The sequence below is a fragment of the Sphaerisporangium sp. B11E5 genome, from assembly GCF_039871875.1.
Classification (GTDB): Bacteria; Actinomycetota; Actinomycetes; order Streptosporangiales; family Streptosporangiaceae; genus Sphaerisporangium.
The window spans coordinates 115344-346029 of record NZ_JBDPMD010000002.1 but is presented as its reverse complement, the minus strand read 5'-3'; the positions used below and the strand labels follow the sequence as shown (position 1 = coordinate 346029).

At 69.8% G+C, this 230686-nt stretch carries 198 protein-coding genes, 3 tRNA genes and 5 pseudogenes (2 of these 206 only partly in view); 78 read left to right on the top strand and 128 right to left on the bottom strand.

Annotation, left to right across the window (positions count from 1 at the left end; all coding sequences use genetic code 11):
• From ABGB17_RS03630 to ABGB17_RS03615, 4 genes are all read right to left on the bottom strand, one after another.
• A protein-coding gene (locus ABGB17_RS03630; RefSeq protein WP_347626255.1) for a ThuA domain-containing protein crosses the window boundary here: on the bottom strand, nucleotides 1–3168 show its 5' portion. Its footprint begins 690 nt before the window's first position; the window shows 3168 of its 3858 coding nt (coding positions 1–3168); its start codon is at nucleotides 3166–3168; its stop codon lies beyond the left edge, outside the window.
• Nucleotides 3169–3377: 209 nt separating this feature from the next.
• Nucleotides 3378–4376, bottom strand: coding sequence for an ROK family protein (locus ABGB17_RS03625; RefSeq protein ID WP_347626254.1), 999 nt, complete (start codon nucleotides 4374–4376; stop codon nucleotides 3378–3380).
• A gap of 1451 nt (nucleotides 4377–5827) precedes the next feature.
• A complete protein-coding gene (locus tag ABGB17_RS03620; protein ID WP_347626253.1) occupies nucleotides 5828–6073 on the bottom strand; it encodes a cell division protein CrgA in 246 nt (81 codons plus the stop codon).
• Nucleotides 6074–6531: 458 nt separating this feature from the next.
• Complete coding sequence (locus tag ABGB17_RS03615; protein WP_347626252.1) at nucleotides 6532–6837, bottom strand: hypothetical protein; 306 nt, start codon at nucleotides 6835–6837, stop codon at nucleotides 6532–6534.
• Between the two features lie 139 nt (nucleotides 6838–6976).
• Between ABGB17_RS03615 and ABGB17_RS03610 the strand changes: the two are divergent.
• Nucleotides 6977–7798 (top strand): annotated as a pseudogene (locus tag ABGB17_RS03610) (transposase); the annotation flags it as partial.
• Nucleotides 7795–8268 carry a hypothetical protein gene (locus tag ABGB17_RS03605; RefSeq protein ID WP_347626251.1) on the top strand — a complete coding sequence of 158 codons (474 nt, stop codon included), beginning with the start codon at nucleotides 7795–7797 and terminating at the stop codon, nucleotides 8266–8268. The pseudogene ABGB17_RS03610 and the gene ABGB17_RS03605, both read left to right, overlap by 4 nt.
• 195 nt (nucleotides 8269–8463) lie before the next feature.
• Here ABGB17_RS03605 and ABGB17_RS03600 read toward each other — a convergent pair whose 3' ends face one another.
• The 3 genes from ABGB17_RS03600 to ABGB17_RS03590 form a co-directional block, all read right to left on the bottom strand.
• A complete protein-coding gene (locus ABGB17_RS03600; protein ID WP_347626250.1) occupies nucleotides 8464–8979 on the bottom strand; it encodes a hypothetical protein in 516 nt (171 codons plus the stop codon).
• 95 nt (nucleotides 8980–9074) lie between these two features.
• Nucleotides 9075–11255, bottom strand: a complete 2181-nt coding sequence (locus ABGB17_RS03595; protein ID WP_347626249.1) for a SpoIIE family protein phosphatase — start codon at nucleotides 11253–11255, stop codon at nucleotides 9075–9077.
• Nucleotides 11256–11385: 130 nt separating this feature from the next.
• A complete protein-coding gene (locus tag ABGB17_RS03590) occupies nucleotides 11386–11973 on the bottom strand; it encodes a helix-turn-helix domain-containing protein (protein ID WP_347626248.1) in 588 nt (195 codons plus the stop codon).
• An 87-nt stretch (nucleotides 11974–12060) separates the two neighbouring features.
• Here ABGB17_RS03590 and ABGB17_RS03585 point away from each other — a divergent pair, with 87 nt between their 5' ends.
• Complete coding sequence (locus tag ABGB17_RS03585) at nucleotides 12061–12537, top strand: nuclear transport factor 2 family protein (protein WP_347626247.1); 477 nt, start codon at nucleotides 12061–12063, stop codon at nucleotides 12535–12537.
• Entirely contained in the window at nucleotides 12534–12776 is a 243-nt protein-coding gene (locus tag ABGB17_RS03580; RefSeq protein ID WP_347626246.1) for a heavy-metal-associated domain-containing protein, read from the top strand. The genes ABGB17_RS03585 and ABGB17_RS03580 overlap by 4 nt, the downstream gene beginning before the upstream one ends.
• Before the next feature lie 191 nt (nucleotides 12777–12967).
• On the opposite strand, the gene ABGB17_RS03575 is transcribed toward ABGB17_RS03580, so the two are convergent.
• Nucleotides 12968–13498, bottom strand: a complete 531-nt coding sequence (locus ABGB17_RS03575) for an RICIN domain-containing protein (protein ID WP_347626245.1) — start codon at nucleotides 13496–13498, stop codon at nucleotides 12968–12970.
• Between the two features lie 179 nt (nucleotides 13499–13677).
• Nucleotides 13678–14268 (bottom strand): VanZ family protein, encoded by a 591-nt coding sequence (locus tag ABGB17_RS03570; RefSeq protein ID WP_347626327.1) that lies wholly within the window; start codon nucleotides 14266–14268, stop codon nucleotides 13678–13680.
• Between the two features lie 148 nt (nucleotides 14269–14416).
• Between ABGB17_RS03570 and ABGB17_RS03565 the strand changes: the two genes are divergently transcribed.
• Nucleotides 14417–15076, top strand: coding sequence for a hypothetical protein (locus ABGB17_RS03565; RefSeq protein ID WP_347626244.1), 660 nt, complete (start codon nucleotides 14417–14419; stop codon nucleotides 15074–15076).
• A gap of 56 nt (nucleotides 15077–15132) precedes the next feature.
• Here the strand turns inward: ABGB17_RS03565 and ABGB17_RS03560 are convergent, their stop codons facing one another.
• Nucleotides 15133–16071: a helix-turn-helix domain-containing protein gene (locus ABGB17_RS03560; RefSeq protein WP_347626243.1), complete on the bottom strand. Its 939-nt coding sequence runs from the start codon at nucleotides 16069–16071 to the stop codon at nucleotides 15133–15135.
• A 285-nt stretch (nucleotides 16072–16356) separates the two neighbouring features.
• Here ABGB17_RS03560 and ABGB17_RS03555 point away from each other — a divergent pair, with 285 nt between their 5' ends.
• On the top strand, nucleotides 16357–16782 hold the full coding sequence (locus ABGB17_RS03555) for a DUF6010 family protein (protein ID WP_347626242.1): 426 nt from the start codon (nucleotides 16357–16359) through the stop codon (nucleotides 16780–16782).
• A gap of 44 nt (nucleotides 16783–16826) precedes the next feature.
• On the opposite strand, the gene ABGB17_RS03550 is transcribed toward ABGB17_RS03555, so the two are convergent.
• From ABGB17_RS03550 to ABGB17_RS03530, 5 genes are read right to left on the bottom strand one after another with little or no spacing between them, the layout of a single operon-like run.
• The gene (locus tag ABGB17_RS03550; protein ID WP_347626241.1) at nucleotides 16827–17783 is read right to left on the bottom strand and encodes a PDR/VanB family oxidoreductase; all 957 of its coding nucleotides are present in this window, start codon (nucleotides 17781–17783) and stop codon (nucleotides 16827–16829) included.
• Between the two features lie 53 nt (nucleotides 17784–17836).
• On the bottom strand, nucleotides 17837–18052 hold the full coding sequence (locus ABGB17_RS03545) for a hypothetical protein (protein ID WP_347626240.1): 216 nt from the start codon (nucleotides 18050–18052) through the stop codon (nucleotides 17837–17839).
• The gene (locus ABGB17_RS03540) at nucleotides 18049–19116 is read right to left on the bottom strand and encodes an aromatic ring-hydroxylating dioxygenase subunit alpha (RefSeq protein WP_347626239.1); all 1068 of its coding nucleotides are present in this window, start codon (nucleotides 19114–19116) and stop codon (nucleotides 18049–18051) included. Before ABGB17_RS03540 ends, ABGB17_RS03545 begins: the two co-directional genes overlap by 4 nt.
• A complete protein-coding gene (locus tag ABGB17_RS03535; RefSeq protein WP_347626238.1) occupies nucleotides 19113–20672 on the bottom strand; it encodes a long-chain fatty acid--CoA ligase in 1560 nt (519 codons plus the stop codon). Before ABGB17_RS03535 ends, ABGB17_RS03540 begins: the two co-directional genes overlap by 4 nt.
• A 58-nt stretch (nucleotides 20673–20730) precedes the next feature.
• Nucleotides 20731–22023, bottom strand: coding sequence for an MFS transporter (locus tag ABGB17_RS03530; protein ID WP_347626237.1), 1293 nt, complete (start codon nucleotides 22021–22023; stop codon nucleotides 20731–20733).
• 303 nt (nucleotides 22024–22326) lie between these two features.
• On the opposite strand from ABGB17_RS03530, the gene ABGB17_RS03525 reads away from it, so the two are divergent.
• Nucleotides 22327–23166: a PaaX family transcriptional regulator C-terminal domain-containing protein gene (locus ABGB17_RS03525; protein WP_347626236.1), complete on the top strand. Its 840-nt coding sequence runs from the start codon at nucleotides 22327–22329 to the stop codon at nucleotides 23164–23166.
• A gap of 7 nt (nucleotides 23167–23173) precedes the next feature.
• Here ABGB17_RS03525 and ABGB17_RS03520 read toward each other — a convergent pair whose 3' ends face one another.
• Nucleotides 23174–23521: a hypothetical protein gene (locus ABGB17_RS03520; RefSeq protein ID WP_347626235.1), complete on the bottom strand. Its 348-nt coding sequence runs from the start codon at nucleotides 23519–23521 to the stop codon at nucleotides 23174–23176.
• Here ABGB17_RS03520 and ABGB17_RS03515 point away from each other — a divergent pair.
• Nucleotides 23504–24523, top strand: a complete 1020-nt coding sequence (locus ABGB17_RS03515; RefSeq protein WP_347626234.1) for a permease-like cell division protein FtsX — start codon at nucleotides 23504–23506, stop codon at nucleotides 24521–24523. The genes ABGB17_RS03520 and ABGB17_RS03515 overlap by 18 nt on opposite strands.
• 65 nt (nucleotides 24524–24588) lie before the next feature.
• Here the strand turns inward: ABGB17_RS03515 and ABGB17_RS03510 are convergent, their stop codons facing one another.
• From ABGB17_RS03510 to selA, 15 genes are all read right to left on the bottom strand, one after another.
• Nucleotides 24589–25128 (bottom strand): NUDIX hydrolase, encoded by a 540-nt coding sequence (locus ABGB17_RS03510; protein ID WP_347626233.1) that lies wholly within the window; start codon nucleotides 25126–25128, stop codon nucleotides 24589–24591.
• 113 nt (nucleotides 25129–25241) lie between these two features.
• Nucleotides 25242–26495, bottom strand: a complete 1254-nt coding sequence (locus ABGB17_RS03505) for a hypothetical protein (RefSeq protein WP_347626231.1) — start codon at nucleotides 26493–26495, stop codon at nucleotides 25242–25244.
• Between the two features lie 330 nt (nucleotides 26496–26825).
• Entirely contained in the window at nucleotides 26826–30299 is a 3474-nt protein-coding gene (locus ABGB17_RS03500; RefSeq protein WP_347626230.1) for an NB-ARC domain-containing protein, read from the bottom strand.
• Between the two features lie 153 nt (nucleotides 30300–30452).
• Nucleotides 30453–30821 (bottom strand): VOC family protein, encoded by a 369-nt coding sequence (locus tag ABGB17_RS03495; RefSeq protein ID WP_347626229.1) that lies wholly within the window; start codon nucleotides 30819–30821, stop codon nucleotides 30453–30455.
• Between the two features lie 31 nt (nucleotides 30822–30852).
• Entirely contained in the window at nucleotides 30853–31356 is a 504-nt protein-coding gene (locus ABGB17_RS03490) for a hypothetical protein (RefSeq protein ID WP_347626228.1), read from the bottom strand.
• 34 nt (nucleotides 31357–31390) lie between these two features.
• Nucleotides 31391–31891, bottom strand: a complete 501-nt coding sequence (locus ABGB17_RS03485; protein ID WP_347626226.1) for a MauE/DoxX family redox-associated membrane protein — start codon at nucleotides 31889–31891, stop codon at nucleotides 31391–31393.
• Entirely contained in the window at nucleotides 31888–32406 is a 519-nt protein-coding gene (locus ABGB17_RS03480; protein WP_347626225.1) for a hypothetical protein, read from the bottom strand. The genes ABGB17_RS03485 and ABGB17_RS03480 overlap by 4 nt, the downstream gene beginning before the upstream one ends.
• 48 nt (nucleotides 32407–32454) lie before the next feature.
• The gene (locus tag ABGB17_RS03475; protein WP_347626224.1) at nucleotides 32455–32616 is read right to left on the bottom strand and encodes a hypothetical protein; all 162 of its coding nucleotides are present in this window, start codon (nucleotides 32614–32616) and stop codon (nucleotides 32455–32457) included.
• A gap of 3 nt (nucleotides 32617–32619) precedes the next feature.
• Complete coding sequence (locus tag ABGB17_RS03470) at nucleotides 32620–33138, bottom strand: hypothetical protein (protein ID WP_347626223.1); 519 nt, start codon at nucleotides 33136–33138, stop codon at nucleotides 32620–32622.
• 5 nt (nucleotides 33139–33143) lie between these two features.
• Nucleotides 33144–33653, bottom strand: a complete 510-nt coding sequence (locus tag ABGB17_RS03465; protein WP_347626222.1) for a hypothetical protein — start codon at nucleotides 33651–33653, stop codon at nucleotides 33144–33146.
• Nucleotides 33654–33658: 5 nt separating this feature from the next.
• On the bottom strand, nucleotides 33659–34330 hold the full coding sequence (locus tag ABGB17_RS03460) for a hypothetical protein (RefSeq protein WP_347626221.1): 672 nt from the start codon (nucleotides 34328–34330) through the stop codon (nucleotides 33659–33661).
• Nucleotides 34331–34424: 94 nt separating this feature from the next.
• Nucleotides 34425–35174, bottom strand: coding sequence for a BTAD domain-containing putative transcriptional regulator (locus ABGB17_RS03455; RefSeq protein WP_347626220.1), 750 nt, complete (start codon nucleotides 35172–35174; stop codon nucleotides 34425–34427).
• Nucleotides 35175–35256: 82 nt separating this feature from the next.
• Nucleotides 35257–35350, bottom strand: a tRNA-Sec gene (locus ABGB17_RS03450).
• Nucleotides 35351–35439: 89 nt separating this feature from the next.
• Nucleotides 35440–37140, bottom strand: a complete 1701-nt coding sequence (locus ABGB17_RS03445) for a SelB C-terminal domain-containing protein (protein WP_347626219.1) — start codon at nucleotides 37138–37140, stop codon at nucleotides 35440–35442.
• Nucleotides 37131–38417 carry an L-seryl-tRNA(Sec) selenium transferase gene (gene selA / locus ABGB17_RS03440; RefSeq protein WP_347626218.1) on the bottom strand — a complete coding sequence of 429 codons (1287 nt, stop codon included), beginning with the start codon at nucleotides 38415–38417 and terminating at the stop codon, nucleotides 37131–37133. The genes ABGB17_RS03445 and selA overlap by 10 nt, the downstream gene beginning before the upstream one ends.
• A gap of 36 nt (nucleotides 38418–38453) precedes the next feature.
• On the opposite strand from selA, the gene selD reads away from it, so the two are divergent.
• Nucleotides 38454–39452: a selenide, water dikinase SelD gene (gene selD, locus ABGB17_RS03435; protein WP_347626217.1), complete on the top strand. Its 999-nt coding sequence runs from the start codon at nucleotides 38454–38456 to the stop codon at nucleotides 39450–39452.
• Between the two features lie 25 nt (nucleotides 39453–39477).
• Here selD and ABGB17_RS03430 read toward each other — a convergent pair whose 3' ends face one another.
• Nucleotides 39478–40236 (bottom strand): class I SAM-dependent methyltransferase, encoded by a 759-nt coding sequence (locus tag ABGB17_RS03430; RefSeq protein ID WP_347626216.1) that lies wholly within the window; start codon nucleotides 40234–40236, stop codon nucleotides 39478–39480.
• Nucleotides 40237–40665: 429 nt separating this feature from the next.
• Here ABGB17_RS03430 and ABGB17_RS03425 point away from each other — a divergent pair, with 429 nt between their 5' ends.
• From ABGB17_RS03425 to ABGB17_RS03415, 3 genes are all read left to right on the top strand, one after another.
• Complete coding sequence (locus tag ABGB17_RS03425) at nucleotides 40666–43236, top strand: family 43 glycosylhydrolase (protein ID WP_347626215.1); 2571 nt, start codon at nucleotides 40666–40668, stop codon at nucleotides 43234–43236.
• Nucleotides 43237–43312: 76 nt separating this feature from the next.
• A complete protein-coding gene (locus ABGB17_RS03420) occupies nucleotides 43313–45706 on the top strand; it encodes a family 43 glycosylhydrolase (RefSeq protein WP_347626214.1) in 2394 nt (797 codons plus the stop codon).
• A 60-nt stretch (nucleotides 45707–45766) separates the two neighbouring features.
• Entirely contained in the window at nucleotides 45767–46357 is a 591-nt protein-coding gene (locus ABGB17_RS03415; RefSeq protein ID WP_347626213.1) for an AAA family ATPase, read from the top strand.
• 16 nt (nucleotides 46358–46373) lie between these two features.
• Here ABGB17_RS03415 and ABGB17_RS03410 read toward each other — a convergent pair whose 3' ends face one another.
• Complete coding sequence (locus ABGB17_RS03410) at nucleotides 46374–47375, bottom strand: helix-turn-helix domain-containing protein (RefSeq protein WP_347626211.1); 1002 nt, start codon at nucleotides 47373–47375, stop codon at nucleotides 46374–46376.
• A gap of 120 nt (nucleotides 47376–47495) precedes the next feature.
• Here ABGB17_RS03410 and ABGB17_RS03405 point away from each other — a divergent pair, with 120 nt between their 5' ends.
• Nucleotides 47496–50756, top strand: coding sequence for a S8 family serine peptidase (locus ABGB17_RS03405; protein ID WP_347626210.1), 3261 nt, complete (start codon nucleotides 47496–47498; stop codon nucleotides 50754–50756).
• A 54-nt stretch (nucleotides 50757–50810) separates the two neighbouring features.
• Here ABGB17_RS03405 and ABGB17_RS03400 read toward each other — a convergent pair whose 3' ends face one another.
• From ABGB17_RS03400 to ABGB17_RS03375, 6 genes are all read right to left on the bottom strand, one after another.
• On the bottom strand, nucleotides 50811–51653 hold the full coding sequence (locus tag ABGB17_RS03400; protein WP_347626209.1) for an ABC transporter permease: 843 nt from the start codon (nucleotides 51651–51653) through the stop codon (nucleotides 50811–50813).
• Nucleotides 51650–52558 carry an ABC transporter ATP-binding protein gene (locus tag ABGB17_RS03395; protein WP_347626208.1) on the bottom strand — a complete coding sequence of 303 codons (909 nt, stop codon included), beginning with the start codon at nucleotides 52556–52558 and terminating at the stop codon, nucleotides 51650–51652. The genes ABGB17_RS03400 and ABGB17_RS03395 overlap by 4 nt, the downstream gene beginning before the upstream one ends.
• Before the next feature lie 59 nt (nucleotides 52559–52617).
• On the bottom strand, nucleotides 52618–53169 hold the full coding sequence (locus ABGB17_RS03390; RefSeq protein WP_347626207.1) for a hypothetical protein: 552 nt from the start codon (nucleotides 53167–53169) through the stop codon (nucleotides 52618–52620).
• A gap of 147 nt (nucleotides 53170–53316) precedes the next feature.
• Nucleotides 53317–53982, bottom strand: coding sequence for a TetR/AcrR family transcriptional regulator (locus ABGB17_RS03385; RefSeq protein ID WP_347626206.1), 666 nt, complete (start codon nucleotides 53980–53982; stop codon nucleotides 53317–53319).
• 84 nt (nucleotides 53983–54066) lie between these two features.
• The gene (locus ABGB17_RS03380) at nucleotides 54067–54897 is read right to left on the bottom strand and encodes an oxidoreductase (RefSeq protein WP_347626205.1); all 831 of its coding nucleotides are present in this window, start codon (nucleotides 54895–54897) and stop codon (nucleotides 54067–54069) included.
• Nucleotides 54898–55085: 188 nt separating this feature from the next.
• Nucleotides 55086–55685 carry a dihydrofolate reductase family protein gene (locus ABGB17_RS03375; RefSeq protein ID WP_347626204.1) on the bottom strand — a complete coding sequence of 200 codons (600 nt, stop codon included), beginning with the start codon at nucleotides 55683–55685 and terminating at the stop codon, nucleotides 55086–55088.
• 296 nt (nucleotides 55686–55981) lie between these two features.
• Between ABGB17_RS03375 and ABGB17_RS03370 the strand changes: the two genes are divergently transcribed.
• A complete protein-coding gene (locus tag ABGB17_RS03370) occupies nucleotides 55982–57205 on the top strand; it encodes a family 16 glycosylhydrolase (protein WP_347626203.1) in 1224 nt (407 codons plus the stop codon).
• Between the two features lie 96 nt (nucleotides 57206–57301).
• Here ABGB17_RS03370 and ABGB17_RS03365 read toward each other — a convergent pair whose 3' ends face one another.
• Nucleotides 57302–58063 (bottom strand): class I SAM-dependent methyltransferase, encoded by a 762-nt coding sequence (locus ABGB17_RS03365; protein WP_347626202.1) that lies wholly within the window; start codon nucleotides 58061–58063, stop codon nucleotides 57302–57304.
• Nucleotides 58064–58180: 117 nt separating this feature from the next.
• Here ABGB17_RS03365 and ABGB17_RS03360 point away from each other — a divergent pair, with 117 nt between their 5' ends.
• The 3 genes from ABGB17_RS03360 (at nucleotide 58181) to ABGB17_RS03350 (ending at nucleotide 61690) form a co-directional block, all read left to right on the top strand.
• Nucleotides 58181–58543, top strand: a complete 363-nt coding sequence (locus ABGB17_RS03360; RefSeq protein ID WP_347626201.1) for a YciI family protein — start codon at nucleotides 58181–58183, stop codon at nucleotides 58541–58543.
• Nucleotides 58544–58545: 2 nt separating this feature from the next.
• Nucleotides 58546–59817 carry a DUF6596 domain-containing protein gene (locus ABGB17_RS03355; protein WP_347626326.1) on the top strand — a complete coding sequence of 424 codons (1272 nt, stop codon included), beginning with the start codon at nucleotides 58546–58548 and terminating at the stop codon, nucleotides 59815–59817.
• 94 nt (nucleotides 59818–59911) lie between these two features.
• A complete protein-coding gene (locus ABGB17_RS03350; RefSeq protein ID WP_347626325.1) occupies nucleotides 59912–61690 on the top strand; it encodes a BTAD domain-containing putative transcriptional regulator in 1779 nt (592 codons plus the stop codon).
• Between the two features lie 6 nt (nucleotides 61691–61696).
• On the opposite strand, the gene ABGB17_RS03345 is transcribed toward ABGB17_RS03350, so the two are convergent.
• Nucleotides 61697–62629, bottom strand: a complete 933-nt coding sequence (locus ABGB17_RS03345) for an NmrA/HSCARG family protein (protein WP_347626200.1) — start codon at nucleotides 62627–62629, stop codon at nucleotides 61697–61699.
• A 215-nt stretch (nucleotides 62630–62844) separates the two neighbouring features.
• Here ABGB17_RS03345 and ABGB17_RS03340 point away from each other — a divergent pair, with 215 nt between their 5' ends.
• The 8 genes from ABGB17_RS03340 to mtnB all read left to right on the top strand — a co-directional run bounded on the left by ABGB17_RS03340 (nucleotide 62845) and on the right by mtnB (nucleotide 70640).
• Nucleotides 62845–63876: a BMP family ABC transporter substrate-binding protein gene (locus ABGB17_RS03340; RefSeq protein ID WP_347626199.1), complete on the top strand. Its 1032-nt coding sequence runs from the start codon at nucleotides 62845–62847 to the stop codon at nucleotides 63874–63876.
• Nucleotides 63877–63878: 2 nt separating this feature from the next.
• Nucleotides 63879–65384, top strand: a complete 1506-nt coding sequence (locus tag ABGB17_RS03335; RefSeq protein WP_347626198.1) for an ABC transporter ATP-binding protein — start codon at nucleotides 63879–63881, stop codon at nucleotides 65382–65384.
• Between the two features lie 116 nt (nucleotides 65385–65500).
• Nucleotides 65501–66502, top strand: coding sequence for a hypothetical protein (locus tag ABGB17_RS03330; protein ID WP_347626197.1), 1002 nt, complete (start codon nucleotides 65501–65503; stop codon nucleotides 66500–66502).
• Nucleotides 66499–67389 (top strand): ABC transporter permease, encoded by an 891-nt coding sequence (locus tag ABGB17_RS03325; protein WP_347626196.1) that lies wholly within the window; start codon nucleotides 66499–66501, stop codon nucleotides 67387–67389. Before ABGB17_RS03330 ends, ABGB17_RS03325 begins: the two co-directional genes overlap by 4 nt.
• On the top strand, nucleotides 67386–68399 hold the full coding sequence (locus ABGB17_RS03320; RefSeq protein WP_347626195.1) for a s-methyl-5-thioribose-1-phosphate isomerase: 1014 nt from the start codon (nucleotides 67386–67388) through the stop codon (nucleotides 68397–68399). The genes ABGB17_RS03325 and ABGB17_RS03320 overlap by 4 nt, the downstream gene beginning before the upstream one ends.
• Nucleotides 68396–69352, top strand: a complete 957-nt coding sequence (locus tag ABGB17_RS03315; RefSeq protein ID WP_347626194.1) for a nucleoside hydrolase — start codon at nucleotides 68396–68398, stop codon at nucleotides 69350–69352. Before ABGB17_RS03320 ends, ABGB17_RS03315 begins: the two co-directional genes overlap by 4 nt.
• On the top strand, nucleotides 69349–70023 hold the full coding sequence (mtnC, locus tag ABGB17_RS03310; RefSeq protein WP_347626193.1) for an acireductone synthase: 675 nt from the start codon (nucleotides 69349–69351) through the stop codon (nucleotides 70021–70023). The genes ABGB17_RS03315 and mtnC overlap by 4 nt, the downstream gene beginning before the upstream one ends.
• Entirely contained in the window at nucleotides 70020–70640 is a 621-nt protein-coding gene (gene mtnB / locus ABGB17_RS03305; protein ID WP_347626192.1) for a methylthioribulose 1-phosphate dehydratase, read from the top strand. The genes mtnC and mtnB overlap by 4 nt, the downstream gene beginning before the upstream one ends.
• A 42-nt stretch (nucleotides 70641–70682) precedes the next feature.
• On the opposite strand, the gene mtnK is transcribed toward mtnB, so the two are convergent.
• A complete protein-coding gene (mtnK, locus tag ABGB17_RS03300) occupies nucleotides 70683–71897 on the bottom strand; it encodes an S-methyl-5-thioribose kinase (RefSeq protein WP_347626191.1) in 1215 nt (404 codons plus the stop codon).
• 295 nt (nucleotides 71898–72192) lie between these two features.
• Here mtnK and ABGB17_RS03295 point away from each other — a divergent pair, with 295 nt between their 5' ends.
• Nucleotides 72193–72768 carry a cupin domain-containing protein gene (locus ABGB17_RS03295; protein WP_347626190.1) on the top strand — a complete coding sequence of 192 codons (576 nt, stop codon included), beginning with the start codon at nucleotides 72193–72195 and terminating at the stop codon, nucleotides 72766–72768.
• A gap of 63 nt (nucleotides 72769–72831) precedes the next feature.
• On the opposite strand, the gene ABGB17_RS03290 is transcribed toward ABGB17_RS03295, so the two are convergent.
• On the bottom strand, nucleotides 72832–73971 hold the full coding sequence (locus tag ABGB17_RS03290) for an LLM class flavin-dependent oxidoreductase (RefSeq protein WP_347626189.1): 1140 nt from the start codon (nucleotides 73969–73971) through the stop codon (nucleotides 72832–72834).
• On the bottom strand, nucleotides 73971–74774 hold the full coding sequence (locus ABGB17_RS03285) for an acyl-CoA dehydrogenase family protein (RefSeq protein ID WP_347626188.1): 804 nt from the start codon (nucleotides 74772–74774) through the stop codon (nucleotides 73971–73973). The genes ABGB17_RS03290 and ABGB17_RS03285 overlap by 1 nt, the downstream gene beginning before the upstream one ends.
• A gap of 163 nt (nucleotides 74775–74937) precedes the next feature.
• Here ABGB17_RS03285 and ABGB17_RS03280 point away from each other — a divergent pair, with 163 nt between their 5' ends.
• Nucleotides 74938–75876 carry a hypothetical protein gene (locus ABGB17_RS03280; RefSeq protein WP_347626187.1) on the top strand — a complete coding sequence of 313 codons (939 nt, stop codon included), beginning with the start codon at nucleotides 74938–74940 and terminating at the stop codon, nucleotides 75874–75876.
• A gap of 523 nt (nucleotides 75877–76399) precedes the next feature.
• Here ABGB17_RS03280 and ABGB17_RS03275 read toward each other — a convergent pair.
• From ABGB17_RS03275 to ABGB17_RS03215, 13 genes are all read right to left on the bottom strand, one after another.
• Nucleotides 76400–77368, bottom strand: a complete 969-nt coding sequence (locus tag ABGB17_RS03275) for a CU044_5270 family protein (protein WP_347626186.1) — start codon at nucleotides 77366–77368, stop codon at nucleotides 76400–76402.
• Entirely contained in the window at nucleotides 77365–77997 is a 633-nt protein-coding gene (locus tag ABGB17_RS03270) for an RNA polymerase sigma factor (protein ID WP_347626185.1), read from the bottom strand. The genes ABGB17_RS03275 and ABGB17_RS03270 overlap by 4 nt, the downstream gene beginning before the upstream one ends.
• Nucleotides 77998–78321: 324 nt before the next feature.
• A complete protein-coding gene (locus ABGB17_RS03265) occupies nucleotides 78322–79140 on the bottom strand; it encodes a MerR family transcriptional regulator (RefSeq protein WP_347626184.1) in 819 nt (272 codons plus the stop codon).
• A 69-nt stretch (nucleotides 79141–79209) separates the two neighbouring features.
• Complete coding sequence (locus tag ABGB17_RS03260; protein WP_347626183.1) at nucleotides 79210–80262, bottom strand: hypothetical protein; 1053 nt, start codon at nucleotides 80260–80262, stop codon at nucleotides 79210–79212.
• Nucleotides 80259–80528, bottom strand: a complete 270-nt coding sequence (locus tag ABGB17_RS03255) for an acyl carrier protein (RefSeq protein WP_347626182.1) — start codon at nucleotides 80526–80528, stop codon at nucleotides 80259–80261. The genes ABGB17_RS03260 and ABGB17_RS03255 overlap by 4 nt, the downstream gene beginning before the upstream one ends.
• A 2-nt stretch (nucleotides 80529–80530) precedes the next feature.
• Nucleotides 80531–81736, bottom strand: coding sequence for a radical SAM protein (locus ABGB17_RS03250; protein ID WP_347626181.1), 1206 nt, complete (start codon nucleotides 81734–81736; stop codon nucleotides 80531–80533).
• A gap of 35 nt (nucleotides 81737–81771) precedes the next feature.
• Nucleotides 81772–83532, bottom strand: a complete 1761-nt coding sequence (locus ABGB17_RS03245; protein WP_347626180.1) for an ATP-binding cassette domain-containing protein — start codon at nucleotides 83530–83532, stop codon at nucleotides 81772–81774.
• Nucleotides 83529–85514 (bottom strand): ATP-binding cassette domain-containing protein, encoded by a 1986-nt coding sequence (locus ABGB17_RS03240; RefSeq protein ID WP_347626179.1) that lies wholly within the window; start codon nucleotides 85512–85514, stop codon nucleotides 83529–83531. The genes ABGB17_RS03245 and ABGB17_RS03240 overlap by 4 nt, the downstream gene beginning before the upstream one ends.
• A gap of 27 nt (nucleotides 85515–85541) precedes the next feature.
• Nucleotides 85542–86528 carry a phosphotransferase gene (locus ABGB17_RS03235; RefSeq protein ID WP_347626178.1) on the bottom strand — a complete coding sequence of 329 codons (987 nt, stop codon included), beginning with the start codon at nucleotides 86526–86528 and terminating at the stop codon, nucleotides 85542–85544.
• Nucleotides 86528–87580: a Gfo/Idh/MocA family oxidoreductase gene (locus tag ABGB17_RS03230; protein ID WP_347626177.1), complete on the bottom strand. Its 1053-nt coding sequence runs from the start codon at nucleotides 87578–87580 to the stop codon at nucleotides 86528–86530. The genes ABGB17_RS03235 and ABGB17_RS03230 overlap by 1 nt, the downstream gene beginning before the upstream one ends.
• Nucleotides 87577–89121, bottom strand: coding sequence for an AMP-binding protein (locus ABGB17_RS03225; protein WP_347626175.1), 1545 nt, complete (start codon nucleotides 89119–89121; stop codon nucleotides 87577–87579). Before ABGB17_RS03225 ends, ABGB17_RS03230 begins: the two co-directional genes overlap by 4 nt.
• Nucleotides 89118–90854, bottom strand: a complete 1737-nt coding sequence (locus ABGB17_RS03220; protein ID WP_347626174.1) for a condensation domain-containing protein — start codon at nucleotides 90852–90854, stop codon at nucleotides 89118–89120. Before ABGB17_RS03220 ends, ABGB17_RS03225 begins: the two co-directional genes overlap by 4 nt.
• A 339-nt stretch (nucleotides 90855–91193) precedes the next feature.
• Nucleotides 91194–91916, bottom strand: a complete 723-nt coding sequence (locus tag ABGB17_RS03215; RefSeq protein WP_347626173.1) for a siderophore-interacting protein — start codon at nucleotides 91914–91916, stop codon at nucleotides 91194–91196.
• Nucleotides 91917–91981: 65 nt separating this feature from the next.
• Between ABGB17_RS03215 and ABGB17_RS03210 the strand changes: the two genes are divergently transcribed.
• Entirely contained in the window at nucleotides 91982–92386 is a 405-nt protein-coding gene (locus ABGB17_RS03210; protein ID WP_347626172.1) for a MerR family transcriptional regulator, read from the top strand.
• A gap of 8 nt (nucleotides 92387–92394) precedes the next feature.
• Here ABGB17_RS03210 and ABGB17_RS03205 read toward each other — a convergent pair whose 3' ends face one another.
• Nucleotides 92395–92970, bottom strand: coding sequence for a TetR/AcrR family transcriptional regulator (locus ABGB17_RS03205; protein ID WP_347626171.1), 576 nt, complete (start codon nucleotides 92968–92970; stop codon nucleotides 92395–92397).
• An 85-nt stretch (nucleotides 92971–93055) separates the two neighbouring features.
• On the opposite strand from ABGB17_RS03205, the gene ABGB17_RS03200 reads away from it, so the two are divergent.
• The gene (locus ABGB17_RS03200) at nucleotides 93056–94261 is read left to right on the top strand and encodes an FAD-dependent monooxygenase (protein ID WP_347626170.1); all 1206 of its coding nucleotides are present in this window, start codon (nucleotides 93056–93058) and stop codon (nucleotides 94259–94261) included.
• A gap of 21 nt (nucleotides 94262–94282) precedes the next feature.
• On the opposite strand, the gene ABGB17_RS03195 is transcribed toward ABGB17_RS03200, so the two are convergent.
• Both ABGB17_RS03195 and ABGB17_RS03190 read right to left on the bottom strand, forming a co-directional pair.
• Complete coding sequence (locus ABGB17_RS03195) at nucleotides 94283–94561, bottom strand: antibiotic biosynthesis monooxygenase family protein (RefSeq protein ID WP_347626169.1); 279 nt, start codon at nucleotides 94559–94561, stop codon at nucleotides 94283–94285.
• A 37-nt stretch (nucleotides 94562–94598) separates the two neighbouring features.
• Complete coding sequence (locus ABGB17_RS03190; RefSeq protein ID WP_347626168.1) at nucleotides 94599–94931, bottom strand: YnfA family protein; 333 nt, start codon at nucleotides 94929–94931, stop codon at nucleotides 94599–94601.
• A 53-nt stretch (nucleotides 94932–94984) separates the two neighbouring features.
• On the opposite strand from ABGB17_RS03190, the gene ABGB17_RS03185 reads away from it, so the two are divergent.
• Complete coding sequence (locus ABGB17_RS03185; protein WP_347626167.1) at nucleotides 94985–95344, top strand: hypothetical protein; 360 nt, start codon at nucleotides 94985–94987, stop codon at nucleotides 95342–95344.
• 127 nt (nucleotides 95345–95471) lie between these two features.
• Here ABGB17_RS03185 and ABGB17_RS03180 read toward each other — a convergent pair whose 3' ends face one another.
• From ABGB17_RS03180 to recQ, 8 genes are all read right to left on the bottom strand, one after another.
• Entirely contained in the window at nucleotides 95472–96962 is a 1491-nt protein-coding gene (locus ABGB17_RS03180) for a PQQ-dependent sugar dehydrogenase (protein WP_347626166.1), read from the bottom strand.
• Between the two features lie 314 nt (nucleotides 96963–97276).
• Complete coding sequence (locus tag ABGB17_RS03175) at nucleotides 97277–98917, bottom strand: FG-GAP-like repeat-containing protein (protein ID WP_347626165.1); 1641 nt, start codon at nucleotides 98915–98917, stop codon at nucleotides 97277–97279.
• Between the two features lie 230 nt (nucleotides 98918–99147).
• The gene (locus ABGB17_RS03170; protein WP_347626324.1) at nucleotides 99148–100770 is read right to left on the bottom strand and encodes a VCBS repeat-containing protein; all 1623 of its coding nucleotides are present in this window, start codon (nucleotides 100768–100770) and stop codon (nucleotides 99148–99150) included.
• A gap of 275 nt (nucleotides 100771–101045) precedes the next feature.
• On the bottom strand, nucleotides 101046–103814 hold the full coding sequence (locus ABGB17_RS03165; RefSeq protein ID WP_347626164.1) for an HEXXH motif-containing putative peptide modification protein: 2769 nt from the start codon (nucleotides 103812–103814) through the stop codon (nucleotides 101046–101048).
• Nucleotides 103811–105010 (bottom strand): FxsB family cyclophane-forming radical SAM/SPASM peptide maturase, encoded by a 1200-nt coding sequence (locus tag ABGB17_RS03160; protein ID WP_347626163.1) that lies wholly within the window; start codon nucleotides 105008–105010, stop codon nucleotides 103811–103813. Before ABGB17_RS03160 ends, ABGB17_RS03165 begins: the two co-directional genes overlap by 4 nt.
• A complete protein-coding gene (locus ABGB17_RS03155) occupies nucleotides 104998–105288 on the bottom strand; it encodes a hypothetical protein (RefSeq protein ID WP_347626162.1) in 291 nt (96 codons plus the stop codon). Before ABGB17_RS03155 ends, ABGB17_RS03160 begins: the two co-directional genes overlap by 13 nt.
• A 367-nt stretch (nucleotides 105289–105655) precedes the next feature.
• Complete coding sequence (locus ABGB17_RS03150; RefSeq protein WP_347626161.1) at nucleotides 105656–106333, bottom strand: endonuclease; 678 nt, start codon at nucleotides 106331–106333, stop codon at nucleotides 105656–105658.
• A 155-nt stretch (nucleotides 106334–106488) separates the two neighbouring features.
• Nucleotides 106489–108657 carry a DNA helicase RecQ gene (recQ, locus tag ABGB17_RS03145; RefSeq protein ID WP_347626160.1) on the bottom strand — a complete coding sequence of 723 codons (2169 nt, stop codon included), beginning with the start codon at nucleotides 108655–108657 and terminating at the stop codon, nucleotides 106489–106491.
• A gap of 151 nt (nucleotides 108658–108808) precedes the next feature.
• Here recQ and ABGB17_RS03140 point away from each other — a divergent pair, with 151 nt between their 5' ends.
• Nucleotides 108809–110782, top strand: a complete 1974-nt coding sequence (locus ABGB17_RS03140; protein WP_347626159.1) for a Xaa-Pro dipeptidyl-peptidase — start codon at nucleotides 108809–108811, stop codon at nucleotides 110780–110782.
• Between the two features lie 6 nt (nucleotides 110783–110788).
• On the opposite strand, the gene ABGB17_RS03135 is transcribed toward ABGB17_RS03140, so the two are convergent.
• Complete coding sequence (locus tag ABGB17_RS03135; protein WP_347626158.1) at nucleotides 110789–111085, bottom strand: hypothetical protein; 297 nt, start codon at nucleotides 111083–111085, stop codon at nucleotides 110789–110791.
• A gap of 194 nt (nucleotides 111086–111279) precedes the next feature.
• On the opposite strand from ABGB17_RS03135, the gene ABGB17_RS03130 reads away from it, so the two are divergent.
• Both ABGB17_RS03130 and ABGB17_RS03125 read left to right on the top strand, forming a co-directional pair.
• Complete coding sequence (locus ABGB17_RS03130) at nucleotides 111280–112188, top strand: aldose 1-epimerase family protein (RefSeq protein ID WP_347626157.1); 909 nt, start codon at nucleotides 111280–111282, stop codon at nucleotides 112186–112188.
• Nucleotides 112189–112210: 22 nt separating this feature from the next.
• Nucleotides 112211–113329, top strand: coding sequence for a zinc-dependent alcohol dehydrogenase family protein (locus ABGB17_RS03125; RefSeq protein WP_347626323.1), 1119 nt, complete (start codon nucleotides 112211–112213; stop codon nucleotides 113327–113329).
• Here ABGB17_RS03125 and ABGB17_RS03120 read toward each other — a convergent pair.
• The 9 genes and pseudogenes from ABGB17_RS03120 to ABGB17_RS03080 all read right to left on the bottom strand — a co-directional run bounded on the left by ABGB17_RS03120 (nucleotide 113326) and on the right by ABGB17_RS03080 (nucleotide 121543).
• On the bottom strand, nucleotides 113326–114183 hold the full coding sequence (locus ABGB17_RS03120; RefSeq protein ID WP_347626156.1) for an SAM-dependent methyltransferase: 858 nt from the start codon (nucleotides 114181–114183) through the stop codon (nucleotides 113326–113328). The two genes, ABGB17_RS03125 and ABGB17_RS03120, sit on opposite strands and share 4 nt — an antisense overlap.
• 206 nt (nucleotides 114184–114389) lie before the next feature.
• Nucleotides 114390–115247 (bottom strand): SAM-dependent methyltransferase, encoded by an 858-nt coding sequence (locus ABGB17_RS03115; RefSeq protein ID WP_347626155.1) that lies wholly within the window; start codon nucleotides 115245–115247, stop codon nucleotides 114390–114392.
• A gap of 155 nt (nucleotides 115248–115402) precedes the next feature.
• Nucleotides 115403–115858 (bottom strand): HIT family protein, encoded by a 456-nt coding sequence (locus ABGB17_RS03110; protein WP_347626154.1) that lies wholly within the window; start codon nucleotides 115856–115858, stop codon nucleotides 115403–115405.
• 46 nt (nucleotides 115859–115904) lie between these two features.
• On the bottom strand, nucleotides 115905–116801 hold the full coding sequence (locus ABGB17_RS03105; RefSeq protein ID WP_347626153.1) for a glycosyltransferase: 897 nt from the start codon (nucleotides 116799–116801) through the stop codon (nucleotides 115905–115907).
• Nucleotides 116798–117658, bottom strand: a complete 861-nt coding sequence (locus tag ABGB17_RS03100) for a glycosyltransferase (protein WP_347626152.1) — start codon at nucleotides 117656–117658, stop codon at nucleotides 116798–116800. Before ABGB17_RS03100 ends, ABGB17_RS03105 begins: the two co-directional genes overlap by 4 nt.
• Before the next feature lie 143 nt (nucleotides 117659–117801).
• Nucleotides 117802–119073 (bottom strand): glycoside hydrolase family 18 protein, encoded by a 1272-nt coding sequence (locus ABGB17_RS03095; protein ID WP_347626151.1) that lies wholly within the window; start codon nucleotides 119071–119073, stop codon nucleotides 117802–117804.
• A 705-nt stretch (nucleotides 119074–119778) separates the two neighbouring features.
• Nucleotides 119779–120240, bottom strand: a complete 462-nt coding sequence (locus ABGB17_RS03090; RefSeq protein ID WP_347626149.1) for a PPOX class F420-dependent oxidoreductase — start codon at nucleotides 120238–120240, stop codon at nucleotides 119779–119781.
• A gap of 133 nt (nucleotides 120241–120373) precedes the next feature.
• A pseudogene (locus tag ABGB17_RS03085) lies at nucleotides 120374–121024 on the bottom strand (transposase family protein).
• A gap of 66 nt (nucleotides 121025–121090) precedes the next feature.
• The gene (locus ABGB17_RS03080) at nucleotides 121091–121543 is read right to left on the bottom strand and encodes a very short patch repair endonuclease (RefSeq protein WP_347626148.1); all 453 of its coding nucleotides are present in this window, start codon (nucleotides 121541–121543) and stop codon (nucleotides 121091–121093) included.
• A gap of 120 nt (nucleotides 121544–121663) precedes the next feature.
• On the opposite strand from ABGB17_RS03080, the gene ABGB17_RS03075 reads away from it, so the two are divergent.
• Nucleotides 121664–123601 carry a DNA translocase FtsK gene (locus ABGB17_RS03075; RefSeq protein ID WP_347626147.1) on the top strand — a complete coding sequence of 646 codons (1938 nt, stop codon included), beginning with the start codon at nucleotides 121664–121666 and terminating at the stop codon, nucleotides 123599–123601.
• Here ABGB17_RS03075 and ABGB17_RS03070 read toward each other — a convergent pair.
• The 5 genes from ABGB17_RS03070 to ABGB17_RS03050 form a co-directional block, all read right to left on the bottom strand.
• Nucleotides 123582–125675 carry a UvrD-helicase domain-containing protein gene (locus tag ABGB17_RS03070; RefSeq protein WP_347626146.1) on the bottom strand — a complete coding sequence of 698 codons (2094 nt, stop codon included), beginning with the start codon at nucleotides 125673–125675 and terminating at the stop codon, nucleotides 123582–123584. The two genes, ABGB17_RS03075 and ABGB17_RS03070, sit on opposite strands and share 20 nt — an antisense overlap.
• A gap of 66 nt (nucleotides 125676–125741) precedes the next feature.
• On the bottom strand, nucleotides 125742–127622 hold the full coding sequence (locus tag ABGB17_RS03065; RefSeq protein WP_347626145.1) for a DUF1998 domain-containing protein: 1881 nt from the start codon (nucleotides 127620–127622) through the stop codon (nucleotides 125742–125744).
• 3 nt (nucleotides 127623–127625) lie between these two features.
• Nucleotides 127626–130826 (bottom strand): helicase-related protein, encoded by a 3201-nt coding sequence (locus ABGB17_RS03060; RefSeq protein WP_347626144.1) that lies wholly within the window; start codon nucleotides 130824–130826, stop codon nucleotides 127626–127628.
• The gene (locus tag ABGB17_RS03055) at nucleotides 130810–132717 is read right to left on the bottom strand and encodes an ATP-dependent helicase (RefSeq protein WP_347626143.1); all 1908 of its coding nucleotides are present in this window, start codon (nucleotides 132715–132717) and stop codon (nucleotides 130810–130812) included. Before ABGB17_RS03055 ends, ABGB17_RS03060 begins: the two co-directional genes overlap by 17 nt.
• Nucleotides 132714–137402, bottom strand: a complete 4689-nt coding sequence (locus tag ABGB17_RS03050; RefSeq protein WP_347626142.1) for a DEAD/DEAH box helicase — start codon at nucleotides 137400–137402, stop codon at nucleotides 132714–132716. Before ABGB17_RS03050 ends, ABGB17_RS03055 begins: the two co-directional genes overlap by 4 nt.
• A 424-nt stretch (nucleotides 137403–137826) precedes the next feature.
• Here ABGB17_RS03050 and ABGB17_RS03045 point away from each other — a divergent pair, with 424 nt between their 5' ends.
• From ABGB17_RS03045 to ABGB17_RS03010, 8 genes and pseudogenes are all read left to right on the top strand, one after another.
• Nucleotides 137827–139920 (top strand): helix-turn-helix transcriptional regulator, encoded by a 2094-nt coding sequence (locus tag ABGB17_RS03045; RefSeq protein WP_347626141.1) that lies wholly within the window; start codon nucleotides 137827–137829, stop codon nucleotides 139918–139920.
• Complete coding sequence (locus tag ABGB17_RS03040) at nucleotides 139917–140849, top strand: hypothetical protein (RefSeq protein ID WP_347626140.1); 933 nt, start codon at nucleotides 139917–139919, stop codon at nucleotides 140847–140849. Before ABGB17_RS03045 ends, ABGB17_RS03040 begins: the two co-directional genes overlap by 4 nt.
• Entirely contained in the window at nucleotides 140846–141673 is an 828-nt protein-coding gene (locus ABGB17_RS03035; RefSeq protein WP_347626139.1) for a DUF6339 family protein, read from the top strand. Before ABGB17_RS03040 ends, ABGB17_RS03035 begins: the two co-directional genes overlap by 4 nt.
• Nucleotides 141674–141738: 65 nt before the next feature.
• On the top strand, nucleotides 141739–142716 hold the full coding sequence (gene dcm, locus ABGB17_RS03030) for a DNA (cytosine-5-)-methyltransferase (RefSeq protein ID WP_347626138.1): 978 nt from the start codon (nucleotides 141739–141741) through the stop codon (nucleotides 142714–142716).
• A 10-nt stretch (nucleotides 142717–142726) separates the two neighbouring features.
• Nucleotides 142727–143899 carry a DNA cytosine methyltransferase gene (locus tag ABGB17_RS03025; protein ID WP_347626137.1) on the top strand — a complete coding sequence of 391 codons (1173 nt, stop codon included), beginning with the start codon at nucleotides 142727–142729 and terminating at the stop codon, nucleotides 143897–143899.
• Between the two features lie 535 nt (nucleotides 143900–144434).
• Nucleotides 144435–144938, top strand: coding sequence for a hypothetical protein (locus ABGB17_RS03020; protein ID WP_347626136.1), 504 nt, complete (start codon nucleotides 144435–144437; stop codon nucleotides 144936–144938).
• 181 nt (nucleotides 144939–145119) lie between these two features.
• Nucleotides 145120–145743, top strand: a pseudogene (locus tag ABGB17_RS03015) (transposase domain-containing protein); the annotation flags it as partial.
• 18 nt (nucleotides 145744–145761) lie between these two features.
• Nucleotides 145762–146291: pseudogene (locus tag ABGB17_RS03010) on the top strand (IS3 family transposase); the annotation flags it as partial.
• 64 nt (nucleotides 146292–146355) lie between these two features.
• On the opposite strand, the gene ABGB17_RS03005 reads toward ABGB17_RS03010, so the two are convergent.
• The gene (locus ABGB17_RS03005; RefSeq protein WP_347626135.1) at nucleotides 146356–146577 is read right to left on the bottom strand and encodes a DUF397 domain-containing protein; all 222 of its coding nucleotides are present in this window, start codon (nucleotides 146575–146577) and stop codon (nucleotides 146356–146358) included.
• Nucleotides 146574–147443, bottom strand: coding sequence for a helix-turn-helix transcriptional regulator (locus tag ABGB17_RS03000; protein ID WP_347626134.1), 870 nt, complete (start codon nucleotides 147441–147443; stop codon nucleotides 146574–146576). Before ABGB17_RS03000 ends, ABGB17_RS03005 begins: the two co-directional genes overlap by 4 nt.
• Before the next feature lie 207 nt (nucleotides 147444–147650).
• Here ABGB17_RS03000 and ABGB17_RS02995 point away from each other — a divergent pair, with 207 nt between their 5' ends.
• Complete coding sequence (locus ABGB17_RS02995; protein WP_347626321.1) at nucleotides 147651–148121, top strand: ATP-binding protein; 471 nt, start codon at nucleotides 147651–147653, stop codon at nucleotides 148119–148121.
• 1 nt (nucleotide 148122) lies between these two features.
• Here the strand turns inward: ABGB17_RS02995 and ABGB17_RS02990 are convergent, their stop codons facing one another.
• Together ABGB17_RS02990 and ABGB17_RS02985 are read right to left on the bottom strand one after the other, a co-directional pair.
• Complete coding sequence (locus ABGB17_RS02990) at nucleotides 148123–148551, bottom strand: VOC family protein (RefSeq protein ID WP_347626133.1); 429 nt, start codon at nucleotides 148549–148551, stop codon at nucleotides 148123–148125.
• Nucleotides 148551–149027 carry an AraC family transcriptional regulator gene (locus ABGB17_RS02985; protein ID WP_347626132.1) on the bottom strand — a complete coding sequence of 159 codons (477 nt, stop codon included), beginning with the start codon at nucleotides 149025–149027 and terminating at the stop codon, nucleotides 148551–148553. Before ABGB17_RS02985 ends, ABGB17_RS02990 begins: the two co-directional genes overlap by 1 nt.
• 470 nt (nucleotides 149028–149497) lie before the next feature.
• Here ABGB17_RS02985 and ABGB17_RS02980 point away from each other — a divergent pair, with 470 nt between their 5' ends.
• Nucleotides 149498–150466 (top strand): ATP-binding cassette domain-containing protein, encoded by a 969-nt coding sequence (locus tag ABGB17_RS02980; RefSeq protein WP_347626131.1) that lies wholly within the window; start codon nucleotides 149498–149500, stop codon nucleotides 150464–150466.
• A complete protein-coding gene (locus ABGB17_RS02975) occupies nucleotides 150463–151233 on the top strand; it encodes an ABC transporter permease (RefSeq protein ID WP_347626130.1) in 771 nt (256 codons plus the stop codon). The genes ABGB17_RS02980 and ABGB17_RS02975 overlap by 4 nt, the downstream gene beginning before the upstream one ends.
• Before the next feature lie 513 nt (nucleotides 151234–151746).
• Here the strand turns inward: ABGB17_RS02975 and ABGB17_RS02970 are convergent.
• Entirely contained in the window at nucleotides 151747–152415 is a 669-nt protein-coding gene (locus tag ABGB17_RS02970; RefSeq protein ID WP_347626129.1) for a hypothetical protein, read from the bottom strand.
• Between the two features lie 86 nt (nucleotides 152416–152501).
• A complete protein-coding gene (locus ABGB17_RS02965) occupies nucleotides 152502–153101 on the bottom strand; it encodes a TetR family transcriptional regulator (RefSeq protein ID WP_347626128.1) in 600 nt (199 codons plus the stop codon).
• A gap of 89 nt (nucleotides 153102–153190) precedes the next feature.
• On the opposite strand from ABGB17_RS02965, the gene ABGB17_RS02960 reads away from it, so the two are divergent.
• The 3 genes from ABGB17_RS02960 (at nucleotide 153191) to ABGB17_RS02950 (ending at nucleotide 157565) form a co-directional block, all read left to right on the top strand.
• Nucleotides 153191–154267 carry a BTAD domain-containing putative transcriptional regulator gene (locus ABGB17_RS02960; protein ID WP_347626127.1) on the top strand — a complete coding sequence of 359 codons (1077 nt, stop codon included), beginning with the start codon at nucleotides 153191–153193 and terminating at the stop codon, nucleotides 154265–154267.
• A gap of 272 nt (nucleotides 154268–154539) precedes the next feature.
• A complete protein-coding gene (locus tag ABGB17_RS02955; protein ID WP_347626126.1) occupies nucleotides 154540–156462 on the top strand; it encodes a hypothetical protein in 1923 nt (640 codons plus the stop codon).
• A gap of 191 nt (nucleotides 156463–156653) precedes the next feature.
• Nucleotides 156654–157565 (top strand): SDR family oxidoreductase, encoded by a 912-nt coding sequence (locus ABGB17_RS02950; RefSeq protein ID WP_347626125.1) that lies wholly within the window; start codon nucleotides 156654–156656, stop codon nucleotides 157563–157565.
• A gap of 10 nt (nucleotides 157566–157575) precedes the next feature.
• Here the strand turns inward: ABGB17_RS02950 and ABGB17_RS02945 are convergent, their stop codons facing one another.
• The gene (locus tag ABGB17_RS02945) at nucleotides 157576–158091 is read right to left on the bottom strand and encodes a PaaI family thioesterase (RefSeq protein ID WP_347626124.1); all 516 of its coding nucleotides are present in this window, start codon (nucleotides 158089–158091) and stop codon (nucleotides 157576–157578) included.
• Between the two features lie 513 nt (nucleotides 158092–158604).
• Here ABGB17_RS02945 and glnII point away from each other — a divergent pair.
• The gene (gene glnII / locus ABGB17_RS02940; protein WP_347626123.1) at nucleotides 158605–159618 is read left to right on the top strand and encodes a glutamine synthetase; all 1014 of its coding nucleotides are present in this window, start codon (nucleotides 158605–158607) and stop codon (nucleotides 159616–159618) included.
• A gap of 62 nt (nucleotides 159619–159680) precedes the next feature.
• Here glnII and ABGB17_RS02935 read toward each other — a convergent pair whose 3' ends face one another.
• The 6 genes from ABGB17_RS02935 to dnaK form a co-directional block, all read right to left on the bottom strand.
• Nucleotides 159681–160307, bottom strand: coding sequence for an ATP-dependent Clp protease proteolytic subunit (locus tag ABGB17_RS02935; RefSeq protein ID WP_347626122.1), 627 nt, complete (start codon nucleotides 160305–160307; stop codon nucleotides 159681–159683).
• Nucleotides 160304–160951, bottom strand: coding sequence for an ATP-dependent Clp protease proteolytic subunit (locus ABGB17_RS02930; protein WP_347626121.1), 648 nt, complete (start codon nucleotides 160949–160951; stop codon nucleotides 160304–160306). Before ABGB17_RS02930 ends, ABGB17_RS02935 begins: the two co-directional genes overlap by 4 nt.
• A 152-nt stretch (nucleotides 160952–161103) precedes the next feature.
• A complete protein-coding gene (locus ABGB17_RS02925; protein WP_347626120.1) occupies nucleotides 161104–161394 on the bottom strand; it encodes a chaperone modulator CbpM in 291 nt (96 codons plus the stop codon).
• On the bottom strand, nucleotides 161391–162362 hold the full coding sequence (locus tag ABGB17_RS02920; RefSeq protein WP_347626119.1) for a DnaJ C-terminal domain-containing protein: 972 nt from the start codon (nucleotides 162360–162362) through the stop codon (nucleotides 161391–161393). The genes ABGB17_RS02925 and ABGB17_RS02920 overlap by 4 nt, the downstream gene beginning before the upstream one ends.
• Before the next feature lie 6 nt (nucleotides 162363–162368).
• Nucleotides 162369–162902 carry a nucleotide exchange factor GrpE gene (locus ABGB17_RS02915; RefSeq protein ID WP_347626118.1) on the bottom strand — a complete coding sequence of 178 codons (534 nt, stop codon included), beginning with the start codon at nucleotides 162900–162902 and terminating at the stop codon, nucleotides 162369–162371.
• 2 nt (nucleotides 162903–162904) lie between these two features.
• Complete coding sequence (dnaK, locus tag ABGB17_RS02910; RefSeq protein WP_347626117.1) at nucleotides 162905–164794, bottom strand: molecular chaperone DnaK; 1890 nt, start codon at nucleotides 164792–164794, stop codon at nucleotides 162905–162907.
• Between the two features lie 177 nt (nucleotides 164795–164971).
• Between dnaK and ABGB17_RS02905 the strand changes: the two genes are divergently transcribed.
• Nucleotides 164972–167716 carry an AAA family ATPase gene (locus ABGB17_RS02905; protein ID WP_347626116.1) on the top strand — a complete coding sequence of 915 codons (2745 nt, stop codon included), beginning with the start codon at nucleotides 164972–164974 and terminating at the stop codon, nucleotides 167714–167716.
• Nucleotides 167717–167809: 93 nt separating this feature from the next.
• Here ABGB17_RS02905 and ABGB17_RS02900 read toward each other — a convergent pair whose 3' ends face one another.
• Complete coding sequence (locus ABGB17_RS02900) at nucleotides 167810–168304, bottom strand: ATP-binding protein (RefSeq protein WP_347626115.1); 495 nt, start codon at nucleotides 168302–168304, stop codon at nucleotides 167810–167812.
• A gap of 267 nt (nucleotides 168305–168571) precedes the next feature.
• Between ABGB17_RS02900 and ABGB17_RS02895 the strand changes: the two genes are divergently transcribed.
• From ABGB17_RS02895 to ABGB17_RS02885, 3 genes are all read left to right on the top strand, one after another.
• A complete protein-coding gene (locus ABGB17_RS02895) occupies nucleotides 168572–169471 on the top strand; it encodes a helix-turn-helix transcriptional regulator (protein ID WP_347626320.1) in 900 nt (299 codons plus the stop codon).
• Between the two features lie 129 nt (nucleotides 169472–169600).
• Entirely contained in the window at nucleotides 169601–170146 is a 546-nt protein-coding gene (locus ABGB17_RS02890; RefSeq protein ID WP_347626114.1) for a type 1 glutamine amidotransferase domain-containing protein, read from the top strand.
• Nucleotides 170147–170271: 125 nt separating this feature from the next.
• On the top strand, nucleotides 170272–171159 hold the full coding sequence (locus tag ABGB17_RS02885; protein ID WP_347626113.1) for a sugar kinase: 888 nt from the start codon (nucleotides 170272–170274) through the stop codon (nucleotides 171157–171159).
• Nucleotides 171160–171182: 23 nt separating this feature from the next.
• Here the strand turns inward: ABGB17_RS02885 and ABGB17_RS02880 are convergent, their stop codons facing one another.
• Nucleotides 171183–173609: an FAD-dependent oxidoreductase gene (locus ABGB17_RS02880; RefSeq protein WP_347626112.1), complete on the bottom strand. Its 2427-nt coding sequence runs from the start codon at nucleotides 173607–173609 to the stop codon at nucleotides 171183–171185.
• Nucleotides 173610–173681: 72 nt separating this feature from the next.
• Here ABGB17_RS02880 and ABGB17_RS02875 point away from each other — a divergent pair, with 72 nt between their 5' ends.
• Entirely contained in the window at nucleotides 173682–174599 is a 918-nt protein-coding gene (locus ABGB17_RS02875; RefSeq protein ID WP_347626111.1) for a phosphotransferase, read from the top strand.
• An 88-nt stretch (nucleotides 174600–174687) separates the two neighbouring features.
• Nucleotides 174688–176247 (top strand): amino acid permease, encoded by a 1560-nt coding sequence (locus ABGB17_RS02870; protein ID WP_347626110.1) that lies wholly within the window; start codon nucleotides 174688–174690, stop codon nucleotides 176245–176247.
• A gap of 58 nt (nucleotides 176248–176305) precedes the next feature.
• Here the strand turns inward: ABGB17_RS02870 and lipB are convergent, their stop codons facing one another.
• Nucleotides 176306–176962, bottom strand: a complete 657-nt coding sequence (gene lipB / locus ABGB17_RS02865; protein ID WP_347626109.1) for a lipoyl(octanoyl) transferase LipB — start codon at nucleotides 176960–176962, stop codon at nucleotides 176306–176308.
• Between the two features lie 45 nt (nucleotides 176963–177007).
• The gene (locus ABGB17_RS02860; RefSeq protein ID WP_347626108.1) at nucleotides 177008–177205 is read right to left on the bottom strand and encodes a PspC domain-containing protein; all 198 of its coding nucleotides are present in this window, start codon (nucleotides 177203–177205) and stop codon (nucleotides 177008–177010) included.
• Between the two features lie 150 nt (nucleotides 177206–177355).
• Here ABGB17_RS02860 and ABGB17_RS02855 point away from each other — a divergent pair, with 150 nt between their 5' ends.
• The gene (locus ABGB17_RS02855) at nucleotides 177356–177946 is read left to right on the top strand and encodes a hypothetical protein (protein ID WP_347626107.1); all 591 of its coding nucleotides are present in this window, start codon (nucleotides 177356–177358) and stop codon (nucleotides 177944–177946) included.
• Here ABGB17_RS02855 and ABGB17_RS02850 read toward each other — a convergent pair.
• Both ABGB17_RS02850 and ABGB17_RS02845 read right to left on the bottom strand, forming a co-directional pair.
• Complete coding sequence (locus ABGB17_RS02850) at nucleotides 177903–178928, bottom strand: YbhN family protein (protein ID WP_347626106.1); 1026 nt, start codon at nucleotides 178926–178928, stop codon at nucleotides 177903–177905. The genes ABGB17_RS02855 and ABGB17_RS02850 overlap by 44 nt on opposite strands.
• Before the next feature lie 263 nt (nucleotides 178929–179191).
• On the bottom strand, nucleotides 179192–180166 hold the full coding sequence (locus ABGB17_RS02845; protein WP_347626105.1) for a hypothetical protein: 975 nt from the start codon (nucleotides 180164–180166) through the stop codon (nucleotides 179192–179194).
• Nucleotides 180167–180252: 86 nt separating this feature from the next.
• Between ABGB17_RS02845 and ABGB17_RS02840 the strand changes: the two genes are divergently transcribed.
• Nucleotides 180253–180861: a TetR family transcriptional regulator gene (locus ABGB17_RS02840; protein WP_347626104.1), complete on the top strand. Its 609-nt coding sequence runs from the start codon at nucleotides 180253–180255 to the stop codon at nucleotides 180859–180861.
• 242 nt (nucleotides 180862–181103) lie between these two features.
• Here ABGB17_RS02840 and ABGB17_RS02835 read toward each other — a convergent pair whose 3' ends face one another.
• The 7 genes from ABGB17_RS02835 to deoC form a co-directional block, all read right to left on the bottom strand.
• A complete protein-coding gene (locus tag ABGB17_RS02835; protein ID WP_347626103.1) occupies nucleotides 181104–181598 on the bottom strand; it encodes a hypothetical protein in 495 nt (164 codons plus the stop codon).
• A gap of 157 nt (nucleotides 181599–181755) precedes the next feature.
• Nucleotides 181756–183390 carry a hypothetical protein gene (locus ABGB17_RS02830; RefSeq protein ID WP_347626102.1) on the bottom strand — a complete coding sequence of 545 codons (1635 nt, stop codon included), beginning with the start codon at nucleotides 183388–183390 and terminating at the stop codon, nucleotides 181756–181758.
• Between the two features lie 30 nt (nucleotides 183391–183420).
• Nucleotides 183421–184332, bottom strand: coding sequence for a TIR domain-containing protein (locus ABGB17_RS02825; RefSeq protein ID WP_347626101.1), 912 nt, complete (start codon nucleotides 184330–184332; stop codon nucleotides 183421–183423).
• Between the two features lie 211 nt (nucleotides 184333–184543).
• Complete coding sequence (locus ABGB17_RS02820) at nucleotides 184544–185269, bottom strand: hypothetical protein (RefSeq protein WP_347626100.1); 726 nt, start codon at nucleotides 185267–185269, stop codon at nucleotides 184544–184546.
• Nucleotides 185270–185428: 159 nt separating this feature from the next.
• Entirely contained in the window at nucleotides 185429–186298 is an 870-nt protein-coding gene (locus tag ABGB17_RS02815; protein ID WP_347626099.1) for an aldehyde dehydrogenase family protein, read from the bottom strand.
• A 203-nt stretch (nucleotides 186299–186501) separates the two neighbouring features.
• Nucleotides 186502–187941 (bottom strand): aldehyde dehydrogenase family protein, encoded by a 1440-nt coding sequence (locus ABGB17_RS02810; protein ID WP_347626098.1) that lies wholly within the window; start codon nucleotides 187939–187941, stop codon nucleotides 186502–186504.
• An 8-nt stretch (nucleotides 187942–187949) separates the two neighbouring features.
• Nucleotides 187950–188903 (bottom strand): deoxyribose-phosphate aldolase, encoded by a 954-nt coding sequence (deoC, locus tag ABGB17_RS02805; RefSeq protein ID WP_347626319.1) that lies wholly within the window; start codon nucleotides 188901–188903, stop codon nucleotides 187950–187952.
• Nucleotides 188904–189152: 249 nt separating this feature from the next.
• Between deoC and ABGB17_RS02800 the strand changes: the two genes are divergently transcribed.
• From ABGB17_RS02800 to ABGB17_RS02790, 3 genes are all read left to right on the top strand, one after another.
• On the top strand, nucleotides 189153–189329 hold the full coding sequence (locus tag ABGB17_RS02800) for a hypothetical protein (protein WP_347626097.1): 177 nt from the start codon (nucleotides 189153–189155) through the stop codon (nucleotides 189327–189329).
• A gap of 290 nt (nucleotides 189330–189619) precedes the next feature.
• Nucleotides 189620–192496: an AAA family ATPase gene (locus ABGB17_RS02795; RefSeq protein ID WP_347626096.1), complete on the top strand. Its 2877-nt coding sequence runs from the start codon at nucleotides 189620–189622 to the stop codon at nucleotides 192494–192496.
• Nucleotides 192497–192731: 235 nt separating this feature from the next.
• Nucleotides 192732–193298 (top strand): TMEM165/GDT1 family protein, encoded by a 567-nt coding sequence (locus ABGB17_RS02790; RefSeq protein WP_347626095.1) that lies wholly within the window; start codon nucleotides 192732–192734, stop codon nucleotides 193296–193298.
• Here the strand turns inward: ABGB17_RS02790 and ABGB17_RS02785 are convergent.
• From ABGB17_RS02785 to ABGB17_RS02750, 8 genes are all read right to left on the bottom strand, one after another.
• Nucleotides 193295–194419: a UDP-N-acetylmuramate dehydrogenase gene (locus ABGB17_RS02785; protein WP_347626094.1), complete on the bottom strand. Its 1125-nt coding sequence runs from the start codon at nucleotides 194417–194419 to the stop codon at nucleotides 193295–193297. The two genes, ABGB17_RS02790 and ABGB17_RS02785, sit on opposite strands and share 4 nt — an antisense overlap.
• Nucleotides 194420–194468: 49 nt before the next feature.
• A complete protein-coding gene (locus ABGB17_RS02780; protein WP_347626093.1) occupies nucleotides 194469–195578 on the bottom strand; it encodes a glycosyltransferase family A protein in 1110 nt (369 codons plus the stop codon).
• 39 nt (nucleotides 195579–195617) lie between these two features.
• Complete coding sequence (locus ABGB17_RS02775) at nucleotides 195618–196046, bottom strand: MaoC family dehydratase (protein WP_347626092.1); 429 nt, start codon at nucleotides 196044–196046, stop codon at nucleotides 195618–195620.
• 3 nt (nucleotides 196047–196049) lie between these two features.
• Nucleotides 196050–196499 carry a MaoC family dehydratase N-terminal domain-containing protein gene (locus ABGB17_RS02770; protein WP_347626091.1) on the bottom strand — a complete coding sequence of 150 codons (450 nt, stop codon included), beginning with the start codon at nucleotides 196497–196499 and terminating at the stop codon, nucleotides 196050–196052.
• A gap of 202 nt (nucleotides 196500–196701) precedes the next feature.
• Nucleotides 196702–196866 carry a 50S ribosomal protein L33 gene (rpmG, locus tag ABGB17_RS02765; RefSeq protein ID WP_114028158.1) on the bottom strand — a complete coding sequence of 55 codons (165 nt, stop codon included), beginning with the start codon at nucleotides 196864–196866 and terminating at the stop codon, nucleotides 196702–196704.
• 83 nt (nucleotides 196867–196949) lie between these two features.
• Nucleotides 196950–197023, bottom strand: a tRNA-Met gene (locus ABGB17_RS02760).
• Between the two features lie 78 nt (nucleotides 197024–197101).
• A tRNA-Thr gene (locus ABGB17_RS02755) sits at nucleotides 197102–197174 on the bottom strand.
• Between the two features lie 95 nt (nucleotides 197175–197269).
• Nucleotides 197270–197488, bottom strand: coding sequence for a transposase (locus ABGB17_RS02750; protein WP_347626090.1), 219 nt, complete (start codon nucleotides 197486–197488; stop codon nucleotides 197270–197272).
• Nucleotides 197489–197712: 224 nt separating this feature from the next.
• Between ABGB17_RS02750 and ABGB17_RS02745 the strand changes: the two genes are divergently transcribed.
• Nucleotides 197713–198681: an SPFH domain-containing protein gene (locus ABGB17_RS02745; RefSeq protein WP_347626089.1), complete on the top strand. Its 969-nt coding sequence runs from the start codon at nucleotides 197713–197715 to the stop codon at nucleotides 198679–198681.
• On the opposite strand, the gene ABGB17_RS02740 is transcribed toward ABGB17_RS02745, so the two are convergent.
• The 3 genes from ABGB17_RS02740 to ABGB17_RS02730 all read right to left on the bottom strand — a co-directional run bounded on the left by ABGB17_RS02740 (nucleotide 198636) and on the right by ABGB17_RS02730 (nucleotide 202487).
• The gene (locus ABGB17_RS02740) at nucleotides 198636–199157 is read right to left on the bottom strand and encodes a MarR family transcriptional regulator (RefSeq protein WP_347626088.1); all 522 of its coding nucleotides are present in this window, start codon (nucleotides 199155–199157) and stop codon (nucleotides 198636–198638) included. The two genes, ABGB17_RS02745 and ABGB17_RS02740, sit on opposite strands and share 46 nt — an antisense overlap.
• Nucleotides 199158–199209: 52 nt before the next feature.
• Nucleotides 199210–200871 (bottom strand): MDR family MFS transporter, encoded by a 1662-nt coding sequence (locus tag ABGB17_RS02735; protein WP_347626087.1) that lies wholly within the window; start codon nucleotides 200869–200871, stop codon nucleotides 199210–199212.
• A 200-nt stretch (nucleotides 200872–201071) separates the two neighbouring features.
• Nucleotides 201072–202487, bottom strand: a complete 1416-nt coding sequence (locus tag ABGB17_RS02730) for an alkaline phosphatase PhoX (RefSeq protein WP_347626086.1) — start codon at nucleotides 202485–202487, stop codon at nucleotides 201072–201074.
• 241 nt (nucleotides 202488–202728) lie between these two features.
• Here ABGB17_RS02730 and ABGB17_RS02725 point away from each other — a divergent pair, with 241 nt between their 5' ends.
• The 3 genes from ABGB17_RS02725 (at nucleotide 202729) to ABGB17_RS02715 (ending at nucleotide 206064) form a co-directional block, all read left to right on the top strand.
• The gene (locus ABGB17_RS02725; RefSeq protein ID WP_347626085.1) at nucleotides 202729–204261 is read left to right on the top strand and encodes an alpha/beta hydrolase; all 1533 of its coding nucleotides are present in this window, start codon (nucleotides 202729–202731) and stop codon (nucleotides 204259–204261) included.
• A 211-nt stretch (nucleotides 204262–204472) separates the two neighbouring features.
• Nucleotides 204473–205414: a histidine kinase gene (locus ABGB17_RS02720; RefSeq protein WP_347626084.1), complete on the top strand. Its 942-nt coding sequence runs from the start codon at nucleotides 204473–204475 to the stop codon at nucleotides 205412–205414.
• Nucleotides 205411–206064, top strand: a complete 654-nt coding sequence (locus tag ABGB17_RS02715; RefSeq protein WP_347626083.1) for a response regulator transcription factor — start codon at nucleotides 205411–205413, stop codon at nucleotides 206062–206064. The genes ABGB17_RS02720 and ABGB17_RS02715 overlap by 4 nt, the downstream gene beginning before the upstream one ends.
• A gap of 60 nt (nucleotides 206065–206124) precedes the next feature.
• On the opposite strand, the gene ABGB17_RS02710 is transcribed toward ABGB17_RS02715, so the two are convergent.
• From ABGB17_RS02710 to ABGB17_RS02700, 3 genes are all read right to left on the bottom strand, one after another.
• On the bottom strand, nucleotides 206125–206703 hold the full coding sequence (locus ABGB17_RS02710) for a GNAT family protein (protein WP_347626082.1): 579 nt from the start codon (nucleotides 206701–206703) through the stop codon (nucleotides 206125–206127).
• Nucleotides 206704–206835: 132 nt separating this feature from the next.
• Nucleotides 206836–211554, bottom strand: a complete 4719-nt coding sequence (locus ABGB17_RS02705; RefSeq protein ID WP_347626081.1) for a PQQ-binding-like beta-propeller repeat protein — start codon at nucleotides 211552–211554, stop codon at nucleotides 206836–206838.
• Between the two features lie 29 nt (nucleotides 211555–211583).
• Nucleotides 211584–212705, bottom strand: a complete 1122-nt coding sequence (locus tag ABGB17_RS02700; protein ID WP_347626080.1) for a HupE/UreJ family protein — start codon at nucleotides 212703–212705, stop codon at nucleotides 211584–211586.
• Nucleotides 212706–213083: 378 nt separating this feature from the next.
• On the opposite strand from ABGB17_RS02700, the gene ABGB17_RS02695 reads away from it, so the two are divergent.
• Nucleotides 213084–213389 (top strand): hypothetical protein, encoded by a 306-nt coding sequence (locus ABGB17_RS02695; RefSeq protein WP_347626079.1) that lies wholly within the window; start codon nucleotides 213084–213086, stop codon nucleotides 213387–213389.
• Nucleotides 213390–213625: 236 nt separating this feature from the next.
• Here the strand turns inward: ABGB17_RS02695 and ABGB17_RS02690 are convergent, their stop codons facing one another.
• Nucleotides 213626–214186, bottom strand: coding sequence for a GNAT family N-acetyltransferase (locus ABGB17_RS02690; RefSeq protein ID WP_347626318.1), 561 nt, complete (start codon nucleotides 214184–214186; stop codon nucleotides 213626–213628).
• A 238-nt stretch (nucleotides 214187–214424) separates the two neighbouring features.
• Here ABGB17_RS02690 and ABGB17_RS02685 point away from each other — a divergent pair, with 238 nt between their 5' ends.
• The gene (locus tag ABGB17_RS02685) at nucleotides 214425–215717 is read left to right on the top strand and encodes a hypothetical protein (RefSeq protein WP_347626078.1); all 1293 of its coding nucleotides are present in this window, start codon (nucleotides 214425–214427) and stop codon (nucleotides 215715–215717) included.
• A gap of 30 nt (nucleotides 215718–215747) precedes the next feature.
• Nucleotides 215748–216131: a hypothetical protein gene (locus ABGB17_RS02680; RefSeq protein ID WP_347626077.1), complete on the top strand. Its 384-nt coding sequence runs from the start codon at nucleotides 215748–215750 to the stop codon at nucleotides 216129–216131.
• Between the two features lie 1068 nt (nucleotides 216132–217199).
• Here the strand turns inward: ABGB17_RS02680 and ABGB17_RS02675 are convergent.
• On the bottom strand, nucleotides 217200–217649 hold the full coding sequence (locus tag ABGB17_RS02675) for a very short patch repair endonuclease (RefSeq protein WP_347626076.1): 450 nt from the start codon (nucleotides 217647–217649) through the stop codon (nucleotides 217200–217202).
• 275 nt (nucleotides 217650–217924) lie between these two features.
• On the opposite strand from ABGB17_RS02675, the gene ABGB17_RS02670 reads away from it, so the two are divergent.
• Nucleotides 217925–218797 (top strand): hypothetical protein, encoded by an 873-nt coding sequence (locus ABGB17_RS02670; RefSeq protein WP_347626075.1) that lies wholly within the window; start codon nucleotides 217925–217927, stop codon nucleotides 218795–218797.
• Between the two features lie 49 nt (nucleotides 218798–218846).
• Here ABGB17_RS02670 and ABGB17_RS02665 read toward each other — a convergent pair whose 3' ends face one another.
• The 3 genes from ABGB17_RS02665 to ABGB17_RS02655 all read right to left on the bottom strand — a co-directional run bounded on the left by ABGB17_RS02665 (nucleotide 218847) and on the right by ABGB17_RS02655 (nucleotide 222442).
• Nucleotides 218847–220247, bottom strand: a complete 1401-nt coding sequence (locus ABGB17_RS02665; protein WP_347626074.1) for a DNA cytosine methyltransferase — start codon at nucleotides 220245–220247, stop codon at nucleotides 218847–218849.
• Nucleotides 220248–220490: 243 nt separating this feature from the next.
• Nucleotides 220491–221582: an alanine racemase gene (locus ABGB17_RS02660; RefSeq protein ID WP_347626073.1), complete on the bottom strand. Its 1092-nt coding sequence runs from the start codon at nucleotides 221580–221582 to the stop codon at nucleotides 220491–220493.
• Nucleotides 221583–221617: 35 nt separating this feature from the next.
• Complete coding sequence (locus ABGB17_RS02655) at nucleotides 221618–222442, bottom strand: GntR family transcriptional regulator (RefSeq protein ID WP_347626072.1); 825 nt, start codon at nucleotides 222440–222442, stop codon at nucleotides 221618–221620.
• A 179-nt stretch (nucleotides 222443–222621) separates the two neighbouring features.
• Between ABGB17_RS02655 and ABGB17_RS02650 the strand changes: the two genes are divergently transcribed.
• From ABGB17_RS02650 to ABGB17_RS02605, 10 genes and pseudogenes are all read left to right on the top strand, one after another.
• Nucleotides 222622–222792, top strand: coding sequence for a hypothetical protein (locus ABGB17_RS02650; RefSeq protein ID WP_347626071.1), 171 nt, complete (start codon nucleotides 222622–222624; stop codon nucleotides 222790–222792).
• A gap of 97 nt (nucleotides 222793–222889) precedes the next feature.
• Nucleotides 222890–223426 (top strand): WhiB family transcriptional regulator, encoded by a 537-nt coding sequence (locus tag ABGB17_RS02645; protein WP_347626070.1) that lies wholly within the window; start codon nucleotides 222890–222892, stop codon nucleotides 223424–223426.
• Entirely contained in the window at nucleotides 223426–224325 is a 900-nt protein-coding gene (locus tag ABGB17_RS02640; protein WP_347626069.1) for a DUF4097 family beta strand repeat-containing protein, read from the top strand. The genes ABGB17_RS02645 and ABGB17_RS02640 overlap by 1 nt, the downstream gene beginning before the upstream one ends.
• Nucleotides 224326–224339: 14 nt before the next feature.
• A complete protein-coding gene (locus tag ABGB17_RS02635) occupies nucleotides 224340–225404 on the top strand; it encodes an RNase adapter RapZ (RefSeq protein WP_347626068.1) in 1065 nt (354 codons plus the stop codon).
• Nucleotides 225401–225781 carry an RRQRL motif-containing zinc-binding protein gene (locus tag ABGB17_RS02630; RefSeq protein WP_347626067.1) on the top strand — a complete coding sequence of 127 codons (381 nt, stop codon included), beginning with the start codon at nucleotides 225401–225403 and terminating at the stop codon, nucleotides 225779–225781. The genes ABGB17_RS02635 and ABGB17_RS02630 overlap by 4 nt, the downstream gene beginning before the upstream one ends.
• A complete protein-coding gene (locus ABGB17_RS02625) occupies nucleotides 225778–226866 on the top strand; it encodes a DUF2637 domain-containing protein (protein ID WP_347626066.1) in 1089 nt (362 codons plus the stop codon). Before ABGB17_RS02630 ends, ABGB17_RS02625 begins: the two co-directional genes overlap by 4 nt.
• Nucleotides 226867–227000: 134 nt before the next feature.
• Nucleotides 227001–229286, top strand: coding sequence for a cell division protein FtsK (locus tag ABGB17_RS02620; protein ID WP_347626065.1), 2286 nt, complete (start codon nucleotides 227001–227003; stop codon nucleotides 229284–229286).
• 139 nt (nucleotides 229287–229425) lie between these two features.
• On the top strand, nucleotides 229426–229650 hold the full coding sequence (locus ABGB17_RS02615) for a hypothetical protein (RefSeq protein WP_347626064.1): 225 nt from the start codon (nucleotides 229426–229428) through the stop codon (nucleotides 229648–229650).
• Nucleotides 229651–229676: 26 nt separating this feature from the next.
• Entirely contained in the window at nucleotides 229677–230177 is a 501-nt protein-coding gene (locus ABGB17_RS02610; RefSeq protein ID WP_347626063.1) for a hypothetical protein, read from the top strand.
• A gap of 118 nt (nucleotides 230178–230295) precedes the next feature.
• Nucleotides 230296–230686, top strand: a pseudogene (locus ABGB17_RS02605) (DNA cytosine methyltransferase); its annotated part runs 56 nt beyond the window's last position; the annotation flags it as partial.

Below are 230686 nucleotides of genomic sequence, written 5' to 3'. Positions count from 1 at the left end.
CGGGATGTCGTCGCCGAACGCGAACGTCCCGCCCTCCACCGGCGTATTGACGACCACCGTCGGGCTCGTGTTGCCCACGGTGATCACGGTGCTGGTCGAGGTTTGCTTGCCGGACGAGTCGAACACGGTCAGCACGGCCGTGTAGCGGCCGGACTGCGTGTAAGTGTGTGTCGGGTTCGGGTCTGTCGTGATCGCCGAGCCGTCGCCGAAGTTCCACTCGTAGCGGATCGAGTCGCCGGGATCCTCATCCAGCGAGCCGGCGCTGGAGAAGTTCACGGTCAGCGGCGTTGAGCCATCGGTGCGGTCCGTGGTGAGCACGGCCTTCGGCGCGCGCTTGCCCTTGACGTACTCCCACTTGTACATGCCCGCGTCGGGGCTGATGACGTTGAACCCGTTGCCGTAGGTCAGCAGGTAGAACGCGCCGTCAGAACCGAACTGCAAGTCCATCGGGTTGTCGCACTCGAACCGGAACCTGCCTGCCCCGGCGTTCGCACGGCTGCCGCAATCCAGGAAGTTGTTGATCTTCTGGACGTGGTTGTTCTGCTTGTCGAGCTTGACCTCGCGCAGCGTGTCCTGCGTCCACTCGCTGATGATCACCGAGTCGTCGTAGTACGGCGGGAACTTGTTGGGGTTCGGGTTCTCCGGGTCGTAGTGGTACTTCGTGACCCCGTGCGGACCGACGCCGCCGGTGTAGAGCTCGGGGAACAGCCGCGGGCATTCGGTCGTCGAGCCGGGCGCGATCGGGCCCGGGGTCGGCGCGTAGTAGGCCTCGCACGGGGTGCCGAGCGGCGCGTTCGTGGTGTTGTCGCGGTAGGAGTACCAGATGTCCGGGTCGGTGACCGGCGGGACGTCCCTCAGGCCCGGCTCGACCGTCGGACCGCCCTCAATGTTCCACAGCGAGTCGTTGCGCTGCGTCGGCCCGTCGCAGTCGAACTTCTGAGGCGGGTCGTTCAGCGGCGTGCCCGCGGTGGTGGTGCCGGGCGCGAACTCGTGGAAGTTCCACTCGTAGTGCGCGAGGTCGCGCTTGTAGCACGTCGGCCAGCCGTAGTTGGACGGCTCGCGCACAATCGCGTAGCGGCCGGTGCCCGACGGGCCGCGCGAGCGCCGCGGTGTCTGGGCATCGGGCGAGTAGTCGCCGATGTAGGCCACGTCGTTCTCGTCGACCTGGATCCGGAACGGGTTGCGGAGACCCATCGCGTAGACCTCCGGCCGCGTCTTGTCCTGCGGCGCACCCGCGACCAGCGGGAACAGGTTGCCCGACGGGATCGAGTAGGCGCCCGCGCCGGAGCCGAAGTCGACCTTGTTGGCGTCGGCGGCGGAGATGTCGCCGTCCTTGACCTTGATCCGCAGCACCTTGCCGCGCAGGTCGTTGGTGTTCAGCGCGCTGCGGCGCGCGTCACCGGTGAGCCGCTGATACCAGCCGCCCGCCTGCGCCGTGTTGGTGGCGATCGCCGGCGTGGCGGTGCCGGTCAGGCCGGCGCCGTCGGCGGTGATCTGCGGCTGATCGGACCGCTGCTTGCCGCGGCGGAAGAACACGTTGACGTTCGACGTGTTGACCGGGCCGCCGCTGGTCTGGATCTCATCCGCCTCGATGTTCGAGAGCGCCTCGAGCGCCGCGTCGATCGCATCGCGATCCGCGTTCCACGCGATCGGCTCCGTCGTCTGGCCCTCGAAGGTCAGCGTGAACGTGCCGCCCGTCGCGTTGGTGACGCGCACGGTCTGCTGCTCGTCGGTCTTCTGCGAGTTGTACGGCCCGTAGCCGCCGGCGTTGATGCCGCCCGCGGGCGTGTCATCGCCGGTGACCAGCCAGAGGTTGCCGTGCTTGTCGAAGTCGATGTCGCCCCCGACGTGGCAGCACTCCTGGCGGTTGACCGGCACGCGCATGATCTGCTGCTCGGAGCCCATGTCGAGGTGCGCCGGCGTGCTGTCGGTGGCGTCGACGAACTTGAAGCGGCTGAGCTGGAAATAGCCCACGTACGGATCCCACGCGGTCTTGGACGCCGCCACGTTCGGCGGATTGGTGTTCGGCGTGATCTGGGTGACGACCGATCCGTCGCTCAGCTTGACGTCGGTGACCTCCTTCCCCGAGTAGTAGAGGTAGACCCACTTGTTGGTCGCGAAGTCGGCGTCGACCGCCGGGCCATAGAGCCCGTCCTCGCCCGCCGAGTAGATCTGCTGCGTCATCGGCAGGCTCGGGTCGGCGAAGTTGGCGACGACCGTGGTGACGCCCGTGGTCGAGTCGTGCATGCGCAGCGAGCCGAGGCGGTCCGTCTGCAGAACGCGGCCGTCCGGCAGCTGGTCGAAGCCGATCGGCTCCTGCAGGTTCGGCGGCGAGCCGATCTTCGTCTGCTGGTAGTTGGCCAGCACGGTCGCGCCGCAATCGCTGTAGACCGGGTCGGCCTGGCCTGCTGCCCAGCCGATCGCGCCCTTGAGGTGCTTGGTGAGGTCGGCGTCGAAGCTCGCGGCCGTGTTGCCCAGGCCGGTGTAGAACGAGCGGCCGCCCTGGAAGTCCTTACACCACGAGACCGGGTGATCGGCGCCCATCGTGCCCCCGGCGATCCCGTCGAGGTCGGCGCCCTGCGGCTGCGGCCCGAACGGGTCCTCGACGACGGTGCTGAGGACGTGTGACACACCGCGAACGTTCTTCGTGAAGTTGTACCAGTTGTCGGTCCGCGACCAGAACTGCGGCAGATCCTTGCTCGCGTCGTGGACGCGGTCGGCGACCTTCACGTCACCCGATTGCACGTCGGTCCTGCCGGACGCACGCGTCCCCAGGACGTCAGTCAGGAACGACCAGGACTCGTCGGTCTCGACCGCTGAGCCGACGCCGACGAAGCCGCCGCCGTCGCGGAAGTAGCTCTCGAAGTTCGCGCGTTGCGCGTCCGTGAGCGGGCTCGCGAGACCCGTGTCCAAGAACACGACCGCGCGGTACTGCTCCAGCTTCTTCTCCGTGAAATGGTCGCCCACGTCAGCGGGCCCGGGCGCCACGACCGTGAAATCACCGGTTCTGGCCGCATCCCGGATCGCGGCCAGGCCGGCCGACGACACCGCGTCCTCGGTGCTGCGCACCACGAGCACCTTGAAAGCGGGCTCAGCCGCCGTGGCGGCCTCGACGCTCACCGGCGTCGCGAGGAGCGTGATGAAAGGGGCGATGAGGGCTAAGGCCATCGTGGTCGCAGTGCGACGTCTCGGGCGTCGTCCGTTTTCTGGCAGGGCTGCGTCGAGCAGCCTGGCCCACGTTCGATGACGTGGTGACATGGAAAGCCCTTCCTGACTGGGGGATGTCAGGCAAGGCGCGCGCCGCCGCGCTTATTGCCACTTGGTGGTAGCGGATATTGCGGTTGCTGGAGGATGCCGTCTCCAGGTCTGTGGGGCCGTCAGTAAGGTGACGGCCTGGGTAAATCCATGATCGTGGTCGGGTCGTCGATGATGTGGTTGATCACCATGCTCGCCGCGCCACGGGAGGCGGCGCCGAAGCCGAGCGTGGAGGCGACGAATCGGCACTGGGCGGCTGGAGCGGCTACCACGAGCCGTTGCAGCTGGTCTTGTGCGTGTGGCAGCAGCCACTGGGCCAGCGAGGCGAAATAGCCTCCGATGACGATCACTCGCGGGTTGAACAGGTTGGCCAGGATCGAGCCACCGAGCCCGAGCCACTCGCCGACCTGTGCCACCGCCATCGTCATGCGCCGGTCGCCAGAGGCCAGGCCGGGCGTTCCGGCGGCGACGCCAGAGGTGTATTCAGCCAGGGCGGCGAGATCTGCGTCGTTGTCCACCCGCACCGGCACGCTCAGCGGGCCGAGCAGGGAGCTCAGCAGCTCGGCCAGGGGCAGGTCGCGCCAGTAGAGGTTCGGCGCGAGTGTCACTACGCCACGTGTGACGTCCACGAGCCCGGGGACGGCCACCGCGATGCCAGCGGGGACCGCTCCGGCTCGCCGCATCGCCTCCGCGACCTCCTTGGCCACGAGCCCGACCCGGCGCACGGCCCTGTCCGGGCCACTGCCCATGGCGTCGTCAACCAACCGGCGCTCGACCAGGCCCCGGCCGCTGAGGTCGATGCCGTGGACCGCGATGTAGTCGACGTTGATCTCCATGCCCACGGCGCCGACCTGCGCGCCGTGCAGCGCCACCGCCCGTCCGGGCCGCCCGATCGCCCCGACGTGCTTGACACCGACCTCCCGCACCAGTCGCCGTTCCAGAAGCTCGGCCATGAGGTTGGAGACGGTGGCCCGATGCAGCCCGGTCGCCTGGGCGATGTCGGCACGGGACCGGGATGCGTGCTCGCGCAGCACCAGCGAGAGGTTCGCCCGACGCAGCGTGTCGGGACCCGCCGGCGGAGCGCCGCCCGGGGTACGGGTGGAGGGCGATTTGTACGCCACCCGCACCACCTGCTCTGTTTGTCTCCTATGTCAACTAATTAGGAGTTGTAACACGGCGATGCCGGACCGTGCACCCCCCAACTCCGTAACGAGTTGGCATCCTCACATCTATGCACTTCAGCCACCCCTCTCGCTCTGGTTACCGGAACGTTATGTATTAACACTTGCGCAATCCGGGGAAGTCGTGCATCTACGATGAACTTCACCCGCCGACCAGGGACGCGCCGCCGTCCAGATGCAGCACGACGATCGCCATGCTGTGGCTGGCCACTGCCCGAGGTCGGGGCGATCGAAGGTCCGGGACCTCGTACCTCAGCCCCGGCCCACCGGAGACCATGGTCAATGACCGGCGCAATGTGAACCGCGCCGGGTTTCGTGGAGACTCTGATGTGGCCCATGAGCGACCTCGTCTAGTACGAGAGGGGCACAACGAAGTCCGCAATGGCGGCACACGGTGTGCTGACAGATCAGTGCGGTGGCAGCGCGGGCCGCCCATCGACTGCCGGCCTCGCCCTGCCAAGAGAAGTCATCCCACCGGGGGGCCGCCGCAGGATGCAGCTGAGCCGCCTGCTGCATTCCGACCTCGAAGGAAACCTCGATCTTTCCCGTGTCCGGGAGGATGAATCCGTCATCCGGGGAACGAGGGATCACATGGACGTGGAGATGAGAAAGCGTCTGGCCTGGGATGTTGTGGTTCCGCAGAACCATGCTCCCCGGCGCTCCAAACGCCTCCCGAACGGCGGCGGTCACTTGGCCGACCCCATCGAACAGCTCAGCCATAAGATTGCCAGGGGCAGTGTGAAGACTCGTCCCATTTGCAGTCGGAAGCACGAGACAGTGACCAAAATTCTTTGCTCGCTGCCAAGGGACGAGCAGAACGAAGACGTTGGTGGTGCGGCAGGCGACGAGCTCCCGTCTACGTCACCGGCACCGACGAGACAAAAGGGGCATGGGGTCATCTGCTGAATTCTCGGCCACCTCGGGATCCAAATATCTGGCGGTTCGGCTGTACGGTCCAGCCGCGATCGGAAGGTCCGAGCGTGCCTGCTGCGTGCCCGTTCGGTTGGAGATCAGCGGGAAGCAACGGGACTCACAGTGACTCCATCCGCATACGCCCAGATCAGCGTTTTCCCAGCTTTAGACAGCTTGATCCTGGAAGGCTTCCCAGGCTGACAGCGCGGGTTCGATTCCCGTCACCCGCTCCACTGAGCAAAGGCCCAGGCAGAGATCATGATCCCCACCCGGGCCTATGTCGTCTCAGCCGGAGCTGCGCGCACTGCTCCCCAACCCCCCGTCCGTGCGGCGCGGGCGCCGGTCCCGAACGGCGGGAACACGGGCCGCCCGCCGCACCAAGCCGCACGCGCCGACCAGGGGCGCGCCGCCGCCTTGGGTGGTGAAGGCAGGTTGGCTGTGTATCGTCTGGTGGAATTTATGACCGTGTATGACCGGCTTCAGGGTTGGCGACGTGCCGATACGATCGCAGCCACCGCCAGGATCAGCGCGAACACCATGCTGCCCAGAACCACGATCGCGAATCCGATCAGCAGGTTCCAATTCCCTAGCTCGACAACGATCGGCAGGGTGGGATCCACGTACCACACGATGATCCACAGAATGCCGATGATCCAGGAGGCGGCCATCGCCACAGCAGGCCATCGCGGGGTGCGCGTGCCTTCATGAGGGTAAGAGGCAGACACTCGTTTCACTCCTGCCAGAAGCCGGAATTGCGTGCCGCTCAGGCGCGATCACCTGTAGGGCGATACGGCGAGACTATCCAGATGATATTCCTCTTCATATCCCGCCGGCCGCCTCCTCCTGTCCTCAGAGACCGGGTATCGATCCTCGCAGGGGCGAACGTGTAAGGCAAGCAAGCGACCGGTGATACTCTTGCAATCCGGCCCCTCCTCCTCGCTGGTCGAGTGTCCCGGTTGAGGCCACCGAGTCAAGGGCGCCTACGGCGTCAGCGTGCCAGAACGGATGGGGAACAGCGGGCATTCACGGGGACTCACGGATGCGCAGCCCACTCTCACCTGTATTGCAGTTCTCGCAGGTCAGGCCGCCAAGATCAGTAACCGATTCCCAAGCTGACAGCGCGGGTTCGGTTCCGTCACCTGCTCCACACCATGCAGGCAGATCGGCTATAGGGCGCAAATCTTCATGCAGAAGGTGCTCCGTTCGCTATCTGCGAGGCCCACGAGCGCAACGCGTCAATAGTCCGGCGCAGGCGAGTATCGTCAGCCAACCCTGATGGCGCCCACGGCTGTGTCTCCAGATCACACTCGGCGTCGAGATCCGACCACAGATCTTCGAACACATCCCGGATAGCCCACTCCCGAGGGTCGGCGACCTCGAACAACCCCCGGAGATCATCCACCAACCTGGGCAACGCCACCTCACCCGCCGCGTAAGCATCGAGACGCTCGACCATCCGTCCGATGAACGCCTGTTGGTAGTCCTCCATAGGGTCCCATCTTGATCGTCGTGCAATCAGCGTTCAATTGGACAGGGTGAAGAGAGGTCAATCACGGTCACTCAGGAGCGGCGGGCAATGCTTGAGACCTGTGGATCGGCCGGGAGGAGGTGTACCTTCCCGGTGATCGTTCCACCAGGCTCGGGAGGTGCTCACGGCGGCCGGCGCGATCGAGGTCAAGGCGCCATGGGTCAACGACAAGCGCACCGATACGGTCACCGGCGAGGGCAAACGTTTCTCCTCGGCCATCTTGCCGCCGTGGACGCCCCGGGACCTGTCGGAGGTGGACTACGTCTACCTGTGGGCCGACGGCGTGCACGTTAACGTTCGCTTGGAGGAGCACCGGCTGTGCCTGCTGGTCAGGATCGGAGTCCACGCCGACGGCCGCAAGGAGCTGATCGCGTTATCCGACGGCTACCGGGAGTCGACCGAGTCGTGGGCGGACCTGCTGCGTGATTGCGCTGGGCGGGTGATGCGCGCTCCGGTGCTGGCGGTCGGTGACGGTGCGCTGGGTTTCTGGGCGAGGTCTGCCCAGGGCGGGGCGAAGAGGGCCTTGGCTGAGATCTGGAACGCCGAGGACAAAGACCGTGCTTTGGCGGCGGTGAAAGCCTTCCAGGCCGCTTACGGCGCCACGTTTCCCAAGGCAGTCGCGAAGATCATCGGCGACGTCGAGGAACTGCCGGTCCTCGACGACTACCCGGCCGAACACTGGGTCCATCTGCGCACGACCAACTCCATCGAGTCGACCTTCGCCACGGTCCGGCACCGCACCAAGGTCACCAAAGGTCCCGGATCACGGGTCGCGGGGCTGGCTGTGGCATTCAAGCTGATCGAGTCCGCCCAGTCCAGCCGGCCCGCGGTCAACGCTCCGCGTCTCGTCGCGTTGGTCCGCGCCGGTGCAACCTTCATCGACGGCAAGCTCGTCGAACGCCCCGAAGTAGTCGCAGCGTGAGCGGCTGGAGCGACACCGGCGGGCAGCCGGAAGACGAGCATCAGCGCTTCGACCGCTACCTACAGCAGCTGGAGGACGTCCGCCGAGAAGACGAAGCCGAGCTGGCGCGGATGATCCTGCGCGATCCCGATGAGGTGATGGCGCAATCGGCGGTGGCCCGGCATCTGGACCGACGGGCACACCGGTTGCTCACCGACTCGGGATTCGACGACTGGTTCCACAGCATGGCAACCGAGGTGAGAGAGCACGAGTTCCTCGTTCGCCGCCTGCACGAATGGATGTTGCTCAAGTCGATCGCCGTCAACGCCCCCTGGAGATCGGAGGATGTTCTTGCCGCCTCCGACTGGTTCCAGCGCACAGCTGCGCAGATCCTTACGTCACCGGCTGCTCTACGGCTGCTCGCCGGCGATGGAAGGACACGACGTGTTCGCACCGCCGCCAGCCGCCGGCTCGCCGACCAACGCCGGTAGCCACTCGCTTTAGTCCACAGGTCCCAGGTAAGCAAGATCTCCCCGCTTACCGGATCAAGCGGCGGCGCTCCGCGCCGCCGACGCGGCCCCGTGCTCGGCCGCACGCTGCGTGTGCTGCCTGAGGGCCCTTCTCGCGCGCGGCCGTGCTCGGGCTGCGCGACCGATCGGATTGCTTGCGCCGATCCAGCGATGCGATCATGAGCCGCTGATATGGCGCGTGTACTGGTGATCAGGAAGCCCGAACTGTATGCCGTTCTCGTCGAGGGCGTTGTAGATAGCCACCCGGCCGTTCAGGAAAACGAAGCCGAGGGCCACCGTCCCCTGCGCCATGTCCTCGCCCGTCCATTCGAAAAGCTCTACACCGCGCAGCCGCTGCCCCCTCAACGCAGCCAGTTCGCCTGGCACGTCCTCTCGCCACGCCAACCGGAATCCTTGCCCGGCCCAATCCAAGGGCTGAGCCGGGTCAACGGTGTTCCGGGTGATCGAAATCTCATCGAGCTTATGATGAACGATCTCGACCTGTTCGCCCTCGAAATCCAGCAGGATCAGGCCGTCGGAGAACCACTCATCCTCATCGAGATCCCACATCAGCAGGGCACGGGTCAGCCTCCGCCCCTCCAGCATGGCCAGTCTCTGACCATGAGCGGCAGTGACAGCCACACGGCCATCAAGCCACACCGGTCTGTAGCCAGAGATCCCGAAGTCGAACACCTGGCGATGATGTCAGGCACCGGAAGGTCACGCCCGCACGAGCCTCTTGCTTGGCTTCGTTCGGCCTCGGTCCCCAGCCGTCGAGAGAGTCCATCTCACCCGAGGGCCCGTTTCGCGTTGTCGTCAGCAGGGAGGGATTGCTCGGTCCAGAGGCACTTGCCGTCGTGGAGGTAGCGGGCGCCCCAGCGGCGGGAGAGGGCGGCGACCAGTTGCAGGCCTCGGCCGCCTTCGTCGGTGTAGGAGGTGTGGCGGATGCGGGGGGTGCTGAGGCTGCCGTCGTAGACCTCGCAGATCAGGAAGCGGCTGCGTAGCAGGCGTAGGCGCATGGGGCCCTTGGCGTGGCGGATCACGTTGCCGACGAGTTCGCTGACCAGGAGTTCGGTGGTGACGGTCAGGTCGTCCAGGCCCCAGATGGCCAATTGTTTGCGGACGTATTTGCGGGCCTGTCCGGCTGCTCTGGGATCGTCGGGGAGGTCGCAGGTGGCGACGTCGTCGGCGGCGATGCCACGGGTGTGGGCGATGAACAAGGCGGCGTCGTCGTCGGTCTGTTCACGGGCGGGCAGCAGGGCCGAGACGACCGTGTCGCAGAGATCCTCCAGGCGCTCGACGTCGTCGCCCTGGCATCCCGACCAGAGGTGGGGGATGCGGGGGACGGCCTGGGCCAGGATCCGGCGGAGCTGGGCCAGGCCGTGGTCGACGTCGCGGGTGGCGGATTCGACCAGGCCGTCGGTGCAGAGCACCAGCAGGCTCTCCTCGGGCAGGTGCAGTTCGTGGATCTCGAAGGGCGGTTCCGCGGCGCCGAGCGGCGGGTCGGCGGTCAGGTGGGGGCACAGCACGGTGCCGTCGGGGTGGACGATGACCGGTGGGGGGTGGCCGGCCAGGCAGAGCGTGCAGGTCCGGGTGGTGGGATCGAAGACGGCGTACAGGCAGGTGGCGTAGAAGTCGTCACCGAGGTCGCTGACCAGGTCGTTGAGGTGGCCGATCAGTTCGTCGGGCGGCAGGTCGAGGTCGGCGAGGGTGCGTACGGCGGTGCGCAGCCTACCCATGGTGGCCGCTTCGGTGATGCCGTGTCCCATGACGTCGCCGATCACCATGGCGACCCGGCCGCCGGACAGCGGGATCAGGTCGTACCAGTCGCCGCCCACCTCCTCGCCCCGGCCAGCGGGCAGGTAGCGCGCGGCGGCGCAGGCGACGGGCAGACGGGGAAGCTCCCGGGGGAGCAGGCCGCGCTGCAGTTCCTGTGCGCGGGCATGTTCCACGTCGTACAACCGGGCCCGTTCCAGCGCCTGGCCGACCAGACCGCTCAACGCCGTCAGCAGGGTGCGCTCCTCGTCGCTGAAGACGCGCTCCAGGGTGAACGACACCACACACGAGCCGATGGACCGCCCGGAGGCGATCATGGGCAGGAACGCCCAGGCGTTCCTCGGTGACGCCTCCGCCACGCTCTTCATCGTCGGATAGCGCCGGCCGTACTCCGCGAGCGATCCGATGAACCTGGGGGTGCCGGTCCCCAGCACATCGGTGACTGGGGTGGTTCGGGTGAGCGGGAGCCGGTCGACAAGATTGAGGAATTCCTGTGGGTACCCGGCGGCGCCGACCACATCGAGTCGGCCGCATTCGATCAGCCAGACCACGAGCCCGTCGGCACGGAACGGAGGCAGGACGTGCTCCGCGACGGCCTGCACGACGTCCCGGGTGGTGACGGCCTCGGCGAGCGCCGCGGTCAGCTCGCCCATCCGGACCGTCCGCTCGGACCCGGCCGCCGAAGTGAGGCCCGGCGCCATGCCCGGCAAGCCTTCCAGGCGCGCAGCGGCCCATGCCGCTATCGCACCGAGAAAGGACTGCTGCTCGTCGTCCGGCTCGGCGGACCCTGCCGTGAGCACGGACAACACCCCGACCGGCCCATCGGCACCAGGGAGGGGAAGTGCCGCCGTGCCGCCCGCCCCGATCCCCAAGCTGTCCCCGCCCACCCAGACGTAGCCACCACACCGCATGGCGCGTGTGGGCGCCACGTCCTGCACGGTGGGAAGAACCGCCCATGTCTCGGCGGTCTCGTGGAGAAGCCCGCTGGCCGCCGCCAGGCGCAGGCAACCGGTGGCGGAATCGCGCCTGTGCACGAGGGCGCCCAGGCCGCCCAGGCCCGTGGTCGCCTGCTGGAGGGCCAGCGTCAGTGTCTGCGCGCTCCACTGCCTTTCGTCCAGGGTCCCCACAACGCCGAGCTGCTCCGCCTGCGGCTGCTCGGCGTGCCTCTCGGTCCTGACGTTCCGGGCCGCCACCTCACCTCCCGGCATAAGCGCGACAATGGGGCAAGTCACCACTTATGTGCATCCACACTAGCTTTCACGGCCATACGCGGCACTTCCGGGGTCTGTCACACTCCGCCGCTTCGTTCTTCCAGTCCTGCCGTCAAGCTGGGGGCGCGAGCACCCGGAGCATGACGGTGCGCAGCGCGTCGGCCGCCTCGGCGGGCGACATCCGACCGGCGTCGGCCACTTCGCCCGCGGCGTGGCCGATCTTGACGATGACCGCGGCGAGCCAGTCGGACGGGAGCCGGTTGTCGAACTCTCCGTTCTCCTGACCGCGCCGGATCACCCGGTTGATCCGGTCGGCGACGGGGGCGTGGCGTTCCTGGTCGGCCTGCGGGGTCACGGGGAGGGAACCGATTCGCCGGGTAAGGGCGGGATACCGCTCTGCGGTGCGGGAGCCGGCCTGAAGGACGCGCATCAACGCGTCCGCGGCGGGTCCGACGTCCGGCTCGGCGGCGTCCATCGCCGCGACGGCTTCCTCGGTGATCCGGTCGACGACAGCCGCCATCAGGTGCTCCCGTGATGGGAAATGGGCGTAGATGGTCTGTCGGGTCATCCCGGCGGCGAGGGCGATGGCGTCAAGGCTGGCATCCGGCTGCGCGTCGAGTAGCCGGACCGCCGCGTCGAGGATGGCGATCCTGTTGCGGCGGGCATCGGCACGGCGGTTGTGCGTCGGCGGCAGACTCATCTCTTACACCTTGCCAAAGTTCTTGGGGGACTCATATATTACAGCTCGTAAAGTTTCGCGCAGAAACGGCAGCCAGGCGGGGGTAACATGCACGCACTCGATGGCACCGACCCAAAGCAGTTCATCCTCGACTTCTTCACTTCCTTCATGAACGACCTGGTGCGCAGTAGCGAGGACGTGGCGCTCATCGTCGACCGCTACCACACACCAGACATCGTCCAGATCGCCGACGGCACCCGGATGGACCGGACCAAGCTCATCGCGCACGCCCGGCCGGCACACAAGCATCAGCCCAGTGCCCGCTGGGAGGTACACGAGGCGATAGCCGACGGGGACCGGATCGCGGCCCGCTACACCCTGCACTTTCAGACCAAGAAGCGGGAAGGCCGCACGGAGGTGCACTTCTTCGGGCAGTTCGCCGACGACGGGCGGATGCGCCGGGCGCACATGCTCACCCGGCTCGTTCCGGTCAAGGCCGCGGACGCTGCCGAGCTCGGGGCGGGCACCCAGGTCGGCTCGGGACAGCAGGTGGAGTCGTCCGACCGTGGGCAGATGACGTCATGATCGTCAGTACCCACATCGTGGCCGGGATGGCCTGCGGACACTGCGCGGACTTCGTCACCGAGGAGCTCGAACGCATCTCAGGCGTCACCGCCGTGGCGGTGGATGTCGAACGCGACTGTGTCACGGTGACCAGCGACCGGAGTCTCGACATCGCCGAAGTACGCGCCGCGGTCGAGGAGGCTGGCTACGAACTGGTCGAGGGGGCGGAGGGATCCGGCCGGCCGGTCACGGCCTCGTGATCGACACGATAGGCGAAACATGCTCACTCACACGAAGGCCCAGGTCAGGGCGGACATCCCAACCCGGGCCTTGATTGTCTCTCCGGCCGTTCCGATCTTCCCGGGCCGGCCACGGGCCCCTGGCTCGCGGTGAGCTCTCAAGACAGGACCGGGGCCTGTGGGGGCGAGGGTCACGGACGGCCGAGCGGAGATCAGGAGAGGGTGTCCTTGATCGCGAGCTGGCCGTTGTCGATCACGAACTTCTGGTTGGTGTTGTTGCCGCCGCACTGCCACAGGTACACCTGGATGCCGTTGCCGCGGTTGTTGGTGGCGTCCAGGCACAGGCGGTTGCCGGAGTTGAGGGTCGACTTGAGGATGATCGCGCCTCTCCGGACGACCCAGAGCTGGTTGGCGTTACCCAGGCACTGCCACTGGTAGACCCGGGTACCGTTGGTGCGGCCGTTGGAGGAGTCCAGACACATCACCTGGCTCTTGCCGATGGTGTCTTCCACCTTGATGAGGCCGTCCTCGATGACGAACTTCTGGTTGGTGTTGTTGCTGTCGCACTGCCATTGGTACATCAGGGTGCCGTTGCCACGGTTGTTGCTGACGTCGACGCACATCGGGGGCCAGGCCTGGGCGGTGCGATCGGCGGGCTGGTGAGCGGCGGCGGCGGGCAGGGTGGTCACCGCACCCACCGCGGTGAAGATGACGGCGACGGCAAGCAGACGGCGAGCAAGCATGATTGGCTCCCAGGAGAGTTGATCAGGACTCACGCACCATGCCATGACCCACAGTCCTTGATCAATTACTCTGCGTGCACACTCCGTCGTGTCGGCATGTGATGCCGGCCAGTGGGAGGAACTGTGACGGCTCGTCCGGCTCCGCCACGATCGCGAAGACGCGCGGGCCGGCGGGCGGCTCAGCGTCCCGGTACCGGGGCCGATCGGGGCCGGTCCGACGACGCCGCGTCCGTGGCGTGCCACCAGCGGCGCGACGCCAGCGCGGCCAGACCGGCGCCGGCGGCGTTGAGCAGTACGTCGTCCACAGAGGACACCCGGTCCAACCGCAGCACGTACTGCGCGGCTTCGACCAGGACCGAGCAGCACGCCGCGAGCGCCAGGATCCGCGGTACCGACGCCAGCGCCGCGAACCGCAGCGGGGCGAGGAACCCCAGCGCCGCGAACACCAGCAGGTTGCCGACGACCTGGACTGTCGCCGTCACCGGCTGGCCTCCGAGGATCGTGAACAGGTCCCGCAGCGGTACCAGGCTCACCCGGGCGGGGACGGCGTCAGCCCGGCCGCCCGGCAACAGGATCATCCATACCCACGGCACCGTCCCGTAGACGATGCCGACCTCGGCCAGAGAGGTGCGCCACGCCCACGCCGGCGTGGTGCCGGCGGCGCTCCGACGGCGTGCCAGAGCCCACACGGCCAGCGCGGCCGGCGGCAGTGCGGCCACCGTGATGAGTGCCACGCCAGTGAACGTACCGACCCAGCCGTGCCACCCCATGATGATCACGCTACCTCCTTCCGTCCGACCGCGAAGTCCAGGGGGTCCGGGCCGGGGCCGCGTCGAGCGCTGGGACGGAGCCCGGCATGAACGATCTGGTGCCTCGTTCCCCGCCGTCCACACCGGGCCGGCGGCCTAGGATCGATCCATGAAGGCGCGGGATGCCGACCAGCCTGATCCAGGGCCCGAGAACCCTGAGGTGACGCGCGCGTCAGTTCAGTTCGGGCAGGGAAACACGGAGGTCATCGCGTCGGGGCCTGATGGGCCACCACGTCCGCCGCACACGATCACGGTCGGTCTCGCTCTGGTCCTCGTCGTCGTGGCCGCCATCGCGGGCTACCTGGTCGGCAGCCGGCACCGCGCCACCACCGCGGCGCCGGGCACGTCGTCATCGCCGACCACCCCGGCCGTAGCCGAGCCGATCGGCTGGACAAGCAAACGGTGCTCGGTCCAGCTGAAGGATCGATTGCAACTCGGCATAGAGATCATCAACCAGTCGGCGACCGAGATGACCCTGCGCCAGGTACAAGCGGTCCTCCCTCTCCGCGGGCTCAGCGCGGCGGTCGCGACGTGGGGCGGTTGCGGTCAACTGTCACCCGCGGTCACCGGCGACGACTATCCCCTGCCCGCGGGCGCCACGACCTGGTTGACGATCACCTTCGATGTCCTCGTCCCCTGCCCGAAGCCGATTCCGGTCTTTTTCACCGTCAACTACACACAGGGCGGCCGCTCCGGCATCGTTGACCTGCCGGGCTTCGTCGATCTCGGCGACGTTCCCTACACCAAGTGCCCTGCTGATTCCTCGTAACACTGCGCGGGGCGGTTTCGCGGTGGGTGCGCCGTGGCCCTGCCGGCGGCTCCGCGCTAACGGAAACTGCTTCGGTAGGTGTGGGGGCTGACGCCGACGACCCGTTTGAATCGGTCGCGGAAGGTGGTGGGCGAGCCGAAGCCCGCCTGGGCCGCGATGCGGCCCATCGAATGGTCGGTGGTCTCCAGCAGGTGCTGGGCCTGGCGGACACGGGCTCGGTGGAGCCACTGCAATGGTGTGGTGCCGGTCTGTTCGCGGAAGCGGCGGATCAGGGTGCGGGTACTCGTGCCGGCTTGGCCGGCGATGTCCGCGAGGGTGAGGTCTCGGGCGAGGTTGTCCTCGATCCAGCGCAGGAGGGGTTCGACGGCCGAGCCGCGGGGGGTGGGCGGGTACTGCTGCACGATGAACTGGGCCTGGCCGCCCTCGCGTTCCAGCGGCATGACGGACAGCCGGGCGGCGTCGGCGGCGACGGCGGAGCCGTAGTCCCGGCGGATCATGTGCAGGCACAGGTCCAGTCCCGCCGCGGCGCCGGCCGAGGTGAGGATCTGCCCGTTGTCGACGTAGAGCACGTCCGGGTCGACGTCGATGTCCGGGTAGGCGGTGGCGAGCTCGGCGGCGGCCAGCCAGTGGGTGGTGGCGCGCAGCCCGCCGAGCAGTCCGGCGGCGGCGAGGACGAAGGTGCCGGTGCAGATGGAGGCGATCCGGGTGCCGTCGGCGGCGGCCCTGGAGAGCGCGTCACGGACGGCGGGCGGCAGAGGCTTGGCGGGGTCGGCGGTGCCGGGGACGATGACCGTGTCCGCGTCCGCGAGTGCGTCCAGGCCCCACGGGGCGCACAGGGTGAAGAGGCCGGCGTCCACGCGGGGTCGCTCGGCGCAGACCCGGACGCGGTAACCGGGACGGCCGTCGGGCAGCCGGGTGCGGGTGAACACTTCGATGGGAGTGGACAGGTCGAAGGGGATCACCTGATCCAGCACGAGGACGACGACGGTGTGCATGGCGACAACCTATGCCTGCACCGGATTCTCGCCAACGGATCCTTACTGCCCTTCTATGGTTCGCTGAGCGCGAACAGCCGTTGGCGATATCCCGTTGGAGACTGTCATTCCTGCCACTAGGAGCCCAGGGACGCCGCTGGTTAGCCTCGACCACGTCCCGACACTTCTCAACGAAACGGACGCCTAGGTGATCGCCCGACTCGCGGCCTTCGAGCTCCTCCACGCGGACGGCACCGCGGGTACCTCCGCCGCGCCGCGCGGCCGCCGGCAGGAGGGACCCCGACGATGAGCGTCGTCGTACCGATCATGATCGGCCTCGGGTACGTGGCCCTGATGTCCCTGATCCGCGAACCGCACCGGCGCAGGTTCAACGCGATCATGGTGGCCGGAGCCGGGGCCGCCTACCTCAGTGGCGGCGGTCTCGGCCCGTGGGAATTCGCCTTCACGGCCGTCATGACCTACTGCGCCTACCGCGGCCTGGAGTCGTGGACATTCATCGGCATCGGTTGGCTGCTGCACACCGGCTGGGATCTGCTGCACCACCTGCACGGCAACCCGATCATCCCGTTCGCGGAACACTCCTCCCTGGGATGCGCGATCTGCGACCCCGTGATCGCCGCGTGGTGCTTCTCGGGCGGCCTCTCGGTCACCGGCCTGCTCCGCGCGCGTCTCGTCCGGTCCCGCGCCGAACGGCCCACGACGCAGCCGTGATCGCACTGGGCCGCTCCGGAACGGTCGCCCAGGCGAGAGCCGGGTCAGAGATCGAGGACGAGGCGCGGGGAGACGGCGCGGGACACGCAGATGAACATGACGTCGCCGGCGGCTCGTTCCTCCTCGGTGAGCAGGGAGTCGCGGTGGTCGGGGACGCCGTGCAGTACCGCCGTCTCGCAGGTGCCGCAGGTGCCCTCGCGGCAGGAGGACAGGACTGCGACGCCTGCGTCCTCGACCACCTCCAGGATCGAGCGGTCGGGTGGCACGGTCAGCGTCGTGCCGGTCTGGGCCAGTTCCACCTCGAACGCGGCCTGCGGCGCGTCGCCCGTGTCGGGTTTGGGCACGAAGCGCTCGACCCGCAGCGCACCTTCCGGCCAGGAGGCGCACCGCTTCTCCACAGCCACCAGCAGCGGCTCGGGGCCGCAGCAGTAGACGACCGTGTCGGGACGGGGGGTGCCGAGCAGGGAGTCCAGGTCGAGCAGACCGGTCTCGTCCTCGGGGCACAGCTCGACCCGGCCGGGGTGCTCGCCGGCGAGCCGGCCGGCGAAGGCCATGGAGGCGCGGGTGCGGCCGCCGTACACCAGTCGCCAGTCCGCGCCGCGAGCGGCCGCTTCCGCGACCATCGGGAGGATCGGGGTGACGCCGATGCCGCCGGCGACGAACAGGTAGCGGGCCGAGTCGACGAGGGCGAAGTGGTTGCGGGGGCCGCGGACCCTGATCGTGTCGCCCTCGGTGAGCCGGTCGTGCACGTGCGCGGAGCCGCCGCGCCCGGACTCCTCCCGCAGCACCGCCACCCGGAAGACGGACGGGTCGCGCGGATCGCCGCACAGGGAGTACTGCCTGACCAGGCCGGGGGCGAGCAGCAGGTCGACGTGCGCTCCGGGCGTCCACGCGGGCAGCGGGCCACCGCCGGGACGTACGAGACTCAGGAGCACGACGCCCTCGGCGATCAGCGTCCTTTCCGCCACCTCCAGGTCGAACTCCGGTTCTTCCACGGGCATCGGCGGCTGGTCCTTTCCTGGACGAGGGCCGGCTGGGTGCGAGCCGGCATGTGTCAGACGAGCACGGCGGCGGGGGCCGGGGAGTCGGGTGCCGGGCGGGGCCGGTGCCCCTCGGGGTGGCCGAGCAGCCAGTCCCACAGGATCACCGGGTCCTCGAACTCCCTCTCCGCCCCGCAGAAGCAGACGGCGTGCAGCCGGTCGGTCCCCGGCACCCAGTGGACGCTGTGGACCGTGCGACCGGCCGGCGCGCCGGAGTCGCCCGTGTTCATCGGACGGCGGCCTCGGACCGCGCGGAGCCGGCCTCGGCCATCCGGGCGAGCAGGCGCCGGGCGGCCAGGCCGCCGGTGTCGATGTTCACCGACAGCTCCTGGTAGCGGTCCGGCTCCCGGGCGAGGACCTGTTCCAGCGTGTTGAGGGCGGTGACGTCCTGCAGCACCACGGTCCGGTTGCTCTCCCGGAGGAAGTCGGACACCTTCTGGTCGTCGAGCGCGAAGTCGCGCGCCACGGCCCAGAAGTCGTAGGTGGTGTTCTCGGTCGACGGCGTGATCGCGTAGACCACCTCGACGTGGAAGGCGTGCGGGTCGGTGCCGTCGGCCGCGGGCAGGGGCGACCCGACGGGGGCGACCCGGCTGTGCAGCAGGTACAGGCACGGCGGGTGGTACTCGATGTCCTGCCAGCGGGTGATCCGGCCCTTGATGCCGGTGGACTCGGCGTAGAACGGGGGGCAGGCCGCGTCGTCCATGTGCCTGCTGACGTAGACGACGCCCGCCTCCTCGTCGACCTCGGTGGTGATCGGGGTCTCGGCCACCTCCGGGGTGCCGATGTATCCGCCGTGCAGGTAGGTCTCGTGGGACAGGTCCAGGAGGTTGTCCACGAGCAGGCCGTACCGCGCGTTGAGCGGTTCCATGCCGGACACCGTGGTGTAGCCGGGCAGGTCCAGCCACGGGGCCCGCGGGGGCAGTGTGTCCCCCGGGTCCCGGTCGCCGATCCACACCCAGACGAACGAGTCCTGCTCCACGACGGGGTAGGTGCGCAGGCGGGCGGTGCGCGGGACACGCTGCTGCGCGGGCACGGCGACGCACACCCCGTCGGGGCCGTAGGTGAAGCCGTGGTAGCCGCAGACCACCCTGTCGCCGACGAGGTGGCTGGGTGACTCCGACAGCGGGAACCGGCGGTGGACGCAGCGGTCCGCCATCGCCACGGCCCGCCCGTCCTCGGTGCGGTAGAGCAGTACGGGCTCGTTGAGGATGGTGCGGCCCAGTTGCCGCCTGCCCACCTCGTGGCCGTACGCGGCGACGTACCACTGGTCGCGTGCGAATTCGGTGACGATCACGGTCGCTCCTCGTGGTCGGGAGCCGGGACGGATCCCCCGGCCGGCAGGGGGATGCCGCGCAGCTCGGGTTTGCGGATCTTGCCTGAGCCCGTCTTCGGCAGGGCGTCGACGATGTCGAGATGGCGGGGGATCTTGTACCCGGCGAGACGGGGACGGAGAAACTCCCGCAGGTCGGCATAGGTGACGGAGGCGCCGGGACGGGGGACGACGAACGCCCTGCCGACCTCGCCCCACTTCTCGTCGGGGACGCCGACCACGGCGACCTCGGCGACGGCCGGATGCTCGAAGAGCACGCTCTCGACCTCGGCGGGGTAGACGTTCTCCCCGCCGGAGATGTACATGTCCTTGACCCGGTCGACGATGTAGAGGTGCCCCTCGTCGTCGATGGTGCCGACGTCGCCGGATCTCAACCAGTCCCCGTCGGCGAACGCCGCGGCGGTCGCCTCAGGGGCGCGCCAGTAGCCGGGGGTCACGTTGGGCCCCTGGATGAGCACCTCGCCCGGCTCGCCGACCGCCGGGGTGAGGTCGGGCCGGACCACGCGCACGTTGGCGAAGAACACCGGCACCCCCGCCGACCCCACCTTGCGGACGCTCTCGCCCGCCTCCAGGAAGGTCGCGCCGGGGGCGGTCTCCGTCAGCCCGTAGCCCTGGCAGAAGACCAGGCCCCGCTCCTGGTAGGCACGGATCAGCGCGACCGGGACGGCCGCTCCCCCGGACATGAGGGTGCGCAGCGAGGACAGGTCGGCGCCGGCCCACCGCGGTGACCGCGCGAACGCCGCGAACATCGTGGTCACCCCGAACATCCAGGTGACGCGGTGCTTCTCGATGAGGTCGTAGCAGGCGTCCACGTCCCAGGAGGGCATGATCACCGAGCGGCCGCCCTTGAGGAAGGTCGGCAGCAGCGTCTGGTTGAGGGCCGCGACGTGGAAGAGCGGCGCGCTGATCAGCGTCACCTCGCTGCTGGCCACGTCCACGCCGATCATGATGTGGAAGCAGTTCCACACCAGGTTGGCGTGGGTGAGCATCGCTCCCTTGGGATGCCCGGTGGTGCCTGACGTGTAGAGGATGAGCGCGACGTCGTCGAGCGCCACCGGGGTGTCGATCGGCGTGGGGTCGCCCTCCGCCAGCCACGTGTCGAACTCCGGCTCCCCGGCGGCGGGCGACGCCAGCGCCACGACCGTACCGAGGGCCGGCATGGCCGGGAGCGCGCGCACGACCGCCGCGCACTCGGGCGCGTAGACGAGGACGGAGGCGCCCGAGTGTTCCAGCATGTAGGCGACCTCGGGCGCCGCCAGCCGGAAGTTCAGCGGGACGAAGATCCCGCCGAGCACGTGGGTGGCGAACATGGTCTCGGCGAAGGCGACGTGGTTGGGGCCGAGGTAGGCGACCCGGTCCCCGGCGCGCACCCCCGCGTCGCGCAGCCGCGACGCGAGTCTCGTCGTCCGCTCGTGCACCTCGGCGTAGCTGACCTGCCGGTCCGCGAAGACGAACGCGGTGCGGTCCGGGCTCATCTGGGCACGGCGGGCGGGCCAGCCTCCCACTCCAGCGTTCCGCATCCGTGGTAACCCCTGCCGGTCGGAGATGGGAATGAAGGGCTGCCCCGCCGCACCGGTGTCACACCGCGGATGTCGGCGCGGGCGTGGCGGCTGAGGACAGGTCGCTGCGGCTGGTCTCCCGCAGCGCGAGGACGCAGCCCACGGTCAGCAGGCAGAAGGCGGCGATGACCACCGAGATCGTCGTCGTCTGCCCGCCGCCGGTCGACTGGTCGATCCTGGCGAAGATCAGCGGGGCCAGGCCGGCGCCGAGACCGGCGATCTGGTAGCCGAGCGAGGCGCCGGTGTAGCGGCTCCGGGTGGCGAACAGTTCGGAGTACAGGGCGCCGAGCGGGCCGTACATCAACGGGTGGAGGACCGACTGGCCCAGCACGAGGGCGAGGGTGAGCACGGCGACGTTGCCGCTGTCGACCATCGGGAAGAGGACGAACGCGAACACCGCCATGAGCAGCGCGCCGGTCAGCACGACGGGCCGTCGTCCGACCCGGTCCGACAGCGCCGACCAGGCGATGATGCCCACGACGGCGAGGGCGGACGAGAGGGTGAGAGCGTTCAGCACCGCCTGGCGGGGGAAGCCGCCTCGCACCCCGTAGGCGATCAGGTAGGTGGTGAGCGTCCCCTGGGCCACGAAGGAGGACAGCCCCACACCCACGCCGAGCAGCAGCGTCTTCGGGTGGTTGCGCAGCACGTCGAGCAGCGGCGTCCTCTGGCGGGTCGGGTCGTCCGCCGCGGCCTTCCTGGCGGCCTCGAACAGAGGGCTCTCCTCGACCTTGAGCCGGACGAACAGGCCGATGCCCAGCAGGACGACGCTCAGGAGGAACGGCACCCGCCAGCCCCAGCTCAGGAACGCCTGCTCGCCGACCAGGGCGGCGGTGCCGGTGAGCGCCCCGGTGGACAGCACCATGCCGAAGGGGGCCCCGGCGTTGGTGAAGCTCGCCCAAAGGCCCCGGCGGCTGGTCGCGTGCTCGGTGGACATGAGCACGGCGGCGCCCCACTCGCCGCCGACCGCGACGCCCTGGAGAACGCGGAGCGCGACCAGCGCGACAGGGGCGAGGACGCCGATCTGCGCGTACGTCGGCAGCACGCCGATGAGGAAACTGGCGACGCCCATCAGGGTCATCGTCACCACGAGCATCCGCTTGCGCCCGAGGCGGTCGCCGTAGTGGCCGAAGACGACACCGCCGAGGGGCCTGGCGAGGTAGCCCGTGGCGAAGGTGCCGAAGCTGGCCGCCGTCGCCGCGAGCGGGTCCAAGGAGGAGAAGAAGATCTTGTTGAAGACCACCGCGGAGGCGGTGGCGTACAGCAGGAAGTCGTAGTACTCGATGACACTGCCCAGGAAGCTGGACGCCACCACGCGCCGGAGCCTACGCGGGTCAGGGGGTGCGCTTGACGGGTTCGGCATCACCGAGCTCCTCGTTCGGGGAGCGAGTGTGCACCGCTCCGTTGTGGGCGAGGTTAGGCAGATTTGATGCGGCGGTCAATAGAATGCACGACGTCTGAATCACCAACCGATGATCATGGGAAACGGCCAGGAGCACGGCGCGCGTCAAGGCCCGTGCCGTCGATCACGGCACCGGCCGGACTCCCGCACCTGGGGCACATATCTGACGACGGTCAGATAGTTGCATAACGTGGCTGACGGTCTACCCTTTCTGCTGTGAACTTCGGGGACGGGGACGACCATCGGCTGCCGCCGGCGCGCCCGCAGTCCCTCATGTTCAGCTTCCTCGGTGTCTACGTGCTGGACCGCGGCACCGCCGTCTACTCGGGGAGCGTCATCGACGTGTTCGCCCGCCTCGGCGTCTCCGAGGAAGCCGTGCGATCGACGCTCGCCCGCATGGTGCAGCGGAACATGCTGGTCCGGCACCGGCGAGGACGGAAGGTGTACTTCGGCCTCACCCCGCACGCGGTGCACGTGCTCGAGGACGGGCGCCGGCGGGTGTGGGAGACCGGCGCGGTGAACCGCGACTGGGACGGCACCTGGACGCTCGTCGGATTCTCACTGCCCGACAGCAAACGCCGCGCGCGGCACGACCTGCGCTCCCGACTCATCTGGGCGGGCTTCGGCCTGCTGCAGAGCGGCCTGTGGATCGCGCCGGGCGCGATGGACGTGGCCGACGTCCTCGACTCTCTGGATCTCGGCGACCACGTGACCGTGCTGACCGCCAAGGCGTTCAAGCCGAGCGAGACGGCCGACCTCGTCCGCAAGGCCTTCGACATCGAGCAGATCGCACGGCGCTACCAGGCGTTCCTCGCCCAGTGGGACACCCCCCGGCCTGTCCCCTCCGCCCCCGACGACCTCGCGCGCCAGTTGCTGGTGCACACCGACTGGCTGCAACTCGTCCGCCAGGACCCCCACCTGCCCGCCGAGCACCTGCCGCGGGACTGGCCGGCGATCCGCGCCGAACAGGTCTTCCGCTCACTCGCCGAGGAGTACGAGCCACGGGCCGCCGAACTGGCCGGCCGCGTGCTGGACACCCTGCCGCCGCGGCCGTGACGGGGCTTCACACCGGCCGGCCGCCGGGCGCGTCAACGACGAGATCCTCGGGCCGTGGGAGCGGGGCGGGCTCATCCTCGACGGAGTAAATCTCAAGACACGAGAGATGACCGTCCTGGACGAACAGCAGGACGCCGTCGTTGCGCCCCTGGACAGTGCCGGAGATCAGAATGCCGTCCTGCACCGGTGAGGCGAACGCACGAGGTCCTTTCCCCGCGCGAAGGTCCACGGTCGCGCATCCGCATGAGCATCGGCCGCTGACGACTGCCGAAGAAACCTGAGCCCGAAGTTCGTCCACACCGGGAAAATCTCGCGCGAGAAGTGCGAGGACGACGGCTTGCTCCTCGACCGACATATGGTGCTCGTCACTCGGCACGCCTCCATGTTGACCGGCGGCAAGAAAGATCGGAAGAGTGGGCGCATGAATGCGCCGACCGAATCGTCAGACGCCGAGGAGCTGTCGTTCGGGGGCGAGCCTGATCGAGTCTCGTGGTTACGCTCGTGGGCCTTCGCCCATCGCAGGTCGCTGCTCGCCGGTGCGGCGGTTCTCGTGCTGTCAGGCCTGTTCGTGGCCGGTGGCTGGCATCTTCGCGATCTGTCACGCAGGCCGCTCCCGCCCCCTGATGGCCCGTGGCCGCAGCAGAACGGTTTCACCGTGGGGCTCTGCGGACAACCGGCAGCCGCTTGTACACCAGCGGAGAACGAGGCCGCGGAGAACCCGTCCGGAGTGCTGGCGGCGCTACAGGCCATAAGCGGGGTCGCGAACGCCCGTCTGGCGTGCGCGCCCTCCTGCCTGCAGAAGACCAGAAATGTATGGAGGTCGCGAGTTCTCCAGGGGACCATTTATGACAGCGACTATCCCGGCACCTCCTTCATGCCCGCCTATTTCGACATGACCTTAGATCGATGGGACGACCGCGCGCGAATCGCCGAGCAGGCGATGTCCATTCCAGGAGTCTGGTACGTCTTCCCCAAGGCTCCCGACTTCTGGGAAGGCAAGGCGGATGTGGCCATCGACCTCTGCTCACACCCTGCCGGACTCCTGTGCACCGGCGTACATGACCGGTCCGTCACGGAGACACAGAAACAGGCCATCGTCGACCGGCTCTGGAACATCGACGGCGTGGAGAAGATCTACTACGAGAACCATGCTCATCGAACGAAAATCCAGGAGCACTACGAGATTCCGGACCTACCTGGCCATAAGGGTATCGGCACCGTTCGCCTCGTCTCCCTGGAAGAGATGACCGAGTCGTTCTACGTCAAGCTGACGGACCGCCGGGCCATAGAGGTCATCGGTGAGTCGATCAAGGACATGCCAGGTGTTCACTATGTGCGGAGGATCGGCCCGGCATAGTCGCCGGCCCGCGCACTCCGCAGCGATCCGGGATCACCGGGCACCTGCCCGCTGCGACGGCGCGGTTACCTGTGCCGGAGCAGCCAGAGTGTGTAGGCGGCGATGGAGCACGAGTCGCTGATCGAGCCGTTGAGAATCATCTGCTCCAGTTCCGTGCGGTGTACCCAGCGCTGGCGCATGTCCTGCTCGCTGGGTTCGCGATCGGCCTGGCCTCTGGTGAGCCCGGTCGCCAGGTACACGTGGAACCCCTGGTCGGTCAGTCCGTGGGAATTGTCCATCCGCCCCAGGAAGTCCAGTCGCGCGGCGCGAAGCCCGGTCTCCTCCGCCAGCTCACGTCGAGCCTCGTCCTGACGGGTGTCCGCCTCCGCCGTACCCTGCGGGAAACTCCACGAGCGGCGCCCGATCGGATACCGGTACTCCTCCACGATGTGAAAGCCGTCGTCCTCTTCGGGCACGACCACGACGAAGTCGGGCTTGACCACATACCCGTAGACGCCGGGCGAGCCGTCAGGGTGTTCGGTCGCGTCCTCCCGGACCGTCATCCATGCGTTGCCGTAGACGACACGGGAGGAGACCTGCCGGATCACGGGCTGTACTTCAGTCATAGGGCCGCATGCTACTCACGTTGTCCCGCGTGTCCCGAGCGACGGCGGGACGATCGAACGGAGCGCACCTGTGTCCGTCGCGACCTGTGTGTCGCTCACGGGCGACGGGGCGGTCAGGAGATGGTGAGGGTGCCGTCCGGGTTGCGGGCGCAGGTGATGGTTGTGCGGGGGGCGGCGGTCAGGGCGCTCGTCAGGCATTGGCCGAGGATGGTGTGGCCGGCGACGTTGGGGTGCCAGGACTCCTGGCAGGTCTGGAAGTAGGTGACGCAGGTGTTCGCCAGGCGTTGGATGCCGATCTTGTCCCAGCCGGACAGGCTGGTGATGTGAGTGCCGGAGGGGCCGTCCATCACCCGGACCGGGGTGGCGAGGGTGCCTGACGGGCTGCCGGGGTTCTCGCAGAGGCGGGCGCCGTCGAAGGCCTTCTGGACGTCCAGTACGCGCAGGTCGGCCGCCGGGCGTTCGGCCGCCAGGGTGGTGTAGGCGTTCTTGACCAAGGAGCCGAGGTTCTGGGAGAACACGTGGCCGGGGGCGAGGCTGGCGCGGTGGATCGGGCAGCCGGCGGCGTACCGCTCGGCGCCCAGGGCGCGGAACTTGTCGCGGGTGTCGGTGCGGTCGTCCTCGTCGCGGTACTGCGTGGCGACGTCCAGCGGCAGCGGGTTGGTGTAGGTCTGCAGGACCACACGGTGGACGCCGTCGGCGTCGACCTGGGCGAGGGTGTCGAGGATCTGGCGCAGGGCCGCGGTGGTCTCGGTGGTGGCGGCGGCGACCTCGGCGTCGGTGGCCAGGTCAGAGACGGTGCAGGGCTCCTGCGGTACCTCGCCGTTCAGGTAGGCCCAGAACTCCCACCAGCCTGTCCAGGCGTCGGCGATGAAGCGGTTGGCGCACAGACTGGCCACGTCACCGAAGGTGAAGTGGGTGTTGTTGGAGCCGAGGCCGACGAGGACGACGTCGATGTCGTGGGTCTGGGCGACGGCACGTAACTGGTCGAGTTGCGAGGCGACGGTGCGGCCGCTGGGGCGGGCGCTTGAGGGGCTGGCGATGTCGGCGGGCTGACCGCCGGAGCACGCGAGGTTGAAGCGGGCCTGGACACCGGGAAGCGACGCCTTGAACAACGAGGCGTTCGCGGACCGGTGGCAGAAGTAGGCGTTGCTGTTGGGCGCCGACCACCCGGGGAAGCCCTGTGCCGTTCCGGAGGCGTCGACCACGGGCTGGTAGTCCCCCGCGCCCTCTCCACTGACGAAGCTGTCGCCGAGCGCCACGGCGGCGGTGGGCAGGACCGCCTGCGCCGCTCCTCCGTGGACGATCTGGATACCGACCGCGCCCATCAGGAGCGCGGCCATCGCGGCCGCACGCCGGAGAACCCTCACGCTTACCTCATTTCCTACTTAACCAGCATGAAATAACGGTTATGTGGATATCAACATGCCGCGCCTAGGGCGTCAAGATCTCGAAATGGCTGGGCCGCTTCATCTAAAAAATCGCGTATCACGGTGATCGTCAAGCATGCAGTTGCTTGTTCCTTCTGACCAGGCGTGTTGCTGTTACGCCCGGACCGTCCGCTTCGTCGAGGCGGGTGGCGCCGGGTGCGGAGCTTGAGCGACCTACGGGGGGAGCGTCGTTCACGGTGGCGATTCGGATCACGATCGTCAGTCCCGTGTGGGGGGCGCGGGTATCGCCGCGGGACAGACGGTACAGCGTCATTCGCGCAGTTCCAGCAGGTACGGGGGTCCGTTTCGCCGGCCCACGCCGATCCTCAGAGGCTGCCCAGGCACGACATTGCAGTGCACGATCGGGTCCTCGCCGGCCCATGACGCGACGACACGGACCTGTGCCGTGTCCAGTGCCCACACCCGGACATGACCGCCGGCGTCGCCGCTCACGACGGTGGCGCCGTCGGCGGCGATCGCCAGCGCGTTCACGCGGCCGGTGTGGCCGGACAGGGTACGGGGTGCCGCGCCGCCGGCCAGGTCCCAGACCCGCACCAGGCCGTCGCCACCTGCGGCGACCGTGGTGCCGTCCGCGCTGATCGCCACCGAACGCACCAGGCCCACACGCCGGGAGAGCACGCGAGGACCGTCACCGGCGGCCAGATCCCACACCCGCACCACCCCGTCGTCGCCGCCGCTGACGACCGTGGCGCCGTCCGCGCTGATCGCCACCGCCCGCACCATGCCGGCACGCCGGGAAAGGACGCGAGGACCGTCACCGGCGGCCAGGTCCCACACCCGCATCACCCGGCCACCACCGGTGACAGCGGTGCCGCCGTCCGCGCTGACGGCCACCGCCCGCACCGGACCGGCACGCCCGGGCAGGACACGAGGCCGGCTGCCACCCGCCAGATCCCACACCCGCACCGCCCCGTCGTCGCCGCCGCCGACGACCGTGGCGCCGTCCGCACTGACCGCCACCGAAAGCACCAGACCGACATGCAGGGCCAGAACACGGGATGCGGCGCCGCCGATCGGATCCCATACCCGCACGACGTCGTGACCACCGCTGACGGCGGTGCCGCCGTCAGCGCTGATCGCCACCGAGGTCGTCACGCCGGTACGCGCGGACAGGGCACCGGGGCGGATCCCGCCGGTCACATCCCATACCCGCACCGCGTCGTCACCGCCACCGCTGACGACGGTGCGGCCGTCCGCGGTGACAGCCACGGCATGCACCGCGCCGGTGTGGCCGGAAAGGACGCGGGGGCTGGCGCCGCCGGGCAGATCCCACACCACCACCGAATCACCGTCGTGGCTGACGACGGTGCCACCGTCCGCACTGACCGCCACCGAATGCACGAAACGGGCACTCGTGGACAACACTCGAGGACCGGCGTCACCGGCCAGATCCCACACCTGTATCAGGCCATAGCAACCACCGGTGACGACGGTGGCGCCGTCCGCGGTCATGGCCATCGAGACCACCATGCCGGTACGGCCGGGCAGCACACGATGACCGGTGCCGCGGGCCAGGTCCCACACCCGCACGACGCCGTCGTCGCCACCACCGCCGCTGACGATGGTGGTGCCGTCCGCGGTGACCGCCACCGCCCCCACCGGGCCCGTCTGCGCGGGCAGGGTACGGGGACCGGCGTCGCCGTGCAGGTCCCACACCCTGACCACACCGTCGTCGCCGCCACCGACCACGGTGCCGCCGTCCGCGCTGATCGCCACCGAACACACCCCGCCGGCGCGCCGGGAGAGCACACGGGGCGAGCCGCCGCCGCCGAGGTCCCAGACCCGCACCACACCGTCGTCGCCGCGGGCGACCACGGTGCCGCCGTCGGCACTGATCGCCACTTCCCGCTGGATGCCGGTGCCCTCGAGCAGGATACGGGGCGCGGACCGGCCTGCCAGGTCCCAGACCCGCACCGCACCGTAGTCGGCGCCGGCCATGGTGGCGCCGTCCGGAGTGATCGCCAGCGCCTCCACGTAGCCGGTGTGCCCGGTCAAGGTCTGAAGAAGCGGTTCCGTGGTCGGGGTCAACGCCGCGGCCGCCCCGACCGGCCACAGCCCCCGGCCTGAACGATCGAGCGCGCGGGCCCACGCGGCGACCTGCTCGTCGGGATGCCCGCGCAGGCGACCGGCCATCTGACCGGGGAGGAGCGACGGATCGGCGGCGACCACGTCGACCGACAACCGCAGGGCCCGGGCGATCTGCCGGCTCAGCACGTCGTCCACGTGCCCGTAGTCCGCCAGCAGGCCCGCCGGTCCCCCGTGCGCGAGCCGTGCCTGCATCCACCTCACGTCCGCCAGCACCCCCCGCACCTCGTCCCCGCGCCCGGCCTCGCGCAGATGACCCACCAGGCGGGGCCCCAGGAACGGATCGGTGGCCGACCGCACCCAGCCGCCGGGGTACTCCTGCCGGTACCGCTCCACCAGGTGCTGGTGCGCCGCGGTGAGCGCGTCGCCGCCCAGCCGGGAGACCATCACCTCGTACTGCAGGTCGTGCGCCACGTACCAGCCCGGCCCTGCTTCGGTCAGCAGTGAGCGGCCGACCAGTTCGGCCAGCAGATCTCCTGCCTCCGCCGGGGACGTCCGCGGCCCCCACAACTTTTCGGCCGCCGTGCGGGAGAACGGCCCCCGCCCGGCGAACACCGCCAATTGCTCATAGCGATCCGAGTCCGCTGCCAGACCCGACAAGCTCGCTTCGATCGCCGCCGGCAGCGTCCCGTACTGGTACCGCGGATCCAGATCGGCGCCCACCCGGTCCAGGCCCTGCTCGATCAACGCCAGCACGTCGTCGAACGACCGGCCCTTGGCGACCATCGCGCCCGCCATGGCCACGCCGAGCGCAAGATTCCCCACCCGCGCGCACACTCGGCGCGCCGCCGACGGCAGTTCCGGCGCCCGCCGCCCGGTCCATCGCCCGAGCAGTTCCAGCGCCTGCTCGCCGGTCAGCGCGTCCACAGCCACAGGGATCGCGTGCACCGTGGTGGCCACGTCCTTGTCGCGGGTGGTGAACAGGAGCCCGCACCGCGGCCCGAGCTCCAGCAACGCCTGTACGGGTGCCGGCTCCCACACGTTGTCCACCACGATCAGCATCCGGCGCCGCCGCAGCGCCGCCGCAAGCACGTCACGCCCCGTGCGCACGGTGGTGAAGCTCGCCGCCTCCCCCACCCCGAGCCGCCGCCCGACCTGGGCCAGCAACTCCACCGGGTCCTGACCGGGGGTGGCGTCCAGCCACGTCATGCCATGACGGAACCGCCGCCGGAGCCGCCACACCCGCCACGCCTCCCCCAGCGCGTGCCGCCACACCCTCCGCGCCTCGCCGGGCGTACGCCACCGCATCCGCCAGATGCCCGCCGCCAAGGTGGATTTGCCCACCCCGCCCATGCCCGCGAGCGCCACCGGCCGTCCACCGGGACGCACCGCGCGGACGATCCGCTCCGCCAGATCCGGGCGCGCGACCAGCCGCGACGGCACCCGGGGGGCCGCACCCCACACCCCGTGGTCGCCGCGCAGGTCCGCCGTGGGCCCCCGTGCCGACCACACCGCCCAGCCGGTGAGGACGGCCCCCACGGCGATCACCGGCCCACGCACCCACCATGACAGCGACTCGATTCGCGTGTCCGCGATCGTCACCTCAGGCCCGAGCACGCCCGCCAGCACCAAGCCCACGCCGATGACCAGCAGCGCCGCGTCTATCGCCGACCGCCCGCCGTCCTGCTGCCGTCCCACCCCGTCACCTCCGGCCAGAGAGGGCACATCTCGGACTCGCAACATCCAATCGTCATCGATCTGTCAGGCCGTCGGGACCCTACGTGACAGCATCGCAACCCTCTGGACGTGAGCCGTGGCCTGGGCGGGCCGTCACCAAACGCGGATCGGGGCCTACGCTTCGGCCCAGACGCCGAGCTCGTTGCCGCTCGGGTCGGTGAAGTGGAAGCGGCGGCCGCCGGGGAAGGCGTAGGGGCCGTTCACTACCTGGCCTCCCGCGTTCTTGACGGCTTCTACGGTGGCGTCGAGGTCGGTTGAGTAGAGGAGGACCAGGGGGCCGCCGGTGGGGGCCGGCTCTTCGGATTTGCGGAGGCCGCCTGCTTCGGGGGATTCGGGGTCGGGGCTTCGGATGCCGGCGTAGTCGGGGCCGTAGTCGGTGAACTGCCAGCCGAAGGCTTCGGTGTAGAAGTGTTTGGCCTGGTCGAGGTCGGTGACGGTGAGTTCTGTGTAGTCGATGGTGTGGTGTCGATGCATGGGGGTCATTCTGCACGGGGGGTGTGACAGAAAACGGGGGTCAGGAGGCTTGGGTCCTGGCGGTGGCGGCGATCTTGTTGAGGGTTTCGGCCGGGGCGGTGCCGCTGATGACGATCAGGTGGGTGTCCGTGAAGGTGGCGATCTCGGTCTTGCCGTCATGGGTGGCCACGTGGTGGGGGCCGGGTTCGCTGTCCACGTCGCCTACCGCGCCGCATTCGGCGTAGAAGCGTTTGAAGGCTTGGGTCGGGTCCAGGCCGGAGACGGCCAGTTCGACGACCTTGGTGTCGTCGGAGCGGAAGACGCGGTAGTGGACCTCGGCGTCGGCTGGGGCGATGACGCGCCGGCCGCAGGGGACGAGGTGCTGTTCCAGGTCGGGCCAGCGGGCGGTGCCGGTGCTTGCGGTCTCCCACGGGCCTCCCGGTAGCTGCGACGGGTTCAGCAGGACCTGGGGAGGGGAGGGGGTGGGGTTCGCGGCGGTGGCGCCGCCGCAGGCGGACAAGCCGATCAGGGTGGCCGCCAGGGGGATCAGCGTCCAGCGCGTCATCTGGGTGCCTCCTCGGAGGGGATCGACACTCTGACTACGGCCCTCGGTCGCCTGAGGTTCCCGCGAGGTCGGCCGTGTCCGCCGCGACGACCGCCAGGAGGGCCGCGAAGGCGGCGGGCAGGACGTGGAGAAGGCGGGTGAGGGCTTCGGGGGGAGGCGGGACGGCGCACGCCGCGGCGCTCGCGGCCGACAGCAGTACCGCGATGGCGATCTTCAGGGGGGACGCGGGGGTCACGGCGTCCAGGCAGCCGCAGGGGACCCGGCCTCGGGCGCGCAGCAGGACGGTGAGGTAGCCGGCGAGGGCGGCGTGCCACGCCGCGGCGGCCGGCCAGGCGTAGCGGGTGCCGTCACCGGCCACCCACGTGGCGATCGCCGCGAGGCCGATCAGCGGTTCGGCGAGGACGGCGCAGCGGATCAGCCATGGTGGCAGCAGGCCGTGCCCGCGAAGGGTCCCGTCCCCGCGGGTCAGGTGCCGCACGCCCGCCACCACCAGGAGAACGGCGCCGGCCAGGGCCACGTCGGCGATCAGGATCACGGCAGGCCGCCGAGGAGGACGACCAGGAGCGAGAGCAGGAAGCCGGCGGCGCAGAGGCGGCCCACCCAGGCGAGCCAGCGGAGGAGGTCGCGGTCCCACCGTGCGGGGTCGCCGCTCGACGACCGGGTGAGGGGCATCAGGACGCGGCCGAGGCCGAAGCCGAGGCCCGCCAGCACTCCGGGGAGGATGCCGCCGATGAGGACGACCGCGAGCACCAGGGCGTGCGGCAGCGCGGTGGGGGTGAAGGTGCGTACCCCGGTGCCCATCTCGAAGCCGAACTGGAACGGGCCGTCGAAGCGGTTACGCGGGATGATCTCCTGGGGGACGAGCCTGCGGTTCTGGACGAGCTGCAGCGGCCGTCCCGCGAACTCGAACACCATGATCACCGCGACCAGCGGCACGAGGAGCCAGAACCGTCCGGTCACCGGCACCACGGAAACGAGGCCTCCGAGGGCCCCGACGACCGTCCCCGAGACCAGCCCGCCCACGACGAGACCGGTCGAGAACGCCGTCACCTGTCCCCGCCAGACCGACGAGGTGAGCAGATCCGCCGAGTTGAGGCTTCAAACGGATCCCGACAGGGAGAACCCGGCGGTGATGCCCATCAGCGTCCAGGCGAGCAGGTCGAAACGCCCCGTCCAGACCTGGTTCGTCGCGGCCAGTGCCAGCGCGGCGAGGAACAGGCCCACCGCCACCCGGGGGGCGGTGAGTGCGCGTGCGTCCATGGCTCAGGGGTTCGCTCGGGAGCAGATGTAGAACGTGGTGCCCGACCCGTAGACCGTGAAGGTGCCGTCGGCGCAGCGGTACGGTGTCCCGCTGTACGTCCAGCGCCAGGCGTTCCTCTTGGTGACGCCGCCCTCGCCGCAGGCCCTGACCGGGGTGTAGTACGAGTAGGAGTTGCCGTCGGTGCGGAACCAGCCGTCGCTGCCGCAGTAGCCGCTGGAGTACGGCGCGCCCACGCACACGACCTGGGTGGTGCCGTCGCGGTAGCCGGCCCAGCCGTTGTACCCGGGGTCGCCGCAGTTGCCCCACTCCGTCCCGACGGTCGCCGAGGCACCCTTGATGCGCGCGGGCGGCAGGGCGCCCACCACGTTCAGGGCGAGCGCGCCGCCGAGCACGCCGACCGACTTGAACATCGTCCGCCGGGACACCTTCGGCCATGCCGCACGGCGCGGCCGGGGGGCCGGGTCGGGTTCCTCGTCCGCCGACGGGACGCTGGACCAGTAGTCGCTCGCGTTGACGGTCATGCTGTTCACCTCACGTTCGAGACGTTCGAAGATTCGGACATGTCCAGGAGCCGCTCCAGGTCCCCGTCGGACCCCACGACGCGGCGCCACTCCTCGGTTCCGTCGGGGGCGTACCTGACGAGCGACGGGGTCGCGCCGACCGCCACCGAGCCCAGCAGGTCCGCGTCGGTGACGGCACGGATGTGGTCCGCGCCCTCGGCCCACCGCGCGCACGCCGCGCTCGCGCTCAGCAGCGTCAGGTGTCCCCGGATCAGACCGGGCGGGATCGCGGCCAGACGGGCGGCGCGCTCGCGGCAGCTCAGGCACTGCTCGGAGACCACGAGGACGAAGGTGGGCAGGCCGTCGGGGGACGCGAACCGGGCGACCCGGCGGACGGTGGCGGTGGCGGGGACGGGCGTGGCGAGCACCGCCCGTCGCAGCTCGCGCACCATCTTGAGCAGGGCGGAGACGGCGAACAGCGAGATGACCATGCCGAGGAAGGCGAACACGGCCAGGGAGTTGACGACGTTCTGCATGGCCGTCAGTTCAGCTTGAACTTGATGGAGTCGGCGACGGCCGCGAAGCGCGGGTCGTCGGCCTGCCGCGCGATGAGGGTCGCGGTCGTCGTCTCGTTGGCCAGGACGGCCGAGCGCAGCACCCGCCCGTCCGCGCGCCGCTCGTCGAGCTTCCACAGCGCGCCGCCCCGGACCCGTTTGCCGGGACCCCCCGGCGCGGGCAGTTCCGCCGCCGGGTTCACCTGCACCGAGCACACCCCTTCCAGGGTGTTGAAGGCGAGCAGGTTGGCGAGCCGTGTACTGGACCCGGCCCGCGGGGCGAGGACGACCCCGTCGGGGGCGTCCCGCACGTCGAAGGGGGCCAACTGGGCCATGAACGCCTCGAACGGCACGTTCAGCCCAGGGACGTAGGTGTAGACCTCGTGGTGCGGCCCGATCCACAACATCGTCGTGCCGCCGTTCGCCGGGTCCTCGTGGGAGACCAGCCGGGCTCCGTTCCAGGAGACCTCGCGGACGGTGAGCCGGTCGTACTCGCCGAGGTGGCGCGCGATCAGTTCACGTGCCCCGGCGGCCGCGGTGTGGAAGCGGAGGGCACCGTCCTCGCCGTAAGCCCACACCATGTAGCTCCAGCCCATGGTGAACGGTTGGGGGCTGCCGTCGACGGCCAGGGTCCGGCCGTCGGGGGTACGTGCTGGCATGGCACCACTCCTAATGATCCGGGTTCCCTGTCAGGGTCATCGATCGTTCACCACGATCGCCACACAGCCGCCACACGCCCGCCACACGGCGGGATCACAGGCTTCGGTCCTCCATCAGGATCCGGTCGTGCAGGATCGTCAGCGTCTGGGACGGCCCGACGCCGATCCGCTCCACCAGGGCGGCCCTGCATTCGTGGTACGCGAGCAACGCGTCCGCCCGCCGCCCGCTCTTGTGCAGGGCCAGCATGAGCTGGGCCCGCAGGTCCTCCCGCAGCGGGGCCCAGGTGACGGCGACGCGCAACTGGTCGATGGCCTCCTCGTACGCCCCGAGCCGGATGCACCCGCCCGCGAAGTCGCTCACCGCGGCCATGCGGCGTTCGTTGAGCTGGGTCGCGGCGTTCCTGAGCGCGTCGGAGCTGTCCGCGAGGTCCTGCAGCGCCGATCCGCGCCACAGGTCGAGCGCGTCCCTGAGCATCTGCACGACCGCCGTGTCGTCCCGCGCGCTCAGGGCCTTCGCCGCCCCGGACCGCATCGCCTCGAAGGCCGACAGGTCGAGGCGGTCGGCGACGTCCGTCACCCGGTATCCGCCTGGCACGGTCTCGATGGACACGCCGGAGCAGACGAGGCCTTTGCGGAGTTCCGCGACGTACGTCTGCAGGTTGCGCCGCGCGGACGGCGGGGCGTCCTCACCCCAGAGCGCGGCGATGCAGCGGTCGGTCGAGACCGCGTGCGGCGAGTCGAGCAGCAGAAGCGCGAGCAACTGGCGATGCTTGATCCGGGTCACGGCGAGGAGCCTGCCGTCCGGTTGATGGATCTCGAAGTGCCCGAGCAGGAGAAATCTCATGGAAACTCCAGCCGACCCGATAGTTGGTTGCCCCACCAAACAAGAAATCCCACATCAGAGACGATCGGCGCTCACGACGGCAGCGGAGACGGACGGGAATCGAACCCGCCGCGCCGAGATCCTCGGCGCCACCGGTTTTGAAGACCAGGAGGGCCACCAGGCACCTGGACGTCTCCATCGGGAACCGTACCAAGCCCTCGATCTTCTTTCACCTGCCAATTACTAGGCATATCGCGAGATATGCCTGTATCGACACGCTTAAGGTCTATGGCGGAATCTCACGCAGCAACTTGTCCTTCCGTTGGGTCAGCCCCCTCCGGTCGAGGTGTTCGAGAAGCGGAATGACCACCCGGCGGGACGTGCCAAGCGCGACCCGCGCGTCCGCCGCCGTGAACGGCTGAGGCAACCGGGCGAGCACGCCGGCCGCCGCCTCCACGGCTCCGGGCGGCAGGACGACGCCAGGTGCCAGGCGCAGGAGTTCCCCGGCCGCCTCCGCCGCCGCCAGGGAACGCGCGTCCAGGCCGAGCTCCGCGAGCCGCTCGGCGTCCGGGGCCGCGAACGGGTCGGCGGCCCAACCGCGCCGCAGCTCCCCGATGCCGGGGGCGAGCGCGGGCGCCGCCGCCGTCAGCCGCCCGCGTACCTGCCGCAACGCGGTGCCCGCCGCCAGGGCGTCCACGAGCGCACGGTCCGGCAGGCCGAGCGCCTGCCGTGCCGTCTCCGCGGCCATCCCCGGATCGGCCGGGTTCCGTACGGCGTGCGCGGTCACGAGCTCCACCAGCCGCGCCCGCAGCGCCGCCCAGTGCGCGGGGTCGGCCACCCACTCCCCCGCGACCGGGGCGGCCGTCGCCGGGGCCCCCATGGCGGCCAGCTCGTCGCGTCTCGCGAGGCCGCGCCGCCGCAGCTCGGCCGCGCCGTCGGGCGACCCGCTCATGTCCCTGAGCTCGGCCGCCCGCGCCTTCGCCGCTCCCCTGCGGCGCAGCTCCGGCGGGCGTACGTCGAGCACCACGGCCCGCCGGACGCGGCGGCTGCCCGGATCGCGGAGCAATGCCCGGTCGCCGATGCGCAGCGGAAGTCCCCTGGCCAGGGTCACCCGTGCGGTGTCGTCGCCGAGGGGCCGTACCCGGGCGGGTTCCGCCGCGGTCCCGATGTGCCAGATCACGTGCTCAGGGGGGTGGCCCTCGCCGGAGAACCGGACGTCGGCCGCCGGCACGCCGAGCCATCTGCCGGGCGTCACCAGCGCGTCACCGCGCCGCGGACGGCCGCCGCCACGGAGGTTCACCGCGACCCTGGCCGGGCCGCCGACCTCGGCCCTGGCCTGCTTGAGGCTGTGCAGGCCCCGGACGCGCACGTCGTGCCCACCCGCCAGGAGCCGGTCCCCGACGCGGATCGTGCCCGCGCCGAGCGTCCCGGTGACGACGGTCCCCCGCCCCTCGACGGTGAAGACCCGGTCGATCCAGAGGCGTACGTCGGCGTCCGGCGCGGGCTCGGGCGGGGGGAGCGACGCCAGCAGCCCGCGCAGCTCGGGCAGCCCGTGCCCGGTGACCGCGCTGACCGCCACCATCGGGACGTCCGCCAGGCTGGTGCCGGCGAGCCGTTCCCGGCAGTCCGCCATGGCCGGCGCGGGGTCCGCGAGGTCGGCGCGGGTGACCGCGAGCACGCCGCACGAGATGCCGAGCGCGTCGATGATCTCCAGGTGTTCCTGGGACTGGACGGCCCATCCCGCGTCGGCGGCCACCACGAACAGCACCGCCGGGGCGGGGCCCACCCCGGCCAGCATGTTGGCGATGAACCGCTCGTGGCCGGGCACGTCGACGAAGGCGAGCGCGCCGGTCCACACGAACCCGAGGTCGATGGTCAGCCCGCGCCGCCGCTCCTCCTCCCAGCGGTCGGGCTCCATGCCGGTCAGCGCGCGCAGCAGGGCCGACTTGCCGTGGTCGACGTGCCCCGCGGTCGCGATCACGAGCACGCGGCCACCACCGCGCCGAGCAGGTCCGCGTCCTGTTCGGGCGGGACGGCCCGCAGGTCGAGCAGGCACCGCCCGCCCTCCACCCGGCCGGCCACCGCCGGGGTCCCGAGGCGCAGAGGAGCGGCCAGCGCGGCGTCCACGGCGACCGCCGCGCTCGGCAGCTCGACGCCGGGCGCGCCCCCGCCGCCGACCGCGGCCCCGGTGTCCACGGCCTCGGCCTTCACCCCGGCCGCGGCCAGCCGTCCGGCCAGCGTGGCGGCCCGGCGGCGCAGGTCCGCCGGGTCCGCGCGCAGGGCGTCGCGGGTGGGGTTGGCGGCGTGCACGAGGGTGGCTTCCAGGGCGGCCAGGGTCAGCTTGTCCACGCGCAGCGCGCGGGCCAGGGGATGCCTGCGCACGCGCTCCACCAGCTCGGCGCGTCCGAGCAGCAGACCGCTTTGGGGGCCGCCGAGCAGTTTGTCCCCGCTGGCGGTGACCAGGTCGGCGCCGGCGCGCAGCCACGTCGCCGCGTCGGGTTCGTCCGGCAGGAGCGGTTCCGGCGCCAGCAGCCCGGAGCCGATGTCGGCGACCAGGGGGACACCGAGGCCGGTCAGGTCGCCGGCGGACGGGGTGGCGGCGAATCCCTCGATCCGGTAGTTCGAGGGGTGGACCTTCAGCACGAAACCGGTCCGCGGGCCGACGGCGGTGGCGTAGTCGGCCACGGACGTCCGGTTGGTGGTGCCCACCTCGCGCAGCCGGGCGCCGGTGGACTCCAGCAGCTCGGGCAGGCGGAACCCGTCGCCGATCTCGACGAGTTCACCCCGGCTGATGATGATCTCCCGGTCCCGCGCCAGAGCGGTCGCGACCAGCACCAGCGCCGCGGCGTTGTTGTTGACCACGTGCACCGCCTCCGCGGCCGGCACGGCGTGCGCGAGCGCGGCCAGGGCGGCCCTGCCACGCCGTCCCCTGCGGCCGGTGGTGAGATCGAACTCGACGTCGGTGGTGCCGCCCGCGACCCGGACGGCGTCGAGGGCGGCCGTGGACAGCGGCGCCCGGCCCAGGTTGGTGTGCAGGAGCACACCGGTGGCGTTGATCACCTGGCGCGGGCCGTCGACCGGCAGGGTCCGCAGCGCCTCGTCGCGGACGTCCGAGGGGCTGATCTCGCCGCTTCTCGCCCGTCGTTGCGCGGCGTGGACGGCCGCCTTCACCCGTTCCCTGCCCATCCGCGCGACGATCGGCGCGACGCGGGGATCGTCCAGGACGGCATCGGTCCGGGGGATCTGACGACGCGGATCAGTCATGACTTATCGGGATATCGCAATACCGCTACGCGCGCAATGATTCTGATCATGCTGAGGCTGACCCAATACGCCCGAGGCGGCGGCTGCGCGTGCAAGATTCCCCCCGGTGAATTGGAGGACGTGCTGGCGGGCATGGGTGCCACCGCCCCGGAGGACCCGCTCGGCGAGCTGGTGGTCGGGCTCGAGACGGGGGACGACGCCGCCGTCGTGAGGATCGAGGGCGGCACGGCGGTGGTGAGCACCGCCGACTTCTTCACCCCCGTGGTGGACGACCCCTTCGACTGGGGCCGCATCGCCGCCGCCAACGCGCTCTCCGACGTGTACGCCATGGGCGGCCGCCCCCTGATGGCGCTCAACCTGCTGTGCTGGCCCCGCGACACCCTGCCCTACGACCTCGCCCGCGAGGTCCTGCGCGGCGGCGCCGACGTCGCCGCCCTGGCGGGCTGCCACGTCGCGGGCGGCCACAGCGTCGTCGACGCCGAACCCAAGTACGGCATGGCGGTCACCGGCCTGGCCGACCCCGGCCGCCTGATGCGCAACGACGGCGGACGCCCCGGCCTGCCGCTGTCCCTGACGAAGCCACTCGGCCTCGGCGTGCTCAACAACCGGCACAAGGCGACCGGTGAGGTCTTCCCCCAGGCGGTCGCCACCATGACCCGGCTCAACGCGGACGCGAGCGAGGCGGCCGTACGGGCCGGCGTACGCTGCGCGACCGACGTGACGGGCTTCGGCCTGCTCGGCCACCTGTTCAAGCTGGCCAGGGCCTCGAACGTGACCGCCGTGCTCGACCGGACCGCGGTCCCGCTCCTGGAGGGCGCCCGCGAGGCCGTACGGGACGGTTTCGTCCCCGGCGGGTCACGCCGCAACCTCGGCTGGGTGGCCGGTCACCTCACGAGCGAGGCCGACGAGGAGACCATGCTCCTGCTGGCCGACGCCCAGACCTCCGGAGGGCTGCTGATCGCCGGAGAGCTGCCGGGAGTCCCGGTGATCGGCGAGCTGGTGCCCCGGGGAGAGCACACGGTCGTCGTCAGATAGACGGCGACCGTGTGCTCAAGCCGGCCTACGGCCGTCGCGCCACCAGGAGCAGCCGGGGGCTGCCGAACCGGAACGGCGTGCCGTCGGTGCCGCCGTACAGCTCGACCCCGGTGAACCCGGCCTCGGTGACCAGGCGGCCGACCTCCGCCGCGGTGTAGACGTGCTGCACCGAGGTCCCGCGGTGCTCCTGTGTGCCCCGGCGGAAGGTGAACGAGGTGAGCCAGCGGCTGTTCACCACGTCGTACTCGTTGACCGAGACGGCCTCGACACCGCCGATCGTCATCGGCGGCTCCTCCAGGGTCAGGTTCGGCAGCAGCGACTCGGCCACGAACGCGTAGTCCAGGACGAGCGTGCCTCCGGGGACGACGAGCCCGGCTAGGCCCGCGAGGAACTCCCGCGTAGCGGCATGCTCCAGGTAGCCGAAGACGTTGCCCATGCACATCGCCACGCCGGGCCGGACGTCGCCGGGAAGCGTCCGCATGTCCCCTTGGCGCAGGTCGATGTCGAGCCCTTCGCCCGCGGCGACGGCACGGGCGTACCCGATGGCCTCGGCCGAGACGTCCAGGCCCGTGACCCGGTAACCGCGCCGGGCCAGTTCGAGTGCGTGCCGGCCGCTGCCGCACGCCACGTCGAGCACCTGGTGACCGGGACGGACCCCGGCCAGGCGGATGACGAAGCCGACCTCGGCATCGGTCGTGCTCGCGGGTACCGCGGCCCGCCAGAAGGCGTTGGGCAGTTCGGTGAAGAAGTCCGCGTACCACGCGGACAGGGAGTCGTGCGACATTCCATGTGCTCCGGATCAGGTGCGCGGCGACCGGCGCCGCGCGGACGAGAAGATCTCCGCGAGACCGGGGCACGACGAACAGGCGCGTGCGTACGCGCACATCGGCCGCCGCGACGGCCGTCGCCTCAACCGCCCCGGAGTGACCGGGCGGTGACCATGGCATCGCCTTCTCGTGATCGGCCGGGCCTGACCCGGCGGGAGCAATCACGGCCAGCGTACGGCCCGCGTCGCGGCGTCTCAACGGGATTACGCGGGGGTTGACGGATGATCGTTGAGTCTTGACAGGGCATGTTAGCGATCACAGTATTAACACGCACGTCACATTCGCGTCTGGAGTTCGCAATGTCGATGCCCGTCAGGGAGCGGTCCCAGCAACGTCGATTCTTGTTAGCGCTAACACACAGAAGGTCCAGATGGGGGATCTCGGTGGTGACGGCCGGCGTGATGCTCTGCGCCGGGCTTGTGTCCATGGGTAGCCCGGCGCAGGCCGCCGGCTGGTCGCCCGCATCGTCGTACACGTCGACCGACAAGGGCGACGGCACGTATTCCGTGCCCCTTCTCCGGTCCGACGTGCCGGACATCAGCGTGGAGCGGGTGCCGGCCGCGGAGAACGGCGAGGGCCGCGACGTCTACTACATGATCAGTACGACGATGCACCTCAGCCCGGGTGCTCCCATCATGAAGTCATACGACCTCGTGAACTGGGAGATCGTCAACTACGTCTTCGACCGGGCGAGCATCGGCGACTCCTTCTCGCTGCGCAACGGGCAGAACTCCTACGGGCAGGGGCAGTGGGCGTCGTCGCTGCGCTACCACGACGGCATGTTCTACGTCGCCTTCAACACCAACAACCTCGGGGGCGCGTACCTCTACCGCACCGACGACATCGAGAACGGCAGGTGGGAGCGCACGGCACTCGGGCGCGGCCTGCACGACCCTTCGCTGTTCTTCGACGTGGACGGCACGCCGTACATCTTCTACGGGTCCGGCGGGACGAGCGCCGTACGTCTCAGCTCCGACCTGACGGCCATCGTGCAGGACTACCCGAACATCTTCACGGCGGCGAACTACGCCGGGCAGCCGTTCATCGGCGGCCTGTTCGAAGGTGCGCAGTTCTACCACATCGACGGCTACTACTACGCGGTCATCATCACCTGGCCGTCGGGGCAGGGGCGCCAGGTCGTCATGTTCCGTTCGAAGGAGCTGCTCGGGCGCTACACCTCGGCGGGTGGCGTGAACACCTACGAGGCGCGGGGGGTGCTCAACTCGAACGGCTTCGCGCAGGGCAGTCTCGTGCCCATCGCACGTGAGGGCGGCGCGACCGACTGGTACGGCATGTTCTTCCGCGACACGTTCCCGATCGGCCGCATCCCGGCGCTCATCCCCGCCACGTGGCAGGACGGGTGGCCGACGTTCGGGAACAACGGGGTCGTGCCGGTGGACGGCGTGTTCGCCAAGCCGATCAAGCTCAGCCCGGAGCAGGAGGCGGTGGAGCGCCAGAAGAGCGTCGTCGCCTCGGACGACTTCGACAACGACGCGCCGCACAAGGCGTACATGGACGAGCAGTGGACGATCCCGGAGCCGCCGGACATCGACGAGTCGCTCATCGGCGTCGAGCTGCTGCAGAACCCCGGGTTCGAGTCCGAGGCGGTCTCACCGTGGGCCGCGCAGTTCGGCGCCACGCTCAGCCGGGACACGGCGGACCCGGCCTCGGGGTCGGCGGCGCTGAAGGTGAGCGGCCGCACGCTCAACGGTTCCGGCCCGAACCAGTTCCTGAACGGCACGATGCAGCACGGCGTGACCTACACCGTGTCGGCGAAGATCAAGTACACGTCGGGCCCGGGCAGCGTGCGGTTCAACCTCGCCGCCGACTGGGGTTCCGGCGTCCAGGTGATGGCGTCGGGCAACGTGCCCGCCGGGCAGTGGACGACGGTGTCGGGCCAGTTCACGGTCCCGGCGACGGCCGACCTCGGCAACTTCAAGTTCGCGGTGGAGACGCCGTGGGCCAACCCGCAACCGCCGTCCTCCAGCGTGGAATACCTGATCGACGACGTCTCCGTCGTGGGGCAACCGGTGACCGCCGAGTACCCCGCCGAGAAGGAGATCGCCCCCAACGGGTCGCGGCTGGACATGGCGTGGGAGTGGAACCACGCCCCCGACAACCGGTACTGGTCGCTCACCGACCGCAAGGGGTGGCTGCGGCTGACGACCGGCAAGGTGGTCACCGGCCAGTACGTCTACACCAAGCTCTCCAACCGCGCCGAGCTCGCGTGGTTCGAGGAGGCACGGAACACGCTCTCGCAGCGCACGTTCGGCCCACGGCAGTCGGCCGAGACCAAGATGGACATCTCCCGCATGAAGGACGGCGACGTCGCCGGCCTGGCCGCCTACAACCGCGGGTTCTCGTACGTGGCGGTCAAGCGCGAAGGCGGCCGGAACACGCTGGGCGTCGTCAACCGGGTGCAGCCGTTCGCGGTGAACCTCGACCAGGCGACGCTGGAGAACTTCGTGCCGGGCACGACGGTGCCGCTGGGTGACGCGACCAAGGTGTACGTGAAGGCGGACCTCGACTTCGCGTCACCGGCCGGGCAGTTGTGGACGACGTTCTCCTACAGCCTGGACGGGCGGAAGTGGACCCCGCTCGGCGGCCGCGTCGGCCCGCAGACGCTGGACGGCAGCCTCGCGCACTTCATGGGGCACCGGGTCGGCCTGTTCAACTACGCGACACGGCAGACGGGCGGGCACGTCGACTTCGACTACTACCTGCTCAGCGACACGCTCACCGCGCAGGGCCTGCCGCTCGACACGAGCCGCCTCGACGCGGCCATCGCCTACGCCAGGACCCTCCGCAAGCACGACTACCCGAAGGACGACTGGAAGACGATGCAGGCCGCGCTCCGCGACGCGAAGGCGGCGCGGGCCGGCAAGCCCGGCACCCAGAACCAGATCGACGCGCCGGAGCGGGCACTCAGCTACCAACTGGCCCGGCTCCGCGCCTGATCCCCGGCACAGCGCCTCTCCCCCCGGGGCGCCCAGGAGCCCCGGGGCGCACGTCAGAGATCAAGGAGTATGTCTCGTGCAGCAGCGTTTACGCAGGGCCATCCGACGACGGGTCGCCGCGGTCGCGGCGGCCGGCGCCCTGCTGGCCACGGGGGCCGCCGTCACGGCGGCGCCCGCGCGGGCCGCAGGGCCGAATCTCGTCGTGAACGGCGGGTTCGAGGACGGCCTCGCCGGCTGGTTCCCGAACAACGGGAACGCCGGCGACGGCGCCGTACTGTCGCCGACCACGGACGCCTACACCGGTTCGGGCGCCGTCCTCGTCACCGGCCGGACGACGACCGGCTCAGGCCCGATGCAGGACCTCTCCGGCAAGGTGCAGGCCGGCAAGACCTACTCGGTCACCGCGCGGGTGAAGTACGAGAACGCCGGCGGCCCGGCGACCAAGCAGTTCTTCGTCACCATGCACTACGGCGGCTCGACCTACACCAACCTCGGCACGGTGACGGCGCCGCGCGGGCAGTGGGGACTCATCCAGGGCACGTTCACGATTCCCGCGGGGCAGAGCGTCACGACCGCGAGGATCTTCGTCGAGACGCCGTGGACGTCGTCGCCGGGGACCGCCCCCGACACCCACCTCATGGACTTCAAGGTCGACGACGTGACGCTCGCGGAGTTCGTGCCGTCGAGGACCATCGAGGTGCTCGGCAAGAATCCCGGCGAGGGCAACCCGCTCATCTCCCACAAGTTCGGCGCGGACGGCAACGCCTTCGTCCACGACGGCCGCGTGTACCTGTACATGACGAACGACACGCAGGTGTACAACCCCGGCCCCAACGGGATCTCGCCGACCAACACCTACGGCGGCATCAACACGATCACGGTCATCTCGTCGGACGACCTCGTGAACTGGGTCGACCACGGCGAGATCCCCGTCGCGGGCCCGAACGGTGTCGCGCCCTACGCCACCCAGTCGTGGGCTCCCGCGATGGAGAGCAAGGTCGTCGACGGCAAGGAGAAGTTCTTCCTGTACTTCGCCAACAACGGCGCCGCCACTGGCGTCATCGTCGGCGACTCCCCGCTCGGCCCGTGGCGCGACGAACGCGGCAGCCTGCTCGTCACCGGCGCCACGCCCGGCGCGTCGAACGGCCGCAACTGGCTCTTCGACCCCGGGGTGTTCATCGACGACGACGGCCAGGGCTACCTCTACTTCGGTGGCGGCGGCGACGACGGGTCGGGCAGCTACGAGAACACCAACCACCCGAAGTCCACCCGCGTGATCAAGCTCGGCGCCGACATGACCAGCACGTCCGGCTCGGCGGAGGTCATCGACGCGCCGCTGGTGTTCGAGGCGGGCCACGTGTTCAAGCGCGACGGCAAGTATTACTACTCCTACTCGTCGAACTTCGGGTTCTCCGGCGGCCCCGTGGACCCGAACGGCCCGCCGACCGGCGCGATCGCGTACCTCATGGCCGACAGTCCGATGGGCCCCTGGACGCCCGAGACGTACAAGGGTGTCATCTTCCGCAACCCCGGCACCTACTTCGGGGCCGGCGGCAACAACCACCAGTCGGTGTTCGAGCTCGGCGGCGAGTACTACTTCACCTACCACGCCCAGACGCTCAACCGCCGCATCACCGGCGGCGCCACGCAGGGCTTCCGCAGCCCGCACATCGCCAAGCTCGCGTTCGACGAGGACGGCACGATCAAGGAGGTGATCGGCACCTTCGACGGGGTCGGCCAGATCCGGAACGCCGATCCGTACCGGGTGACCGAGGCCGAGAAGATCGCCTGGCAGCAGGGCATCGCGACGAAGAAGATCGACGGCACCTCGGAGGAGTTCGGCACCAAGGCACCGAACCTCGTGCTGCACGACATCGACAACGGTGACTGGACGTCGCTCGCGTCGGTGGACTTCGGCGAGAAGGGCGCCGCGAGCGTCACCGCCAAGGTGCTCCCGCTCGCGGAAGGCGGGCAGATCCAGGTCCGCCTCGACGACCGCACCGGCCCCGTGGCCGCGACGATCCCCGTCACCGCCGCGACCGGCCAGTGGGCGAGCCTGACCGCTCCGCTCGACGGCGTCACCGGCGTGCACGACGTGTACTTCACCTACACCGGCCCCGACGGCGCGGACCTCTTCGAGCTCGACTCCTGGTCCTTCGAGGCCAAGCCCGCGCTGGACGTGTCCGTGGCGGCGTCCACCAGGTGCGCCGGCCCCAAGGCCGACAGGGCCGAGGTGACGGTGCGGGCGACCAACAACGAGCAGGTCCACGTCAAGGCGTCGGTGACGTCCCCGTACGGAACCCACCCGTTCGGCTCCCTGCGCCCCGGCAAGCAGAAGTCCCACACCTTCACGACCCACGCCGCGACCGTGCCGGCCGGCGAGGTCACGGTGACGGCCACCGCGACCGTCGACGGCCACCCGGTGTCGGCGTCGCTGACCGCGCCGTACGACGCCCGCTCCTGCACGTGACCACCGGGGCGGCCCGGCACCCACCGGGCCGCCCCCTTCAGGTCGCGGTAGCGTCGCATGATGAACGCAGGACACGGGCGGGGACCGAATTCGCGGCGGCCCAGGCGATATGTCCTCACCGGTGCTCCGGGGGCCGGCAAGACCGCGATCGCGGCCGAGCTGCGCGGGCGTGGGTACACGGTGATCGACGAAGCGGCCACCGACGTCATCGCCTGGCGGCAGGAACAAGGTGATCACGAGCCGTGGAACGCCCCCGGGTTCACGGACATGATCGTTGACATGCAGCGGCGGCGGCAGGAGGCGGCGGACGCCGCCGGACCGGCGATCCAGATCTACGACCGCTCACCGATCTGCACCCTGGCACTGGCCCGGTTCCTGCGGCGCCCGGCGTCCCCGGCCCTCGCCGCGGAGGTGGGGCGCGTCGTGAGCGAGCACGTCTACGACCGGCGGGTGTTCCTCGTCCACCCGATCGGCTTCGTGGTGCCGACCGCGGCGCGCCGGATCTCCTTCGAGGACTCGCTGGCCTTCGGCCGCGTGCACGAGGAGGTCTACCGGGCGCACGGCTACGAGCTGATCAACGTCCCGCCCGGTGAGGTCGCGCACCGCGCGGCGACGATCGAGAACCATATCCGGTCCTGGTCCGCCGGCTGAGCTTCTCCGGGCGAGGTCAAAGGAGGCCGCGGCGGGCGGCCTGGGCGCCGGCCTGGAAGCGGGTCTCGGCGTCGAGGTCGTCCAGGAGGTCGCGCAGGCGGCGGCGGAGGCTGCGGGGGCTCATGCCCAGCTGGCGGGCGATGGCGTCGTCCTTGAGGCCGGCGGACAGGAGCGCGAGGAGGCGGCGGTCGGGGGTGAGGCGGTCCTCGGGGCCGGCGGGGGTGTTCTCGTGGATCTCGGGGAACATCGGGACGGCCTCGGCCCACAGGCGGTCGAAGAGCTCGGCGAGGGCCACGACCACGGTGGAACCTCTGATCAGCACGCTGCGGGTCAGGGGGGCGTCCTGGTGCAGGGGCATGATGGCCAGGCGGCGGTCCACGACCACCATCTTGAACGGCAGGCCGGGCAGCACGCGTGCCTCTTCGCCCGCCTTGAGCTGGTTCTCCAGCTCCTCCAGGGCTCCGGCGTGCTGGAACGCCTCAGGGGCGTAGACGGCGCGGTAGCGCACGCCGTCGCGGAGGCGGCCGCCTTCCAGGGGGTTGCGGTAGTCCAGCACGTAGGGCGGGCGGTCGAAGGTCAGCACCTCCTCCTTGGCCTCCTGCTGCAACCGGACGTACCACCGGGCGATCTCCTCGGGGCCGGCCAGGATCTCGAACCGGCCGCCCTCCTCGGGGTCCTCGCCGGCGGTGCGGAAGGCGGTCTCCAGCGCGTCGGCGGTGTCGGTGACGCGGTCCAGTTCGCTCTGCACGCCGCGCACCAGCGAGCGGATCGCGGTGCCGGGGTTGGTCGCCGTCCAGCGGGGCGAGCGTCCCCACAGGCGGCTGACCATGCCCTTGGCGCGGAGCCTGGACAGGGAGGACTGGACACGGCCGGGGCTCTCACCGGTCCGCAGCACGAGCTCCTGAACCGTGATGCCGGGGCTGGCCAGTACGCCGCGGTAGATCCGCTCGTCGTAGGCGCTGATCCCCACTATCTCCAGCGCCGGGCCGTCATCGAGCACGTCTCCGATCTTGGCCACTTCCGGCAAGCGCCGCAATAGGCCAGCCGATCACCTTGTCACCAAAATTCGCAAACAGTTAGAAATCGGGTCGTGCTTCATAGAACCGCCCTTGTCGGCGTTGTGATAGTGGCCCAGGTCGTGGCCGCGACGCCGGCCCAGGCGACCCCCACTCCCTCCCCTGCCCCGTCCACCACTGCCGCGAAGGCGGGACCGCCGAAGAAGATCACCCTGATCACCGGCGACACGGTCACCCTCCGCCCGCTCCCGAACAAGCAGACCCAGCTCGACGTCAAGCCGGGCCCCGGCCGCGAGAAGATCAACTTCATCCACCGCCGCTCCGAGGACGGGCTCAGCGTCGTCCCCGTGGACGCGATGCCGCTCCTGGCCGCCGACAAGCTGGACCCCCGCCTGTTCAACGTCACCAAGCTCGCCGAGCTCGGTTACGACGACGCCGCCAGCCCGGCGCTCCCCCTGATCGTCACCTACCCCGCCGGGACGGCCACGCTGCGCGTCGCGGGCGGGCGTGCGCTGCCCGCGATCAACGGCGTCGCGCGCAGCGAGCCGCGCGACGGCGCCCTGTGGAAGTCCCTCACCGCGGCGGCCAGGTCGGCGTCCGCACCCGAGAAGATCTGGCTGGACGGCAAGGCAAAGCTGTCCCTCGACGTCAGCGTCCCCCACATCGGCGCACCCGAGGCGTGGAAGGCCGGCTACAGCGGCCAGGACGTCACCGTCGCGGTGCTCGACAGCGGCTACGACCCCGGCCACCCCGACCTCAAGGGCCTGGTCGCCAAGGCCGAGAACTTCACCTCCGAGCCCGACGTCCGCGACCTCAACGGCCACGGCACCCACGTCGCCGCCACGATCGCCGGTTCGGGCGACGCGTCGGGCGGCCGGTACAAGGGCGTCGCCCCCGGCGCGAAGCTGCTGATCGGCAAGGTCTGCGAGCAGAGCGGCAACTGCCCGGACTCGGCCGTCATCGAGGCCATGACGTGGGCGGCGGAGAACGGCGCCCGCGTCGCGAACCTCAGCCTCGGCGGCCCCGACACGCCCGGTGACGACCCGATGGAGCAGGCCGTCAACACGCTGTCGGAGAAGTACGGCACGTTGTTCGTCATCGCGTCGGGCAACGAGGGCACCGACACCCTCAGCTCGCCGAGCAGCGCGGACCACGCGCTGTCGGTCGGCGCCTCCTTCCGCGACGCCGACACCGTCGTCCAGTTCAGCAGCACCGGCCCGCGCGTCGGGGACGCCGCGGTCAAGCCCGACCTGGTCGCGCCGGGCGTGGGCATCGTCGCCGCCAGGGCCGCCGACACCTTCGCCGGCATCCCCGTGGACGACTCCTACACCGAGATGAGCGGCACCTCCATGGCCACGCCGCACGTGACGGGAGCCGCGGCGATCGTCGCGGGCCGGCACCCGGACTGGAAGGCCGGCCAGATCAAGGCCGCGCTGATGGCCTCCACGGCCCCCGGCGACGAGCTCGGCGCCTACGTGCAGGGCTCCGGCCGTGTGGACGTCGCCCGTGCCGTCAACCAGCAGGTCACGGCCGAGCCCGCCGCGGTGGGCTTCGGCGAGATCGAGGCGCCCCACACCTCCCCCGTCGAGCGCACGCTCACCTACCGCAACGACGGCGACGCCGCCGTACGGCTGGACCTGAGCGTGACGGCCAAGGACGGCCACGGCGCCGTGGTGACCCCGTTCACGCTCGGCGCCACCGCGGTCGAGGTGCCCGCGCACGGCACCGCGCAGGTCAAGGTCACGGCCGCGCCGTCCGCCAACGGCGTGTTCAGCGGCACCGTCATCGCCACCGGCGGCGGCGTCTCGGTGCGCACCGGCGTCGGCATGCGCGTCGAACCGGAGAAGCGCGCGGTCAAGCTGACCTTCACCGGCACGGACGGCGCGCCCGCGCGGGCCGCGTTCGCCGGGGTCATCGACCTCGACGCCAAGGTGCAGCGCAACTACGACATCGCCACCGGCTCGCTGGACCTGCGGCTGCCGCGAGGCCACCGCTACACGGTCGTCGCCCTCATGGCCGACCATGACGGCACCCTGGTGATGGCCGCCGACCCGGAGTTCACGCTCGACGCCGACCACGTCTTCTCCGCCGACGCCCGTAAGGCCCGGCCGGCGGACGTGCGCACGGACGAGCCGACGGCGCGGCTGGCGATCGGCATGTTCGGTATGCTCCAGATCGTCCCGGGCGTGCAGACGCTCGGCGTGGACGTCGAGCTGTTCGACCAGTGGGGCGCCGACCGCGTCAGCGGCGTCAAGGCGATCCCGACGACCCGCACGGCGAGCAAGAAGTTCGGCTTCTACCAGTGGACGCAGTGGGCCAAGCCGAAGGGCGACGGCACCTACGACGAGAGCCCGTACTTCTACCACCTGATGAGGGCCCAGCCGCGCGTCCCCGCCGACCCCTCCTACCGGCCGCGCCGCCGCGACCTCGCCGAGGTGACCTCGACGTACGGCGCGCAGCAGGACGGCAAGACCGGCGAGCACTACGCCCTGCCCGTGATGTACGGGACGGAGATGGCGTGGATGCCGTACAACGGGGTGTCCCGGTTCCCGCTGCCCTTCCACAGGACCGAGTACTACTCCCCCGGCGACACCGCGTGGTACCCGTCGTTCGCCCAGTTGAAGCCGCCGGAGGGCTGGGACGACCTCGACCAGTTCTTCTTCGGCCGGACCACGTCGTACCGCGCCGGCAAGAAGACCTCCGACCGCTGGAACACCGGCGTCTTCGGCGCCTCGCTGTTCCCGGACGGCGATCTCTCCTGGCGCGAGGGCGACACGATGCAGTTCGTCACCCCGCTGTTCGAGGACGGCGTGCCGGAACGTTACTCCTACGGCACGTACACCGACGCGCAGGCAGCGCTCTACCGCGACGGCAAGCAGGTCTACACCGCCGACTACCTGACCGGCACCGCCGACGTGCCCGCGGACGACAAGGAGAGTGAGTACCGCCTCACCATGACCGCCGACCGCCCCGCGGCCATGACCAGGGTGTCCACCCGGGTCACCGCCGAGTGGCGCTTCCGGTCGAAGACCCCCGAGCCGGGCAGGCGTCAGGTGCTGCCGCTGCTGGCCGTCAAGATCAACCCCGACCTGGACGACCACAACCGCGCCACGGGCGACCACCTGCGCCTCCCGCTCCAGGTCCAGCGCCAGCACGCCTCCCCCGACCTGAAGGTCACCACCATGACCGTGGACGTCTCCTTCGACGACGGCCGCACCTGGCGGTCCGTGAAGGTCAACTCGTCGGGCAAGGACACCTGGTCCGCCGACATCCGCCATCCGTCCGCCGCCCACGGCCGGTTCGCCTCGTTGCGCGTCAAGGCCGCCGACGCGGGCGGCAACACCTTCACCGAGACCGTCATCAGGGCGTACGAGATCAAGTGACCCCCGCAGGGAACCCCGCCGCCTGGACGCGGCGGGGTTCCCCTTTGTGCGCGCTCACCCCAGGCGCTGCAGGGCCTTCTCGCGGCGTTCGGCGATGCGGGAGCCGGACTCGCGGCGGGCCATGCGACGCAGGACCACAGGGGCCAGCAGGAGGCCGAGTACGGCCCAGGCGCCGAGGACGGCGACGGTCTCCAGGTGGCGCCAGGACTCGCCGATCTCGACGGCGACCGCGCTCTCGGGGAGCAGGGCGGAGCGCATGCCGAGGCCGAGCCAGTAGATCGGGAAGGTCTGGGCGAGCCACTGCAGCCATTCCGGCAGCGCCGTGACGGGGTAGAAGATCCCGGAGATCGCGATCATGCCCAGTATCGGCAGGGTCAGCAGTCCCTGGCTGCGGACGCTGACGAACACCGAGCCGAGGATCGCGCCGAGGGGCAGCGTGGCGACCAGGCCGAGGGCCAGCACCCAGATCAGCGTCACCCAGGAGCCCAGGTCGCCGGTCACGAGGCCCGAGACGAGGAAGAGGCCGGGGACGAGGAGGATCGCGAGGTCGGCGACCAGGCCGCCGGCGACGTAGACGGTCTTGCCGACCAGGTAGCCGACCATTCCGTTCGGTGTCGACTTGGCGCGGAGCAGCGTGCCGTCCTCGCGGTCGGCGGTGAGGTGCTGGCTCATGCTCGCCATGGCCATGGCGGCGTTCATGCCGAGGATGCTCGGCAGCGCCAGGGTGGCGAGCGCGAACGGCCCGAAGGACGCGTTGCGCATGAAGAACAGGGTGATCAGCATCACCACGGGCCAGAAGAAGTGGTTGAACAGGTCGGCGCCGTTGGTGAACGACTGACGCAGCTCGATCAGGCCGCGGGACCAGCCGGCCCGCCAGGCCGTCGCGGTGGGGTTCATCGGGCCTCGCTTTCCGTGTCGCCGCCGGTCTCGGCCTGGCGCACCAGCGTGAGGTAGGTGTCCTCCAGCGTGGCCCGGCGGACCTCCAGGTTCTCGATGGCCTCGCCGTACTGCTTGAACAGGTCGAAGACGAACCGGGTCGGGTCCTTCGCCGACTGCCGGAAGCTCTGGCCGTCGCGTTCCCAGCGCACCTCGTCCTCCCCGGCGATCTGCCGGGCCAGCTCCGCCGCCGTACCGTCGGCGATGATCCGCCCCCGGTCGAGGATCATGATGCGGTCGGCGAGCTTCTCCGCCTCGGCGAGGTCATGGGTGGTGAGCAGCACCGTGGTCTCCCCCGCGTCGGCGAGACCCGCGATGAGCTCGTGGAAGCCGCGCCTGGCGATCGGATCCAGCCCGGCGGTGGGCTCGTCGAGGAACACCAGCTCCGGGCGTCCCACCAGCCCGATCGCCACGTCCAGCCGGCGTCTCTGCCCACCCGACAACGTCTTGATCTTGTGGCCCGCCTGCGGCGTCAGCCCGACCGCCGCGATGAGGTGATCCGCGTCCCACGGCCGTTCGACGGTCTCGGTGGAGTAGGCCGAGTAGTACCGGCCGAGATGCTCAAGCAGCTCACGCACCCGCCATTTCCCGTGGTCCCGCCACGACTGCAGGACGATTCCCACCCGCGCACGCCACCGCTCGTCCGCACCCGCCGGGTCGGTCCCGAGCACCTCGACCCGCCCCGCCGACCGCATGCGGAACCCCTCCAGGATCTCGACCGTGGTGGTCTTCCCCGCACCGTTCGGCCCGAGCAGGCATAACACCTCCCCCTGACGTGCCTGGAAGTTCACGTCGTGCAGGACGTTCACCGGGCCGTAGCGCATGCGCAGCCCTTCGACGTCGAGCACCACTTCACCTGTGGACATCTCTCGCCTTCCCCTCACGACATCGGCATGCGGAGCAACCGTAGTTGACTAATTTGAGTCTAGTCAACCTGGGTTGCTCCGATGCGTGTGCCGCGCCGCGGGTTGCGGTCCACGACCGCGGGGGTCGAGGCGGCGCGGGCGGCGGCGCCGAGCGGCACTTTGGTGGTCGGCATGCAGACCGCCGTCGGGCGGGGGCTGCACCAGGAGGCGCTGCGGGTGTTCCGGGCGGCCATGCCGGGGTGGGAGGTGTCGTTGCGGCTGGTGAACTGGGCCGACCCGAGCGGCGGGCTCGCGGACGGCGGGACGGACGTGGCGTTCGTGTGGCTGCCCGCGGCGCCGGGTCTCGAGACACGGGTGTTGTCGGTCGAGCGCCGGTTCGCCGCGCTTCCGGAGGGCCACGTGCTGGCGGGGAAGGACGAGGTGCCGTTCGACGACCTCGCGGGTGAGCCGTTCGTCGCGCTGCCCGCCGAGGCGGGGCCGCTGCGGGACTTCTGGCTGGGGCGGGACGCCGGGGAGGGCGAGCCGGTGGTCGCCGCGACGGCGGGGACGGCGGACGAGACGATGGAGGCGGTCGCCGGCGGGCTCGGCGTCGCACTCGTCGCGGAGGGCAACGCGTCGTTGTACAGCAGGCCGGGAGTCGTGTGCCGGCCGGTGCCGGGGCTGGCGCCGGCAGAGCTCGCCGTCGCCTGGCGGCGGGGTTACCGGCGTCCGCAGGTACGCGCCCCTCGACGCGCTCCCGGAACGGACGGCCGCGCCACTCAGGCCGGGGGGTGCAACAGTCCCGTCACCGTCACGAGGAGAGCCCGGCTGAGCCACTGCGCGAAGTCGACGCGGGAGTGGGACAGCCGGGGGTCACTGACGGCTTCCGCGACGGACGGGGACGGGTTGGCGAACGGCCAGAGCCCGGCGATCAGGACGACCGACAGGGAGACGAGCTCTCGCGACGCGGCGGGGGTCAGCGCGGGGAGGCGTTCCCGCACCAGGTCCGCGAGCCGCCGCTGCAGGTCCGCGTGGGCGATCTTGAAGTCACGGACGGTCTCGGTGGAGATGTTGCGTTCGAGCTCGGTGCCGAGGGAACTCCACAGTTCGCAGATCACCGGGCGGGCCGCCACCGAGCGGGCCCACGCGTCCATCACGGACGCGGGGGACGCCGGGGCCGGTGGCAGCTCGGCGGGCAGCTCGGCCAGCCATTCGCCGAGTGACCGGTTGAGCAGCGCGAAGAAGACCGCTTCCCGCGTCTCGAAGTAGCGGACGACGTTCGTCTTCGACAACCCGACCCTGCGGCTGAGCTCCCGCAGGCTGATGTCGCTCACGGGCATCTCACGCAGCAGGCCCGCGGCCACGCCGAGGATGGCGTGCCTGCGGGCCTCGCGCTGCTCGGCGTTCCGCGCACGCCGGAAATCGATCTGCGGGCCGCTGGTCATGGCTGTTACCTCTGGGAACTCCCGCGGCGCGCGCCCTGGCGCCGCTGTCCCGGCAACCCTACGCCCGCCCCGCGGCGCCGGCCGTCAGGCGGTGTAGGCGATCGACTCGCTCACCGCGCGCCATCGGGCGTCCGATGCGGCGAGGTTCTCCGCGGCGGCCCTGGCCACGGCCACCGCGTCACCGCCCAGCAGGAGACGCAGCGGCGGGTCCTCGGTCCCCGCGATGCCGAGGATGACCTGCGCGACTCGCACCGGGTCGCCCGGCTGGTTCCCGTTCGCCTGGCGCAGCCGCGTCACCGCGGGCTCGATGACCGGCTTGTAGGGGTCGCTGATGGGAGGCGTGCTCATCGAGGATCCGGCCCAGTCCGTCCGCAGGGCGCCGGGCTCGGCCACGGTGACCTTGATCCCGAAGGGGGCCACCTCCTTGGCCAGCACCTCGGAGAACCCGCCCACCGCCCACTTGGCCGCCTGGTAGGCGCCGAGCCCCGGGCCGGCCACCCGTCCGCCGACGGAGGAGATCTGGATGATGTGCCCGGCACCCTGTTCACGCATGACCGGCAGAGCGGCCCGGGTGACGTTGACCACCCCGTAGAAGTTCGCGTCGATCTGCGAACGCAGGTCCTCCTCGGTCATGTCCTCGATGGAGGCGACGTCCGCGTACCCGGCGTTGTTGACCAGGACGTCCAGGCTCCCGAACGTCTCGACCGCCTCCCGGACGGCGCGGCGCGCGGCGGCGGGGTCGGTCACGTCAAGGGCGACGGCCCGCACCTGATCCCCGTGCCCGACGGCGAGATCGCTCAGCCGGTCGGTGTTCCTGGCGGTCGCCACCAGCCGGTCCCCCGCCGCCACCACGGCCTCCGCCAGCCGGCGTCCCAGCCCACGCGAACTTCCGGTGATCAACCAGGTCTTGCTCATCGTGCACCACTTCACTTCTCGACCTGAGGGACCCGCGCACGGCGGCCGGGTCTCCTCCCTGCTCCATCCCCCGGCCTTAAAAGGCCACTGGAACCTTACGAGCAGGGACAGTATCAGCCCACTGGCCTCTTATCAAAGGAAGCCCAGGCCGGGGACCGTCCCCGGCCTGGGCCTCGATCCCGTGGGGGTCACCCCTGGGTGCCGGCCACCCGGCGGTACACGCAGGCGTTCACCCCTTTCTCGCTGGTCTTCACCTCGGCCAGCTCGAACGTGCGCAACCCGCCGTCCTCGGGGAAGATGCTCTTCCCGCCGCCGAGCAGCACCGGCTCGATCGCCAGACGGAGCTCGTCCACCAGGTCCGCCTCCATGAGCGCGCGGGCCAGCGTGGGGCTCCCCATGATCAGCAGATCGCCGCCCTCGCGCTCACGCAACTCCCGGATGCGCTCCACGGCCTCGCTCCCCGGGATGCGGGTGGTGTTCCACGTCAGCTTGTCGTCGCCCAGCGTGTCGCTCACGACGTACTTGGGAATGGCGTTCATCCGGTCCGCGAACGGGTCACCGGCCCGCTCCGGCCACGCCGCCGACATCCCCTGCCACGTCCGCCGCCCGTAGAGCAGAGCCTCCGCGTTCGCCAGCGCGGCGTCGAAGACCCCGCCCACCACCTCGGGGTCGAAGAACGGGATCGACCAGCCGCCGTTGGCGAACCCGCCGTCGGTGTCCTCACCGGCCGCACCCGGGGCCTGCACGACACCGTCGAGGCTCATGAACTCAACGACCACAACCCGCATCTCACTCACTCCTTTGTGGATGTCTCCCTTGCCGATGCCCCAAAGGTAGCAACCGACAAATAAAGTTGTCAAGAACAGATTTGTTGTCGGTGTGGGAGGCGGCGGCCCGGGTCGCTCGTCCGCCGCAATAATTAAGAAAGCTTCCTATTGACAAGGAATATGACCCCGGTGTTACATCCTCTTAATTCAAGCAATGAAGGAACTTCCGGCAGCACAGGCCAGATCGGCGCCCGCGTCCGAGCGGTGTGATGCCGTGGGTCGGAAGGTCGCGAGGAAATCACCGACCGGAGGTCTTCATGCGCAAACCCCGGCTCCTTCTCACAGCGATGGCGCTGACCGTCGCGCTGTCCGGCGGGCTGATCGCCGGCACCAGTGACGCGCCGGCGCAGGCCGCCATCGGGCCCGTCGTGTGGGCGGACGAGTTCAACGCCGCCGCGGGGACGTCCGTCGACGGCTCGAAGTGGAAGTTCGACATCGGCGGCGGCGGTTGGGGCAACAACGAGCTGCAGTACTACACGAACTCCACACGGAACGTCTACCACGACGGCCAGGGGCACCTCGCCATCACAGCGCGGCAGGAGAACCCGTCCAACCTGCAGTGCCACTACGGGACGTGCCAGTACACCTCGGGGCGCATCCTCACGGCGGACCGGTTCACCCAGACGTACGGGCGGTTCGAGGCCGGCATCAAGCTCCCGCGCGGGCAGGGCATCTGGCCGGCGTTCTGGATGCTGGGCGGCAACAACTGGCCGAACACCGGCGAGATCGACATCATGGAGAACATCGGCAGCAACCCCAACACCGTGTACGGCACCGTGCACGGACCGGGGTACTCCGGCGGCAGCGGCGTCGGCGGGAGCCGCACCATCGGGGCGCCGCTCGGGGACGCGTTCCACAACTACCGCGTCGACTGGTCGCCCAACCTGATCGTCTGGTACCTGGACGGGTCGGAGTTCTTCCGCGTGACCCCGGCGAACATCCGCGGCAACCAGTGGGTCTACGACCACCCGTTCTTCATGATCCTCAACGTGGCGGTGGGCGGCAACTGGCCGGGCCCGCCGAACTCCAGCACCACGTTCCCGCAGACCATGCTGATCGACTACGTGCGCGTCTCGTCGTGGACCCCCGACGGCGGCACCGGCAACGTGCTGCGGTCCAGCCTCAGCAACCGCTGCATCGACATCCCTGGCGCCAACCCCGCCGACGGCGCGCGGCTGCAGATGTACGACTGCAACGGCACCGCCGCGCAGCAGTGGTCGGTCAACAGCGACGGCACGGTGCGCGCGATGGGCAAGTGCATGGACGCCGCGGCGGCCGGCACCGCCAACGGCACGGCCATCCAGCTCTACACCTGCAACGGCACCTCCGCGCAACGCTTCACGTACACCGCGGCCGGTGACCTCGTCAACGTCGCCGCCAACCGGTGTGTGGACATCGTGAACCGCAACACCGCCAACGGCGCGCTGCTCCAGCTCTGGGACTGCACCGGCGGGTCCAACCAGAAGTGGACCCGCACCTGATCCCCGGCGCGTGAGAAGGGCCGGCTGCTCGGGCCGGCGCGGGACCCGGCGCGGATCCGCGGGCCGGCGCGGACGCGGGCCCTCTCGCGCCGGGGCTCACCCGGGAAGACGCAGGACGGCGAGGTACTCGTGGTGGTCGCGCAGCAGCTCACCGGCCGCCGGGTGGGAGGCCGGCGGATGGGTGCGGTCGCCGATGGTGAGGGCCGTCATCGTCAGCCCGGTGCCGGTGAGCAGCAGGGACAGGTCGGCGGGGGTGTAGCAGCGCAGGTGCTGGGTGACCTTCCGATCGGGGGCGGAGGCGTCCCACCAGGTGTCGTGGGCGGTGCAGGTGACGGGGTCGAAGCGCGTGGACTCGCGTACCTCGTGGTCGTACCCGGCGGCGGGGTCCGGGGTGAGGTGCTCCTCGTCGCCGTCCCATCGGGCCCACACGAACGGGTTGGCGACGTCGATCAGGGCGACGCCGCCGGGTGCCAGCCACTCCCCCGCGATCCGTGCCAGCAGCCGGCGCTGGTCGGCGTCCGAGCCGACGCCGAAGCCGTTCCAGTAGCAGACGGCGTCGAACCGGCCGGGCAGGTCCACCTCGGAGAAGTCCGCCTTGAGAAACGTGGCCTCCCCGGCGAAACGGGCGGCGAACCCGATGCGGTCGCTGATCTCCACGGCGGTGACCGAGTGGCCCGCGCGTGCCACGGCGGCGGCCGTGGTGCCGTAGCCGCAGCCGAGTTCCAGCACGCGCCACCGCCCCGGGCCGGCGTGCTCGCGCAGGAGGCGCACCCGGCGGTGGTCCCGCTCGGTGACCTTCGTCTCGGCCTTGCCCCACCAGGCGCCGGTGGTGGAGTAGAAGTCCCGCACCCAGTCCATGAACCCAAGCTAAGACACGGAGAATCTCTCTGATGGGATGTCGAGGACGGGACGTCCGCTCCGACTGGGGGGTGACGGCGCGCCACCGGGGCGCACGGGCCGGAAGGGATGGCTGAGATGAAGTACCTGCTGCTGATCTACGGCAACCAGGAGAAGTGGGGCGCGATCCCCGCGGACAAGTGGCCGGAGGAGATCGCCAAGCAGGACGCCTGGAACCGGAAGTACCAGGAGACCGGTGAGCTGATCGGCGCCTACGGGCTGGCGGACGCGGTGAACGCGCGGCTGGTGCGGCGCGAGGAGGGGGCGCCCGCGGTCACCGACGGGCCGTACCTGGAGACCAAGGAGTACATCGGCAGCCTCTACCTGCTCGACTGCGAGAGCGAGGAGCGTGCGCTGGAGATCGCGGCGGACATGCCGTGGGCCCACATCGATCCGGTGGAGTTCTGGCCGATCCTGCACGAGGCCCCGGCGCTGTCGTGAGCGTGGACCGGGGCGTCGAGGACCTGCTGCGTGAGCTGGCGCCGCAGGTCCTCGGCGCGCTGGTCCGCCGGTACGGGCAGTTCGACGCGTGCGAGGACGCCACGCAGGAGGCCCTGCTTGCGGCGGCGACGCGGTGGCCCGCCGGCGGGCTGCCGGACAACCCGCGGGGGTGGCTGGTGACGGTCGCCACGCACCGGCTGCTCGACGAGTTCCGCAGCGACTCCGCGCGGCGGCGCAGGGAGACGGCCCTGCTGGCGGCGACCCCGCAGTCGGCGCTGCTGGAGGCACCCGTGGAGGCGGGGCCGGACGTCGGCGGGGACGAGACGCTGACCCTGCTGTTCCTGTGCTGCCACCCGGCGTTGTCCTCGCCGAGCAGGATCGCGCTGACGTTGCGCGCCGTCGGCGGCCTCACCACCGCGCAGATCGCGGCGGCCTTCATGGTGCCGGAGGCCACGATGGCGCAGCGGATCAGCCGGGCCAAACAGAGCATCAGGACGAGCGGCGCGACGTTCACCATGCCGGACGAGGCCGACCGGGGAGAGCGGGTGCGCGCCGTGCTGCACGTGCTGTACCTGGTCTTCAACGAGGGTTACACCGCCAGCACCGGGACGGACCTCACCGCGCCGCGGCTGTCGGACGAGGCGATCCGGCTCACCCGCCTGCTGCGGCGCCTGCTGCCGGACGACGCTGAGGTGGCCGGCCTGCTCGCCCTGATGCTGCTCACCGACGCCCGCCGCCCCGCCCGCACCGGCCCTGACGGCGGCCTGGTGCCCCTGGAGGACCAGGACCGCGGCCTCTGGGACCAGCACCTCATCGCCGAAGGCGTCTCCCTCGTCACCGAGGCCCTCCCCCGCGGGCCGGTGGGCCCGTACCAGCTCCAGGCGGCCATCGCGGCGATCCACGACGAGGCCAAGGACGTGGACACCACCGACTGGCCGCAGATCCTCGCCCTGTACGACCTGCTGGAACACGCGGCCCCGAACCCGATGGTCACGCTGAACCGCGCCGTCGCCGTCGCCAAGGCACAGGGCCCGGCGGCCGGCCTGGCGCTGCTCGCCACCCTGGAGTCCGACGCACGGATGTCCCGCCACCACCGCCTGCTCGCCACCCGCGCCCACCTGCTGGAACTCTCCGGCGACCCCACCGCCGCCGAGGCCGCCTACCGCGAGGCCGCCCGCCGGGCCACCACCCTGCCCGAACAACGCCACCTCCTCGGCCGCGCCACCCGCCTCGCCGCGGAAGCTCCACAGCGCCACCGGCGAGACGGCGATTGAGCACCCCGGCTGTCCGCATTCCCCGGATCGGATGAATTTGGCATGTCGCCTGGGTTGAGTACGACGTGGGCATGAGGAGAGCTAAGTGAGCGGAATGCTGCGGTTCGAGGTGCTCGGGCCGGTGCGCGCGTGGCGGGACGACGTCGAGCTCGATCTCGGGGCGCCGCAGCGGAGGGCGCTGCTGGCCGCTCTGTTGCTGCACGACGGGCGGCCCGTGCCGGGGGACGAGCTGGTGGACGCGATCTGGGGCGAGGAACCGCCGCGGGCGGCCGCCCAGGTGATCCGGTCGCAGATCTCGCGGCTGCGGCACGTGCTCGACCCCGGCGGCGGGCGGGCGTCGGCGGTGATCGAGCCGGCCGGCGGGGGGTACGCGCTGCGGACGGGCGGCGCGGAGGTGGACCGGGCGGTGTTCGAGGAGCGGCTGGCCGCGGCCAGGGCCGCCCGGCGGGCCGGGGACGTGGCCACGGAGGCCGCCGCGTTGCGGGCGGTGCTGGCGTTGTGGCGCGGCACGCCGATGGCCGAGGTGCGGGGGGACCACGCGGAGGCGGAGCGGACGCGGCTGGCGGAGCTGCGGCTGTCGGCCGCCGAGGACCTGTTCGCGGCCGACATCGCGCTCGGACGGCACGTGGAGGCGGCGGCGGGCCTGGCCGCGATGGCCGCCGAGCAGCCGTACCGGGAGCGGGTCCGGGAGTTGCTGATGCTCGCCCTCTCCCGGTCGGGCAGGCAGGCGGACGCGCTCGGGGTGTTCGACGAGACGCGGCGGTTGTTGTCGGAGGAGCTCGGCCTGGACCCGGGGCCGGGGCTGCGGGAGATGCAGCGGCGGATCCTGGCCGGGGACACGGGCGACGCCGGGCCGCCGCCAGGCACCGTCCACGGATGCCGGCCCGCGCAGTTGCCGCCGGATCTCACGGATTTCGTGGGCCGGGAGGACCTGCTGAGCGGGGTCGTCACGTCGCTGGCCGGCCCCGGGGTCCCCGTGGTGGGCCTGGTGGGGCTGGCCGGCGTCGGCAAGACGGCCGCGGCCGTGCGGGCCGGGCACACGGTGGCGGACCGGTTCCCCGACGGGCAGTTCTTCGTGGAGCTCGGGGACGGGCCCGAGCCGTCCGAGGTGCTCGGCGAGCTGCTGGCGTCGTTCGGGGTCACCGGCGTCCCGGCGTCGGCACGGGAGCGGGTGTCCCTGTGGCGCAGCATGACGGCCGGACGGCGGGTGCTCGTGGTCCTGGACGACGTGCGGTCGGCCGAGCAGGTCAGGACGCTGCTGCCGGGGGCGGGGGCCGTGGTGCTCACCGCCCGGCGGCGGCTCTACGAAGTGGCCGGGGTGGAGTGGCACACCGTGGAGGGCCTGCCCGACGGGGACGCGTTCGCGTTGCTGGAGCGGATCGCCGGCGCCGAGCGCGTGCGGGGCGAACCCGAGGTGATGCGCCGGCTGATACGCAAATCGTCCGGGCAGCCGTTGCCGATCCGGGTGTTCGGCGCCCGGCTGCTGGCCCGGCCGCAGTGGACGCTCGCCGTGGCCGAGCAGCGCATCGGGTTCCCCGAGCTGAGGATGCCCGAGTGCACGGCGATCGAGCAGCCGTACGAGTCGGTGTACGGCATGCTCACCGCCGCGCAGGCGCGGGCGCTGCGCCTGGTTGCCCTCGCCGGGGAGCCGTCCGTGCCCCTGGAGGCGGCCGCCGCCCTGCTGGACCTGCCGCAGGCCACGGCCGAGGACCTGCTGGAGGACCTGGCCGACCTGCACCTGGTCGAGGTGGTCCGCCCGGGGACGTACCGCCTCCCCATCCCGGTGCGGAACTTCGGCATGCGGCGGGCCCTGGTGGAGGACGCCCCGCAGGACCGCGACGCGGCCCTGGCCCGGCTCGCCGCGACCGCCTGACCGCCGTCAGGAGCCAAGGAGGTGCTTGTGGCGGGCCAGCCAGGTGGGGAAGTCCTCCAGGGCCGGGTTGAGCGCGCGGATCGCGGTGAGGTCCCGCGCGGCGAGGAAGGGCTCCTCGGCGAGCTGGTAGTACCCGAAGGTGTTGGCGAACTCGTCACCCGCGGCCGCCCGGAAGTCCTCCAGGGACTGGGGACGGTAGGCCACCGGCTCGCCGAGAGCCGCGGTGAGGTGAGCGGCGATCTCGTCGCCGGTGAGGTGGTCGCCGGAGATGTGGAGGGACCGGCCGATCAGCTCGGGACGTTTGAACACGCCGAAGGCGACGCGGCCGATGTCCTCGACGGCGATGCCCGCGATCCGGTAGCCGGCCATGGGCAGGGTGACGGCGAGGGTGCCGTCCTCCTGGCGGGCGGGAGCGAAGGGGCCGAGGAAGTTCTCGAAGTAGAACGTCGTGTTGAGGAACGTGGTGGGCACCCCGGCCTCGGTGAAGAAGCGGTTCGCCTCGGCCTTGCCGTCGAAGTGCGGGGTGGTGTACCGGCCCTCCAGGATGGGCAGGCGGTCGTCGTCCAGGGGCACGTCCTGGCGGGTGTCGGGCAGGGTGGACCAGACGGCGTGCCGCACGCCGGCGGCGGCCGCGGCCTCGGCCAGCGCGCGGGCCTGGGCCTGCTCGCGCTCCACCGACAGGTGCGCCCAGAAGTCGGTGACGAAGAACGCGCCGTAGGCGCCGTCCAGGGCCTTCACCAGGCTGGACGGGTCGTCCAGGTCGGCGGCCACGACCTCGGCGCCGAGGGCGGCGAGCTCCTTGGCGGCCGGGGAGCCGGGGTTGCGCGTGAGGGCCCGCGCGGCGAACGCGGCGGAGGGGTCGCCGAGGATGGCGCGGACCAGGCCGCCACCCTGGGCTCCGGTGGCGCCCACCACAGCGATGATCTTCTTGTCGGACACGGATGTCTCCTTGTTCTCGGTGCTCCCCGGGGCGGGGAGTCACAGGAGACAGGCAAGCACCGCGATGTTGTCAGGCCGCTGTCATGATGTTGCGCTCCTTGCGGGATGTATTTACGGTTTGTCTGGTCGGAAAAGCGGGATATAGTCCCCTATGTCCGGGTGGCCATCCTCGCTGGTGGCGCCCCACCGCCACGGATCACGAAAAGCAAGGAACCATGCGTATCACCCCAGCTCTCGCCGTGGCCGCGGCGCTCCTTTCGCTGACCGCGTGCGGCGGCGGGGGAACCACCGGATCGGGCGCCACCACCGGCACCTCCGGGAAGTCGATCATCCTGATCACGCCCAACCCCGTGGGCACCAACAGCTTCCTGCAGCTCAGCGTCAAGGGCGCCGAGGCGGCGGCCAAGGAGATCGGCGCCTCGTTCAAGCTGTACGAGAGCAAGGACCCGACGAGCATCGCGCAGAACGTGGACGCCGCCGTGCGGGCCAAGCCGACCGTCGTCGTGGGCGTCAGCTTCTCGTTCGACGACGTGTTCACCACCGTGCCGAAGCAGCACCCGCGACAGCAGTTCCTCCAGGTCGACTCCTGTGCCAAGGACCAGGCACCCAACCTGGCCTGCGTGTCGTTCAAGGAGCACGAGGCGGCGTACCTCGCGGGCGTCGAGGCCGGCCTGCTCACCAAGAGCGGCAAGATCGGCGTGGTGGCGGCGCTCGACACGCCGTTCATCCACCGCTGGATCGAGCCGTTCTTCGCGGGGGCCGCGTCGGTCAAGCAGGACGTCACCGGCACCCCGCTGTACGTCGGCGGCAACAACCCGTTCAGCGACCCGGCGCGGGCCAAGTCCCAGGCGCAGACGCTCACCGACCGCGGCGCGGACATCGCGCTGGCGGCGGCCTCGGCGGGCAACCAGGGCGTGTTCGAGGCGGCCGCGGCCACCGGGGCCAAGGCGTTCGGGGTGGACGTCAACCAGTGCGGGCAGAGCGCGGGCAACGTCATCGACAACGTGCTCAAGCACGTGGACGTGGCCGAGAGCGCCGCGATCAAGGAGATCGTGTCGGGCAGGACCGGCGGCGTGAAGGTGTACGGCCTCGCCGAGGGCGGCGTGGGCGTCAACGCGCTCGAGCCGGACGTCGCGTCGTCCGGCTGCACCGTGGCGGGCAGCCCGGACGTGATCGCGAAGGTCAAGCAGGTGCGCGACGACATCGTGGCCGGCAAGGTCACCGTCGCCGACCCGCTGCAGGGCTGACCGTGGCGGTACCCGCCGTCGAGCTCGTGGGCGTCACCAAACGGTTCGGCCCGGTGCTCGCCAACGACGCCGTCGATCTCGCGGTCGCCAAGGGTGAGGTACACGCGATCGTCGGGGAGAACGGGGCCGGCAAGTCCACCCTGATGTCGGTGTTGTACGGGCTGCACCGGCCGGACGCCGGGCACGTGCTGCGCGAGGGGCGGCGCGTCCGGCTGCGCTCCCCCGCCGACGCGATCGCGCACGGGCTCGGCATGGTGCACCAGCGGTTCCGGCTGTTCCCCGAGCTGACCGTGGCGGAGAACATCGTGATCGGCGCCGAGCCGGTGCGGCGCGGCACGGTGGACCGGGCGGCGGCGCGGCGCGCCGTCGAGGAGCTCGGCGAACGGTACGGCCTGCGCGCCGACCCGCGGGCCCTGGTCGGGGACCTGCCGGTGGGGGTGCGCCAGCGGGTGGAGATCCTGCGGGCCCTGTACCGGGGGGCCGAGGTGCTGATCCTGGACGAGCCGACGGCGGTGCTGACCCCGGGTGAGGCGTCCCGGCTGTTCGAGGTGCTGCGCACGATCACCGCGTCCGGCGCGTCGGTGCTGCTGGTCACGCACAAGCTGGGCGAGGTGCTGGCCGCAGGTGACCGGGTGACCGTGCTGCGCCAGGGCCGGGTGACCGGGCGGTTCCGCGCGGCGGAGACGAACGCGGAGGAACTGGTCCAGGCGATGATCGGCCGTTCGCTGGCCGGTCTGGAGCACCGGCGCCAGGCGCGTCCCGCTCCCGCGGACACGTTCGCCCTGGAGGTGCGCGACCTGGACGTCCGGGACCGGGACGGCGTGGCGCGCCTCACCGGCGTGTCGTTCGGCGTGCGCCCCGGCGAGATCGTGGGCGTCGCCGGAGTGGCCGGCAGCGGCCAGCGGGAGCTCATCGACACCGTGACCGGCCTGCGCGCCCCAGGCCCCCGCGACTCCGGCGAGGTGCTGCTCGACGGCGCCCCCGCACGGCACGGCCGCCGGCCCGGTGTCGCCTACGTCCCCGAGGACCGCCACGGCCGCGCCACCGCACCCGCCATGTCCCTGGCCGACAACCTGCTGATGGGCGACCAGCGCCACGCGGCCCGCCACACTTTGGCGAGGTCCACCGTCCGTGCCCGCGCCCGCGACCTGGTGACCCGCTTCTCCATCACCGCCCCCTCCGTGGACGCCCCCATCTCTGCCCTCTCCGGCGGCAACGCCCAGAAGGCCGTCCTGGCCCGCGAGCTGTCCCGCCGCACCTCCGTGATCGTCGTCGAGGAACCCACCCAAGGCGTCGACGTCGGCGCCCAGGAACGCATCCACGCCCTCCTCGCCGAGGCCCGGGACCGCGGCCAGGCGATCCTCCTCCAGTCCAGCGAACTGTCCGAGCTGCTGCTGCTGTCCGACCGCATCCTCGTCATGTACGAGGGCCGCGTCGTCGCCGAGTTCGACGGCTCCCGCTGCACCGAGCCGGAACTGGGCCGCGCCATGACCGGAGCCACCTCATGACCGCCCCACCGCCCGCCTCACAAGGCTCGGGCACGCCCGAGATATCGGATAGGACCTCCCCTTCCCCCTCTCCCACTTCACCGCCCTGGGCGGCTTTGCTGCGGATTGTCTTGTCGGTGCCGGTACTGGCGGTGGCTGGGGCGTTGGTGCTGACCACGCTCGTGATGCTGGTGGTCGGGGTGGATCCGGGGCTGGCGTATCCGGCGCTGGTGCGGGGGGCCGTGGCGGACGGGAATCTCGAGTACACGGTCGCGGCGTTCGTGCCGACGCTCGGGATGGCGCTGGCGTTCGCGTTGCCGCTGCGGGCCGGGGAGTTCAACCTCGGCGGGGACGGGCAGATGGCGGCCGGCGGGGTGGCCGCGGCGGCGGTGGCGCTCGTGGTGCCTCTGCCGGGCGGGGTGGCGGTGGTGGCGGCGCTGCTCGCGGCCGTGCTGGCGGGTGGGGTGGTGGCGGGGGTTTCCGCGCCGCTCCGTACGCGGCTCGGCCTGCCCGCCATCGTGACCACACTGCTGATCAGTGTGCCGATGGTGTCGCTCGCGTCGTATCTGGTGCGGTTCCCGCTGGCCGAGCCCGACACGGGGATCGCGCAGACGCCCATCCTGCCGGACGCGGCGCATCTGCCCGCGTTGACCGAGGGCGGGTACGTCACGCTCGGGCTGCCGCTCGTCGTGCTGCTCACCATCGCCTGGTTGTACGCCGACGGGCGCACCGTGCTCGGGTACGAGATCCGTGCGACCGGGCACAACCGGGAGTTCGCCCGGTACGGCGGTGTGCCGGTGGACCGGCTCGCGGCGCTCACGCTGGCCGCGGGCGGCGCGTTCGCCGGGCTGGTGGGCGGGCTGATCGTGCTCGGGCCGCCGTACCGGTTCGTGGACGGCGCCCTCACCGCACCGGGCTACACCTTCACCGCCGTGGCGGCCGTGCTGCTCGCCACCGCGCGGCCCGTCGCGGTGCCGTTCACCGTGGCGCTGCTCACGGTCCTGCAGGTCGGGGGCCAAGGCATGGAACGTGAGGCCGGGGTGCCGAGCCAGCTCACCCAGATCGTGCAGGGACTCATCATCGTGATCGTCGCGGTGGCCGCCGCCGTGCGGCACCTGCGGGCGCGGAGGGCCGGATGAACATCCTGGAGTTCTCCTTCCTGTCCGCGGTGCTCACCGCGACGACGCCGGTCGTGCTGGCCGCGCTCGGCGGGCTGATCTGCCAGGTGGCGGGCGTGTTCAACATCGCGCTCGAGGGCCAGCTCCTGTGGGGCGCCTTCACCGCCGTGGTGTTCAGCCACTGGACGGGCAGCGCCTGGGCGGGCGTCGCCGGCGCGGTGCTCGCCACCGTGCTGTACTCGGCGCTGCTGTCGGTGTCGTCGGTGACGTTCCGCGCCGACCCCATCGTGGTGGCGGTGGGCACCAACCTGCTGGCCCTCGGCCTGACCGCGTTCCTGATGCGGCAGATCTTCGGCGCCGGCGGCACCTACAGCTCCCCCGACCTCGCGGGGCTGCCGACGCTCGCCGAGCTTGGCCTGGACGTGCCCGTGCTCGGCCCGCAGTCCCCAGTGGTGCCGCTGGCGCTGGTGCTGGTGGCCGCCGCCGCGTGGTGGCTGTCCCGCACCCGCTCGGGCCTGCGGCTGCGCGGCGCCGGTCAGCACCTCGACGCCGCGGCGGCCCTCGGCCTGCCCGTCACCGCCTACCGCCACGGGGTCGTGCTGGCCGCGGGCGCCCTGTGCGGCCTCGCCGGGGCACAGCTCGCGCTCGGCAACGTGACGTTGTTCAGCGAGGGCATGAGCGCGGGCCGGGGCTGGGTCGCCGTGGTCGCGGTCATGCTCGGCGGCGTGCGGCCGTACCGGGTGCTGCTCGCCTGCCTGCTGTTCGGCGCGGCCGAGGCGGTGGGCTTCCGGCTCCAGGGCGCGGGCCTGCCGCAGCAGGCGGCCGACGCCGCGCCGTACGTGATCACGTTGCTCGCGCTGGTCCTGGCCGGTGTCGCGGCCCGGCGGCGTACGAGAGAGGCACCATGAGCACACCCCTGCTCGACGACTCGGTCCGCTTCGCGGGGGACGTGGTGGAGATACTCGACCGCCGGGTCTACCCCTTCGAGATCCGCTGGGTCCGCTGCGCCACCAGCGAGGACGTCGCGGTGGCCATCGAGACCATGGTCACCCAGAGCTCCGGCCCGCTGTTCGCCACCACCGCCGGCATGGTGCTGGCCGCCCGGGAGGCCCGGCACGAGCCGCCCGGCGCCGCCGCCGCGCGCCTGCGGGCGGCCGGTGAGCGGCTCGTCGCGACCCGGCCGACCAACAACCACATCCGCGACGCCGTGCGCGCCGTGCTGGACGCGACCGCCGACGGGCCGCTCGCGCGGGCGTCCGGCGCCGACCTGGTCCCGGCGGTGGAGGCCGCGGCGGCGGACCACGACGCGGCGTACCGTGCGCACAGCGCGGCCCTCGGCGCCCACGCGGCGGCCCTGCTGCCGGACGGCGCCCGGGTGCTCACCCACTGCTGGGCCGACGCGTACCTGATCGGCACGGTGCGGGCGGCGCAGCAGGCGGGCAAGCGGCTGGAGTTCGTCTGCACCGAGACCCGGCCGTACCTGCAGGGCGCCCGGCTGACCGCCGCGACGCTGGTCGAGATGGGGTACCGGCCCACCCTGATCACCGACGGCATGGTGGCCGCCGCTCTCGTCGACGGGCTCGCCGACGTGGCGCTCGTCGCCGCCGACCGGGTGACGCTCGACGGGCACGTGGTCAACAAGGTCGGCACGCTCGGCGTCGCCCTCGCCGCCCGCCACGCCGGTGTGCCGTTCTACGCGATGGTGTCGGCGCCCGACCCGCTCGCGCCGACCGCCGCCGACGTGGTGATCGAGCACCGCGACGGCGACGAGGTGCTGCACGTGCTCGGCGCACGCAGCGCCGCCGAGGGCGTCACCGGCTACTACCCGGCTTTCGACACCACCCCGCCGCACCTGGTCACCCGCATCGTGACCGCGCGCGGCGTGTTCCACCCAGAAGATGTGAAAGAGGCGGTATGACCGAGCTCCGGCGCGTCGTCGTCGACACCGACACCGGGATCGACGACGCGCACACCCTGCTCTACCTGGCCGGGCGGCCGGACGCCGAGATCGTCGCCGTCACGTCGGTGTACGGCAACTGCGTCGAGGACGACGCGGTGCGCAACATCGGGTACGTGAACGCCCTGCTCGGCCTGGACGTGCCGGTGGCGCGCGGCGCCGCGGCCCCGCTGGCCGGGCCGCCGCGCATCGCGAGCGCCGTGCACGGCAAGGACGGCCTCGGCGACGTCGGCTACCACCGCCCGCTGCCCGCCGTCACCGAGGAGAGCGCCGCCGAGCTGCTGGTGCGCCTCGGCCGCGAGCAGCCGGGCCGGCTCGACCTGCTGGCCCTCGGGCCGCTGACCAACCTGGCCGAGGCGTTGCGCCTGGATCCCGGGCTGTTCACCCGCTACCGTTCCGTGGTGCTGATGGGCGGGTCAGGGCCGTACGCGCCGCCCGGCACGCTGCTCATGGTGGACGCCAACATCAACAACGACCCGGCGGCCGCCGCCGCGGTGTTCGCGGCGCCGCGCAACGAGGTGGTGATGGTGGGGGTGAACGTCACCGCCTCGACGATCCTGGACGAGCGGGCCATCGGGGCGCTGCGGGCCGCGGGCACGCCGGTCAGCACGTTCGCCACCGAGATCCTCGAAGCGTACCTGGACTTCTACCAGAACGAGTGGGGCCGCAGGATCATCCCGCTGCACGACCCGCTCGCCGCAGGGGTGCTGCTCGACCCGTCGTTCGCCACCGCCTGGGTGGACGGGCCGGTGAACGTGCTGAGCGACGGCTTCATGAGCCGCGCCCGGCTGATGCGCACCCACGACGGGCTGCCCCCCGCGTTCCGGTACGCGTCCGCGCCACCCACCCGTGTCGTCACCGCGGTCGACGCGCCGCGTTTCGTCGCCGACTTCGTGGAGGTACTGAGCCGATGAGCGAACCCGCCTGGATCGTGCTGGACATCGAGGGCACGACCAGTTCCACCGAGTCCGTGCACGTGGGCCTGTACTCCTACGCGCGACCCCGCCTCGGGCCGTACATCGACGCGCACCGCGACGACCCCGAGGTGGCCGTCGCGGTGAAGGAGACCGGCGGGCAGACCACCGAGGAGACGGTGGCGGTCCTGCACGGCTGGATGGACGGCGACGTCAAGGCCACGCCGCTCAAGACGCTCCAGGGGCGCGTCTGGGCGGAGGGGTTCGCGGCCGGGGAGCTGACGGCGCACTTCTTCGGCGACGTGCCGCCGGCGCTGCGGGCCTGGCACGCGGCGGGGCGGCACCTCGCGGTGTTCTCGTCGGGGTCGGTGGCCAGCCAGCGGCCGTGGTTCAGGCACACCGGGTACGGCGACCTGTCGGCGCTGGTCGAGCGGCACTTCGACACGGTGAACGCCGGGCCGAAGCGGGAGGCGGCCTCCTACACCCGCATCGCCGAGGCCCTCGGGGCACCCGCGGACACGCTGCTGTTCCTGTCCGACGTGCCGGCCGAGCTGGACGCCGCGGCGGCGGCCGGGTGGCGCACCATCGGGGTGCGGCGGCCCGGGGAGCCGAACGGCGAGGCGGATTTCGGCGGCCACACGGTGGTCGCGTCCTTCGAGGAGGTCGAGTGAGCCCGCCCACCGCCGAGGGGGTGTTCGGCGCGGGCGCCCGGCTCGCCGCCGAGGCCGCCAGGTTCACCTCGTTCGGGTGGATGCGCGGCACGTCGGGGAACCTGTCCGAGGTCGTCTCACGGGACCCGCTGCGGCTCGCCGTCACCGCGAGCGGGCTGGACAAGGGGGAACTGAGCGCGTCCGACGTGGCCGTGGTGGGGCCGGACGGCGCCTCCGTCGCGGTCGAGGGCGTCGCCCCGCTGGCGCCGTCCGCCGAGGCCGGGCTGCACGCCAGGGTCGCGGCGGTGACCGGCATGGACGCCATCGTGCACGTCCACGCGCTGAACGCGGTCATCGCGGGGCACCACTGGCCGGCGGGGGTGCGCCTGCGTGACGTGGAGACCCTCAAGGGCATCGGGCGGCTCGCGCACGACGACGAGGTGGTCATCCCGGTGATCGCCAACAGCCAGGACATGGACGAACTGGGCGACCGGTTCGAGGCGGCGTACGACCCGGGCACCCCGGCGGTGATCGTCGCGTCGCACGGGCTCTACACGTGGGGGCCGTCGCTGCACCGGGCGCGGCACATCACCGAGTGCGTGGAGTGGCTGCTGGCGTACGCCATCGCCGTCCGCTGAGGGCCTCGCGGGGGCGGGCCCGCCGGCCCGCCCCCTGGTGTCTCAGGCCACCGCGTCCGCCAGCAGCCCGCCCACGGTGGTGAACGACGGGGCGGGGGCGGTGAGCAGGTGGCGGGCGGCGCGCAGGACGCCGCGGACGGCCCTGACGCGCAGGTCCTCCGGGAGGGTCTGGATGTCGGAGACGCCGGAGAAGCCGATGACGCGCCGGGCCGCCTTGGCGGCGGCGAAGCGAGCGGCGTCGGCGCGCACCTTGGCCAGGTAGCCCTCCAGCACGCCGTCACCGAACACGCGGAGGTCGGCGCGGCCCGGCCACAGGGCGGTGAACTCGGTGGCGAACGCGTCCCAGGTCTGCGCGGCGAGGCCCAGCACCCACGTGGCGTGGTGCTCGTCCTTCAGGGCGAGAGCGCGGGCGGCGGCGAGCGCGTAGTTGCCCCACAGGGCGCCGATGTCGAAGCCGGCGGGGCCGTAGAAGGCGAACTCGACGTCGAAGGCGCGGGTCGAGCGGGGCACGCCGTCCGACGCGGGGCGCACCAGGACCGAGCCGGTGTGCAGGTCGCCGTGGATCAGGGCCTCGGCGTGCGTCATGAAGGACAGCTTGGCGAGGCCGATGCCGGTGCGCACGGCCGGGTCGCCCGCGTAGGCGGCCACGTCGGCGGCGTTGGCGGGCAGGACGCGGTTGTGCTCGTGCTCGATGTACGGCTCGGTGAAGACGAGGTCCTCGGTGATCTCGCACAGCTCGGGGTTCACCGACGCGGCGACGCCCGCCTTGTGGGCGTAGGGGCCGAGGCCGAACACCGACGTGCCGAACGCGACGCGGGCCACGTAGCGGCCGAGGTCCTCCGCGACGCCCTCGTCCTGGACGGCGTCGTTGAGCCTGCCGCGCCAGACCTGGTGGTCGGAGAGGTCCTCCAGGGCGACCACGTGCCGGTCCTCGTCCTCGTCGTACAGGGCCGGCACGAGGCCCTCGGCGACGTCACCGTGAGCGGCGAGCACGCGGGCCTCGATGCGGTTGCGGTCCGGGGTGACGGGCCAGTCGGGGGCCACCCGGACGTACGGCATCGCCTGCTTGAGCACCACGCCGGGGCGACCGGCGACCTGGACGGCGAACACGATGTTCATGTTGCCGTCGCCGACCTCGCGCACCTCGGTGATCGCCGCCGGGTCCACCCGGCGCGCCAGGGCGGGCCGGCTCGCGATGTAGGCCGGGACGTTCTCGACGGTGAGCTTCTCGTACTGCTGCCCGGTGACGGTGGTCACGAACGGTCCTTTCCCGACGGCCCGGCGTGAGGGTGGAGCTGACGACGAGCGCGCCGGCCAGCAGGGCGCCCTGGACGAAGGTCTGCGCGTGGTAGGGGGCGTTGAGCATCGTCCGAGGCGGGCCGAGAGCATGGTGCCGGCGACGGCGGCGCAGAGGCCCGAGACACCACCACCGGCACGAGGGTCCCGAGGAGTCTTGCGCGGATCACATGCGGATGTTAGGTGCAGCTCACCCGTATTGTCTACTTTGCATGTAGGGTTTAGCCAGTTGTCCGAATGGGAGCACAATCGAACCATGACGTACTTGAACGTGTACACCGACAGCGACAGCCCCGAGACCCTGCGTTCCACCGAGGACCCCGCCGAGATCGCCGCCGCCCTCAAGGAGATCGGCGTCGTCCTGCGGCACTGGGACGTCCACGACGTCCCCGCGGGCGCGGGCCAGGACGAGATCCTGGAGGCCTACCGCGACGAGGTGGCCCGCGTCGTCGCCGAGGAGGGCTACACCTTCGTGGACGTCGCGCAGCTCCACCCCGACGACTCCGCCGACTGGGCCGAGCGCGCCGCCGCCGCCCGCCAGAAGTTCCTCAACGAGCACACCCACGACGACGACGAGGTGCGCTTCTTCGTCAGCGGCTCCGGCATCTTCTACCTGCACGTCGACGGCAAGGTGCACGCCGTGCTGTGCGAGCCGGGCGACCTGCTCAGCGTCCCGGCGAACACCACGCACTGGTTCGACATGGGCACCAACCCGGACTTCACCGCCATCCGCTTCTTCCACGACGACGACGGCTGGGTCGGCGCCTTCACCGGGAACCCCGTCTCCTCGCGCATCCCGGACTTCGACACCATCGTCGCCGGCCGCCGCTGAGCGGCGCCGGACCTCGGGCCACGGGCCGGTGCCGATCAGGGGCGGCGCCGGCCCGTGCGGGTCTCAGGACGCGGCGAACGGCACCGGCGCCGGCCGCACCACGGCGGGCCGGGCGGGGTGGCGCCACAGCCCCCGCTGCTCCAGCAGCGGCAGCACGCCCTCGCCGAACCAGTACGCCTCCTCCAGGTGCGGGTAGCCCGACAGGACGAACTCGGAGATGCCGAGCTCGTGGTACTCGGCGATCCGGTCGGCGACCTCCTCGTGGCTGCCGACCAGCGCCGTCCCCGCCCCGCCGCGCACCAGGCCGACGCCGGCCCACAAATTGGGCGCGACCTCCAGACCGTCCCGTGAGCCGCCGTGCAGCTCCAGCATGCGCCGCTGCCCCACGGACTCGCTGCGCCGCAGCCCCGCCTGCACCTCCCGGACGGTGGCCGGGTCGATGCCGTCCAGCAGCTTCCCGGCCTGCGCCCACGCCTCCCGCGAGGTGTCGCGGGTGATGACGTGCAGCCGGATGCCGAACCGCAGGGCGCGGCCCTCGTCGGCGGCCAGCCCCATGATCCACCTGATCTTCCCGGCCACCGCCGCCGGGGGCTCGCCCCAGGTCAGGTACACGTCGGTGTGCCGCGCCGCCACCGGTCCGGCCGCGGCCGAGGACCCGCCGAAGTACAGCGGCGGCACGGGGTCGGGCAGCCGGGCCAGTCTCGCCTCCTCCACGCGCAGGTGCCGGCCCTCGTAGGAGACGGTCTCGCCGCGCCACAGCTCCCGCACGACGTGCAGGAACTCGGCGGTGCGCTCGTAGCGGGCGTCCTTGTCCAGGAAATCGCCGTAAGCGCGCTGCTCGTGGGCCTCGCCGCCGGTGACGACGTTCAGCAGGAGCCTGCCCTCCGACTGCCACTGGTAGGTGGCCGCCATCTGCGCGGCCAGCGTCGGGCTGACGAACCCCGGCCGGAACGCCACGAGGAACTTCAGCCGCTCGGTGGCCCCCACCAGGAACGCCGTGGTCAGCCACGCGTCCTCGCACCAGGAGCCGGTGGGGGTCAGCGCGCCCTCGAAGCCGAGGTCCTCGGCGGCGCGGGCGATCTGGCCGAGGTAGCCGCGCGTCGGCGGCCGGTCCCGTCCCGCGGTCCCGGCGGCTGTCCCGTGGCCGCCGCCGACGATGGAGCGGCTGTCGCCGTTGGTGGGCAGGAACCAGTGGAACTTCATCAGATGACTCCGTGTCTCGGCGGGCGGGTGCCGTTGAGCGTGTACCTGCCGACGTGCTGGATCTTCCAGCGCACCGGGTCGTGCCGGGTGTGCGTCCTGGTGTCGCAGGTTGAGACGGCCCAGGCGGGAGCGAGTGCCGGAGACCTCGAACACGGCCTCCGCGAGCTCGATCGCGGTGTGCGCTTCGGCCACGGCCACCGCGCGGCTACCGGAGACCTCGAACATGGCGTTCCCGAGCTCGATCGCGGTGCCGTCGAAGTGCGCCTTCGCCATGGCCACCGCGATGGACGCCTCCGCCGCGCTGTCGTCGGTGAGCCCGGGGCTCCTCGGCGGCGGTCCCGGCGCCGCTCTCGGACCACGACCGGGACTTGGTGCGGACGTGCTCCACCGCGTCGCAGGCAGGTGCGGGAGGCCCGCACGTGGCGGGTGTCCGCCTCGGACCGGGCATTGCCGGATCTGCGGCCCGCCGGCACCTCGGCGTGGAAGAAGCGGCGCTGCTCGAGGGTGGCGTTCCCGCGCAGCATGTCGACGTGGACGATGTGGCTGAGCGGGATCCGCGCGATGTCGGGGTCGCCGAGTCCGAGCGGTCTGAACACCCCGGCGAGCGTCGCCGCGGTCGCGCCGGCGCCGCCGTGCTCGCGCGGCACGCTGACGCCGAACGGGCCGCTGTCCGGCAGCAGGTCCAGCTCGGCTCGGGGGAGTCTGCGGATGGCGTCCCGTTCCGCGGAGTCCTTGGCGAAGTGGCCGGACAACTCGATGGCCACTTCGATGGCTTCGGCCTCGGAGCCGATCACGAGTGTCATCCGACTACCCAGCCCTCTGCACGCAGGCGTTCAACCCATATATACGGTAGGAAAACTCGGCTTTCTCTGTCAATCTGCAGACAGGGCAGACTGTGCGGCGTTGACAGCCATACTTACTTTTCCTACTGTTTATGTAGGTAATTCGGGCGCGGGGAAGGCGGCCATGGGGAAGCTACTCGACCGTCCGGCACCGGATCTCACTCCGGACCGGGTGCCGGCCGGGCAACCCGTGATCGTCCGCGGCATGGGCGCCGGCCTCCCCACGCTGCTCACCGCGCTCACCGAAGGGCGCGGTGGCACGTTCACCCGCGACGGGCACGGCCGGGTGGCGTACCTGCCCGGCGGCGCCGAGCCGGTCATCCACCTCGGCTCCGGCCGCGGCGTGCCGTACCGCGCCGCGATCCGGTACCCGCTGGTGGCCGCGCCCGTGCCGGCGCCGCGGTTCGCCACTCCCGGGAAGCTGCCCCGGCGGACGTACCGGTGGCGGCGCGAGGTGTGGCCGCTGGTCGCCAAGGACCTGGCGTACGCCTACTACCACGAGTTGCTCAACGGCCACCCCGGGCGCGTACGCATGACGTGGGCGGAGTTCGCCACGGCGTACGCCGCCGAGGAATGGGACAGCAAGGCGATGCGCGCCCTGATCCGGCGCGCCGTCCCCCACTTCGCCGACCGCCTCAACCTGTCCCGCGTGGACCGGCCGCTCGACGGCATCAAGTTCGGCGACGCGGCCGGCCTGCGCCGCTGGATGCACGGCTACCTCGACGCCGACCTCACCCGCCGAACCGACCGCACCCACAGCCCCGACCTGGCCCTCGCCGTAGCCGCCCGCACCCTTCGCGACCACCTCGGCGAGCCCCACGGCGACCCCTGGCTCGACGGCTTCACCCGCTTCGTCGGCGACGGCCCCCCACCCACCTGGCTACCCGAACTCCAGGCCCTCGCGACAGCCGGCGTCGTCCTCTTCCTCGGCGCCAACCTCCAGGTCCGCCCAGACGAACACGGCACCTGGCGCGCCGCCGGCACCACCCTCCCCGGCGGCATCCAGACCCACATCGCACTGGACATCCGAGGCATCACAGAAAAACAGGAAGAGTACCGCTGACCCAGCCCTCCCACGCCCCCCCAAAAAACACGACCCACCCGACTCCACCCCACCGTGCCCGCCCCACCCCGCGCCACCTCCAAGAGTCGACCCCCCTCCTCTGAACTCTTCCGGACCGGACGCGGTACCGACCGGACGCGGTACCGACCGGACGCGGTACCGACCGGACGCCGTACCGACCGGACGCCGTACCGACCGGACGCCGTACCGACCGGACGCCGTACCGACCGGACGCCCATTGTGCTCGGCGGGCTGAGGCCCGCCAAGAGTCCAGGGGCGGGCGGCCCGCCTTCCGGCGGCGTGGTTTTGGGGTCTGGCCGGGTGGGGGGATGTTCAGGTTAGCGGTGTTGGTCGTGGAGGTTCGGCGGCCCGTTCGTGCTCGGCGGGCTGGGGCCCGCCACCGCGACCGACCGGCACCGCGACCGACCGGCACCGCGACCGACCGGCACCTCGATCAGCCGACAGCCCGACCAACCGACAGCCCGACCAGCCGGCACCCCGGCTGGCCTGTGTCGTGTACTACCTAGGGGACGTCGCCCGCGTGGGTGACGACGCCTCGGGTGAGTTCTGTCCATGCGGCGATGGTTTCGCCGTTTGGGCTTAGTGAGCGGCCGCCGAGGTAGGTGTAGCCGGATGGGTCCACGATGATCTCGTGGCGGGTGCCGTCCTGGCGGTCCAGGTAGACGCCTACGCCTTCGCGGCCGGTCAGGTCGCGTACCCGGTCCTCCAGGGCGATGCCGGGGAGGCGGGACAACACGGTGTAGAGGGCGGCGCGTAGGCGGGGGGGTGGGGAGGCTTCCTGGAGGAGGAGTTGGATTTGCATGAACGCCGTGACCGCTTCCGGGACGCCTGGGGGGGAAGGCTCGCGGTCGGCGCGTAGGCGGGCGGCCAGGTTTCCGGGGGACAGGGGGAGGGTGCGCAGGTAGGCCGGGTCCCAGCGGGGGTGCCCTGGGGCGGTGGGGGAGGTGACGAGCCCGCCGCTGCCGATGGGGCGCGGGGCGCCTGGGTGATCGGCTCCGGTGGAGCGGCGGGCCGTCTGGGTGCCGTCTCCTTTCGTCCAGCGTTCGTGGGTCTGTGTCGAGCCCGGCCCCCGCTCGGGCTGGTACGTCAGGCCCTTGATGTAGAGCCACTGGCCGGGCCCTGGATACATGTCTGTCCCTTCGGCCGCCGCAGTGGCCCGCGCCGCGAGCGACTCCACACCGGCCGCGGGGGTCCATTCCGTGGTGACGGCGCCCGGCCCGGCCGGGGCGGGGACGCCGGCGTTCCACGCCACCACGACGCCCGTGACGACCGCGGCGGCGACCGCGACGAGGGGCAGCGGCCGGCGGCGCGGCGCGGCCGGGGCTACCCGCAGGGGTGTGCCGCGCGGTGGCCGGCGGCGGCCCGGCGGGGTCGTCATCGCGGCGAGCAGGCGTTCCCGGGCCGAGGCCAGGGCCGCCGGGTCGTCCGGCACCTCCGAGCGCAGGTCACGGATGAGGTCGAGGTCGTTCATGAGGTCTCCCCGGGTACGTCGGTCGTGTTCCCGTCACCGAGTGCCCGGGTGAGCTTGCCGCGGGCGCGGGACAGGCGGGAGCGGACGGTGCCGACCGGCACGGACAGGGCGCGGGCCGTCTCCTCGTAGGTGAGGTCCCCCCACGCGATGAGCAGCAGGACGTCCCGCTCCCCCTGAGTGAGCCGCGCCAGGGCGGCGGCGAGCCGTCCCCGGGTGGCGCCGGCGGCGACACGAGCCACCACCTGCTCGTCGAACCCCGGCGCCGCCGGGTCCACCCCGGTGCGGGCGAGGGCCCGGTAGGCCCGTACCTCCGCCCGCCGATGGCTCCCGATGACGTTGGTGGTGATGCCGTACAACCAGGGCAACGCCTCGGTGCGCCCGAAGTCGTACCCCTGCCGCCGCTCGAAGGCCCTGGTGAACGTCTCCGCCACCACGTCCTCGGCGTGCTGGGCCCCGAGCCGCCGCGCGGCGTACCGGTACAACGCCCCCGCATGCCGATCGAACAACTCGGCGAACCGCTCAGGCACCCGCAACGACGCCTCGATGACCGCGGAGTCGGGAACCCCGCCCTCACCGCCCGCCACCGAGGGATCCGCGCCGGCGGCCTCCCGCTCCGAAGTGGTATTCACACCGGTCCTTTAGCCGCAGCCCTCCGTGAGGTTCCCACGGAAGGCTGCGGCACCGAGAGACACGCCGGGCCGGCCGCACGGCTGTGCACACTCGAAGCGGCCGTCGCGATCGGCGAACCCGCCGGGTGGCGGTCGACGACCACCGCGGCGGTCAGCGGGATGCCGAGCGCGGTGAGTCGTTCGAGCAAAGGTGAATCACTCCATGCTTCGCCCGGCCCACGGTTGCACCACACCCGAAGGGTGTCCGGGAGGCCGTCGGGGAAGGTTGGTGCTCACCGCGGCGGTGCGTGCATGAGGTGGGGTGGGCCGGCGCGGTGTGGGGGGTCATGCGGGGCCGGTGACGGGTTCCTGGAGTTCGGTGACCCAGTCGGATGGGTTGCCGTGGCCGTACTGGATGTAGACCTCGCGGGCGAAGCCGGTGCTCTGGTAGCCGTTTTCCTCCACCCACTTGGCCAGGTGTTGCATGGTGGAGCCCACCTCGTCCATGGGGCCGTGGTGGATGGCGGTGGCGGCTTGTTCGATGGGGGGGAGGTCCACCACGTCGAAGTCGTAGGTCTTGCCGGGGTCCAGGGTGACCTGGAAGCCGGCGTGGACGCGGACGCCGTCGGGGACCGGCTCGTAGTAGGCGATGGCGGGGCCGGTCATGGCGACGCCGGCGGCCTCGATCATCTGCATCAGCTCGGGGTACAGGGGCTGGATCACCGGGCCGATGTGCTCGGTCGCGTAGCTCTCCGCCACGGCGCTCAGCTCGGCCAGGCGCACCGAGGGGATGCTCTTGATGACGACGTCCGTGGACATGATGCCCTCCGTCTCGATCAGCCGGAGCCTCGCCTCGACGCGGGACAGCCGCCGGTTGTCCGCCTCCACCTGGGCCGCCAGCTCGGCGCGCCGCAGGCGCAGCATGCCGTGCAGTTCGTCCGTGCCGACCTTGTCCGCGAGGATCAGGCCCACCTGCTGGAGGGTCAGGCCCAGGTCCTTCAGCGCGATCAGGCGGTTGAGCCGGGACAACTGGCCGGCCTCGTAGTAGCGGTACCCGGTGGCGGCGTCCACCTTGGCGGGGTGGAGCAGGCCGAGGGTGTCGTAGTGCCGCAGCATGCGGACCGACACCCGCCCGATGCGGGCGAAATCTCCGATGTTGTACATGACGCCTTCTGGTGTACGGCCTCACACAGTGTCAGGGTCAACGATGCCAGGGCGGTACGACAGAATCCGTCACTCCCCGGACGCCAGCGCGGCCGGGTAGTCGCGTGGCTCGCCGCGCCGCCGCAGGAGGGCGTGGTGCATCTCGGCGAGGGGCTCCGGCGCGAAGCCGGTGTCCCGCCACGCCTCGTACGTCATGCCGAACCCGAGGCCGGTCCACAACTTCGCGTTGTGCTCCTCGTGCTCGCCGAAGCCTTCGAGGAAGACGACGGGGGTGGCCGAGTGGAAGGCGTCCAGCAGGGTGCCCCCGCCGGGTTTGGAGATGACGGCCCGCGCTTCCCGCACCAGCGTGAGCGAACCATGGTGCCGGTCGTGCCGGGTGTACGCGGGGGGCCGCCCGCCGACGACCTCGCCGAACGGCGGGAAGCCGGCGTCGCGCCACGGGCTCCACCGAGGGTCCATCATGAAGAACCGGGTGCCGGGCCCAGCCCCGGCGGCGTCCTCCAGGGCGGGCACCACGATGTCCAGGCACGCGCCCGAGGCGGCCAGCTCCCCGGCGTGCTGGCGGTAGGTCCCCATGCACCACCCGCCGCCGTGCGCGACGTACCGGTCCCCGCGGGCGGGCCACGGCACGGGCGGGCTCGTGGACGGCGGGATCGTCCACGGGATGTCCACGCCGGCGGCGTCGAACAACCACACGTCACGGAACGCGGGCGGCTCCTGCTGGCGGGCGAACGACGGCGAGCGCACCGAGTCCACGTGGCACACGTCCACCCGGCCGCCCTCCTGCGCCGCGTACCGGGCGGCGACGGGGAGCCAGAACCCGCCGAACACCACCAGCCGGTCCACCCCGTCGTCCCGCCACGCGCGCAGCAGTCCGTCCACCGCCGCGGGGTCGGCCTCCTCCGACAGGTCGCGGAACAGCCGCTGCCCGAGCCGGGCGTACCGGAAGTCCCGCTGGTACGCCTGCTTGCTCGCCGCGATCCGCTCCCTGCGCTCCGGCGGCCAGGAGGCCTCGAAGACGTCCACCCGGCTGCGCACCCCCCGCTCGGCCAGCCGCCGGTTCAGCAGCAGCCCGGGGACGTGCACGCCGAGCCCCGGCCCGGAGGTGAGGATCGCGATCACGTGTGCACAGGGCCGTGCGACACCACGAAATCGCAGAAGGCCCGCACCGAGTACAGCCCGTCGATCTCCAGGCGGTCGAAGTCCAGCTCCAGGTCGAACTCGTCCTCGATGGTGAGCAGGAACCCGATGAGCTGCACCGAGTCGAGCCCGAGCCCCTGGATGACGTCGTCGTCGTCGCGGATGTGCTCGGCCCTCGTCTCGTCGCCGAGGGCCCGGGCGAGAAGCTGTTTCACCCGCACGAGCACCGCGCCCGTCGTCTCGTCCATGGTCACACTCCGTTCTCGTAGAGCAGGAAACACTTCGAGCAGACCGGCATGAGCCCGGTGGAGCGCAGCGTGGCGCGCACCCGCCGGAACGTCTCGCCGTGCCAGACGTCGGTGACCGATCCGTCGCCCATCTCGCCGACGACGAACTCGGGGAAGAACTTGCAGGAGCTCACCTTGCCGTCCGCGTGCACCTCCAGCCGGTTGGACACCGCGAGGCACTTGGAGCGCCGCGCGACCGGGCCGGTTTCGCCGAGCACGAAGCCGGTGACGTCGCCGAGGGTGACCTCGGGCTGGTAGCGGATCCAGACCCGCCAGACCCGCTCCGACAGCCTGCGCATGGACTCGTGCAGCACCGGCACGTTCTCGGGGGTGATGTGGTAGGTGTACGAGTGCCAGGTGGCGGTGCCGGGGGCGGGCGGCGGGTTCAGCCAGGCGAAGTCCCGGGCGTACACCTCGTCCATCCGGGTGGCGACCTCGGGGCTGATGTACCAGGGGAGCTGGAAGTACACCGAGTGCACCCCGAGGTCCTCGGCCCACTCCATGAACTCGTACAGCCGGCCCACGGTCTCGTTGCTGACCATGCAGTTGACGGTGATCTCGCCCTGGTACTCGCCGCTGCGGCGCAGGTCGAGCACGGCCTTGATGTTGTCGACGGTGCGGGTGAACGACCGGGGCCCGCGCAGCGCCTCGTGGTCGGCGCCGAGGCCGTCCAGGCTGACGGTGAGGTTGAGGTTGTCGCCGAGCTTCAGCAGGTGGGGCAGGTTGCGCTTGACGAGCAGGCCGTTGGTGCAGATGTTGACCTTGCGGGGGTACCGGACCAGTAGGTCGGCCAGCTCGCCGAAGCCGCGGTACATCAGCGGCTCGCCGCCCCAGAGGAACGTCTTCGGCCTGAGCTCGGCGGTCTCGCGCAGCAGCCGTTCCAGGATCGCGATGTCCAGCTCGCTGCGCACCTTCTCGATGCCGAACTCGCGGAAGAAGCCCTGCTCGTTCCACTGGTAGCAGTGGATGCAGCGCAGGTTGCACGCGTAGGTCAACTGGAGGCTGAGCTCCTGCGGCAGGTCGGTGGCGTAGCCGGCGTCCTCGCCGATCCGGCGCCGGGTCTTGGACCGCAGCGCGGCCTTGCGCTTGACGTCGGCGAACTCCACCGGGGTCAGCGTCCTGCTGGATCGGTTCTCGGTGAAGACTCGATCGCTGTGGTGGGGGGTCACGTGCGTCTCCCGGGTGCTTGGAAGGGGAAGGGCCGCTACCCGGCCGCGTACGCGGTGGCCTGCACGCCGTACAGCGTGGCGTAGCCGCCGCCCGCGGCCAGGAGCTCCTCGTGTGTGCCGATCTCGGCGAGCCGGCCGTGCGCCATGACCAGGATCAGATCGGCCTCGGCGACGGTGGAGAACCGGTGCGACACGATGACGGTGATCGCCCCGGTGGCCGCCGCGATGGCGCGGGACCGCCGGATGTAACCGGTGAACACGGCGTGCTCGCTCGGGGCGTCCAGCGAGGCCGTGGGTTCGTCCAGGACGAACAGCAGCGGCGCGGGGCGGGCGCAGGCGCGGGCGAGGGCGACCTTCTGCCACTGGCCCTCCGACAGCTCGACGCCGCCGAACCGGGCGCCGAGGAGGGTGCCGGTGCCCTGCGGCAGGCGGTCCACCAGGGTGTCCGCGCCCGCGGCGGCGATCGCGGCGGCCAGGTCGCCGTGATCGGCGCCCATGGTGACGGCGTCGGCGAAGGTCGCCTGGTACCTGCCGAAGTCCTGGAAGGCGGCGCTCGACGCGGCCCGCCAGCCGGCGGTGTCCAGGCGTTCCAGGTCGGCGCCATCGACGGTGATCCTTCCTGAGCCGGGCCGGTAGAGCTTGGCGAGCAGCTTCACCAGCGTGGTCTTGCCCGAGCCGTACTCGCCGACCAGGGCGACCACCGCGCCGGCGGGGAGCGTCGCCGACACGTCGCGGACGGCGGGGGCCGCCGCGCCGGGGTAGGTGAACGTGACCCCGGCCAGCTCGATGCCGTCGCGCAGCCGATCGGGGGGCGCCTCGCCGCCGCCGTCCCGGTGCGTGGCGGCGTAGTCGCGCAGCCACAGGTACGGGGCGATCACGCGGCGGTGGCCGCCCGCCTGGGCCGAGCGGCGCAGCACCGCCTCCACGACGCCACGCAGTTGCGCGCCGACCGTCGCGGCCAGCACGATCTGGCCGGGAGAGCCGGTGGACGCGACCAGGGCGATGGCGCCGGCGAAACCCGCCGCGAACAGCACCCACCCGGCGGACGACCACGCGGCGGCGGTCAGCGCGGCGCGGAAGCGCACGGCGGCGGCCCGGTGCCAGGCCCGTTCCTGCAGGGCCAGCAGGTCGCCCGCCGCGCCGCCGGTCCGCACCTCGGCGAACGCGGCGGGCTCGGTGCAGACCTCGTGGTACAGATGGCGGTGCAGCCGCAGGTCGGGGGCGGCGGCGAGGTCGGCGGCGGCGACGCCGCGTTTGCCCTGGCGTTCCAGCCAGAGCTGGCCGGCGGCGCAGGCCAGCAGGAGCAGCAGCCAGGGGTTGACGCTGCCGAGCACGGCCAGCGTGACGGCGAGGCCGAGCGCGGAGGCGGCGGCCTGGAGCACGGCCCACACCGAGTCGACGAGCGCGCCGCTCTTCCCGCGCAGGGTGGTGACGCGGTCGAGGAACTCCGGCCGTTCCAGGTGCTCGATGCCCGGGAGGCCGGCGCAGATCGTCATGATCTCCGGCTCCACGCGGGACAGGCTGACCCGTTCCACCAGCTTGACCGTCATGAGGTGGACCAGCAGGCCGAGGCCCCAGTGGGCGCCGAAGGCGAGGGCCGCGCCGGTCGCGGCGAGCACGATGGTCGTGCGGTCGCCCGCCTGGGTGGCGTCCACGAGCAGCTTCAGGGTGAGGCCGAGCGCGGCGACGCCGCCGGTGGAGACGAGAGTTGCGGCGAGCAGGGCGGCGGTGGCGCGGGGGCGTTCACGCAGGCAGAGGGCCAGCATCGTGCGCCACACGCGCAGGTAGCCGGTCATCGCACACCTCCCGCTTCCAGCCGGTCGTCGTAGCCTTGGGCGAAGCGCCGGGCCTGGAGCCGCCACATCCCGGCGTACCGCCCCCCTTGCGCCATCAGCTCCTCGTGGGTGCCGCACTCGGCGATGCGGCCGCCGTCCAGCAGGGCGATGCGGTCGGCCTGCCTGACCGTCGCCAGCCGGTGCGAGATCAGCACGACGCTGCGGCCCCGGACGATGCCGGACAGGCGCTGGAACAGCTCGTGCTCGGTGCGCACGTCGAGGTGGGCGGTGGGTTCGTCCAGCACCAGCACGCTCGCCCTGGTGCGGACGGCGTACAGCGCCCGGGCCAGGGCGACGAGCTGCCACTGCCCGCCGGACAGGTCCACCCCGCCCGGCTGCGCCGTCGACAGCGGCGCGTCCCCCAGCCGCTCGGCGAGCCCGCTCAGCCCCGCGTCCCTGACGGCCCCCTCGTACGCGTCCCTGTCCGGCTCCCCCAGCACGACGTTGCGCTCCAGGGACAGGTGGTACCGCACGAAGTCCTGATGCACCACGGCCAGCCTGTACGCCCACCCCGGCACGTCCGCGACGTCGGTACCGTCCGCGGTGACCCGCCCCGCGTCCGGCCGGTACATCCCCGCGAGCAAGGCCGTCACCGTGGACTTCCCCGCCCCGTTGAGCCCCACCAGCGCCAGCAGCTCCCCCGGCCTGATCTCCAGCTCCAGCCCGTCCACCACGTCCCGCGCCGCCCCGGGATAGCCGAACCGCACCCCTTCGAACCGGATGTGCGGCGGCCGCTTCCCTGTGTCCTGCGCCGCTGACGCGTCACGGACCCATGGGGAGGGGGTGGGCCGGGGCGCCCGGGCGAGCGGGCCGGCACCCTCCTGAACCCCTCGCGTGACCGGCCCGCCCTCGGCGGCCGGGATGGCACCGGCCGCGCGGGGCGCCCGGGCGGGCGGGCCGGGCTTGCCCCCTCGCGTGACCGGCCCAGCCTCAGGGGCCGGACCGGCACCGGCCGATGATGAAGTCGCGGTGCCCCGGATCTCCCCGGTCAGGAGGTGGTCCAGTTCCCGGGCGGCGCGGACGACAGGGAGGGCGCCTCGCAGGGCGATGATGTCGCCGGTGCTCGCGATGACGACGTAGGTGGACCAGGCGGCGGTGAGGACGGCGGCTTCCAGGGCCAGGGAGCCTTGCGTGGCGGCGGTGGTCAGGGCCACCCAGGTGAAGACGGCGGTCAGGGGGACGACGGCGAGGACGACGCGGAGCCAGTGGTCGCGCATGACGCGGCGGTCGTCGCTCCACAGGGGGGTCAGGTGGGAGTGGACGTGGTGGTGGTAGTGGGTGAGGGCCCAGTTCTGGGCGGAGAAGATCCTCAGTTCCTTGGCTTCGGCGGGGGCGGTGGCCACCTCGGTCCAGTACAGGAAACGGCGACGGTGGGGGACGCCGGCCGCCCAGACGCGGAAGTGGCGGATCCAGCCCCGGCCGATCAGGGTGCGGACGGCCAGAGCCGGCACCGCCACGGCCGGGACGAGCCACCAGGACCAGGCGGCAAGGACGGCGGCGCACAGGGCCAGGCCGATGCAGCGGGCCGCCATGCTGAGCTGGGCGAGGGCGCCGTCGGCGGGGGTCTTGGTGGCCCAGTCGTCCGGTTCGGCGGTCGCCATCGCCATCAGGGTCCTGACCTTCTGGCGTTCCACCAGGTCAAGGGTGGGGGCGGCCATGGCGAGTGCGGCGATGCCGGTGCGGAACCTGCTGTCGATGCGGGCGGAGGCCAGTTGGGTCACCGGCTGCTGGAACGCCAGGGCGAGCTGCGACGCGAGGACCACGCCGCCCATCGCGAGGGCGGCGGTCAGCACGTCCGTGCGGCCCGAGCGCACGACGTAGGCCATGGTGACCGCGGTCACGGGGGGCGCCGCGGCGCTCACCAGGAGGATCACGCTCAGGGCGGCGAGGGGCGCGGGGCCCGCGGCGCGCAGGAACGCCAGCAGCGCGATCCGTTCCCGCATCTTCCGCCTTTCCCGAGAACCCGTGGGCTACCGCGCCGGCAGCGCCTCGAACTGCTTGAGCAACATGCGGCCGGTGAACGCGTGCTGCTCACGGACCGCCTCACCTTCGAAACCGCGCGGGCCCACCTCGATCAGCATGATCAGGTAGAGGTACACCCGGTACAGGGCGATCCGGGCACGGGCGCCGGCGGTGAAGACCACCGGGCCGCCGGCCTCCTGGTACCCGGCCACCAGGTCCTCGTCGGTCTCGCTGGTGCCGAACACGTCCAGGGAGACGAAGTCGGCCAGCGGGTCACCCCAGAAGGCGCGCTCGTGGTCGACCAAGCCGGCGATGCGCGGACGGTCGCCGTCCAGGTCGAGCAGGATGTTGCCGTGCCACAGGTCGAAGTGCACGAGGACCGGGACGGTGACCTCGTCGAGCACACCGGCGTTGGCCCGCACGACGGCCGCGATCTCCTCCACGGGCATCGGCAGGCCGGCGTGGTGGCGGACGCCGTCGGCCAGCAGGGCGTCCACCATGGCGAGGAACGCCTCACGCCAGGTGGGGGCGCACAACGCGGGGGACTGCGGGTAGCCGTACGTGGTGCCGGTGAGGCCGTGCAGGGCGGCGACGTGCCGGCCGAGGGCGGCGCGCAGCTCCCGGCGGTCGGCGTCCTTCAGGGAGTCGCGGACGTGGTACCAGGGGACGCCGTCCAGCGCGGTCATGACCAGGTGCGGCACCGGGCCGTCCAGGTCGGCGTGCAGCAACGTGGGCATGGGGACGCCGGTCGGGGCCGCGAGCTCGTAGAACATCGCCTCGGTGCGCATGATGTCCCGCTCGTACGTGAGCAGCTCCACCTCCTCGGGAGGCGCGAGCTTGAGCACCACGTCGCCGCCGCCGTCGAGCGTGGCCCGCCACAACGCGGCGTACGAGCCGCCCTTCAGCTTCCGCTGGGACCTCACCGGCCGGCCGGTCGCGGCCTCGACGAGCGCGGCCACCTGCTCGGGGGGCAACCGTCGTTTGGTGTGGACCATCACCGGCCTCCGTCGCCGTGCGCACGCAGCGCGCTCAGCCGCACCCGCTCGATGAGGGCGGTCCGCCGCACCGCGCCGTCCAGCTCGCCGGCGCCCCGGCCGGGGTCGGCGGTCATGCCGAGGAACGCCGCGAGCTGCCGTTCGTAGTAGGCGGCGGGGGCGTACCCCACCGTCCTCCTCGGGCCGCCGTCGGGGGTGACGTGCACGTTGAGCTGGAACGGCCCCCGCGCGGGCCGCAGGAAGTCCCGGACCCGCAGGGTGCCGCGCTCGAAGGTGACGGTGTGGTCGGCGCGGTAACGGCCGTGCAGGCCGCAGGTCAGCGTGGCGACGACCCCGTCGGGATAGGCGAGCTCGGCCTCGAACGCGGCGTCGGTGCCGTTCGGGCCGTCGAACGCGGACCGGCCCTCGGCGCGCGTGACGTCCAGGCCCCGCCACGCCTGGAGGGTGCGCAGCCAGTACGGCGCGGTGTCCAGGAAGGCGCCGCCGCCGAGCTCGGGGAACGCGCGGTAGCCGGGGTCGTCGCGGCGGTCGAAGACCAGCTCGGTGCGCGCCTCACGGGGGGTGCCGAGGTCGTGGGCCGCGGCGAGGGCGTCCACGTCGCCCGCCCACGGGTGGTGCGCGGACATCACGGCCTCGGCCAGGCAGACCCCGGCGTCCCGCCGCGCCAGGCGCAGCGTCTCGGCCTCGCAGGCGCCGAGGCAGAGCGGCTTCTCGACCAGGGCGTGCTTGCCGGCGCGCAGCGCGGCGAGGGCGAGGGGGAAGTGGCCGGCCGGGTGGGTGGAGACGTAGACGGCGTCCACCTCGGGGTCGGCCAGCAGGTCCGCGTACGTGCGGTGCACCCGCCCGATGCCGTGCTCGGCGCCCAACTTCAGCGCCCGGTCGTGGTCCCCTGCCGCCACCGCCGTCACGGTCACCCCCGGGAGCGCGGCGGCGGGGGCGAGGACGGCGCGGGCCGCGATCGCGGTGGCACCGAGCAGGCCGACGCGGGTCACGGCGGGAGCGGCGGCAGGGGGCACGGCGGGGAGCCCGCCGGGGAGCACGGGGCGGGTCACGGGGCGGCCGCCGCGTGGTGGGGCAGGCCGCCGCGGTCGACCTTGCCGTTCAGCGTTCTCGGCAGGGCGGTCATGCGGACGAAGCGGGCGGGGACCATGCCGGACGGCAGGTGTTCGCGGGCGTGGCGCAGCAGGTCCCGCTCGTCCCAGGCGCCGGACCACACCACGTAGGCGCGCAGCGTGGCCTCCGAGTCCTCGCCCTCCACGGTGACGTGCACGTCGTGCACGGCGGGGTGGCGCAGCAGCACCCCGGCCACGTCGTCCGGCTCCACGCGCACGCCGCGCAGCTTGACCTGCCGGTCGCGGCGGCCGAGCAGCTCAAGCGCGCCGTCCGGGCGGAACCTGCCGAGATCGCCGGTGCGGTACACGTGCGGGTCCCCCGGGTCGAACCCGCCCGGCTCGCCGCCGAGGTAGCCGGGCAGCGGGAACGGCACGCGCAGCTCCACCTCCCCCACGTCCTCCCCGCCGAGCAGCCGGACGCCGACACCCGGCATGGGCACGCCGACCGGCACCCGTCCGGCGTCCGCGTCGGCCGCGGTGAGGCGGTGGAAGAGCTTGGTCATGGTGGTCTCCGACGGCCCGTAGAGGTTCACGAGGTCCTTGCCGTCGCCGAACAGCCCGCGCCACCAGCGCACGTCGGCGGCCCGCACCGGCTCCCCCGCCATGAGCACGGTCCGCAGGTCCGGCAGGGAGGCCGGGGTCAGGGCGAGGGAGTGCAGGGTGCGGAACACGGTCGGCACGCAGTGCAGGACGTTCACCTTGGTGGCGGCCAGCCAGCGGGCCAGCCCCTCCCCGGCCAGGGCGCTGCGCGGGGCGGCGCACATGGTGCCCCCGGCGCACAGCGGCACGAAGGCGTCGCGCAGGAACGCGTCGAAGCCGGGCGAGGTGAGCGAGGAGACCCGGGTGCCCGGGGTGACGCCGAACTCGGCGATCTCCCAGGTGACGAAGTGCGCCACGGCCCGCAGGGTGGCGGCGAAGCCCTTGGGCCGGCCGGTGGTGCCCGAGGTGAAGTAGATGTACCCGCGGTCCCGGGTGGCCGTCCAGCGCGCCGGGTCGGTGTCCCCTTCCGGCAGTTCCCCCGCGGTCACGACGCGGCGGCTCGTCCCGGTGCGCCCCATGGCCACCGTGCCGGGGCCGTCCGCGACGACGAGCCGTGGCCGCGTGCCCTCCAGCACCGCGCCCAGCCGCGAGGCCGGCGTCCGCACGTCCACCGGCGCGAACGGCCGCTGCGCGGCCATGGCGCCGAGGATCGCGGCCACGGTCTCCACCGGGTCCGCGCACGCGATGACGACAGGCCCGGCGGCCACGGCCGCGATACCGTCCCGGTAGCGGGCGGCCTGCCGTTCGAGCTCGCGGTACGAGACCGTACGCCGCCGCGTACGGATCGCGGCCCGCTCCGGACAGGCGCGCACGTTCGCCAGCCAGAGCCCGAGCACCGTCTCCTCGTCACCCGGATCCGCCGCCCGGCCGCGCACCTCCCCGGCCCGGCCGCCCACCCGCGCGTGCGGCGTCCGGTGCCCTTCTGTCGCGCGGTCCGTCATGCGCGTCCCGATCCCTCCGCCACCACCGGACGTCGCCACCAGCCGCAGGGGTCGGTGGGGTCACGCGGGGGGCGGTCGCAGAGCACGTAGTGGGCCGGGGCCATGGCGGTCGGGCGGCCGGGGAGGGCGGCCATGCAGCGGGCGTGGGCCTGCGCGGGGGTGCCGATCCCGGGGGTGACGGCCAGGTACGCGACCAGGCGGCCGGTGTCGCAGGACAGCAGGAAGGGGGCGGGCGCCAGGACGTCCGCGAGCAGCCGCCGCACTTCGGCGGGCTCGACCCAGCAGGAGCCGGCCCGGAGCCAGCCGGAGCCGGCGGGGACGGGCTCGACGGCGAGGGCCTCGGTGACGCGGCCGGGCGGCAGGTCGCCGGCGGCGGCCTCCACCAGCAGACGTTCGACGGCCAGCAGCATGTCCTCCAGCGCGCCGGGCGGCAGGCGGTCGAGGTGGCCGGTGTGCAGGCGCAGGCGTACCGTGTCATCGGCCTGGAGCAGGTTGAAGGCCACCGTCACCTCCGTGGCGGCCCGGGACCCCCGGGTGACGCTCGTGCGGGACCGTGCGGCGCGCACCTCATCCAGAGGAGGCGGCGGCCCGGGGGGCGGGCCGGCGACCCGGCTGTGGAACACCGGGTCGAGGCTGAGCCGCACGCCGCGTTCCCACTGCACGCGCTCGGCGAGCCGGGTGCGTTCCGCCGCGTCGTACAGGCCGTGCCGGGCGGCGCGGAGCACGGCGAGGCGTGCGCGGCGGGCCAGTTCGTCGAAGCCCGGGGCGTCCGCGTCCACCCGTAGCGGCACGCCCTGCACCAGCGTGCCCACGTAGCCGACCGCCTCGGGGGCGAACCGGTTGCTCGTCAGCGTGACCAGTGTGCACTCCGGGTGCCCGGTGCGCCGGTACAGCAGCGCGCACACCGCGGCGAGCACGACGGCCGTACGGCTGAGCCCGGTGCGCGCCGCCACGTGCGCCAGCGCCCCGGCCGCCGCCTCCGACCGCATCTCGGCGTACCCCGCGCCACCCGGCCCGCCGGTCCGCGCGGCCGGGTAGGCGCACTGCGGGGCGGCGCGCAGCACGTCCTCCCAGTGTTCGAGCGCACCGGCGATCCGCCGCGCCGTACGCGGTTCCCGTTCCGCGTGTGCCTGGTCGAGGGGCTGGTGCCGCACCGGACCGGCCTCGCGCAGCGCGGGGTCGCGCAGCATCTCGGCGATCTCCCGGTCCAGGACGGCCACCGCCTGGAGGTCCGCGGCGAGGTGCGAGTACTCCACCACACCCGCCCGCACGGCGTCCCCCTCGGTCACCAGGGCCACCCGCAGCGCGGCCTCACGCGGGTCGAGCGGCGGACGGGCGTCCAGCACCGCGCCGAGTGCGCCGGTCAGCACGTCCCCGCCCCGCGTCGCCTCGCCGGGCCCCGGGCTCTCGGAGTACCGCTCGACCGGGAACTCCCCCGAGGCGGCGACCCGCTGCACCGGCCCTTCGCCGTACGTGGTGCGCAGCCCCTCGTACCGGGCGAGCAGCACCGCGAGGGTCGCCGTGACGTCCGCGACCGTGCAGCCGGGCGGCGGGCCGAGCGGGCGGCGCATCCACGCGTGGTGCACCGGCTGGCCGTCGAGCCAGCACAGGATGTTGGTCTGGCCGAGCGTCACCGGGCCCTCGCCGCCGCGTGCCCCCGCGAAGGGGACGGCCAGCGGCTCCTGCTCGATCAGCACCGGCGCGGGCGCCGCCCAGCGGACCGGCGCGCTCACCGCCCTGATCCTTCGAGGACGACGGGAAACCACGCCACGGAAAAGCACATCGATCGACCGGCCCGTACTGAAATGAATTCCGGGCACAAGAATCGAGCTGGCATGGTCGCCTTTGTGAATGGAAGCCCTTTACCAAGGTCTCCCGGCCGGCATTCCGCTTTTATCCCGCCTCCACCGGCCTCTGAAAGTTTCAGAGATCGGCCGAAAGTTGTTTGCTAGGAGGTTAGGTACTGTCCTGGGAGCAGTCAAGGGCCGGTATCACCATTCGGATCATCCCGGTAAGGCGGCGGAATACGCGAGCCGGAACGGATCCGGCGGGGCGTGACCCGCCATAAACGGCTAATCCATTCCTCGCTTTCCGGGTGCCCAGAACGCTTTCACCCGTACCGACGCCCGCGGCCACCCCCGCTCCCGCACCAGGTGCCGCACCACCGACTGGCACGCCCGCGCCTCCCCCGCGACATAGGCCGTGCCGGGCTCCGAAGGCAGGGACATCCCGCGGACCGCCCGCACCAGCGCGTCCGGGTCCGCCACGCCGTCCCCGTGCACCCAGGTCAGCTCGCCCGAGCGCGGCAACGGCAGCCGGTCGCCCGCGGCGGGGACGGTGAGGGCCCCGCACACCCGTTCCTCCTCCGGCAGGACGCGCAGCATGGCGCCGAACGCCACCGCCGCCGTCTCGTCCCCCGCGAACAGGTGGTACGGCGCCCCGGGCCGCGGCACCAGCCGCCCCTCCGGCCTGGTCAGCAGCACCCGCTGCCCCGCGACGGCCCGCCGCGCCCAAAGCGCGCCCGGCCCGGCCCCGGCGTGGTCGAGCACGCACACCTCCAGTGCGCCGCCGGTGTCGTAGTGCCAGACCGAGTAGCTGCGCAGCACGTCGCGGAACCCGCTCAGCACCGCGCGGGGCGTCAGCAGGTCGCCCACCTTGAGGCGGACGTGCTGCCCGGGCACCCAGCCGAGCCCGCGCAGGGCCGGGCCGGCGATCCGGACGCGGCGCACGCGCGAGGTGAGGGGCTCGCACTCCTCGACCGTGCCCGACAGCAGCACGCGATCCAGGAGGTTCATGACGCGGCCACCGGGGCCGGGCGATCGACGTTGCTCATGCGGCCACGATGGAGGTTAATGTGCACATGAAGTCAAGCCTGACCATCGGCGAGCTGGCCGCCCGGTTCGGGCTCCCTGCTCACGTGCTGCGCCACTGGGAGAACGCCGGCCTGCTCGCGCCCGCCCGGCACGAGAGCGGGCACCGCCGCTACGGCGACGCCGACCTGCGCCGGGTCGCGATGATCCTCATGGGCAAGGAGGCCGGCCTCAGCCTGCGCACGCTCGCCGAGCTGCTGTCCACCGGCGACCCGATGGACCACGCCGATCTGCTGAAGGAGCACCTCGCCGTGCTCGACCGCCGCATCGCGGAGGCCCAGGCCGCCAAGAGCCTCATCGAGCACGCCCTGAGCTGCCCGCACGACTTCGGCGACTGCCCGCACGCCCGGGAACGCATCGAGTCCCGCATCCCCGGCGGCCTCACCGGGAGCTGAGCCGGGCGTCATTCGGGCCCGAGGCTCTCCGCGACGGCGCGCAGCGCGCCGGCGAGGTCGGACGGCGTGAGCGTCCGGCCGGGGTCGACCAGCCACTGGGAGGCCATGCCGGCGAGGAGCGCCTGGTGGAAGGCGCCCACGGCCATGGCCTTCTTCTCGTCGGCGGCCGGGTCGAGGCCGAACAGCTCGGCGAGGCCGAGGCGGCCCTGACGGTTGGCCGCGGCGAAGGCCTCGCGCACCTCGGGCCTGCGTTCCATCTGGGCGAGGAGCTCGAACTGCACGGCCCACAGCGGGCGCGTCCGGTCGTAGGACTCGATGATGCGCGACCAGATCGCCTCGAACCGCGCCGCGGGGGTCGCGCCGGGCGGGGCGGAGGCGAGGGCCTGCTCGATCTCATGGCCCCACTCCGCCATGGCCTCCACGAGGGCCGCGTCGAGCAGGGCCTTCGTGGAGCGGAAGTGGTAGCCGATGGAGGCGAGGCTCGTGCCCGCGGCCGCCGCGATGTCGCGGGCGGTGGTGGCGGCGTAGCCCTTCTCCATCAGGCAGCGCTTGGCCCCGGCGAGCAGGTCTTCCCGGTTTCCCATGGCCCGAAGCTTAGTACATGTCTCAGACGGATGTCTTGGACATTTGTACTAGACATCCGTATGAGACGTTTGTACAGTCAGGGGCATGACGAACATCCTGATCTCCGGCGCGAGCGTCGCCGGCCCCGCCCTCGCCTTCTGGCTGCGCCGCCACGGCTTCCGCCCGACCGTCGTGGAGCGCGCCCCCGGGCCCAGGGACGGCGGCTACAAGATCGACATCCGGGGCGCGGCCCTGGAGGTCGTCGCCCGCATGGGCCTGCTGGACGAGGTGCGCCGCCACGCCACCGGCATGCGCGTCGCCCGGTTCGTGGACGCGGCCGGCCGCGAGGTGGCGAGCATGGACGCCGACCTGTTCGGCGGCCGGGAGGGCGACGACGCCGAGATCATGCGAGGGGACCTGGCGCGCGTCCTGCGTGAGGCCACCGAAGGCGTGGAGTACATCTACGGCGACTCCGTGGCGAGCATGCGTGAGACGCCCGAGGGCGTGGAGGTCACCTTCGAGAACGGCCCGCCCCGCACGTTCGACCTGGTGGTGGGGGCCGACGGGCTGCACTCCACCGTGCGCGACCTGGCCTTCGGCGAGGAGTCGCGGTACGTGCGCGACCTCGGGCACCACATCTCGATCTTCACGGTGCCCAACCACCTCGGGCTGGACCGCACCGAGATGATGCACCCGGTGCCCGGCAGGAGCATGGGCATGTACGCCACCCGGCGGGACGCCGGCGCCAAGGCGATCTTCCTGTTCACCTCGCCGTCGCAGGAGTACGACCGGCGGGACGTCGCCGCGCAGAAGAAGCTCATGGCCGAGCTGTTCGCCGGTCAGGGCTGGGAGGTCCCGCGCCTGCTCGCCGCCATGGCGGACGCGCCGGACTTCTACCTGGACTCGATCAGCCAGGTGCGCATGGACCGCTGGTCGTCGGGCCGGGTGGTCCTCGTCGGCGACGCCGCGTACGGCCCCTCACCGGCGTCCGGCCAGGGCACCAGCCTGGCCCTCGTCGGCGCGTACGTGCTGGCGGGCTGCCTCGCCGAGGCGGGCGGCGACCACGCGGCCGCGTTCGCCGCCTATGAGCGGGAGATGCGGCACTACGTGACCGAGAACCAGAAACTCGCCGAGAGCAACCTCAAGGGCATGGTGCTGCGGTCGCGTACGGCGATCCGCTTCCAGATGCTGATGCTGCGGCTCATGCCCCGCCTGCCCGGCAGGGAACGCGTGATCCGCCGCGTCACCGAGCCCATCCGCGCGGCGGCCACCGCCGTCACGATCAGGGACTACCGCCGCGCCGGCGCGTGACCCGGCGCCCCGCACGCACCTCTACGGCGCTTCGACGCCGCAGACGCGGTACCGCGCCACCTCCGCGTCCAGGATCTGCGCCGCCTGTCCCTCCTCCGTGCCGGCGCCTCGGAACGTCTCCAGCGCCGCGTCCGACTCCCAGCGCTCGTACACGTTGATCCGCGCCGGGTCGAGCAGGTCCGCCGACAACGCGAAGTCCAGGCACCCCGGGGCGCTCCTGGCCTGTTCGACGACCTTCCTGCAGCCCTCCAGGTAGGAGTCCCTGTCCACCACGTGCAGCTTCCCGGAAATAATGATCATGTCAGGCACGACGTCCGGGGGCGGCGGGGAGTTCCGGTCAGCCGCGCGGGGCGTACATGATGACCAGCACGCCGACGACGCAGACGGCCGCGCCGACGACGTCCCAGCGGTCCGGCCGGAAGCCGTCCACCACCACGCCCCACACGAGGGACCCGGCGACGAACACGCCGCCGTACGCGGCGAGCACCCGGCCGAACGCGGCGTCCGGCTGGAAGGTGGCGACCAGGCCGTACAGGCCGAGGGCGACGAAGCCCGCGCCGATCCACAGCAGGCCGCGCTGCTCCCTCACCCCCTGCCAGACCAGCCAGGCGCCGCCGATCTCGGCGAGCGCGGCGAGCACGAACAGCAGCAGGGAACGCACGATCGTCACGGTGGTGACTGTAAGGGCTGGCCGCGGCGGGGTTCCCGCGAGACGCTGGGGAGATGCGTGAAGCGTTCGCCCACGAGGCCGTGGCCGTCCTGTCCCCCGGCGGGGACGAGCGGGCCCTCGGCGCGGCCGTCACCGTGGCGCTGTGCGGCCACTGGGAGCACCCGCCTCCCTGCCCGCTGGCCCCCCACCACTGCCACACCGACCGCGACGCCGACGAGGTGCGCCTGCGCGTCCTGTTCGCCGCCGAGCCCCGCGACGAGCCGGAGGTGCGGCGCCGCATCGACAATGCCCTGGCCTCCGGTGCCCAGACGGGCCCGGACGGCGCCGTCACCCGCTGGCGCCTGCGCGGGAGCGGCCCCGCCGCCATCACGCCGGGCGAGACCGAGCACGCCGGGCGGCTGATCGCCACCTAGAACCACCTGGAACCGGAAGGACCCCGGCACGGGTGCGTGCCGGGGTCCTCGTGAGGGAAGTGGGCCGCGGGTGCGGGCCAGGTCAGGGGCTCGCCGCACCCGCGGCCTCGGGGGTGTCCCGCGCTGCCTACGTGGCGCTGCAGCTCACGGGGGCGGGTACACCGTTGGTTCCGGACCAGGACCCGTTGAAGCCGACCGTGGTGGCGGAGTTCGGGGCGAGGTTGGCGTTCCAGTTGGCGGGCCGTACCGTCACGTTGCTCCCGGACTGGGTGTAGGAACCGCTCCAGAGCTGAGTGATCGTCTGGCCGTTCGGGAAGGCGAAGGTGACGGTCCACGAGGTGATGCCGACCGTGCCGTTGTTGCGGACGTTCAGCTCGCCCTGGAAGCCGTTGTTCCACTGGTTGACGACCCGGTAGGTCGCGGTGCAGCTACGGCCGGTCGTCGGGGTCACCGTCGGGGTCACCGTGGGCGTGACGGTCGGGGTCACCGTGGGGGTCACGGTCGGGGTCACCGTGGGGGTGACCGTCGGGGTGGCCGTGGGCGTGACACCGGTCGGCGGGATGCGCATGACGCGGTCGTCGGCGGCGGACGGCGACCCGCGGCCGTCACGGTTGCTGGTGGTGAACCACAACCACCCGTCCGGGCCGAGCATGACCGTGCGCAGACGGCCGTACTGGCCCTGCAGCTCGGCGACCGGGGTGCCCGCGCCGCCGGAGCCGTTCAGCGGGACCGTCCACAGGCGGGTACCGCGCAGCGCGGCGGCGAACAGCGTGTTGTTCGCGTACGCCAGGCCGCTCGGCGACGCCTCGGCGGTGGTCCAGGTCACGATGGGGTCGCGGAACTGGGAGTTGTTGCAGCGGCCCTCACAGGTGGGCCAGCCGTAGTTCCCGCCGGCGACGATCTGGTTGATCTCGTCCCAGGTGTTCTGGCCGAACTCGGCGGCGTACAGACGGCCCTGCGCGTCCCAGGCCAGGCCCTGCGGGTTGCGGTGGCCGTAGCTGTACACCAGCGAGTTGCCGAACGGGTTGCCGGACGCCGGCACACCGCCCGTGGGCGTCATGCGAAGGATCTTGCCGGCCAGGGAGCTGGTGTTCTGCGCGTTGGCGGTGGTCCCGGCGTCACCGGTGCTGAGGTAGAGCATGCCGTCCGGGCCGAACGCGATACGGCCGCCGTCGTGGAACGAGGCGCGCGGCACACCGGACAACAGCACCTGCGGCGACCCCGGAGCGCTCAGCCGGAACCGGATCAGGCGGTTGTCCGTCGAGGTGGTGTAGTAGGCGTACACCCACTGGTCGCTGGCGTAGGTCGGCGACACCGCGAGGCCCATCAGCCCGCTCTCGCCCTGCGCCGACACACCCGAGATGGTGGCCACCTGCGTCGCCGCGGACCCCACCCGCACCTGCATGATGCGCCCGCTGTTGCGCTCGGCGACCAGCGCGCTGCCGTCGGGCAGGAACGCCATGCCCCAGGGCACGGTGAGCCCCGAGGCCACCTGCTGCGCCCGGCCGTAGTCGAAACCGCCGATCAGCGCCCCCGCGGACGGTGGGTTCACCAGCACCACCACCGCGGTCACGACCGACGCCCAGAATGCAAGGATAAGAGCCAAGCGTTTGCGCATCACGAACTCCCCGGCCGATACGGTGGTGGCCGCCCAGTTTGCTGCCCGGATTCACGCACGGTATAGATCCGATGTTCCGCCCGGCAATGACCGCCGATCCTCACTGATGAGGCATTCGTCACCTGACCTGCGATGTCAGGATTGCCAGGATGGTCCGGGATCATGCGGAACGCGAAACTTTCAGTAGTCGCCCGAAACTGTCAGCACCTTGCCGGACGGCGGTCGCCTTCGAGCAAGCGAAGATCCCGTCTGCTGGCGAAATCAGACGGGATCTTCGCTTGCTTCAGGACCTCAACGACAGGGCGCTGCGCTGGTCAGAGGAGTTTGGTACGCGTGGCATCCCAGGTACCCGACTGCCAGACCCGCACCGGGGCCTGCAGGGTGCCGGTCGAAGTCGCGCTCCAGGACCACAACGCACTGGAGGCGTTGCCATAGTCGTACAGCGCGCCGACATCGTCACGGCCGTCGCCGTTGAAGTCACCACCGACCAACTTGGTACGCGCGGCATCCCAAGTACCCGACTGCCAGACCCGCACCGGGGCCTGCAGGGTGCCGGTCGAAGTCGCGCTCCAGGACCACAACGCGCTGGAGGCGTTGCCGTAGTCATACAGCGCGCCGACATCATCACGACCATCGCCGTTGAAGTCACCACCGACCAACTTGGTACGCGTGGCATCCCAGGTACCCGACTCCCAGGCCCGCACGGGCGCCTGCAGACTGCCGTCCTGACCGGCCGTCCACACCCACAGCGCGGCGCTGGCGTCACCATAGTCATACAGCGCGCCGACATCGCCACGACCGTCGCCGTTGAAGTCACCACCGACCAACTTGGTACGCGTGGCATCCCAGGTACCCGACTCCCAGGCCCGCACGGGCGCCTGCAGGCTGCCGTCCTGACCGGCCGTCCACACCCACAGCGCGGCGCTGGCGTCACCGTAATCGTAGAAACCGGCCACGTCGTCACGGCCGTCGCCGTTGAAGTCCCCACCGACCAGCTTGGTACGGGTGGCATCCCAGGTACCCGACTGCCAGACCCGCACCGGGGCTTGGAAGGCACCACCCTGACCGGCCGTCCACACCCACAGCGCGGCGCTGGCGTCACCATAGTCATACAGCGCGCCGACATCGCCACGACCATCGCCGTTGAAGTCACCACCGACCAGCTTGGTACGCGTGGCATCCCAGGTACCCGACTCCCAGGCCCGCACGGGCGCCTGCAGGCTGCCGTCCTGACCGGCCGTCCACACCCACAGCGCGGCGCTGGCGTCACCGTAGTCGTAGAAACCGGCCACGTCGTCACGGCCGTCACCATTGAAATCCGCCCGCACCCCGGAGTCGCCGGCAGGGGGGACAGAGGGGGGCGGCAGGTCCGGGGTGATCCCGAGCGGGGCGCTGTAGCCCACGATGTCGACGTTGCCGCGGGAGTAGCTGTTCGCCTTGATCCGATCGCTGCTGTTGCCTTCGATCGTGGTGATCGTGCTGGAGTTGGCCGACGTCACGATGCCGACGTGGTCGATGTCGCCGCTCTGGTCCCAGTCGAAGACCACGGCATCACCGGGCAGCGGGGTGTAACCGCTTGCCCTGGTATGCCAGGTGCCATATTTGGTGCCGTAGTCCTTGAACGACGCGGCCCAGCCCGTCAGGACTCCTCCGTTGAGTTCGGCGATGTCCGCGTGGGTGACTCCCGCCGCCCTCCATACGTACTTGGAAAAGTCGGCGCACCAGTCGCTGTCCCGGAATTGAACACCGTCCGCGGAACCGCATCCGCTCGACGGCTTCCACTCCCGGAAGACACCGGTGTAGTAGTTGCAATTACTGCCGGCGGGTCGCTCGATATTGCGCTGAGCGTCGGCCATCTCTCTTTCCGCGATGTCGACGATGCTGCTTCGCGTCGCCGCGGCGGCGGGCGTGGCGGTCATCGCCAGCGCGGTGGCCGCCGATACGGCCAGGGCCACAGCAGTTGCGACCAAACGGCCAAAGGACTGTCTCAAGGGGCTCCCCTTCCACTCGTACGTTCATGGGGAAGCATGGTTGTGATGTCTGCAAAGACCATCCAAAAGCGGTGTAACGCCGCTGAACGAGCGATATACGTGAACCGCGCCGGGTTCGCCGGGGCGTGGGATGCCCCGATGTGCGAACCACGGCGCGGTTCAGAGCCGGTAACTCGGCCTTGTCAGTCCGTCAGTCAGAGGAGTTTGGTGCGGGTGGCGTCCCAGGTGGCGGACTGCCAGGCCCGCACCGGGGCCTGCAGGGTGCCGGTAGAGGTCGCGGTCCACGTCCACAACGCGCTGGAAGCGTTGCCGTAGTCGTACAGCGCGCCGACGTCGTCACGGCCGTCGCCGTTGAAGTCACCACCGACCAGCTTGGTACGCGTGGCATCCCAGGTACCCGACTGCCAGACCCGCACCGGGGCCTGCAAGATGCCGGTCGAAGTCGCGGTCCAAGACCACAACGCGCTGGAGGCGTTGCCGTAGTCGTACAGCGCGCCGACATCGTCACGGCCGTCGCCGTTGAAGTCACCACCGACCAGCTTGGTACGCGTGGCATCCCAGGTACCCGACTGCCAGACCCGCACCGGGGCCTGCAAGATGCCGGTCGAAGTCGCGCTCCAGGACCACAACGCGCTGGAGGCGTTGCCGTAGTCATACAGCGCGCCGACATCATCACGACCATCGCCGTTGAAATCACCACCGACCACCTTGGTACGCGCGGCATCCCAAGTACCGGACTGCCAGACCCGCACCGGGGCCTGCAAGATGCCGGTCGAAGTCGCGCTCCAGGACCACAACGCACTGGAGGCGTTGCCGTAGTCATACAGCGCGCCGACATCATCACGACCATCGCCGTTGAAGTCCCCACCGACCAACTTGGTACGCGCGGCATCCCAGGTACCCGACTGCCAGACCCGCACCGGGGCTTGGAAGGCACCCCCCTGACCGGCCGTCCACACCCACAGCGCGGCGCTGGCGTCACCATAGTCATACAGCGCACCGACATCGCCACGACCATCGCCGTTGAAGTCACCACCGACCACCTTGGTACGCGCGGCATCCCAGGTACCCGACTGCCAGACCCGCACCGGGGCCTGCAAGCTACCGTCCTGACCGGCCGTCCACACCCACAGCGCGGCGCTGGCGTCACCGTAATCGTAGAGACCGGCCACGTCGTCACGGCCGTCACCATTGAAATCCGCCCGCACCCCGGCATCGCCGGCAGGAGGTGCGGGCGCTTCCGCAGACGCGATTATGGCGTCCACGATGATCTGGGCGTCACCGGCCTCAGGCTGGTATCGCTCGGGAAACGCCGAGACCTGGACGCTCTGGCACACCTCACCGATGGGTGCGTTCAGCCAGGTGTTGTTCGGGTATTCCGACAGCATCTTGTTGAGGAACGCATTGGTGGCCCAGATGGGGTCGAGACGCTGATCCCTGGTGCCCCACGTGGCCCGCTGCTGGAACAATCCGAGGCTGTCGTGGTCGAGTTCCACGTCGATGTTCTCGATACTGCTTTCCACGATCGTGGTGGTGATGGCGATCACAGCCGCCCTGAGATGCAACCCTCGGTCCTTGACCGCTTTGACGACCATGCGTGCGCACGAAACCCGGTACGCCGACATGTAACCCTGCAACTTGGCCGTGAGCTTGCCATTCAGCTCCGCGGCCAAGCGAGAATCGGTGGAGTTGGGGCCCGCCGGGTCGCACGGCGCGACCGTTCGCGCGGCGTCGACCTCAGCCGGTGCCGGCCGAGGAACGGGATCGGCCGCCGCGGCGGGGGAAAACGCAAGCGCCGCCCCAGCCGCCAGTGCCATCACCAGTCCGACGCGCCACCTCGCGTGTGTCCCCGACCCTCGGGCCACCGCTGCGGAAAAAGCACGCATTTGAAGTCCCTTCTTGGCTTTGTGGTTACCTCCAAGAGACTCCGGCAATGTCCTCCAAATCCGCTCCAAAGGCGCTGCAGCAGCTACAGCCTTGTTTCCGGAGAAGGTGTGCCAGGAATGGCTTGTCAACGGCAAGCCGAGGCGGGTCGCCTCAAATCTGTTGATTGACGATTTTCACCCGTGCCGCATGATCGAGCGAGGCCTGATCAGGGCCCGAAGGTGAGCACGAACGGGCACTCGGGGCCGTGGCGGTCGCCGCGGGTGCGGTGGGTGCCTGCCAGGGTGTCGCCCTCGTGGACGTACAGGATGTCGCCGTCGAGAGTGCAGCGGTCGCCGCGGGACAGGAGGGCGTGCACGGGGTCGGTGGACTCTATGGGGTAGAGGGACTCGACGCCGGTGTAGCGGATGTGGGTCGCGGTGCCGTCCCTGTGGACGGACTCGCCGGTGAACCAGTACATCTTCAGCTCCGACACGCACAGGAGCGGCTTGCTCAGGGCCCGTTCGATGGCGGTCCAGTAGCCGGGGAGTTCGGCGGCGATGACGTCGCGCAGGCGTCCGGCGAACTTCATCGTCTCCGGGCAGGAGTACGAGCACGGCATGTACGGGACGAGTCCGAAGATGGTGTGCCGGGGGAACGGGTTGCACAGGATGGACGGTTCGCCTTCGGTGGCGAGCAGGGCGGCGTAGTAGGTGTTGTCGTCGTTCCAGTTGTTGCGGTGGCGGAAGAACTCCTGGCAACACTCCGGGTAGCCCAGGGCGTCCCCGAAGGTGTCATGGTCGGCCCGGTGCTTGTTGACGACCTTCCCGTCCACGATCAGCGGGTACCAGCCGGAGCCCACCACCCGGTCCAGGGCCTCCTGGTCCCTGGCCAGGAACACGTGCGCCTCGGTGCCGGGGGTCAGCGACCGGCTGAACGCGGCCCGCGTGGTCGTCAACTGGTCGGCCGGGACCCGGCCCACCTGCTCGGAATGGCGGTCGAAACAGGCGTCCACGTGGTGCCGCAGCCCAAGTGCCCGCACCGTCCGCTGGAAGGCCTGCCAGCCCTCCAGCGGGATCCAGGCGTCCATCGCGGGTTTGAGGCCGTGCGCCACCGCGATCAACGTGGGAAGTTGCGCGCCTCCGAGCGTCGCCTCCACGAACCCGCCGTACCGGCTGTGCCGCACCGCCTCGGCCGCCGGGGCATCGAACGGCAGCGCCACCGCGGCCCGCACCGTGTCCCGCGCCGGCGGCAGGTCCAGGCCCCACGCCACCGCTTCCGGCGTCTCCCGCACGTCTCCCCCGGGCCGCGGCGCGCTCCCCAGGGCCATCAGCTCACCGGTGTGCGTGAGGATGTACAACGCCTCCCCGTGCCTGCCGAGATGCCGCAGCGCGAAGGCGTAACACTGCCAGAAGTACGGGCTGCGCGGCTCGTGGCGCACACACGCCGCGTACCGTTCGGCCGCGGTCTCGTACTGCCCCCGCACGTACGCCAGATGGCCCGCCGCGAGGTCGGCGACCAGCGACTCCCCCACCGCCGTGTGCGGCAACACGACGTCGCCGGCCACCTCGCGCACCCTCTCCAGCAGCGAGTCCCCCGGGTACCACCGCCGCACGATCGAGCCGGCCGACCAGCCGGCGGGCAACCCCAGCGCCCGCAGCGTCTCCGCGTCCCGCTCGCCCCGGACGTACGGCACCTCCACGGGGGCGGACGCGCGGGGCCTGCCGTGGCGTTCGGTCCAGCGGCCGCGGTGGGCGGCGCGGCGGGTGTCGATCCGGGTGCGGTCCGCCGGGGGCGGGACGGGGAGGTGGGCGGTGTGGTCGGCCAGACGGGTGGTCATCTCCTCCATGAGGGCGGTTCCGAGGGGGGTGAAGGCGGCGTGGCCCCGGAGCGTCGCGAGGCCGTCGGTCACCTGGCCGGACAGGTGGTAGGCGCGGGCGATCACGGGGCCGGGGTCCAGGCCCGCGGTGCCGGGGGATTCGAGGACGGTGCGGTAGAAGTGGAGGACCGCCACGAAGGTGAACGTCGCCTGCAGGAGCCCGCTCAGGGGGCGGGGGTCGTCGCGCCACGGGGAGTAGTGGACGGCCTCGCCGGGGTCGGCCACGACGAGCGGGTCCAGGGCCAGGACCGCGTACAGCTTCTGGTGGCCGTACTCGTGGACCAGGGCCTCCATCGTCGCCAGGGGCGTGCCCAGGGAGAGGGCGACCAGGCCGGGGGCCTCGCGGAAGCTGCCGCTCACGTGGACCGACGGGTCGTGGGAGCGGATGGGGACCAGGGCGCGCAGGCCGCCGGCCAGCTCGGCGGCGAGGGGCGGGCAGACCTCGGCGACGGTGGCGAAGTGGCCGTCCAGGGTGCGGGCCCAGTGGCGGGCCTCGCCGGGCGGGAGGTCCGCGAACAGGTACGGGGTGCGGCCGCCGAGGCGGAGGTCGGCGTCCAGCCAGTTGAGTTCGGGGCCGGCGTCCAGGGACGGGACCAGGTCGCGCTCGCCCGCCACCTCGCCGTCCTCGACGGTGACCCTGACCCGGGTGTACGGGCCGGTGCCGGGGCGCAGGCAGACGCCGGTGCCGGGGAGGGCCACCCGGCCGCCCTCGTCGGTGCGGACCACGGCCGACATCCGTCCCTGGCCGGACAGGTACCTGGCTGCCAGGGCGAAGCGGGTGAACTCCTGCAGGTGGGGCACCACGTGCATGCGCGGGAAACGCTCGTGCGCCCGCCGCCGTACCAGGTTCCACGCCACGTCCACCCAGAAACCCCCGCTGGGGTGGCCGAGCACCTTGTGCTGCGCCGGCGCGGGCGCCGAGGACAACGCCGCGAACGCGTCCTCGAAGCCGGACTCCGCCAGGGACTCCGGGCAGCACTCCGCCAGGAGGTCGCGCAGCCGCCGCACCCCGAGCAGCGTGTTGTAGTACCGCGCCGCGAAGATCGCCCGGTTCTCCTCGGTCCAGCCGCGTGGCGTCACCAGGGACGCGATCGTCGAGGTGTCGAGTCGTGCGGTCACCGCGTTCGCCTTTCGGTCTGCCGGGGCAGGGCCGCGAGGTCCCGCCGTACGGTGCCGGTGACCACCCGGATCAGCTTCATCAGATCCGCGCAGTACACCGAGACGTTCTGGAACCCGTCCTCACGTGAGTAGCGCTGCGGGAAGTACCCGCCGCCGCAGATGCGCACGACGTCGCACCGGCGGCAGGTCTCGCCGAGCGTGCGCCAGTTCTGCTGCCGGGCCCGCACCATCGGCGAGGTGAGGGCGTCGTCGAAGCTGTGCCGGAAGACGTCCATGCCGAGCCGGCACGCGCCCGGGTACGTCACCTTGAGCGTGTCCACCGCCTGGATCTCGCCGTTGCTCTCCACGACGATGAAGTCGACCGGCTGGAGGCCCCACTCCTCGGAGCTGCGGGTCGCGCCGAGGTAGAGCCCGATGACGTCGCGGAACCGGCGGATCCTGATCGGCTGCGGACGCTCGTGGTACCACACGTCGAAGATCGCGAGCAGCCAGTCCGCGTACGGCGTGCCGGACAGGCTCGTCTCCTTGCCCGGGGGCCGCATGTCGTGGTGCCCGAGCGGCAGCAGGAAGTCGATGGACGGCGGCTCGAACGCCCGCAGGTACGCGTACGTCTCGACCGGGTCGGACTCCAGGTCGATCACCGCGAGCACCCCGCCCCAGTGCCGCCGCCCACGCCCGCTCAGCAACCTAAGCGCCCGCTCGGCCTGGTCGAACGTCGACCGTCCCGCGTGGTCCACCCGGTGCCGGTCGTTGGCCGCCCGGGGCCCGTCGATGCTGAGCCCGAAGCAGACGTCCCACTCCTCGCAGAACTTCAGCACCTCGTCGGTGAACTCGGTCCCGTTGGTCTGCCCGTTCCACCGGATACGCACGTCAGGCGCGTGGGCCGTCACGGTCTCACACAGTGCGCGCAGGTAGTCCACCCCGAGCAGCAGCGGCTCCCCGCCGTGCAGGATGAAGTCGACCCGCCCGAGGCCGTGCGCCACCGCGTGCTCGTTGATCCGCCGCCCGAGCTGCGCCGCCGTGGCCAGTGACATGCGCTGCGGCTGGTCCCGCCACGACTGGTCGGCGTGGTGGTAGACGTAGCAGTAGTCGCAGTCCAGGTTGCACCGCGACGCGACCTTGCAGATGAACGATTTGAACGGCTCCGCGGCCGTGTCCTCCGCGTTTCCCCCGAACGCGGCGGCTACCTCGCCCACGAGGTCGAGCTGTGCGAACTGAACGAGCTGAAGGAGCTGAATGAACTGAAGGAGCTGAATGAACTGAACGAGCTGAACCGGCTGTGCGAACTGTGCGAACTGAAGATCTGGCCGAGCGGCGACCCGTCGACGGTGATGTCCCGCTCCGCCCGATAGAGATCACCCAGAATGGTGCCGAGCGCCGTCCCCTCCAGAGAATCGATGGTGCTCAGGTCCAGCTCGGATATTTCCAGCTCAATACCGTCAAGACCATCCTCGGGGTTGGGCACCTCGTCCATTTCGACCGCCCTCGCGCCAGTTGTCCGACCGTGCATATCCGAAAAATCAAGATGGGTAATCAATGCTCGGTGGTCGCCTACGAGTTGTCAATGCGAACGCAGAGTAACCACGCCCCCTCCACAGCAGTGCCACCATCCGAAACCGGCCCACCAGCACCACGAGCTCATCCGACCGGCTCTACCCTCCCGGCACACCCAAGCCAGCTCCAGTGATTCACCGACCCGCCCTTCGCACCCCGGCACGTCCAAGCCGGGCTCCGGTGATTCACCGACCCGCCCTTCGCACCCCGGCACGCCCAAGCCGGGCTCCGGTGATTCACCGACCCGCCCTTCGCACCCCGGCACGCCCAAGCCGGGCTCCGGTGATTCACCGGGTGGCCTGCGCGGCGGCCTCCTCCCGCACCCGCTCCGCCGCCTTCTTGTCCAGCGCGACCCGCACCAGGGCGGCGGCGAACCTGGCCAGGCACTTGTCGGAGCACGCAAGGGCCGCCAGCGCCTCCGGCCGGTGCGGCAACCCGACCTTGCGGGCGCCGTCCAGCACCTTCCTGTCCAGGTAGGGCGCCACCTGTGGCCAGACCCCCTGCACCTCACGCAGGAAGATGTCCGCGCCCACCTGCCCGATCCCCGGGAAAGTGGTCAGCAGCCCGCGGATCGCGTCCGCGTCCCCGCCTCCCTCGTCCCGCAGCTCGCGCAGATCACCGTGCCACCGCTCGTCGAGCAGCACGGCCCCGTCCCCCAGCATGGTCGCGGTCCGCTCGTCATACCGCCGGTAGTGCCCCCGCCCCAGCGCGTCCACCCGCTCCTGCCACCCGGCCCCCGCCATGCCCTCGGGAGTCCCGAACCCCGCCTCGAACAACTCCCGCGCCGCCGCCACCGCGATGTCAGCCGATATACGCGCACTCAGCAGCGTCGCCAGCACCAGCAGCCGATACAACGCCCCGGGCCGGTCCGCCAGCCCAACTCCTGCCTCCTCCGCATAAGTCCGCCCATACCGATCAAGCAAAACCTTGACCACGGCCTCATGCTGCCCCGATTTGTCGGCCATGCCGTGTAGCTACCCCCACCAACCCCCACCACGCCTCCCCACAACCACACCGAGCCCCCCCACGGCAACCGCACCGACACCCCACCTGCAGCCCTCACGGCAACCGCACGGGGCCCCACGTCCAGCCCGCACGGCAGCCACACCGGGACACCGCCTCAGGCGGGCGACTCCTCCGGGCTCCCAGGGCTCTCCAAGCTCTCCTGACTCCCCGGGCTCCCCGGGCTCCCCGGGCTCTCGGACGCCTCCTTCCCCGCGAGCAGGTCGAGAATCTGCTCGCCGTACTTGGCGAGCTTGGCCTCGCCGACCCCGTTGACCTCGCTCAGGGCGGCGAGGGACGTCGGGGCGACGGCGGCGATCTCGCGGAGCGTGGCGTCGTGGAAGATGACGTACGCGGGCACCCCCTGCTCGCGGGCGCTCGCCGCGCGCCAGGCGCGGAGGCGTTCGAAGACGGGCACGGCGTGCTCGGGCAGCTCGGCCACGGCCCGCCGGGGCTTGCCGCCCGGCGCGGCGGGGCGGTCCGCACGGCCGCCGGTCAGGGTGGGCTGGGTGCCGGAGCGGGCCCGGCCGGGCTCCCCGTCGGCCTTGGCGGGCCGCAGCGGGTTGAGGGCGACGCGCTCGGGATCCTGGCGGAGCATGACCTGACGGCGGCGGGCGAGCACCTCGCCGGTGGTGTCGGTCATCACCAGCGTGCCGTAGTCGCCTTCCACGCCCAGCAGCCCCTGGGCGAGGAGCTGGCGCACCACCGCCCGCCACTGGGCTTCGGTGAGGTCGGTGCCCACCCCGAACACGGTCAGCTTGTCGTGGCCGAACTGAGCGATCTTGGGCGTACGCCTGCCCAGCAGGATGTCGATCACCTGACCGGCGCCGAACTTCTGGCGCCTCTCATGGTGCAGCCGCCACACCGTCGACAGGAGCTTCTGCGCGGCGATCGTGCCGTCCCAGGCCTTGGGCGGGGACAGGCAGGTGTCGCAGTTGCCGCAGGACCCCTCCGCCTTCTGGCCGAAGTACGCCAGCAACCCGGCCCGGCGGCACTCCACCGTCTCGCACAGCGCCAGCATCGCGTCCAGGTGGACGGCCAGGCGCCGCCGGTGGGCGGCGTCGCCCTCGGAGGTGTCGATCAGGCGCCGCTGCTGCACGACGTCCTGCAGCCCGTACGCCAGCCACGCGGTGGACGGCAGGCCGTCGCGCCCGGCGCGGCCGGTCTCCTGGTAGTAGCCCTCGACGGAACGCGGCAGGTCCAGGTGGGCGACGAACCTGACGTCAGGCTTGTCGACGCCCATGCCGAACGCGATCGTGGCCACCATGACCACGCCGTCCTCCCGCAGGAACCGCGACTGGTTGGCGGCGCGGGTGGCCGCGTCCAGGCCGGCGTGGTACGGCAGGGCCCGCACGCCGTTCTCCACGAGGAACTGGGCGGTCTTCTCGACCGAGGTGCGCGACAGGCAGTAGACGATGCCCGCGTCGCCGTCGTGCTCGGTGCGCAGCAGCTTGAGCAACTGCCGCTTCGGCTCGTTCTTGGGCACGATGCGGTACTGGATGTTGGGCCGGTCGAAGTCGGCGACGAAGTGGCGCGCGTCCTCGAGCTTCAGCCGGGTCGCGATCTCGGCCCGCGTCGCATCGGTCGCGGTGGCCGTCAAGGCGACCCGCGGCACGTCAGGCCAGCGCTCGTGCAGGGCGGACAGCGCGAGGTAGTCGGGCCGGAAGTCGTGGCCCCACTGCGCCACGCAGTGCGCCTCGTCGATCGCGAACAACGACACCGTGCCCCGGTCGAGCAGCCGCATCGTCGCCTCGGTGCGCAGCCGCTCCGGCGCGAGGTACAGCAGGTCCAGCTCCCCCGCGACGAACGCCGCCTCCACCACCCGCCGCGTCTCGGGGTCCTGCGTCGAGTTGAGGAACCCGGCCCGCACCCCCACGGCGTTCAGCGCGTCCACCTGGTCCTGCATCAGCGCGATCAGCGGCGACACCACCACCCCGACCCCGGGCCGCACCAGCGCGGGGATCTGGTAGCACAGCGACTTGCCGCCCCCGGTCGGCATGAGCACCAGCGCGTCCCCGCCGTCGACGAGGTGGTCGATGATCTCCTTCTGGCTCCCCCGGAACTCGCTGTACCCGAAGATGCGCCGCAACGCCCCGATCGCGTCCCGCGGCGCCTCACCCCGCCCGCCGAACAGCTCCTCGTACACCCCCGCCCCGGACGGCTTCTCCCCGGCGGTCACCGGCGCGTCGTGCCAGGAGTCGTCGTCCGCCGGCCATGGGGCGTCAGGGAGCGGGGCGTCGTCCCATTCGGGGACCGGGCGTCCGTGGTCGTCCTCGGGGGTGGTCACCGGCCGATTCTATGAGGGCCCGGCGGGTTACGCCCGGGCTCCGTGTGACCTGTGGATAACGTGATGCCGTCGATTTGTGCCCTATTTACACAGCTTGTCCACTGGGATAACTGTGTCGTGTACATGATCGGCACACCCCCCGGAGGTCCCCTTGCGGCGATCCATCCGATCGCTCTGCGCCGTCGGCGTCACCCTCGCGCTGACGGCCGTCCCGAGCGGCATCGCCACCGCCCAAGCCGCCGACCCGGCCGTACAGATCACCGGCGGGCGCACGCAGCCCGTCTTCTCCTACTCCGACGCCATCCGCGAGCACATCCTGGTCGAGACCCCCGTCGACAGCGACGGGGACGGCGCGAAGGACCGTGCCGCGGTGGACATCATCAGGCCCCGCGAGACCGAGCAGGGCCTCAAGGTCCCGGTGATCATCGACGACAGCCCCTACTACGACAACGCCGGACGCGGCAACGAGTCCGAGCGCAAGCGCTACGACGCCACCGGCGCCCCGGTGAAGTTCCCGCTGTTCTACGACAACTACTTCGTGCCGCGCGGCTACGCGGTGCTGCTGGTCGACATGGTCGGCACCACCAAGTCCGACGGCTGCCCGGACGTCGGCGCCGCGGCCGACATCGCGGCGGGCAAGGCCGTCATCGACTGGCTGAACGGCCGCGCCCCCGGGTTCCGCCAGGACGGCACGCCGGTGGCCGCGAGCTGGCACAACGGCCGCGCCGGCATGATCGGCAAGTCCTACGACGGCACGCTCGCCAACGCCGTCGCCGCCACCGGCGTGCGGGGCCTGGAGACGATCGTCCCCATCTCGGCGATCAGTAGCTGGTACCGCTACACCCGCATGAACGGCGTGCTGTACACCGACGGCTACATGCAGTTCCTCGCCGACTACGTGGACACCGACCCCGCCGCCAAGTGCGCCGCCGTCCGTCAGCGCCTCGGCGTGGAGCAGGACGACGCCACCGGCAACTACAACGCGTTCTGGGACGAGCGCAACTACGTCTCCGGCAGCCTCGCCGACGTGAGCAACGTGCGGGCCAGTGTGTTCGCCGTGCACGGCCTCGGCGAGCTGAACGTCAAGGCCGACCACTTCACCACCTGGTGGGAGGCCCTCGGCAAGCGCGGCGTGCCCCGCAAGCTGTGGTTGTCGCAGTACGGCCACGTGGACGCGTTCGACTACCGCCGCGAGGAGTGGATCGACACCCTCCACGCGTGGTTCGACCACTGGCTGTACCGCGTCGACAACGGCGTCACCAGCGAACCCCGCGTGGACCTGCAGGTGGCCCCCGACCGGTGGGTGAAGCAGCGGGACTGGCCGTCCCGCACCCTGCAGATCCCCCTGTGGCTGCGCTCGGGCGAGGACGGGCAGGGCGCCCTCAGCCTGCTGCCGTCCCTCAGGCGCACCGAGATGAGCTTCACCGACGACCCCACCCAGACCGAGAGCCGCATGGTCTCCGACCCGGCCACCGCCTCACCGAACCGCCTCGCGTTCCTCACCCCGCCGCTGCGCCGCGCCGTGCGGTTCTCCGGCACCCCGAAGGTGGACATCCAGGTCAAGCTCGACCAGCCGGACGTCAACCTCACCGCCCTGCTCGTCGACTACGGCGAGGACGACCGGGTGGACCACTACGCGCCCGCCGGCGGCATCCGCACCCTCGCCGAGGAGACCTGCCACGGCGAGGCCACGGCCGACGACGACGGCTGCTACCGCCGCACCGAGACGGTGACCGCCCGCCGCCCGCTGGAGATCGTGGCGCGCGGCTGGCTCGACGCCGCCAACCGCCGTTCCCTCACCACCTCCGAGCCTCTCACCCCGGGCCGCACCTACCGCCTCACCTGGGACACCCTGCCTGCCGACTACGTCGTCAAGCCGGGCCACCGGCTGGCGCTGATCCTCGCGGGCAGCGACGCGACCGAGACCGTCCCCGACCAGCCCGCGGCCGCCAAGGTGACCGTCGAGCTGACCGGGAGCCGGATCTGGCTGCCGATCGCCGCCCTCACCGGCCCGTCGGACGCCGACGCGCCCGCGACCCTGGACTTCGCCCCGTCGCCCGAGCGTGGCGAGTGGCGCGGACCGACGGACGTGGTGCTGCCGACGCCGTCCCGCGACCTGTACTGACGCCGGCTAGAACACTCTGCCGGTGACGTATTCGGCGAGAGCCACGGCGGCACCCGGGACGTCCCCCACCGGGTGCCGCTTCTCGGCCGACTGCCAGGAGAAGTAACCGCCGCCGTACCCGACGAACACCCACACCGGTGGCCCGGCGTCCGGGCAGCGCACCGTCAGCGCGGGCATCTCTTCATGTAGCTCCGCCCGCATGCCGAGACGCTCCAGGGAGTCACGCAACCTCGACAGCTCGGCCCGCTCGCCGGGCACCCGCGGATCCCCGCCCTCGTCGTCGTCCCGCGCTCGCGTCGTCATCGCGTCCACGTCGCCTCCAGCCGTGCTCCTTCCAGGTGAACATCCCGCCCGGCGGGATGGTGACCCCAGCACCGCCCCAAATGTGATCGCGTAGGTCCCCCTAGGTCCGGCATCGTCCCCAGATAGTGATCTATCCGTTCTCGCGACGGGTAACCTGGAACGTTCGTCGGGAAGATGTGGTGTTGAATTGGCTGGTGACGACCATCGCGCCCACCGGGACACAGCACCCCATCACCGCCGCCGGCTTCCGGGCCGTGGTCACCGAGGTCGGGGCGGGCCTGCGCGAACTCACCCATGAGGGACGGCCGCTCGTCCTGGGGTACCCCGAGAGCGAGACGCCGTTCGGCTCCTCTGGCCTGCCGCTGCTGCCGTGGCCGAACCGGGTCGAGGACGGCAAGTACGACTTCGACGGCCAGGCGCGGCAGCTCGCCATCACCGAGCCGAAGTTCGGCAACGCCGCGCACGGCCTGACCCGCACCCTGCCGTGGCGGGTGGAGGCGAACGACGAGGCGTCGGTGCGGCTCGGCCTGCGGCTGTTCCCGCAGCCCGGGTACCCGCACATCATGGACTTCACGGTGTCCTACACGCTGGACCCGTCCGGGCTGACCGTCGAGATCGCCGCGCACAACGCCGGCGGCTCCGACGCCCCGTACGGCTTCGGCGCCCATCCCTACCTCACGCTCGGCGGCCCGGTGGACGACGCGGTGCTCGAGCTGCCCGCGTCCCGGTGGCTCTCGGTGGACGAACGCAAGATCCCCGTCGCCGGGCACGACGTCGAGGGCACCCCGTACGACTTCCGCACGCCGCGTGCCATCGGCGGCACGGCCCTGGACACGGCGTTCACCGGCCTCGCCCGCGACGCCGACGGCCTCGTGCGGGTCCGCCTCACCGGCGCCTCCCACGGCGTGGAGTTGTGGGCGGGTGAGGGCGTCGGCTGGCTCCAGCTCTTCACCGGCGACTCCCTGACGGGGCCCAACCGCCGTGCCGGGCTGGCGGTGGAGCCGATGAGCTGCCCCCCGAACGCCTTCCGCACCGGCGAGGACGTCATCCGCCTCGCCCCCGGGGAGCGGGTCAGCCACCGGTGGGGCATCCGGCCCGTGTGACCATGGAGGCATGGCGGACACGATGACCGCGTGGGTCGTGGCCGAGCCCGGCCCCATGACCACCGGGCCTCTGCGGCGGGTACGGCTGCCCGTCCCCACGCCGGGGCCCGGCGAGGTGCTGATCGAGGTCGAGGTGTGCGCGGTCTGCCGCACCGACCTGCACCTGGCCGAGGGCGACCTCACCCCACGCCACCCGGACACGGCCCCCGGCCACGAAGTGGTGGGCCGGGTCGTCGCCCACGGCCCCGCCCTACCGCCAGCCGACGCCCCCGCGGACCCGCCTTCCGCCAGCCCTGTCGGCGACGCCTCCGCGGACCCGCCTTCCGCCAGCCCCGCGAATCCGCCCGCCGGAGCCGGCTCCGAGCCCTCCGAGCCCCTTCCCCTCGGGGCCCGCGTGGGCGTGCCGTGGCTCCACTCCACCTGCGGCCGGTGCCGCTACTGCCGCCGCGGCACCGAGAACCTGTGCCCGTACTCCCGCTACACCGGCTGGGACGTGCACGGCGGGTACGCCGAGTTCGTCACCGCGCGCGAGGACTACGTCTACCCGCTGCCCGAAGGCCCCGCCGACCCCCTCGCCCCGCTGCTGTGCGCGGGCATCATCGGCTACCGCGCGCTGGTGCGGGCCGAGCTCCCGCCCGGCGGCCGGCTCGGCGTGTACGGCTTCGGCGCCTCCGCGCACCTCACCGCGCAGGTCGCCATCGCGCAGGGTGCCACGGTGCACGTGCTCACCCGTTCGGCCAAGGCGCGTGAGCTGGCCCTGGAGCTCGGCGCCGCCTCCGTGGGCGACTCCTACGACGCGCCGCCCGAGCCGCTGGACGCCGCCATCCTGTTCGCCCCCGTGGGAGATCTCGTGCCGGTGGCGCTGCGGGCGCTTGACCTCGGCGGCACGCTGGCGGTCGCGGGCATCCACCTCAGCGACATCCCCGCGCTGACCTACCAGGACCACCTGTTCTACGAGCGCACCCTGCGCAGCGTCACCGCCAACACCCGCGCGGACGGCCGTGCCTTCCTCGGCCTGGCCGCCCGCCACCCGCTCAGCGTGACCACGACCCCGTACCCGTTCGACCAGGCGGACCAGGCCCTGGCGGACCTGGCGGCGGACCGGGTGAACGGCGCGGCCGTGCTGCGGATCGGCTCCTAGGCCTTGCGGGCCAGGCCGCCGTAGTAGGTGTGGTACAGAAGGCTGTTCCTGACGGCGAGACCCGGCTCGGCGCGCCACTCGGGGAGCGGGACGAGCCCCGGTTCGACCAGCTCGAAGTCGCCGAAGTACACCATGATCTCGTCCAGGGTGCGCCAGCGGCCGGTGCCGAGGTTCTCGTTGAAGACCTTCTCGACCGTCGTGGCCTGCTGGGACGCCGCCGGGTCCACCTCACCGGGGTTGCAGAAGTGCGAGACCGCCACGAAGCTGCCGGACACCAGAGGGGCACGCAGCGTGGCGGCCACCCCGGCGGGGTCCTCCGCGTCGTTCAGGTGGTGGAGGATGCTCAGCATCAGCAACCCCACCGGCTCGCTGAAGTCGATGAACTCCTTGACCTGGTCGCTCTCCAGGATCGCCCGCGGGTCACGCGCGTCCGCCTGGATGACCGTCGTGCTGCCGTTGGTGGCGAGCAGGGCCCGTCCGTGGACCAGCACCATGGGGTCGTTGTCCACGTAGACCACCCGGGCCGACGGGTCGATCTCCTGGGCCACCTGGTGCACGTTGCCCTGCGTGGGCAGGCCCGACCCGATGTCGATGAACTGCCGGATGCCCGCCTCGGCGGCCATGTGATGCACGACCCGCTGCAGGAACTCCCGGTTCTGCTGGCCGGCCTCCTTGGCACCTGGGGCGATCTTCAGGGCCGCTTCGGCGACCTGCCGGTCGACGGCGAAGTTGTCCTTCCCCCCCAGGAACCAGTCGTAGACCCTCGCGATACTCGGCTTTGTCGTGTCGATCTCCGCAGGAAGTTTGCCTGCGTCCGGCATCGCCCAGTCCCACTCGCCGCCGCGCTCGGACACCTCGCCCACCCTCGTTCCGATCGGGCCCCGCTTGATCACGGGGACCTGGGCCAGATGATAACCCGAAGCTCCCCCAAAGCAGGGAGGACTTCCACAACTGGCCATCAACCTCATGTACTACGACTGAAGCCCGATAGCCACCGAGAACTCAGAAACCCCCCATAGATGCATTTAAGCCCTCAAAACATATCCCGGACCGCACCAACTCAGGGTTTACGGCCCACCCCGGCGACGCAGGTCCGGTACAGAGGGCTCCGGCTGACGTCCGGATCCGGCTCGGCGCGCCAGCCGGCGAGCGGCGCGAGGCCGGGCTCGACCAGCTCGAAGTCCCCGAAGTACGCCGTGATCTCCTCAGGGGTACGCCAGCGGCCGGTGCCGAGGTTCTCGTTGAAGACCGCCTCGGCCTCCTCGGCCACCTTGGCGCTCTCCGGGTACGCCTCCCCGGGGTTGCAGAAGTGGGAGATCGCCACGAAGCTGCCCGACACCAGCGGGGCACGCAACGCGGTGGCCAGGCCGCCGGGGTCCTCCTCGTCGGCGAGGTGGTGCAGGATGGCCAGCATCAGCAGCCCCACCGGCTCGCTGAAGTCGACGAACTGCTGGACCTGCTCGTTCTCCAGGATGGACCGCGGCTCTCTGATGTCGGCCTGGATCACCGTGGTGCTGCTGTTGGTGGCGAGCAGCGCCCGCCCATGAGCCAGCACCATGGGGTCGTTGTCCACGTAGACCACCCGCGCCGCCGGATCGACCTCCTGGGCCACCTGGTGCACGTTGCCCTGCGTGGGCAGGCCCGACCCGATGTCCAGGAACTGCCTGATGCCCGCCTCCGCGGCCATGTAGCGCACCGCCCGCTGCAGGAACAGCCGGTTCTGCCGCGGCACCAGCGGGGCGTCCGGGGCGAGCTTCACCGTCGCTTCACCGACGTGCCGGTCGACGGCGAAGTTGTCCTTCCCGCCGAGGAACCAATCGTAGACCCTCGCGATACTGGGTTTCGTCGTGTCGATCTCAGGAGGAAGCGGGCCTCCGTTCGGCGCCGCCCACTCCCTTTCCTCGCCGCGCTCGGACATCCGGCTCATCCTCGCTGTCGGTCCGCTTGATCACGGGAACTGCGCCGATGCTATCCCCGGATTCCTCCGAAAGCAGGCGTTGACCGTAACAACTGTCGCCCTACATTTCGCTCCGTAATCTCTTAACCCTTAATGGCCCTACCAAAATGCGCATTTCACTCGGTTCCTCTTGCCCGCACCACCGGCCTCGGGGACAACGAGGCCATGGCGTCGCGCAACAACCACGCCTCCCGGTTCAGCAGCCGCCGGTCCCGGGGCTCACAGTCCGCGTCGATGACGAAATCGTCGTCCGCGAACCTCGGGAACACATGCATGTGCACGTGCGTCGTGGCGACGTCCTCCAGCAGGAGGTTGACGGCCTCACAGCGCAGGCCGCAGCACCGCAGCCCCCGCGCGACCCGCCGCGCCGTACACCACAGATGCGTGCCGACACTGTCGTCCAGGTCCTCCAGGGTGGACCCGTGGCGCCGCACCACCACCAGCGTGTGGCCGGGGTTCACCGGGTGGGAATCCATGATCACCATGAGGCGGTCGTCCTGATACACCAGGCTGACCTCCGTCATCCCGGAAGCCACCTCGCAGAAGACGCATCCCTCCCCCGAATGCTCCATGTCCCCATAATCCACCTCCCCTGCGACCGCCCCACGCCGCCCCCGGTCAGTCCACGTACCGCCGCGCGACCGACGTCCGCTGCGGCTCCTCCAGCAGCCGCAGCCCGTCCTCCACCGCCGTCGGCACCACCCGCCGCTCCCGCAACACCCACGGCAGGCCGGCCACCGCGGCCGCCACCGCGGCGGCGCTGGCCCGATCTTTGGGCACCGCCCGCAGCACGGCCGCCGTACGGCGCAGCGCACCCCCCGGCGGGCGGCGCAACCATGCCGTCCACAGGGTGTTGCGTATCCCCACCATGCGACGCCCCCGCCGGTCCCGCACCCGCGACGCCGCATGGTGCACGATCACATCCTCCGCCCAGCCGAGCCACCAGCCGCGGCTCACCAGGTCCAGGCTGAGCAGCTCCTCCTCGCCGCCGAGCCAGAGACGCGGCGAGAACCCGCCCACCTCGCGGAACGCCCGCACCCGCACCATGGAGGCGCCCGCGAGGATGCTCAGCAGCGCCGGCACCGGCATCCAGTACGGCCGCGGGATCGGCGAGTCCCGCAGCTCGGGCGTGATCGGATCTTCCCGCAGATCCGGCTCGACGAGGATGCGGCCGGTCACCGAGGCCAGCTTCGGGTACGTCCGCAGCAGGCCGGCCGCCAAGGTCAGCGCCCCCGCCTCCCACCAGGTGTCGTCGTCGCAGAAAGCCACATACGGCGTCTCCACCTGCTCCACCGCGACGTTGCGCCCCACCGCGCCGAGGTTCTCGTCACTGCGGATCATCCGCACCTCGGGGAACGCCTCCGCGACCGCGTCGGCGGTGCCGTCCCCGGACCCGTTGTCCACCACGATCACCCGCGGGCGTTCCGGCAGCGCCGTCATGAACCCCAGGGTGCGCAGCAGTTCCGGCCGCCGATCGTGGGTGATCACCGCCACCGTGACCGGCGGCCCGCTCATCTCCTGTCCCGCCCCGCGGTCTCCACCCGCCGGGCGTCCGCCTCGATCGACGTGGGCAGGCGCCGCCGCCCCCCTATCGCGTCGGGCAGCCGCCGCAACGCGCCCAGCATCGCCCACCGCGCGTCCGGGTCGGCCCACATACGCCCCGCGGCCCGCACGGTGTCACGCAGCACGACCCGCCGGGGGCGCCGCAACCACGTGGTCAGCAACGCGTTCCGCAGCTCCAGGCGCCGCCTGCCGGACGCCGCGGACCGCAGCGACGAGGGCTCGTGCACCGCCACCACCTCCGGAACGTACCTGCGCTCCCACCCGAGGGACGCGAGATCGTACGCCATGAGCTGTTCCTCACCGGGGAAGACCAGCACGTCACTGAACCCGCCCGCCTCCAGGAACGCCTGGCGCCGCACCACCGCCCCGCAGGCCATGAAGCCCAGCACCGGCGCACCCGCCGCCAGTTGCGCGTTGATCGGGTCAGGCGTGCGCTCCGGCCCCACCAGCACTCTGGCGGCGACCAACCCCAGCCGCGGCTCGGCGGCGAACAACTCGGCCGCCCTGCGCAACGCCCCCGGCTCCCACCACGAGTCGTCATCGCAGAAGGCCACATACGGGGTGGACGCCGCCTCGACGCCCACGTTCCTCGCGACCGCCCCGTGGTTGCGTCCCAGCCGGATCAGCTCCACCTGGGGGAACCGCTCCGTCACCGCGTCCGGCCCACCGTCCGACGAGCCGTTGTCCACCACGATCACGTGCGGCCGTTCCGGCAGTTCCGCCAGCCGCTCCAACGTCCTCAGCAGCTCCGCGCGCCGATCCCTGGTGGCGATGACCACGCTGACTGCTTCACCCCACGGCGTGCCCACCGATCTTTCCCCCTCGCCTTACTCCCTACCCATAGCCCGCACTGCCCCTGACAAACCCACTCATTCCACGAAACGCCCCTGGAAAATCGCGAAAAATGCCGCGCCGCCCGCCGGAGGGTCCCGGCGGGCGGCGCCAAGATCTGTCAACGCAGGACGCTGTAGAGCGCCGACGTGAGCGACGCCTTGCCGTCGTCCCCGTCGATCGACCACATCATCGACCCGCCGAGCCCCTTCAGCCGGATGTACCCGGCCTTGACCAGCAGCGTCGCCGGGTCGTCGTACGACCAGAACTCGTTCCCGTCGTACAGCCACTGCGCCCCCGTGAGCAGGTCGTAGTACCGCTTCCCCGGCTTGGCGGCGAGCACCTTGTAGTCCTCGTTCCCGGCGGCCCAGGTACCCGGCGCGGGCCCAGCGGCCGGCTGCCACAGCCCACGGTCGGCGGCCCCCACCCCCATCCACCCCTGCCCGTAAGCCGGAACCCCCACGACGATCTTCTTCGCCGGCGCCCCCCTGGTGAGGTAGGCCTTGACGGTAGCGTCCACGCTGTACTTCACCGGATTCGGATCCTTCCGATCCGTGAACAGGTTCCCGTTGTGCCCCGTCCGGCTCTCCCAGGTGCCGTGCAGGTCATACCCCTGAACCGTCGCGAAGTCCAGCAAGCCGAACACCTGCCGCACCTCGAACCCCGCGTCGATCTTCGCCTCCGCAGCCGGAAGGAACGCCGTGAGCTGCGACTTGCTGTCAAACTCCCGCATCTGCCGCCGCAACTCCGCCACGAACAGCGTGAAGTTCCGCTTGTCCTCCGGCCGGATGACGTTCCCGGCGTTCCCCTCCGACCCCGGCCACTCCCAGTCCAGGTCGATCCCGTCGAACACCCCCGCTCCCGCCCCCGCCGGCAGACCCGGCAGGTTCCCCTTCAGCCAGAGATCCACACAGGACGAGGCGAGCTTCGCCCGCGCCTCCGCCGTGAGCACCGCGTCCGAGAAGTACTTCGACCCCGTCCATCCCCCGAGCGAGATCAGCACCTTGAGCTTGGGATACTTACCCTTGAGCTTCTTGAGCTGATTGAGGTTCCCGTTCAGCGCCTGCCCCGCCGCGTCCGCGACCCCATCCACACTCTGCTCGGCAGGCACCGGCCGCTGCCAGTCGGCCCAGGCGTCGAACGAAGAACACGTCCCGTCCTCCCCCACGTTCCCGAACGCGTAGTTGACGTGCGTGAGCTTCTTGGCCGCCCCACTGACGTCCATGTCCCGTACGTGATAGTTCCGCCCGTAGATCCCCCACTGAATGAAGTAGGCGACCCTCTTGAACCGATCTTCAGGCTGCGTGACGGAAGCCTGAGCCGGAACGGCCACCGCGGCAAGCCCGGCGGCCAGCACCGCCGACGCGAAAAGGTGCAGTAAAGGTCGTCGCACGGCCATCTCCACTGTGAGGGGGGCTGCATTTCATAGGAAAGTTTCCTATTAGTTTCACGGATCGTAGATCCCCAGCCGCACCCCGTCAATACGCTCACCGAAGCACCGAACCGCGGCGCCGACACCCGGAAGCCCTCAGGGCCTGTCTCGAAGTCTGGTGTGTGACCGTATTGAACCTGGTAAGCAGCGAGGTCTCCGGTAGAGGGTTCATCGACCAAGAAGAACCAGATAATCGGAGACCTCTTGGCCGCCTTATCGGTGACGAGGTGGTTTGACCTCACCGATGAGCAGTAGGCGCGCCTGGAGTCTTCGCTGCCGGGGCCGACGAGCCGGCCGATCATGCGCTGGGGGTTCACGTGGTGGGCTGACGACCAAGGTGCATCTGGCGTGCGAGCAGGGGTGCAAGGTCTTGTCGTTGATCCTCACGCCGGTCAGCGGGGGGATGCGCCGCAGTTCCAGCCGGTCCTGGAGAAGATCGGTGTGCCCACGCTCGGTGCGGGCTGTCCGCGCAAGCGGCCGGACAGGGTCAGGGCCGACAAGGCGTACGGTTCACGTGCTAACCGCGCTAACCTGCACATACGCGGCATCGCGTGCACGATCCCCCAGAAAGCCGATCAGGTCCGTCACCGTCTGGCCAAGGCCAGCCGCAGCGGACGGCGGTCAACGTGATCTAGGCCCTCCCCCCAGAGCCGCCCCTTCCACGGCTTACCCCAACCGAGCCGGAAACCCTCCAGTAGCCACCGGCCCCCACCGAGTCGGCGTAACCCGAATCAACGACTTCCCCTGCCGTACCATGGCAGACCGATACTCCTCCCAATCCGGATGCTCCCCCGAGATCACCCGAAAGTACTCCACCAACGGCTCAAGAGCCTCCGGCATGTCCAACACCTCAGCCGTCCCATCCACCTGCACCCAAGCCTCCCCAAAGTCATCCGACAACACGACCACACTCACCCGAGCATCCCGCCGAGCGTTGGCGACCTTGGCCCGCTCCGGGTATGACGACACCACGATCCGTCCCTCCTCATCCACCCCACAGGTGACAGGGGACGCCTGCGGCATCCCATTCCGCCGCAAGGTCAACAACACCGCCTGATGCCGCACCCGAACGAAGTCGAGCAGCTCTTCACGGGTGACGGTCTGGTTGGTCGCAATCTTTGGGCTCATGCCTCTCACAGTACGACGGGTCTCGGCATGAGTGTTCAGCGGCCCGCCTGTCAGTTCTAGGTGACTAGATGCGAGGCATCCCAAGGTTTTTCAGAAACGTTTTTGGACATCCTGAGGGGACAATCAGCCTTTTTCATCCTGCTATGCGGGCTTGAAGCACGAAGATTGCTTTGACGAGTTGTCCGGAGCGTAGAGGGCAGCAGCGGAGTTTCCGCAGGATGCGCCAGGTCTTCAGGATGGCATTGGCACGTTCTCCCGGGCCGCGGAGCTTGGCGTGAGCGGAGTTGGCCGAATTCCAGGAGGCCGGTTTGTTCTTGCCCCTGTACGGCACCAGTACCTGCTGACCTGCGCCGACGTAGCCATTGTCAGCCAGGGCGATCAACCCGGCGACCTCCGGCCGCCACCCGGTCGATCGGGATGAGGGTGGTGCCGTCCAGCACCACGAAAGCGTATACGGCGCGCTTGGCCGCACGTAGCGCCGGTCCAGGCCGGGTGAGCGGCCTGCGAGCAGGGCGAGGGCTTCACGGACATAGCGCCAGGCGGTGGCGACCCCGATGCCGAACCCGGTGGCGACCTCGGCGAACGTCTCTCCCTTGCGCAGGTGGACCAGCACCAGGAGCGCCTGCCGGCCGGGGTTGAGCCAGCGCCACAGCGACCGGATCAATGCACGATGGCGGCGGATGACCCCGGCCACGAAGTTCAGCGTCGAGCGCGACAACGGCAGCGCGGCACGGTAGAAAGCATCGAAGCTCCTGGGATGTGCATGATCTCGGCAGACCTGCACTTACCAGGAGCTTCATCCATGTGTGATCACGACAGCCGACCTGCAACCAGTCCGTGACCTCCACGCTCAGGTTGGAATAGCCTCATTGGTTATGGACGTTCGGCCATGTACTTCTGCCGCAATTACGTTGGCGGATGCCTCAGGATTTTCGTGCTCCCATATACGAATCACCGTCCAGCCTGCTTCGGTTAGAAGTCGATCCGTTTCAGCATCGCGCTCTCTGTTTCTTCGGACCTTCTCGGCCCAGTAGTCAGCGTTGGTAGCAGACTTGGTGTGATGCTGGGGGCAGCCGTGCCAGAAGCAGCCGTCCATGAAGACCGCCACCTTGGACCGCGTGAAGACGAGGTCGGCGGTTCGACGGATGTTGGGCAGCGGGCGGATGGAGACGCGGTACCTGAGGCCCAGCGCGTGGACGGCTCGGCGGAGGGCGAGTTCGGGCTTGGTGTCCCGCCCGCGGTTGGCTTGCATGCTCTTGCGTGCGCCCTCACTCGATGCGCGAGTCGGCCTCTGGACTGCCATGCGACCTACGGTATCGAGATTCGGTCGTGCTAATTGACGGCTCGGCTCGCCCCGATCGGTGAGTCGTGATAGAGCATCGCCATAGCTGTGTGATCGGGACAAGTAAGGGCGGAGTGACGGATGCGAGAGGGGGAGACGCTGGCCGGTCGGTATCGCCTGGTGGAGAAGCTGGGTGCCGGCGGGATGGGCGTCGTGTGGAAGGCCGTCGACTTGCGCCTTGTTCGCGAAGTCGCCGTCAAGATCTTTCCCAATGACGGGGATCCGGATCCGCGGCGCGTCGAGCGATTCCGCGCCGAGCCCGTCCTGTGCGGCCGACTACAGCACGCCGGCATCGTCGTCGTCCATGATGCCGACGAGGACAAGGGGCGGCTGTTCTTCGTGATGGAACTCCTCGATGGCCAGGACCTGATGAAGGTCTTTTCCAGGCATCTGAACGGCCTTCCGACCAAGCGGGTCGTGACCATCGGTGCCCGGCTGGCAGAGGCGCTGGGCGTCGCGCACGCGAACAGGGTCATCCACCGCGACATCAAGCCGGCGAATATCATGCTCTTGTCCGGCGACCGACCGAAGATCTGTGATTTCGGCATCGCGAGAGCCGTCGATTCAGGAAAGGCCACCCTACAGGTGGGCACCCCGGCCTATATGGCACCGGAACAGAGCGGAGGCGAGCCGGACGAACGCAGTGACCTGTACTCCTTGGGCTGCCTGCTCTACGAGATGGCCACCGGTGAAACGCCGTTCGACGGGAGCGTGTGGCAGCTGATGCACCGGCACGCCACGGAGGAGCCCACTCCTCCCAGTGCCATCCGCGGCGATGTCCCGTCACTCCTGGAGGAGCTCATTCTCCAGCTTCTCGCCAAGAAGCCAGAGGACCGCCCCCAGTCAGCGGAGGAGGTCGCCGAGCGGTTGCGCGCTATGCGTCCGGAGGGCCGGAAGTCCGGAAAAGAGATCGAGCGACTTCCTCCCGATCGGCTGCTGAGATCCAGCGCCCCCAAGCGCAAGCACACCGACGCCGATGACGCAATGGCCAAGAAGATAGATCAGATTCTGAAGAAGGCGCGAGTCGATGCCAAGGTCGCCGGATACACCCGTACGCCGGTGCTGACTAGGTTCGAGGTCAGACTCGGCCCCACGACTCAGGTGACTACGGTTCTCGAGTTGGCACGGGAAATCGTCCAGGCCGCGAAGTGCGAGGGGGTTCGCCTCGTTCCCATGGAACGATCGACATCTCCGTTGCCAGGCTCTATGGCGATCGGTGTGGAGGTGCCGCACAGGGTGCCCGACCTCCTCAGCTTGGGCGACATTCTTCGGCAGACTCCGGACGGCTCCTTACTCGCCGGCCTCGGGCGGGCACATGATGAAGCGTCCGTTTACCTCGACCTCAATAAGGCGAGGCATGTGCTGATCGGAGGGAATGGCGGACGGTTCGACCCGATCAGGAGCATCGTCGCCTCACTCGCGGTGAAGCACAAGCCGAAGCGTTGTCGATTGATCATGGTCGGCCGATGGAATCAGTACTTCGATCTTCCCCATGTCGTCCAAGAGGCTATGGGGAATCCGCTCACGTGGGCGATTGCCGAGCTCGGCTGTCGCTATGGGGACCTGGAGCGGTTTGGGTGCCGTGACGTCGAGCGGTTCAACCGTGAGGTGCGCGAAGAGAGGGCCCCCATGCCGATCGCCGCACTAGGTGACATCGAGCATGCGCACCCAGACGTGGTGGTGGTTATCGACGAACTGGCGGACATCGACGATCAGGACGCTGTTGTCGAGTTGGCCCGGGAAGGACGCGCGGCGGGGTTTCATGTAGTCGCGCGTACGAGCCGACCATCCGAGATCGTGTTGAGCAGCCGCGTCAAGGGATACTTCCCGGCAAGACTGGCCCTTTCCATGGCCACGGCCGATGAGAGCATCCGGGTCATCAACAGGCCTGGAGCCGAGGGTCTTGCGCCAGGCAGCGGTCTGTTCCTGCTCACTACGAGTAGTGAGCCGCAGGAGATCCGGCTCGCCGCGATCTCCGACGAGGAGATCGCGGGGATCGTCAATTACTGGCGAGGTTGAGAAAGGGGCTTGGTGCCCCATGCCAGGAGATGTAAAGGCATTCTCTGGCACGCGTGCTGGCGACAAAGAGCAGACAGCGCTCTCGCTGGAGGTCGTTCGCATGAGTGGTCGCGTCGTCTTCCAGCGGTGTGACCGCGTTCGCATAGGGCAGCTGATTGGCGCCAACACCGATCACGGCGACACAACGGAACTCTAGGCCCTTCATGCGGTGCATGGTCGTGGCACGGACATGTCCCTCCGCTCCATCCTTGTCGCGAGAGAGATAACCGGCATCGACGCCGGCACGGGTGAGGGCTACCGCCGCCGATTGGGCCAGCATTTCGGAGCGGGCCGCGATGCCGATCTCTTCTGGTTGTACTCCGGCGTGGAGCCAGCTTTGCACGATCTCGACGAGGTGTGTGAGTTCGGCGCTCTTCGTGGATGCACTATAGAGTTCGGGCTCAGCTCCGTGGACTTCCGAGCGACAGCCCGTCAGGCTCGTGTGCTGTCCGGTGAGGTCCACGATCTTCTCACCTGCAAGCATGGCGCAGCTCCAGTTGAGGATCTCTTCGGTGGTTCGGTAATTGATCTTCAACTTAGTGGACCGTCCGGCCAGTTGAATGCCGACCGAGCTCAGGGAGACGCGGTTGTCGTAGATCCGCTGGTGGGTGTCGTTCGCGATGAACAGGTCGTCCGGCCGCTCGGCGACCAGGGCCCGGAGAACACGCCAGCGTACAGGATGAAGATCTTGCGCTTCATCCACGATCACGTGGTCATACGGTCGCGTGTCCAGCTCACCCAGCACCCGTGTGGCTTCGACGCAAATCGTCTCGAAGGTGCGGTGGTTGTTGTCCGCCAGTTCTTGTTCGAACTCGGCGATCGCCCGCCAGACCTTGGCGCGCTGCAGGGGGCCAAGTCGCCGCCCACGCCCAGTCCGGCGAGCATTCAGGTAGGCGTCGGAGGACGTGATCTCCTGTGCGAGGATGATCTGTCGCCATTCTTCCTGAAGAAACTTCTCGGTGAAGTCCAGGCTTCGGCGCCGGATGATCCGTCGCCAGATTTCTTCCTCCTCGTCTCCGCGGAGTAGAGCGAACTTTCCCCCATGCCTGTCGACCAGCCGCCGAGCCACCTGATCGACGGTGAGCACGTCGATACGGGATAGGACCTCGTCGTCGGTTTCCAGTAGCCTCAGCGATTCGGCCAGCGACCGTGCCAGCGTCGCGGTGAACGTGGTCAGCAGCACTCGACCACCCTGCCGAGCGAGGTATCGAGTGCGGTGGAGGGCGACGACCGTCTTGCCCGTGCCAGGTCCGCCGGTCACCTGAGCAGGACCTGAATATGACCGAAAGGCGGCCTCTTGTTGCAGCGGATGCAGGTAGACCCGCCATCTGGCGAAAGGCTTGGCGAACAGCTCCATGAGCTCTTCAGGCCCTTCGACCAGTGCTACCTTGTGGGGCATACGCTGAGTGGCGGCCACAAGGTCGTCCGGATCGATCGCTTCGGGCGCGATGCCGCCGACGACGTCGTTCCAAACCTCTTCGGGGGACATGCCCGCGGCCAGACCGAAGAGCACGTCGTATTGGGTCTGGGGGAGCTTACCGTCCAACGCCTCGAGCATGGCCACGTCGATGAGCATCCGGGCGAACTTGAGCATCTGGTCATCGATGCCCAGGCGGGCCATGTCGGCGTCCGAGACGTGGTCGAACAGCGGTCGTGCGGTCTGGCCCTGGGTGTGCTTCAACCCTTCGATTGTGTCAGTGATGATCGCGTCGTCACGAATCTCCATGTAACCGGTGACCATGTTCACTGAGACGCGGCGGTGCTTGACCCACTCATAGGCCTTGTCATGAGAATCCACCCGAAGCAGCATGAACTCGTCTCCGGACTCCGGAGCGAGGACGATGCCGCGATATTTGAGGTCAATCCGGATGCTCTTGAACCGCTCGTCACGGATGTTGCTCAGCTTCTCCAAATGCGCACCGGCGTGCGAGCTTTTCTCGAACTTGGAGATCGTCTCGACGACTTTCTGCTGAATGGGACGCTCCAGCCGGATGAGGTCCTGCAGGAAGTCCTGGTGGATTCCCAAGCGTGGCACCCGCGCCTCCTCATGGTCCGGCTCTCAGCCTAGATCGTTCTTGATCGGGCCGGGAGATCACGCTACTCACTCGCCCTTGTAGAAGAAACCGGTCGATGGGTCATCCGGTGTACCGATCAACATGGCGCGATCCAGGAAGACGTTATTGGTCTCGCAGCTCGTCTCCGCAAGGAGTACGCAGGCATAGCAGGCAGCCAGGTTGAGGCTGTTGATCCCGCTGGCCTCGGACTCAATGCATGGTGGGTCCTGCGAACACCACTCGGCGCGGGACAGCGCCGATTCCAGGGTCTCGTATAGCTTGCGGTGCTCTCCCTGGGCGACAACGCCGCCGAGAGAACCGGCGGAGTCGCTGGTCGCGGTGTAGATGAGAACCCCGGCCATGTCCTTGTCGACATAGAGCCGCTCGCGGAGCGCGGCTGAAGGATAACCGCAGTCCAGACTCCATTCATTGATGAGCACATGTGCGAGGGTGTGCAGCAGGATGTAGCGCGCCGTCACAGGCGACTTGATGTCATCAGTTCGCACTGTGCTACCGGTCCGTTCTGCGCGCTCGCGCAGGAGCATCGTATGGTTGTGCCAGATCTGTCGGGAGCGGGTCACGGGACCGGGCCGCTGCTCCCAGGCCTGCAACAGATCCTCATCGATGGCGAGGAAAACGCCTTCGCCGCTCACTTCGATCGCGGGAAGCCAGTCCACGGTGCCGTTCGCCAAGGCGGCACGACGCGTGTCGCCGCTGGCCGGATCGGGCATGGTGACCCGCGTGAAGGATTCAAGTGCTCGCACTTCGCGCAAGCGCTTCACCAACATGGAGCGCTTGATGCCATAGGGCAGTGCGCTTCCATCGCCTGCCGCCATCACACATTCGAAGTTCTCGTCGCGGGAGACGATCCTGGTGCCGTCGTAAAGCTGGTTGTACTCCTCGCGCCGCAACTCGTTGGCCGATTCGAGCATCGGCGCAGCTTCATCAGAGTCCGGCAGAGCACTAGCCTCAAGCTGGCGCCTACGGTGAATCGCAGCGAGGACCTGGTCCGCCGTGAACCGATCGTCATCCATGATGTCGGTCCTCTTGATGGCGTTCAGGAGCACCGAGTCGGACACACCATCGTCCAACAGGCCACTGAACATGTCGTAGTGCTGATTGAGCCGCTGCTGGAGGGACTCCGACCAGGGCGGAATCGAAAGAGCCGACCGAGTGATGGAGAACCAGGCGGCTGACGCGCCTCGCTGCAACGTGCGCGGGGTCGCGGTGCACGCCGGTTCGTTGGCATCGCGGCCAAGCCACGGCCGGCGTCCCTTGCACTTGATCCCCAGTGCGAACATCGCGCCGCCGCCGAAGACGCCCTCTAAGGACGCCGGGCGGACGCCGCACGAACACTTGATCACGACCGATCGAAGTGACGCCGTCTGACCGCTGCTCTCCAATGTGAGTTCGTGTTTGACCTTATCGTTGGGGTCACGGCCGGGCTCACTTTTCTTGTGGACCCATTCGAAGTAGGGGAAATCGTCCAGGTGCCCGTTATCGCAGGCGATCACAAATCGTGACGGTGTCAGCGGCTTGTCGCAGGCGCCGCAGAGGCTCTTGCCTGCCGGAGAACCGAATCGCTTGAATTCCTGAAGCTTTCTACATGCGCCGCAGGAGTACATCTCAGGGAAAAGACGGACTCTGATCCCATCCCCGGAGGACGGCTCGTCCGCCGGCGGGAGCTGGAAGCGTGCAACCCGGAGCCAATGCTGGAGCCTCGGCTCGAAGATCACATCCGACTTCCAAACGTTGCGCCAACTGTCCAGTCCGCACACGATGTAGGACTGGTCCTCGACGGCGATCATCGCGCCTACGCCGTACGTGGTGATGGTCTGCGCCCGTCGTACCGCTCCTAACGGTGTACGCGTGATTACGGTGTCCTCGCTGCGGCCCGTCCGACGAGTCCGCCCATTACGAAGTGCCATTCTTCATCGCTCCAGGTATAGGTCGGACTCAGCGTCGACGTCGCGGAGGCTCCACAGCGTGGGGAACGCATCGTCGAGATCTGTGTCGGCGTGGGAACGGAGGAGGGCCTCATTAGGGTGGCGCCTCTCGCTCCGCTTGAACCGCGGCTTGGCTTCGTAGACCAGAGCCGGATTGTCGTCGGCCAACTCACGCCAGCGACCGATGATGTCGTTGAGCTCCTTCTCGGTGCCGGCCGCTTCCTCCTCGTCGATCGCCTTCGCTCTCGCCACGATAAGGTCCTTTAGTTCCTCGATCCGGCTCTCGTGGGTATACACGGCCGCCGCTGCGCCGTTGAGGCGGAGCACCGGGTAGAGGAGTCGGGCCATCCCGATCAGGACGGCGTGGAGGGCCCGGTCCCGGGCACGTGGCGAGAAGGGTGTCACACTGGTCGATTCGACCTGCCGGTAGAGCGCCGAGTGGTACGGTATGAAGCTTTCGTAGTGCGACCGGTCCCGGGACCGGTTGGCGTTGTAGAGGGTGACGACCAGGCCGGGGTGCTGACGGCCGATGCGGCTGCTGGACTGGATGTACTCCGCTGTGGTCTGCGGCTGACCCATGATCGCCATGAGGCCGAGTCGATCCACGTCCACGCCCACCGAGATCATATTCGTTGCGAGGACCGTATCGAAAGTGTTCTCGTCAGGGAACATTCGCTCGAGATCCTTGAGCCGCTTGGGAATGTCGCTGGATTTCACGCGACTCGTCAGCTCTGTGAGTTGATCGGCACGACGCAACTTAGCGCCGTTTCGCTCTGCTAAAAGCTTGAGTCGATCCTGGACGTCGTCCAACACCTGAAGTTCGGCAGCGGCCAGGAGGCGCAGGCTGTTGAAATAGCCGACTAGTGTCCAGTACGCGTCCCTAACGGAGTCGGGACCGTCTATTTCCGCGGCATGGTGCAGAAGTGCGGCGTATGCACGAACCAGCAGGGTCGCCTGACTGGTGTTAGGTGCGAGAAGGCCGACGTATAGGCGTGATGCTTTATCCTCGGCCGGCGTTTCGACCGCGAACCAGGAGTCCCGTGCGTCGAGGCCGGCGGGCGGGAACTGAGCGACATCCCGCATGAACAGACGATTGCCTTGCTCTTTGGCCCGACGAATGGTCGCGGTCGAGGCGATAACCTTGGGCTGGTCCGCCGCGATGTCGATCGCCGTCTCGTACAGGCCGGTGAGGCTGCCGAGTGGACCGGAGATGAGATGGAGTTCGTCCTGGACGATGAGCTCCGGGGGGAGCGTACCCTCCCGATCCCTGTTGAAGAGAGCCGCCACGTCGTGACGCCACGTGATCTGAGCGAACTTGTCGACGGTCGCGATGATCAGCGTCGGTCGAACCTCGTAGATCTTCTCGTCGACCACATGAACCGGGAGCTCGCGGTTGAATTCGCACTGCCAATCGGCGCAGAAGATGCGCATCTTGGAAATCGCAACGTCCACTTCGTACTCATCGGGCCCCATGGCGGTGCCGCACCACGGACAGAAGCGGAGCTGGACAGGGTTGTCCTTGTGTAACTCCCCGCCGTCCCGGAGCTTCTTCAGGCCGGCGGCTGCGTCCTTGAGCTTGTTGGGCGTGGCTGCGGCGCCTACCCACATGCCGATGGAAATGGTCTCTTCACCCAGTTCCTTTGGCGCATTACGCCGGATGATCTCCATGGCACAGATCAGAGCTGCGGCGCGTTCGAACTGCTGGAGGGTCAGCAGGCGGAGGGTATACCGCATTATGGCTGTGACCCCGGCACCCGACTCGCCCTTCCTGAGCCGGCGCAGGAAGACGGTGAACGCGATGATGCCCAGGTATGCCTCGGTCTTGCCGCCACCTGTGGGAAACCATAGAAGATCGGCGATCTTGCGGCTCTCGTGGTCCCGGTCGACGATGCCGTCCATGCAGAGCAGTAAGAAGGCGATCTGGAACGGGCGCCACTTTCCCATTTCGATGTCCGGCCCGCTCTGCTTGCGTCCCTTGATCCAGCTCGTCCTGGCCCGCTGGACCGCCATAGCCTCGTTCGCGTAGCGAAAAGCGGTCATGGCCACAGGATTGCTTCGAAGCGTCTCGATGCCTGAATCCATTCGGTCACAGACCAGCTCGCACTGCCGGATCTGCTCCCTGGTCGACTCGGCGAATTCGGTGTTGCCCAGCAATCTCGATTCTTCGGCACGTTCCGCGATCCAGGCACGGTACCCGTTCACCAGATTCCGGAGTCCGCTGAGAATCTCATCTTCCGGTTTACGCGCGAGGTCGGCCATACCGAGAGCCGAGTTGTCGATCTCCGGGTTGGAGTCGGTCAGCAGTACCTCCTTCCACGGGACGAACTCGCTCCAGATGGCAGCCACGGCAGCCGGCAGTCCCTTGACCAGCGCTTCGTCACGAAGCGGAGGAGGCGTCCAGTCCCAGTTCGCCGCGCATCCATGGCCCGCCGCGAAGTTGGGGGCGTAACGGTAGAGCAGGCGGTTCGTCTTGATCTCCGCCTCATCCGCGCCGACCGGGACGGGCCGTTCCACAAAGGGCTTCGTACCCTCCTCCCCCGTGACGAGGATTTTCGGCTGGTAGAAGCAATAGGCGTCACGGATGCCGAACTTGTCAACCTCGTTCACGTTGACCAGCGCGACCGTAACCGATACGGCCCCGTCTTTAGGACGACGGACCCGTACGCGGAGCTCTGCTCCGGGCGCCAGCGGTTTGCTGCACTGGCGGGGAGCCGTGACATCCACCTGAACGGGCTCGAGTTCAAGGGCCTTCCGCTGCCAGCGGAGATCCTGCTCTTCGACGGTACGCCGCTCGGCGCGCTGTGCCTTGACCGGACGTCCGGCCTTGTCGATCGGCTCATAGATGGCGGCCGTTACAACGACGGTGATCGTCGGGGACACCGTCGGATCCACCCCGAAGGTGAGACCCATGGACGACGGGGCCTGGTCATTGGCCAGCGAGACACCTGTGTCGACGACATCGTCCTTGACTCGCGTTTCGGCGGAGAGATCCGCGTCACGTTCGAGCACTTCTCCCTCAACCTCGGCGGGGTCACGACGCCGAGGGTAGAGAAGGCCGGCGACGTATGTCGTCACTGGGGAGTCCGTGAGGATCTCGTCGGCCCCGCCGACCGGGCCGACCATGTCGAGGCGAAGACGCTCGACGAGGTCGGCACGGAAGGCGTAGTGCTCAGTGTGCTTCGACATCAGGTTCCTTCTTGTCCCAGGTAAAGGTGGACAGGCCGACGAGACGCGGCGCGAGCCACACACCGTGCTGGTCGAGTCCGGCGCGGACACCGGCGGCTTCATTGCCGGCGACGGTCTCCACGGTGTCGATGTGGACACTGGAGATCAAAGACGGGAATGAGCAGGGTACGAAGCTCGGGCCGAGCTTGAGGAATCTGTAGAGGTCGCGTCGGAACCTCTCGGAAGCCGTGCCGATCGGCCGCCCCTTATGCGTGATCAGGTAGGGGGGGCTTTCGAGGAGTCCGATCGGCTCCGGGTAGACCCGCTCCAACTCGACGGCATCTCCAGGGCGTACGGCGGTCGCCAAGTAGTGCTGTAAGTCTGCGGCATCGGCCTCGAAGTCAACTGAACCCGCCGGGTACTCGGTGGTGACGTCACCCCCTTGAAGTTCGAGACCGTCTCGACGCCAGCGCTGGAAGAAGTACCGGCCCCATCGGTCAGTGACGTCATGGATTCGGATGTTGCGCATATCCACGGCCGGGACCAGGTAGAGCTCGTCCCGCGCTCGTGTCATCGCCACATAGAGCAACCGGGCTTCTTCAGCGGGATCCTTGTCGATCTGCTTGGACTTGTCCTCTGGGGACTTTTCCCGCAGCGGTCCCGGATCCACCACGAGGACCCGGTCGAACTCCAATCCCTTGGCGCGGTGGAAGGAAGAGACCACGAGCTGTGCAGGGGGTTGGGCGATCAGTTCGTCCGGCAACCGGCCTGCGGCGAGCGCGGAGCGGAGCCGGGACAGGTCCAAGAGGCGGTCCGAGCCGTGTCCGGTGCCGGTGCGCTGGAGCAATCGCCAAAGGACGTCGGGGTCCGAGCCCTCGATCAGGGGCAGATCGCCGACCAGCTCATCGAACTTTCCCCGGTTCAGCGACGCTCCAGAGGAGCGTGCCACAAGGAGCCCTAGCCACATCGGAGCAACTCGATCACGCGCGGACCGCTGAAGCCTATGAGGCACGCCGACTGAATGAAGTCTCTCTGAGATCATCAAAGCCTGACCATTGGTCCGGCAGAGAATCGCGGACGTGCCGGAAAAAGTGGTAAGCGCATCGGCGGCCAGTTCGTCGAAACCGCCGAAATTCATGACTCCGGTGAGAACCTGCCGGAGTTCGTTGTAGTGCGCTTCGCCGTCCACATTCCCGGATTCCGAAAGCATGCGCAGCCGAGGTCCGAAGTCGAGGGCGGTCCTCGCCTCGTCGGTCCGCGCGCGAAAGTTTTCGGTGAGGCTCAACTCCGTGAGATCTTCACCGAAGGTGCTACGGAGCCACTCGAAGAAGCGGTTGGTCTCCTGTTTGCGCTCCGACGGATTCTTGACAGTGAATCCATAGATCGACTGGGCAGGGTCGCCGACCAGGGTGAACCCGCAGTCGAATCGGTCCAGCAGGGCCTCCACCAGCTCTCGCCTGGTGCCGACAAGATCTTGGACCTCGTCGATGACGACATGGCGGAGGTCGTGCTCGTAAGGCTCGTCGGCGAGGCTGTTGTCGATCGCCTGCTGCGCACCCTCGATACGGGCATCGAAGGACTTCTCCGCCCAGGATCCCTGGGCGTCGACCCGCATGAGCAGGTCGAGCGCCCAGGAGTCGAAGGTCTGGGCCCGTACATACCGGGCCGCCTCCCCGTACTTGGCAAGGCGGCTCTTGAGTTCGCGTACGGCGGCGCGGGAGAAGGTGAGCACCAGGATTTCCCCGGCAGTCAGGTCTTCCCCGGCGACCAGCCGGTCGAGCCGGCGCACAAGCGTGTGGGTCTTGCCCGCACCGGCCTGAGCTGTCACCAAGGTCAGGGCGTCAGCGGGCTGATCGACGACAGCCCGCTGCTCGGCCGTGAGCGTAGGGGTGCCGTTGTAGGCATCGCTCACTTGTTGCTCCAGAGATATTCGAACTGGGTGAAAGCCAGCTGACGGTGGTAGTTGACGATGTTGTCCGCCACGTCGAGGATCAGGCAGGTCTCCTTGCCGCCGTTCTTCGGGCCACGGAGACCACGCCCGATCATCTGCTGGTAGACGTTCGGGCTATAGGTAGGCCGCGCCACGATGACCACCTCGGTGGCCGGAGCGTCGAAGCCCTGGGCGAGCACGCCATAGTTGGTCAACACCCGGATCTGTTTCCGCCGGAACCTCTCGATGTGCGTGCGCCGGTCGGCGTCCGGGGTGCCGGAGTCGATCGAGGCGGACTTGATGCCGAGGTCGTTGAGCTGGGCGGCCATAAGCTTGGCATGGTTGACCGACGTGGCGAAGAGCAGCACCGGACTGTCCTCCGGAAGTGCCTGGATCTCCTGGATGAGCGTCTGGTTACGTGCGATGTCCCGCCCCAGCTTCTCCTCCACGGTGGCAGGCAACCTGGCTCCTTCGAAGGCCGTCGCCTGGCGAAGATCCTCCTCGGAGAGCGTGAGAGTAGAGCCCTGGAGTGCTCTGTGGTCGACTCGCGCCAGCACGCCCAAGTCCTGGAGCTCCGCGTAAGGATCGCCGGTCGAGAAGATCCCCTCATCGAGACGGTTCCGCCCGTAGCGCTCGACCAGGCGACTGGTCTCGGTCTCGTTGAAGCCGCGGAACGGCGTGGCGGTCAGTCCGAGCAAAGGACGCGTGGTCTCCCTGAAGGTCAGGCCCAGCGACGCGAGAATGCGTGTGTAGCGGGGAGTAATCGAGGTGTGGGCCTCGTCCACGATCACGAGCGCGGGGTGGCGGAGCCATGCGTACTCGGCCGTGTCCAGGCAGACCTCCAGCTTGGCGTCCGTGGCGACGACCAGCTGAGCCGTATCGCCGCTCGGAGCGGCTTCGCGAGTAGACCATAGACGGTTGATGATCAGCTGTTCTTCAGGGCCGACCTTGGACCAGACAAAGGACCAACTCTGGACAGCCTGCTCACAGAGCTCTTCGCTCTGCGCGATCCAGAGCACGGGCCGACCGCCAAGCCCACGCGCCTTGATCACCCGGATCACCGCCTCCGCCGCCACGCGCGTCTTGCCGGCGCCGGTCGGCAGACACAGCATCGCGCGGGGAGCGTCGTACTTGGTCAACAGCTCGACCGCCTTCTGCGCGAGCCGCTCCTGGTAGTCATGGAGCCGGGGAAAGCGGGTGGGACCGTAGACCTTCTCCAGCGCCGGCAGAGTCTCCCCTCGGGTCCCTGCGTACTCGCCGGGGAAACCGAGATCGTTGACAATGCGCACAGACGTGGCGTCGCCTCGGAACCCGGCCGCGAGCTGGGAGAAGTTGGCCTCGATGTCCTTTCGGTAGATGCGCAGTACTTCCGTCCCATAGGCGTTGTGGGCCAGCTCGGCCATCCGCTGATCGCCTTGGGCGCTCCCGTGGTTGGCCTCGTCGCTCTCAAGCAGACCTTCGGGAAGCCCTTTCTTTAAAGCCTCGACCCCGATGAGCAGAAGCAGCTTCTCCGCCAGGCTCTCGGTACGGCGTACGTGCTGGATGCGTTCGTTGTTGCGCTCCTGCGCGCGGCGGTCGAGGACGCCTCTGCAGCCCGACGCGCCGAGGCCGAGTCGAAGGACACCATCCACGATGGTGAGCACTTGTAGGTCGTGCGCGGGCATGCGGACGAGGACCTTGCGCTCTTCGGGTAGTTCCGCCGCAGGAATCGACTGAGTGCGCATACCGTTCGGAGTCCGAATGATCTCTTCGAGTTCGTCGCAGCGAACGGTGGACCAGCCCTCCACCTGAGATCGTCGGAGCATCTTCAGGTGGGGGAACTCCTCCAGGATCAGGACCGCGTCCGCCTGCGCCGCGTAACGGATCTCCTTCTTGATCGCGTCAGAGGGCGCGAGCATGTTCCACGCCTCCCGCATCGTCTCGGCCAATTCCTCGGTCGGAACGAGCAGAGCCGGCACCCTCTCACGTACGAGCGTGTCGTATTCCGAGCGACTCGAGGTCACTGCGATGTCCTTGTCCTCGACATCGCTACGCCACTCGTCACCCACTCGACAGCGCGTCATCGCGCCCTCGGGAAAGGCCACGACGACGTCGAATATCAGAGCATAAACCCGGCCAGGGAACGTGTCCTCGGTGGATTCGGATGCCTCCTCGACGAGTTCGCGCCACAGCGATTCGGGAACCTCGCTCAGCGTCAGCGGAAGCCCCAGCATCGCGGCGACGCCGGGCGACACATTCGCCACAGGAAGGACATCTTTGTAGGCGGCTAATTCAGGACCAACGCAGAGTTTGATCTCTCGCAGTCCCCGAGAAGTCTGTACGTACCCGAACTTACGGGTGAGCCATCGAATCGGGGACGGGACAGTCTTGCGACTGGCCACTCCTTTGTTGCCGGCCTGCATGGTCCAGGTAGCGACCGCGCCACCCAACGGAATCGCCCTGAGGAAGGCGGCGCGCCCCTCAGGCGATAGCGTGGTGAACAGATGCAGAGGACCTGCGGGGTCGCTTCCCTCGAACTGCATGCGTGCCAAGGTGGGGCGAGGTTCGCTGGCCGGGAGCTTGGCGACGTACTGCTGCCAGTAGTCCTTCCTGTACTCCTCGAACCACTCCTCCCCACTGGGATCCATGTTGGCCACGGGTCCTTCGAGCAGTCCGAGCTCGGTGAGGTAGACCCGGTCGTATCGGTGGAACTGCATGTCGACTGTGATGTTCTTGTCACGCGAGCCGTCCTCGGGAACGACACGGCCAGGGAGCAGACAGTCCCTGATCCGACGAAAGTTCCCGAGGAGGACCTTTACCTTGAGTTCCTTCACCGTGTCGATGTCGCGGTCCTTGAACGCGGCCTTCACGCCGTTGGCTCCGGCCAAGCGCGCCAGATCCCAGAACGCGGCCCAGTCACGGTCGGAGTACCCGAAGAACCCACGCTCCACCACCGAGGCGAATCGGCCGGCGGCATCCGCTTCGTGGATGCCCAGCAGATCCAGAGCCCTAGCGATGTTGTCCTGGCCGGCATAGACGCGCTCGTCCACGTAGATCGTGTTGTCGGCCAGGCCGTCAGCGGCCGATCGCCGGAAGACGTGCGTGGAGGGAGTGACTAGTCCCAGTGTTTCGGTGAGGACGATCTTGGCCCGAAGCGCGTCTTCCACCTGCGGGTGATTGTGCCGCTTCATATCGGAGACGATGAGCACCGCGCGCGCCGACGCTTCTGGAGTCTTGTCGGAGACAAGCGCCTCCAACCATTCCTTCACCGTGGCGACCGGTTGGGTCGTGTGTTCCAGGATGCGGTTGACACTGTCCCGGCGGTGCTTGGGGTTCTCCACGGAGTGGTGAATCCAGTTCGTCGGGCGTCCGGGGTGGTCCCCCCACCACTGCAGCCATTCCGGTCGCAGGTCGGCGGGGTGCACCCGGATCCTCGCCGGCGTGTCGAACGTACCGTTCTGATTAGGAAAGACCGGCTTGTCGGCGGCGAGGTGCCAGATCTTCGCCACGAGGTCCTCGGCCGCCCACTGCGGCTCCTCTCTACCTCGTGAGGGCACGGAGTCCAAGCACGCTCCTGGGTCGTCCGGCCGCGCCAATGACGGAAGGGACGAGACCACCAGATCAGCGACTTCGACGATCAACTCGTCGTTGAACCGGTTGTTGGCGTAGAGGTTCTGGCGGTCCTCGCTGGTCTTCCAGGGGGCGTTGACGATTCCCCGAAGAGTCATCGTGTAATTCGTCGGGAAGTAGGCCCAGAACTGTCCCCTGCGGGTTCGGGTTCCTCGTTCAGGTACTGCCCAAGCAATGTCGATCTCAGGCCGGTCGTGAAGCTCACCGGCTTCCTCCAACGCCCTTGACGATGGTCGGTAGACACGGGTGAAAACCCGCCAGTCGGCGACCTGTTCCTCCTTCTCCTCCTCTCCGGTGCGGGAGGAGAACTCCTGTAGGGCGTGGTGCTCGCCGTCGACCTTCTGGAAGATCTGCCGCTTGAACGCCCGCCCGGAGAGTCGCTTCTCCAGCGTGACGGTCCCGACATGCGGAGAGAACAGCGAGAACTCCACAGGGAACTCGTCGATGTCCTTGGCGAGTCGCGCAACAGCAGCCGGTTTCAAGGGCAACCGCACGACGGTAGTGGCCCACGAGAGCAACTGTTTGAGAATGGGATCCGTAGCCGCGGTGCGGTCCCGGTCGAGAGGGCGGGCCATGCGAAGCACGGGTGTCTCCGTGGCCGCGGGCTGGATCCGTTTGATCTCCAGCTCCGCCCACTCCCTGTCGAAGCCGAAGCTCTTCTCCTCCTCACTGCTGAAGAACTCGGGCACGTCGGTGACACTCAGCACGGACTTCACTCCGACGCCGAACCGCCCGATCTGGCCGCCTCGCTTACGTGAAACACCCATGCGCAGAATGGTGTCCGCGCCCTCAGATGTCATGGCAGTACCCTGATTGGCGCAGTACAGGTGGGTGTCCGTGAGGACCACCGCGATCTCGCCGCCCGGGTCGTTCCGCAGTTCGTCTGCGCCGTTCTGCACCAATTCGTAGATCTGGCGGTCACCGTAGCCGCCTTCCTTGATTCGGCGCTCGCCGTTGACGTGCTCCTGGATCAGACCAGGGTCGATTCTATAAGTCTCGAGCACGCGCGCGGTCTGCTGGAGAACCACATCCAGCACAGAAGGGCCGTCATTGCTCACAACAATTGTCTCCCGACGATGAAATGCCAGTTGAGGGGATAGGACAGAGGCATGAAACGAATTCAGGCACGCAAAGGAGACGTTCGGCGATGTGTCTGCCGACCCTTTGTTGGGCATACTAAATACAGTTCGATGCCGATGAAGCAAGTAGAGCGGTCGGGCGGATTGCGGCTCGCTTCGCCCTGCGAAAGGCTTTGAGACCCGGCCTTCGGCGCAAACCATATTGCCATATGAGCGGCTTCGCCCGCAAGCAGTAATTTACTGGACCCCAAGGACGAAATGGCGCATATATGGACACGTTACACCTTTCTTGGGCTCGGACCACCTTGATGACATAGAGAGTTGCCCGGACAGTGGCGTCAATCGGTGTCAAACGCTAGCCTGAGGCGTCAAATGGACCCCTCTCACCTGGAGAAACCTCGCGATGACGCAGGACGATGGCAGCATCACCCGCGATCCGGTGGCGTTCGGGGCTTGGCTCGGTAGGCAGCTGCGCCGCAAGGGCATGAGCCAGTCGGAACTGGCAACGGCCTTGAACGTGACACGCGCTGCGGTCTCGGCCTGGATCACCGGCCGCGCCACGCCTCGGATCGAGAACATCCAGGCGATCGAAGAAATCCTCGACCTGGCAGCCGGCTCCTCGGAGACCCGCGACGAGACTCCGGAATCGAGCGGCTACGTCGCCTGGCACCATCGCCTGGCACATTCCGACGGCGGTCGGGAGTTAGGAAATCCCGCGGCCTTCGCCTTCGACTCCTCCTTGTCGATAGCCGCTAGAGAGGCGACCCAGAACAGCCTGGACGAGCGTTGGGACAAGACGCGTCCGGTCCGAGTCCGCTTCACTCTGCACGAGCTCACTGGCGAGCGTCTACGCCGGCTCCAGGAAGCCATACGATGGGACGACCTCGCTCCGCACATAGAGGCTGCAGGCGATCAGAAGCAGAAGGTCGGCCGCATGCTGGCCGACGGACTTCGTGAGCTACGAGAGACCGGCAAACTGCTTCTCCTCCGTATCGACGACTACAACGCGAACGGCCTGACCGGTTCTGAGTACGAGGACGGAAGGTTCGCCGCGGTCGTCCGAAGACAGCTCGACAGCCACAAGAAGGGCATCGCCGGCGGCTCTTTTGGTCTCGGCAAGGCGACGATCTGGGGTGCCAGTCGTTTCGGTCTGGTCGTCATGAACAGCACGCTCTCGGAGCCTCACGAGGATCTTCGTGAACGACGTCTCATCGGCCGAATAGATCTTCCATGGCATGAGTTGAATGGAGTTCAGTACGCGGGTCCTGCCTGGCTCGGCGGTCGAGATCCTCTGAGAGAGGCGGCCGCTCGATCGTGGTGGGCCGGCGAACGCACCGTGGAAGAGCTGTACCTGACTCGAGGGAGCTCCGATCCGGGTACAAGCTTCCTGATCGTCGGAGCGCACGATCCTTCCGGAGAAGCCACGACTCTGGAGGAGATGCACATGGTTCTGGTGCGTGGATTGGCCACCCACTTCTGGGCGTCCATGGTCGCAGGCCGTGGCCAGGCGCCGATGCTGGAGGCGTCGGTGGAGGCTTTGCGCAATGGCCAGTCCGTCGTCGCGGAAGAGCGTGTCGACCCGTACCGCTACGAGCCCGCACGGGCGCGTGCGGTCCGAGCATTCCTCGATAGAACAACGGTGTCGCAACTCGTTCGGGCGGAGGACGTGGTGGAGATGGCCGTGCCGTTGACCGTCCCGCCATCCAAGTCCGATCCGCAGTCGGATTTGGTGGAGCACGAGGCCGTGCTGTTGGTGACGCCGGCACATGAGGCTGAGGAGAAACCCAATCGCCTGGTCGGAATGCGTGGCACCCGGATGACCGTGTTGGATCGGCCGGTCACCGGGGTCCCCCTTGGCGCACCCCCATTCCAGGCCGTTCTGCTGGCCGGAACGGCGACAGGGGCCGGCGCACCGACCGACGAGGTCGCCGAGGCGTTTCTCCGCGCGGCCGAGCCACCAGAGCACAACGACTGGAAGCCCACCGAGGATCTCACCGCGACATACGCGCGCGGTGCCATGACCAGGCTGAGGGAGTTTCGTAGGGCGGCCTTCGCCAAGGTGCGCAGTGCCGTGAAACCACCAGAACCGGTCGCGCAGGAGGGCCCTCCCGCCATCCTTCGAGACCTGGTGAGCCTCGATCCGACACCGCTCCCGCGGACCAAGGGTTATCCGACCGTGAAGAGCGCTACGGGGGAGGTGGACGATAGCGGGGCGTGGCGGATCAGGGTCGAGATCAAGTTGCCGGAACGAGAAGATCCATGGGTGCTCCGTCCACTACTCAGATTCGCCACTCGTTCAGGCCCGAAACCGGAGGCTCGCTGGGTCGAGCTCTCCGCGGAATCGAACTGCGAACTGATCGGGGACGTGCTGGTGTGCGTCGCGAGAGAACGCTCCGCGGTGTTCACAGGCGTCAGCGATGTGTCCAGTCATCCCGTGGCCGGGCGGATGGCGATCGCTGAAATCGACCTGGTCCAGGCCAAGGACGGCAGCCAATGAAGCAGATCGCGCCTTACCCCGTGCTCGCGGGGGAGCTGACCATGACGGTGCAAGAAGCTCGGCTCGATGATGTGGCGTTGCCATACGGCACGATCTCGCAACAGGACCACACCGTCGGATTGCACCGTGTGGACCGTGACGACTGGCGTACCGCACGGCTGAGTATCCACATCAACGCACCACGACATGAGTTGGACGCAGGGCCTTGGTACAGCCTGGCCTTCTTCGCGACCGCCTCGGAACGGCGGACCAACACCCACTCGGCCGTCAAGCTCATGATGGGCCAGCCGGGCGAGTGGACCGGAGAAGTGGATCTCCACCGAGACGATCATTTTGGTCGTGTGCAACTCTCGGGCCAACTCGTGGCGACGGTCAACGACGTACCAGGGCGAGTGATCGCGACGGTCGCCCGACCTTGGACGGTCGATTTTCAGGCGCGGCGGGCGGCGCAGGGGGAGGCCGTTCAGACGCGATGGGTCGACTTCGCCGAGGATCCGCACCTGGCCTGGTGCAGGAGCGATCCTTGGGCGCTGATCACCACCGATGATGTCGCCATACTCAACCTGAACAGCGGATTCGACGGATTGCGTGCGATCCTCGAAGGCACGAAGGCCGCCGAGCGTCCGATCCGGGAAGGGCTGGCGGCCCAGATCGGAACCGCCATGTGGACCGCCCTCTTCAACGAGGCGGCTCACCAAGCCGAGGGCCACGAATGGCCGGAAGGCTGGCGTGGACTGGTGCTCCGTCGTATGCTGCCCGATCTCTTCCCCGATCACTCGCCGGACGACGCACTGCGCGAGATCGTCAATCTGGGCGTGGGCGGGGTGCAGCCGCGGGTGATGCATGCCGCGGCCAAACAAGCCCGGATGCCGCGCAGCCTGGGCGGCTTCATCAGATCCCTGCAGAAGATTGGTCCGGAGGACGAGTGAACACGACGCTGGGCCTGCTATCCAACGAAGCGGCCGCACGATTCCTGACGACCGGTGTCCTGGAGAACAACGAGCCACTGCCGTCCTCCGCGATCGACCAGATGTCGGAGAGGTCCGCATGGGAGGCTGAGCCGGTTCGGCAACTCTTCGACGAGGTGACGAAGCGCTTCACACCGACCGAACGCACCTCCGCGGACGCCTGGCTGGCTCCAGTGCTGCACGCAACGCTGCGGTTGACCCGCCGTGAGGCCTCAGACTCACGGATATGGAACTACCTGGCACTACGGCTCGCCCCCGACTACGTCTACTGGAGGCACCTGAGCAGGGGTAATCCACCAACGGTGTCACGTGCGCGGTTTTCTGGGCCATTTCATTCCCAGGCCATGGCCCGATTGTGGTGGGCGGCTGAACTCTTCCGCGACGGACCGGACTATGGACCGGTTGTTGCGGCCTGCAGTAATCAGGATGTATTGAATACCGTATTAAGGCTGGATGTGATTCTGCATCGCCCGACCGCTCAGGCGATTATTCGGCTGCTCACCGCCGACGTCGTCCGTACGGGACGACAGGTCAACGCGCTGGCTCAGGCAGTGAACACCGCAGGCAGCACGCTGTCCTACGAGGCGTACGCGCCGGACAACCCCAGGGATGTCGACGCGTACCGTGATTGGATCGAGGAGTTGATGGGCGTTCTGGTGCCGTACAATTCGCTACCGACCGGCCCTCCGGATGGGCGAGTCCGTTCCACCTCGGTGGGTACCTTGACCACTCTCTTCAAGCAACTGCTTGCTGAAAGTCCAGCTGCGAAAGAATTGCCATTGTAGCTCCGAGGCATGTGATTTTTGGCCGCAATCACATATGCTCAACGATATTGATCATGGGGGCGTGCATGGGCGAGCGGTTCACGAGCCTGGAGATCGGTTCCGGAGTCGGTGGCCAAGCGCTCGGGCTTGAGAGAGCGGGTTTCCGTCCGGTCATGGCGATCGACAACGACATGCACGCCTGCCGGACGTTGCGCGCCAACCGACCAGACTGGAACGTCACCGAACTGGACCTCAAAGACTTCACCGGAGCCGACTTCCGAATCCGGACAATCGATCTGCTGTCCGGTGGCGTCCCGTCCAGTCCCTACTCGATCGCCGGCAAGCAGGAGGGCGCCAAGGATGAGCGAGACCTACTGTCCGTGGCAGTCTGTTTGGCGATCGAGCTGCAGCCCAGAGCGATCGTCCTGGAGACCACGCCATCGTTGAGGATGCCCAAGTTCGCAGGTGTCCGGGAAGAAGTCGAGGCGGAACTCAAGCACTTGGGTTACTGGTGGGAGTGGAAGGTCCTGGATGCGCAGAACTTCGGCGTACCTCAGGTGCGACGCAGCTACCTGCTGCTCGCCATGCGGCCGAACGACTTCGTGCGATTCGAGTGGCCCCAGCCGACGCACCACACCGTTCCCACGGTCGGCGAGGTGCTGAGGGAATCGATGGCGAGCAAGGGTTGGCGCGACGCGGACGCCTGGGCGCTGTTGGCCAATCGTGTCGCCCCGACGGTCGTCGGCGGCTCGAAGAACCACGGAGGTGCCGATCTGGGCCCCACCCGATCCAAGCGCCAGTGGATGGAAGTGGCCGTGAATGCCCACAGCCTCGGAAACGATGTCCCCGATGAGAACTTCATGTTGGACCCAAGCCGCGGGCGAGACGGAGTTCCCAAACTGACGGTCGAGCAGGTGATGAAGCTCCAGAGCCTGCCGGACGACTGGATCGTCATGGGCGGTAAGACCGCACGCTACAAGCAGGTGGCGCAGGCGGTTCCGCCGCCGCTCGCCGAGGCCGTGGGCCGACAGATCGCGGCAGTACTGAGCCATTCGTCTCGGTAAGGTGAGGCTCATGACCGCCCGCCCCCCCAGCCCCATCAACATCATCGACCTCTTCGCCGGATGTGGGGGGCTGACTCAGGGATTCCATACTTTCGCGCCGGGTGCCTTCCGCACGGTCGGAGCGGTGGAATGGGACGTCGCCGCGGCCTCCACGTACGCGGCGAACTTCGCCGAGGAGGCCGGTGGGACCGGCCATATTTATGCAGGTGACATAGCTCGGTGGGATCCCAAGGATGTCGCTTCCAGCGTCGATGTGATCCTTGGTGGCCCACCCTGCCAGGGTTTCTCTGGCTTGGGCAAGGAGGATCCGCTCGATCCCCGGAACAAGCTCTGGAAGGAGTACGTCCGGGTGGTCATGGAGCTCAAACCCAAGATCTTCGTCATCGAGAACGTAGACCGCTTCCAGAAGTCGCACGAGTACCAGTTGCTCAAGGCATCAACAGGTGAGCGCGGTGAGTTGCGAGAGTACGTTCTGGAGACGAAGCTGTTGAACGCGGCCGACTACGGTGTTCCACAGACTCGCCGGCGTGTGATCGTTCTGGCCACCCATCGAGATCTCATCGAGTCGCACCCGTTGAAGAAGCCTCTCCAACACCCCAAGCCCACCCACCGGAAGCTCGATAAGAAGAGCGACGGGGCGCTGTTCGAATCGCTGGAAGGATGGATCCCCTCAAGCGTCGTCTTCAGCTCGACTCCTCCGGAGACCACGACCACTGAACTGCCGGCACGGACCTGTGACCTCCTGGGCCGGACACTCCCGGGCACCTTCCGAACGACTGACCTTCATATCGGTCGCAACCCGACGGACCTTTCGCGGGAGCGGTACAGTGCGATTCCCGCAGGGGGCAACCGTCACAACTTGCCACCTCATCTGTCCACTCCGAACTGGATCAACCATCGGAACGGCTCCGGAGACGTAATGGGGCGCCTCTGGTGGGATCGCCCCTCGGTGACCATCCGCACCGAGTTCTACAAGCCGGAGAAGGGGCGATACCTCCACCCGAAGGCCCACCGCCCGATCACACACTTGGAAGCCGCGCTACTTCAGGGCTTTCCCCTCGAGTACAAATGGGTCGGAAGCAAGATTCAGATAGCGCGTCAGATCGGCAACGCTGTTCCCGTGGGTCTTGCCCAGGTGATCGCCGGGGAGCTGTATCGCTACCTGGCGACCGCCCACGGCTAAGGCCGTGCGTGCCCAGCACGCATAAGTCATCGACGCCCTGTCGGCCAAATATCCCGCCGCGTGCGACCACTTACTATAGACGCGGTGCGCGAGGAGTTGGTGGCTTTCGCCTCCTTCCCCCCGGTAGGTCGGGGAGTAGATCTGGTCGAATAATCCTCAGCCTGGATGCACCGAGCCGATTCTGATGTGTTTGCCATAAAATAAGCGGAGGTGCCCTGCGGGCTGGGCTAATGGGAGTTCTCTAAGCATCCAAGTCCGCAGTCGAAGGACACCTCGTACGTGCGATTGTTTCATGCCGCCGCCAGGACTCATGCGCGCTTCGACGACGAGCGCCTCGTCGCCTACGCCGGACTGGAGCCGGTGATGCGGCCGGCCGAACGCTGCAGCCTGGGCGGACTCATCGACGAGCACGTCGCCATCGCCGACCGGCTCGTTGTCAACGCGGCGACGAAAATCAGTTCGATCGTGGCCAGGATGGCCACCGGAGCCCGGAGCCGACAGCATCGCCGATCTGAACGCGATACTGCACGGCGGGATGAACAAACTGCTGGCCGGTATCCGCACCCCGTCTACGCTGGGCTCGCTCCTGCACTGTCTGGCGTGGGGGAACGTCCGTCAGATCGAGAAAGTCCCCCGCGAGGTGCTGGCCCGGCCGGCTGCGCATACGCCGCTGCTGCCCGCAGCCGGCACGGTCGCGTTCCTGCACCTGGACGCGATACACAAATGCACCTACGGATCCGCCAAGCAAGGCGCCGGGTTCGGGCACACGAAGATCGGCGGGAGGGGCCCGCACACAGCGTTCGCGTCGAAGAACAAGCAGGCCTTCACCGCCCGGCTGATCGTGCGCCGGGTCAAGCGGCTCAGCCCGCACGCCACGATCGGCCAAGGCGAGCTGTTTCAGCATCTACCGGTATCACGCGATCTTCACCGACTGCCCGTTTCCACCTGTCCCAGGCCGAACAACAGCATCATGACCACGCGATCGTGGAGCAGGTCTTCGCCGACATGGTCGGGACCTGCCCCAAGGCCAGGTAGTTAAGGCTTTCGTGGTGCGGTCAAGGACGTGGTTCTCAGGACATGAGGACGGAGACCCAGTAGAACGGTGATCTTCCACAACCAGCCGTCGATGAACTGGATCTCCATTGATTGCCGAGTATGCCAGCTCTGCTGTTTCGCGCGCTGCCGAGACGGACTCTTCACCCCGCTCGGCAGCGGGGCGACTGTTCGCCCCCGGGCATTTGGGGGAGCTGACCGGGCTCGTACCGTTCGAGCTCGTCGATGCGGTCCTAGATGAGACACGCAGCGTGCAGCGTCGTCTGCGCGCTCTGCCCTCGCGTGTCGGGGTCTACTTCCTGCTGGCGATGTGCCTGTTCCCCGAGGTCGGCTACCTGCTGGTCTGGCAGAAACTGACGGCCTCGCTGACCGTCCTGCCGGCCATGACCCCCACCGCCAAAGCCCTGCGAGACCTGCGCCGCAGAGTCGGCGGCGCACCGATGCAGCGCCTGTTCGAGGTGCTGAGCGGACCGCTGGCTCAGCCCCGACTCCAGGAACGCGATTCGGGGCCTACCGCACCGTCTCCCTTCGACGGCTGCAGCTCGCTCAAGGCCCCCGACACCATCCGTAACCGGGCCTGGCTGGGCAGCCCCGGCCACGGCGGCTACCCACTGCTGGAACTGATGACACTCGTCGAGACCGGAACCCGGGCTCTGATCGGCGCGGTCTTCGGCCTCACCAGCGAAGACGAGACCGGCTATGCCCGGCGCCTGCTGCACCTGCTGACGCCCGACATGCTCGTGTTATGGGACAAGGGCTTCGACAGCAACGCCTTCATCGCCCAGGTCAGCCCGCTATTGTCTGGCGACGTACTGGAAGAGGAGAACAAGCAGCTCAAGGCCCGGGTTCGGGAGCTGGAGCGCGACATCCTGCGCTGGGCGGCCAGATATTTCGCAGGAGAGACGTACTGGTGAGTCGCTTCGCGTTCGTCGACGACCACGCGGGCGCCTTCGGCGTGAAGCGGCTGTGCCGGGTGCTGAAGGTGTCCCGCTCGGGCTTCTACCGGTGGCGTTAGGCCGCGCCGGCCCGCGCGGAGCGGGCTGCGGCCGATGCGGCGCTAGGGCGGGACATCAGCAGATCCATGGTGCGTTCGACGGCACCTACGGCAGCCCGCGTATCACCGCCGAACTGCGTGCCCGGGGCCGCGGAGTAAACCACAAGCGGGTCGCGCGGGTGATGCGCCGTTTGGCATCGTCGGGCTGCACCTGCGCAGGAAGGTGCGCACCACGGTGCCGGAACCCTCGCATCAGAAGGTGGCTGACCTGATCAAGCGGGACTTCACCGCGGCCGCCCCGAACCGGCGCTATGTCGGTGACATCCCCACCTGCCCGTCAGTGAGGCGGTTCTTGAGGCCCGCCTGGAGCCGGCGACGGGCCTGGGCATCGTCGACTCCGTCCGGCGCTTCAAAACCCGCCGTCCCTTAGGTACCGCCGGAAAGCCGTCCAGGCGGCGCACGTAAACCTCAGCGCCCCCAAGCCCATGTTCTTGGAGTCACGAATCGCCTTTTCACCAGTTGGGAGACTGGCGACTTCGATGCAGTCGCCTTCGGCTGCGCTGGCTGAGGACTTGCGCCATGTTGCGGCGGCGAGGTCGTGCGTATAGGGATCGGGGGGTGAGGAGGTCATGGCCTGCTTTCTTCCTCCATGCGGGCGATCAGGGCCTTGGAGTCGTCTACCGGCAAGGCGGCGGCGACGATTCGGCTGAAGGCGTCGGTGAAGGTGCTCACCTCCGTGCCTCCTTCAACATAAGAGACGCCCATGAGGTTTTCCAGCATGACTACGTCGGGCATGGCGGTGGGGAAGCCGACGAGGCTGAAGCCGCCGGCGTGGCCGGGGTGCGGGGTGGAGGCCAGAGGCATCACTTGCAGGGTGATGTTGGGGAGTTCGGCGCAGTCGGTGAGTCTGCGGAGTTGGTCGCGCATGGTGCTCGGGCGGACGGCGAATCGTTGGTGGAGGACTGCTTCCGAGATGACCGCCCAGATCTTCAGTGGGCCCGTCGGGCGGGTCAGGACGGCTTGGCGGGCCAGGCGGAGTTCCGCGAGGGCGGCTATCTCCTCGGGGGTACGTGTCATCGTGATGCCGGAGATGGTCTCGCGGGCGTAGGCCGCGGTCTGCAGGAGGCCAGGGATGAGAAGTGGGGCGAAGGTCTTGACGCTTTCGGCGTCGGACTCCAGTGAGATGTAGTCCGCGTAGGCCGGGGCGACGATGCCGCTGTAGGTCTGCCACCAGCCTCGTTTGCCGGCGTCTCTGGCGAGGGTCTCCAAGGCGTCGAAGACCTCGGAGTCGGTCACTCCGTAGGCCTTGAGAAGGGCGATCACCTCGCCGCGGCGGATATGGGCGTTGGCGTTCTCGATCCTTGAGAGTTTGGGGGCCGTCCAGCCCACGGCCGCGGCGGCTTCGTCCAGGTTCAGGCCAGCGGCGTTGCGAAAGCGGCGCAGGGACTCACCGAGACGTCGGCGTCGGACCGTGGGGACTGGGCGGCTGTTCGGCATGAGAGCAGTGTTCCATCACCCTGTGTGACCTCGTGGCAGATCCAGGAACCTGGCACATGAAGTTGGGTGACAACCTTGCGCGAGGGCATCAGCAGGATCCATGCTTCCTGTCAGCAGCTACGACCGAGGGTAGTCAATTAATTACCCATGGTGTCGTAACTGTCCGTTATAGCTATGGATAGATCTATCAGAAGGGCATCCCGCGTGATGGAGTGGTCGGCTGCCGCCAAACTCGGGTTCTATCCGGCGATCCATGACAGAGGGCTCATCGTGCACATGAATGTGTGGGCGGAGAGCCTTCATGGCGTTCGAGCTCTCATCACTCAAGTGCTCGGTGCTAAGGGGGTGGACGGCGAGCGCGTGGAATCGGTGCGGCTGGTCGCGTCCGAGCTCATCGCCAACGCCGTCAGGGCATGCGGCGACTGGGTGCCGGTTGTGGTGGAGGTGGAGATAGCAAGCGCGGGTATATGGATCAGGGTTCATGATCCGAATCCCAATCGGCTGCCGGTGCGTTCTCGCACTCCACCGGACGATTCTGACGCCGAGACAGGGCGAGGGCTCTGGTTGTTGGATGCGCTTACGCCTGGGTGGAGCGTCGAACGTACTCCGATCGGCAAGCAGGTGCAGTGCCTGCTGGCTTCTGCGTCGCCGTTCGGGTGTGAACGGGTGTCGGGATGAATTACCGGTCGGCGATGTCGTTGACTTGGGTCAGGCGGAAGTTGTTGCCCGAAGGGTCGCGGAAGGCGGCGTCTATGCCGTAGGGGCGTTCCTCTGGGGCCTCGGTGAATTCGACGCCACGGGACTTGAGGTCGTTGTAGGCGGCCTCGCAGCTGTCGGTGGTCAGGAAGATGGTGCCGGTGAAGCCCTTGGAGGTCAGGTCGCGGACTTGGGCGGTGGTGGCTTCGTCCATCATTGGGGGGCCGGGGATGGCCATGAGGACGATGGAGAACTCGGGCTGGTTGGTGGGGCCTACTGTGAGCCAGCGGAAGTTGCCCATTTCGGGGACTGTTACGTCGGTGCGGATCTCCATGTTGAGCTTCTTGGTGTAGAAGGCCAGGGCTTCGTCCTGGTCGTGGACCCAGACCTGGGCGTTGACGATCTTGAGCATCAGAGGGCTCCTGGGAGTGGTGGGGTGGATGGCTCTGACGCTAGTCGTGTGCGGTTGGGGGTGTCTTCTTGAAACGTCCGGTGTTGGGGGCGGGTGTGGGCGTGGACGATGCAGGCGGGGATCAGGGCGAAGGTGGCCGGGTCGGGGAACTGGGCGCGGTACTTGGTGGGGGGCATGCCGTAGGTGCGGGTGAAGCTGGTGGTGAAGGAGCCGATGCTTTGCAGGCCTACGGCTATGCAGATGTCGGCTACTGAGTGGTCGGTGTTGCGGAGGAGGGCCGCGGCGCGTTCGAGGCGGCGGGTCAGTAGGTAGGCGTGGGGGGTTTCGCCGAAGGTGCGGCGGAACTGGTGGCTGAAGTGGGCTCGGGAGAGGCCGGCGGCGTGGGCCATGTCGGCGACGGTGATGGGGTCTTGGTAGTGGGCGTCTACCAGGTCTTTTGCGCGTACCAGGTGGCGGGCGGGTGGGACGGACGGCATGGGCGTCAGTATCGCCGGTGGGGGTGACAACCTTGCTGTGGCGCTAGGCGAAGGGCTGACCGGTCTTCACGGAGTGGCTTGATCTGGATTCTCGGGATGCTCAAACTTCGGGGATTTTCCGTCGGGGCTGGTTGTCGCCGTCGGTTCGTGCTATCTGTCCGGCTGTCCAGCAGGGTACGGCTCCAGCGGCGGAAAAATCTTCGCGCGGCTGGGTTGGGGTCGGTGTGGGGTGCAGGGAAACGCGCAGGTCAGGGGTGGGGTGAGCGTCGTGGAAAAAGTTTGTGAGCGTGGACGTCGCGGGTGGGGTCGCCGGCACGTTTGGGCAGGTCAGGGCGGGATGTGAACGTCCCATTCATGTTTGCCAAGAGGGTTCTGGGCGGTTCAGGATTAAGCATCTCTTGGCGAGCCCTGAGCAGGGCTTTCTTTGCCATGCCTGGAAGTCGGCACTGATCGGATGAGGAGGAGGGGCGATGATCCATGCCCGGGGACTGGCTCGGCGGTTCAAGGTCAAACGGCGGGGTGTGGTGGAGGCGGTTCGGGGGGTTGATCTGGATGTGGAGCAGGGGCAACTGGTGGCGTTCCTCGGGCCCAATGGGGCGGGGAAGTCGACCTGTCTGCGGATGTTGACGACCCTGTTGCGGCCTACCTCGGGGACGGCGGTGGTAGCAGGGCGGGATGTGGTTCGGGATCCGGCGGGGGTGCGGGGGCGGATCGGATACGTGGGGCAGAAGAACGGGGCCGGGGAAGGATTTCGGGTTCGGGATGAGCTGGTCAGTCAGGGGCGGGCTTACGGGATGAGCCGGGCGGCGGCGCGGGCGCGGGCCGATGAGGTGCTGGGGCTGCTGGAGTTGGAGCCGATGGCTGCGCGGACGCCTGGGACGTTGTCCGGGGGGCAGCGGCGGCGGCTCGATATCGCGTTGGGGTTGGTACATCGGCCGGAGTTGTTGTTCCTGGACGAGCCGTCCACCGGGTTGGATCCGCAGAGCCGGGCTGATATCTGGGGGCACATCCTGCGGCTGCGGGAGCGGCATGGGACGACGATTTTCCTTACCACTCACTATCTCGAAGAGGCCGACAGTATGGCGGAGCGGGTAGTGATCATCGATCAGGGGCGGATCATCGCGGACGGGACGGCTGAGGCGCTCAAAGGGGAGCTCGCCGGCGACCGGGTGACGGTCGGGGTGGAGGACGGGCTCGGAGGGCGGGCGGCGGAGATCGCGGAGCGGGTGGCGGGGCCGAGCGAAGTCGTGGTGGACGGTGGGGTCGTACGGCTGCGGGTGCCGTGGGCGGCGTCGATGTTGCCGGAGTATCTGCGGGCGCTGGAAGCCGCGGGGGTGAAGGTGCGGTCGGCGGAGACGGCGCGGCCCACGTTGGATGACGTGTTCCTGGCGTTGACCGGGCGGACTCTGCGGGAGAGCGAGGAGGTGGCGGGGCCGTGAGCGGTGCTGCTGCGGAAGAAGTGCGGAAGTTTCTCAGGGACACCGGCACTGTGTTCTCCCGGGAGTTCATGCCGGTGTTGCGAGGGCCGGTTGTGCTGGTCTTCACGATGGGGCAGCCGTTGCTGTTCCTCTTTCTGTTCGGGTCGATGTTGGAGGGGGTGCGAGGGGGCGCGTCCTGGCAGTGGTTCGTGCCGGGGATTCTGGTGATGATGTGCCTGACCGGGCCGATGATGGCGGGGTATTCGCTGCTGGTGGAGCTGATGGGCGGGTCGCTGGAGCGGATGCTGGTGACGCCGCTCAATCGGGTGGCGATGCTTGTGGGGCGGACTCTGAAGGAGTTCGTGATTCTGCTGTTCCAGGCGGGGCTGATCATCGTGCTGGCGGTCCCGCTGGGGTTCCGGCCCTCGGTGCACGGGGTGCTCGTGGGGCTGGGGCTGCTGGTCGTCTTCGGGGTCGGGCTCGGGGCGTTGTCGTTCGCGCTCGCGATCGCGTCGCGGCCTGGGGGTGATCTGTTCTGGGGGGTCACGCAGATGGTGTTGTTCCCGATCGTGCTGTTGTCCGGGCTGTTGTTGCCGGTGGAGTCGGGGCCGTCGTGGTTGCGGGTGGCGGCGGCGGCGAATCCTGTGCGGTACATCGCCGAGGCGGAGCGGGCGTTGTTCGCGGGGCGGGTGGCGGACATGTCGGTTGTGTACGGCCTGTTGTGTGCGGGCGCGGTGGCGGTGGTCGGGCTGGCGATCGGGACCCGGGCCATGCGGCGGGGGGTTTGAGTGTGGCCGGCCCTGCGCGGGAGGAGGATTCCGCGCAGGGCCGGGGCGGGTGGGCGCCGTACCGGCGGCGCCTGGTTCCGCCTGTGGGAGTCCGCCGTACTGGTGCTTGGACGTGCGGCGGAGGAGTGTCTGGTACTGCTGCGCCGGGACGGGTGAGAAGCCTGGCGCCGTACACGGCGCCGGATTCGCCGTACCACCTCCCGCCGTACCGGCGCCGATGAGACAGCTCAGCAGGCGGGGTGGTGAGGAACTGGGCGGTCAGCGTGGGCTCGGCTCTGAGCGCCGTACGGCGGCGCCGCACTCGCCGTACCACCTCCCGCCGTACCGGCGCCGATGAGACAGCTCGGCAGGCGGGGTGGTGAGAACCTGGGCGGTCAGCGTGGAGCCCGGCTGAGCGCCGTACGGCGGTGCCGGATTCGCCGTACCACCTCGCGCCGTACCGGCGCCGATAAGACAGCTCAGCGGGGGGAGGGGCGGGGACGGCGGGATGGGCGCCGCCAGCGGTGGGGTTGGTTAGAGGAGGGCGATGATGGAGCCGACTACGCCTATGGCGCGGCTGGCGGTGCTGATTAGGGCGCCTATGTCTATGTTGGCGCCGGCGTTCCATTGCCAGCGGTAGCCGGCGGAGAGTTCGGGCCAGGCGGCGGCGAGGGCGGGGTTGAGGCCGCTGTGGTTCCAGTCGAAGTCTCGGGAGCCGGGTTCGAAGGTGCCGTGGACTCGGCCGCGGATGGGGAGGCTGAAGGCGGGGTTGCCGTCTCGGGTGGTTACTACCCAGGTGAGGGCTACGTTGTAGCTGGGGGCTCCGGAGACGTGGAAGTGGCCGCTGTAGTTGAAGGCGCCGTTGGGGAAGAGGGCGATGGTGGTCCAGCCGCCTACGGGGACGCCGCCGCCGAAGACGATTTGGCCGGAGGCTTGGATGGAGGGGAGGGCGAAGCTCTCGGGGGCGTCTTCCCGGTTCGGGGGGCGGAGGTGGTCGGTCCAGTGGGCGGCTTCTGGCATGGCGGCGAGTTCGGCCAGGGCGGTGTCGGTGGGGATGTTCTTGGTGCCGTACGGGGCGGAGTCGTAGCCGGCGGAGGTGATCTCGGCCAGGGAGGCCGAGTGGAGCATCTCCGCGGCGCTGCCGAGGAGGATTTGGCGCTGGGTTTCGGTGAACTCGGACGGGTTCAGGTAGGGCTTGCTCATGACGGGTGGTCCCCCCTGGGACGGCGTGGTGCTTGGTCCCTCAGTGATAGCCCTGGTCAGAGGGGGGCTCATGAGTAGGCCCCTACTCAACCCAGCGGGTTCGAGGATGTGAGGGACGGCGCCTGGCCCGCGGTGACCGCTTTCAGTTGGTCGAGTGACTCGCGCATGAGGGCGGTGAGGTCGGGGCGGCCGGTGCCGGCGATCCAGCGTTCGAACGCGACCCGGAAGACGGTGATGCCCGCTTCGGCGGCCAGGCTCGCGGCGGGGTCGGGGACGCCGCGGTGGCGCAACGCGTCGGCGAGGGCTCTGGACAGCCTCGCGAGCTTGATCAGCTCGCGTTCCTGGAGTTCGGGGTTCGCGGAGATGACGGACTGGCGGCGTTGGGACTTTTCGTGGCGGTCCGCGAACAGGGTGCCGACGGCCTCCAGGGCCGCGGTTATCGTGTCGATCGGCGTCGCGGCGCCGGGCGCGGCAGTGACGGCGTCCACGAGGCGCTCCTGCAGTTCGCCTGAGCCTCCGAACAGGACCTCGCGTTTGTCGGCGAAGTGACGGAAGAAGGTGCGTTCGGTCAGGCCGGCCCGTTTGGCGATCTCGGCCACTGTGGTCTGCTCGAACCCGCGCTCGATGTAGAGGTCGAGCGCGGCTTCTTCCAGGCGGCCGCGCGCGTTCGGCTCCCATCGACCCATGCCGGAATCCTACTGGGTGACAGTGACTGACATCAGTGCCGGGAAAGGGCGGGTTGGGGCCTGCGGGCGGTACGCGGGAGAATCGGGCGGTGCACGGGAACGAGGAGACCCGCCTGCGGGTGACGCTGCTCGGCGCCCTCCAGGTGTGCCGCGGCGACGCCGTGGTGGCCGTTCCCGGTGCCCGGCTCCGCGGCCTGGTCGCGCGGCTGGCGCTGGCCGGCGGCCGGCCGGTCGAACCGGGTGTCCTGGTCGACGCGCTGTGGCCGCAGCGGCTCCCGGCTGACCCGGTGAACGCGCTGCAGTCACTGGTATCCCGGTTGCGCCGGCTGCTCGGCGCGGCCGGCACGGTCACACGGTCCGAGGGCGGCGGCTACCGCCTCGGCGTCACGGAGGACGACGTCGACGCGCTGCGGTTCGAGCGGCTGGCCGCGTACGGCCGTGACCGGCTGCGGGCGGGTGACCCCCGGACGGCGGCGGGGCTGCTCGGCGAGGCGGTCGCGCTCTACGGCGAGCCCTCGGTGATCGCCGCGGTCGCCCCGGCGGTCGCGACGCGGCTGGTCCGCGCCGCGGTCGAGGCGGGCACGGAGCTGGCCGAGGCGGAGCTGGAGCTCGGCCGTCCCGACGACGCCGCCACCCGGCTGGCCGCCCTGCTGGCCGAGCACCCGGCGGACGAGCGGGTGGCCGCGCTGCTGATGGACGCGCTGGCCGCCCAGGGCCGCCAGGCCGACGCCCTTGACCTGTACGAACGGGTGCGCGAGACCCTCGCAGAACGGCTCGGCGCCGACCCCGGCGCCGCGCTGCGCGAGCGCCACCTGCGCCTGCTCCGGTCGCCGGCTCCCGAGGCCCGGCGCGAGGTGCCCGCGAGCAATCTGCCCGCCGCCCTGACCAGTTTCGTCGGGCGCGACGACGACCTCGCCCGTGTCGGCACGCTGCTCGCCCGCGGGCGCCTCGTCACGGTGGTCGGGCCGGGCGGGGCCGGCAAGACCCGGCTCGCGGTCGAGGCGGGCCGCCGCCACCGCCACGAGTACCGCGACGGCACCTGGCTGGTCGACCTGGCCGCGGTCACCGAGCCCGCCAAGGCCGGCGCGGCGATGCTGGACGCGATCGGGCTGCGCGGCGCCGCGCTGTTCGAGGCCTCCGGCCGGATGCGGGCCGAGGGCAGCTAGCTCAACGTGCTGGCCGACCGGCTCAACGGCAGGGAGAGCCTGCTCGTGGTGGACAACTGCGAGCACCTGATCGACGCGGTCGCGCACCTGATCGCGGCGCTGCTGCCGCGCTGCGCCGGGCTGCGGGTGCTGGCGACGAGCCGTGAGCCGCTCGCGATCGACGGCGAGGCGCTGGTCCCGCTGGCCCGCTGGCGCTGCCGGGCCCCGGCGACGGCCTCGACGACATCCGCCGCAGCGCGTCGGTTCGCCTGTTCACCGAACGGGCCGCGGCGGTGCGCCCCGGTTTCGACGTCGACGAGCGGACGCGCGCGGACGTGGTCCGGCTGGTGCGCGGCCTGGACGGCATGCCGCTCGCGCTGGAGCTGGCCGCGGCCCGGCTGCGGACCCTGTCGCTGCCCGAGCTCGCCGCCGGGTTGTCCGACCGGTTCCGGCTGCTCACCACGGGCAGCCGGGCCGCGGCACCGCGGCATCGCACGCTGCGCGCCGTCATCGCGTGGAGCTGGGATCTGCTCGGCGAGAACGAGCGTACGGTGGCCGAGCGGGTCTCGGTCCTGCCCGGTGGCGTGACGCCGGAGTCGGCCGCGGCGGTCTGCGCCGGCACCGCGGTGCTCCCTGGCGAGGTCCCCGAGCTGCTCGCCGCCCTGGTCGACAAGTCGCTGCTGCTCCTGGCGCCCGACGCGGGCCGCTACCGGATGCTGGAGACCCTGCGCGAGTACGGCATCGAGCGGCTCGCCGACCGGGGCGCGCTCGGCGCCGTCCGCGATCTCGCCGCCCGCCACCTGGCCGGGCTGGTCGCCCGCGAGGACCCACTGCTGCGCGGCCCCGGTCAGCTCGCCGCGCTGCGCGTGATCCGTGCCGAGTACGACAACGCGATCGCCGCCCTGCGCCACCTGTGCGACACCGGTGACGCCACCGCGGCCGTCACGCTCGCCATGGACCTCTCCTGGTACTGGCAGATACTCGGCCGGCACGCCGAGGCGGCGTACTGGCACGGGCAGGCGCTGGCGCTGCCCGCCGCGGGGCACACGCCGGACCGCGACACCGCGGAGGCGATGCTCCTGCTCAACCGCGTCAACGCCCGCTCCCCGCTGAGCGCCGACGGCCTGCACGAGAACGAACCCGCGCTGCGGGCCTTGGCCGATCGCCTGCTCGCCCACCCCTCGCTGCCGGGATTCGCGGGCGTCCTGGCCGCGATCACGCTCCACTTCCTGCGGGAACACGAGGCGTCGCTGGCCTTGGTCCGGCGTCTCGCCGAGGGTCCCGACGTCTGGATGTCCGGGCTGGCCCACATGTTCCGGGCCTCGTTCGCCGAGAACCAGGGCGACCTCGACCAGGTACGCGCCGACGTGGCCGCCGCGCTCGACGCTTTCGGCCGGGCCGGCGACCGCTGGGGCCTGGCCGCCGTGCTGCCGACGCGCGCGCTGCTGCGGCAGTACGACGGGGACCTCGACGGCGCGTTGGCGGACCTGCGCGAGGCGCGGGCACTGGCGCGGGAGTTCGGGTCGCTGAGCCTGGCCGACGAGATCTTCCTCGACGTGCGCTGGATCGACCTCTACCTGCGGCGGGGCGAGGACGCCCGGGCGAGGGCGATGCTCGACGCGGTCCGCGAGCGGGCCGAGCGCTCGGCGTCGCCGGAGCTGGTCGTCATCGTCGGCGCTCTGGAGGCCGGCACGTGGCTGCGGCTCGGCGACCCGGAGCGTGCGCGGGTCCGCATCGAGGCGGCCGAAGCGGGGATGGCCGACGGGGCCCCGGCCGGCGGCGAGTACGGCGCGGCGATCGTCGGCTCGGTGCGGGCCTCGCTGTGCGTGCGGCAAGGCGACGCCGCGGGTGCCGAGGTGGCGCTGGCCCGGGCGTACGTGGCGGCCCTGGAAAGCCGGGACCTGCCGATCATGGCGATGGTCGCGGTGACCGGGGCCGGGCTGGCCGGGCTGCTGGGGCGGCACCGGGACGTGGCCCTGTTGCTCGGCGCGGCGGCCCGGCTGCGCGGCACGCACGACCTCAGCGACCGGCAGATCCAGGCGATGGCCGCCCGCGGCCGCGCGGCGCTGGGCGAGGACGTCTTCGCCGCGGCGTACCAGGACGGCTGGCGGATGGACGGGAAGACGGCCTCGCTCCAGGTCGATCCGGCGCGCCTGCGCCGGGAACCGGACGGTCCGGCGCGGGTGTGCGGCCCGTCCATGAGCCCGACCTTCTGAGGAAAGAACTTCCGTCTCGGACCGGCGTCGTGCGGGCGCGACGCTCGACACGCACACTGCGGCGGCGCTCTGGCATGGCCCGCACATCACCCGCACACGCCGCCGGCACGCCTGGGCGACTTGATGACAGTTACTGACATCAGTGTTATGTTGATGACAGTCACTGACATCAACGTCTTGGAGTGCTTCTCATGCGCGTTTTCGTCACCGGCGCGTCCGGGTGGATCGGGTCCGCCGTCGTTCCCGAGCTGATCGGCGCGGGGCACGAGGTCATCGGGCTGGCGAGGTCGGACGCCTCGGCCGCCGCGCTCACCGCGGCGGGGGCACAGGTCAGGCGTGGCACCATCGACGATCTCGACGAGCTGCGGCGGGGGGCCGAGGCGGCGGACGGGGTGATCCATCTGGCGTTCAAGCACGACGTCGCCTTCTCCGGCGACTTCGCGGGGGCCGCCGGCGCGGATCGCCTGGCCGTGGACACGTTCGGTGAGGCGCTCGCGGGCTCCGACCGGCCGTTCGTCCTCGCGTCCGGGATGCTCGGGCTGACACCGGGGCGGGTGGCGACCGAGCGGGACTCGGCGGGGGAGATCCCGGAGACCGGCCTGCGGACCCGGCAGGGGACCGCGCGGGCGGCGATCGCTTTCGCCTCCCGCGGTGTGCGCTCCTCGGCCCTGCGGCTCCCCCCGACGGTGCACGGCCAGGGGGACAAGGGGTTCATGGCGGTTCTGATCGGCGTCGCGCGCGGCCGTGGCGTCTCCGGGTACGTCGGGGACGGGTCGCAACGGTGGCCCGCGGCGCACCGGATCGACGCGGCGAACCTTTTCCGGCTGGCGCTGGAGCAGGCACCGGCGGGGTCGGTGCTGCATGGGGTCGCGGACGAGGGGGTGCCCCTTCTTGACGTCGCCGAGGTGATCGGGCGGCACCTGGATCTGCCGGTGGTCTCGGTCCGTCCCGAGGACGCGGGTGAGCATTTCGGGTGGCTGGGGGCTTACCTCTCGGCGGACAGCCCCGCTTCAAGTGCGCTGACCCGCGAGCTGCTGGGGTGGCGGCCGACGCAGATCGGGCTCATCGACGATCTCGACAAGGGGCACTACTTCCAGGCGTGATGTTCTTTGGTCAGGTGGGACGGATGATGAGGCAACTGCTGGTCGCGGTGGCCAGGAGGCGGCCGCCTTCGTCCTGCAGTTTCGCTTCGGCCAGGGCGGTGCGGGTGCCCAGGTGAGTGACCGTGCCGATGGCCCTCACCCGGCCTGTCTGGGTGGTGATGGGGCGGAGGTACTTCACGTTGAGGTCGAGCGTGGTGTAGCGGACGCCCGCGGGGAGCATCGAATGGACGGCGCAGCCCGCGGCGGAGTCCAGCAGGGTGGCGAAGACGCCGCCGTGGACCGAGCCGATGGGGTTGTAGTGGTACTCGGCGGGGGTGAAGGCGAACACGGCGTGGCCGGGGTCAGCGGTTTCCAGGTCGAATCCCAGGGCGATCGCTATGGGGGGTGCCGGGAGGGTGCCGTCCACGATCGCTTTGAGTGCGGACATGCCGTCCAGGTCCCGGCCACCCATCGCCGTGATCATGGGGTCGTTCCATGTGTACTCGCGGTGGCGGTGGGTCTCGATCTGGTCCGGGGCGGAGGTCATGCGGGCTCCCTCGGGCTGGGTGGCTGCCTTGCACCCATCGGCGGGTGACGTACCACGAAACTCTGCCACAGCACGGTTCGAAAACAAGACGCAGCCCCCCGGTGGGTGCCTGGGCCGGCCGGCCACCGTACGGCGGCGCCGTAAACGCCGTACCACGTCCCACCGCGTCGGCGCCGGATCGGGGCTGACGCAGGAGGGCCGGAAATGCGGGCCCCTCACCGCGCATCGGCCGGCCGGCAGGTCGGGGAAGGCCGACAGGTCAAGGAAGGCCGACAGGTCAAGGAAGGCCGACAGGTCAAGGAAGGCCGAAAAGGGGGTGTGTGGGAGGGCCTGCGGGTGGTGATCTTGATGGAAAGTGGGGGTTTAGCTGGGGGGATGTGTGAGGAAGGACACGTAGGGTTCCTGGGCCATTTCACATGGTGTTCATATATGGGCAACAGGCGGGAAACGGCGGGTTGACAGCCTCGGCGTTGCGCATCGCGTGTTGTTGCCCGAGATGTCGAAGGGATCGACGTGACCTACAAGGCCGAGTACATCTGGATCGACGGGACTGAGCCGACGGCGCGCCTTCGGTCCAAGACGAAGATTGTCGCGGATGGGGCCGAGCCGCCTACCTGGGGGTTCGACGGGTCCAGCACGAACCAGGCTCCGGGCAAGGCATCCGACTGCGTGCTCAAGCCGGTGTTCGTCTGCCCGGACCCGATCCGCGGCGGGGACGATGTGCTCGTGCTCTCCGAGGTGCTGCTCACGGACATGACGCCGCATCCGACCAACACCCGGGCCAAGCTCACGCCGGTGGCGGAGCGGTACGCGGATCAGGACTCCTGGTTCGGGATCGAGCAGGAGTACACCTTCTTCAAGGACGGGCGGCCGCTGGGCTTCCCGGCGGGCGGGTTCCCGGCGCCGCAGGGGTTCTACTACTGCGGGGTCGGGGCGGACGAGGTGTACGGGCGCGAGATCGTCGAAGCGCACCTGGACGCCTGCCTGGCGGCGGGGCTGGCCATCTCCGGCATCAACGCCGAGGTCATGCCGGGGCAGTGGGAGTTCCAGGTCGGCCCGGCGGGGCCGGTGGCGGTCGCGGACCAGCTCTGGGTGGCGCGGTGGCTGCTGTACCGCATCGCCGAGGAGTTCGAGGTGGCGGCCACGCTCGACCCCAAGCCGGTGAAGGGCGACTGGAACGGCGCGGGCGCGCACACCAACTTCTCCACGCAGGCCATGCGGTCGTCGTACGACGCGATCATCACGGCGTGTGAGGCGCTCGGCGAGAAGGCTCAGGAGCACATCGCGGGGTACGGCGCGGACATCCAGCACCGTCTCACCGGCATGCACGAGACCGCGCCGTGGAGCGAGTACAGCTACGGCGTGTCGAACCGCGGCGCGTCGGTGCGCATCCCGTGGCAGGTCGAGGTGGACAAGCAGGGGTACATCGAGGACCGTCGGCCGAACGCCAACGCCGACCCGTACGTGGTCACCCGGCTGATCGTGGACACCTGCTGCTCGGCCCTGGAGAAGGCCGGCCAGGTCTGACCCGCCGAGGCGTCACAGAGACATGACAGGGGGTGCGGCGCGGCACCCCCTGTCTGCTCGTGTCACGGACGTTTTCTGCTGACGAAGATGTCGTCGATCAGGCCGTACGCCCTGGCCTGCTCGGCGGTGAAGATCTTGTCGCGTTCGATGTCGGCGCGGACGGTCTCGACGGGCCGGTCGGAGTGGCGCGCCACCATTTCCTCCAGCATCGTGCGCAGCCGCACGATCTCCCGTGCCTGGATCTCCAGGTCGCTGGACGAGCCGAAACTGCCGTCCATGGACGGCTGGTGCAGCAGCACGCGTGACCGGGCGAGCGCCGCCCGCTTGCCCCGCGTGCCGGCCGCGAGCAGCACGGCCGCCGCCGACGCCGCCTGGCCGATGCACACCGTCTGGATGTCCGGGCGCACGAACTGCATGGTGTCGTAGATGGCCGCCATCGCGGTGAACGAGCCGCCCGGCGAGTTGATGTAGATGCTGATGTCGCGGTCGGGGTCGAGGGACTCCAGGGTGAGGAGCTGCGCCATCACGTCGTTGGCCGAGGTGTCGTCGATCTGCACGCCGAGGAAGATGATGCGGTCCTCGAAGAGCTTGTTGTACGGGTTCATCTCCTTGACGCCGTACGACGTGCGCTCGGTGAACGTCGGCATGACGTAGCGGCCGTGGATGGGGATCACGTCGGCGTCCTTCATGAGACCGGCCCGGCGGACGGGACGTTGCGGGCGGTCGACACCACGTGGTCGACGAAGCCGTACTCCTTGGCCTCCTCCGCGGTGAACCAGCGGTCGTGGTCGGAGTCGGCCTCGATGCGCTCGACGGGCTGGCCGGTGTGGCGGGCGATGAGGGCGGCCAGGGTCCGCTTGGTGTGGATCATCTGCTCGGCCTGGATCCTGATGTCGGACGCGGTGCCGCCGATGCCGCCGGAGGGCTGGTGCATCATGATGCGGGCCCGCGGCAGGACGTACCGCTTGCCGGGGGTGCCGGCGCAGAGCAGGAACTGGCCCATGGACGCGGCGAGGCCCATGCCGACGGTGGAGATGTCGTTAGGGACATATTCCATCATGTCGTAAATGGCCATGCCGGCGCTCACCGAGCCGCCCGGCGAGTTGATGTAAAGGAAAATGTCGCGCTGCGGGTCCTCGGCCGCGAGGAGCAGCAATTCGCCGCAGATGCGGTTGCCGATTTCGTCGTCCACCTCCTGCCCGAGGAAGATGATGCGTTCTCGCAGCAGCCGCCGGCCGACTGGTTCGTAGGGCACCGCGGGGGCGTAGTCGCTGGTGGTGGTGGCGGTGGAGATGACGCGGCCGGACGGGTGGGGGCGCGGGGAGACGTTCATGGGGCCTGCTTTCCTTCCGGAGGTCGAATGCAGCCTCAACACTTCCAGAAAAAAGGCGCTCACGGCGTCCGTTTCACCGTCGGCACATTTTCGCGGAAAGCGGATTACGCGTCACGCGTATTACGCCCTCGACGTATTTACATTGACATTTATCACGGCCACCGCGACCGTGCCAGCCGCAACGCCGCCTCCAATTCCGCGACCCGGTCGAGCAGGTCCATGACGAGCCCCAGTGAGGCGTAGTTGACGCACAGGCCCGCGTGCAGCCGTTCGATGCGCCCGAGCACGACGAGCTGGGACGGCGCGAACCGCAACTCGGCCCCGCCGAGCGGATCGAGCAGGCCGAGCGCGACCAGGCGCCGCACCTGGTCGGGGTGCAGGCCGCCGGCCCGGGCGAACTGCTCCAGGCTGAGGCCGGGTATGCGGGTGAGCGCGGTGGTCACGGGTTCCTCCTCGGGGTGAAGGACGACACGTCGGCGAGCCGCTCGTACAGCCGCCGCTCCTCGTCGGTGAGCCGCGGGGGCACCATGATCCGCGCCTCGGCGTACAGGTCGCCGGGCGCGCCGCGGGGGTTCGGCAGGCCGCGGCCGCGCAGGCGCAGGCGGCGGCCGGTGGAGGTGCCGGGCGGGACCTTGAGCTTGGCCTCGCCGCCGGGGGTGTCCAGGGCGACGGTGGCGCCGAGCGCGCCCTCCCACGGGGTGAGCGGCAGCGGCACGTACAGGTCGCGGCCCTGCACGCGGTACCGGGGGTCGGAGATCCGGGCGATCAGGTACAGGTCCCCCGGACGCCCGCCGTCGCCCCGGCCGCCCTGCCCGGCGAGGCGGATGCGCTGCCCGTCGGTGACGCCGGGCGGGATGGTGACGTGCAGGGTGCGCGGGCCGCCAGGGCCCCGCAGGGTGACGGCGCGACGGCCCCCGCGGTACGCCTCGTCCACCCCGATGGTGATCTCGGCCTCCTGGTCGGCGCCGGGCACCGGCCCCCAGTTCCCGCCGAACAGGTCCGCGAGATCGACGTCCGGCCCGAAACCCCCGAAGCCGTACCCGAAACCGGGACCGGGACCGGGACCGGGACCGCCGGCGACCCTGCCGCCCGCACCCGTACCTGTCCCGCGTCTCGCACCCGTGCCGGCCCATGCGCCGCGGCCCGCCTGGGCTCTGGTCCACGCCTCGGGGTCGACGTCCTCGGGCACCGAGCGCCAGTCCGGGCCGAACGCGTCGTAGCGGCGCCGCTTGGCGGGGTCGGACAACACGTCCCAGGCCTCGGCGATGTCCTTGAACCGCTCCTCCGCGCCGGGGTCCCTGTTCACGTCGGGGTGGTGGGCGCGGGCCAGCTTGCGGTACGCGCGCTGGATCTCCTCGCGGCTCGCCGTCCGCGGCACCCCGAGGACCTCGTACAGATCGCGCGCCGCCATACGGCCTCACTCCGGCGCCGTGGCGACCAGCACCGTCGCCGGGCGCAACTGCCGGTCCCCCTCGCCGTACCCGGGCCGCACCACCTCGGCCACCGTGCCCGGCGCGGTGCCCTGGGCCGGGACGGTGCCGACGGCCTCGTGCAGGCCGGGGTCGAACGGCACCCCGGCCTCGTCGTTACGGGGGTAGCCGAGCCGTTCAAGCAACGCCACGGCCTGGTCGCGCACCGTACGCACCCCTTCGATGAGGTTGCCGGGGTCGGCGCCGGCGTGCCGCAGCGCGAGGTCGAGGTTGTCGACGACGGGCAGCCACTCGCGTACGGCACGCGCCCGTTCCTCGGCGCGGACCCGCTCGGCGTCCCGGGCGACACGTTTGCGCATGTTGTCGAGGTCGGCGACGGCCCGCAGCCACTTGTCCTCCAGATCGGCGAGCCTGGCCGCCGCGCTCTGGACGTCGGCCGGTCCCCCGTCGGCCGGCGTCTCGGCGCGCCCGGGAGGCACCTCCCCCGGCGCCGGTGTCCGCTCCTCGTCGTATCCGCTCATGTTCACTCCTCGGTGAACTCGGCGTCGATGACGTCCTCCTCGTCGCCGCGCCCCGCCCGCGCCCCGGCCTCCGGGCGGCCCGGCGCGGGCTCCTGCGCCGGGCGCGCCGCGGCGAGGCCGTGGGCGATCTGCTGCAGCTCGGAGGTGAGGTCGCGCAGCCGCTCCACCGGCGCCTCCTCCTTGACGGCCTGGCGGGCGTCGGCGACGAGCTGTTCGGCGCGGGCCTTCTCGTGCACCGGCACCGCGTCGCCGAGCTCCGACAGCCGCCGCTCCACCTGGTAGGCCGCCGAGTCGAGCATGTTGCGCGCGTCGATGGCCTCACGCAGCCGGGCGTCCTCGGCCCGGTGCCGCTCGGCGTCGCGCATCATGCGGTCGATCTCGGACTTGTCCAGGTTGGAGCTCTCGCTGATCGTGATGCGCTGCTCACCGCCGGTGTCCTTGTCCTTGGCGGTGACGTTGAGTATGCCGCTGGCGTCCACGTCGAACGTCACCTCGATCTGCGGCTCCCCGCGCCGCCCCGGGCGGATGTTCTCCAGCCGGAACCGCCCGAGCGCCCGGTTGTCGGCCGCGCGTTCCCGCTCCCCCTGCAGCACCACCACGTCCACGGCGGACTGGTCGTCCTCGGCGGTGCTGAACGTCTCGGTGCGGCGCGCCGGGATGGTGGTGTTGCGCTCCAGGACCTTGGTCATGACGCCGCCGAGCGTCTCCACGCCGAGCGACAGCGGCGTGACGTCCAGCAGCAGGACGTCCTTGACCTCGCCCTTCAGCACCCCGGCCTGGATGGCGGCGCCGTCGGCCACCACCTCGTCGGGGTTGACCGTCATGTTCGGCTCCTTGCCGCCGGTGAGGCGGCGCACCAGCTCCTGCACCGCGGGCATGCGGGTGGCGCCGCCGACGAGGATGACCTCGTCGATGTCGTCGGGCGACAGCTTGGCGTCCGCCATGGCCTGCCGCACCGGCTCCCTGGTGCGCTCCACCAGGTCGTGGGTGATCTCCTCGAACGTCGAGCGCATGAGGGTGGTGCCGAGGTGTTTCGGCCCGTTGGCGTCGGCGGTGACGAACGGCAGGCTGATCGTGGTCTGCGTGACGGACGACAACTCGACCTTGGCCTTCTCCGCGGCCTCGAACAGCCGTTGCAGCGCCTGCGGGTCGCGGCGCAGGTCGATGCCCTCCTGCCGCTGGAACTCGTCGGCGAGGTGGTCGACCACGCGCCGGTCGAAGTCGTCACCGCCGAGGTGGGTGTCCCCGGCGGTGGAGCGCACCTCGATCACGCCCTCGCCGATGTCCAGCACGCTGACGTCGAACGTGCCGCCACCGAGGTCGTACACCAGCACGGTCTCGGCGCCCTTGCGGTCCAGGCCGTACGCCAGGGCGGCCGCGGTGGGCTCGTTGATGATCCGCAGCACCTCAAGGCCCGCGATGCGTCCGGCGTCCCTGGTGGCGTGGCGCTGGGCGTCGTTGAAGTACGCGGGCACCGTGACGACCGCCTCGGTGATCTTCTCGCCGAGGAACTTGGCGGCGTCGCCGACCAGCTTGCGCAGCACCATCGCGGAGATCTCCTCCGGCGCGTACAGCTTGTCGCCGACCCTGAACCGGACCGCGTCGTCCGGGCCCGGCACCACGTCGAACGACACCGCGTTGATCTCGCTGCGCACCTCGTCGAACCGGCGGCCGACGAACCGCTTGGCGGAGTAGATGGTGCCCTTCGGATTGAGGATGGCCTGGCGGCGGGCGAGCTGCCCGACCAGGCGCTCGCCGGCCGGGGTGAAGGCGACCACCGACGGGGTGGTGCGTTCCCCTTCGGCGTTGGGAATCACGGTGGGCTGCCCCTGTTCCGTGATCGCGATGACCGAGTTCGTGGTGCCGAGGTCGATGCCTACTGCCTTGGCCATGATCGTCGTCTCCCCGCCGGATCCTCGCCGGCCCGCGCACGAACCGGCCCACCCTTTACGACACTGGACCTCCGCCACCGGGCCCACATCCTCAATCCGGGTAGTTGTACCGTGGAGGAAGACGCAGGTGAGCCGGGCTCCCCCCGCGGAAACGAACCCCACACGCCGGGGGGAGACATGCGTGGACGTGAGTCCGAATGGCGGATCGTCGAGCGGCTGCTGTGCGCGGTCTCCGGCGGCACGGGGGGCACGCTGCTGATCGAGGGCGAGCCGGGGACGGGCAGGAGCCTGCTGCTCGCGGAGGCCGCCGCCCAGGCCGCGCGCCGTGGGGTGCTGCCGGTCACCGGGGGCGCGGAAGAAGTAGGGCAGTTCATCCCGCTCGCTCCGCTTTTCATGGCGCTCGGGGAGCCGCCGTGTGCCGTGTGGCCCGAGACTTCCGATCCGCGGTTGTGGCTGCTTGAGCAACTGCGGACCGCGCTGGAGAAGCGGGCCGCGACCCGGCCCGTGGTGGTCGTGCTCGACGATCTGCAGTGGGCCGACACCGCCACGCTGGCGGCGCTGCGCACGTTGCAGTGGGAGGTGGCGCCGGCGCCGGTGGCGTGGATCCTCGCCAGGGCCACCGGAGGGTGCGGGGACGAGGCGGAGCGGCTGTTCGACGTGCTCGCACGGCACGGCGCGCGGCGGGTGCCGCTCGGGCCGCTGCGCGGGGACGCGGTGGCCGAGGTCGCGGCGGACGTGCTCGGGGCGGTGCCGCAGCCGGACCTGCTGGCGCTGGCCGAGGGTGCGGGCGGGAACGCGTTCCTACTGTCGGAGCTGCTGGCCGGGCTGCGCGAGGAGGACGCCGTGGACATCCGCGGCGGGCGGGCCGGGCTGCGGCGTGCCGAGCCGCCGAGGCGGGTGCGCGACGCCGTACGGCACCGGCTGGCCGGGCTGCGGCAGGAGACGCGGCATCTGGTGGAGGCGTCGGCGGTGCTCGGGCGGTCGTTCGGCGCGGAGGACGCGGCCGAGCTGCTCGGGACGTCCCCCGCCGCGCTGCTGCCCGCGTTCGAGGAGGCGGTGGGGGCGGGCATCCTCACGGCCGGCGAGGACGAGCTGGAGTTCCGGCAGGAGCTGGTGTGGCGGACCGTCGTGGCGGCCATCCCGTCGCCGGTGCGGCACGCGCTGCACCACCAGATCGGGAAGATCCTGCTCGACCGGGGCGGGTCGCCGGTGCGGGCGGCCGGGCACCTGATGGAGGGGTCGCGGCCCGGGGACCCGCGGACGCTCAACGGGCTGGACCAGGCGGTGACCGAGGCGCTGGCCACGTCGCCGAACGCCGCGGCCGAGCTGGCCGAGCAGGCGGTGCGGCTCAGCGACCTCGCCGACCCGGGGCGCCTGGCGCGGGTGGTGACCGCGATCCACGCGATGACGGAGGCGGGACGGCTCGCGGCGGCCGGGGATCTCGCGCGGTCGGCGCTGACACGGCCGGTGCCCGGGGCGGCGGCGGCCGAGCTGCGGCGGGCGTTGTCCGGGGTGCTGCTGCTGCGGGGGCAGGTGGACGAGGCGGCGGCGGAGGCGGAGACGGCGCTCGCTGAGCCCGGGTTGCCGGGAGGTGCGCGGTCTCGTGCGGTACCGGCGTCGTTGCGTGCCCTGGCGGAGTTGCCGGACCTCGGGCGGGCGGGGCGGCGGGCGGAGGAGGTGCTCGCCGGGGCGGAGCACGGGGAGGCGGTGCGGGCCCTGGCTCTGGTGGTGCTGGCCCGGGTGCGGTGGAACTCGGGGCGGCTCGCCGAAGGGGTGGGGTTGGCGCGGGAGGCGGTACGGCTGGCCGCCGGAGGGTCTGTGGCCGTGCGGCGGGCGCATCCCCGGCTGGTGCTGGCGCCGATGCTTGTGGCGGCCGGGTTGCTGGACGAGGCGGCGCGGGTCGCGCGGGAGGCCGGGGAGGAGGTGGAGGCGCTCGACCACGGGGTGCGGGCGCCGTGCCCCTTGCTGGTGCGGGCGAGGGTCGCGCTGGCGTGTGGTGACAGCAAGGAGGCGGTGACGCTGGCGCGGGCGGGGCTGGAGCGGGCCGAGTCTTTGGGGGCGCTGTTGTTCGTGCCCCGGGCCGCCGTCGTGCTGGGGACGGTGGCGCTGCGGCGAGGGGACCTGCGTACCGCGTCGTCGTACGCCGGCGGGTCGTTGATGTCGGTCAAGGTGGTGGAGGCCGGGGAGGGCGGGCCGGCGGCGCTGGCTTCGGCGCGGCCGGTGTTCGACGCCTTGCGGGACGGCCCTGGGGTGCTGGCGGCGGACCCTTCGGATGCCGCTTGGCTGGTGCGGCTGGCGTTGTCCTGCGGGGATCGGGGGGCCGCGGAGGTCGTGGTGCGGGCGGCCGGGCGGCTGGCTTCCTCGGGGTTTCCCGCGGTCCGGGCGGCTGCTTCGCATGCCCGGGGGGTGCTGGAGGGGGATGCGGCTGTTCTGGCGCGGGCCGCTGAGGTCGCGCCGGATCCCTGGGTGCGGGCCTCGGCTGTCGAGGATCTCGGGGTGGTGTTGTCCAGGGATGATCGGGGTGGGGCTGTCCGGGCCTTCGATCGGGCGCTCGGGCTGTTCGACGCCACTGGGGCCACGCGGGACGCGGCCCGGATCCGGCGGCGGCTGCGGCGGCTCGGGGTACGGCATCGGCACTGGACGACCGCCGAGCGGCCCGTCACCGGGTGGGAGAGTCTCACGGACACCGAGCGGATGGTGTCGTCCCTGGTCACTCAGGGGTGGACGAATCGCCAGGTCGCCGAGCAGATGTTCATCAGCCCCCACACGGTCGCCTTCCACCTGCGGCAGATCTTCCGCAAGCTCGCCATCTCGTCGCGGGTGGAACTCACCCGGCTCGCTCTGGAGGCGGGCCACCGCACGGCGGCGCCGGATTCGCCGTACCGGATCCCGCCGTACCGGCGCCGGAAGGAAGGAGCCTGACGGGGGACGTGGGGCCCCGCCGAGCGTGCCGGCGCGGCGTCCGGCGCGACAGCCCGGGGGGCAGGGGCGAGCGGGTGTGGGGCTGAGGCGGGGTCAGGCGGAGGTGCGGTGGTGGGTGGCGTAGGGGGTCAGGAAGCTGGCCCAGACCAGTTTTCCTTGGGTGGGGAGAAGGCACCAGCCCCAGGAGGAGCACAGGGTGTCTATCAGCCACAGGCCGCGGCCGGATTCGGCGAAGTGGTCGGCGGTGGTGAGGATCGGCGGGTGGTCGGCGGGGTCCAGGACGGCGCAGACCAGGTGGGTGGAGCGGTGGAGGAGGCGGAGGCCTTCGGGGGGGCCGGCGTGGCGGAGTGCGTTGGTCACCAGCTCTGAGACGACCAGGCGGGCGTCGGCGGAGAGGTCGTCCAGGCCCCAGCCGGCCAGGGTTTCCGCGGTGAAGTCCCTGGCCTCTTTCACGGGGGCGGCGGTCTGGCCCAGTTCCCGCAGTTCGGCGCCGGTGGGGCTGGAGAGAGCTACCTCCACCGAAGGGAGCAGCCACCAGGGGGCCTCGCCCCGTACGACTGCCTGCCGGCGTACCGGTTGTGCGGCCATCACGTCCTCGTTACGTCGTGTTCCCGCGCGGGCGCGCAGATGACGCTGGAGAAGTTAATCTTTCTGCACGCACGAGGCATATGCAAGAACATCTGCACGTGCAAAACTATAACTTTCCAGGCAGAACACCGGTATAGGCCCCAATACGCGCTTTAGCACTCCTGAGAAGTAAGAGGCTCTATGGGGTGGTCGCCGGGCCCAGCGGGGCCTCAGGATTGAACATCGACGACTTACCCAATCATGTTCCAGGGAGCGACCCGCATGGCCATGCCGCTCGGTCAGGACGGCACACCGGACATCCACCTACTCGGCCGCCAAGGAGGCGGTCCGACGGCGCTCCGCATCCTGCTCGGCGCGCAGCTTCGCCGGCTGCGCACCACCCGGGGCATCACCCGCGAGCAGGCGGGCCACGCCATCCGGGCCTCCGAGGCGAAGATCAGCAGGCTGGAGCTCGGCCGGGTGGGCTTCAAGGACCGTGACGTGGCCGACCTGCTCACCCTGTACGGCGTCGGCGAGTCCGCCGAGCGGGACGTGTTCCTCGGGCTGGCCCGGCAGGCCAACGCGCCCGGCTGGTGGCACAAGTACAGCGACCTGCTGCCCACGTGGTTCGAGCTGTACGTCGGCCTCGAGGAGGCCGCGTCGATCATCCGCACCTACGAGATCCAGTTCGTGCCCGGCCTGCTGCAGACCCCCGACTACGCCCGCGCGGTCATCCAGCTCGGCCACTGCTCCGCCTCCGATGACGAGATGACCCGCCGGGTGGATCTGCGCATGGCCCGCCAGGAGCGGGTCACCGCGCCCACCGGCCCTAAGCTCTGGGCCCTGGTGGACGAGGCCGCGCTGCGCCGCCCGCTCGGCGGCCCCGGCGTCATGCGGGCGCAGGTGGAGCACCTGCTGGAGATGACGCGTCGGCCCAACGTCACCGTGCAGGTCGTGCCGTTCGGGCAGGGCGGCCACTCGGCGGCGGGCGGGCCGTTCAGCATCCTGCGCTTCCATGAGGGCGACCTGCCGGACGTGGTGTACATGGAGCAGCTCACCAGCGCCCTGTACCTCGACAAGCGCGAGGAGACCGACCCGTACATGAAGGTGATGGACCACCTGTGCGTGGAGGCGGCCACCGTCACCGAGTCGCGGCGGCTGCTCGAGTCGCTGCTCGATGTGTACTGACTTTCCCGGCAGGGACCTGGGACGTCCCGCGGGCGCTGTTCCGGGACGGCGTCCGCGGGCGCATACCCGGCTGATTGCCGGGCACGGAATCGGAAGGAGAGAGGAAAACGCAGCTCAGAGGAGTGACTCATGCTTCAGGGCAAGACGATCGCCTTCCTGGTGGCGCCGCAGGGGGTGGAGCAGGTCGAGCTCACCGAACCGTGGCGGGCCGTCGAGCAGGCGGGCGGCACCCCGCGGCTGGTCTCCACGCACCCAGGCCGCGTGCAGGCGTTCAACCATCTCGACCGGGGTGACACCTTCGAGGTGGACACCACGGTCCGCGACAGCGGCCCCGCCGACTACGACGGGCTCGTGCTGCCCGGCGGCGTCGCCAACCCCGACTTCCTGCGGATGGACGACGAGGCCGTGCGCTTCGTGCGCGGGTTCTTCGACGCGGGCAAGCCGGTCGCCGCGATCTGCCACGCGCCGTGGACGCTCATCGAGGCCGGTGTGGTCGGGGACCGTGCGATCACCTCGTGGCCGAGCCTGAGGACCGACCTGACCAACGCCGGGGCGGCCTGGGCCGACCAGGAGGTCATGGTGTGCGCCAACGGGCCGAACAAGCTGATCACCAGCCGCAAGCCCGACGACCTCAAGGCGTTCTGCCAGGCCCTGGTCGACGCCTTCGAGGACTGATCCGTCGGGGCAGAGCGTCGCGGACGGGAATACCACACTTCGTTGTGAGCACCATCGGTGTCTGCCATGCTGTCCGCCATCAAGCGCCGCAGATGGGCGAGTCGCCTGGCACGAAAGATCTAGACATGACCGACGTGTTCACACTCGGAGAGGCTCTCGGCATCATCACCGCCGAGCGCATCCGCCACGACATGGAGGTTCGCCTCGACATCGGCGGCCCGGAGCTCACCACCGCCGTCGGGCTCGCCCGGCTGGGTCACGCGGCGACCTGGCTCGGCCGGGTCGGCGCGGACGAGCTCGGCGCCCGGATCGTCACCGTGCTGCGCGGGGAGGGCATCGACACCTCCCACGTGCAGACCGATCCCGGCGCCTCGACCGGGCTCGCCATGAGGCAACGCCGCATCGGCAGGGCGGGGCACGTCGTGCACTACCGCGGCGGGTCGGCGGGGTCGCGACTCGGCCCCGGCGACGTGCCCGCGCGCGCCGTGCAGTCCGCCAAGATCCTGCACGTCACCGGCATCACGCCCGCGCTCAGCGGCACCGCGTGGAGCGCCGCCCACCACGCGGTGAAGCTGGCGCGGGACGCCGGCCTCGCCGTGTCCGTGGACGTGAACTACCGTCCGCAGCTCTGGGTGGACCGCCAGGAGGCCGTCGAGGCCCTCAACGAGCTCGCGACCGGCGCCGACGTGCTTTTCGCGAACCAGGACGAGTTGCAGCTCATCGAGCCGGCCATTGGAACGGTCCGTGAGCTGGTCGTCACCCGCGGCGGCAAGGGCGCCAGCTCCACCGTCAACGGCATGCGTTACGACGCCCAGGCCGCCCCCGTGACGGTCGCCGACCCCGCGGGCGCCGGCGGCGCCTTCGTCGCCGGCTACCTCAGCGGCGTGCTGGAAGAGCTCCACCCCACCGACCGCCTCCGCCGCGGCTGCGCCCTGGCCGCCTTCACCGTGGCCAGCCAGAGCAACTGGCAGGGACTGCCCACCCGCGCCGAGCTGCCGCCGCTGACCTTCTGAGACCGCCGGGCCGCCGCCGCCCCTCAGGTGGCGGGCAGGTGCCGCACCCGGGAGTGGGCGGGATCGTAGAGCGGGCCCTCGGCGATCGTGGCGGAGGTCCAGGTGCCGTTGACCCCCACCTCGACGTGGCCGTCCGCGGTAACCGGCAGGTAGGCGTACGCGATGGAGCGGTCGACGCGGTGGCCGTAGCCGCCGCTGGTGACGCGGGAGGCGGAGCGGCCGTTCAGGCGGACGGGTTCGCCGCCGAGGCAGATCCGGCGGGGGTCGTCCAGGACCAGGCAGTGGAGGGTCTCGGCCGGCGGGGTGAGGGCCTGGCAGCCGAGGAAGTCCTTGTTCGCGGAGACGGCGAAGGACAGGCCGGCTTCGCGCGGGGTGGTCTCGGGGGTGATGTCGAGGCCCCAGACGCGGTAGCCCTTCTCCAGGCGCAGCGAGTCGAGGGCGCGGTAGCCGGCGGGGCGCATGCCGTGGGGGGTGCCGGCCTCCATGAGGGTGTCCCAGAGGGTGAGGCCGTACTCGGAGGGGCAGTACAGCTCCCAGCCGAACTCGCCGGCGAAGGTGACGCGCTGCGCCAGCACGGGGACGTACCCGACGGTGATCTCGCGGGCACGCATGTAGCCGAAGGTGAGGTCGTCCGCGGTGAGCTCCGACAGGATGGCAAGCGCCTTCGGGCCCCACAGGCAGTAGCACGCGTACGCGGAGGTGACGTCGCGGACGTCGAGGCCGTGGCGGCGCAGCCAGGCGGCGTCGTGCACGCCGAACGCCGTGCCGGTGACGACGCGGAAACGGTCAGGGCCGAGGCGCGTGACGGTGACGTCGGCCTCGATGCCGCCGCGTTCGTTGAGCATCTGGGTGTAGACGACCGTGCCCACGGGGCGGTCGAGGTCACCCGCGCACAGGTGCTGGAGTGCGGCGAGGCCGGTGACCTCCAGCTTGGCGAACGACGTCTGGTCGAACAGGCCGGCGGCGTCCCGGGTGGCGAGGCACTCGGCGCGCACGGCGGGCGACCAGTGTTTCCCCGCCCACCCGGCGGGACGGAACCGCTCGCCGTCACCGTCGAGGGCGCTCCCAGGGGAACCGTCGCCGGGCAGATCGAACCAGTTGACCCGCTCCCAGCCCGCCTTCTCGCCGAACTCGGCGCCGAGCTCGCGGTGGCGGGGCCAGGCGGGTGAGCGGCGCAGCGGGCGGGCGGCGGTGCGTTCCTCGCCGGGATACACGATGTCGTAGTACTTGCTGTAGGAGTCGACGGCCTTGGCCCTGGCCCAGCGGGCGCCGCGGGCGTGGGCGCCGAAGCGGCGGATGTCCATGCCGAACACGTCGTACTCGGGGGCGCCGTCGACGATCCACTCGGCCATGACCTTGCCCACGCCCCCGGCCGCCGCGAGGCCGTGCACGCAGAACCCCGCCGCGACCCAGAGCCCGGCCACCGAGGTCTCCCCCAGCAGGAACTCGCCGTCCGGGGTGAACGCCTCGGGCCCGTGCACGACCTTGGCGAACGCCTCGGGCCGCTCCCCGCCGGGGACGACCCCGGCCAGCGCGGGCACCCGCCGCCGGGCGGACTCCCACGACTCGCCGAACTTCGCCATGTCGGGCGCGAACAGGGTGCGCGGGTCGGTCAGCGGCGCGGCGGTGTCCCACACCTCCGGCGTGCGGATGTACCCGCCCACCAGGATGCCGCCGCCCTCCTCCCGGAAGTACACGATGTTGTCCGGGTCCCGCACGGTCGGCGTGGACGCCGGCACGTCGAACGGCGGCGTCACGACGTACTGGTGCTTGATCGGCACGATGGGCACGTCCACCCCGGCGAGCCGCCCCACCCGGCCGGCCGCCGCGCCCGCGGCGTTCACCACGGTGCCGGTGCGCACGAACTCCTCCCCCGCCCGCACCCCGGTGACCCGCCCGTCGCGGACCTCCACCCCGGTGACCTCGGCCCCGGTGACGATTCGCACGCCGAGCTTCTCCGCCCCTGCCGCGAGGGCCCGCACCAGCCCGGCCGGGTCGAGCCAGCCGTCCCCGGGCAGCCACAACGCCGACCGCACGTCGGCGATCTCCAGCAGCGGCAGCATGTCCCGCGCGGCGGGCCCGGACAGCAGTTCCATGTCGAGGCCGTACGTCTCGGCGGCGCCCGCCTGCCGCAGCAGTTCCTCGTGCCGTTCCGGGGTGGTGGCGAGGCGGAGGCCGCCCACTCCGTGCCAGCCTGGATCCAGGCCGGTCAGCTCGGCCAGTTCGGGGTACAAACCCGCTGAGTACATGATCATGCGGGTCTGGGTGACGGTGGAGCGGAGCTGACCGACGAAACCGGCCGAGTGCCATGTCGTGCCCTCGGTCAGGTCGTGCCGTTCCAGCAGCACGACGTCGGTCCAGCCGAGCCGGGCCAGGTGGTACGCGACGCTGCACCCGGCGACGCCGCCGCCGATCACCACGGCCCGTGCCTCGGCAGGAAGTTGCACCATCTCTACTCCCCTGTAACAACCCACCCGGAAAATCGGATCATTGGTCTGAAGGTAGACCAAAGGAGGCGCGGCGTGCCAGATGTGCTCGGCCCTGCCCTGGAGCTGGTAGCTGCCTGGGCCGGCCGGCCGGTGTCCCATACCCAGATCAAGGGCGGACTGAGCCACCACATCGTCCGCGTCGAGACGGAGGCGGGCGACCGCTGGCTGCTGCGGGTGCTCGACCCCCGCGTGTCCGCCGCCGGGCTCGGCATCCCGCTCGATCTGGAGATCGTCAACACGGTCCGCGCCGCCGGCACGGGGGTCGGCGCGGACGTGCTGCTGCGGCTGCCAGGGGCCGTGCTGCTGGAGTACATCGAGGGCACCACGCTGGACGCCGCGGCCGTGCGCGACCCCGCCATGGCCGAGGGCATCGCCGCGGCCTGCCGCCGCCTGCACGCCGGGCCGGCGTTCGCCTCCGACTTCTCGATCTTCCGCAAGCAGGAGGAGCTGCTGGCGATCTGCCGCGCCCACGGGCTGAAGATCCCCCCGGGGTACGAGGACTGGCTGCCGCCGGTGGCCGAGATCGAGGCGGCCCTCGCCGTCCACCGGCCGGCGTCCGTGCCGTGCCACAACGACCTGCTGCCGGAGAACTTCATCTTCGACGGCACGGCGGTCCGCATCGTCGACTACCAGCTCTCCGGGAACAACGACCCGGCGTTCGAGCTCGGGGACATCGCCGCCGAGGCGGACTACGACCCGGACATGGTGGCGCGCCTGACCCGCGCCTACTACGGCGACGAACGGCCGGCCGCCCGGGTCCGGCTGTACCTGATCATGTCCAACCTGACGTGGACGCTCTGGTTCAGCGTCCACCACGGCCTGCTCGCCGAGCAGGCGGCCGCGGCGGAGTTCGACTACGACGCCGAGGCCGCCGACAAGTTCGCGCAGGCCGTGCGCGACCTGTCCGACCCCGGGTTCGGCGCCCTCATCGACCGCGTGCGGAGCGGGTGACCTCCCCGCACCGGCGAACCATCCCCAACCGTCCCCTTCTCCGTCACACCAGCACCACCCGCACACACCGTGCATCCAAGGAGAGCTGATGGCTCAGCAGTCTTCCCTCGACGACGACGCCCAACGCCTCGCCGAACTCGGGTACAAACAGGAGCTCTCTCGTACCTGGAGCGGCTTCTCCAACTTCGCGATCTCCTTCTCGATCATCTCGATCCTGGCCGGCTGCTTCACGACGTTCGGCCAGGCGTGGAACAACGGCGGCCCCCTGGCCATCTCGGTCGGCTGGCCGCTGATCTCGGCGTTCATCCTCATCATCGGCTTCTGCATGTCGGAGCTGGTCTCGGCGTATCCCACCGCGGGCGGCATCTACTGGTGGGCGGCCAAGCTCGGCCGTCCCGTCCACGGGTGGTTCACCGGGTGGCTCAACCTCATCGGCCTGATCGCGGTGACCGCGTCGGTGGACTACGGCTGCGCGACGTTCCTCAACATCACGATCGGCCGGTTCAGCGACTCGTGGGCGCAGGGCGACGCGCTCAAGCAGACGTTCGTGCTGTTCGCGGTGGTGCTGGTCCTGCACGCGCTGATCAACATCTTCAGCCACCGGCTGATCTCGATCCTGCAGAACGTCTCGGTGTGGTGGCACGTGTTCGGCGCGGCCGTCGTGGTGCTCATCCTGATCTTCGGGCCCGCCCAGCACCAGAGCGTCGGCTTCCTGTTCGAGACCTTCAACAACTCCGGGTTCGGTGACGGCGCGTCCGGTGCCACGTTCTGGCTGTACGTGCTGCCGCTCGGCTTCCTGCTCACGCAGTACACGATCACCGGGTTCGACGCGTGCGCCCACGTGTCGGAGGAGACGCACGGCGCGGCGACCAGCGCGGCCAAGGGCCTGTGGCGGTCGATCTTCTACTCGGCGATCGGCGGCTGGATCCTGCTGCTGGCGTTCCTGTTCGCCGCGACCGACGTGGACGCGGTGAACAAGGAGTTCGGCTTCGTCGGCGCGATCTTCACCTCGTCGCTGACGCCGGGGCTCGCCACGGTGATCTTCGGCATCTCGACCATCGGGCAGTTCTTCTGCGGCATGAGCTGCGTCACCTCGATGTCCCGCATGACGTACGCCTTCTCGCGGGATGGCGCGGTGCCCGGGTGGCGGCTGTGGTCGAAGGTCGACAGGAACCGCACGCCGGTCAACGCGATCATCGCGGGCTGCGCCGTGGCCCTGCTGATCACCCTGCCCGCGCTGTACGCCCCTCCCGGGAGCGCCACGCCGGTCGCGTTCCTCGCGGTGGTGTCGATCGCGGTGATCGGGCTCTACCTGGCGTTCCTCATCCCGATCTGGCTGCGGCTGCGGATGGGCGACGCGTTCCGGCCCGGCCCGTGGACGCTCGGGGGCAAGTACAAGGTGCTCGGCTGGATCGCGGTGGTCGAGATCGTGATCATCTCGATCTACTTCATCCTGCCGATCTCGCCCGCCGGGGTGCCGGGCAACCCTGACTTCACCTGGACGTCGGTGAACTACGCGCCGATCGCGGTGGGCGCCGTGCTGATCGGCATCGGGCTGTGGTGGACGTTGTCGGCCCGGCACTGGTTCACCGGGCCGCGCCGCAACATCGACGAGGTGCCCGCCGACAAGGCGGAACCGGTTCTCTGACCGGCTCGGGCCGCGGCTCCGGACGTCCGGAGCCGCGGTTCCTTGCTCGCCGCCGGCGTCAGGCCGTGGCCTCGAAGGCCTCGGCGACGGCCCGGCGGACCTCGTCGAAGCCGGGCGGCTGCGGGAGCTCGCGGGCCAGGGAGGTCATGTCGACCTCCGGCATGCCGCACGCCACCGCGAAGCCCCACGGCGTGAGGTCGCCGTCCACGTTGAGGGCGAAGCCGTGGCTGGTGACGCCGCGGGACGCCCGCATGCCGATCGAGACGATCTTGCGGGAGCTGCCGGTGGTCCACACGCCGGTGAGCAGCTCCGACCCCGGCGGGGTCTCGCGGCGCTCGGCGGAGAGGCCGAGCTTGCCGAGGGACTCCACCATGCGCAGCTCCACCTCGCGCACGTAGTCGACCACACCCTCGTCGGCACGGAGCTTGACGATCATGTAGCCGACGAGCTGGCCGGGACCGTGGTAGGTGAGCTGACCGCCCCGGCCGGTGGGGACCACGGGGATGCCGTGCGAGGGATCAGGCAGGTGCTCCTCGAGGGTGCGCTTGCCGATCGTGTACACCTGGGGGTGGCTGAGCAGCCACAACGTGTCGGGTATCTCATCGCGCTGCCGGGCCCCGACCAGCTCCGCCATGCGCTCCATGGCCGCCTCGTAGTCCACCAGGTCGTCCTGGATGAGGGCCAGCGGGCGGGCGCGGAGGTTTCGTTCGGTCACGTCTCCGAGGATACGTCCGACGAATCGATGACCGCCGCCGGGCGCTCAGTAACGGCCGTACGACGCACCGGCGGGGGCCTTGGGGATCATCATCCACATGACCAGGTAGATGATGATCTGGGGACCGGGCAGGATGCAGGAGAGAATGAAGATCAGCCGGACCAGGGTCGGCGGCATGTGCCACTTCTCGGCGAGGCCCCCACAGACACCCGCGATGATCTTGTGTTCTCGTGATCGGTACATGATCTTTCCCCCGTCTCCTCTCGTCTGTCATTACTCCCAACGATCGTTGCCACTGCCCCGTTCCGGCGGGGGCATTCGTCTTTGCCGCGCCCCCGGCGGGGCCGCCACGCCGCGTGACCGGGCACCCTTTAGGGTGGCAATCCCCTGACCATGGAGAGCAAAGTGGACCTGCACACCCTGCAGGCGCAACGGCGCCTGCTCGTCCGTCAGAAGATCACCATGATGGTGAACCGCTATGTGGTGCATCTGGTGAATCCCGACGACACCGAGGGGCCGATGGTCGCCTTCGCCGAGCAGAAGCGGATGGCGTTCAAGGAGCAGGTGACGCTGTACACCGACGAGTCGCGGCAGTACGTGCTGGCGGGCTTCAAGGCCCGCAAGGTGCTGGACCTCGGCAGCGGGTACGACGTCGTGGACGGCACCGGGCAGCCGATCGGGTTCTTCCGCAAGGAGTTCGGCGCGTCGTTGCTGCGTTCCACCTGGCACCTCCAGCAGCCGGGCCTGCCGACCTTCACCGGGCAGGAGCGGAACATGGTGGTCGCCGTCCTGCGCCGCTTCGTGGACTCGCTGTCGTGGCTGCCGTACCACTTCGACTTCGGGGTGGGGGCGCAGATCGGCTTCTCGGTGGACCGTCAGTGGGGCCTGCGCGACCGCTACGCCGTGGACATCAACGACCCGCGGCTGGACCGGCGCCTCGTCATCGCGATGGCCGTGGCTCTCGACGCTCTGCAGGCCCGCTGACGTTCAGCACCAGCCAGGCGCCCCAGCCGACGATCAGCACGGCCCAGTACGAGATGAGCCGGTAGATCGCCACCACGGCCGCCGCCGCGGGCAACGCGAGCCCCGCGCCCGCGAACGTCGCCGCCATGCCGATCTCGGTGACCCCGAGCCCGCCCGGCAGCAACGCGAGCACCCCCGCGGCCTTGGCGGCCACGTAGCCGAGCAGCACCGTGTGCGCCCCCACCGAGACCCCGGTGGCGGCGCACACGGCGGCGAGACACGCGATGTCGAGCAGCCAGTTGAGCAGGGCCAGCGCGGGGAGCACGAGGCGGTCGCGCCGGGTCAGCGTGAGGGCGGACCGGGCGGCGCGGACCGCGTCGAGCATGGCGGTGAGCCGGGGGCCGTGCTCGGACGGCCGGTGGTGACGCTCCGGCAGGAACACCACCCCGAGCGCCAGCACGGAACCGGCGCCCGCGAACACCCACATCGCGGTGGGACGGGTGGCGGGCTCGGCGAGCAGGGCGACGACCCCGAGCGCCAGGAACGTCATGGTGGAGAACACCGAGGTCAGCACGAGCGTCGCCGCGATCACCGCCGGCGGCGCCCCCAGCCGCCGGAACTGCCGCGTCGTGTAGGCGACGCTGAGGATCTGCCCGCCCGGCAGCGAACTGGACACCGCGTTGCGCGCGTACGTGACCGCCATCGCCCGCGGCAGGCTCAGGTGGGTGCCGCCCACGACCAGCAGATGCCGCAGCAGCGTCGCGAACGCCCGCATCGACGCGGCCTCGGCCGCCACGGCGGCGGCCAGCCAGAGCGGGTTCGCCCCGGTGACCAGTTCCCAGACCTCTGCCGGCGCGGGCAGCTTGTCCCGGAGGAGCACCACCGCGCAGACGACCGCGCCGAACGCCGCGACCTTCGCCAGCACGCGCCCGTACCCGCGTACCGGCCGCGCCAGATCGGGGGGATCGGCGGGCTCAGCCACCGCCACGTCCTGACCCGACATCGTCACCTCCTCCACCTGAGGAGCATGACGTCCCCGAGCCACCTGAAGTACTGCCCGGTTCCAACCATTTTGCGGGGACAAGACTTCCGGTTTCCCGCAACTTTCCCCGCGTGACCTGGGAGGCACGCGGGGAAAGGGCGAGTCGCGTCGTGCTAGGCCTGTTTTCCGCACGAACCCGAATGTCCCTGGTCAGGTGTTCTGTGATATCCGGGTGCGGCGAGTGATCCGTGCAGGTCGTCGAGGGCGATGTGCGGAAAACGGGGCTAGGCACCGACGGCCACGACGGGCTCGGAGCCGCGTGCCGCCGCCGGGCGGGGACGGCGGGCCGGGACGAGGAGCAGGAGCACGCCCGCGAGAGCCCAGCAGCCGAGGACGGTGAGCGGGGCGGCCAGGGCGGCGCCGTCGAAGTGGACGACGTTGCGGATGAGTTCGCCGCCCGGGCCCACGGGGAGGACCTTGCCGACGGCCGCGTACCACTCGGGCACGAAGTCGGCGCCGAGCGGGCCGCCGCCGGCCGGGAGGCCGATGGGGATGAACAGCAGCGCGGCCAGACCCGCACCCGCGGGGCCCACCAGGCGGAGGAGGCCCGCGACCACGAGCGCGACGGTGAGGACGAGGACGGCGGAGGACAGGACCAGCGCCGTGAACGCGCCGGGAAGGGCCCCGAGCACGGTGTCCGCCAGCCAGGCGTTGCCCAGGGCGGCGGTGACGGCGCCGAGGAGCAGCACACCCGCGCGGGCCGGCGCGCCGAGGGCCGGCGCCACCTGGGAGAGGAGGACGGCGAGGCCGATGCCCGGGAGCACCAGGGCGAGGGCGTAGAACATGCCGGCGATGCCACCGGAGTCGCCGGGCGGGAGCGGGACGGCGTCCTCGACGGTGAGGGTGGCGCCCTGGGCCTTGGCGACGTTCTGGAAGACGGTGGTCAGGACCGCCGCGGCGGTGCGGCCGGCGGCGCTCGCGACCGTCAGCTTGGCGGCGGCCGGGTCGATGACGCCGTCCACGTCGCGGCCGAGGAGGGCGGCGCGTGCCGCCGCGGCCGTGGGATAAGCGGTGAGGTCGATGGCCCCGGGCCGGGCCTTGGACAGGGCGGCACCCAGCCGGTCCGCGACCGCCTGCGGCCCGACGACCCCGACGGGGACGTGGTGGGGTTCCGGGGCGTGCAGCGCGCCGAGGAAGGACGCGACGAACAGCATCCCGAGGACGGTGGCTCCGAACACGGCGCCGATGATCTTTCGCATTTTCATCACCCGTTGACTTCATCAGTGTTGAGTTCAACATAGATGAATTCACCGTGGTTGAATAGAGGTCTTCCGGAGGGAGATCCATGACCGAGCACCCCACCAGAGGCAGCGGCCGCCGTCCCGGCACGTCACAGACCCGGGAGGCCATCCTGGACGCCGCCATGGAGTCCTTCACCCAGAAGGGCTACACGACCACCACCGTCCGAGGAGTGGCCCGCGAAGCCGGAGTGGACCCCGCCCTGGTCATCCACTTCTTCGGCACCAAGGACGGCCTGTTCGACGCCGCCGTCCGCACCCGAGGCGTCCCCCTCCGCCGCCTCTCAGAGGTCGTCCCAGGCGACCCCGACCACCTGGGCGAACGCCTGGTCCACCGCTACCTCACCCTGTGGGAGGACCCGGAAACCGCCCCCCGCCTCCACGCCATCCTCCACGCCGCGGCAGCCTCAGAAGCCGCCGCCACCCTCGTGCGAACCTTCCTCACCGAGGAGGTCCTCCGCCCCATAGCCAAGACCCTGGCCGCCGACCACGCCGAAACCCGCGCCATCCTGGCCGGCTCCAGCCTCATCGGCCTGGCCATGGTCAGATACATCCTGAAGGTGGAAGCCCTCGCCCTCCTCCCCAAGGAAACCGTGATCAAAGCCGCCGCTCCCGCCGTCCAGCGCTACCTGACCGCCCCTCTGGACCTCCCCTAACCCCACCACCCACCCGCGGGCCACAACCGGCACCAGGGACGGGGGTGAGGTGGGCGGACAGGAACGCGGACAGGTCTCGGGGCGGGTCGGTTCTCGGGAGGACACGCAGGGCGGAGGACAGGTGGGTCGCTATAGGAGGCCAAGCCAGGTGGCCAGGGACAGGAAATCCACAGGCGACCGGAGGGCAGCAACGTGGCAAAGCCCCAAGGGTGAACTGCGCACCTGCGTACGACTAGGTGGGGTTAGCCGTCAACCAGCGAGACAGGAGCGCGCATCGCAGCCGCGACGTGACGTGCAGCGGACTGAAGCTGTTCCTCGAAGCTCGCCGACCAATGGAGCGGCGCATAGCCGACTTTCGGGTTTCGCTGGGCGAAAAGCACCTGAGCGTCAGAGGTGAGAACGATGCCATGCACGACGGCGATGCCGGGGAGAACCGTTCCTCCCAATGGCACCGGTTCTATCCAGGCGCCGTCCCGTCCCCGGCTCAGACGGAGCGGATCGCGCTCGAGTGCGATGTGAAAACTCCTGGATTCACTCCAGGTCGTCGGGGCCAAGCTGATGTTCAGCGAGTTGTCAGGTGTGTACTCGAGATCGACGAAGCGGAACTTCTGCTCGAGGTTCCGGCCCATCTCGAGGTTGCCCAGATCACGGAGAGTTGCACTGATCCCGGCGTCTATCGGGACGTCATCGATTCGCGTACGAAGTGAAAGGGCGCCATCCAAAGGCCAAGGCGGCATGACCTCCAGCGCTCCTGAGTCGACGAACCACCCGTCTCGCTCCTGGCCGGTGCAGGCGAGCCGTGTGAGTTCGCCAGCAACGGGCTCCGCCCCCCGAGACCGAGCGATCCTGGCGGTCTGGAGGAGAAGTAGCCGGCATTGCTGGCGCTGCCAGGCGTCAGACTTTCGTTCCATTTGCCGCCGGAGCGCGTCCAGGCACGCATCCCTGATCTCCGCGGGAAGGATGTCCTTGGTCAACTGGTCTAGCAGAGCACACGAGCCATGGGTTCATCAAAGCAGCCGAGAGCGGCAGCGACAGGCGACCCCACATAAACCATTTGATGTTGGAACGACGCGATGAGTGCATGACACACTTCCAGTCCAAATCCAGGAAGGTCGCGCATACGTCTTCTAGACATCTCGTCTTGGACGAAGGCGGCGTACTCCCGCACGACGTCCCAGTCGGACGTGCGGCCCTGTTCGCCTTTATCGCAAGGCCGTACACGATTTCGCGTTCGGTCCGATCGGGTACGGAACGGCCATCATGACGGCGTAGGACCTCATGGGCACGTCTTCTCGTCACAGGGTCGATCTCGGGATCTTGGGCTACGCGTTCCAGCAACATGATCGTGGAGCGATCAGCTTCGAACCGGTTGAGGCCCCGTGCGACGTACCGCAGACACGGCAGATCTTCGCGGGTGTCGAGCACCTTGTTACCGAAGTCCACGAGAGCTGTCTGCACCTCACGAGTGTTGTATCGGGCCAATGCGTCGATGAATCTGCCCTTCAACTCCCACTTCGCCAGTCCTTCCGTCAGAACGGGCACTACGTGGGGGGCATCGGCGACGTCGCCCCCGTTCTCCAAGCCAAGGAAGGCGGAAGCCACGCTGCTGGCCGCGTCCTGCGTCAATTGAGCGTCCTTGCCGATCCTGCTTCCCGCCATGTCCTCGGCGCCGGGACGCAGGTTGGGCACGGGAGTGCCACGCAGTGCCTCGATGACCAGCGGAAGCAGGATAGGAAGTTGCTCACGCAGTACGTAGGTGACCGCCCACGTCTGTGCCATGTAGATGTCGTTGAACCTTTTGCGGTCCAGGATCCTGAGAAACTCGCCGAAAATCGTCCTGAGCAGGTCTTCATCGCGATGATGGTGGGCCAGACGTATCAGCATCGACAAGATGGACCATCCGCACTCGCGTTCCGACCTACGACACACAGACATCGCCGACGTGTGCCGGTCCTCGGAGTCGTAGACGACGCGGGCCATGGAGAAACAGTCGAGCATGTCGTGGGCCAGGCGTAGCGTCGGCTCTCTGAAGTCGCTCAGCAGACTGTCGGGTGCTCGCTCCAGCACGAGACGCTCATCCTTCAGTTTCTTAACGGCGTGCTGGAAAATCTGAACAGGCAAGTGTGCCCTGGTCTCCACGGCGCGCCGAGTTATCTCGTAGTTCAGTTCATTCAGCTGCAGTTCCGCGAGAGCCTGAATGATCGCCCGTTTGCGAGGACCTGCGGAATCAGGAAGTGCTCCGCCTTCGCTTTCCGCGTCGCGGAACAGCCGCATGAGAAAGCTGATGTCGGTCCGTGGAATGATCCCCCACTTCTCGCGCCGCCGGATGGCGAAGTCGAGGAAGAAGGGTGTCCGTAGCAGCTTGTTCTCGGAGGCGTCGGGCAGCAGATGCGACACCATGCCGCTGTCCAGTTCCTCCACCTCGCGCACCGCGAACGGGAGGCGCTCCTTGTAGGCCGAATCCCAGACGTCGTTGCGGCAGGTGAGCACCAGCCGGCCTGCGACGGAGAGGTGTAACAGCATATCCACGGTGCGCGAGTGGTCCGGATCTGTAGCGAGCTACGCTTGATCGAGTCCGTCGACGATGAAGAACACCCGTATACCGAAGTCGTTCTGCAGGGCGGTCATGTGGCCGGGAAAGTCTGCGGCGTCCAGGGCCCCAAGGTGGTGCGCGAAGGCATCGATGCCCTGGTCCAAGACTTCTGGCCGCACCACGACCGGATAGGTCTTCTGCCGCCTGAGCACGCGATCCACGTAGTGGGCGGCAATCACAGTTTTACCCCGCCCGCCAGGAGCGACGATGGCGACCGCCTGTGCTCCCGAGATGAAGCCGTCCCAGATGTTCTCCCAGAAAGAGGGGGACGGCAGGTTGTCGTCCACCCAGGCCTGAGCGTCCTTACGATGTTCCTCGAGATTGATCAAAGCTCTTGCGAGACGCGGGCTTCGGTGAAGAAGAGCGGCCCTTAGGTGTTGCTCCAGTTTTTCAGGGTCGGCGCACGAGTCGCCGTCTCGCATGGCCTTGATGCGCTGCCGGGAGTTGTCTCCGAGAAGTACGGTGCTTGCTCCTTCGTCGAACTCAATCGGAATGATCTTCAACTGTTTTTCGGGGTCGGCGAGTGTCTCGCGAGCTTGCGCGGCCGCCAGCTCCCTCTTGACCCATTCGGGCCTCCGCACCGCCTCTTCTGTCGCCAGCAACAAGACGTACTGTGCCTGATCAAGAGCGTCTTCGATCTCTGCCAGCCATTTGGTGCCCCCAGGAATACGGTGCCGATCGATGAAAACCTCGCCGGCGAACCCCATTCGATCTTCCAGAATTCGCCGCACATCGTCACAGATTCCAGCACACTCATTGCTGTAGCTTATGAATATCTGATAGCGCGTGGAACTCTGACGTGCCGCGTCGTCCGCGAGGACCGGTGGGCGATGTGTACGCACGAACCAAGTTCGGTTCTGGTAGCGCCGGGTCAGCATCGATTTAAGACGTTGGGCCAACGTGCGCACACGGGGGGCCGGAGTGGGAACATGACCCAATGATTGTTTAGATCCTGGTCGAGCTCAACCAAAATGTCGAAATGCCTGAGAGCGGCTCAATATAGCTACATTCTCCCCAGCAAGGGGCGATCGACATAAATGGGATGAATCAGACAGAGGTGAATTCGGAGCGATTAGCGTAAGGTTACGGTCAATTGGAAATGCCGTTACCTGACTCACGCCGACCTTCGATATTGATCATCGCCTGCGCGTCGCGTACGCCAGCCAGCCTGGCGAAACCTACGGCGTAATCGTACATACTGCGTTGCAGGCGGCGGAGATCGGCCCGGCACTCGTCGTTGTCCGGCCAGTCCGCTTCCCGGCTTCCGGGATGGTTCTGCTCGTAGTCGCGCAGTCGGGGATGCCAGCGGCTGAGGAACGGCCTCAACTCCGCATTCAGCATGTGGATCGCCAGATGCTCGACGCTCTGCCCGCCCGGGACGTACTGGGAGGGCCGGCTGCCCTTCAGGGTTTCGCGGGTGTTCTGGAAGAGCGCGTACAGGGAATTCATGGCCTCACGGATCAGGCCTTCGTCGTCGCGAAGAGGCTGAGTCGATATCCGTGAGACCGTTTCGACGAAGAACTTCCAGGCCGCCTGCCTGCTGTCATCGTTGACCAGGAAAGTCAGCTCGCTCACCTGGGGGACGGTGACCCTGACCTCGGTGAGTCGGCCGCTGCGACGATACATCCGCAGCACGACCGCAGTGACCACACCGGCGATGCCGCCTGTGATGAGAAAGAGATTCCTGCCGTTGACCAAGGTCACTCCATGAACCAACAGGCCCGTCACCGCCCCCACACCGGCTGAAGCGATCAGACGGGCGGTGCCACTCAGCTTCGGCCACCATTTGCTGCGCCTCGCCCTGTGTAACAGCACACCACTCCCCGCCTGTATCCCGGCTCCCAAGTCTTCCAGATCGGACTGTAATGGGTGCTGGGAGGTTCACGACAGGAGACGGCGTGGCTACCGGGCGGGTGGTGGAACCGGTGTAGCAGCCGGTCCCGTCCGCGGGGCGGACGGGACCGGGGGCGCGGGTCAGATGCCGATGGGGTGCCAGACGGTCTTCGTCTCGAGGAAGGCCGTCATGCGTTCCAGGCCGGGGTCGGCGAGCCAGTCGGTCTTGCCCGCCGGGCGCAGGACCCGTTTGAGGTTCTCCGCCGCGTCGCGCTCGCACGCCACGGCCAGGTCCTCGTCGCAGCCGGTGAGGTCGATGGCGTTGACGTCCATGTGGGACGCCAGCCACGGGGCCAGTTCGGCGGCGCGGCCGGTGAGCAGGTTGACGACGCCGCCGGGCAGGTCGGACGTGGCCAGGACCTCGCCGAGGGTGATCGCGGGCAGTGGTGCACGCTCGGAGGCCACCACCACGCAGGTGTTGCCGGTCACGATCACTGGCGCGATCACCGAGATCAGGCCGAGCAGCGGGCCCTCCGGCGGCGCGACGACCGCGACGACGCCGGTGGGCTCGGGGGTGGACAGGTTGAAGTAGGGGCCGGCGACCGGGTTGGCCGCGCCGCGCACCACGCCGATCTTGTCCGACCAGCCCGCGTACCAGACCAGCCGGTCCACCGCCGCGTCCACCAGCTCGCCGGCCCGTTTGACGGACACGCCGTCGGCGTCGGCCACCTCGGCGGCGAACTGCGCGCGGCGGCCCTCCAGCATCTCGGCGACGCGGTAGAGGATCTGCCCGCGGTTGTACGCCGTGGCGCCGGACCAGCCGGGGAACGCCTTGCGGGCCGCCACCACCGCGTCACGCGCGTCCTTGCGCGACGCCCGTGCGGCGTTGGCCAGGAAGTCGCCCTTGGAGGAGGTCACGACGTAGGACCTTCCGCTCTCCGAACGCGGGAACGCCCCGCCGATGTACAGCTTGTACGTCTTGCGTACGGCCAGGCGGCCGGGCTCAGTCATCGCCTCTCCAGGTCGTCTCCTCCGAGGACAGCCGGGCGGGCTCGGCGACCTGACGGCACCGGCTCACCCCGCCGCGGTGCGCGAACCACCCGCGGCGCGACCCCGCCACCGTGCGCCCGGCCCTCAGCCAGGACCGCCCGCGCGCGGCCCGCGACCGCCGGGAACGCCGGGGCCCCTGGCGGTGCTCGCAATGCCGGCTCACGTCAGACATCGAGATACGCCTCCAGTCCATGGCGGCCGCCCTCACGGCCGTAGCCGGACTCCTTGTAGCCACCGAACGGCGACGTGGGGTCGAACCGGTTGAAGGTGTTCGCCCAGACCACCCCGGCGCGCAGCCGGTCGGCCATCCACAGGATGCGTGAGCCCTTCTCGGTCCACACACCCGCGGACAGGCCGTACGGCGTGTTGTTGGCCTTCTCCACGGCCTCGGCCGGTGTGCGGAACGTCAGCACCGAGAGCACCGGCCCGAAGATCTCCTCGCGCGCGATGCGGTGGGACTGCGCGACCCCGGTGAACAGCGTGGGCGGGAACCAGAAGCCCTTGTCCGGCAGGGGGCACGGCGGCGACCACCGCTCGGCGCCCTCCGCCTCCCCCGCCTCGCTGAGCGCGCGGATGCGGTCGAGCTGTGCGGCCGAGTTGATCGCGCCGATGTCGGTGTTCTTGTCCAGCGGGTCGCCGAGCCGCAGGGTGGTCAGCCGCCGTTTGAGGGCGCCGAGCAGCTCCTCCTGCACCGACTCCTGCACCAGCAGGCGCGAGCCCGCGCAGCACACGTGGCCCTGGTTGAAGAAGATGCCGTTCACGATGCCCTCGACGGCCTGGTCCAGCGCGGCGTCGTCGAACACGATGTTGGCGGCCTTGCCGCCGAGCTCCAGCGTGAGCTTCTTGCGGGTGCCCGCCACCGACCTGGCGATCTGGCGGCCCACCTCGGTGGAGCCGGTGAACGCCACCTTGTCCACGCCCTGGTGCCCGGCCAGCGCCTGGCCGGTCTCCCCCGCGCCGGTCACGATGTTGACCACGCCGGGCGGCAGGTCGGCCTGGCGGCAGATCTCGGCGAACGCCAGCGCGGTCAGCGGGGTGGTCTCGGCCGGCTTGAGGACGACGGTGTTGCCGCAGGCCAGCGCGGGGGCGATTTTCCACGCCAGCATGAGCAGCGGGAAGTTCCACGGGATGATCTGCGCGGCCACCCCGAGCGGCCTCGGGTCGCCGCCGAACCCGGCGTGCCGCAGCTTGTCGGCCCACCCGGCGTAGTAGAAGAAGTGGGCGGCCACCAGCGGCAGGTCGACGTCCCGGGACTCACGGATCGGCTTGCCGTTGTCCAGCGACTCCAGCACCGCCAGCTCGCGGGCCCGCTCCTGGATGATCCGCGCGATGCGGAACAGGTACTTGGCGCGTTCGCGGCCGGGCATCCGGCCCCACACCGAGTCGTACGCCTTGCGCGCGGCGTCGACGGCGCGGTCGACGTCGGCGGGCGTGGCGTAAGCGAACTCGGCCAGGGCCTCCTCGGTGGCCGGGTTGACGGTCTTGTGGCGCTCGTCGCCGAGCGAGTCGATCCACTCGCCGTTCACGAACAGCCCGTAGGACGGCCGGATGTCGACGACGTCCCGTGACTCGGGCGCAGGTGCGTACTCAAATATGTCGGACATCGGCGGCCTCAGTCCAAAGTGAAGTAGTCGGGGCCGGCGTAGTGCCCGCTGGCCAGCTTCTGACGCTGCATCAGCAGATCGTTCAGCAGGCTGGACGCGCCGAGGCGGAACCACTCGGGGGTCAGCCAGTCGGGCCCGGCGGTCTCGTTGACCAGCACGAGGTTCTTGATCGCGTCCTTGGTGGTGCGGATGCCGCCCGCGGGCTTCACCCCGACCATGCGGCCCGTGCGGTCGCGGAAGTCGCGCACCGCCTCCAGCATCACCAGCGTCACGGGCAGGGTGGCCGCCGGGGACACCTTGCCGGTGGAGGTCTTGATGAAGTCCGCCCCGGCGATCATGGCGAGCCACGAGGCGCGGCGCACGTTGTCGTAGGTGGCGAGCTCACCGGTCTCCAGGATCACCTTCAGGTGGGCGTCCTCGCCGCCCTCGCGTGCGCACGCGGCCTTCACCGCGACGATCTCCTCGTGGACCTTGCGGTAGTCGCCCGCGAGGAACGCGCCGCGGTCGATCACCATGTCGATCTCGTCGGCGCCGGCCGCGACCGCCAGCGCGGTGTCGTCCACCTTGACGCCGAGGGACGTGCGGCCGCTGGGGAAGCCGGTGGCCACGCTGGCCACCCGCACGCCGGAGCCGCGCAGCGCCTCGACGGCGTGCGGCACGAGGTCGGGGTAGACGCAGACGGCGGCGACCTTGGGGACGGAGGCGTCGGCGGGGTCGGGACGTACGGCCTTGGCGCACATGGCGCGCACCTTGCCGGGGGTGTCGGCGCCCTCCAGGGTGGTCAGGTCGACCATGGAGACGGCAAGGTCGATGGCCTTGGCCTTGGCGGTGGTCTTGATGGAACGGGTGCCCAGCGTGGCGGCGCGCTGATCGGCGCCGACACGGTCCACGCCGGGCAGTCCGTGGAGGAATGCCCGCAGGGTCGCGTCCGACGACGCGACCTCCGTGAGCGAAGTCGTCAGTGTTGACACCTCACCAGCATCGCCGACCTGCCTGATAGTTCCAAACCGGTACCGCTGACCTGCGATGTCACCGATGTGTTCCCGCCGGGAGCCGCGCGTCCCGAGGGGGCCTAAGGCGGCTTACGCGGCGCCTAGGGGTCCTAGGACCCCTGGGTACCGGGAGATAAGGCATCCGACCGATGTGGCGGGGCGGGCCTTAGACCGAACCTTGAGATGTCAGAGAAGGACGACATCCAAGGAGAAGCCGACATGGCTCCCGAAATGCACTACGAACTGATCACCAGCAAGGTGGCCGAGCTGCACAAGCAGGCCGCCGACGAGCGCAGGGCGCGCCAGGCCACCAAGGCCAAGGCCGCCGAGTCCGCCGGGGAGTCCCGCTCCGGCCGCGGGCTGCGGGCCGCCTTCGGCAAGCTGCGCACGTCGTGAACCCCCGCCGTACCGCCCGCTCGTGGACCCGGGACCTCCGGGCCGGGTGGGCCACCCCCTGGACGGAACCGCCGCGCGGGCGTGAGAGCGCCCCGCGGACCGGCCGCGCGAACCAGAGACAGAACGCCACGACGCCCGGCCGGAACCTCCCTCCCGGCCGGGCGTCACACCCCCCGTGACGGCGTGTCCGGCACCCCCGGCCGGGCCCTGCCCTTATGACCTTTTAGCCAGGGATAAATACAAGGAACCTCTTCATCGCACATGACATGCTTGCTCCCATGGTGGGCCGGATGGTGAGTCCCGTCTTCGTCGGACGGAAAGCGGAGCTCGACACCCTCGCCGACGCGTTCGAACAGGCCCGCAAACAGGCGGCCTCCGCCGTGCTCCTCGGAGGGGAGGCCGGCGGCGGCAAGACCCGCCTGGTCACCCGCTTCACCGAGGAGGCCGGGTACGCCGGCGCGCACATCCTGGTGGGCGGCTGCGTCGAGCTGTCCAGCATGGGCCTCGCCTACGCGCCGTTCACCGCGGCGCTGCGCCAGCTCGTCCGCGAGAGGGGCGCGCCCGAGGTCGCCGCGTTGCTGCCCGACGGCGCGGCCCGCGACCTCGCGCGGCTGCTGCCCGAGTTCGGCGAGCCGAGCGGGGACAAGGAGACCGAGACCGGCAGGGCGCGACTGTTCGAGCAGTTCCTCACGCTGCTGGAACGGCTGGCGGAGCAGCGCTCGGTGATCCTCGTCATCGAGGACGTCCACTGGGCCGACCGCTCCACCCGTGACCTCATCGCCTTCCTCAGCCGCAACCTGCGCGCCGCCCCGGTGCTCATGATCATCACGTACCGTTCGGACGAGCTGCACCGCCAGCATCCGCTGCGCCCGGTGCTGGCCGAGCTCGGCCGGGTGAGCGGCGTGGTACGCATCGACCTGCCGCGGTTGTCCCGCGGCGAGGTCGCCCAGCAGATGGCCGGCATCCTCGGCGACGAGCCCGAGCCCGCGCTGGTCCGCAAGGTGCACGAGCGCAGCGAGGGCATCCCGCTGTTCGTCGAAGCGCTGATCGAGAGCGGCGTCGACTGCAGCGTCCCCGGCTCCCTGCACGACCTGATCATCGGCACGGTGGAGCGGCTGCCCGAGGAGACCCAGCGCCTGCTGCGCGTCGCGGCGGCCGGCGGGAACCGGGTCAGGCACACACTTCTGGCCGCCGTGACCGACATGTCGGACATCGAGGTGGAGGACTGGCTACGGCCCGCCATCGCCGCCAACGTCATCCAGGTCGACGGCCGCGCCTACGTCTTCCGGCACTCCCTGATCCGCGAGGCCGTCCACGAGGAGCTGCTGCCCGGCGAGCACAACCGCGTGCACGCCCGCTTCGCCGAGGAGATCGACCGCGACCGGAGCCTCGTGCCGCCCGGCCGGGCCGCCATCGAGATCGCCCACCACTGGCACGCCGCGCGCGACCACCTGTGGGCGCTCATCTCCGCCTGGGAGGCCGCCGCCAAGGCCGCCAACGCCTTCGCCTACACCGAGCAGATCCAGCTCCTGGAACGGGTCTTGTCGCTGTGGAACCACGTGCCTGACGCGGCCGAGCGCATCGGCGCGAGCCACATCACGGTCCTGGAGCGGGCCGCGGAGGCCGCGGCCATCACCGGCGACCCCGACATCGGCATGAAGTTCGTCAAGGCCGCGCTGGCCGACCTGGACGAGAACGCCGAGCCCGAGCGCGTGGCCCGGCTGATGGTGCGCCGCAGCCAGTTCAAGTCCGACAAGGGCAAGGCCGGCGCGCTGGACGACCTGCGGTACGCCGAGCGGCTGGTCACCCGGCCGAACGCCGCCCGCGCCCACGTGCTCACCCGGCTCGGCTCCTACCTGATGTTCGTCAACGAGACCGTCGAGGGCAGCTCGCTCACCACCGAGGCGCTGCGCATCGCCCGCGACGTCGGCGACGAGCCCCGCGAGGCCGAGCTGCTCACCAACCTGGCGCTCGGCCACTCCCTCGCCGGGGACCTGGAGGCCGCGATGCGCACCAACGAGCGGGCCATCGAGATCGGCACCCGGCTGTCGTCGGGCCGCATCGTGCTGCGTGCCGTCGCCAACAACGTCGACGGCCTGAACAACCTCGGCCGCTCCGAGGAGGCCGTGACCCTGGCGGCGAGCGGCGAGGCGATGGCCCGCGCGTACGGCCGCTACCGGACCTCCGGCACGTTCCTCGCCAACAACAGGGCCGAGGCCCTGGAGGCGCTCGGCCGCTGGGACGAGGTCGTCGAGATCGTCGACCAGTCCCTCGCCATGGACCCGGTGCCGCGCATCCGCGGCCACCTGCTGCGGGTGCGCGGCGACGTCGCCGCGGGGCGGGGCGAGACCGACCTGCTGCGGCAGATCCTCGCCGAGACCGGCACGCCGCACTCCGAGGACAAGGGCTTCGCCCAGGAGAGAGTGGCCGACATCCGGCTCCAGGCCGAGTACCACCTGCTGCGCGGCGCGCCGCTCGAGGCGCTCACGGTGGCCGACGAGCTGCTGTCGTCGCCCGCCTCGCCGTCCGGGCAGCCGCTGCTCGGCTGGTCGAGCAAGCCCATGCTCGGCTGGCGGGCGCTGGCACAGAGCCGCGTGGTGTACGAGAGCGCCGCCGCGGCCGACCCGGAGCGGGCGCGGGCCGTGCTGGACAAGGCCGAGAAGCTGGCCGCCAGCATGACGGTCGGCGGGCCCGTCGCCGAGGCGTACCGCCTGATGTTCCTCGCCGACTTCGACGGCGCCGCGGAGGTGTGGCGCCACCTCGGGCGGCCGTTCCCCCGGGCCCGCTCGCTGTTCCAGGCCGCCGTCGCCGCGGCCCGCGCCGGCGACAGGGACGGCGCCGCCGAGCGGCTGCGCGCCGCCCACCCCCTCGCCGTCGCGCTCGGCGCCCGGCCCCTGACCGGCGAGATCGAAGCCCTGTGCCGCCGCGTGGGCACGTCCCTGACCGGAGGCACCCCCGCCGCGGGCCTCGCCGCGGAGCTCACCCCCCGCGAGCGCGAGGTGCTGCGGCTGGTGGCCCTCGGCCGCTCCAACCGCGAGATCGCCGCGGAGCTGTTCATCTCGGTGAAGACGGTCAGCGTGCACGTGTCCAACATCCTCGCCAAGCTGGGCGTCGCCACCCGGGGCGAGGCCGCGGCCGCGGCCCACCGGTCGTCCCTGCTCACCTAGCCATTTGACGGGGTCCGCTAGAGTGTGGGGGAAATCCGAAGGGGAGTAGTCCCAATCGCGTGATCGACACACTGGCCGGTTCGCCGGCCCGGTCACGCGGGCCTCACGCCGAGGCGGACGAGACCTTCGGCCCAGCAGTCATGCACGCACATGCTGCCGGGCCGAGGTCCGTGTGCCCGGCAAGCTCCCCGGGTGCCGCTTCCGGCCCGGTCGCGCACGAGAAGGGCGACCCCCGTTGGAAGCGTTCTGGATCAGTCTCGCCGTCATCTTCGTCGCCGAGCTCGGCGACAAGAGCCAGTTGATGGCACTGACCTTCGCCACCAGGTTCAGGACCTGGCCTGTGCTGGCCGGCATCACCATCGCGACCACCGTGGTCCACCTGCTGAGCGTGGGCCTCGGCGGGCTGATCGGCAACGCGCTCCCCCACACCGCCATCTCCGTCGCGGCGGGCATCGCGTTCCTGGTGTTCGCGCTGTGGACACTGCGCGGCGACGAACTGAGCGAGGACGAGTCCCGCAGGGCGCGGCGCACCACCCGCAACGCCCTCGTCGCGGTCACCGTGGCGTTCTTCCTCGCCGAACTCGGCGACAAGACCATGCTCGCCACCATCACGCTCGCCACCAAGCACGGCTGGCTCGGCACGTGGCTCGGCTCCACGGCCGGCATGGTGGCCGCCGACGCCCTGGCGATCATGGTGGGCCGTCTCCTCGGCCGTCACCTGCCGGAGAAGGCGATCCGCTACGGCGCCGCGGCCTGCTTCGTCGTCTTCGCGTTCGTGTTGTTCGCCGAGGCGCTCGTCTAGAGGGTCACCCCGGCGAGGACCGGCTCGTTGACCAGCGTCACCCCGAACTTGGCCTCGACCCCCTGGCGGATCTCGCGGGCCAGCTCAAGCAGATCGGCGGCCGTGGCGGCGGGCTCCGCGTCAGGGACGGGCGGAGCGCCGGACACCAGGGCCTCGGGATCGGTGGGGAAACCGGTCACGTGGAGGCCCCCCGGGTTGGTCAGCGCCAGGGTGTGCTTGGTGGAGATGCGGGCCGGGCCGCGCCGGTAGCCCTTGGGGAAGCCGGCGTGCTCGATCAGCCACCCGGCGGGGACCTTGACGTGGTCCCCGGGCATCGCCCAGCGGGGGAAACCCGGGGAGCGGCGCTCCAGCTCGGCGGCCTCGGCGGCGCTCAGCACGGGGTTGGTGAAGAACGACCCGGCGCTGCACGTGTCGGGGTCGGCCGGGTCGAGCACCATGCCCTTGCCCCGGCGCAGCCCGATCACCGCGTCCCGCACGTCGTGCAGCCCCGCACGTGCGCCGAGCTCCACGCCGAGCCGGGTGGCCAGCTCCTGGTAGGCCACCGGCCCGGACAGGTCCGCGCGCTCCAGCGAGTACGTCACCGCGAGCACCACGTACCGGGCGGGATCCCGCTTGAACACGCTGTCCCGGTAGGCGAACCCGCAGTCCGCGGGCCCGAGGTCGCGGATCTCCCGGGCCCGGCGGTCGTAGACCCGCACCCCGGTGACCGTCTGGGCCACCTCCTGCCCGTACGCCCCGACGTTCTGGATGGGGGTGGACCCCACCAGCCCGGGGATCCCGGACAGGCACTCCACCCCGGACCACCCCTCGGCCACGGCGCGCTGGACCAGCGCGTCCCAGTCCTCCCCGGCCTCGGCGGTCACCTCCACCCGCCCGTCGACCTCGGCGACGCTCACACCCCGCGAGGCCACCTTCACGACGAGCCCGTCGAACCCCTCGTCCGAGATCAGCAGGTTGCTCCCGCCGCCGAGCACCAGCACCGGCTCACCCGCCCGGTCCGCCTCACCCACCAGCGCGGCGAGCTCCCCGGCGTCCCGCGCGGTCACGAAGGCACGTGCCTCCCCGCCCACCCGCAGCGTCGTGTACGGCGCCAGCCGCACCCCGCGTTCCCGTTCAGCCATGCACCTTCCCCTGCCACGAACACGGCGGCCGCCCCGCCCGGGGCCCAGCCTAAACCTCGGAGGCCAGCAGGCGTCTCACCCGTTCGTCGGTGCGGGACGTCTCGCGGTCGCGGTACCCGGGGTCGGCCTCGTGGTATGCGCGGTGGCGTTCGCGGTGCACGGGGAGGTGCTTCTCGGCGGCGACCAGCTTGCCGGGGAGCCGGAGGCAGAACTCCAGGTCGGCGTGGCGGTAGTAGTCGGCCTCCTCGGGGAAGCCGCCGGCCTTGAGCGCCGCCTCACGGCGGACCGCGAGCAGGTTGCCGCGCAGGGCCCGCACCTCGCCCGGGCCGGCCTCGCGCCACTCGTCGCCCTCGCGGTTCACGCCCTTCCAGCCGGCGGCGGCGACGCCGTCACGGAGCAGCTCGACCAGCGCGGTGATCGCGTCGCCGTCCAGCACCGTGGAGGTCTCCATCACCACGTGCACCTCGCCGGTGTCCAGCTCCAGGAGCTTGTTGCGTGCCGCGCCCCACCCGGCCGTGCCGCCGCGCCAGTGCGGCGTCTCGGCCACGTGCCACGCCGTGATGCGCCCGGGGTGCCGCTCGGCCAGCTCGTGCAGCACGGTGCCCGCGCCGTCCATGTCGCCGAGGTCCAGCGCGATGATCCGGTCCTGGGTGTAGGAGATGAGGGAGTCGACACATTTGCGCAGGTCGGACGGGTGTCCGTCCACCACCAGCGCCACCGTCACCGCGGACGCCGGCACCTCGTCGTGCCGCTGCGCCTCCGCGGCCGCGGTGATCGCCTCGTCCAGCCGCGAGGTGGCCAGGGTCGAGTCCCACAACACCTGGGAGGCGATCATGCTCTCGGTGCCGACGTGCTCCTCGGTCCGGCCGGCGACCCGCTCCTCCGGCCGCGTGCCCCGGGTGGGGGCCTGCGTGCGCAGCTCGACGCCGTCCTCCCGGTCGTCGCCGGTGCCGTCGTGGGCCTGGACGGCCGACACCGCCGGCCACACCGTGAACGGCGGGCGCGGCGCCAGCTCGTAGCCGTCGCCGGTGTCCCTGACCGTCCACCCGGCGTCCTCTATCTGCCGCGTCAGCACATCGGCGATCGCGTCGTCGTGATCGGCCCGCGCCGCCGCCCGCTGTTCGGCGAGTCCTTGTACATGCTTCGGTGCCTCTGTCACGTTCGCCCCATTACCCAGCAGGGGCGGAAGCATTCCAGGTCAGGCGAGCCGTACCGTCGCCCGTGCCTTGGAGAGCACCCGGGCGTCCCCGGAGCGGGCGGTGAGCGCGATCACCACGCGGTTGTCGTCGAGCTTCTCCTCCACGACCCCGCTCACGGTGATCACCGCGCCCTGGTCGTCGTCCGGCACGACCACCATGGAGGAGAAACGCACACCGTAGTCGAGCACCGCCCCGGGGTCCCCCACCCAGTCGGTGACGAACCGCCCGCCCTGCGCCATGGTGTACATGCCGTGCGCGATGACGTCGGGCAGCCCGACGGCCTTGGCGTGGCGCTCGTTCCAGTGGATCGGGTTGAAGTCGCCGGACGCCCCGGCGTACATCACGAGGTCCACGCGGCTCACCGGGTAGTCGACCGCGGGGATCTCCAGACCGACCTCGACTTCGTCGTACTTCACCGTCGCGGTCATCGGTTACGCCGCCCCTCCGCGCTCGACAAGGGTGTTGTAGGTCGTGCAGACGTGCTCGCCGTCGAGGGTCGTCACGTCACTGCGCAATGTCAGGAACTCGTTGCGGCCGACGCTGCGGATCTCGGTGATGGTGGAGGAGCACAGCAGCTCGTCGCCCGCGTAGATGGGGCGGGTGTACTCGAAACGCTGCTCGCCGTGCACCACCATGCTGAAGTCGAGCCCGAGACCGGGGTCGGAGAGGATGTCGCCGGCGCCGGTGAGGCTGAACACGATGGGGAACGTCGGCGGGGCCACCACGTCGGGGTGGCCGAGCGCCCGCGCGGCCTCGGGGTCGCGGTAGGCGGGGTCGCGGTCGCCGATGGCGGTCGCGAACTCCTTGATCTTGACCCGGCTGACCTCGTAGGAGCCGGGCGCCGGATAGGTCCGCCCGACGAAATCACGGTTCAACGCCATCGTGCCAGTGCCTTTCGCAGCCCTTCCGAATCCCGACGAGCCGACGGTAACAGAACGACTTCGCCCTATGATCACCCGGCACCACGCCACTGATCGCAGGGACGCGTCGAACCGGCGTCTCCGCTGGAGAACGCCGGTGGGCGCGTGACGAACGTCGTGCCGGGCGGCGCCAGGCCGCCCCGCCGGGGGGGACCGCGGAAGACTATCGGGTCTCGCGGTGCGGCCGGTGGCACTTGCAGTTGGGGCAGTACTTCTTCAGCTCAAGCCGGTCCGGGTCGTTACGCCGGTTCTTCCGCGTGATGTAGTTGCGGTGCTTGCACTCCTGGCAGGCCAGCGTGATCTTCGGCCTAACGTCTGTGGCAGCCACGTGGGAGTGCCTTTCTACGTTCGGGACACATGGACAACCCACACCGAGTCGCCTCATCTGGACAAGGTGACCCGGCAGGGTAGTAGCGGAGGCCGGACTTGAACCGGCGACACAGCGATTATGAGCCGCTTGCTCTGCCTGACTGAGCTACTCCGCCCCCGGGCAAGGCGGGAACTGTACCCGCCCAAGCGAAAAGCCCTGCCCGGAATGGCCGGAAAGGGCATTTACGCTGCCGAGCCCCTTTACGGAATCGAACCGTAGACCTTCTCCTTACCATGGAGACGCTCTGCCGACTGAGCTAAAGGGGCTTGCCCGGCGCTCCGCGTCTCCGCGTCGCCTGGACAGGTGTAACCATACACGGACCCCGCGCCCGGCGCGAATCAGAACCCCCGCCAGGGGACGGCTAGGGCACCGCTTCCTGACGCCGTCGCGGGGCACGCTCGCCGAAGGGTGCGGTGATCACCTCGCAGAGATCGGCGAGGTCCACGAAACGGCGGAGTTCGTCCACCGAGAAGAGATCGGCGAGGTGCTCGCCGTGGCGCCGGACGCGCAGGACCTGGCCGCGGCCATGGACCGCGACCGTGACCTCCAAGCCGTCCGGACCCACCCAGCGCGTCTCCATAACCGGACAGAGTATGCCGGGCGTCCGTCAAAACGCGGGACCAACACACTTCCCGGTATCAACTCCCATGCCATCCCTTTACCCGCGCGGCACGGCGTCACGCGAGTGGACAGAAAATGTCCTCCCAGCCTCTTGTCGAATCGTTCAACGATTTCTACTGTGGACGGTACGAGTACCCGCGCCACCCCCAGATCCCGTACTGATCGACGCGCAGGAGGTCCTCAATGTCCGTACGCGCCCCCCTCATCACCACGGTCTGCGTCGCGGCCGTCGTCCTCGCGATCCCCTCGCTGATCGGACTGCTCGGCGGCTACGAGAGCACCAGCGGCGGCGAGGTGGCCGTGGTCCGCGACGGAGGGCTGTTCGACGACAACCGGATCCGGCAGATCATCGCGCCGGCCTCCGGGCTCACCTGGACCGGCTGGTGGTCGGAGGTCCACCGGTACCCGGCGCAGCAGCGCTTCTACACGATCACCGCCGACGCCAAGCGCAGCACGCTGCTCGGCGTGGACGTGGTGACCGTCCCGAGCAGCGACGGCGTCAACATGGGCATCGAGGGCACCCTGTACTTCCGGCTCAACCTCGACCCCGAGACCCTGAAGCAGTTCGACGACAAGTTCGGCACCCGGCGCTTCCGCGGCCAGGACGACGAGATGCGCTACCCCTACGAGGGTGAGGAGGGCTGGTCGTCGTTCTTCGGCCAGGCCATCCGCCCGGTGATCGACAACGCCCTGCGCAGCCAGATCGGCGCGTTCCGCTGCCCCGAGCTGGTGTCCTCGTGCGCCTTCGTGGAGGGCGGCGCGGCGCAGGAGACGATCCGGCTCGTGGCGCGGGACAACAACGCCAGCCTCGTGAAGATCCAGAACGCGGTGAACGCCAGTCTGGACCGCGACCTGCGGCAGATGCTCGGCGCGCCGTACTTGGTGGACCTGCGCTTCAACCTGGTGCGCATCACGCTGCCCGCGCAGGTGCAGGCGGCCGTGGACCGGGCGCAGGCGGCGTTCGCCGGGGTCGCCGAGTCGCAGGCGGCCATCGCCCAGGCCCGCGCGCAGGCCGAGGCCAACAAGGAACGCCAGAAGGGCTACGACCTCTGCCAGACGTGCGCCGAGATCGAGAAGCTGAAGGCCCTGCCCCAGGGCATCACGGTCTACGCGCCGGGCAACCCCGGCGGCGTCGCCGTGCCCGGCAAGTGATCGCGGTCGTCACGCGCGGTGAGGGCGTTGAAGCGTCCCAGCATGTCGGCCAGGTGGCGCACGTCCTCCTGCGGCCAGGTGGTGAGCAGGGCGTAGAAGCGCTCCTGGCGGGCCGAGCGTGCCCGGTCCAGCCGCTCGCGGCCCTCGTCGGTGAGCGCCAGCAGGCAGGCGCGCCCGTCCAGCGGGTCGTCCTGCCGGCCGATCAGCCCGAGCCCCTCCAGCACCTTGACCTGGCGGCTGATGGTGGCCTTGCCGACCCGGAAATAGGTGGCGAGGTCGCTCGGGCGGGCCGGGGCCGCGTTGTCGATGCGGACCAGCAGGCTGTAGGCGCCGGGCTCCAGCTCGGGGTGCACCGCCCGCCCCATCTCGGCGGAGATCGCCCGGGACCGGCGGAGCAGCACTCCGAGCTGATGCTCCAGGGTGCAGTAGGCCTCGTACGCCTCGACGGGGATCGCCGCCTGTGCCTTGGCCGTCATGCGGCCCCACCTTTCCGAGATGGCCGGGACGTCACGACGTCACGCCCCGGGATCAACGAACACGCAACCGCCGGGACGCGCGCCGCCGCCCCCGGACGCCGCGGGACCGCCGGGCGTGCCGGCCCGGCCCCGCGCCGGCCGCTACGGGCGGCGTGGCGCTCGCTCCCGCGCGGATCTGCTCGGCGTTGAGCGTCCGCAGCGGAACTTCCTTGATGAACAGAATGGCGACCAGTGCCAGGAAAGCACACGGGGCCGCGTAGAGGAACACATCGCCCGCACCGTGTCCGTACGCGCCCTGCACGACGGCGCGGATCGGGGCGGGCAGGTCGGCCAGCCGGGGCACCGAGCCGTCGCTCACGGCGCTGGTGACGCCGAGGCGGCCGAACCCCTCCTGGACGTAGGCGACCACCCGGTGGGCCAGCAGGGCGCCGAGCACCGCGACGCCGACGGCGCCGCCGAGCGTGCGGAAGAACGCCACCAGGGAGCTGGACGCGCCGAGCTCCTCGGGCGGCACCTGGTTCTGCACCGACAACACCAGGTTCTGCATGGTCATGCCGACCCCGGCGCCGACGCAGAGCATGTACACCGCCATCAGCGGGTACGCGGTGTCGTACCGCAGCGAGCCCATCAGCGCGAACCCGGCGGACAGCAGCAACGCCCCGCTCACCAGGAACACCTTCCAGCGCCCGGTCCTGGTGATGATCCGCCCGGCGACCGTGGAGGCGACGGCGAGACCGAGGATCATCGGCAGTGTCATCACCCCGGCCATGGTCGGGGACTCACCCCGGGCGAGCTGGAAGTACTGCCCGAGGAACGTGGTGGCGCCGAACATCGCGACGCCGACGAACATGCTGGCCACCACCGCCAGGGTGATCGCGCCGCGCCGGAACAGCTTCAGTGGCACGATCGGCTGCGCGGCCCGCGACTCGGCCAGCACGAACAGCGCCCCGAGCGCCAGCGCGCCGCCCACCATGGCGGCGCTCTGCCAGGACACCCAGTCGTACCTGCCGCCCGCGAACGACACCCACACCAGCAGCAGCGAGACCGAGGCCGCGATGAGCGCCGCGCCGGTCCAGTCGATCCGCACCTCCCGCCGGTACACCGGCAGGCGCAGGGTCTTCTGCAGCACGATCCAGGCGAGAACGGCGAACGGCACGCCGACGTAGAAGCACCAGCGCCAGCCGAGCCAGGGGGTGTCCACGATGACGCCGCCGATGAGCGGCCCGCCGATGGTGGCCAGGGCGAACACCGCGCCGAGGTAGCCGGAGTACCGGCCGCGCTCCCGCGGCGAGATCATCACGGCCATGACGACCTGGGTGAGCGCGGTCAGGCCACCGGCGCCGAGGCCCTGGATCACCCGGGCGGCGATGAGCATGCCCGGGCCGCGGGCCAGCCCCGCGACGGCCGAGCCGGCCACGAAGACGACCAGGCCGAGCTGGACGAGCACCTTCTTGCTGGTCAGGTCGGCCAGCTTGCCCCACAGCGGGGTGGAGACGGTGGTGGCGAGCAGCGTGGCGGTGATCACCCAGGTGTAGGTGGTCTCGTCGGCGTGCAGGTCGGCGATGATCGTCGGCAGCGCGTTCGACACCACGGTGGACGACAGGATCGCCACGAACAGGCCGAGCAGCAGTCCGGAGAGGGCTTCGAGGATCTGCCGGTGCGTCATGGGGGTGGCCGTCATGTCCCCCGGGCCGGCCGTCGCGGCGGTTGCCATCGAGTTCCCTTCACGTCGCGGAACCGTGCGGAGCGGGTCTGCCTTCGGGACCGCCGCAATCTGGTTGCCTTGGGCAAATATATGTGATTGCTTCAGGCAACCTTTGTACGGGTGCCGCCGTCCGGTCTCCGGCCCGGGAACGACGACACCGCCCCGTCCCCGGGAGGGACGGAGCGGCGCGAAGGGATCTCAGGCGGGACTCAGTTGCCCTTGCCGCCGTCGCCGGGCCGGCGCCACGGGCCGGTGATGGCGAAGACGTACCCGGGCGACTGGACGCACGCGAACAGGATCTTGCCGTCCTGGCTGAACACCGGGCCGGCGAACTCGCTGTCGCTCTCCTCGTTGCGGGCCAGCGGGAAGGGGGTGCCCTTCTTGGTCACGCCGACCAGGTGCGACACGCCCTCGCCGTCCTCGGCCAGGATGACCCCGCCGTAGGGCGACACAGTGATGTTGTCAGGGCCGTCGTAGTTGGTGTCGGCCTCGGGGTCGGGGTTCACCCCGAAGATCGTCCTGAGCGTGACGGTCTCGTCCTTGGGGTCGTAGAACCAGACCTGGCCGTCGTGCTCGTTGACGCTGCCGTCGTCGTCGCGGGCGTAGCTGGCGACGAAGTACGCGCCGCCGTCACCCCACCACGCGCCCTCCAGCTTGCGGCTCCGGGTCACCTGGTCGTCGGTGAACTGCTTGCGCACCGAGACGGTCTTGGCGTCGCGGTCCGGCACGTCGACCCACTTCACCTTGTAGGTGGTGCCGGGCTGGGTCGCCGCCGACAGGTCGGGGATGTGCTTGCCGCCCTTGAAGCAGCTCATCGCCTGCAGCTTGCCGGCGGTGGCGCCGCCCGGGGACAGCGCGAGCCGGCGCAGGGCCCCCTTGCGGCCCTTGAAGCCGTGCGGCGGCACCCAGCGGAAGTACAGCCCGTTCGGGCCGCTCGCGTCCTCGGTGAGGTAGATGGCGTCGGTGCGCGGGTCCACCGCGACGGCCTCGTGCGCGTAACGGCCGAGGAACTTCAGCGCCACCGGGTCCTGGTTGGCCTTCTGGTCGAACGGGTCGACCTCGAAGACGTAACCGTGGTCCTTCTGGTAGACACCGCCGGCCCTCTGCTCGGTCTCCTCGCAGGTCAGCCAGGTGTCCCACGGCGTGACGCCGCCGGCGCAGTTGTTGTGCGTGCCGGCCACGCTGACGTACTCGCGCACGCGCTTGCCGCGGCGGTCCACCACGATGTTGGTGGTGCCGCCCCTGGCCCCCGGGTCGTAGGTCAGACCCGGCAGCGGGGGCACGCCGTACGGCTCGCTTCCGCCGATCTCGTGGTTGTTGACCAGCACGAAGCCGTCACGGGAGCGGAAGACGCCGGTGCCGTCGGCGTCGCTCGGGGTCGGCTGGCCGGAGTCCAGCAGCGTCTTGCCTGCCTGGGCGACGATCGTGTAAGAGAAGCCGCGCGGCAGGGAGAGCAGCCCGGCGGGGTCGGTGACGAGCGGGCCGTACCCCGTCACGCCCGGGGCCGCGACGGTCTGGGCGGCGGCCGGGCCGGCAATGGCCTCGACGCTGCCGGCGACGGCGATGCCCAGGGTGCCCGCGGCGCTGGTGCGCAGCAGGTCACGACGGGAGATGGAGGAGGTCACGAGAGCACCTGTTCCCATGTCGGAATTCCGTAGTACCCGGGAAACCCAAGTCCTCCCCATTGAACACCAGACCCCAAGAACCGGACATTCAGGTGAATGACCGGCTAATGTCCCCTAGTTCCGCACTACTGACCTGCCCCCGCCGTCCGGCCGCGCGACCAGGGCCGGCCGCCATCGCGATATGGCATTGTTCCCCGGCTTAGCCAGATCTTGTCTGTTATTTGCGGCCAAGATGGTTCTCATGAAGCTCTTCCCCGTTCGCCTCGCCGTCGCGGCCACGATGCTCGTCCCGGTGTCCCTGATCGCGGGCGGGAGCGCGCAGGCGGCCATCCCCTCGGTGCGTGCCGTGCCCGTCTGGACGGCCTGCGCCGCGCCGACCCCGCTCCAGGGGTCGGGCGAGAAGCCGGGGACACTGCGGGACGGGACGCCGTGGGAGTGCGCCAAGCTGCGGGTGCCGCTCCGCTACAACCACCCCGAGCACGGCACCATCGACCTGGCGCTGATCCGGGTGCGGGCCAAGCCGAAGCCCGGGCAGACGCGCATCGGGTCGCTGGTCTTCAACTTCGGCGGCCCGGGCGGCTCCGGGGTGGCCACCCTGCCGCTCGCCGCGAGCACCTACCTCAAGCTGCACGAACGCTACGACCTGGTGAGCTTCGACCCGCGCGGCGTCGGCGAGAGCGCCGGAGTGCGCTGCCTGCCCGACAAGGCGTACGACGCGCTGCTCGCCCTCGACGCCACCCCTGACGACGCCGGCGAGCAGCGCACCCTGCTCGACGGCGGCCGTGACTTCGCGGCCGCCTGCCAGGGCAACTCCGGCCGGGTGCTGCCGTACGTCGGCACCGAGAACGCGGCCCGCGACCTCGACACGCTGCGCCAGGCCCTCGGCGACCGCACGCTGTACTACTACGGCGCCTCCTACGGCACCGAGCTCGGCGGCGTGTACGCCCACCTGTTCCCGGAGAACGTCGGCCGCATGGTCTTCGACGCCGTGGTGGACCCGGACGGCGACACCGTGGGGCACTCGCTCGGGCAGGCCAAGGGCTTCCAGCTCGCGCTGAGCAACTTCCTCACGGACTGCGCCAAGCGGTCCGGCTGCGCCACCGGCAGGGACCCCGGGCGGGGCGCCGCGCAGATCACCGAGCTGCTGAAGGGGCTCGACGGCCGTCCCCTGCCGACCGCCTCGGGCCGCGCTCTCACCCAGAGCCACGCGACGTACGGCATCGCGTCCGCGCTGTACTCCAAGGAGTCCTGGAAGTGGCTCGACCGTGGCCTCGGCGCCGCGAAGGCCGGCGAGGGCGACCTGCTGCTGCTGCTCGCCGACGCCCTCTACGGCCGGGACGACAAGAGCCGGTACAACAACCTGCAGCCCGCCAACACGGCCATCAACTGCGCCGACACCTCCGACCGCTACACCCCCGCCGACGTGAGCCGCGAGCTGCCCGCGTTCCGCAAGGCCTCACCGGTGTTCGGCGAGTTCCTGGCCTGGTCCATCCTCCAGTGCACCGGCTGGCCCGTCACCGGGGCCGCCAAGACGGTGGAGGTGAGTGCCGACGGCGCGGCCCCCATCCTGATCGTGGGCAACACCGGCGACCCGGCCACGCCGTACGCGGGCGCGCACCGCATGGCGACCCGGCTCGGCGAGGGCGTCGGCGTGGAGCTGATCGTCAAGGGTGAGGGGCACGGCGCATACGGCGCCAACGCCTGCGCCACCGACAAGATCGACACTTACCTGCTCACCGGGACGGCGCCCCGCAACGGCACGGTGTGCGGATAGGTCCCGTGACCACGGCACAGGACATCAGCGGCGTTCCTGCGCGGCCTGGACGAACAGCCCTCCACCACGGCGGGGGCCCGCGGCGAACGACCGCACTGACCGGCTTCCTCCTTCAGGTCGGGGATCCGTCCTTGAAGAGGAGGCGCCGCGGGGCATGATCGTCCACGATGGAAGCGGATGCCCCGCGTAACATTCCGCCGAGGGAGGCCGCGTGCGCCACAGTGGACGTCCGCGGCCGGTCGGCACGGGCGAGCGGCCATCCCTTCACGAGATCGAGCCGCTGTCCCACATCTCCCGGGCGCTCCCGGCCGGCCTCGCGCCGCTGCTGTTCCGGCTGGGTGTGGTGATCGGCGCGCCGCTGCTGCTCGCCGGGTACATCCGCATGACGCGGCGGCTCGCCGTCCAGGCCGAGGGGCGGGCGCGGGCGGAGGCGCGGCGGGCCGAGGCCGAGGGGGACCGGGCGGAGGCCGAGCGGGGACGGCGGGAGTCCGACGCGCGGGCGGCGCGGGCCGCCGAACGGGTCACCATCGCCCGGGAACTGCACGACCTGGTCGCCCACCACGTCGCGTCCATGGTGCTGCGCATCGGCGTCGCCCGCCACGTGCTGCCGGCGCTCGACCCGCGGGCCGCCCAGGCGCTCGACGACGTGCACGCGAGCGGCACGGCCGTGCTCGGCGACCTGCGGCGTCTCGTCGCCGTGCTGCGCGACCCCGCCGTCCGCGACGGGCCGGGCCTCCCGCTCGTGGAACCCGACGGCCTGGTCGCCGCGCTGGAGGAGGTGGCCGAGCGGGGGCGCCAGGTGGGGCTCGTGGTCGACGCCACACTCGACCCGTCGATCAACCGGCTGGACGCGGTGCGGGGGCTCACCGTGCTGCGCCTCGGCCAGGAAGGGATCACCAATGTCGCCCGGCACGCGGGTCCTTCCACCCACGTCCAGTTGTCGGTCGGGGCCGAGGCGGACGGCGCGGTGCGGCTGGAACTCATCGACGACGGGGGCGGCGGGCCCGCGGAACCGGGGCAGGGATACGGGCTGATCGGCATGCGGGAACGGGTGGAGTTGCTCGGCGGGAGATTCCAGGCCGGACCTGACGGGGCCGGGTGGCGGCTGACGGCCGCGCTGCCCGCCGCACTCGTCGAGGAGGCACGACCGTGATCCGGGTTCTGCTCGTGGACGACCTGCAACTGGTCAGGGCCGGCCTGCGCATGTTGTGCGAATCCGCTGCCGACCTCGTCGTGGTGGGGGAGGCCGAGGACGGCCGGGCGGCCGTACGCCAGGCCGACCGCCTGCTGCCCGACGTGGTGCTCATGGACCTGCGCATGCCCGGCATGGACGGCATCACCGCCACCGAGCGCATCCTGGCGTCCCGGCCGGCCACCCGGGTCGTGGTCCTCACCACCTTCGACGACGACGACCACCTGTACCCGGCGCTCGCCGCCGGGGCCTGCGGGTTCCTGGTCAAGGACACCTCACCCGGTGAACTGCTCGACGGGGTGCGCAAGGCCGCCGCCGGCGAGAGCCCCTTCAGCCAGGACGTGCTGCGGCGCCTGGTGTCCCACGCCGTACGCTCCCGCGCCCACGCCGCCGAACCCCCTCCCGTTCCGGAGCCGAAACTCACCGGCCGGGAACGCGAGGTGCTGGCGCTGGTCGGTGAGGGCCTGACCAACGCCGAGGTGGCCGACCGGCTGCACCTCGGGCTGACCACGGTCAAGACCCACATCGCCAACCTGATGACCAAGACCGGCTGCCCCAACCGCGTCCGCCTGGCGGTCCTCGCCGTGCAGAGCGGCATCACACCCTCCTGACCTCCCGCCGCACCACGACGCCCTCCGCCGCCCCCGCGCCCGTTTCGCTGCCGCCGCCCCTCAGCGGACCGGCAGGGTGGGATGCGGCTCCGTCGGCATCCCCGGCACCATCGTGCTGGTGATCGACCACCGCTCGTGGTCCCGCCACGCCCCGTCGATGAACAGCAGCTCCGGCGATAGCCCCTCGTAGCGGAAGCCGAGCCGCCGCACCAACTGAAGCGAAGCGTGGTTGCCCGGCTGGATCTGCGCCTCCAGCCGGTGCAGCCGCAACCGTCCGAACGCGTACCGCACCACCAGCCCGAGCGCCTCCGTCATGTACCCCCGCCCCGCCGAGGGCGCGAAGGCCGCGTACGCGAGGGACCCGTTCTGGAACCGCCCGCGAATGATGCTGTTGATGCTGACGTGCCCCACGATCTCCCCCGTGTCCCGCCGGCAGGCCAGCATCCCCTCGGCGGCCAGCGGATCGTCGAACCGCCCGAGGAAGAGCTGGAAGTCCTGCGGCGTGACCGGCAGCGCCATCCACGGATGGTGCAGCCCCGCACTGGCCCGGGCCAGCCGGACGAACTCCTCCTGGTCCCCCCGCCCGATCCGCCGGAGAGTCACCCGCGCCGAGCCCTCGATCCCCTCGTCGTTCCACACGAACGGCACGTTATCGCGCGCTCGTTCGACCACGGGTTCCGGCCACGGACAACCCCTGCCCCCCACCGAGGCCCTCGCCGAGCCGGCCCGGTCGGAGTCCGGGCCGGCCCTGCGTGGTGGGGTGGGCGTGCGTTACGGCGCGGGGACGGCGTCGAGAATGCCCACCGCGTCGGTGCCCGGGGTGACGACGAGCTTGCGGGTGAGGGTGTAGGAGCCACCCGCCGGCACGTCGACGTGGAACCGGCTCATCACCCAGTTGCCCGCGGCGTAGACGTCGAAGGCGCCGGCCGGCGTGCCGTAGACGAGACCGAAGACCTGCGGGTCGGCCCCGGTCATGCCGATGTACGGCTTGGTCGGGGTGTACGCCGCCGTCGTGCCCGGGGTCACGACGCCGGTGCCCGGGATGACGCCGGCCTGGCCGGCCGCGTCGTGGTCCATCGCGTCACCCGTCCACACGCTGAGCGGAGCCGGGCCGGAGTTGCGCAGTTCCGTCGAGACCGTGGCGAAGTCGTCGCCCGGCTTCAGCGTGTACGTCGTCGCCGCCGTCAGGCCCGTGAAGCCGTTGACCGGCCCGGACACCCGGACGACGGCCTTGTCGCCAGTCGCCTGGACGATCTGGACGTCGGTCGCCGCCACCGAGCGGATGTCCCACGCGCTACCGCCGGTCGGCTGGGTCGCCGAGACGTAGGGCAGGTTGATCCAGTCGAACTGGTCGGCCCTGCCGCGGACGGCGATGTCGACCGGCTTGCCGCGGGTGCCACCGGAGAGCTGCGGGTCGTTGTAGGCGTCGGCGATCGCCATGGAAAGCTTGTCGTTCTCGAGCATGACGTCGCCGTGGCCCGCCTCGACCAGACCCGAGCCGATCTGCTTGCCGTAGCTCGCCTCGACCGTGACCGGGCTCAGCGCGACGTCGGCGACGCCGTTGCCCGCCGCCGGCACCGTGACCGTGCCGGTGGCCGTCTGGTAGCCCAGCTTGGACACCCGGACGTCGTACCGGCCGGCCGGGGCCTTGACGAGGTACTCGCCCCCGGCGTCGGTGCTCGTGGTCGCGACCACCGTGCCGTCCCGTTCGAGGACGACCCGGGCACCGGAGACGGCGACGCCGCCCGCGGTGATCGTGCCGGCCGCGCGAGCGGCGTCCGGGACGGCCGCGTCGTGCAGGTCGATCTCGCCGGCCCACTTCGCGATGGTGCCGGTGGGGTCGCCACCGGCGGTCGCGTAGTCGGTCAGGTGGTAGAAGCTGAACTGCTTGGTGGCACCGGGCGCCATGGTGGCGTCGTAGTACAGACCATCGACGTAGCCGTACGCACCGACCGCGGCCGGCGTGTCGAGAGCCCACGCGAGACCGTGGGCGGCCTGGCCGTTCGTGGTGGCCGCGTCGGCGCCGACGTAGACATGGTTCCCGGTCCAGCCCGAGGTCTTCAGACCCGGGTTGACGCCGCCGATCCCGGGGATGCGGCCGTTGTCGGCCGAGCTGTCGGGGTCGATCATGTAGTTGAAGTAGCCCTGGTAGCCCGTCGTGCCGGTGTTGGTCAGCTTGACCGTCATCTTCACGATCGGGGAATCGGGCAGGGTCTCGTAGCGGACCTGCGCCTTGATGGCCGGGTCCGCCCGGTACTGACCGTCGCCGACCACGGCGGCGCCGTCGACCGCGAGGTCGGGCAGGTCGAGCTGGTCGTTCGGCCGGTCCCACGAGTCGGGCGGCGTGAGGCTCGGCCGCAGCAGCATCTCCCCCCAGTCGAGGGTCTCGGCGCCGTTGACGTCGTTGAGCATGAGGTCCGTCAGCGCGCCCTGGCCGAGACCACCGGCGAGGTTGTTACCGCCGGCACCGTTGTCGCCGGCGGCGTACGGCGTCACAGACGCCCGGATCTTGTCGTTGGCCAGGTAGTAGTACTCCTTGCCGGTGACGACGTCCGTGCGCGTGCTGCCGCTGCCGTAGTCCGGCGCGTACGTCGACCTGCCGGCGGTCGGGTGCACCACCTTGATCAGCTTCAGGTCGGCCGTCGCGCCGCCGGTGGCACCGACCGTGACGACGGCGGCCGAGCCACCGTCGGCGATCAGGCCGCGCTTGGCCGCGGTGACGGCCCAGGTCGACGCCGGCAGACCGATCCGGTAGTGGCCCCGGGCGTCGGTGGTGGTCACCGCGGTGTCCTGACCCTCGGCGACGGCGGTGACCTTCGCGCCGTCGATCGGGGCGCCCGTCTCGGGGTCGCTGACCGTGCCGGTCACGGTCGCCCAGCGCCGCGCGGACTCGCCGCCGGGCACGTAGGCGTAGAGGTTGCCGTCCCAGGCACCCGCCACGACGGTGTTGCCGCTGACGGCCGGGCCGGCGCCCACCCAGGTGCCGATCTCGTGGCTCCACAGGATCTGGCCGGTGCCGGAGGCCAGCGCGTAGAACCTGCCGTTGTTGGCGCCGACGAAGAGCGTGTCGCCGGCCACGACCGGGCTGGACATGACGCCACCGTGGTAGATGTCGCCGGGCAGCGCCCGCTCCCAGATGAGGTTGCCGGTCCGGGCGTCGAGGGCGACGACGGCACCGCTCGGGAAACCCATGTAGACGACGCCCCGCTCGACGGCCGCGGCGCTCGGGGTCGAGCCGCTGGAGACGAGCGAGGAGCGCGAGCTCCTGTACGTCCACAGCGTCGCGCCGGTCTTGGCGTCCCGCGCGACGATGCCGTTGTTGGCGCCGATGAAGACCTTCCCCTCGGCCGCGGTCGGCACGCCGTCCTGCCAGCTGCCGAGCGACTCGGTGCCGGTCCACTTGCGGGCGCCGGTGGCCAGGTCGTAGGCGAGCACGCGGTCGGCGGTCTCGTTGCCGACGTACACGGTGCCGTCCATGACGGCGGGCGTGCCGTCGCTCATGGTCGCGCCGGACATCGGGGAGGCCCAGATCTGCCGCCCGGTGCGGGTGTCGAGCGCCTTGAGCACGCCCTGGCTGCCGATGCCGAAGCGGGTCTGGTAGGGCCAGAGCACCGTGTGACCGGAGACGGCCGGCGAGTAGTAGCCGTAGGTGCGCTGGTTGTTCGGGGCCGGCGCCTGCTCGGGCACGGCCTTCCAGCGCAGCTCGCCGCTCTTGGCGTCGACGGCGTAGAGCTCCGAGCCGAGGGTCGGCGCGAAGATCAGGCCGTCACCGTACGCGAGGCTGCCGTGGATCGACTGCGGCACCTCGACGTTCCACAGCTCCTTGCCGTTCTTCACCTGGACGGCGTGGATCCGGCTTTCGCCGTCGCCGTTCTCGTCGCGGGTGCCCGCGTAGACGACGCCGTCGTGGATGACCGGCGACCCGGTGAGGAAGGTGCCCTCGGTGCGGAAGCTCCACGCCAGCCGGCGGCCGGCCTCCTGCGCCCGCGCGACACCGGAGTGGGCCGCGTCGCCGTGGTGCTGGCCCCAGTCACCCGCGGCGACCGGCTTGAGCGCCGGCTCACGGGTGAGGGTGAAGTCCGCCGACCTGGTCCAGGTCTTGCCCGCCGCGTCGACCACCTGCACGTCGATGCGGTGCTCGCCGGCCGTCTGCCGGCTGCCCGGCAGGTTGCCCTGCCAGGTGAACTCGCCGCTGTGGTGCAGCGGCAACCAGTTCTTGTCGCCGGCGATCCGGTAGCGCGCCGAGACGACCTCGTCGCCGGTGTCGTACGCGTTGACCTGGATGCCGGGGAAGTTCGCGGCCGGCACCTTCGAGCCGGGCGCGGGACTGACGATGGTGACGCGCTCGTTCTCGCCGTACATCCGGAACGGGTTGTCGAAGCCCGGGCCCGCCATGTGGATGTAGCGGAAACCGCGGGGCGCGTTGTCGATCGTGTACGAGCTCGACACGGTCTGGATGTGCTTGGCGGTCGAGGCGAACGCCGAGGTGTTCTCGACGTGGTTGGAGTGCTCGTGGCCGACCAGGATCAGCTGCGCCTTGTACTTCTCGAGCACGTCACCGAAGGCGTCGTACTCCGACGGCGAGCCGAACGGGACGTTCATCGGCTGGTGGGTGAGGACGACGACCTCGATGTCGTTCCCCGGGTCGTCGTCGAGGGGAACGCTCGCGGCGAGGTCGTCCTTGAGCCAGGCGAGCTCCTCGTCGAACGGCGCGGAGCCGTTGTTCTCGAGCACCACGAAGTGCCGGTTGCCGTAGTTGAACGAGTACCACTCCGGACCGACGTTCCTGCGATAGTTGTCGATCTTGTCGGCGTACGCCGACCCGCTCGCGTACTCGTGGTTGCCGACGGCCGGCCACACACCGACGGCCGACTGCTGGGTGCCGCGGCGATACGTGTCGAACTGCCCCTGGCTGGCGTCGTTGGTGAGGTCGCCGCTGACCGCGATGAAGCGCAGGTCGGTGCCGGTGGAGTTGATCTCGCGGATCTGGTCGGGCAACTGCGCGTTGACGTGCGGGTCGGCGATGTTGGCCCAGGAGAAGGTGTCGCCGTCGGAGAGTTCGTCGCGGACGAGCGCGAAGTCCGCGGTCGGCGTGGCGTCGTCGGCGAGCTGGCCGAGGTTGGCCCAGAACCTCGGCTCCTTGTACTGGTCCAGGCCGAACCGGTAGCCCCGCGGCTGCCCGGCCCAGACGATGTCCGTCTTGCGACGGTCGGTGGAGATCGTCAGCGAGTAGGAGCCGTCGGCGGCGGTCGTGGTGGCGACCTTGCCGTCGGAGACACGCACACCGGCCAGGCCGGCCTCACCGGGGTTGCGCCGGCCGTCGTCGTTGGCGTCGACGTACACGACGCCGCTGACGGTGGCCTCCGGCGGGTCGATGACGGCCGCCGCGTACGACGCGAGCGGACCCGCCACGACACTGGCGGCGAGCCCCAGCGTGGTGGTGTACAGGACGACGCGCAGACGCGCGCGTGTCCAGAAGAACGCGGACATCGAAATCCTTCGAGAGGGGGAGGTGGGTGTCAGGCCAGGAGCGGGGAGCGTTCCACGAACCAGACCAGACCGGCACCGGCGACGGCGACGGTCGCCGCGACGGTGCCGAGCGTGAGGGCACGAGCGGCGACCGGCGTGGTCGCGGCCCCGCGCAGGAACAGCAGCACCGGGAAGGCCAGCGCGATGATCGTCAACTGGACGAGCTCGATGCCGACGTTGAAGGAGAGCAGATTGGCCAGCGTCGAGACCGACAACGGCCCGTCGACGCTGAGCGCGCCCGCGAAGCCGAGCCCGTGCAGCAACCCGAAACCGAAGACCACCGGCAGCCGGTGGCTCGTCCTCGGCGACAGCAGATTGTCGAGCGCGACGAACGCGATCGACAACGCGATGAGCGGCTCCACGATCCACCCCGGCACGCTCACCCAGCCGATCGCGGCAAGCACCAGGGTCACCGAGTGCGCGACCGTGAAAGCCGTGGCGACCTCGACGACGTCACGCAGCCGCCTCGCCCCCAGCAGCAGCGCCAGCAGGAACAGCACGTGGTCAAGCCCGAAGAGCAGATGCTCCGCCCCGAGCAGGACGAACCGCGGGATCTCACCGAGCAGATCGGTACGCCCCACCGTGACGCTGGTGCGGTCGACGTCGAGCAACGTCGAACCACGGCGCCCATCGACGTCGTAGGCCACCATCGTGGTGGTCTCGTCCACGACACCGTCAGAAGGCCGGAAGATGTCGTTGCGGACGGTGAGCGCCCCCGACGCCGGGCAGTCGTAAGCGAGCGCGACCCGCACCGCACCGGAGCCGGCGAGCTCGACGCGGCCCCCGTCCCCAGCGACACACCCGATCAAGCCCCGGCTCAGCCGCAGCCGCCCACCGACGTACGCCGCCACCTCACTCGCGTGCCCGTCCAGCGACCTGCGCCGCACCTCGGCCGGCACCTCGGCCTCCGCGCCGTCCGGGTCCGGGCTCAGCACCCCGTCAAGACCCAGCAACCGGCCGAGGACGTCGTACTCCATGTCGACGACAGCGCCGACACCGGCACCCTGGCTACGCAGATCGACCGCGACCGTGGTCGCACGGACATGCGCCCGCGCCGGAGCGGCGACAAGGAACACGGCAACAAGGACGGCGAGAAACGCCAGCAAACGCACGGCAGCACTTCCGACGTGGGGAACGGCGGTCGTTCCCCAACCCTGCAGTGCTCCCTCCACCCCCGGCAACAGAAGACGATCCAATTCACCGACCCTTCCGCTGCCGGACATTCCCCGGTCCGAAAGCCGGGTTCTCTGACCGCCGAAACCCCGGCCGCACACCGCGGCGTAGGCCACGTGGCGGACGCGTCACAGACACCGAGATCTTGTGCCGGGCGGGCGCTCCCCGATATGCTGAAAAGTTCTCCACTCCAGTGGAGGCGCCCCGCCGGGGCCTGACCGCGAACCGAGGAAAGGAGCGTGTCGCCGTGAAGCGGCGAACCTAGCCGCCCGCCCGGAAGGTCCGGGAGCCCGGGCGGCGGTTCCGTGAGGAACGAGATGTCCCGTACGGACAAAACCAAACCGCTGTGGGTGCGTTACGCCGAGCACAACCCCCTGCCGGTGCACGACCACACTTCCGGCCCCTGCGACCTCCCGCCGACCCCGTCGTGGGACGACGACGACACCCGCTGCCGGTGGCGAAACCCCTACTCGCTGCTGTTCGGCGGCACGTGCTGTTCAGGCTGCCACAGACGCGCCTGCGTCAAGGAGCGCCAGCAGTGGCACAAGGAGACCAACCGCAAAGACCGCTACGCGGCCCGGCGCGAGACTCGCCGCTACATCACCGGCGAGATCGACGACTGACCCGGCCTGTGATCGGACCTTGGCGCGGTCCGCCCGACGGCGACGCGCATACGACACAGGCACCCGCAGAAGCCCGTTGACGGCCGTGGGACCCCGGACGAACGAGAACGGCCCTGACCACGTTGACGCCGGTCAAGGGCCGTCTCCATTTGGGGTGACAGGTCCAGGGCTCGAACCTGGGCAAGCTGAGCCGACAGTTCTCACAGTCCCGCCATGAGAAGTCTCGCGCCCAGGGGTCACCTGAGACCCGTGCCCGCTTCCGTCGTCGGCACCCAATAGCGACGCTTCCGCGCGGTGATGTCGAGAAGCTCGCCACCGTTGGCTTCGATAACCCGCCGCGAAGCCGTATTCGTCCGGTCACACATCACCAGCGCCTGAGAGATGCCCAGCAATCGCGCGATCGGCAGCGCCGCCGCGAGCATCGCCGTCGCGTGCCCCTGACGACGCGCACTAGGGCGCACGTCATACCCGATATGCCCACCGATCTCCATCAACGCCGGCGTGAGCCGATGACGGATGGCCAGCCTCCCCAGAAACCGCTCGCCGTCGACCCACCACAGCGTGGTCATCGGCACGAACCCACTCCGTACCCCCGCCTGGGTCCTCTCGCCAAGCACACGCGCGACATATGCCTCGAACCCCCGCGCATCTGCCAGAGCTTGCGCATCGACGTCGTCAACGAACCAAGGAACCGGGTAGTCACGGTCGGCCCGAAACTCAGCCACCGCTACCAGAAACGACCTCCGCAGCTCGGGAGTCGGATCGATGAGGGTGGCAGGTCCAGGGTTCGAACACATAATCCGGATCATGAAGCGAGCACCTCTCCGCCCTCCCGACGCGGATCGCCGGTCACTTCCCGCGTTCAGCAGTATCAGCATGACGCGCCGCTGTTACTGGTGGGATCTGTCTGGCTGAATTCAATTCCTGCGCGCTTTCGAAACCGGTGGCCAACATTGCCGCATGTCAACTATCGCGCCGGAAAGAAAAATATGGCACTGATGCCGTCGGCGCACTATTGACCAGCGCCACCCGCGCGTGCAGGGCATTGAAAAGGTTTCCGGCCTCGTTTACATTCAGGACGCGTCGGGTAGGAGCGCGGTGATCAAATCGGCTCGAACCCGCCTATGTGATGAAGAGGTCAACGTGGCCCAGTCGCAGGACCCCTCTCTACCGGACAACTGGGAACTCGCACACCCATCGCGCGCGCCGCGCGATGAAACCGACCAGGGAACGCCGGCCCTCTTCTCGGAACATCTCCCTATCGGGAAGTCGGTCACCATCCAAAGCGCCGCAATGCAATACCCGGGACTAGGGCCGGTTATCGACGCCAACTCATGCTGGATAGTCGACGGAGCCGGGTCCTGGTACCTGATGCCGCTCGACCCCGACGGCAGGAAGTGGTGGGTCTGCAACGTGCAATCGGGGCGATTGGCCTGCTCGGCTCTTACCCCTTTAGGCGACGCCGCCATCCTGATCGCAGATTTCGAAATTACCTTCGGAGATTCCCGAGGGAAGTGGAGGTTGGAGGATGCCGGGGACGGCGGATTTTCCATCAAAGACGACCAGACCTTCAAGTACATGTTCATGATGGATCTCCACTCCCTGGGTGTATACGCCATGCTGACCGATGACAACTCCAGTCAGGCGACGACGTGGTTCTTCTATGCCGACGGCGTGTATGACGCGCCAGTGGTGCGGAACCTCAAAGCAGCCGGCACCCACCCTGACTACGGAGCACCCCCCGAGCAGACCAGCCTGAACCCGCCGCCCGAGCGTACCGACGAGATCATCATCGGCGAAGCCCTGATCCCGGCGGCGTGCGTCAACGACGGCGACCACAGCATGCAGTGGAAGCTCCAGCACAGTCCGTTCTACGTGCTGCGCCGCAGCAGCGCATGGAAGTCCCAGTTCCACGGTTACGACGGGTTCACCGAGACGACGCACACGGTGTACTGGGATGAGGGAATGACCGAATCTGTCTCCCGGACCCTTGAGTGGCACATCAACGCCTCGATCGGCTACACCGGCGGCTTCAACGTCAAAGCCCTGTCCGCCCAGATCACCGCCAATCTCGAAGGCGGCCTTTCGGTGTCCACCACCAAGACATGGGAGGAGTCGTACTTCAAGCACGAGGAGTACGAGACCACCTACCCCTCCAACGACGGCCGAGAATACGTCATCGCCGACTGGGAACGCGTCGACATCTACCGCCTTTACCGCGTCCCCGACGGCTGTACCGAACTCGACGACGTAGTCAACAGCTGGGAATTCACCCTCCCTCACTCCCAGATCGCCAAGTCCTACCAAGCGCCCAAACCCCGAGAGTGACCAGCGCTGACGCCACAGGAAGGACATGGGATGACCGACGAACAGCCACCTACCACCACCGTAGCGCCAGGCACGACACCTGGCGACCGTACATTGAACTCCCTCAAGGGCGTCGTCGACGTCGACGGCCAAGATTTCGGGTGGAGCGAGTGGAACCATCCAAAGGGCAGCAAGGTGCGCAAGTTCGACGTCTGGAGGACAGGGACCCAAGGGTCCAAGGTTCGCTATAGGCCGGACCCAAGCCCGATCGAGGAGGATGAGAAGGTGTATCACCGAGACGTGGAGCAGTGGTACGCCGCCGCCGCAAGAGCAGTGGCCAAAGCCTACATAGGCAACAACAACGAATGGCCGGAGCTAATCGAGCACGCGAATGTCAAGAGCCATAACTACAACATGCGCCGCGAAGAGGCGTAGTACCGGCAGACACGACCACAACTCACCAGCCCCGACCGCGCCACACCGCCGCCTGCTCGTTGGACAGGCCACGGACGGTGGTGGATGTCTGCCGATCGTGAGCGTAAGCGTCGGGCGCTTCGGAACTCGCTGACGCAGAGGACGCTGCCCTCGCCGGCCAGGCGCAGCCCGCCGGCCTCGTCGCGGGAGCGTGCCGGCAGTTCGTCCAGCAGCCGGTCATCGATCAGCTCTCGCAGTGGACGCTTGCCCATGTCCGCCAGCGTAGATGTGTGATCACGTACGGTAGCCGACGTTGGGTCGTCGACACTCTCGATCAAGGGTGCCCGGGGGGAGCGGCCGGCGGCTCTGTTCGCCTGCATGCACTTCGGGGCCTTACGGCCTGCGGAAGTGGTCAGTCTGCGCGTGGATGACTGCCACTCGCTGCCGCAGACCGCATGGACCGGAGAAGCAAAAGAGGCCCCGAAGGGCCTCTGAGCTTGGGTTTCTTTTGGTGGCAGGTCCAGGGTTCGAACCTGGGTAGGCTGAGCCGACGGTTTTACAGACCCGCCACAAAAACGCTCTGATCTGCGACTTCTTCACTGGGTGTCCACTCTCTGCCGCGCATTGGCCGCGACCACGCACAGGCATGGCTCAGTCGGCCTGTGACAGAAGCACTTCAGCCCCCAACAGAGAACACTCACCCTCCCACGATCGCCGCTCAGCGAGCACTACAGGGGCACAACTTCGATCCAGTGACCCACCATCATCCTTCCGCGCCCGGCACCGCACTCTCTCAGCCTGCCGCAGAATCCGCAGAACGAGCCAAAGGATCATCTTCTTACAGGTCAGTACAGACATCCCGTCCGCAAGATTGTCATCCGCAGAATGCCGCGATATCCCACAAATTGCTGGCGAAAGAACCAGCGTGGCGGGCACAGCCCATTGCCCGGCGTTGTGCGGCATTGTGCGGCGTTGTGCGGACGACAGCCAAACGTGACTCTGCACGTCCCTGACCTGCCAGGATGCGCCGCTACGACCGATTCTGCAGATCCTGCGACTTCTGCGGCAGCAATAGCAGGTGGACCAGGGTCACTGATCGACTATGGAACTGATCGCAGTGAGCCTACGGCGAGCTCTCACGACCATGGCGATCTGCTGTGCGGCAGCCATCGGGTCTTCGTGCTCCCACACCACGACCAACAGCCAACCAGCCTTGGCAAGGAGGTCTTCAAACTCCCGATCCCGCCTCCGAATGCGCTCGACCTTAGCCGACCAGTACTCCCGATTCGCTCGGGGGAGACGGTGGTGCGCCCGACATCCGTGCCAGTAGCAGCCGCGCATCTCTACGCAAACCTTGGAAGCCTGAAAAACGACGTCAGCGGTACGCGGCAGCGCTGTGATGGGTCGAGTACAGACCCTGTAACGCAGCCCCAGACCATGAAGGGCACGCCGAAGCGCTAGCTCAGGGGCGGTGTCTCTGCTCCTGTTCGCTTGCATGCTCTTGCGTGCAGCCGGCGAGCTAGCCCATGAATTCCCCACGTGCCGAATGTACCCGATGAGCACACGGCCAGTTCCGCAAAATAGGATGAATGCACCATAAGGTAACAGACTTCACAGTTCGCTAGAGAGCAAAGCATCTCCTATGGCAGCATCTGCGCATGGCAAAGATCGCCGAGGTCTTCGGTACACGTGTGGATCGAACGGTCCCTGCGCCACCTGCCGAGTGGCTATCGCACGGATGCCCTTTCACGGGCGGTGCCTGTGATGTGACCGGCAACAGGAGCAATATGTCTTTCTTGGAGCCCCCTAAGAGGGTGACAGACGAGGAGCGCGCCGAATTTGTCACACGCTACGGCGCATACGGAAAACCTCACTTCCCATTCTCCGTCTGCACCGTCTCCGCACAAAGACGCTCACTCTCGGATACGCGGCCATGGATCGTATGCCCGAAGCGCATGCTAGACCTGCGCCCCGAGGGCACCGGAGTACCGCCGGAGCTGCGGGATCTCATGCCCGATATTCACCCTGGGCAAAATGTGCGCATTTGGTGGGAGGTCAAATTCACCCATAAAGATGCCAATAGCCCCGGCAACTTCGAATACACGTTTGACTTTCTATTGGCACCAGTGGAGCAGACTGGAGCAAAGATACGCTTTGCTGGCCCTCCCTACGCAATAGAAGTAATGACATCTAGCACGCGAGGCGGCGGCCTTACTGAACACCTTTGGGATGTTCTCCTCGGCCGCCCCCAACGCCCTCTCTCGGGAGTGGTGGACTCACCATATACCCCTAATTATCGTCAGGTTTTCGGCAGGATGCTGAGCCAGTTCTTCGTCAAGTGCGAAACCCTAGCTGCATGGGGCGGGCGTACCGTTTGGCTCATACAGGACGAACTACTTTCATATATCGAGGAATCTACCGATTTCGAGCGTTCTCGGTTTAGGGGCAGTTCGGGAGCTGGCACACTCGTCGTCTACGACATGGCTGACGAGAGCAGTCACTATGAACTCAGATATTTGGAGACAGTGCAGGGGCCGACCCGCCCGCAGCGTAACACGATGGATGTCTCGTACATGACCGACATGGTCGGAGCCGGTTACATTCCTCCTATATCGGCACTAGAAGAAATGCTACTCATCCGCCCTCGCAGTAAGGCAGCAAGCAACTGGAGAGAGATCATTTGGTGACGTCTCAGGGCAACGTCGCAGGCTCGAAGGCGGCAGCTTGCGAGCTTAGTTACGCAGGCAACCAATCATTATTCTCTAGCCTTCTAACAACAGCGTCGCCCTTCAGCTCGCGAAGTTCTGAACGTGCAACACTGGAAAGCCCGTGCAGCGTAACTGTGTCCAGATATCGGACCACCTGTCGGGCAATTGCCCTCGCTAAAAGAGGAGGAACCGCGCTTCCTACCAGAGATGAGACATCTCGAATGGTGTAAGCGGGGAACTTGAAGTGGTCCGGGAATGTTTGCAAACGTGCAGCTTCCCGTATTGTGACCGCACGATCTTCATCGGGATGGCAGAACATGCCGGACCCAACGTGATAGACGAACTTAGTGATTGTGCGTGCAGGTTCCGCCCAGCGAAGGCGCGAGTACGCGTAGTGGTAGTGCACCCTATCCCGACGCCTTTGGTGCAACACATCAGCGTCCAGATTGTCTAGCTCTTTGACCCTTTGCAGGCCATTCTTACCCAAAGGGCGAGCGATGTGATTCCAGGTACCGCCTTCACTAGCCGCTAGAAATCTACGCAGGTCGGAGCTGGGATGATGACCTTCATAAGGAGTCCAGCCGTCCAGACGGCTAGCTTTGCCATCCGCTGGCCTAGGCAGATCACCGATCGCTTCCCGAACGGAAGGCCAGAAACCCATGTCTCCCGGGAACCACTCAGGATCCTTATCGAGCAGTTCATGCCCGAGTGGATATGGAGAGTGTGTGACATTAGGGAATTCTAGCCTCACCCTGGAAGTCTCATAATCTTCTTGACGGTAAGCAAGAAAGAATGCCCGCCTCCTGAGCTGTGGCACACCATAGTCTGCGGCGTTCAGCACCCTAGCCGTAGTGAGATATCCCAGCTCCCGAAGGTCTTCTATGATCTCCCTGGCCGTCTCCCCATCCCTATGTCGAAGAATATCCGGCACGTTCTCAATCAATATAACTCGCGGCTGAAGCTCGCTCGCTATCTCGATAAACCACTTAAACAGCTTATTTCTAGGATCATCTGTGAACTTGGTTATCCGTCCCCCGCTACCTTCAGCGCTTCGCTCTACCCGATTCTGACTGAAGCCCTCGCATGGCGGTCCGCCGATCAGACAGGAAAGTTGCCTTGGCCCGGTGATGCCATAGGTCCCAAGGTTTTGTAGCAGTTGTTCCTTCGTTACCGAGTCCCTTATATCTGTCGTCATCATCACCGGATCGTCAGGACAGTTCAGCGCGAAGCTCTCAGTTGCCTCAGGCTTGTTGTCCAGGCCAAGCAGCGTACGGAATCTGCGCGTCAGACTGAAGCCGTGAGACAGTCCTCCGCACCCGCAAAATAGATCGACGACCGTATAGACAGGTGGGATCGAAATCCCGCTCATCCCGGTGGGCGAAGCAACCTCGGGAGCCGACCGTACCGGGGCGCCGATCCTCTCAACCACAGATCTCCTCCCATTCTTTTTGATCCATCATTATAGCGAACCCCGACCTTATGTGCGACGTTTCGATCGCATGAAGTCCACCTATGAATAAAACTTGGCCACCAGTTTTTCGGATGAGGCCAGAATGAATTCCAACTAACGGGACATATTCCAGATCCGTGGCCAGCCTGGCAGTCGAGCAAGTCGGCTGGCCACGGTCGCAAGACTGTTGACCTCGGTCAACTTGAGCTACTGGTGAATTGCTCAGCCTCCCAGGTAGCGGAAGGCTGGCTTCGGATGCATAAGGAAGTCGTGGTGGGAGATGTTCCAGGCGTAGGCACCGGCCATGAGGAATTCGACCACGTCGCCCGTCTTCAGGTTCACCGGGATGTGGCGCGCCATGGTGTCCTTGGGAGTGCAAAGCTGGCCGACGATCGTGGTCGGCTCGCCCGGCTCTTGAATGACCATGGGCTGGCTATGTCCCTTGGTAGCGGGCGTCCGGATGTGGTGGGTTCCGCCAGCCACTACGGCGAACAGTTCACCGTGGACGCGCTTGACGTCGATGACCCGTGTGACGTACCGGCCGCAATAGACCGTCAGGGACCGGCCCGGCTCGATGCGCAGCGTTTCGCCTGGACGGCGCAGCACGGCCAGTCCCTCGCCGTAGGTCTTCCAGTCGAAGCGGGCGTCAGGGTCGGAGTAGGACACGCCCATGCCGCCTCCAAGATTGATCTCGGTGACGCCGAGGCCGCGGGCGTAGTCGAGGATCGCGGACGCCAGCTCAAGCATGGCCGGCGCTTCGAGCCCGCTGGCCAGGTGGGCGTGAATGCCGCGCAGATGTACGGCGTCCTGACCGGCGAGCATGTCGAGGCACTCAGAAATCCCCGCAGGGTCCATGCCGAACGGCGTGGCGCCGCCGCCCATGGCCAGGGATGCCCCGCTGATGGGGATGTCGAGGTTGACCCGGAGCAACACCTCGGCGGACCGGCCGGCCGCGAACAACCGGCGGATCTCACTGGGGCTTTCGATATGGAGCCTGGTCACGTCCGCGAAGAGTTCGGCGTCGGTCTTGCCGGGACCGCCCAGCGCAATGGGCATGTCAGGGAAGTGCGTGCGCACGTGAGTGAGTTCTCCCCCGGAAGCCACCTCGAAGCCATCAACGTACGGCGCGATGACCTGCAACAGCTTGGGGTCGGGGTTGGCCTTGACGGCGTAGTGGACCTCGATGTCGCCGAGGGCGCCTCGGACGGCGGACATGTGGGCGTCGAGGTCGCTGAGGTCGTACACATACGCGGGCAGTTCGCCAGCGCTGGCCAGTTCCGCGGCCCGCGCGTGCATCGGCAGTGTGGCTGTCATCGCATCGTCTCCTATCGGGTCGTGTCTGGCGTGCGTCAGGTGAGCGGGAAACTGTTCTCAATGATTAGGTAGTGAGCGGGCGTGACGGTGGTGGTCACTTCCACGGCCCGTCCCTCTGCGGTCTTGCCGACGTGGAAGATGTCGAGAACGGTTCGCTCCGGACTGATCTCCAGTGCATCCGCCTCGGCGTCCGTGGGCGGCCGGACGATGATGCGCTCTGTCGCTTCCGTCTGCCGATGCCCGAGTTCAGCCAAGGCCGACTTCACGCCGCCGACGATGACCGGCGCCGCTTCCTCCAGAACCGTCCCCTCGGCGATGGACAGCGGGAACCACGAGGCATTGAGGCGCACCGGGATGCCGGACGCGAGTAGGCGCCGACGTCGAACGAGGGCGTTCTCTTCACCGCGCGGCAGTCCGAGAGCTTCGGCGACGTCGTCCGGAGGGACGGCCTTCTCGGTCGTGATCTCATGCTGGGGTTCGAGACCGATCGCTCGGACCTCCGCGTCGAAGGCGCCGCGCGCCTGGCTGCCCTCGCGTGCCTCTCGCGAGTAGCGCGCCGGCGAGTGCAGCATCGGCGGAATGTAGGTGACCAAGGTTCCCCTCCCTTGACGAGGGCGGATCATGCCCTCTGCCGCGAGTACCTGCATTGCCCTGTTGACCAGGCTTCGCGATGCGCCGTACTTCTCGGCGAGCACCGGCTCAGCGGGGAAGACCGTAGCGGGTGGGTAGACGCCGTTCACGATCTCGTGCCGGATCTGCGACGCGATCTGACGGAAACCCAACTTTCCCGAGTGACTCATTTTTCCCTCTTTGATGCATTTCGTCCGATTCTCGGCATCGCTAGCCTGAATCTCAGACATCAAACGTTTGATGTTTCTTGACAGTACCGCAAGAGCAGGTCCATCATCGAGCCATCGACAAACGTTTGGCGTTTGAGGTGAGCAGCATACCTGCCCCGTCAGGCCGGAGTCGAACAGTCCGCTGGAGTGCCGAGGTGACCGCCTCGGCTACCTCACTCACCAAGGAGAGGGCAGCACCGATGATCCAGACGCCGAAACCCCACCGGGTCGTTCCCATCCTGCTCACGGTCTGCGCGCTGTTCTTCATCATCCGCCAGCCCGCACAGGCCGCCGTCGCGGCCACCAACGCCTTCCACGGGCTGACGGTCGTCACCGACGCGCTGATGACCTTCGCGTCAAACCTCGGCTGAGCCGACCAGACAAAGGAGAAGCGGCCCCCATCCGCCAAGACACGGACCGCTTCCCGCTCCTCACAACCCGTATGAGTCATCAAGGAGTAACTCCATCATGACGGAAACCGTCCCGATCAGCACGGGGAAACTCACCTCGGCCGAGCGCGCTTCTCTCCGGCACACGGTCGCTGTTGAGCTGGTGACCGCCGACCTGCGTCGGCAGACTCGGATCAGCGGCAACCGGTTATGGGCAGCCGTCGAGCGGTACGAGGGTCGTCTCGTCAAGATCTACGGAACCGCGGACGACCCGGCCGATCTGGTCACGTTGGCGCGTGCCGCGGCGCACGGCTACGGCGCCACCTTCACCCCCGCGCACCCCTCGGCACTGGCCACCCTCGGCGCGCCGGGCGCGCTCGCCGAGAACGCCGAGTGCGTCTATGACCCGGACCTGCACGTCGGCCCCGCGGGTGACGAGTCCGCCGACGAGAAGGCGGCACGCGAATCCGTCGCCCGCGACGTCTGCGCGTCCTGCCCGGCGCGTCTGGTCTGCGGCATCTACGCCTTGAAGGTCCGCCCCGCTTCGGGGGTCTGGGCCGGCATGACGGCTGACGAGATCAACGCCAAGTCCGCCGACTGGCAGGAGGCCGCGTGATGAGCTACACCAGCACGCGGACCATGTCCGCCCCGATGCCCGGCCCCGTCGTGCTAGACCTGGCCATGCCGCACGGGCAGATCAGCGTGAACGTCTACAGTACCGACCGCGCCGAGATCACCCTGACCGGCCCTGCCGAGGGCCCTGGGAGCACGGCCCTGCCCGGCGCCACGCTCGCCGCAGAAGCCCGCGTGGTCACCGTCAACGTCCCCATCACCGAGCAGCCGGGCTTGACCATCGTGACCGGCAACGGTGGCCGCACGATCATCACTGGCAACATCGTCGCCGGAACGGTCGTGACCGGCCTGGTCATCGGTGCCGATGGCAGCATCAACGGCCCTTCAGTGTCCGGCACACAGATCACTCCCGGCCTGCACGCTGAGATCCGTCTGCCGCACGGTTCGGCCCTGCGTATCCGGACCAAGTCCGCCACGGTGACGGCGCGCGGTGAGCTGGAATGGGTGGATTTCACCTCGGTGTCCGGTGATCTGGACGTGGACGGCTGCGGCAAGCTGACCGCCCGGACCACTTCCGGCGACGTGCGCGCCGAGTGCCCCGATCACGCCACCGTTCAGACCATCTCGGGGGATGTGCGGCTGGGCCGTACCGAGACCGTCTCCGCCTCGACCACCTCCGGTGACATCCACATCGCCGACTTCGGCGGAACGGGACGGCTGACCAGCATCTCGGGCGACATCAGCGCCTACGCCACCGACGAGGGCGTGTTGGTGGCGTCGGCGACCTCCGGCGACATCACCGTCAACGCCCCCGCCGAACTGGCCGCCTCCGGTGCCCTGACGGTCGACGCCCGCTCCGTCTCCGGCGACGTGCGCACCCCGCGCCGGCCGACCCCCGCCGCCCGGCCGCGCCACCCCCGCCGCCCCTACGGCGATCGGTGAAGGGAGAACACGTCATGACCGGTATCGACTACACCCACCCCATCGTCCTGACAGAAGGCGTACAGGAGGGTTGGGCGGATCCGGAGACGGACCCGGCCCGGATCGACTGGGAACCCCGCCGGCGCGCTGCCGCGATCCCCTTCCGCCTGATCGACGGCCGCCCCGTCAACCCCTGCCAGCAGACCGGCATCCGCTACGGCCGCAACGAGCTGGGCCACTGGGGAGAGCAGGTGTGCGCGGACGCCATCGTGACCGCGACCGACGAGCACGGGCAACGGTGGCTGGTCATGGTCGAACGCGGGGACGGCCACGGCTGGGCGCTGCCGGGTGGGACGGTGGACCCCGGCGAGGACCCGGCCGACGCCGCAGCCCGGGAGTTGAGCGAGGAGACCGGCCTGTTCCTGGGCGTGGACTTCCAGTCCCTCCCGGCACGGTACGTCCCCGACCCCCGCGCCTCGGATGAGGCATGGATGGTGACCGTGCCCGCCCTGTGCGACCTGGGGACGATCGCCCGCGGCAACCTGCCCGCCGTCACGGGAGCCGACGACGCCGCCCGCGCCGCCTGGGTGCGCGCCGACAGTTACGCTGGCCTGGAGCGGCATCTGACCGACGTCTACGGCAATGCAGGGGCCGTATTCGCCGCACACGTGGACCTGCTGCGCGATGTCCTCGACCAGCCCGCCCCCGCCGAGGTCACCGTCATGTCCTTCGGCTACGGCCACGCCGCCCCGCCCGCTGCGGACATCACCTTTGACGTGCGACGCTCGCTGCGCAACCCGCACCACGACCCGGCGATGCGCTTGCGGACCGGCCTGGACGAGCCCGTGGCCGAGCACGTCATGACCACGCCCGGCGCCGCCGAGAGCGTCCACGGGCTGGCCATGCTCGTTCTCAGCCTCCTGCCCGGCCTGCCCGAGGGACAGACGGTGCGCGTCGCCATCGGATGCGTGGGCGGCCGTCACCGCTCGGTGGCGCTGGCCGTCGCCCTGGCCGACCGGCTGCGCGGCATCGGTTTCGGCGCCGAGGTGGAGCACCGCGACATCACCAAGCCCGTGCTGTCGAAGGGGCACCACCGATGAGCCGCATCCGCGCCGCGTTCTGGGACCCCGCCGGCACCCGGTACGGCATCCCCACCTACCCGTGGCGGATGGCCCCGCCGCACCTGCTCACCCGTCGCCAGCTCACCGCCGAGGGGCTTCGCCCCGCAGGACAGGGCGTACAGGCGCAAATCCTGTGGAGGTCCCGCCGCCACGGCGCCCCCGGCTTCCGGGCCGCCTACCTGTACGACATCCGCTTCGCCCTGCCCAAGCGCGCCGCCACCGCCCGCCAGCGCGCCGCGCTGGACAAGGCCAACACCGCCCGCCGTACCTGCCCCGTCTGCCACATCGACGCCGGCTATGTGCTGCCACGCCACCTCGGCGTGTGCCTCGACTGCGCCGAGGAGTGTGCCGCATGACCACGACCGACGACATCACCTCCCCCCGTCCCCGGCCGTTGAGCGAGGGCGAGCACGCTGCGGTCATGGTGACCGCCGCGGTTACCGGCGTGCTCGGTCTGCTGGGGTTCGTCAACAGCTTCGAGCGTGTGGCCAACGTGGCCGCCCCCTCGTTCGGCTGGTTCGCCTGGACCGTCCCCCTCGGCATTGACCTCGGCATCGCCGTGTTCTCCGCGCTGGACATCGTGCTCGCCCGCATGGGCATGCGGCTGCGCTGGCTGCGATTCATCCCGTGGGCGCTGACCGCGGCAACGGTCTACCTCAACATCGCCGCCTACCTCGCCGCGCCCCGGATCGACTGGTTCGCCGTGGTGGCTCACGCGGTGCTGCCGCTGCTGTGGGTCGTGGCCGTGGAGGTCGGCGCGCACGTCATCCGCAAGCGCGCCGACCTGGTCAAGCCCGACCGGATGGACGGCATCCGCCGGTCCCGCTGGCTACTGGCCCCGCTCCCCACGTTCTCCCTGTGGCGCCGCATGGTGCTGTGGGAGATCCGGAGCTATCCCGACGCCCTGACCCGCGAACGTGACCGCATCATGGCCAAGACCGACCTCCAAGACCGGTACGGAACCCTGTGGCGGTTCAAGGCCACCCGCCGCGAACGCGCGCTCTACCGCCTCGGCGAACTCGCCCCCGCCAGCGCGCCGACCCCGGTTCAAATCACCGCCGAACGGCTTACGCCCTCGCCATCCATCTCAGCGGTGCCGCCCGCCCCGGCCCGTCCGGCGCTACCCGCCGCGCCACGCAAGCGGACGAGCGCCGCCGAGGCCGACGGCAAGCGTAAAGCCACCGCCCGGACGACCAGGCGCACCGCGCCGCCGGACGTGGACGAACTGATGCCGCTGGGATGGAAGGTCGCCGCCGATTTGGACGCCCAAGGGCTCGCCCTCACCCGTGACCGGCTGCTGTCCGCCATCCGCCAGACCGGACAGTCCGTCTCCTCTGACCGCGCCTCGGCGCTGCTGGCCCGGCTCAAGGCCGAGGCTCCGTCCGACCCCGCAGAGACCGGTCATGCCGTACCCGCCGCCCTCGCCGAGGGCGACCACTGACGCCGACGTACCGCACGGACGGTCCGCACTTCGGACCGCGGACCGTCCGCACCCAGAAACACCGGACGGACCGCCATGCCATGCAGCGGACCGTCCGCCCATCCGCCCGCGTCACCCGACAAGGACACACCGCTATGGGCAACCCGCTCGACCCCCGCGACGACCGCACCGAACACCCCATCGACCGCACCGACGCCATGGAGGACACCACGGGCGGCAAGGGCGCCGACGTCGTTCACCTGGACGCCATCCGCGCCGGACGCCATCCCTACCCGTCCGCCGCCGACACCATCGAGCACGCCGGACCGGCGGGACCGCCGCCTGCGGACGGACCGGTGTTGCAGGGCAACATCGTCCGGGTTGACCAGCCCGGCGGGGAGCGCCGTGACTGGCTGGCCGATCTGGAGGAGAAGGCCCGGACCCGTCAGCCGATCGTCCCGCTGTGGCTGCGCTCCCGCGCTGAAGCCGTCCACACCCTTCGCTGGGTCGGCGTGCATTACGCCCACGTCGCGGGCTACCAGGTCAGCCGGACCCCGCTGTACGCCGGACGGCTGGCCGTCCGTTCCCCACGCGGGCTGGCCCGGCTGGTCGGCGGAATGGTCAAGTGGACCTGGGACCTGGAGGGCGAGCCGGTACGGCTGGCCGCAGTCCAGAAGGCCGACCCCGAGAGCTATCTGAAGCTGTCGCGTCAGCGGGACGCCCGTGTGCGGCTGCGCGTGCCGGTCGCCCTCGGCGTGCTGGTGACGCTGCTGATCGTGGGCATCGTGGTCGCCACAGCGCCCACACCCGCGCAATGGGGCGCCCTGGTGGTCGCCCTGGCCGTTCTCGGCGTGGTCGGCAAGCCAGCCGACCGGCCGCTGATCGACCGTGCGGTCATCCCGGCGTCGGTGGACAAGCTGACCAGCGACATCGTGATCCGCGCCCTGACGGTGCTGGGCATCGCCGGCATCACTCAGGCCATGTCGAAGAACGCCAAAGACGCCATCCGGTTCGTCGCGCCGATCACCCGGGACGGCCCCGGGTGGCGTGCCGACATCGACCTGCCCTATGGGGTGACGGTGGGCGACATCCTCGACAAGCGGGACCGGATGGCCTCGGCGCTTCGGCGCCCCCTCGGTTCGATCTGGCCCGAGGGCGACTCCACCGTTCACGAAGGTCGGCTGATCCTGTGGGTCGGGGACAAGGACCTGTCCAAGACAGTGGTCAAGTCGCCGTTGGTCAAGGCTGGCTCGCACGATGTGTTCCGCGGCATCCCGTTCGGCTGTGACCCCCGGGGGCGTCCGATCACTGTGCCGGTCATCGAGCAGAACATCTTGATCGGCTCACAGCCCGGCCAGGGCAAGACGGCGTCGGTGCGCGTGCTGGCCTCCGGCGCGGCCCTTGACCCCTCGGTGGAGCTGTGGATTCACGAACTCAAGGGCACCGGCGACCTTGACCCGCACGAGCAGAACTCCCACCGGTTCGTCTCCGGCATCGATGACCCGTCCATCGCGTATGCGGCCGACTCGCTGAGCCTACTGCGCAAGGAGGTCATGCGGCGCGCCGCCGCGATCAAGACCCTGCCGCCGGACCTGTGCCCGGACAAGAAGGTGACTCGGATCATCGCCGACAAGCGCTCTCTTGGCCTGCATCCGCTGGTGGCCATCTTCGACGAGTGCCAGAACCTCTTCGCCCATGAGGAGTACGGCGCCAAGGCCGGCGAGGATGCCGAGTTCATCATCAAGCTCGGTCGCGCTCTGGGGGTGGTGCTGGTGCTGGCCACCCAGCGCCCGGACAAGCGCAGCCTGCCCACCGGCATCAGCGCGAACGTGACCATCCGATTCTGTCTGCGGGTTGCCGGACAGCTCGAAAACGACATGATCTTGGGCACGTCGTCCTACCAGAACGGCATCCGGGCCACGCTGTTCGTACCCGGCCCGCCGGACAAGGGCGGCGACGCCGGTACCGGCTACCTGGTCGGCGCCACCCCCATGCCCAAGGTGGTCAAGTCCGCCTATCTCGACACCCCCGCGACCCAGAAGATCGCCGATCGTGCGAACGCCCTGCGGCAGGCCGCCGGCACCCTGTCCGGTCACGCTCTCGGCGAGACCCCCCTCACCACCGCGCCGACTCATGACCTGCTCGCCGACATCCTTGCCGTGGTCGCTCCGTCCGAGGCCAAGGTATGGAACGAAGTGATCGTGGCCCGGCTGGCTGAGCTTCGCTCCGAGGTCTACGGGCCGTGGATGGAGTTGGAGGCAGACGCCCGCGCCGCGCAGCTCACCACCGCGCTCAAGCCCTACGGCGTGCGCACCGGGCAGGTGTGGGGCACCCCCGAGAGTGGCGGCAAGGGTGCCAACCGGCGCGGTATCACCCGCGACGACATCACCGCAGCCATCACCGAGCGTGACGGAAAGAAGGGTCACGGCGCCGCTTCCTGACCCGCGAACCGGTGCTAGGTCTAGCAGCTTCCCCTGCTAGACCTAGCACCCCCGCTAGCACCTCATCCGCTGATCTACCAGCGAACTAGCGTCTAGCGCTCCACCTGCGAAAACCCCGAAAACCGCTTTGGAGGCCCCCGTGGGATCCCTCATCGTCCTGCTAGTCCTGTGCCTGCCCGCTGTAACTGTCAGTTACATCGGCTTCTGTCTCGTCTCCCCGTGGGGCACCTGCCGACGATGCGGCCCCGCGACCACGGCCAACCGCCGCACCTGCCGCACCTGCGACGGCACCGGCATGCGCCCACGCATCGGCTGGCGCCTGTATGTCCACTTCCGCCGCCTGCACCGCGACGGCACCCGATGACCCACCACCAAGAGGGGCGCCCCACCATGCCCGCACCCGACGCCACCCGCCCGACCATCCCCACCCGGCAGCAGCTCGGGACCTACGATTTTCAGACCTGGCGCGTCGTCCCCGCCGAGTCCAACCCCAACGCCCACCCCGGCGGCCGGTGGGCCATCGCCGCCGGCGACGAGGAATGGGACCTCTACATCGAGGTAGCCGACGCCGAGGAATCCCGGACGGTCGCCGAGTTCGTCGTGTCCGCCGTCCAGACCCACGCCGAACACCTGCGCCACGCCGCCGCCGTAGACGACATCCGTACCGAGGTCGAACATCTGCGCGCCACCCGGCACGACGCCACCACCCCTTACCACCACGAAATCGCCCGCCTGACCGAAGCGACCGCCGCACTCGGCGAGATCGCCCAGCACATCGCCACGGCCAGACAGCACCGGCGCCACCCCGGCGACCAGGCCCTACGCGAGCGCGTCGTTCACCTGGCCGCGCTGCTGGCGCTGTGGCTTCACGCCGACAGCGCCCTCTCGTGACCACCGGCCACAGCGCCACCCGTAGACGACCGAAGGGAGACGACGCTATGACCGATCTGTCCGCGTGGTGTGAGCGGGTTATCCACGGCCCCGGCGGCAGAACTTCTGGGGGCGCCGCGTGACCACGCCGCTCACCCTCGGGTCGGTGTGCACCGGGTACGGCGGCCTTGACCTAGCCGTGGCCGCCGTGCTCGGCGCCCGGCCGGTCTGGGTCGCCGACCCCGGCCCCGCCGCCGCGCGCATTCTGGCCCACCGCTTCCCGCACTTGCCCAACCTCGGCGACATCACAGCCCTCAACTGGGCCGACGTCGAACCCGCCGACATCCTCACCGCGGGTTTCCCCTGCCAAGACCTCAGCTACGCCGGACGCGGCGCCGGTATCCGGGAGGACACCCGAAGTGGACTGTGGTTCACCATCGCCCGTGCCATCGGTGCGCTACGACCCCGCCTTGTCGTGCTGGAGAACGTCCGGGCCATCGTTGGTCGGCGACCTGGTCTTGACGTCGTCC

What these genes read in the sequence shown, in the direction of transcription:
- ABGB17_RS02885 (WP_347626113.1), top strand. Translation starts at nt 170,272, where the DNA reads ATGACCGACGTGTTCACACTCGGAGAGGCTCTCGGCATCATCACCGCC.
- ABGB17_RS02890 (WP_347626114.1), top strand. Translation starts at nt 169,601, where the DNA reads ATGCTTCAGGGCAAGACGATCGCCTTCCTGGTGGCGCCGCAGGGGGTG.
- ABGB17_RS03180 (WP_347626166.1), bottom strand. Translation starts at nt 96,962, where the DNA reads ATGCGCAAACGCTTGGCTCTTATCCTTGCATTCTGGGCGTCGGTCGTG.
- ABGB17_RS03320 (WP_347626195.1), top strand. Translation starts at nt 67,386, where the DNA reads ATGAGCACACCCCTGCTCGACGACTCGGTCCGCTTCGCGGGGGACGTG.
- ABGB17_RS03590 (WP_347626248.1), bottom strand. Translation starts at nt 11,973, where the DNA reads ATGAGTCTGCCGCCGACGCACAACCGCCGTGCCGATGCCCGCCGCAAC.
- ABGB17_RS02990 (WP_347626133.1), bottom strand. Translation starts at nt 148,551, where the DNA reads ATGCTCAAGATCGTCAACGCCCAGGTCTGGGTCCACGACCAGGACGAA.
- ABGB17_RS03225 (WP_347626175.1), bottom strand. Translation starts at nt 89,121, where the DNA reads ATGACGGACCGCGCGACAGAAGGGCACCGGACGCCGCACGCGCGGGTG.
- ABGB17_RS03090 (WP_347626149.1), bottom strand. Translation starts at nt 120,240, where the DNA reads ATGAGCCCAAAGATTGCGACCAACCAGACCGTCACCCGTGAAGAGCTG.
- ABGB17_RS03455 (WP_347626220.1), bottom strand. Translation starts at nt 35,174, where the DNA reads ATGAGATTTCTCCTGCTCGGGCACTTCGAGATCCATCAACCGGACGGC.
- ABGB17_RS03185 (WP_347626167.1), top strand. Translation starts at nt 94,985, where the DNA reads ATGCGTGAAGCGTTCGCCCACGAGGCCGTGGCCGTCCTGTCCCCCGGC.
- ABGB17_RS03465 (WP_347626222.1), bottom strand. Translation starts at nt 33,653, where the DNA reads ATGCAGAACGTCGTCAACTCCCTGGCCGTGTTCGCCTTCCTCGGCATG.
- ABGB17_RS02840 (WP_347626104.1), top strand. Translation starts at nt 180,253, where the DNA reads ATGACCGAGCACCCCACCAGAGGCAGCGGCCGCCGTCCCGGCACGTCA.
- ABGB17_RS02690 (WP_347626318.1), bottom strand. Translation starts at nt 214,186, where the DNA reads ATGTGTTCGAACCCTGGACCTGCCACCCTCATCGATCCGACTCCCGAG.
- ABGB17_RS03580 (WP_347626246.1), top strand. Translation starts at nt 12,534, where the DNA reads ATGATCGTCAGTACCCACATCGTGGCCGGGATGGCCTGCGGACACTGC.
- ABGB17_RS02985 (WP_347626132.1), bottom strand. Translation starts at nt 149,027, where the DNA reads ATGCCGTCCGTCCCACCCGCCCGCCACCTGGTACGCGCAAAAGACCTG.
- ABGB17_RS02655 (WP_347626072.1), bottom strand. Translation starts at nt 222,442, where the DNA reads ATGTCTGAGATTCAGGCTAGCGATGCCGAGAATCGGACGAAATGCATC.
- ABGB17_RS03155 (WP_347626162.1), bottom strand. Translation starts at nt 105,288, where the DNA reads ATGGACGAGGTGCCCAACCCCGAGGATGGTCTTGACGGTATTGAGCTG.
- ABGB17_RS03255 (WP_347626182.1), bottom strand. Translation starts at nt 80,528, where the DNA reads ATGGACGAGACGACGGGCGCGGTGCTCGTGCGGGTGAAACAGCTTCTC.
- ABGB17_RS02660 (WP_347626073.1), bottom strand. Translation starts at nt 221,582, where the DNA reads ATGACAGCCACACTGCCGATGCACGCGCGGGCCGCGGAACTGGCCAGC.
- ABGB17_RS03280 (WP_347626187.1), top strand. Translation starts at nt 74,938, where the DNA reads ATGGGGAAGCTACTCGACCGTCCGGCACCGGATCTCACTCCGGACCGG.
- ABGB17_RS03135 (WP_347626158.1), bottom strand. Translation starts at nt 111,085, where the DNA reads ATGACGACGCGAGCGCGGGACGACGACGAGGGCGGGGATCCGCGGGTG.
- ABGB17_RS03370 (WP_347626203.1), top strand. Translation starts at nt 55,982, where the DNA reads ATGCGCAAACCCCGGCTCCTTCTCACAGCGATGGCGCTGACCGTCGCG.
- ABGB17_RS03535 (WP_347626238.1), bottom strand. Translation starts at nt 20,672, where the DNA reads ATGCGGAACGCTGGAGTGGGAGGCTGGCCCGCCCGCCGTGCCCAGATG.
- ABGB17_RS02635 (WP_347626068.1), top strand. Translation starts at nt 224,340, where the DNA reads ATGACCGGTATCGACTACACCCACCCCATCGTCCTGACAGAAGGCGTA.
- ABGB17_RS02850 (WP_347626106.1), bottom strand. Translation starts at nt 178,928, where the DNA reads ATGTCGGGTCAGGACGTGGCGGTGGCTGAGCCCGCCGATCCCCCCGAT.
- ABGB17_RS03360 (WP_347626201.1), top strand. Translation starts at nt 58,181, where the DNA reads ATGAAGTACCTGCTGCTGATCTACGGCAACCAGGAGAAGTGGGGCGCG.
- ABGB17_RS03615 (WP_347626252.1), bottom strand. Translation starts at nt 6,837, where the DNA reads ATGGAGGACTACCAACAGGCGTTCATCGGACGGATGGTCGAGCGTCTC.
- ABGB17_RS02725 (WP_347626085.1), top strand. Translation starts at nt 202,729, where the DNA reads ATGAAGCTCTTCCCCGTTCGCCTCGCCGTCGCGGCCACGATGCTCGTC.
- ABGB17_RS03380 (WP_347626205.1), bottom strand. Translation starts at nt 54,897, where the DNA reads ATGAGCAAGACCTGGTTGATCACCGGAAGTTCGCGTGGGCTGGGACGC.
- ABGB17_RS02800 (WP_347626097.1), top strand. Translation starts at nt 189,153, where the DNA reads ATGGCTCCCGAAATGCACTACGAACTGATCACCAGCAAGGTGGCCGAG.
- ABGB17_RS03430 (WP_347626216.1), bottom strand. Translation starts at nt 40,236, where the DNA reads ATGTCGCACGACTCCCTGTCCGCGTGGTACGCGGACTTCTTCACCGAA.
- ABGB17_RS02880 (WP_347626112.1), bottom strand. Translation starts at nt 173,609, where the DNA reads ATGGTGCAACTTCCTGCCGAGGCACGGGCCGTGGTGATCGGCGGCGGC.
- ABGB17_RS03490 (WP_347626228.1), bottom strand. Translation starts at nt 31,356, where the DNA reads ATGACGCGCTGGACGCTGATCCCCCTGGCGGCCACCCTGATCGGCTTG.
- ABGB17_RS02895 (WP_347626320.1), top strand. Translation starts at nt 168,572, where the DNA reads ATGCCGCTCGGTCAGGACGGCACACCGGACATCCACCTACTCGGCCGC.
- ABGB17_RS03170 (WP_347626324.1), bottom strand. Translation starts at nt 100,770, where the DNA reads ATGGCACTGGCGGCTGGGGCGGCGCTTGCGTTTTCCCCCGCCGCGGCG.
- ABGB17_RS03060 (WP_347626144.1), bottom strand. Translation starts at nt 130,826, where the DNA reads ATGTCGAAGCACACTGAGCACTACGCCTTCCGTGCCGACCTCGTCGAG.
- ABGB17_RS02870 (WP_347626110.1), top strand. Translation starts at nt 174,688, where the DNA reads ATGGCTCAGCAGTCTTCCCTCGACGACGACGCCCAACGCCTCGCCGAA.
- ABGB17_RS03550 (WP_347626241.1), bottom strand. Translation starts at nt 17,783, where the DNA reads ATGCCCGTGGAAGAACCGGAGTTCGACCTGGAGGTGGCGGAAAGGACG.
- ABGB17_RS03475 (WP_347626224.1), bottom strand. Translation starts at nt 32,616, where the DNA reads ATGGACGCACGCGCACTCACCGCCCCCCGGGTGGCGGTGGGCCTGTTC.
- ABGB17_RS02835 (WP_347626103.1), bottom strand. Translation starts at nt 181,598, where the DNA reads ATGCCGCCTTGGCCTTTGGATGGCGCCCTTTCACTTCGTACGCGAATC.
- ABGB17_RS03460 (WP_347626221.1), bottom strand. Translation starts at nt 34,330, where the DNA reads ATGCCAGCACGTACCCCCGACGGCCGGACCCTGGCCGTCGACGGCAGC.
- ABGB17_RS03000 (WP_347626134.1), bottom strand. Translation starts at nt 147,443, where the DNA reads ATGCCGAACAGCCGCCCAGTCCCCACGGTCCGACGCCGACGTCTCGGT.
- ABGB17_RS02630 (WP_347626067.1), top strand. Translation starts at nt 225,401, where the DNA reads ATGAGCCGCATCCGCGCCGCGTTCTGGGACCCCGCCGGCACCCGGTAC.
- ABGB17_RS02680 (WP_347626077.1), top strand. Translation starts at nt 215,748, where the DNA reads ATGACCGACGAACAGCCACCTACCACCACCGTAGCGCCAGGCACGACA.
- ABGB17_RS02795 (WP_347626096.1), top strand. Translation starts at nt 189,620, where the DNA reads ATGGTGAGTCCCGTCTTCGTCGGACGGAAAGCGGAGCTCGACACCCTC.
- mtnC (WP_347626193.1), top strand. Translation starts at nt 69,349, where the DNA reads ATGAGCGAACCCGCCTGGATCGTGCTGGACATCGAGGGCACGACCAGT.
- ABGB17_RS02980 (WP_347626131.1), top strand. Translation starts at nt 149,498, where the DNA reads ATGATCCATGCCCGGGGACTGGCTCGGCGGTTCAAGGTCAAACGGCGG.
- ABGB17_RS02905 (WP_347626116.1), top strand. Translation starts at nt 164,972, where the DNA reads ATGCGTGGACGTGAGTCCGAATGGCGGATCGTCGAGCGGCTGCTGTGC.
- selA (WP_347626218.1), bottom strand. Translation starts at nt 38,417, where the DNA reads ATGACTGATCCGCGTCGTCAGATCCCCCGGACCGATGCCGTCCTGGAC.
- ABGB17_RS03545 (WP_347626240.1), bottom strand. Translation starts at nt 18,052, where the DNA reads ATGAACACGGGCGACTCCGGCGCGCCGGCCGGTCGCACGGTCCACAGC.
- ABGB17_RS03520 (WP_347626235.1), bottom strand. Translation starts at nt 23,521, where the DNA reads ATGTCGGTCGAGGAGCAAGCCGTCGTCCTCGCACTTCTCGCGCGAGAT.
- ABGB17_RS03570 (WP_347626327.1), bottom strand. Translation starts at nt 14,268, where the DNA reads ATGGGGTGGCACGGCTGGGTCGGTACGTTCACTGGCGTGGCACTCATC.
- ABGB17_RS02950 (WP_347626125.1), top strand. Translation starts at nt 156,654, where the DNA reads ATGCGCGTTTTCGTCACCGGCGCGTCCGGGTGGATCGGGTCCGCCGTC.
- ABGB17_RS02650 (WP_347626071.1), top strand. Translation starts at nt 222,622, where the DNA reads ATGATCCAGACGCCGAAACCCCACCGGGTCGTTCCCATCCTGCTCACG.
- ABGB17_RS02695 (WP_347626079.1), top strand. Translation starts at nt 213,084, where the DNA reads ATGTCCCGTACGGACAAAACCAAACCGCTGTGGGTGCGTTACGCCGAG.
- ABGB17_RS03285 (WP_347626188.1), bottom strand. Translation starts at nt 74,774, where the DNA reads ATGACACTCGTGATCGGCTCCGAGGCCGAAGCCATCGAAGTGGCCATC.
- ABGB17_RS03395 (WP_347626208.1), bottom strand. Translation starts at nt 52,558, where the DNA reads ATGTCCACAGGTGAAGTGGTGCTCGACGTCGAAGGGCTGCGCATGCGC.
- ABGB17_RS03105 (WP_347626153.1), bottom strand. Translation starts at nt 116,801, where the DNA reads ATGAGCGGGCCGCCGGTCACGGTGGCGGTGATCACCCACGATCGGCGG.
- ABGB17_RS02625 (WP_347626066.1), top strand. Translation starts at nt 225,778, where the DNA reads ATGACCACGACCGACGACATCACCTCCCCCCGTCCCCGGCCGTTGAGC.
- ABGB17_RS02785 (WP_347626094.1), bottom strand. Translation starts at nt 194,419, where the DNA reads ATGGCTGAACGGGAACGCGGGGTGCGGCTGGCGCCGTACACGACGCTG.
- ABGB17_RS03020 (WP_347626136.1), top strand. Translation starts at nt 144,435, where the DNA reads ATGAACAAACTGCTGGCCGGTATCCGCACCCCGTCTACGCTGGGCTCG.
- ABGB17_RS03235 (WP_347626178.1), bottom strand. Translation starts at nt 86,528, where the DNA reads ATGGTCCACACCAAACGACGGTTGCCCCCCGAGCAGGTGGCCGCGCTC.
- ABGB17_RS03575 (WP_347626245.1), bottom strand. Translation starts at nt 13,498, where the DNA reads ATGCTTGCTCGCCGTCTGCTTGCCGTCGCCGTCATCTTCACCGCGGTG.
- ABGB17_RS03265 (WP_347626184.1), bottom strand. Translation starts at nt 79,140, where the DNA reads ATGTACAACATCGGAGATTTCGCCCGCATCGGGCGGGTGTCGGTCCGC.
- ABGB17_RS03045 (WP_347626141.1), top strand. Translation starts at nt 137,827, where the DNA reads ATGACGCAGGACGATGGCAGCATCACCCGCGATCCGGTGGCGTTCGGG.
- ABGB17_RS03290 (WP_347626189.1), bottom strand. Translation starts at nt 73,971, where the DNA reads ATGAAGTTCCACTGGTTCCTGCCCACCAACGGCGACAGCCGCTCCATC.
- ABGB17_RS03400 (WP_347626209.1), bottom strand. Translation starts at nt 51,653, where the DNA reads ATGAACCCCACCGCGACGGCCTGGCGGGCCGGCTGGTCCCGCGGCCTG.
- ABGB17_RS02915 (WP_347626118.1), bottom strand. Translation starts at nt 162,902, where the DNA reads ATGAGCGGATACGACGAGGAGCGGACACCGGCGCCGGGGGAGGTGCCT.
- ABGB17_RS02930 (WP_347626121.1), bottom strand. Translation starts at nt 160,951, where the DNA reads ATGAACGTCTCCCCGCGCCCCCACCCGTCCGGCCGCGTCATCTCCACC.
- ABGB17_RS03110 (WP_347626154.1), bottom strand. Translation starts at nt 115,858, where the DNA reads ATGGAGCATTCGGGGGAGGGATGCGTCTTCTGCGAGGTGGCTTCCGGG.
- ABGB17_RS02705 (WP_347626081.1), bottom strand. Translation starts at nt 211,554, where the DNA reads ATGTCCGCGTTCTTCTGGACACGCGCGCGTCTGCGCGTCGTCCTGTAC.
- ABGB17_RS03585 (WP_347626247.1), top strand. Translation starts at nt 12,061, where the DNA reads ATGCACGCACTCGATGGCACCGACCCAAAGCAGTTCATCCTCGACTTC.
- ABGB17_RS02900 (WP_347626115.1), bottom strand. Translation starts at nt 168,304, where the DNA reads ATGGCCGCACAACCGGTACGCCGGCAGGCAGTCGTACGGGGCGAGGCC.
- ABGB17_RS02745 (WP_347626089.1), top strand. Translation starts at nt 197,713, where the DNA reads ATGTCCGTACGCGCCCCCCTCATCACCACGGTCTGCGTCGCGGCCGTC.
- ABGB17_RS03470 (WP_347626223.1), bottom strand. Translation starts at nt 33,138, where the DNA reads ATGACCGTCAACGCGAGCGACTACTGGTCCAGCGTCCCGTCGGCGGAC.
- ABGB17_RS02735 (WP_347626087.1), bottom strand. Translation starts at nt 200,871, where the DNA reads ATGGCAACCGCCGCGACGGCCGGCCCGGGGGACATGACGGCCACCCCC.
- ABGB17_RS03510 (WP_347626233.1), bottom strand. Translation starts at nt 25,128, where the DNA reads ATGACTGAAGTACAGCCCGTGATCCGGCAGGTCTCCTCCCGTGTCGTC.
- ABGB17_RS03080 (WP_347626148.1), bottom strand. Translation starts at nt 121,543, where the DNA reads ATGGCAGTCCAGAGGCCGACTCGCGCATCGAGTGAGGGCGCACGCAAG.
- ABGB17_RS02640 (WP_347626069.1), top strand. Translation starts at nt 223,426, where the DNA reads ATGAGCTACACCAGCACGCGGACCATGTCCGCCCCGATGCCCGGCCCC.
- ABGB17_RS03005 (WP_347626135.1), bottom strand. Translation starts at nt 146,577, where the DNA reads ATGACCTCCTCACCCCCCGATCCCTATACGCACGACCTCGCCGCCGCA.
- ABGB17_RS02825 (WP_347626101.1), bottom strand. Translation starts at nt 184,332, where the DNA reads ATGCTGACCCGGCGCTACCAGAACCGAACTTGGTTCGTGCGTACACAT.
- ABGB17_RS02750 (WP_347626090.1), bottom strand. Translation starts at nt 197,488, where the DNA reads ATGGAGACGCGCTGGGTGGGTCCGGACGGCTTGGAGGTCACGGTCGCG.
- ABGB17_RS03340 (WP_347626199.1), top strand. Translation starts at nt 62,845, where the DNA reads ATGCGTATCACCCCAGCTCTCGCCGTGGCCGCGGCGCTCCTTTCGCTG.
- ABGB17_RS03245 (WP_347626180.1), bottom strand. Translation starts at nt 83,532, where the DNA reads ATGACCGGCTACCTGCGCGTGTGGCGCACGATGCTGGCCCTCTGCCTG.
- ABGB17_RS02855 (WP_347626107.1), top strand. Translation starts at nt 177,356, where the DNA reads ATGGAGAGCAAAGTGGACCTGCACACCCTGCAGGCGCAACGGCGCCTG.
- ABGB17_RS03210 (WP_347626172.1), top strand. Translation starts at nt 91,982, where the DNA reads ATGAAGTCAAGCCTGACCATCGGCGAGCTGGCCGCCCGGTTCGGGCTC.
- ABGB17_RS02945 (WP_347626124.1), bottom strand. Translation starts at nt 158,091, where the DNA reads ATGACCTCCGCCCCGGACCAGATCGAGACCCACCGCCACCGCGAGTAC.
- ABGB17_RS02970 (WP_347626129.1), bottom strand. Translation starts at nt 152,415, where the DNA reads ATGAGCAAGCCCTACCTGAACCCGTCCGAGTTCACCGAAACCCAGCGC.
- ABGB17_RS03365 (WP_347626202.1), bottom strand. Translation starts at nt 58,063, where the DNA reads ATGGACTGGGTGCGGGACTTCTACTCCACCACCGGCGCCTGGTGGGGC.
- ABGB17_RS02645 (WP_347626070.1), top strand. Translation starts at nt 222,890, where the DNA reads ATGACGGAAACCGTCCCGATCAGCACGGGGAAACTCACCTCGGCCGAG.
- selD (WP_347626217.1), top strand. Translation starts at nt 38,454, where the DNA reads ATGATTCTGATCATGCTGAGGCTGACCCAATACGCCCGAGGCGGCGGC.
- ABGB17_RS03495 (WP_347626229.1), bottom strand. Translation starts at nt 30,821, where the DNA reads ATGACCCCCATGCATCGACACCACACCATCGACTACACAGAACTCACC.
- ABGB17_RS03200 (WP_347626170.1), top strand. Translation starts at nt 93,056, where the DNA reads ATGACGAACATCCTGATCTCCGGCGCGAGCGTCGCCGGCCCCGCCCTC.
- dnaK (WP_347626117.1), bottom strand. Translation starts at nt 164,794, where the DNA reads ATGGCCAAGGCAGTAGGCATCGACCTCGGCACCACGAACTCGGTCATC.
- ABGB17_RS03565 (WP_347626244.1), top strand. Translation starts at nt 14,417, where the DNA reads ATGAAGGCGCGGGATGCCGACCAGCCTGATCCAGGGCCCGAGAACCCT.
- ABGB17_RS02815 (WP_347626099.1), bottom strand. Translation starts at nt 186,298, where the DNA reads ATGACTGAGCCCGGCCGCCTGGCCGTACGCAAGACGTACAAGCTGTAC.
- ABGB17_RS02995 (WP_347626321.1), top strand. Translation starts at nt 147,651, where the DNA reads ATGGAGTGGTCGGCTGCCGCCAAACTCGGGTTCTATCCGGCGATCCAT.
- ABGB17_RS03025 (WP_347626137.1), top strand. Translation starts at nt 142,727, where the DNA reads ATGACCGCCCGCCCCCCCAGCCCCATCAACATCATCGACCTCTTCGCC.
- ABGB17_RS02770 (WP_347626091.1), bottom strand. Translation starts at nt 196,499, where the DNA reads ATGGCGTTGAACCGTGATTTCGTCGGGCGGACCTATCCGGCGCCCGGC.
- ABGB17_RS02935 (WP_347626122.1), bottom strand. Translation starts at nt 160,307, where the DNA reads ATGAAGGACGCCGACGTGATCCCCATCCACGGCCGCTACGTCATGCCG.
- ABGB17_RS03415 (WP_347626213.1), top strand. Translation starts at nt 45,767, where the DNA reads ATGAACGCAGGACACGGGCGGGGACCGAATTCGCGGCGGCCCAGGCGA.
- ABGB17_RS03240 (WP_347626179.1), bottom strand. Translation starts at nt 85,514, where the DNA reads ATGCGGGAACGGATCGCGCTGCTGGCGTTCCTGCGCGCCGCGGGCCCC.
- ABGB17_RS03065 (WP_347626145.1), bottom strand. Translation starts at nt 127,622, where the DNA reads ATGGCACTTCGTAATGGGCGGACTCGTCGGACGGGCCGCAGCGAGGAC.
- ABGB17_RS02845 (WP_347626105.1), bottom strand. Translation starts at nt 180,166, where the DNA reads ATGCGAAAGATCATCGGCGCCGTGTTCGGAGCCACCGTCCTCGGGATG.
- ABGB17_RS02965 (WP_347626128.1), bottom strand. Translation starts at nt 153,101, where the DNA reads ATGGGTCGATGGGAGCCGAACGCGCGCGGCCGCCTGGAAGAAGCCGCG.
- ABGB17_RS03560 (WP_347626243.1), bottom strand. Translation starts at nt 16,071, where the DNA reads ATGCACACCGTCGTCGTCCTCGTGCTGGATCAGGTGATCCCCTTCGAC.
- ABGB17_RS03325 (WP_347626196.1), top strand. Translation starts at nt 66,499, where the DNA reads ATGAACATCCTGGAGTTCTCCTTCCTGTCCGCGGTGCTCACCGCGACG.
- ABGB17_RS03375 (WP_347626204.1), bottom strand. Translation starts at nt 55,685, where the DNA reads ATGCGGGTTGTGGTCGTTGAGTTCATGAGCCTCGACGGTGTCGTGCAG.
- ABGB17_RS02810 (WP_347626098.1), bottom strand. Translation starts at nt 187,941, where the DNA reads ATGTCCGACATATTTGAGTACGCACCTGCGCCCGAGTCACGGGACGTC.
- ABGB17_RS03150 (WP_347626161.1), bottom strand. Translation starts at nt 106,333, where the DNA reads ATGGCCGACAAATCGGGGCAGCATGAGGCCGTGGTCAAGGTTTTGCTT.
- ABGB17_RS03350 (WP_347626325.1), top strand. Translation starts at nt 59,912, where the DNA reads ATGCTGCGGTTCGAGGTGCTCGGGCCGGTGCGCGCGTGGCGGGACGAC.
- ABGB17_RS03295 (WP_347626190.1), top strand. Translation starts at nt 72,193, where the DNA reads ATGACGTACTTGAACGTGTACACCGACAGCGACAGCCCCGAGACCCTG.
- ABGB17_RS03075 (WP_347626147.1), top strand. Translation starts at nt 121,664, where the DNA reads ATGCGAGAGGGGGAGACGCTGGCCGGTCGGTATCGCCTGGTGGAGAAG.
- ABGB17_RS03205 (WP_347626171.1), bottom strand. Translation starts at nt 92,970, where the DNA reads ATGGGAAACCGGGAAGACCTGCTCGCCGGGGCCAAGCGCTGCCTGATG.
- ABGB17_RS03040 (WP_347626140.1), top strand. Translation starts at nt 139,917, where the DNA reads ATGAAGCAGATCGCGCCTTACCCCGTGCTCGCGGGGGAGCTGACCATG.
- ABGB17_RS03385 (WP_347626206.1), bottom strand. Translation starts at nt 53,982, where the DNA reads ATGACCAGCGGCCCGCAGATCGATTTCCGGCGTGCGCGGAACGCCGAG.
- ABGB17_RS02610 (WP_347626063.1), top strand. Translation starts at nt 229,677, where the DNA reads ATGCCCGCACCCGACGCCACCCGCCCGACCATCCCCACCCGGCAGCAG.
- ABGB17_RS03275 (WP_347626186.1), bottom strand. Translation starts at nt 77,368, where the DNA reads ATGAACGACCTCGACCTCATCCGTGACCTGCGCTCGGAGGTGCCGGAC.
- ABGB17_RS03315 (WP_347626194.1), top strand. Translation starts at nt 68,396, where the DNA reads ATGACCGAGCTCCGGCGCGTCGTCGTCGACACCGACACCGGGATCGAC.
- ABGB17_RS03195 (WP_347626169.1), bottom strand. Translation starts at nt 94,561, where the DNA reads ATGATCATTATTTCCGGGAAGCTGCACGTGGTGGACAGGGACTCCTAC.
- ABGB17_RS02620 (WP_347626065.1), top strand. Translation starts at nt 227,001, where the DNA reads ATGGGCAACCCGCTCGACCCCCGCGACGACCGCACCGAACACCCCATC.
- ABGB17_RS02920 (WP_347626119.1), bottom strand. Translation starts at nt 162,362, where the DNA reads ATGGCGGCGCGCGATCTGTACGAGGTCCTCGGGGTGCCGCGGACGGCG.
- ABGB17_RS02860 (WP_347626108.1), bottom strand. Translation starts at nt 177,205, where the DNA reads ATGTACCGATCACGAGAACACAAGATCATCGCGGGTGTCTGTGGGGGC.
- ABGB17_RS03215 (WP_347626173.1), bottom strand. Translation starts at nt 91,916, where the DNA reads ATGAACCTCCTGGATCGCGTGCTGCTGTCGGGCACGGTCGAGGAGTGC.
- ABGB17_RS03555 (WP_347626242.1), top strand. Translation starts at nt 16,357, where the DNA reads ATGAGCGTCGTCGTACCGATCATGATCGGCCTCGGGTACGTGGCCCTG.
- ABGB17_RS02775 (WP_347626092.1), bottom strand. Translation starts at nt 196,046, where the DNA reads ATGACCGCGACGGTGAAGTACGACGAAGTCGAGGTCGGTCTGGAGATC.
- ABGB17_RS02740 (WP_347626088.1), bottom strand. Translation starts at nt 199,157, where the DNA reads ATGACGGCCAAGGCACAGGCGGCGATCCCCGTCGAGGCGTACGAGGCC.
- ABGB17_RS03125 (WP_347626323.1), top strand. Translation starts at nt 112,211, where the DNA reads ATGACCGCGTGGGTCGTGGCCGAGCCCGGCCCCATGACCACCGGGCCT.
- ABGB17_RS03115 (WP_347626155.1), bottom strand. Translation starts at nt 115,247, where the DNA reads ATGTCCGAGCGCGGCGAGGAAAGGGAGTGGGCGGCGCCGAACGGAGGC.
- dcm (WP_347626138.1), top strand. Translation starts at nt 141,739, where the DNA reads ATGGGCGAGCGGTTCACGAGCCTGGAGATCGGTTCCGGAGTCGGTGGC.